Consider the following 230,686-nt stretch of genomic DNA (forward strand, 5'->3'; position numbering starts at 1 on the left):
GACCTGGCCGTGGCTCGCCGGGGCCGGTACCAGGCTGCACCACCTGGCGCACGGCACGCTCGGCATCGCGTACGCACTCGCCGTGGTCGGAACGGCGACGGGCCGCGAGGACCTCGTCGGACTCTCGCGGGCCGGGGTCGCCGACGTCGTGTCCCGCGACGAGGCCGGGTCCCAGGGCTTCCTCGTCCCGCACTCGGACCCGCAGCACCGACCCGACGTCGTCGACCGCCACAGCTACGGCTGGTGCCACGGACCGGCCGGGGACGCCCAGGTCTTCCGGATGCTGCGCGACGTCCTCGGCGAGTCCTCCTGGTCGGACCTGGCCGACCGCTGCTGGCACACCGTGACCCGCTCCGGTCTGCCGCGCAGGCTGCGGCCAGGATTCTGGGACAACAACGGCCGCTGCTGCGGGACGGCGGGCGTACTCGCGCTGGCCGGCGACCGCATCGCCGAACAGGGCGACTCCCCCGAGTTCGCCGCCGCCCTCGTGGCGGACCTCGCCTCCCGCGCGACGCGGGACGCCTCCGGCGCGCGCTGGCGCAACGTCGAGCACCGGGCCGCCACGAGCGACCTCGAAGCCCAGACCGGGTGGGCGATGGGCAACGCGGGCATCGCGCGCGAACTGCTGCGTCACGTGCGGTTGAGCCGGGGAGGAGATCCCCGCTACGCGTTCACCTGGCCGGACCAGCCCGCCGTCCGGGTGACGACGGCTCAGACGACCGAACCGATCCGCCCCGCCGACGGCGGCGGCGACGTCACGTCGTGATGGATCGGCGTGTGCGCGCCGGTGAGCGGCACTCCGCTGCCGCCACGCCGGTCGGCGACGATCTCCGCGGCGATCGACAGCGCCGTCTCCTCCGGCGTACGCGCACCCAGGTCGAGACCGATGGGTGAGCGCAGTCGCGCCAACTCCACCTCCGTGACGCCCGCTTCGCGCAAGCGGCGGTCACGGTCGAGGTGCGTGCGGCGCGACCCCATCGCACCGACGTAGGCGACCGGCAGACGCAACGCCCGCCGCAGCAGGGGGATGTCGAACTTCGCGTCGTGGGTGAGGACGCACAGCACGGTCCGCGCGTCCACCCGTGTGCGCTCCAGGTACCTGTGCGGCCACTCGACGACGATCTCGTCCGCCTCGGGGAAGCGGGCCGCGGTGGCGAAGACGGGACGGGCGTCGCAGACCGTCACGTGGTAGTTCAGGAATCTGCCGACCCGCACCAGCGCCGCAGCGAAGTCGATCGCACCGAACACGATCATCCGCGGCGCGGGAACGGACGCCTCCACCAGGACGGTGACCGGGGCCCCGCAGCGTGAACCCCGCTCCCCGATCTCCAGCGTGCCGGTGCGACCGGCGTCGAGAAACGCCCGGGCCTCTGCCGCGACCGTACGGTCCAGCTCGGGATGGGCGCCGAAGCCACCCTGGTAGGAACCGGTCTCGCAAGGATTACGGCCGGGGGAGGCGGCGTCGAGCGGGCCGCCGTCACGGTAACCGTTCTCGAAAGAGCCGCAGCCTCCGGAACCGCTCGCGTGATTGCGTCCGTCGCGGAAACCGCTCTCGAAACTACGACCACCCGAACCACCCTCGGCAACGAATCCGCCGCGGAAACCGTCTTCGGAACAACCGCTCCCTCGGTAACCGCTTTCGTAGCGGACGCCCGTTGCGGAACCGCTTTCGAAACGACCGCTCCCTCCGAAACCGCTCTCGTAACGGGCGCCTCCTGTGGAACCGCTTTCGAGACGACCGCTGTCGTGGGAACCGCTGTCGTGATCGCCGTCCGGACGGACGAGCAGTGCGCGGCCCACGAGGCCGGGCGGGCCGCTCACCACGCGCGCCAGCGCGACCGCCGCGCCGGAAGCGGCTGCCGCGAGGGCGGCCGCGACCACCTGGCGGGCCGGGTCCCCCCTCCGCACCGGCATGACGAGGATGTCGATGATCCCGCCGCAGGTGAGCCCGACGGCGAAGGCGTCGTCGTCGCTGTAGCCGAAGCGTTCCAGTAGCGGCTGCCCGTCCTCCAGCGCCTGCCGGCACAGCTCGTAGACCGCTCCCTCCACACAGCCGCCGGAGACCGAGCCGATCGCCGTGCCGTCGGCGTCCACCGCGAGGGCGGCGCCCGGCGGGCGGGGCGCGCTGCCGCCGACGGCCACGACGGTGGCGACGGCGAAGTCACGGCCCTGCCCGGCCCACCGGTCGAGTTCCTCGGCGATGTCCAGCATTTCTCGGTCTCCTTGATCGCGGCCGGGTGGAGAACGGGCCCGCTCGGGCCGGTGACGACCGGCAGCATGTCGACGATTCCGTGCAGCACGCACATGCCCATCGCCTGCGGCCAGGTCGTCTGAGGGGCGGCCTGCGAGGACGGCGTCCCGGAGACGGACAGCCCGGCGGCGAGCGCCAGAGGCGCCGTGCCGCAGAAGCCCATGAGCCATGAGCAACGTGGTGGAAGCGGCTGCGGAAGCGGGGCCCCGGGGGCGAACACCCCCGGGGAGAACCGCGGGACCGTGACCGCGGGGATCACGTTCCGGTGAGGTGCTCCGGACGTACGGGCGTGCGGTCGAGCTCCAGCCCGGTCGCGTTGCGGATCGCCGCGAGGACGGCCGGGGTCGAGGACAGGGTGGGGGCCTCGCCGATGCCGCGGAGCCCGTAGGGCGCGTGGTCGTCGGCGAGTTCGAGCACGTCGACCGGGATGGTCGGCGTGTCGAGAATCGTGGGGATCAGGTAGTCCGTGAAGGAGGGGTTCCTGACCTTGGCCGTCTTCGGGTCGACGATGATCTCCTCCATGACCGCCATGCCCAGACCCTGGGTCGTGCCGCCCTGGATCTGACCGATCACGGAAAGCGGATTCAGCGCCTTTCCGACGTCCTGTGCGCAGGCCAGCTCGATGACCTTGACCAGTCCCAGTTCGGTGTCGACCTCGACGACCGCGCGGTGCGCGGCGAAGGAGTACTGGACATGGCCGTCGCCCTGGCCGGTGCGCAGATCGAAGGGCTCGGTCGGCCTGTGCCGCCACTGCGCCTCGACCTCGACGGCTTCGTCACCGAGCACGTCGACGAGGCCGGCGAGCACCTCGCCGCCGTCCGTGACGACCTTGCCGTCCTCCAGGAGCAGTTCGGCGGTGGCCCAGGCGGGATGGTGGGCGCCGAACCTGCGGCGGCCGATTTCCAGGACCTTCTCCCGCACCAGTTCGCAGGAGTTCTTGACGGCGCCGCCGGTGACGTACGTCTGCCGGGAGGCCGACGTCGAGCCGGCGCTGCCGACCCTGGTGTCCGCCGGATGGATCGTCACCTGCGCGACGCCCAGTTCGGTGCGGGCGATCTGCGCGTGGACCGTGACGCCGCCCTGGCCGACCTCCGCCATGGCCGTGTGCACGGTCGCGACGGGCTCGCCCGCGATGACCTCCATGCGGACCTTGGCGGTCGAGTAGTCGTCGAAGCCCTCGGAGAAGCCGACGTTCTTGATGCCGACCGCGTAACCGATTCCCCGCACGACGCCCTCGCCGTGCGTGGTGTTGGACAGACCGCCGGGCAGCTGCCGTACGTCCGCGCCCTCGCTGCTCTCCCACTGGCGCTCCGGCGGCAGCGGCATCGCCTTGACGCGGCGCAGGAGTTCGGCGACCGGCGCCGGGGAGTCGACCCGCTGCCCGGTGGGCAGGAGCGCTCCCTGTTCCATCGCGTTGCGCTGCCGGAACTCCACCGGGTCCAGACCGAGTTCCTTCGCCACCTTGTCCATCTGCGCCTCGTAGGCGAAGCAGGCCTGGACCGCGCCGAAGCCGCGCATCGCGCCGCAGGGCGGGTTGTTGGTGTAGAGGGCGACGGCCTCGATGTCCACGTCGTCGACGGCGTAGGGGCCGATGCCGAGCGAGGAGGCGTTGCCGACGACCGCGGCGGACGTCGAGGCGTACGCGCCGCCGTCGAGGACGATGCGGCACTTGACGTGGGTGAGTCTGCCGTCACGGGTGGCGCCGTGCTCGTAGTACAGCTTGGCCGGGTGGCGGTGCACATGGCCGAAGAAGGACTCGAAACGGTTGTAAACGATTTTGACGGGTTTTCCGGTGCGCAGGGCCAGCAGGCACGCGTGGATCTGCATCGACAGGTCCTCACGGCCGCCGAACGCCCCGCCGACGCCGGCCAGCGTCATCCGCACCTTGCTCTCGGGCAGGCCGAGGACGGGGGCGATCTGGCGCAGGTCGGCGTGGAGCCACTGGGTGGCGATGTAGAGGTGGACGCCGCCGTCCTCCTCCGGCACGGCGAGCCCGGACTCCGGGCCGAGGAAGGCCTGGTCCTGCATGCCGAACGTGTACTCGCCCCGGACGACGACGTCGGCGCGCCGGGCAGCCTCGTCCGCGTCGCCGCGCACGATGGGCTGACGGTGGACGATGTTGGGGTGCGGGACGTGGCCGATGTGGTGGTCGTCGCGGTTCTCGTGGATCAGGATCGCGTCCGGGGCGGTCGCGGAGGCCTCGTCGGTGATGACGGGCAGTTCGCGGTACTCCACCTTGATCTTGGCGGCGGCGCGGCGGGCGGTCTCCGGATGGTCGGCGGCGACGACCGCGACCGGCTCGCCGTGGTGGCGTACCCTGCCGTGCGCCAGGACCGGGGTGTCCTGGATCTCCAGGCCGTAAGTCCTCACGTCGGTCGGCAGGTCGTCGTACGTCATGACGGCGTGGACGCCCGGGGTGGCCAGGGCCTCGGAGGTGTCGAGGGAGACGATCTCGGCGTGCGCGACCGGGGAGCGCAGGATCTGGCCCCAGAGCATGTCCTCGTGCCACAGGTCGGACGCGTACGCGAACTCGCCGGTGACCTTGAGGGTGCCGTCGGGGCGCAGGGTGGACTCGCCGATGCCGCCCCTGGTCCGGGAGTCCTGGGTGACCTTGACGGGGGCGCCGAGGGGGTGGCCGACAGGGGCGCCGTCCGCTCGGGGGAAGCCGCGGGTGGGGGAAGGCATCGTCAGACCGCCTCTCCCTGTCGGGCGGCCGCCAGTCGGACCGCGTCCATGATTTTTTCGTAACCGGTACAGCGGCACAGATTGCCCGAGAGCGCCTCGCGGATGTCCGCGTCGGTCGGGGTCGGGTTGTGTTCGAGCATCTCGTCGGCGGCGACCAGGAGGCCCGGGGTGCAGAAACCGCACTGGACGGCGCCGGCGTCGATGAAGGCCTGCTGGATCGGGGCGAGTTCGCCGCCCTCGCCGGCCTGGGAGTCGGAGCCCTCTGCCTGCCGGACCCGCGCCTCGTCGAGGGAGGGCCCGGAGGCGGCCGGGGCACCGTGGGAAACGGTCTTGCAACGGTCGCGTACGGCGCGCTGCCGGGCGTGGTCGGCGAGTCCTTCGACGGTGACGACGTCACGGCCCTCGACCTGGCCGGCGGCGACGAGACACGAGCACACCGGGACGCCGTCCAGCCGGACGGTGCACGAGCCGCACTCTCCCTGCTCGCAGGCGTTCTTCGATCCCGGGAGCCCGAGCCGTTCGCGCAGCACGTACAGCAGGCTCTCGCCCTCCCACACGTCGTCGGCTTCCTGCGGGCGTCCGTTGACGGTGAAGTTGACGCGCATCACGCGGCTCCCTTCGAGGCGCGGCGGGCGCCGCGGTACGACTCCCAGGTCCAGCTGAGCGTCCGGCGGGCCATCACACCGACTGCGTGGCGGCGGTAGCTCGCGGTGCCCCGGACGTCGTCGATCGGGTTGCAGGCGGCGGCGCACAGGTCGGCGAACTGCTTGGCGACCGAGGGGGTGATGACTTTTCCGTTGTCCCAGAAACCGTCTTCTTCGAGCGCCGCGTCGAGGAACTCCTCGGCGGTCCTGGCCCGGACGGGGGTGGGGGCGGCGGAGCCGATGCCGGTGCGCACGGTCCGGGTCTCAGGGTGCAGGGCGAGGCCGAAGGCGCAGACGGCGATGACCATGGCGTTGCGGGTGCCGACCTTGGAGTACTGCTGGGGGCCGTCGGCCTTCTTGACGTGGACGGCGCGGATCAGCTCGTCGGGGGCGAGCGCGTTGCGTTTCACCCCGGTGTAGAACGCGTCGATCGGGATGCGGCGCGAACCGCGCACCGACTCGGCCTCGACCTCGGCGCCGGCGGCGAGCAGGGCGGGGTGGGCGTCACCCGCCGGGGAGGCGGTGCCGAGGTTGCCGCCGACGCCTCCGCGGTTGCGGATCTGCGGGGAAGCCACGGTGTGCGAGGCGAGCGCGAGGCCCGGCAACTCGGCGCGCAGGTTCTCCATGATCCGGGAGTACGGGACGGAGGCCCCGAGCCGCACGGCTTCCTCGCCGACCTCCCACTCGTAGAGGTCACCGACGCGGTTGAGGTCGAGCAGGTACTCGGGCCTGCGGTGGTCGAAGTTGATCTCGACCATCACGTCGGTGCCACCCGCAATCGGCACAGCGGTGGGGTGCTCCGCCTTCGCGGCGAGCGCCTCCTCCCAGCTGGCGGGGCGAAGGAAGTCCATGACCGGCTCTCTTCTTCGTCTCGTGAGTCTCGTGGGTCGTCTCTATCGAGCCAGAATCGGGGGCGGCGGACCCCGGCTCGTTCCTGTGCTGTTCACGCGGGGTGAGGCCAGTACACAGGGGCTTGCTCCGACCGGGTCAGTCACGGAAGCCATGAAGGAGTTGGCTGGTCCGTCGAGGCATCTTGTAGATTCGTATGAATGGAGGCCTTCGGTAACCTCCGCGTTTTCCTGCAGAAACGCGGGAAACAGCCTGCAGTCGAAGAATGCGGTTTCTGAGATTCCACCGCAGCGGGCCCGGCTCTTCGGGGCGGAACCGGCGGCGGGCCCGAAGCCTCACATCCTTCAAGACTCATCGTAGATTTCGAGACAGAGAACGGCGGCGACGAGATGCGGCTGCGCGCACTTTTGGACACCGATGCGCTGGGCCTCGGGCTCCTCGGCGGCGAGGACGAACTGGACCGCACGGTGCGCGGGGTCATGACCACCGACCTCAGGGACCCCAGCCGCTACCTCTCGGGGGGCGAGCTGGTGCTGACGGGTCTGGCCTGGCGCCGGGACGCGGCGGACTCCGAGCCGTTCGTACGGATCCTGGTGCAGGCCGGGGTGGCCGCGCTCGCGGCCGGCACGGCTGAGCTGGGCGACGTCCCGGAGGACCTGATCGCGGCCTGCGCCCGGCATCGCCTCCCGCTGTTCGCGGTGCACGAGTCGGTGGCTTTCGCGACGATCACCGAGCACGTCGTGCGGCAGGTCTCCGGCGAGCGCGCCGGGGACCTCGCGGCCGTGGTCGACCGGCACCGCCGGATGATGACCTCGGGCCCGGCCGGCGGCGGCCCGGACGTGGTCCTGGACCTGCTCGGCTCCGACCTGGACCTGCGCGCCTGGGTCCTGTCGCCCACCGGCCGGCTCATCGCGGGCCCGAAGACGACGGGCCCGGGCCTGCCGGCCGACGTCTGCGCCGGGCTCGCGGCGGAGCACCTGGCGGCCGTCCGCACCGGCCGCCCCGGCCCGCACCGGGTGCTCGTGGGCCGGACGGCGTTCTCCCTCTTCCCGATCCGCGGCAGCGGCGGCCGCTCACCGCACATGCCTCAGATCCACCGGTCCCCGCAGACGCCACGGACCGGACAGAACCCGGCCGGCGTGCCGAGCACGCCGGGGACTCGGGACGTGCGCGAGAGCGTCCTGTCGGACTGGCTGCTGGCCGTCGAGGCGGACGCCGGCGACTGGGCGGACGAGCGCCTCGACCTGCTCCAGGGAGTCACCCAGCTCATCGCGGTCGAACGGGACCGCCGGGACGCGGCGCGCACGGTGCGCCGCCGTCTCGCGCAGGAGGTGCTGGAGCTGGTCCAGACGGGCGCGGCTCCGGCGGAGATCGCGGCCCGTCTGCGGGTTGCCGCTCCGGTGCTGCTGCCGGGTCTGGGGGCCGCCCCGCACTGGCAGGTGGTGGTGGCCCGCGTGGAGTGGGACGACGGCGGCCCGGAGGCCGGCCCGGTCGCCCAGTCGCTGCTGGAGGAGATCCTGGTCGACCCCCTGGCCACCGGCCCCGAGCCGTCCGATCGCATCGCCGTCGCCCATACAGGTGACGAAGCCGTCGCCCTCGTCCCGCTGCCGGCCATGTCCGGCGAGCACGACGGCGCCGAGACCGGCGTCCTCGCGGACGCGCTGTCGGCCGCCGTACGGGAGCCGCTGTCGGCCGGTCTCGACGGGGACGGCCGGCTCACCCTGGGCGTCAGCGCGGCCGTGCATTCGGCGGAAGGGCTGCGGGGGGCGCTGGAGGAGGCACGGCACGCCCGCCGGGTGGCCGCCGCCCGTCCCGGCCGGGTCTGCGCGGCGGGGCACCAGGAGCTGGCCTCGCACGTCCTGCTGCTCCCGTTCGTCCCCGACGACGTGCGCCGGGCGTTCACCGCCCGCCTCCTGGACCCCCTGCGCGACTACGACCGACGTCACCGCGCCGAGCTGATCCCGACCCTGGAGGCGTTTCTCGACTGCGACGGTTCGTGGACCCGGTGCGCGTCCCGTCTGCACCTGCACGTCAACACACTGCGCTACCGGGTCGGGCGGATCGAGCAGTTGACGAGTCGCGACCTGTCTCGACTGGAGGACAAGCTGGACTTCTTCCTGGCCCTGCGCATGAGCTGACGACAGCCGGACACCGGTTACCCCCCGTTGCCGGCCGCTCGCGTGAATCTGGGGTGACACGGAGTCCCACGACTTTGTGAAATCCTTCACCCGCCCCCTTGGCCCGGTGCCGGGATTCGTGCTGAGATGCGGCCACCACTCAAAGCTCGACGGCGCGCTCGGGGAGGGCAACGTGGCGCATTCCGCCATGTCTGGTACCGGAACGACCTCAGGTGACGATCCCCTCCAGACCGCGGTATGGCGGCTGCGCTCGCGGGCCTGCTGGGCCGACGCGGCGGCCCTGATCCCACCCGGCACGGCCGCGGGCGCGACCCAGCGGGCCGCGCTGCTGGTGGAGCGGTGTCTCTACACCGAGCAGGGCTGGCAGGACGCCGAGGACGCGCTGCGCACGGCGGAGGCGCTGGCCCACGACGACGAGGAGCGCGGCGCGGCCGCTTGTGAACGCGGGCAACTTGCCTACGCGGCCACGCTGCACGGGGTGCGCGACCGGGCGGACGAGGCGCGGGCCGCGCTGGGACGGGCGGCGGCGCTGATCCCGCCCGACGCGACGGGCCGGGCCCTGCTGGACTTCCGCCGGGGCCTGCTCGCGGAGAACATCTCGCGCTCCCCGCAGGCCGCGAGGGCCGCGTACCGACGCGCCCACACGGCGGCCGCCGCGCACTCGGACTCCCTGCTGCTGTCCTTCACCTGGCGCCACCTCGCCGGACTCGCCCTGCGTGACGGCGAGGTGGCCGAGGCACGGCACGGCTTCGCCGAATCCCTGCGTATCCGCGAGGAGTTGGGCTACCTGGTGGGCACCGCTCCGGCGCTCGCCTCACTGGCGGACGCGGAGGTCGAACCGGAGGCGTCGCGGCTGCGGGAGGAGGCGCGACGGCTGTTCCGGCTGCTGGGCGGCGTACCGACCTGGCTGGCACGGCAGTTGGCCACACCGACGGCCCCGAGCCCGTCGGGCGTGTGACCAGGAGCCTCCCGGGTCCACATCTCCGGCTCTTCGGTTCCTCGGCTCGGCGGCTCGGCGGCTCGGCGGCTCGGCGGCTCGGCGGCTCGGCGGCACACTGGCTCCGCAGCTCCGCGACACTACGACTCCGCGGCACTCCGGCTCTGCGGCACTCCGGTTCTGCTCCGCGACTGGAGGGCGATCGTTCAGCCGTTCGAGGCCGCGAAGTGTTCCCGGGCCAGTGTCTGGACCACGTCCAACTCACCTGCCGTCAGCGCCTCCAGCAGAGACAGGTGCTCGGCCGCGTCGGCGACGAGGTCCGCCCGTCCGTGTCGTGCCGGTCCGCCGACCGGCGGCCACTGCGCGCGTCGGTGCAGATCGTCGGCGATCGCGACCAACTGCTCGTTGCCGGAGAGGGCGAGCAGCGCCCGATGGAAGAGCCGGTCGGCTTCCGCGTACGTGGCGCGGCAGCCGGAGGCCGCCGCACGGACGCCTGCCTCGGCCAGGGGCCTCAGCTCGGTCCACCGCTCACCGGGCACCGTACGGGCGAGCCGCAGCAGGACGGGCACTTCGATCAGCGCGCGCACTTCGGCGAGTTCGGCCAGCTCGCGGGCGCCGCGCACGATCACCCGGAACCCTCGGTTGGGGACGACCTCCACGGCGCCCTCCAGCGCGAGCTGCTGCATCGCCTCGCGGACAGGCGTCGCGGAGACGCCGAAGCGCTCGCCGAGAACCGGGGCGGAGTACACCTCGCCCGGGAGCAATTCCCCGGTGACGAGCGCGGTGCGCAGGGCGTCGAGTATCTGACCGCGTACCGAAGCCCGCTGGACCACGGGGCGGGAAGACACCGAAGCGGCCCCCGGCCGAGCGAAGCCGAGAGCGGGGGAAGGGGGTTCACCGTGCGTGTGCTCGCCGCGCGCGGCGTCCGCCGGCCCGCATCGTTCGCGGTCCGTGCCCTCGCCGTACTCGCCGTACTCGACGGAGCAGGAGCGCGACTGGGCCGGCACCCGGGCGCGGCCGTCGGCCCCGGGCGCGCCCGGGGTCTCCGTGCCGGTGGAGGCCTGTGCGCTCTGCTCCACGGGGCCTCCTCCGGCCTTGTCGGTACTTGAGGTCATTACGACGGGTTGTTACTCGTCCGTCAAGCACCTTAGGCGCACCTGCCGCTTCAGAGGTAACGGGGGCTCTGCCTCGACGGGGCACGGGGGTGGCCGAAAACTCTCGAAGACGGAAGGCGAGGCAAGGCTTGGGTGTAAGCGCTTTCGAAACGGCGGCACGGGCACGTCCAGAGGCCGGTCACCCGCAGAGCGGCGGATGGGTCACGGCCGGCCGACGGTGGCGCGACTCTGTAAGGTTTTCCGGCCCGGGGCGAGACCCAGGGCATCCGCGACTACGGCCAGAGGGCTTGCCTGAACGTGGTAACCGGCTTCGGACCGCACCGTCACGCATGGCCCGTCTGCCTGCATGCATGTCTGCTGATCATCGTTGCGTGGTTTATGCACCAACGGGTCCTCCGCCCGTCTGTGACGCACATCTCGCCCGCGCGGTGGCCTCCGGGCGAGGAGGCACCGCGGGCGGATACCCGGGGTGGGCGACTGCCGAGCACCACGTGCCGCCGCCCGCCCCTTCCAGGCCGCGCACACGGCGGCGCGGCCGCGCCCTGTAGGTCATGGCGACCGACGAGGTCGTCGAGGGACTCTGTTACTTCACCCATCTGCTCGGCGACGACGAGCAGGAGCGGGCACGACGGGACCTGGAGCTGCTGGAGCTGTGCTCCGGGGACCACGCGACCTACGTCGGCTCAGCCCCCTTACACGAGCCGACCGGCCCCGGCGGTGAGCTGCCCACCCGGGACCGAGCGAGCTGCCCCACGTTTTGCGCCGCACGCCCCGACGACACCTACGCCTCCTGCGCTCCTGCCCGCACACCTGTGACACCGACCGCGTCACCGAGCTGGCAGGCACCTCGGCCGCGACCGGCTGACGGTCTTCAGTAGCGGTCCCGGCTTTCTCCCCACCGTTTTCCGACGCTCCCTCAGCGGGGTGCGCCTGAACGGCCGTCGACCGCAACACACCTCGCCGATCCCCCTCCGTCTCTCCAGACTCCCGCGGCTCTCGCGGCTCCGCACAAGAGCGACCCCGGGGGGCGAACCGTCTCGCGCGTCCCGTAAGATCCCCCGAACGAGACTCTCGTACGGTCACAAGCGGTTCACAAAATCCTCACACGCCACGGGAACTTTCCGTGGAACCACCCTTACGGGTAGTCTTATTCGAACTCAACTCCCGCCCCTCAAGCGGCAGTTCGAGCAGAACGTCGCCCTGGGCATCCCCTTGCACCTCCTTGGCGGCCTCTTGCCCCGAAACCCCCTGAGGGACGGCGGGATTGCGCCACTATGGCGGGCGTTACGCCCTATCCCAATGCAAGGGACCCCAGATGAGACTTACCGACATATCGCTGAACTGGTTGCTTCCGGGCGCCGTACTGCTCCTGGGCATGCTGGCGGCGGTGGCGGTGCTCGCGCGCGGCAAGCGCTCCTCCGGGGCGAGCGCGAGCGCGGACGACTCGTGGGAGCGCACCGAGGAGCGCCGCAGGCGCAAGGAAGCCATATACGGAACCGCTTCCTACGTGCTTCTGTTCTGCTGTGCGGCCGTAGCCGCCGCACTCTCCTTTCACGGCCTGGTCGGCTTCGGCCAGCAGAACCTCGGGCTCACCAACGGCTGGGAATACCTGGTGCCGTTCGGCCTGGACGGCGCAGCGATGTTCTGTTCCGTGCTCGCGGTACGCGAGGCCAGCCACGGTGACGCGGCGCTCGGCTCCCGGATACTCGTGTGGACGTTCGCCGGTGCGGCGGCCTGGTTCAACTGGGTGCACGCGCCCCGGGGCCTGGGCCACGACGGCGCCCCGCAGTTCTTCTCCGGCATGTCCCTCTCCGCGGCCGTGCTCTTCGACCGGGCCCTGAAGCAGACCCGCCGGGCGGCTCTGCGCGAGCAGGGTCTCGTGCCCCGTCCGCTGCCGCAGATCCGCGTCGTGCGCTGGGTGCGCGCCCCGCGCGAGACCTACAGGGCCTGGTCGCTCATGCTGCTCGAGGGCGTGCGCAGCCTGGACGAAGCCGTCGAGGAGGTTCGCGAGGACAAGGCCCGCAAGGAGGAGACCAAGCTGCGCCGTCGCGAGCAGCAGCGGGTCGAGCGGGCGCAGTTGAAGGCGATCAGCCGCGGCCACGGCCGCTTCCCCGGTCGCGGCGGCGGCGGCCGGCAGGTCGAGGCTCAGGCAGCCCTGGAGCGGGCCACGGCCGAACGTGTGTCCGCGGAGCCTGCCATAGCGAACTCGGCCGAGCAACTGCCCGTACGGTCGCGGCCCTCCCTGCAGCCCGTTCGCCACAGCTCTGAATCGATGACCGTCGACCTCACCGCGGAGGACGACACCATGGCGCTGCCGCGTCTCGACTCCCTGGAGCGCAAGCTCAAGGACCTGGAGCAGCAGTTCGGCTGACGGCCAGACAGAAACGACGGGAAGGGGGCGCGACCGCAAGGATCGCGCCCCCTTCCCGTCGTAGGTGGCACGGCGTCCGCAGCACCCATCGGTCGCGGCAACGGTCAGGGGCCCGTCCGACACAGGCCGACTGTCGTGGGCGGGCCTCCGTCGCACGGCAACGCGTGGGGAGTCCGTCGGACAGCAACTGTTGTGGGGCGTACGTCCTGGGACCCTTTTCTGTCTCCCCCCGCCCGCGGGGTGTGGTTCAGCTCACGCGGCTCCGGCGTCCAGCTCGAACCAGACGACCTTCCCGGCGCCCTGGGGCCGTACGCCCCACGTGTCCGCGAGGGACTCGACCAGGACCAGGCCTCGCCCATGCGTCCCCTCGTCGGCGATCGGCGCGCTCGGCCGGGGGCGGCGGGCGACGGAGTCCCGCACCTCGACCCGCAGACCGGACGACGAAACGGTGGCCGTCAGGACCGCATCGTCGTCGGTGTGCACCAGCGCGTTGGTGACGAGTTCGCTGGTCAGCAGTTCAGCCGTCTCCGACCGACCGGGCTTCCCCCAGCCCCGCAACAGCTCCCGCAGCGCCCGGCGCGCCTCGGGCACCGCCCGCAGATCCGCCCGGCCGAGCCGGTGGTTGAGCTGCGACGCCCGGTCCTGATCCGGCGCGTGCCCGATCGTGTCCTCTCCGGCCTTCCCCGTCCGTCTCGTCGCCGAGCCGCCCACGATCGTCGTCGGACCGCTTCTCCGTGCCTGCCTCTCCATGACCCCCGCCTGCGTGTCGATGTCGGTTTCCCTCCTGCTCGAACACGTTCACGGGGATCCTTGCCCGGTCGGTACCTCGCCAGTCATGTCGAATCGTCAACGACCGGGTGTTCGGCCATGTTCGGGCGGGTCGTCGAAGCACTCCGGACGGCGTGCGGCAGGTCGGCGGCACGGTCCGGGGCGGGGCGAGGGCGTCGTGGACGATTCATCGAAGGCTGGTGCGGGCGGGCGGAAAGGGGGCGAGATGCCGACCGCTGCATCCAACGCGACCGGTGCGCCACCGGGGCCGCTGGTACGCAGACGGGGCCCGTGTGACAGTCGTCGGCCGAGCGATTGCCGGGCGGCCGGAGGCGCGGGCCAGTGCCGAGTCGTCCGCACTCGGTGGCAGAAACAGCGGAAAAGCGCTGGTCGATGCGTAGATTCCATTGCGGAGACGAGGACTCGCGAGCCGAGCGGGCCGGCAGAGGGAACCGACACCTCACCGTGGCGCCGTCCGGACGCCCGGCCCGGGCGTCCGGACGGCGAGCAGGTCGCACGACGGCGCGGGCATACCCCTGAAGGGCGCGCGCCCGCGCGAACTATTGCCGACGTTCACCTCCACCGCGAGCGGAGGCGTGCCGGCGCATCGGTCGCTCGGCGCGAACCCCGAACTGGCCGTTCCGTACCCCGAGACCTACACCATCGAGTGACCCGCCGACCGCCCGGGGTCGCTCCCGCTGCGGACATGCTGCTACCGATCTGGTCGTATACGCGTGGGAGGGATGTGGCAATCCCTACGGGGCGTTGAGGCTCTCGACAAGCCGCTCCCCGCACGGACTGACCCGCCGGACCCAGCCGACCCCCGACCGCCGACCTGGCCGACCGGGCATGCGCCCCTGGCAGCCGTGAGGACGGAATTCGGTAGGGCCAGCCTCGTACGGCCGACCCGGCGGGGGCCGACCCCGGGGGCAGGGGGGCTGATCACAGGGCTCAGTGGGGGGATACGGGAGCGGATATGGGGAGTGGGATCAGGAGACTCGTGGGCTGACGTCCGGGACGCACCCCCCTCCCCCTGCCCGCCGGACCACCGGTCCCCTCTCGGTTGCGGCCCTCTGGGTTCCCACAGACGCGAGGTTGGCCTGAACTCTGCGGTTGCCCGCCCGCCGTTCCTCGCGGCTAGCTGCCCTCGATGTTCCTGGCACCGATATGGAAGATCTTGTGGGTGCCCCGGGTCACGTCGACGATGAGCTTGGTGGTCTGGTTCCTGCTCCAGGTGAGGGTGATGACAGCCTCCGTGTGGTCGGCGGTGCCGTTGTCGGTGACCTTCCAGGCGAGCGGGACGTTCTGGGCCTGCAGGACACCGTCGGCGTGGTTCGTGTCCTCCCAGACGTTCAGTTCCTGCTGGAGGGCCGGCGTCAGGTAGTGCTTGCGCAGCGCGTCCGCCAGATCGCCGCCGCCTTCGTCGGTGACCGCGTCGATGTAGGCGCCGTAGAAGTCGGCGACGCGGGTGATGTTGTCCGACGGCTTGCCGCTGACACTGCGCGGGCCGCCGGCGGACGCCTGTGCCGTCACACCGAGCCCGAGGGCCAGCGCAAGCCCGGCGGCGACAGCGGTACGGCGGGTGGTGCGCAGGCGGGTAGTGCGCAGGCGAGTGGTGCTCTTGCCGATCACGCTGGTCCGGCTGGTGACGTCGTTCGTCATTTCCGTGTTTCCCCGTGTTTCTCGTGTGGTCGTCTGCACTTGCGTGCGGTGGTCCGCTCTTGTCTGCGGGCGTGCGCGGTGGTGCGGTCGTGGGGGCTGCCGCCTCTCCCGACCCCCGTGGCGGGAGAGGCGGCAGCCCTGCTCTTCTCATTGGCCTCATGGATCGAACGGCTTCGTCCGTCCCGACCGGATCCTGCAGACGTACGTGCCGTAAGGTCCTGGGTCCGGTACGAACCGCCCGGCCGCACGGGCCGCACGGGCCGCACGGGCCGCACGGCGGATCCTGTCGGTCACAGTCGCGTGGAATCCGTCGGGTCGTGCTGGGGCGCGGCCGGCCGGCCCGTGCGCGTCGGGGTCAGGTCGCGTCGGGTCAGGGTGGGTCGTCAGCGGAGTCCGTCGACGGCTTTGACGGTCGTCTTCTTGAACGCCTTGACCGGGGCGTCTGCGAAACCGCCCATCTGGCCCCAGTCCACGACCGTGACCCTCGTGCCGTCCCGCCCGACCGAGAGGAGCCGGATGTCGGTGGCCCCCCAGGACGTCTCGGTGTGCAGGCCGTAGACGTGGGAGCCCTCCTCGACGTCGAGCCGCCCGTAGTCCCTGAGCGTGGCCTCGGTCTGCGGGTCGGCCCGCTCGATACGCCCGGCGCAGGACTTGATGTCCTGGTTGATCCGTGAGTACAGGCTCTTCGCAGCGCTGGCGCTGGACGACTGGACGCCGACCTGACGGGCGCTCGTGTCGAGGTCGGTCCGGAAGTCCCGGTGCCAGGAGTTCGAGACGCCGTCCAGTGCCATGCCGAGGCAGCGGTCCGTTTCCACGCCGGTCGATGTGCCGGCGGTGATCTTTCCCGACGTCCAGGAGGAACCCGGGCGCGGAGGGAGGTCCGAGGCGGAGAGGAAGCCCGGCCGCTGGGAGGACGCGACGCCCGCCGACGGGGCGAACCCGGCGCCGAAGGACGGGCCCGCGCCGGTGAAAGCAGTGAGCCCGGTGAGCATGATGAGTGTGACCCCTCGGATGTGCTTGGGCATGGGTGTCCCCCGTCGATGAGTGCTGGGTGAGTGCATGGATGTGGGTCGCTGCCGCAGGGCCGGTCGGTCGGTCCGGCCCTGGTCGGTACGACACCAAGAGCATCGGCGGTCCCCCCTGCGTCCTGCAACGGTCATCGCACGATCGGCCGTGGTGGAACCATCCCAGCCCATCTGACGTGCAGGTATATGAGTGCCTGGGATGACCGCCCCGGCCGGGACGAGCACGGGGGACCTGTGTCGACCGACGACTGTGTGAGCGATGTGACAGCGTTCGCGGCGCTGCTGACGGAACTGAAGGGGCGCACCCAGCGCAGCTACGGCTCCCTCGCACGCCGCCTGGGCATGAACACCTCGACCTTGCACCGCTACTGCGCCGGGGAAGCGGTTCCGCAGGATTTCGCTCCGGTCGAACGCCTCGCGGAGTTCTGCGGGGCGACTCCCGAGGAACGCCTCGAACTGCACCGGCGGTGGCTTCGAGCGGTGGCGGCACGACAACGACCGCGGGGAACGACAGACCCGGAAACTCCGGAGCAAGCGGAAACAGCAGCAACAACGGCAACGGCTGGGGCGACGGGAACAGAGAGAGCCGCGGAAACGGCAGAGCCCTCGGTGACTGCAGAAACACAGGAAACACGGGAAACACAGCAGACAGAGGAGACACAGAAAGCGCCGACAGCACAGGAGCGGCCGGAAACCCCACAGTGCTCGGAAGCGCGTGAGGCGACCGGAGCATTTTCAGCGCCTGCAGACGCTCCGGCGCCCGACGCACGCGGAACGTCAAAGGACGTGGAAGTCGTGGCTTCGATGGTCACGGCAACTCAGAAACCGGTTTCGACGCAAGTGCAGCCGCACCGCTGGTACCGTCGCCGCCGCACCGCCGTCCTCGTCGGTGCCGCGGGCGCGCTCGTCGCCACCTTGGGCACGTTGTCACCGCTGTCCGGCGGCGAGCACGCGTCGACGTCGGACGGCGCGGCGCGGTCCACCGTCGCCCCCGCTGTCTCCTCCCCTGCGATCGTCCCTGGCCGCTCCTCGGCGCCGGTCCCGAAGACGGCCCCTGCCTCCACCGGGCCCACCGCGTCCTCTCCCGCTGCCGGACCCCGCAGGACCTCGCCCGTGAGCGAGGCCGCCCCGGCCGGTGGTGGAGCCCCGGCGGCCCCCACCACCGGCGCACCGCTCACCTGGACCGCCGACTCACAGGTCTGGGCGCAGGGTTGTGGTCATGACTACGTCATCGACAAGCCGCCGGCGCAGGTCCCGCCGCCTCCCGCGGCGCAGGACGCCGGGCCCTGGGCGTCGGCGCAGGGTGCTGTGCACGGACGGGAGACCAACGTGGAGATCGCGGTTCAGGGACGCAGTGCCACGGCCGTCGTGCTGACGGCGTTGCGTGTGCGCGTCGTCGGACGTGCGACGACGCCTGCATCCGGCACCGTGTACGCGATGGATCAGGGCTGTGGGGGCTCCCTGAGCAAGCGTTACTTCGCGGTCGACCTCGACAAGGACCGTCCCGTCGCGCACTCGGTCGCCGGCAACGACTCCGGTACGCCGATCCCTGCGGTGAGCCTGCCCTACCGCGTGTCCAGCAAGGACCCCGAGGTGTTGCTGGTCACGGCACGGACCGAGAACTGCGACTGTAACTGGTACCTCGAACTCGACTGGTCGTCCGAGGGCCGTACCGGCACGGTCCGGGTCGACGATCGCGGTCGTCCCTTCCGCACCACCAGCATCGAGGGACTGCCTCGCTACTGGTACGGCTCGGACGGCGGGGAACGCCACTGGGTCCCGGGCCACCGGCTGACCTCATACACCGACTGCCCCCGCAGCCACACACCGCCAGTCGGGTGCGGGACCGCATGACACCTCGGCCACCACGGAGTTGAAGCCCCCCGACGCCGTGCAGACGCTGCGCACCCGCGCACGGGTGAGCATGTCGCCGAGCCGCCGGACGCCGAACTGCCCGACGGCCAGATGCCGGACGACGTCCTGACCGGCCATGAATCGACGTGCCCGTCCCGTCGGATTCCTCGGTCGATCCCTTCACGGTGGCCGCGGCGGGGCGCTCACGCCTCCCAGACGGCAGCAGCCGTACGGTCGTCGGCATAGCCCTTCACCCTCACCTGGGTATCGACGAGGAAGGCGGCGAGGCCGGGCGGGGAAGGGTCCGACCAGCGGTCCGTCAGATACGCGGACAGCCCGGGCTCGCCGCGCAGGGGGTCGGCCAGCCCGTCGGTGCACATCAGGAGCGTGTCACCCGGGCGTGCCACGGAGGCCCGGAAGCGGAAGGGGTCCCTCGGCGGTTCGGGATCCGGGTCGTAGGGGTTGGGCGGAGTGGTGACGCCCAGGTCCATGGTGAGCCGGTCGCCCTCGGGCGTCTCCGCCGGGAGCGACCCGAACCCGACGACCGGCTCGCCGGCGACCTCGCCCACCTGCGGTTCGATGTCCCGCCACACGCCGCCGCGCAGCCGGAACAGCCCGCCGCCGCCCATGCCGAAGAACACGCGCGTGCGGCATTCGGGAGCTGCGGGCAACAGCAGACAGCGCAGGGTGGCCGCGTACTCCTCGGGCTCGAGACCCTGTTCAGCGGCGTCGGCACGGAGCCGGCCCAGGCTGCGGTCGGTGAGCCGGTGCAGGCCGGACTTCAGATCGCCGCGCCGGGCCGCCCTTATGTCCTCGGCGAGCCGGACGTGGCTGCGGCCCACGGCCCGCCCGATCCACCGGCACAGCTCGGCGGCCGCACGATGCGCGCCCGGAGTCGCCCTGGCGCCGCTCGCCATCGCAACCAGGATCAGCGCCTGCTCGCCCGTCCCGAAGCGGGCGGTGAGAAGCGAGTCCCGACGCGGCTCCCCCCGGTATCGGGGGGAATCGCCCCGCACGGACGCGGCCCGCAGCGCCCAGGCTCCGTACCGGGCGCCCTCCAGGACGGTGTCGGCGACCAGGTCGTCCAACTCGTCCGGGTCGGCGGCGGGGAGAGCTCTGGGCTCGGCGTCGTAGGTGGGCGGCCCGGAACCGACGTAGTCCTTGGACGCGGGAAGTACGGGAATGTCCAGGACGGTGGGCCGGTGGTCGCGCGGAGCAGGCTCGCCGGCCCTGTCCGGGGCGCGCGCGGGGGCGCCCCGGGCAGGGGCCAGGGAAGGGGCCGGGGCAGGCTCCGAGGCGGGAGGGGACGACGGATCAGCAGGGGGGAACGAGGACGCCGGGCCGTCGGCGTGGGCGGTAGGGGCCCTCGGGGGCAGCGGGGGCAGCGGGGGACGGGCAGATGCGGGCGGCCGCACGGGATGAGGGGGTGGCACGGGATGAGGGGGTGGCACGGTGGCGGGTGCAGGTGGCACGGGCAGCCCAGGGGGCACGGCAGGTGCGGCGGGGACTGCAGCGGCTGCAGGCGCGGCAGAGGCCGGGGGGACGACCGGCGCGGGAGGAACCGTAGACGCGGGAGGGACGGCCGACGTCGCACCGGGGTGGGACCGGTCGGTCGTGGGCGTCGCAGGTGGGTTGGACGCCGTGGGTGCGGGCGGCGGCTGGCGCGAGGGAGTCGTTGCCGGTGAGAAGGGTGAAGGCGGCTGCGACATGCGTGGTTCGCAGGATGTGGACGCCGTCCGCGACGTCGCGTCGCCGTCGGTCGGAGCGGGTGCGGCACCGGCGTCCCGGACCGTCTGCTCGGCGAACCCGGGCGGCAGCGGACCGGGCGGGACATCCGCACGGTCGGGAGGCACGTCCGACGGCGGTTCCGTACGGGTCCCCCAGCCCAGATCGCCCCTGGCGTCGGTCCGCACATCGCTTCGGGCCTCCGGGCCGGTGCCCTCGGCGCCCCGGCCGGGGGCGCGGCCGTCGGCTACCGGTCTGCTCTCAGGCCCCCAGGTGCTGCGGTCCCCCGCGTCTCGCCCCGTGCCGGGTGCAGTGGGTGCGGTGGGTACAGGCGCGGCCGGCACACCGGGCGGCCGGCTTGCGCGCGGCGGAACGGCGGGCTCCGACGACGGAATCGGCCCCGGCGACGTCGCGCCCTGCGAGGTCCACCAATCGGTGTGTGCGCCGGCTCCGGTCCGTTCGGCGCGCGGCGAGGGCAGCGGCCCGACGACGCCGGAGGCGGCCTCGCCGCCCACCGCACCGCCCGCCGCACCCCCCACCTCATTGCCCATCGCGCCATGACCCGTACTGTCGTGGCTCGTCGCGTCGCGCGTGGCCGGCGAGTCGTCCGCTTCGCCGTCCGGGTAGCGTCTGAAGGCCGGATCCCGGACCGCGTCCGGACCTCGTCCCGCCGACAGGTTCCGCACGCCATCCGGGTCCCGCACGCCCGCCGGGGCCCCCGGGTCGACGCGGCCGCCGTCATCCGGTCGCGCGCCGTCCGTCGCGCCCGTGGAGCGCACTGTTCCGGCGGCCGAGGCGAAGCGGTCGTCCAGTGAGTCGGCGACGGGCGCGGGCCCCGTGTCCTCGGTGGCGTCCTCGTACAGCTGCCGCCACCAGTCGTCCTCGCGACCGGTGGGCCTTCCCCCCTGCTGGCTCATGCCGCCAATTGTCCACCGCACGGCCCGTATGGAAACGGGGCATCCGGAAAATGCGCCACGCCACGGGTACCGAACAGCTTCTCGAGAGGCGTCCGGAACGGTCGGCGGGCGAGCCGGGCCAGCCGGGCGCTCCGCTACGGTGGCCACCGGGCGAAGGGGCTGATGGAGCCGACGGGAGCGACCGCCCGGCTGCAACCGGGAAGGCACGCCTACGAGCCCGGCCCGGTGACCCGGGAACTGTGACGACACCGCTTACCAGCGTTTCACTGCTCTCCAGCCGTACGCCTTGACCTGCGCATTCTCTCCCGCTCAGGCACTCTGGGCAGATGGGAGTGTGGGAACTCCTGCTGGTCGGACTCGTCATTCTGCTCGGCCTGTGCGGAGTGCTGGTGCCCGGCGTCCCAGGAACGTGGCTGGTGTGGGCCGCGGTCCTGTGGTGGGCGCTGGAAGATCCGCGGCCGGTCGCCTGGTTCGTGCTGGTCGGCGCGACGGTAGCGCTGTTTCTGTCCCAGGTGGTGCGCTGGGCCCTTCCCCCTCGCCGGTTGCGGGCGAGCGGCGCGACCCCGCGGATGGCGGTGTACGCGGGGGTCGGCGCGTTTCTCGGATTCTTCCTGCTCCCCGTGCTGGGCGCGATCCCCGGCTTCATGGGCGGCATCTACCTCTCCGAACGCCTCCGCCTCGGCCGCCACGGCGAAGCCCGCGCCGCCCTGCGCACAGCGATGCGCTCAGGCGGCTGGAGCGTACTGGCCGAACTGTTCACCTGCCTGCTGATCGCGGGGGCATGGCTCGGGGCGCAACTGTGGGGGTGAGGACGGTGGGCCGCTGACGGCCGTCAAGGCGAGCGGTGGTCGTCGGACGTTCACCGGGCGCCGGGCGATGGCCTGTCGCCGGGCGGTTTCCGGTCACCGGGCGGTTTCCGCTGCTGGACGACCGTTGTTGGTGACAGTCACCCCGATAGCGGGGATCACCGGTGACGGACGGTCACCACGCGCGCACGGTCCTCGGCGCCGGACAGTCGCAGTGACGGTGTCGACGGGGTCGGCGGGATCGACGGGATCGACGGGGTCTGGACGTCGTCCGCCTTCAGACCGACGCTGCCGGAAGCGCCCCCTCCAGGGTCAGCAGTCGCACCTTTCGGTCCAGCCCGCCCGCGTATCCGGTCAGGGAGCCGTCGGCGCCGATGACCCGGTGGCAGGGCCGCACGATCAACAGGGGGTTCGCCCCGACTGCTCCGCCCACGGCTCGGACAGCCATTCTCGAGGCCCCGACCTGCGCGGCGACCTCACCATAGGTGGTGGTCGCCCCGTAGGGGACCGCGTCCAGGGCGGCCCACACCCGCTCACGGAACTCGGTGCCGTCGCTGCGCAGGGGAAGGGTGAACTCCTCGAGGTCCGCGGCGAAGTAGGCGTCGAGCTGTTCCCGCGCGGAACGGAAGGGTCCGGGATCGTGCCGCCAGTCCGCCCGTACGGTCCGCCCGCCCTTCTGCCCGGGCACGGAGAGCGAGGTAAGCGCTCCGTCGGGACCGGCGGTGAGCAGCAGGGGGCCGAGCGGGCTCTCCACACTCGTCCAGTACGTCGTCAGGTCCGCCTCGCGGCCCCTCGGGTCCGTCGGTTCGCCTGGATCCATGGAACCGGTCGGTCCCGCCGGCTCGGCCGGCTCGGTCAGGTTGATCAGCCCGGTCGGCTCGGTCAGGTCGGCGGGCTCGGTCAGGTCGGGCAGGTCGGTCATCGTTCCTCCGCGGCGCGCAGATGATGCAGGGCGTAGGTGCGCCAGGGGCGCCAGGTGTCGGGGACGTCCGCGCCGGGCGGCGCGACGTCGGGGTCGCCGAGGGCGCGGGCACGGATCGCGGCGATCGTCCGGGCGTCCAGGCCGGGCAGGGCCGACAGCGTCTCCTGGGCGTCGTCCCGGTCGACGCCCGGGTCCAGCCGTACGGTGCCGTCGGCGAGGGCGGCGACCAGGGCGCGCAGCGTGCCGTCAGGCTCGGCCTCGGCCACAACGGCGGGCTCGGGGAAGAGATGGGTGAGAGTCCCGCAAGGGGCGTCGAGGACCTTGCCGTACGCACGCACGAGCCGCTCCGTCCCGGCCCGCCCGACGAGCGCCCGCACCGCGTACTCCTCCGGGTCTGCCGCTCCCGGCGCGCGCAGCCCGGGGCGGGCGACGATCAACGGAGCGAGCCGCGGATCGGCGCCGAGCCGCTCGTCGACGGCGTACGGGTCGGCGTCGAGGTCGAAGAGCCGCCGCAGCCGTTGGACGGCGGTGGTGAGGTCCCGGAGGTCGGTGAGGTGCAGCCGGGCGTCGAGCCAGCCGCCGGGATGGACGGCCGAGGCCCCGCCCGGGTTCCCCGCTCGCTCGTCCACGGCGACGATTCCGGTGCCGTACGGCAGCCGCAGCGTACGGCGGTAGGTGCGCCGGCCGGCCGGGCCGCCCACCTCCTCCACCCCGGCCACGGTCTCACGCTGCAGCAGGTCGAACACTGCCGGTGCGTGGTACGGGCCCCGGTGGGCGAGTCTCAACGGGATCCCGGCTGAGGGGGCGGCGGTACGGCACGACGCGCGCACGGCGGCCCGCAGCCCGGTGGGTGTCGTCGCGTACACGGCCCGGACGGTGTCGTTGAACTGACGCACACTGGCGAACCCGGCCGCGAAGGCGATCTCGGTGACCGGCAGCCCGGTCGTCTGCAGCAGGAGTCGCGCGGTGTGCGCGCGCTGCGCCCGGGCGAGCGCGACCGGTCCCGCGCCGAGCTCGGCCGTGAGCTGCCGCTGCACCTGACGGGCGCTGTAGCCGAGTCGGTCGGCCAGCCCGCTGACGCCCTCCCGGTCGACGATCCCGTCGCCGATCAGACGCATGGCACGGCCGACGACGTCGGCCCGCGCGTTCCACTCCGCCGATCCCGGCACGGCGTCCGGGCGGCACCGCCGGCAGGCCCGGAAACCCGAGCCCTGCGCGGCGGCGGCCGTCGCGAAGAACCGCACGTTGTGACGTTTCGGCGTCCCGGCCGGGCAACTGGGCCGGCAGTAGATGCCGGTGGTCTCGACGGCGAAGAAGAACTCTCCGTCGAACCGGGCGTCCCTGCTGCGGACCGCTTCGTAGCGGGTTTCCTGGTCCGTCATGAGTCCCAGTCTCAGCCCGGGAGGGAAACCTAGCTAGCGGAAATCGGACGTGGCGGTGGTGACCTCACGGACGTCACCACCGGCCCAGCTGGTTCCCCCCGGCGCAGTCGACCACTCGCCGCCGCACCCCCGCTCGCCCACCTTCACCGCCCCGCCGCCCAGGTGATCGTGCGGAACCGCATGAAGAACCCGAACGGCGAACAGCATCAGCAGGCAGAACGCGACAGCACGAACTGCATGAACAGCGCGAACGGGTTCGAGCGACGTGACGACGTGAAAGGCGTGACGACATGAACGGCGCGTCCGGGGTGAAGGGCATGTCCGGGATGAACGGCGCGTCCGGGGTGAAGGGCATGTCCGGGATGAACGGCGCGTCCGGGGTGAAGGGCATGTCCGGGATGAACGGCGCGTCCGGGGTGAAACCGGTTACGCAAAAGGAACGGCCTGCGCACAGGAAACCGCCTTCGCAACGGAAACCCCCGCACCACGGGATGCAACCGGTTACCGAACGAGAATCGCTACGAGATCGCTTCCCGACAGAGTAAGCGTTTATCCTGCGCATCCCGCTGGTCAGCCCCTGGCCTACCGCTGGTCAACCGGTTACCGAGGCGGTGCCGGCCACCAAGGCCCCCGGCCCCTCTTCGCCTCGCCCGCCGCGCGGCCCTCTGCCTGCCTGCGCTTCCAGTCCTGGCGAACGCCGGCCCGCACGCGTGCGTCGGACTTGGCGACGATCCGCTGGTTCTCCCGGACGAGTTTGCGGTAACTCTCCAGTCTGCGCAGGGGCAGTTCGCCTTCGTCGACGGCCGCCCGCACGGCGCACCCTGGCTCGGCGTCGTGCGCGCAGTCGTGGAACCGGCAGTCCCGGGCGAACTCCGCGATCTCCGAGAACACCTGACCGACGCCGCCGCCGGCGTCCCAGAGGCCGACGCCACGCAGTCCGGGCGTATCGATGAGGACCCCACCGTCGGGAAGCGGCAGCAGGTTGCGGGTAGTGGTGGTGTGCCGCCCCTTGCCGTCCATGTCACGGGTGGCCTGGACGTCCATCACGTCGTCGCCGACGAGCGCGTTGGCGAGTGTGGACTTGCCCGCGCCCGACGCCCCGAGCAGCACGGAGGTGCCCCGCCCGATCAGCGCCGCCAACTCCTGGACGCCCTCGCCCTCACGGGCGCAGACGGTCAGCACGGGTACGCCGGGTGCGCTCGCCACGACGTCCTCGACCAGGTGGGACAAGGTGACCGGATCGGGCACCAGGTCGGCTTTGGTGAGCACGACGACAGGCTGGGCGCCGGACTCCCACGCCAGGGCCAGAAACCGCTCGACGCGGCCCAGGTCCAGGTCGACGGCCAGGGACATCGCGACGACCGCGTGGTCGACGTTCGCGGCGAGGATCTGTCCTTCGGAGCGCTTGGAGGAGGTGGAGCGCACGAAGGCGGTACGGCGCGGGAGGAGCGTCCGTACATATCGTGGATCGCTGCCGGCGGGGTCGACGGCAACCCAGTCCCCCGTGCATACGACCTTCATCGGGTCGCGAGGCACGACGAACTCGGTGTCGGCACGGACGACGCCGGCCTCGGTGACCACGTCGCACATACCTCGGTCGACGCGCACCACACGGCCGGGCAGCAGACTCTGCACGGAATACGGGAGAAACTCGGTTTCCCAGCCTTCGTCCCAGCCGTAGGCGGCGAGAGGATGCGAAGAAACCGATGAGGAGGAGAAATGCAAGGGAGACCCTTCACAGGGGCAGCCTCGGCAGCACGCCGCTCCCGCACGTGAAAGCGTTCACGTAAAGGAATGCAGAAGGGAACGGAGCGAGAATTCGGTCAGCCGGAGACCGCGGGGGTGGAGTGAACGAACGTCTGGCCGCTGCGCGCAGCGCCCCTGGTGGCCACGGTCATCGGTCACACCCCCCTGTTCCTCGTACAGCTGACAGCGGCGGCCGACTCGGCCCCGCTGAAGACTCACCCAGGATAGGGACGTCAGTAGCCGGTTGCCACTCAATTACCGTCCGGCGACGGGGAGGAGTCGTCGCTCGAGCGGAGGTGCCATCCGGCCTGAGCGACGACAGAGAAAAGGCAAGGAGGTGACCCCTCTCCTTGCTCACTGTCCACCCGGGCGCGACCGCGTTGCGGCGGCTCCTGTCCACGCTGATGGACTTCGAGGAGGTGAACCGCTTCATGACCGGGATGATCACCGCGGTCGGCGTCCGCTACGACTTCGGCGAAGGCCACGAACTGCTCGGCCGGCGGCTGCGCGACGTGGAACTGCGGCAGGGGCGCCGCCTCTACGAACTGATGCACGCCGGTCACGGCCTGCTGCTCGACCGGACCGGGGAACTCTCGGTGCAGGGTTGGGCGGGCCGGGGAACTCTCGGTGCAGGGTTGGGCGGGCCGGGTCGATCACGTCGTCGACGTCAGCGAGGAACTGGACGTACCCGCGGTCCTGTTGCGGCCCGACGGCCACGTCGCACGGGTCGGTGAAGACCAGCAGGAACTGGTCGCCGGCCTGCGGAAGTGGTTCGGCGCCGCCCTCGCCTGAACCGGACACCCCACGACGATGACGGCGCGGGCGACGGCCGGCGAGGCGACGGCTGCGCCGTCGCCCATGACGAACGGGCCGACCCGGGTCACGACTCAGCGGACGAAGACGGCTGCGGAACGGCCGGCTTGCCTCGGCCGGCGTGCCTCAAGAACCCGGCCGCTCACTCGGCTTCCCTGCCTCAAGAAGCCGTGCACGTCTTCCCGTTGAGGGTGAAGGCGTAGGGCGCTGAGTTCTTCTTCTGCCAGGAGGCGAGGAACCCGAAGGTGAGAGTGCCGTTCGCGGAGACGGTCCGGTTGTAGTCGGCGGCGGTCGCGGTGACGCGGGAGCCGTTCTGAGCGAGGCTCGCGTCCCACATCTGGTCCACCCGCTGGCCGTCGCGGAAGGACCAGGCCACGCGCCAGGAGTCGAGGGCGTCGGCGGTCGTGACGGTGACGGTGGCCTGGAAGCCGTCCGGCCACTGGTTGACCAGGTCGTAGCGGACCTCGCAGGCCGCCTCCGTCTCACTCCCCCCGGCGCCCGCGGTGGACGAGGAGGTCCCCTGGGGCTCGGGGTCGGGCTTGCTCGCCGTGCCGGTGTCGTCCGCCGACGGCGTGCCGTCCCCCGAGGGCACCGGGCCGGACGAGGGCGGCGCGGCAGAGGTGGCCGGCGAGGCGGACGGCAGGGCGGAGCCCGGCCCGGCCACCGGACTGCTGTCCGTGGGACCGCCCTTGGCGATGCGGTCGCCACCACTGTCGCCCGGCATCATCGAGACGGCGAGCGCCAGCCCGGAGACGAGGACAGCGGCGGTGAGCAGTGCGTTGCGCCGCACGCGCGCCTTGCTCGCGGCGGCTCGTGCGGCTGCGCCCTCGGGGTCCGAGGTGTCGGGGCGTCCGGGGCCGAGGCGCACCTCGGCGGCCCGGCGGCGACGCTCCAGGTAGGCGAGACCGCCCCAGCCGATAACACCCTGGGCGAGGGCCGCGGGCAGCCCTCCGCCGTGCAGACGCAGACAAGCCGCGGCCTCCGCGCACTCCACGCAGGTGGCAAGGTGTCGGGAAAGGTCGGCCGGGGTGTCGGCCGCGGGCGACCGGGTGACGGCGTCCAGCAACCGGACGTAGCTGCGGCACTCCGCGTCCATCGGCGTGTCGAGATGGTTGCGGTGACAGCGGTCTCGAAACAGGCCGCGGACTTCGTTGAGCTCTTCCACCGCGGCGCTCGGGTCCAGGCCCTGGCGGCGGACGACGGAGTGCAGCGGCAGCGCCTCCACCTCCGCCAGCCACAGCAGTGCGGCGTCCGGTTCCTGCATGTCGCGCAGGCCGCGCAGGGCGATGGGACGGCTCAGGGGCGGTCCGACATAGCGTGCGGCCTTGCCTGAGTTCAGCCACAGGCGCAGGTCGGGGTCGAGTTTGTGGCCTTGGCCCTGGGCTTCCCAGGCGGCGGCCGTGGTGCGCACGGCGGTCAGCAACAGGGGGATCCGGGGCAGCCGGGACGAGCGGCGGCCGGCACCTCGTGCGGTGCCGTCCTCGGCGGCGCGGGCCTCGCGTATGCCGAGCGCGAACGCCTCTCGGGCCAGCTGGTTGGCCGCGGTCGAGCCGGATGTGCACAGGTCCGCGTACGAAAGGACGGCGTCCCAGCACTCGGAGAACAGCGCGGCCTCGGCGGCGTCCTTCGGGGTCGGCAGGTCGGGCATGGGTCTCCTGCATCCACAAGCAAGGTCAACTCACCATGACGGCAATGGAGTTGGGGGGAACCTCGCGGCAGGGGCAGAGCTTTTCACGTTCCCCACACAACTGACAAGCTCCCTGTTCAAATGTCATGTCAGGACAGCAGGACAGGAGTGGCGGCGCACGCCGCTCCGCCCTTTTGTACGGACGCGGACCGTTTCCTGCTCAAGGCCGACACCGACTTTCGAGATCGGTTTCGCACACTTTCCGCACCAGACCCTCCCGAACAGACCGTTTCGGACGGACCGTTGCGGCTCGCGCCACCTGCAACCGGCTTGCTTCGAAACCGGTTCCAGGACCCTACGTCCGGGGACTATACGGTCGCCGCGTCCTGCGCCGGAAGGCTGTCCATGAAAGAGCTCACCGAGAAGACCGCACGGCCGGGTCCGGGCGGGCCGTAGCCGGGCGGCGAGGACAGGCCGAACTCGTCCATGGCTGCGCGGTAGGCCTGCAGCAGCCGGATGTGGTACTCCAACGGTGCGCCCTGCGGGTTGGCCTTGCCGAGCGGCGTCGTGGGCTCCGGGCACCAGGTCGTGAAGCGGGGCGTGATGCCGTGCGACATGAAGAAGCGCAGGCCCTCCGTGGTGGAGGCGATGGCCTCGTCGACGCTGCCGAAGCCGAAGGGCTCGGCCATCTCGACTCCCGCGACGAAGTTGGGGATGACGTTGCGGGCGCCGAAGATCTCCGCCGAGTCGAGAATCCTCTTGTGCCACTCGTCGCGGCCGACGTAGCGCTCCTTGCCGGGGCAGTACAGCTCGAACAGCCTGCGGTCCCACACCTCGTAGTTGGGGTGGTAGATCTGCACCCCGTAGTCCTTGAAGCGCTGCACGTCGTCGCGGGGCAGCGCCTGGGCGACGACCTTGCCGATCCAGCGGCCCGGGAAGCGCTCCTCGATGGCCTTGGCGTAGTGACCGTAGAAGTCGGCCTCGTCGCGTCCGGCGACGGTCTTGGTGATCGCGCCGCCGGTGAGCGTGTAGGCGGTGGACGCCTTCTGGGTGTCGTAGCGGTCGATGATCTCCAGAGCCTCGAGGACCTCCTCGACGTCCTTCACGCCCGTGTAGGGCCGCCCCGCCGCCTTGTGCTGGCGCCAGTTGTGGTTGATGTCGCAGTACTGGCACTCCTCCTTGGCGCCGAAGTACTGACACACCCGGAAAACGGTCAGGTAAATGAGGTAACCCCACTGGATGGTGGGGGCCACCTCCATGACGGACTTCCCGTTGGACAGCTTGTGCCGGTAGTACTCGGGCATCGGCGGCACCCCGACGTCGGTGATGCGCCGTCCGTCGAGGTACAGGCCGAGCAGGCCCTCGTCGTCCGCCGCGACGCGATAGGGCGAGGCGGGGTTCACCCGGACCGAGACGACCGTGCGCCGCAGGTCGTAGGGGCCTCCGGTGAGGATGATCTCCTCCGGCGGGCGGCGCAGTGCGGCCTCGCCGAGCTCGGGCAGGGTGCCGTGGTCGAAGGAGAAGATGAAGTACGACTTCGGCTTGACCTCCCCCGACTCGTTGTCACTGAGGGCCGAGGCGTCGAAGGCCACGCCTCCGCGCAGCAGATCCTCCTTGATGACGGCTTCCCGCGGAACATGCGGAAACCGCTCCATCAGATCTTCGATCAGCGCGGTACGGCTGTCCATCCGACTCTCCTCCCGGCTCAGGCGTACGACTCCTCACGGTATGCCCCTGCCGGCGCGGAGACGGGGGCGGGGGGCCTCGTGTTGCGGGCAGGGTAGGTTCCACCTGGGAACCGAGGGTTCTCGATCTCCTCGGAAGGGGCGAGCAGTCGCATGACGGAATCCGTTACCAACTGGGCCGGCAACATCGTCTTCACCGCGAAGGAAGTGCTCCGCCCGCGCTCCCTCGATGAGCTGCGCTCGCTGGTCGCGGGGAGCTCCCGGGTGCGGGTGCTCGGCAGCGGGCACTCGTTCAACAAGATCGCCGAGCCGGGCGACGGCGGGGTGCTGCTGTCGCTGGACGGCCTGAGCGGCGAGATCGACGTCGACTCGTCGGCCCGTACCGTGCGAGTCGGCGGCGGTGTCCGGTACGCCGAGCTGGCGCGCCGGGTGCACGGGCACGGGCTCGCTCTGGCGAACATGGCCTCCTTGCCGCACATCTCGGTCGCCGGGTCGGTGGCGACCGGCACGCACGGATCCGGGGTCACGAACGGTCCGCTGTCCGGCTCGGTGCGGGAGGTGGAGATCGTCACCGCCGACGGCTCCACCGTCGTCGTCGGGCGCGGCGACCGGCGGTTCGGCGGGGCCGTGACGTCCCTGGGCGCCCTCGGCGTCGTGACCGCGCTCACCCTCGACCTGGAGCCGGCCTACGAGGTGGAACAGCATCTGTTCACCGGACTCCCGCTGGAGGGGCTCGACTTCGAGGCTGTCGCGAGTGCGGCCTACAGCGTCAGTCTGTTCACCGACTGGGGTGCGCCCGGCTTCCGGCAGGTGTGGGTGAAGCGGCGTACGGACGGGCCGCCGGCCGACTTCCCGTGGGCCGCGCCCGCCGTGGAGGCCCTGCATCCGGTGCCGGGGATGCCGGCCGTCAACTGCACCGAGCAGTTCGGAGTCCCGGGGCCGTGGCACGAGAGGCTGCCGCATTTCCGGGCGGAATTCACCCCGAGCAGCGGAAACGAGTTGCAGAGCGAGTATCTGCTGCCGCGTCCGCAAGCGCTCCGGGCGCTGCGAGCGATCGACGGCATCCGGCAGACGGTGGCCCCCGTGCTGCAGATCTGCGAAGTGCGGACCGTGGCGGCCGACGGGCAGTGGCTGAGCCCCTCCTACGGCCGGGACACGGTGGCACTGCACTTCACCTGGGTCGAGGACACGGCGGCGGTGCTTCCGGTGGTGCGGGCCGTGGAGGCCGAGCTGGAGCCGTTCGAGCCGCGCCCCCACTGGGGCAAGGTCTTCCAGCTGCCCGCCGACGTGGTACGCGGCCGCTACCCCCGGATCGCAGACTTCACCGCTCTCGCGCGAGTGCTGGATCCGGCCGGCAAGTTCAGCAACGCCTTCGTGCGGGACGTTCTCGGCGGCTGACGTCCGACGCGCTTCCGCCGACTTTATAAAGCCCCTTTCCTAACCCCTTGTCGAACTGTGCGCCACGCCATAGCCTGGCGCGGCGCCGGTGCCGTCGCAGTGCTGGCCCGCCCGGCACGCGAGGGGACGGAAGCGATGAGGGGGGCACGTTCCATGAAGCGCGGCACGTCACGGGACATCCGCACCGCGAACCGCTACGAGGTGCTGCGCCAGATCATCGCCGCGTCGCCCACCTCCCGGCAGGAGCTCGCGGCCGCGACCGGACTCTCGCTCGCCACCGTCGCCACGCTGGTCGGCGAGCTGCTCGACCTCCGCATGATCACGGAGGTCGGATTCGAGGACTCGGCGGGCGGGCGCCCCCGGGGACTCGTGGCCGTCAACGCGTCGGGGGGCGCGTTGATCGGCGTGGACATCGCGGAGACGTACGTCCATGTCGAGCTGTTCGACCTCGCGCTGAACGTGCTGGCGCGCGCCGAGGAGAACATGCGGCCCGGTGAGAGCCGTCCGCAACAGGTGGTGAGCCATGTCGCCGCGGCCGCCGGTTCGGTGGTCGCGCAGGCCGGGGTCGAGGCCGCGCGGGTGCTCGGGGTCGGGGTCAGCGTGCCGGGCCAGGTGGATCGCGCCACGGGTATCTCCGAGTACGCGCCCAACTGGGACTGGCACGACGTGCCGTTGCTCGATCTGCTCTCCGAACACATCGCGTATCCGCTGTACTTGGACAATCCGCTGCGGGCCGGCGCGGTGGCCGAGCTGTGGTTCGGCGCGGCGCGCGGTCACGGGGACGCCGTGGTGGTCAACCTGGGAACCGGCGTGGGCGCCGGACTGGTGCTCGGCGGCGGACTGCACCGGGGGGTGAGCAACAGCGCCGGTGAATGGGGGCACACCACCCTCGTGCTGGACGGCCGGCCGTGCCGTTGCGGCAACCGCGGCTGCGTGGAGGCCTACGTCGGCGCGCCCGGCATCATGCAGAATCTGAGCGAACTCTTCCCGCACAGCCCGCTGTTGCATGCCGACGACCAGACCGCCACCATCGACGCGCTGGCGGTCGCCGTCGCCGCGGACGACCCGGCGGCTGTCCAGGTCGTCCGCGAGACCGCACGCTACCTCGGTGCGGGCATCGCCAACCTCATCAACGTGCTCAATCCCGAGGTGGTCGTGCTGAGCAGCTGGGTCGCCGCTCGACTCGGCGAACCTCTCCTGAAGGAGGTGCGCGAGGCGGTGGCACGGCATGCGCTGCAACGCCCGCTGGCCGCCGGCCGGATCGTCGTCAGCCCGATTCCGAGCGATCCGGCCTGTCTGGGCGCGGCGACGTTCGCGCTGGAAGGTGCGCTGCAGTCCGTCGGGCAGCGCCACGTCAGACGTACCGGCGTGGGCGCGCGCAGCCGTACGGCGTCGGCCGGATGAGCGGCCGTCCACAGGACTGCGCGACGGCCGGCCGTGTACCGCTCACGCGTGCAGTCGCCGACCGTGGCCGTGACGCCCCTGGCCGTCGGCGTGTCCGGGCACATCGCCCGGGGCGACGAGCGGAATGTGCGGCGGTGAAGCGCACCGGGAGACAGGACGGATCCGCCGGGGCCCACGAAGCCCTGGCCGGGCGGTAGTTCGCCCGCAAGGATCACTCCCTTGGACCGAGGGTCGCCGGCCCTGACACCGGCGGCCCTCATCTCCCTGTCCCCGTAACCGACTCGCGCCGCGCACCGCTCCTCCCCGAATGCGTCCCGGGAATCCGCCTGTTCGCCATGCCGAACCGATGGCAACGCTTCGAACAGACTTCGTCCAACCCCTTGCCGAAGCCTTAGCCGAAGGTTAACGTCCGGCTCCGCAGTGCCATTTGAGCCATCCGGCACCGAAGTCGTCGCGCCGCAGCCGTACTCGAGACAAGGACGTCACCATGTCGGCAATGAGCAACAGCAACTGGTCCCGCCGATCCCTCTTCCGGGCCGCGGCAGGCATGGCCGCGGCCGGCACGCTCGCCGCCTGCGGCAGCAACAACGGCCGTGGTGGGGGGTCGGGTTCGGGCGTCGCCCTGACGCAGTTCTTCCACGCCTACGGCGAGCCGGGCACGGAACAGGCGATCAAGAAGTACGCGAAGGCCTACGACAAGGGCGATGTGACCACGCAGTGGATCACCAGCGCCGACTTCGAGAGCAAGCTTTTCGCCACGCTGCTCACCAAGAGCGCGCCCGACCTGTTCGAGTTCCACCCGCAGATCCAGATGATCAAGAGCGGCCAGGTGGCGGACCTGACCGACATCATCGAACCGGTCAAGAGCGACTTCAACCCCGCCGACATCAAGTCGCACACGGTCGACGGCAAGACATACGGCGTCCGCATGATCGACGACCCGCAGTTCTTCTTCTACCGCAAGTCGATGCTGGAGAAGGCCAAGGTCGAGGTGCCGACCACGCTCGACGAGCTGATGGAGGCCGCCGCCAAGCTCACCACCGGCAAGGTCAAGGGCCTGTACATGGGCGACGACCTGCACAGCGTCATCAACCCGATGATCTGGTCGGCGGGTGCCGACACCCTCGACGAGAAGAACCAGATCGCCTACCACACCCCGGGTGTCATCGAGGGCATCAAGAAGATGCGCAAGCTGTTCACCAGCGGCCACCTCCTCCTCGGCGCACCGACCGCGTCCTGGGACCCCTCCTCCCTCAACCAGGGTCTGTGCGCCATCCAGTTCTGCGGCATGTGGGCGATGCCGGGCATCCAGAAGGCGCTCGGCGACGACTGGGGCGTCTTCCCCTTCCCCAAGACCGTCGACTCCGGCAAGCAGTCGGTCTACAACGGCGGTTGGTCGATGTTCGTCAACGCCAAGGGCAAGAACGTCGAGGCCGCCAAGGAGTACGTCAAGTGGCTCTGGATCGACCAGAAGAAGTACCAGGAGGAGTGGGCCACGTCCTTCGGCTTCCACATCCCGCCGCGCACCTCGATCGCTCAGACCGCCACCAAGCTCAAGTCGGGCAACGCCGCTGAGGGCGTCAGGCTGTTCAACGAGTTCGGGCACTTCGACAACATCGGCTGGACCCAGGCCATGATCACCTCACTCGAAGACGTCTTCGCGAACGCGGTCCGCAAGGACATGGATCCGGAAGCCGCGCTCGACAAGGCCGACGCGGCCGTCAACCGCGAACTCAAGAAGCTGTTCGGATAGGCCGCGGGACGGACCTCGACATGTCGACGACCGAGACGCGCGGCCTTGCGCGCCCCGCCCCGGCGAAGCCCTCACCGGCCAAGCCGCGGCGGGGCCTGCGGGGCAGCCCCACGTTCAACTTCTGGCTCTTCACGGGGCCGTTCCTCATCGGCCTGGCCATCTTCGTCTACGCGCCGATCCTGTGGAGCCTCTGGCTCAGTTTCTTCGAGGCCCGCTTCACCGTCACGCCCGACAAGTTCGTCGGCTTCGAGAACTACACGTACATGCTGACGAACGACGACTTCGTCGGCTCGCTCGGCACCTTCACCGTCTTCGCCGCTTTCATCGTGCCCACCACGTGGGCCCTCTCGCTGGGGCTGGCCCTGCTGGTCAACCGGCTGCGGTTCATGCGGGCGTTCTTCCGGTCGGTCTTCTTCCTGCCGACCGCGTGCAGTTATGTCGCCGCCGCGCTGATCTGGAAGATGTCCATCTTCAGCGGGGTCCGCTTCGGCCTGATGAACACCGTCATCGGCTGGTTCGGGATCGACAACATCGCCTGGCTGGTCGACCCCAGTCCGCCCTGGTACTGGTTCGTCATCGTCACGGCACGTCTGTGGCTGCAGTCCGGTTTCTACATGATTCTGTTCCTGGCCGCACTGCAGAACATCCCCGGCGAGCTGTACGAGGCCGCTGCCATCGACGGCGCCAAGCCGGGCTGGCAGACGTTCCGTCACATCACGTTGCCCCAGCTGCGCGCCACGTCCACAGCGGTGATCCTCCTGCTGCTGATCGCGGCTTACCAGGCCTTCGACGAGTTCTTCAACCTCCTGTCGAAGACCACATGGGGTCGTCCGCCGCTCGTCGAGCTGTACTACAAAGCCCTGGGCGAGAGCCAGGACTACGGGGCCGGCAGCGCGGGCGCGGTCGTCCTGACCGTGCTGATCTGTGCCGTGACCCTGCTCCAGGGCAGGTTCCTCGGCTTCGGAAGGGGGGACGAGTCCAAGTGACCACCACGATGCCCGAGGTGCGGGAGCCCGCACCTCCGTCGGACAAGTCCCGCCGCGACAGGCGCGGCGGCGGCGTGATGAGCTCCACCGGCCTCTACGTCGCCGCCGGGATCTCCGCGTTCTTCTTCCTGATCCCGTTCTATCTGCTCCTTCGCAACGCTCTCTCCACCGACGCCGAGATCACCGGAGAGAACTGGAAATTCTTCCCCACCGACATCCAGTGGGGCAACATCAGTGAGCTGTTCACCGACGAGACGGTCCCCTTCGCCCAGTCCCTGTGGAACTCGGCGGTCGTGGCCACCCTGCACACCGTCGGCGTGCTGCTGGTGTGTTCCCTGGCCGGCTACGGACTCGCCCGCATCCCTTACCGGCACGCCAACAAGGTCTTCTACGCCGTCCTGGGCACCCTGATGGTCCCGACGGCGGTCACCTTCGTCCCGAGCTTCGTCCTGGTGTCGTCGCTCGGCTGGGTGGACACCTACCGGGGTCTGATCATCCCGGGCCTGTTCAGCGGTTTCACCTGCTTTCTGTTCCGGCAGTATTTCCTCGGGTTCCCGAAGGAACTCGAGGAGGCGGCACGGGTGGACGGACTGGGCTACTGGGGCGCGTACTGGCGCATCGTGGTACCGAACTCGCTGAACTTCTTCGCGGCGATGGCGACCATCACGTTCATCAACGGCTGGAACTCCTTCCTGTGGCCGCTGGTCATCGGCCAGGACCCGGGTTCGTGGACCGTCCAGGTCGCGCTCTCCAACTACATGACCAACCAGACCGTCATCTTCCACCTGATCTTCATGGCCACGGCCATGTCCATCCTGCCCCTGGTGTTCGTGTTCCTCTTCCTCCAGCGCTGGCTGGTCCAGGGGATCGCGCAGACCGGCATCAAGGGCTGACCCAGGAGACCGATGTCCTTGCGCACCTCCCCTTCCCCCGCTTCCCCACGAGCGGGGGGACCGGCGTCCGTCGATTACGTCGAAAGTGTCTCGCCGGGCGACGGGGCCCTTCCGCCCCGCGCCTGGTACGCGGCCTCGAACGCCCCATCCCTGTCGCTGAACGGACGCTGGCGGCTTCGCGTGTCGGCGACGGCCGACGCCGAGGACGACGCGTTCGCCGCGCAGGGGTACGACGCCGCGCACTGGCCTGAGGTCACGGTCCCCGGGCACTGGGTGCTGCAGGGCGAGGGCGCCTTCGGCTCGCCCGTCTACACCAACCACCTCTACCCCTTCCCCGTCGACCCGCCCCGGGTGCCGACGGAGAACCCGACCGGCGACCATCTGAGGGTCTTCGACCTCCCCGAGGGGTGGCCCGACGTTTCTGAAGGCGGTTGCGTACTCCGTTTCGACGGCGTCGAGTCCTGTGCACGGGTCTGGCTGAACGGCGAGGACATCGGAGAGTTCAAGGGGTCGCGGCTGCCGCACGAGTTCGCGGTCGGGCACCTGCTCAGGCGAAGCGGGAACGTCCTCGCGGTCCGGGTCCACCAGTGGTCGGCCGGCTCGTATCTGGAGGACCAGGACCAGTGGTGGCTGCCGGGCATCTTCCGTGACGTGACGTTGCTGCACCGTCCGGCCGGCAGCGTGCTCGACTTCTTCGTGCACGCCGCCTACGACCACGTCACGGGCGAGGGCTCACTGCGCGTCGACTCCGATGTCGAGGGGCGGGTGACCGTGCCCGACCTGGACATCGATGTCGCGACCGGGCAAACGGTTACAGCACCGGTGCAGCCGTGGACGGCGGAGACGCCCACGCTGTACGACGGCGAACTGGTGACGGAGGGCGAGCGCGTACCCCTGCGCATCGGTTTCCGCACCGTCGAGCTGGCGGACGGGCTGATCAAGGTCAACGGCCGCCCGATCCTCTTCAAGGGGGTCAACCGGCACGAGTGGCATCCCGAGACGGGCCGCGCCCTCGACCTGGAGACGATGCGCGAGGACGTGCTGCTGATGAAGCGGCACAACGTCAACTCGGTCCGCACCTCCCACTACCCGCCGCACCCGGCCTTCCTCGACCTGTGCGACGAGTACGGACTGTGGGTGATCGACGAATGCGATCTGGAGACCCACGGCTTCGTCGAACAGGACTGGCGGGACAACCCGGTCGACGACGACCGCTGGACCCCCGCCCTCCTCGACCGCGCCGCCCGCATGGTCGAGAGGGACAAGAACCACCCGTCGGTCGTCGTCTGGTCCCTGGGCAACGAGGCCGGCACCGGGCGCGGTCTGACCGCCATGGCGCAGTGGATCCGCGCCCGTGACCCCGCACGTCTCGTGCACTACGAAGGCGACGTCAACTGCCGTGACACAGACGTCTATTCGCGTATGTACGCCTCCCACGAGGAGGTCGAGCGGACAGGACAGGGCCTGGACGGCGGTCCCCTCGGGCGACGTCGACTCCCCTTCATTCTCTGCGAGTACGCGCACGCCATGGGCAACGGTCCCGGCGGACTGGCCGACTACCAGCGGATCTTCGAGGCCCATGACCGGCTCCAGGGCGCCTTCGTCTGGGAGTGGATCGACCACGGCATCAGGCACCCGCAGCTGGGCTACGCCTACGGCGGCGACTTCGGCGAGGAGCTGCACGACGGGAACTTCGTCTGCGACGGCCTGGTCTTCCCCGACCGCACCCCCTCCCCCGGCCTCGTCGAGTTCAAGAAGGTGATCGAGCCGGTCGCTCTGGACGCCTCCGACGATGGCACGGTCCGCGTCACCAACAAGCAGGACTTCGCCGGCCTCTCGGCACTTGCCTTCACCTGGGCCTTCCAGGTGGACGGCGAGACCGTCGGGTCCGGGTCCCTCACGGTGCCGCCGCTGGCGGCGGGCGCATCGGCCGAGGTGCCGCTGCCGGAGCCTCCGGTCGACGCCCCCGCAGGCGTGGAGACGGGATGGACCGTCCAGGCCGTGCTGGCCGAGGACACCGCCTGGGCACGCGCGGGACATGTGGTCGCCTGGGGCCAACTGGCCCTGGCGTCACCGATGTTGGCGTCACCCGCTCAGGGCGCGGCGCCGGTCGTCGGGGAACGGCTCGTGACTCTGGGCCCTGCCTCCTTCGACGTCCGCACGGGCGAGCTGCGAACCCTGGGCCCGGTGGCGGTGACCGGCCTGCGCCTGGACGTCTGGCGGGCGACCACGGACAACGACGACGGCGCGCCCTGGCAGTCGGACGTCCGCCACGGTCTGCTCTGGCGCAAGCTGGGCCTGCACCGGATGCGGCACCGGCTGGACGCCGTCGAAGTCGGCGACGACGCACTGACGGTACGGACCCGCGTGGCCCCGGCCGGCTGGGAGGTCGGCCTGTCGACCGCCTACCGATGGACGTCGGACGGTGACCGCGTACGGCTGACCGTCTCCGTGACCCCTGAGGGCGACTGGACGGTGCCGCTCCCCCGCCTCGGCGTCCGCTTCGGACTGTCCGAGGCCGACCGGGTGACGTGGTTCGGCGGCGGCCCCGGCGAGGCGTATCCGGACAGCAAGGCGGCGTCCGCGCTCGGTCGCTGGCAGTCGACCGTGGACGCCCTGCAGACGCCGTACGTCCGCCCCCAGGAGAACGGCGCCCGCGCCGACGTGCGCTGGGCGGAACTCGGCGGGCTGCGCATCGAGGGGGACCCCGCCTTCTGGTTCACCGCGCGGCGCTGGACGACCGAACAGCTCGACGCCGCCGCCCACCGCACCGACCTGGTCCCGGGCGAGACGGTGTGGGTCAACCTCGATCACGGTCAGCACGGCCTGGGTTCCCAGTCCTGCGGCCCGGGCCCTCTGCCCCCGTACGTCCTGACCGCGTCGCCCGCACAGTTCTCGTTCGTCTTCACGCCGACCGGCTGAGGCTTTGCCCTTCCCTGCCGCCGGCCCCCGGGCCGGCGGCAGGGGATCCCTCGGCACGCTCGACGGCTCCCCGCTCAGCCGCCCGAAGCGGTCGGCCGGCCGCGCGACGTGCGGCCTCCCCTCACGTACGACGCATACTTCCCCGGCCGCCGCCGCTCCGACCGGCCACGGCATCGACGTCCCCCTGCTCACTACCTCAGCTGATGCCACTGCCACCACGGCTGCAGCTGCCGCCTCCGCTGAAAGCGTTTACCCAGCTGTCGCTATGGGTCGTTGCCATGTGGGGCCGCCCTCAGGGTGGTCTTTCGCGGCCCGGATCACCCGGCACGGTGCGCACGGAAAAACGCCGTGACACCGCCCTTACAGGTCGTTTCACAATGAGAATGACGAGGACTGCTGTCATGCTCGGCTTCGTCCGTAAGATCGCTGCATGCCTGCTGACGAACGTGTAACTCGGTCCATGTGTCGTGTCCAGCCCATATCGGATCCTCGGCCGATGTCGGAGCTGCCTCAGCAGATCTGGTCGGATGAGGACTGGGAGCGGATCCAGCGTGGCTACGCGTCGCGGGACATGGACGAGAAATGGGACGTCTTCACAGAGGGTGAGGTCGTCTTCCTGCATCGAAGCTGGACAGGTAACGGAGTCTTCGCGGCGACCTTCGCGCCGGTTGATGGCGGTGGATGGCGGATCGCCAGCGCTGTGGTGGAGCGTGAGCCGAGCGCTATGGAAACACAGACGATGTCTACGACTGCGTCATGCTCGAGTTGGTGATCACAGCCATCGTGCCCGGCCAACCAGCACCTGAGCTCCGCTCAAGGCTGGTGGAGTTGACCCGTCGGAAGTCGCGCTCTGCTGACGCTCCGGCCGGCGTGATTCAGCACAGCGCCCTGGGACTGCGCTCAGACTCCTAGTCGATCACTTGGAGCGCCGGACCGACGTCGGATGCATATGAGGCTGCAGGCCAGTTCAAGCAGGCCCTGGTGGAGGTCGGCGCGTCGTTCGTAGCGGGTGCGGAGTCGTTTGAACTGGTGCAGCCAGGCGAAGGCGCGCTCGACAGCCCAGCGCACCTTGCCCAACCCGGAGCCGTGGGTGATGCCGCGTCGCGCGATCAACGGCTTGATGCCCCGTTTCCACAGCAGGCGGCGGTACTTGTCGAAGTCGTAGCCTCGGTCCGCATACAGACGCCGGGGCTGTCGGCGGGGGCGCCCCCGCTGGCCCCCGATCGACGGGACGGCGTCGAGTAGCGGCAGGAGCTGGGTAACGTCGTGCCGGTTGCCGCCGGTGAGGGTGACGGCGAGCGGGGTTCCGTGGCGGTCAACGATCAGGTGGTGCTTGGAACCGGGGCGGGCGCGGTCGACGGGTGAGGGGCCGACGTGGTCCCCCCTTTGAGAGCTCGGACGTGTGAGCCGTCCACGGCACAGTCGTCCAGGTCCAGCAGTTCGGCGCGGCGCAGCTCGGTCAGCAGGGCGGCGTGCAGGCGGGGCCAGACGCCGGCCTCGGTCCAGTCCCGCAGCCGGCGCCAGGCCGTCACGCCGGAACAGCCCACGGCCTCCGCCGGGACGTCCCGCCAGGCGACACCGGTCCGCAGCACGAACAGGACGCCAGCGAGTGCTGTTCGGTCAGGAACACGCAACCGCCCCGGATGCCGGTGGCGCCGCTCGGGAGCGGGCGGCAGCAACGGGGCCACCCGCTCCCACAAGTCGTCAGGAACAAGATCAGCACGCACCTCGGACACCCTGCCGACCAAGATCGACAAGCGCAAGACCCACAACTCAACTCATTCCGAAACGATCAGTTAGCAAACGGTTACGTAAGGTTGCGGCGGTGTGGAAGCCAGGGGGAAAGCGGTTACGAGCATTTGTGCAGGTGCGGAGCTAAGGAAACCGGTTACACAACGGGAGCCGGACGCCCTGCAGTCCTCCGCGGACTCACCGGGCCGGGACGGCAATCACTTCCCGGCCCAGAGGTTACGGCAATCCGGTCGCGTCCCGGCCCGACTCCCCCTCGGGCTCCGGCCTCTCACCTGCGAAGCCTTAGGATCCTCGCTGAACCCTGCCCGTCCCGGCACACAAGGCGGTCCCCATGCCACGAGTCGGCCTCACCACCGACCGCCTCGTCGAGGCCGCCGCCGACCTGGCCGACGAAGCGGGTTTCGAGAACGTCAGCATCTCGGCACTGGCACGACGGTTCGGAGTGAAGGACGCAAGCCTGTACTCCCATGTGAGGAGCCTGCGCGAACTGCGCACACGGCTGGCGCTGCTCGTCGGCGGAGAGATGATCGACCGAATCGCCGTGGCCGTGGTCGGACTGGCCGGCAAGGATGCGCTGGTCGCCTTCGCAGGCGCCTACCGGGAGTACGCCCTGCGCCACCCGGGCCGGTACGCCGCCACCCAGATCCGCATCGATCAGGAACTCGACCGGGAACTGACCGCCAACTCCCCTGCCCTGCGCCGGACCGGCGAGATCACCTACGGAATGCTCCGCGCGTACGGACTCGACGAACCCGACCTCACCGACGCCGTCCGCCTGCTGCGCAGCACGTTTCACGGCTACTGCATGCTGGAGGCCGGCGGCGCCTTCGGCGCTCCGCGGGACGTGCAGCGGTCGTGGGACAAAGCGATCGCTGCACTGCACACGGCGCTCACTCACTGGCCGCGGGAGGAGTCCTGATGCGACGCACACCCAGGTCGGCGAGGCCCGGGGCCGCGGATCCGGTGGGAGAGCAGAGGACATCGAGCGGAACGTCGAGCCGGGGGAGACGAGCGCGGCGATCTGCCGGTCGTCGGCCGACCCTGGGACGAACACTGCTACGGCACAAGCCTGTTGACGTGCATCGAGCCGGCACAGCGTTTCGGCTTCGTCTTGGGCTCCTAGTACTGCAACGGTGTCTACCGTGACTGCTGGCCAGGTTCGTCGTTGGTGTGATTATGGGTGGGGACCTTGCTGATGCGCGTGTGTGGGCGAGTGAACTGGATGCGGTGCACGGGCGGTTCGTGCACCGGTTCAGCCGGTCGGAGCCACGGGAGTCGGCGCTGGCCTATATGCGGGGGCTGATCGCTCCGCTGCAGCGCAAGAACGGCTGGACCCTGGCCGAGGAGGCAGGCCACGGCGGGCCAGACCGTATCCAGCGGATGCTGAACCGAATCGAGTGGGACGCCGACGAGGTCCTCGACGACGTACGCCGCTACGTGGTCGACCATCTCGGGGACCGCGAAGCGGTGCTCATCGTCGACGACACCGGCTTCCTGAAGAAGGGCACCCGCTCGGCCGGGGTCCAACGGCAGTACTCCGGTACCGCCGGACGGACCGAGAACTGCCAGGTCGGGGTCTTTCTCGCCTACGCCACCGGCCGAGGACGGACCCTGATCGACCGGCGGCTGTATCTGCCCACGTCCTGGACGGACGACCGGGAACGCTGCCGGCGGGCGGGCATCGGTGACGAGGTCGCCTTCGAGACGAAGGTGGCCATGGCCAAGGCGATGGTCCGCAAGGCCATCGCGGACCGGATCCCGTTTCGGTGGGTGACCGCGGATGCCGCCTACGGCTTCAGCAAGGGCTGGCGCTTCGAACTCGAGCAGGCCGATGTCTTCCACGTCATGGCCACCACCCGGCACGACACCGTCGTCACCCGCTGGGCACTCGACCACCCCGTCCACGACCTGTTTCCCAACCTGCCACGGCAGAAATGGAAGCGCCGTTCCTGCGGCGAGGGGGCACACGGCCGACGGATCTACGACTGGGCCCGCGTCGAGGTGAGGCCCTGGCACCGCGAAGACCGCAGGCACTGGGTCATCGCCCGCCGCAGCGTGAGCAGGCCCGAGGAAATCTCCTACTACGTCGCCTACTGTCCCGCCGACACCACCCTGGATCAGCTGATCCGCATCGCCGGCAGCCGCTGGGCGGTGGAGGAGTGCTTCCAGACCGCCAAGCAGGAGTGCGGCCTGGACGACTACCAAGTCCGCCGCTACCCCGGCTGGCACCGCCACATGACCCTCGCCATGGCCGCCCACGCCTGCCTCACCGTTCTGCGGGCCCGCCAGATGGACACGGAGAAAGCAGAAACGGATCCTCCCAGGTCATCCACCTCAGCCTCGCCGAGATCAGACGCCTGATCGCCCGCCGCAGCCACTACAAACGACGCGGACACAGCCCCTGAACTGCCTAGCAATCAGAACAAACACCGTTGCAGTACTAGCCAGTGCGCGACCGCGCGCGGTGACGAACAGGCCGATTGCGGCCGACGTGACAGCCGTGATCTTCGCGGCATGCCGGTTGAGGACTCTCCTCCCGTCATCGAGGTCGAATGCCGACCACACCTACCGCCGCCGACTGACGCGGGAAGTCGCCCGGTCCGTCCGGATCATCGCTGACACCGTTTTCGTCACCGACCGACAGCACAAGGTTGCGAACCGAGTACCAGCGCCAGCTTGAGGATCACCGAGGCGCGACCGACCACCACGATGTCGCGGCCCCCTGGTCTGAAGCCGTGCAGCCGAAGCGGAAGTACTGCTCCGAGCCGCTCGCCCAGCGGACGGTCAGGTCGTGGGCGTCGTGGGCATCGTGGATGTCATCGACAGTCGCCCTCCTCACCTCTACGGACACCAAATCCCCGAAAGGCGGGGGGTTGTGCTCGGCAGTGAGTCGGGCCAACGCGACGAAAAGCGTCGGGCCGTGTCCCACCGTGCCCGAAAGCCTGGAGTCGTCGCCGGTCAGTCCGTACACGCCCGCAAGGTCGGTCCGTTCGTTTCCGTCTTCCGCCGGTCCCCAACCCGTGACGTGTACGGCCGTCCCCGGTGCCGCGCCGGATACGAGATGAGCCCGAACCTCCACCGCCCCCTCTGCCACCACCAGACTCGTGAGCTCGGCTCCGGAACTCAGCGCGTGCCGGGAGGCCGCCCAGCCCTCCCCTGCACCGAGAGGAACGATGCCCTCGCGGCTCGAATCATCCCCGACCGTGACAGAGTTGTCCGGCGGCGAACTCCGCGGCCTGGTGACGGTGGAGTAGGCAAAGCGCGTGTAGAACGGGTCGTAACGAACGTCCTCACTGCCGTGATTGTGCAAGCGGACCAGACCGTCGGAGCTGGTGGACTGCAGCAGCCAGTTGGGGCCGGCAACGGGTGTGACCTCGTTCTGCCTTTCTGCAGGTCCCGCTTCCTCCTGCGCCGTCCACACCGGGTGATCCGACGGGAGCAGCAAGCCCAAGAAACCCTTGCTGGCCCAGTAAGGGGAGGCCGGTCCGGAGTAGCCCTGCAGAACCGACTCGTCGGGTCCGTGCCAGCCGAGCGTCAGCAGTCCCTGATCGTCCACTGCGTCTCGCTCCAGGAAGTACTTCAACGCGCCCGAGGCCAGACGACGGGTCTCGCCGGGAGGCAACGGAGTGTGGTCGGTCAGCGCGCCCAGCCACAGCGGTGCGGTGGTGGCGAACCGGTAGGTGAGGGAACGGCCCTGGTGCAGGGGTGCTCCGTCACCGCCGAAAAGGCGTGCGTAGTCGGCGAGATGCGTCTGGAGGCGACCTCCGTAGAGGCTGAGCAGATCACGGTCGTCGGCCAGCCAGGCGTGGAGCACCGGGTAGAGGTGCATCGCCCAGCCGTTGTAGTAGTCGAAAGCACGGCCAGGGCCGTCGGTGTACCAGCCGTCACCGACGTACCACTGCTCGATGCGTTCCAGGCCGCGGTCGATCGCCTTGCGGGAGGCCCCTGCTTCGTGACCCACCTCTTCAAGGAAGCCGCCTACCGTGACCGGGAAGAGCTCCCAGTTGCAGGGCCACGCTGCGGCGGTCAGCGCATCGGCCAGCCAGTCCGCCACGCGCTGCTGAACGCCGTCGTCGAGACGGTCCCAGAGCAGCGGACGGGTCAGGCGCAGTGCAAGGGCGATCGATGCGGCCTCTACCAGGGGTTGACTCCGGTCCTCGATGCGGGGCCAGACACCGGAGACCCCTGCCGCAAGACCGGTTGCGTAGCGTTCCAGCGCTGTCTCGTCGCGGCGGAAGGCTGCCAGCAGAAGGGTGCGGGCATATCCCTCCAGTCCGTCGGAGAGGCGACCGGACCAGCTCTCCCGGGAGCCGGGAAAGTGGTAGAGAGCACGATCCTCGGTGGCGTAGGGCTCCACCGAGGCGAGCAGTGCGTCAGCGGCCGCCTGCCAGTGAGTGCGGGTGTATCCGGTGCGGGGACTGAGGGCGGCATCGGGCGCGGGAAGGTACATCTGTTGTTTCTTTCCTTAGCGGCCTGGTCGGAGCCTGTCATGTCAGGACCTGGGGGCGTCCCGGTTCCGGTCGAGGCGCCCCCAGGCGCTCATCCCACCTGCACAGCCGCCTTCGACACCAGATGCCGGGCGACGAGTTCGTCGCGGACCAGGCCCGCGTAGAGCGTGGCGCCGTTCAGGGAGGTGTGTGTGTTGTCGCGCTTCTCGTTGTAGAGGTAGAGCGCCTTGGATTTCTCGGCTCCCAGTGACTCCACCAACGCCTTGGTCTTGGCCGTCAGATCAACCAACGGGACGCCCCACGCGGCGGCGACAGAGCGGATCACCGCCGGGTGGTCGACACCAAGCCCGTTGACCAACAGAGCCGTTGGGTTGTTCAGGGTGCCGTCTGCGTTGAACCAACGGCGGACTATGGGGGTCACCAGTACCGGCCGTCCGCCCTTATCCCTCACCCCTGTCACCAGTTTCTCGAGGTTCGCGCGGTAGGTCGTCCCGTCGGTTGTCTTGTCGTTGTGGGCGAGCTGGACCAGGACGAGGTCGCCGGGGCGGATCAGCGGCTGAACGGTGGCCCACAGCAGGGGGTTCCCCAGATACGTGACCGTACTCTCGCCGGAATCGGCGTAGTTGGCGACCGTGATGCCCTTGCTCAAGTACTGCGGGAGTTGCTGACCCCAGCCGGTGTACGGATCGGCAGGTTGGTCACAGACGGTGGAGTCACCGATGAGGATGATCTGCCGAACGTGCCGGGCCGGAGTGACCCTGATGTCCGCCAGCGCCGGCGCTGAGCCGCCGAGCGCCAGGTCCAGCCCGGGAGTGCCGACCGCTCCCGTCGGTTCGCCCTCGGGGCTACGGACGTCGACCGTGAAGCTGCGGACGATGCGGGCACCAGCCGGGACGGCGGTCTCGGGCAGCATCGCACGCCGGGTCTCCGCGTTGACGCTGGTGCTCGACTCGCCGTCGCCGCCGAGGACGACCCTCACGTCATAGGAGTCGGGAGGGACGTCGAAGTGGCATGCGGTGGGGGTGCAGTGGTCGATACCGAGGGGCGCCGGATCTCCGTGAGCAGTTGCGGGTGCGGCCGTGAGGGCGGCCGTCAGGGTCAGTGCCGCCATTACGGCCATGTTGAAACGTCTCACGTGCGGCTCCTCCGTCACGGGAACAGGGGCTGGCGACCGGACGATAGCGCCTTCTGTAAGCGCTTTCTAGGATGTGGAACGATCTCACAAGATTGCCCGCCCCGCGCGAGTGAAAGCCCTTTCGCGAAATCGATTCAACTGTCACGCTCTCAGGCACCCGCACCCCCACACCTCTCGAAGGAGGCACCCCCATGTCCGGATCCGACAACCACAGGCCGGTCCGACGCCGCACCTTCGTCCTCGGCGCCGCCGCCGGTTCGGCCGCGCTCGCCGGGCCGCTCGCCGTCCCGGCCACCGCGGCGGCCTTCGGCTACAGCGACGACGGCTCCAACTACGTCGTCGACTCCGGCGCCGCCCTGGTCTTCAAAGTCAGCAAGACCACCGGCGATCTGACGTCGCTGATCTACCGAGGCACCGAATACCAGGGCTACGGCGGCATGAACTCGCACATCGAGTCGGGCCTCGGCAGTTCCACCGTGACGATCGCACGGTCCGGTTCGACGATCCTGATCTCGGTCACACACGGGACCCTCAAGCACTACTACGCAGCGCGCAGCGGCGAAAACAACGTGTACATGTGGACCAACAAGGCTGATACCTCCGTTTCCGCAACCCGTTACATCGTGCGTGTCAAGGCGGGCCGGTTCCTGAACGACGAGCCCGACTCCTACACCTACACGACCAGCACCATCGAGGCTTCCGACGTCTTCGCGAAGTCAGACGGTCAGACCCGCTCCAAGCACTACTCCAGGCTCCGCGTCATCGACTACGACTACATCGGCTGGACGGCAGGCAACGTCGGGCTGTGGATCGTGCGCAGCAACCACGAGAAGGCCTCCGGTGGACCGTTCTACCGCTCCCTGCTGCGCCACCAGAGCGCCGACGGCGGAGGCCTGTACGAAATCCTTTACTACGGACAGAACCAGACCGAGGAGCAACGCTTCGGCCTCCAGGGCCCGTACGTGATCGCCTTCACTGACGGCGGTGCGCCCTCCTCCTCGCTCTTCCCCGGAAACCTGACCACATCCTGGGCCGACTCGCTCGGCATCTCCGGCTATGTCGGTGCGAGCGGACGCGGCCGGGTCGCGGGGGTCGGCATCACCGGACGCGACGCGGCCTACCCGTACACGATCGGTCTCGCCAACGCGGCAGCACAGTACTGGGGTTCGGCACGGCTGTCCGACGGCTACTTCTCCATCGCCGGGGTGCTGCCCGGGACGTACACGCTTACCGTCCACAAGAGCGAGCTGGCCGTGTACAACACGCAGGTGACCGTGTCCGCCGGCGGGACGACAACCCTGAACTCGATCGCCGTCCCGTCGTCGAACGATCCGAGCAACGCGAGCGCGATCTGGCGCATCAACGACTGGACCGGCACCCCGAGCGGCTTCAAGAACGCCGACCTCATGACGTACGCCCACCCCTCGGACGTACGGGCCTCCGCCTGGACCGGCAACGTGGTGATCGGCAGCGGCAGCCAGACTTCGGCCTTCCCCTGTTACATCTGGAAGGACGTCAACAGCGGTCTGCTCGTGTACTTCAAACTGACCGCAGCCCAGGCCGCCTCCGCACACACCTTGCGCATCGGCGTGACGACGGCCTACGCCAACGGACGTCCACAGGTCGTCGTCAACGACACCTGGACCTCGGCCATCCCCTACCCGCCCACCCAGCCGAACACCCGGTCCCTGACGAACGGGTCCTATCGGGGGAACAACCACACGTTCAGCTACAGCGTTCCGGCGAGCGCATGGCTCACGGACACCAGCCGGTACAACGTGCTGAAAATCAACGTGGTGAGCGGTTCGGGGTCGACCTCCTACCTCAGCGCGGGCACCTCGATCGACGCAATCGACCTGCTGAACTGAGGCATTCTCATGAACCTCGTGTCCACTGCTGGTTGGTACCGCCGTTGCATGTGTACGTAATGACGGCTGCCGAGTTGGCGGTGGACGCGCCATTCACGTCCAGACACCCTCCGCCGGCTCGCGACTTGACGTTCACGTAGTTCCCGGACGTCGTGAGCGACCACTGTTGACTGGTGGTCGTGGCGTTGCAGTCCTCCTGGGTGACCGTGCTCGCGTTCGCCTGCACGCACAGAGAACTGTTCCTGACGATCAACTGGTAGTAACCGCTGTCGATCGACTTGAACCAGTACTTCTGGTTGTTTCCGCCGTTGCAGTCGTACTGCTTGATCTGAGCTCCCGACCACAGGGACTGACTCGTCACGTCGGCACACTTGCCGCTGTGCCGGGCGATGAGCGTGTTGTACGTGGCACTCGTGCCGGTGACCGTTCCGAGGGCCGTGTCGACGGTGACCTCGGGGGCCCACGACATCGACAGCGAGGTGGACGTGGGGAAGGCGAGTGGCAGCCACACATAGCGGGAGTCGTTGACGGTGCCGCCGAAGGAGTTGCCCCAGCGGTCACCCAGGTACAGGTAGGAGGTGCCCGACGTTCCCTGGACCGGCAGCACGTATGCGGTCTGCGAGCCGTACGCCGTCGAGTCTCCGACGTTGGTCATGGCCGTCCAGGGTCCGGCGAGGGAGGTCGCTGTCGCGTACTGCTGCTGATTGGGGTTCCAGCCGGTAGCCGCCGAAGTGAGCATGAAGTAGACGCCGTTGCGCTTGAACAGTGCGGGCGCCTCTCGGTGACCACCGTGCCAGGGGTCGGCGACCAGATCTGCGATACCGGTGTAGTCGGCTGTCAGCCGGTAGATCTGCAGGTCGTAGTTCTCGCGCGCGGCCGAGACCATGTACCCGGTACCGTCGGTGTCCACAAAGACCGTGATGTCACGGGACATGTGCTGGTCGAGCGGGCGGAAGCTGCCCTGCCAGGTGTAGTTCCCGTCAACGGTGTCCGACACGGCGACAGCGGCCCGGGCCTCGCTGTAGTCGACGCCGTTCTCCTTGTGCATCCACATCACGTACTTGCCGGTTGCGGCGTTGTACATGACCTTCGGTCGCTCGATGTTGGCGGTGGCCAGTTCGAAGGCGCTCGACTGGGTGAGGACGTGGTTGCGGAACTCCCAGTTCTTCAGGTCTGTGGAGCGGTAGGCGTCCACGTACCGGAAGGTGTTGTCGGCGTTGCGGTTCTCGCCGAACCAGTAGTAGAAGGAACCGACTTTGAGGACCCCTCCACCGTGGGCGTGCACAGGGCCGCCCGAAGTGTCGGTGAACTGCGTGCCGTTGATGATAGTCATGGGCGCCGCATGGGCAGGGCCCGCAGCGGCGAAAGCGCCGAACAGCGCCAGACAGAGGGCGAGCAGCGTCGCGTAGGCGCGTTTCATCTCACGCACTCTCCTTCACGGTGTCGGCGACAGGGCGCCGAAGTCGGGTGTGCCCTCCGGTGGCCGGGCGAAGGTTCGGATCGGAAGGCTGGGGCTGTGATCGCTCAGGACGAGCGGGTCGTCTTCTTGCCTCAGGGGTGTGGTGGATCAGGACGTCGGTCTCACCGCCATGCAGTCGTCAACGAGTGGTGTCCAACCTGGTCGGGTGCGCGCTCGGCGTCGAAGCGGCGAGCCCGCCGGACGAGGCCTCGGGTGTTGGCGAGTCCGGCCAGGTCCCTGAGTGACGCAGGACGCTCAGGTCGTAGGCGGGACGGATCACCGCGTCGTCGAAACAGCCGCCGAGACGGTCGTCTTCGGGTCAGTGCGGCGGCGGACGAGCGGGTTGGCGTACAAGCGGGTTGCCTCTCAGCGAGGGTCGCGTCCGGGACTGCGAACGGCATGTGGAGTGAGGAACGCCGAAAAGGTATGGGTGTGTTACGAGCAGGTCAACGGGTCTGACAGGACTTCATGGAAAGCCCTTTCTGGGATTTTCCGGCCGGATGGTGGGTTTCTGGCTCTCGAGGCTGGGTCGGCACCTCAAGAGAAGCAATTTTTCTGTTATCCGGCTCGCTGCGGCGCGTCTCCGAAGTGTGCGCAACCCTCTTCACACCTCAACCGCAGCCGTCGGCGCCTTGGCGGCCGTCGCAGCCCTCCTCGCGACCGGTCCCCCGGCCATGGCCGCCGACGTGCGGGACATCACCGCCGACGTACTGGCGAACCGGGATGTGATGCTCACCGGCGACTCGGCCGTGAGCGTGCCTTCCGGGACGACAACGTACAGCGGTGTGTTTCGCGGTCAGGGAACGCTCACCTTCCGAGGCGAAGGGACACTCGTTCTGAGCAGGGACAGTGACTTCACCCTGCCCACCGACCGCCGACAGCAGGTGGTGCGCACGCAGGGCGGCAACCACCCGTACACGACAGTCAGCTCCCCCGATCCGCCCGCGATCACCGTGGAGCGCGGAACAACGCTGCAGTACGGCACCGGTGGAGGTACAGGACTGATCGGACACTTCCCGTACAACACTCCCGGATACCGGCTCAACCAGCTCAACATCCGTGTCGACGGCACCCTCCGCCTGTCGCTGACCCGCACTTTCAACATCGGGACGATCAGCGGTTCAGGACTGATCACCCAGCCCCGCAACATGTGGGGCACGCTCGATCTGGCCGGCACGCACCCCTTCTCCGGCGTCATCGACAACGGCACCGGCATGGCGGTCGGCCGTCCCGAGTACCCGGTGTCACTGCCCAACGCCCGAGCGATCCTCAACCAGGGCTCCTGGATCATCGACACCCCGCTGCACCGGACGGTGACCCTGCGCCAGGACTTCTACCAACGGCAGTACGGCAGCGACGTCAACGTCCACACGCGGCCGGGCAGCAAGGTCGTTCTCACAGGGCAGTACAGCTACAGCGACCGGGGCGGCGACACCGCGCCCGCGCTCAGCGACCCGGACCTCAACTGGCGCGCCATCCCGCACCAGCTGAACAAACGCGGCACGAACATCGAGGGTGCGAACGTTCAGTGGGGCGACGGCACCACACACAAGATCTACATGCCGGGCACGAGGGACACCGTTTACATCAACTTGCACGAGGCCGGCGGACGGCGGTCGTTGCTGACGTTCGACTACAACGGGCCAGTCACCCTGGGGGCGCCGATCGGGGGCGGCAAGTACCACGACACGCTGGCCGCGCCCGGCGCAGGAGACGTCGTCATCGCCGGGACGAAGGGAAACGACGTCACCTTCGCGGCCGCGCAGTACTACGACGGTACGACGACCGTGCGGAAGGGAGCGATCCTGCGACTCGGCTCGGCGCAGGGGGACGGCTCCCTTCTCACCGGAACCGATCGGCGACGGATCGTCAACGACGGCACGCTCATCGTGCACAACACCAAGCAAGCGGTTTCCCTGTCCCGCCTCGGAGGCAGCGGCTCACTCGTGCAGTCCGGGCCCGCGACGACGACCCTCACAGGATCCGCGGTGACATACACCGGGACGACCACGGTCGTGCGGGGCACACTCGCGCTGGAGAACGGGGCGACGCTGGCCAACAGCAGGACTGTCCGGCTGACGTCCGCAGCAGCCCGGCTCGACCCCGGCAGCTCGGCCCTGCGGGTGACGAGCACGCTCGACGGCAAGGGAACCGTACTGGGCGCCGTGACGAACGAGGGCGTTGTCACGGGGGGCCTGACCGTAACCGGCGCTTACACACAGCGTGACGATGGGCAACTGGTGCTGGCGGACGCACCCTTGACGGTGGCAGGCAAGGTGAACCTGGCCGGCGGACTCGATCTGTCCCCCGCAGGAGCGGCCGCCGCGGCAACCGGTTCTGGTACCGCTTTCGGCAAAGCTTCCGCGTCGCGGCAATCCGACACCGCTTCCGGTGAGGCTTCCGAAACGACCGGCAGAGTACCGCTCCACACCATCACCATCCTGAATCACACCGGGAGCACACCCATCAGCGGGACCTTCGACGGCCTACGTGAGGGCGCCGAGGCGGAAATCGAAGGCACCGTTTACCGAATCAGTTACAAGGGAGGGGACGGTAATGACGTAGTCCTGTCAGCCTCGGCCTGGAGCCCTGCGGCAAAAGCGAGCAAGGGGCCTTTTTCACGAGCCGTCACGGCGGAATCGCGCAGCGCCGACGCGGCGGGGCCGAGCGCGTTCGGGTGGTGGCCGTACGTGCTAGGCGCCGGCCTGCTCGGTGCGCTGCTGGTTCCGAAGACCCGGCGCTCCCGGGGCGGTCCGCGCAACCGGGGAGGCCGGCACTCGGCTCCCAGGGGATGAGCTCTGGAACCCGAGCCGTGCACAGCTGGGAAACCTACGGCACCGCACCGCACTGGCCGAAGGGCGGTGCAGACACCGTCCGTCGCCCTGAGGGCGAGACGTGTCCGTGGCAGGTCCAGTTCAAGCGCCCGGGTTCCTCCAAAGGCACCGCTTCTGGAAGGGCCCGAACCCCGGGGTCTTCGCGATCACGGCAAACGGGATCGGAATCGATCGGTACAGCTGAGCGACCGGCGACAACCGCTGACGCCCGCAGAAGCAACAACTGCAACTGCTCTGCCGGCGATCAGGAACATTGCTGCGATCACGGGCACAGACATCCCACGATATGGTTCTCATGCTCACACGCTGGACACATCGGGCCGTGCTCGGCCCCTTCGGCTAGCGTCGTGACATGACCAGCGACATTCCCTCTCCCCTCGCGGAGACCTCCCTCGCCACGGCTCTCAGGACCGGAGCCGTCGTCCTCGACGGCGGCATGTCGAACCAGCTGGAGTCGGCCGGGCACGACCTGAGCGACGAGCTGTGGTCTGCGCGACTGCTCGCCGAACAACCCGACGCGATCATCGAGGCCCATCGCGCCTACTTCGAGTCGGGTGCGAACGTGGCGATCACCTCCAGCTACCAAGCCACGTTCGAGGGATTCGCGAAGCGGGGCATCGACCGCCGAGAGTCGGCCCGGCTGCTTACGCTGAGTGTGGAGCTGGCTCGGGAGGCAGCGCGACGGGCGCAGGACGAAGGGGTAAGGCACCCGCTGTGGGTTGCCGCGTCGGTCGGTCCGTACGGAGCGATGCTTGCCGACGGTTCCGAGTACCGAGGTCGTTACGGCCTGAGCGTCCGGGAACTGGAACGTTTCCACCGTCCCCGGTTGGAGGTGCTGGCCGCCGCCGCGCCCGATGTGTTGGCGCTGGAAACGGTTCCCGACGCCGACGAGGCCGAGGCATTGCTGCGGGCCGTGCGAGGACTCGGTGTGTCGGCCTGGCTCTCGTACTCGATCGCAGGAGTCCACACCCGCGCCGACCAGCCGCTGGAGGAGGCGTTCGCTCTGGCCGCTGACGCGGATGAGGTGATCGCGGTCGGCGTGAACTGCTGCGCACCCGAGGATGTGGACGCCGCCGTGACGATCGCGGCGCGAGTGACGGGCAAACCCGTCGTCGTCTACCCGAACAGCGGCGAAGCCTGGGACGCTGAGGCCCGCGCCTGGAGCGGCCGCTCCTCCTTCCTTCCCGAACAGGTTCTGGGCTGGCAGGAGTCGGGGGCCCGTCTCATCGGCGGTTGCTGCCGCGTCGGTCCCGAGGCAGTAGCCTCGATCGCCTCGACGCTGTCCTCCAGGTAGGGCCCGGGCCCGTTCCGTCGGCTTCCGCCGGCGCCCGGGATCGTAGAAGCGGTTGCTGCGGCTTTTCAGCCGGCTTGCAAGTGATGTATCCGGCGAGCGCAGCGGTCACGGGACCAGCCCGAGGTACGCCGCAAACCATAGAAACAGAAGAAGTACGGTTCCTTGGGCACGGCGGCGACCCGACGATCAGCGTCCCCGTACCCTTCCGGTGCGGCGCAGTCGCCGTACCGCCGATCTCAGCTCTGCGCGGCGTGCCGCGCTGCTGAGCAAAGGATCCCGCGCCGGCTTCCCGTCGACAGGTCCGTCCGGAGCGACGCCGCCTGCTTCCGCCGTCGTCCACAGAGCCAACTCGCGGTCGCGCAGCCCGTAGGCGGTATAGACCATGCGGTCGCCCGGGTCCAGCATGTCGTCCAGCTCCGTACGCCGACCGTCGGCCGGGACAGCACCGTTGAGCGCCGCCTTGCCTCTGTCAGCCTCGTGAGGCACTGCGTCGCGCCTATGCCGCCCCTCGCCGACCTCGCCGAAGACCCGTACCGGATGCGACATGCCCCAGGCCTCCCACCCTGGGCTGCCCGTCGTCACGAAACGGGTCCACGCCTCGTGCATCGTGTCGGCGAGCGCCTGCGGCGCTCCGTCACCGGCTAGCTTCGCGGACTCAGGAGTTTCGCCGGTATCGAATACGAAACCGAGTTCCAGAGCGTGGCAGGCGCCGAGTCCGGGCCGCAGCGAGGGCCAGGCGAACTCGTACACGTAGGACGTCCCGGGACGGGCTTCGGCCAGCTGTCGAAGCGGCAGCCGCAGCAGCTTGTCGGTGACAATCTGACCGACGGTTTCGGCGGTTCCGGCCTCTGGATGGAGGGCGCGATAGCCTCGCGGCACCTCATGGCCACAGTGGCAGCGGGCCATGGCTCCGGCAAAAGCGACGGGACCCATCCGATCGACTCGCTCCAACAAGCCGCCCGGCACCAGCCAGAGCCGGTACTCGTCGCGTGTCCAGCCCAGGAGCAGTTCGACGCCCCTGGCCACGTCTCCGTCGACGAGGGCCTGCAGGGGATCGCGCGGGACGAGGTCGCCGTCGATCACGATGCCGAAGGCTGGTCCGCCCAGCACCGGACTGCTCAGCCTTCCAGCCTCGGCCTGGACTCTCAGCAGAAGATCGCGGTCGACGCCGGCGAAAGCCTCGGCGGTGGCGGGGATCTTCAACCGGTTGGCCATCCGGCGCACCATGCGCCGAACCTTGTCCCGCTCGCCGACCTCTGGGGGTCCACTCTGCAGGACAGCCCGCCGAAACAGCCCTTGCGCCTTCGGGGCCGCGATCAGTGCGCCCACACTGATGGCGCCTGCGGACTGGCCCGCCAAGGTGACCCTGTCGGGATCGCCGCCGAAGGCCTCGATCGCTCGATGGACCCATTCCAGTGCGGCAAGCTGGTCGCGCAGACCCAGGTTGGCAGGAGCGTCGGGAAACAGTCCGTAGCCCTCCACACCCAGCCTGTAGTTGATCGATACGAAAACGATTCCATCGCGCGCGAACTTCCATCCGTCGTACACCGGTACCGCTGAAGAACCCCTGGTAAGCGCGCCACCGTGCAGCCATACCAAGACGGGCAGCCGGGCGCTCGGCGTGGGATCACGCGTCCAGACATTGAGGTTGAGGCAGTCGTCACCCGGAACGACAGGGTCGGAGAGATACCGGGCAAAGGCTACGGAGTACGACGGTTTGGGCGGCGTCGGCCCGAAAGTGCCCGCATCGCGCACCCCGTCCCAGGGCTCGGGCCGGACGGGCGGCCTGAACCGCAGCGGCCCGAAAGGGGGCGCCGCGTACGGGATCCCCCGAAAGACGGCAATGCCGTGCTCATATCTCCCGCGGACGACCCCGCAGGGAGTCCTGACCACGGGGCGGGCGTCGGACACCCCCAGGGCGTCGCCCGCAGGATTCGTCCGGTCTGCTGCCACCTGCTCACCGCCCTTCGCCGCGCTCGCGCACCGATTCACACAAGAGCATCACACCAGCACCCGGTTATTCCGGAGCGCCCACCTGAGCGGGGCTGTTCGGCGTACATCCGGTGCCGAGACCGAGACGGTCGCAGTGGCAACTGCAACCCTTCACTTCGACCGATTGACCGTGCCGACAGCTCAGACCTACCGTAGGCGATGATTGCAGAAAGCGCTTCCTATACTTTTCTACGCACCCGGGAGAGTCATGCCCAGCGCCGCCTTGCCGAGGGCCGTGTTCGCCATGGATCCGGTGCACCTGCCCCTGCTGTTCCCGGAGCCCTTGATGGCCCGGTTGCGCCGCACGGCCGAGATCGAGACCGAGGTCGTCGTCCGCGACTTCTCCGATCCCACGGCGGCAACGGCACTGGCCGTCACCGAGGTTCTGATCACCGGTTGGGGCTGTCCCCACCTGGACGAGGGCGCGACCACCTCGATGCCCCGGCTGCGGGCAGTGCTGCACGCCGCAGGTTCGGTTCGCTCACTGATCGGCGAGGCTCTGTGGGAGCGGGGAGTGGCCGTTTCCAGCGCGGTCACCGGTAACGCCGTACCCGTGGCCGAATACACACTCGCGATGATTCTGCTGGCCGGAAAGGACGTCTTGACTCATCGTGAACGATTCCGTCTTTCCCATGCCCAGCCGACCCCCGCCGAGACCGCAACCATGGGCAACTTCGGCCGCAGGGTAGGCGTCATCGGCGCATCGCGTGTGGGCCGACGCCTGTTGGAACTGCTGCGCCCGCACGACTTCGACGTTCTCCTCCACGATCCGTACGTGGACGCTGCCGAGGCCGCCGAACTCGGCGCGCGGGCGGTCTCCTTGAGCGATCTCCTTCTGCACAGCGACATCGTCACCCTGCATGCGCCGGACATCCGCGAAACCCGTCACATGCTCGACGGCGACCGCCTCGCCTTGATCCGGGACGGCGGCATCCTCATCAACACGTCGCGGGGCGCCCTCGTGGACCAAGCCGCCCTCACTGGGGAACTGGTCTCCGGCCGACTGCATGCCGTGCTCGACGTCACCGATCCGGAACCCCTCCCGGCCGACTCCCCTCTGTACCGGTTGCCGAACGTCTTTCTGACCCCACACATCGCCGGATCCCTCGGCAACGAGTTGGAACGACTCGGCCGTATCGTCGTCGAGGAACTGGAACGGCTGGCCGAAGGGCTGCCGCTTGTCCATGAAGTGCGCCGAGGCGATCTGACCAGGCTGGCCTGACATCGCGATCGGCCAGGAACTCCGCTCCACTGTTCTCAGCCGTTCCCAGGTGCTACCGGCGGTATCCACAGGCTCGTCCACCTGGGCAGGCATCGGGATACGGTTCCCGAGTCGACCGGGGGGCCAAGCCCCTTCCGGTGGTCAGGCCACGCCGGTATCCGCGACCGTGGCCCCGATGTGCCCAATGGTGGCAGGACGGTAAGGAGCCGCAACGTGAGTCAGCGCAAGACGACCGGGGACGCAGTCGCCAGGGTGACCATAAGGGATGTGGCGGAGCGCGCCGGTGTGTCTGTAGCAAGCGTTTCCCGTGTTCTGTCGGGCAGCAACTACCCCGTCTCCGACACGGTGCGCAGCCGCGTGATGCAGGTCGTCCGAGACCTGGACTACGTGACGAACGCGCACGCACGGTCTTTGGCCGGCATGGGCACGCCGACGGTGGCGATACTGATCAACAACGTCACCGCCGCCGCGTTCGCCCACATCGCGAAGGGCGTCGAAGGCGCGGCCACACTGCGCGGCTGGCTGTCGCTGGTCGGCACCACCGGCGACGATCCAGAACGTGAGTTGGCCCTGGTCGACCTGATGCGGCAACAGGGTGTGGCCGCTGTCGTGTTGCTCGGGGGCGCCTACGACCACGACGGGTACCAGCTGCGCATGGCCCGCTTCGCTCGCTCCCTCGACGCGGTGGGCTCGCACTTGGTCCTGGTCGGCAGGCCCCCGTTGCAGGGTGACGTTCCGGCCACAACGGTCGACTACGACAACGAGTCCGGGGCCTATGCCATGGCCGGCCACCTCCTCTCGGCCGGTCATCGACGCATCCTGACCCTGCCCGGCCCTGCTGAACTCAGCACAGCCCAGGGAAGGTTGAACGGTGCACGTCGAGCCTTCGAGGCGTATGGGGTGCCGTTCGACCGGGGGCTGTTGCGACAGGGCCCTTATGACGAAGCGTACGGATACGCGGCGGTCGACGCCGCTCTGCATGAAACACCGGACTTCACTGCGGTACTCGCAGGTTCCGACATCGTCGCCGCGGGTGCCATGCAGGCATTACGTGCGGCAGGGCTACGGGTGCCGGAGGACGTGTCGATCACAGGCTATGACGACATCCCGCTGGCGTCCCAACTCACCCCTCAACTCACCACGGTACATGTGCCTTACGAGGAGATGGGCCGAGTGGCTCTGCATGCGGTCGCGGACCGACGAAAGAGCGCTGGGGCCGAAGCACGACGCACGGGTCCGAACGCCGAGCACCTGGTTCTGGGGACCCATGTCGTCGTGCGAAACTCAGTGCGCTCCTCGAAGCGGTACCCGCGAGTCACAGCGTCTGTTCGGACTGCCACGAAAGTCTCTCGGTAAGCCCTTTCCCTCCTGCACTGCTGACGAGCTGCCGGCTCCGCGGAGGCCGCCGACGCCCCCTATGGGCCTCGTCGCAATCGACTGGCCGGCACACACCCCTTCCATCCCCTGCATCTCCGTCCGCACGATGGGGCTACCGCACGACATCTGAGTGCAAACGGTTCCGTACACTCTTCGAGTGCCATAGAAAGTCTGGGTCTACCGTTACGGCAACCGATTGCTACCTCTCGGGCTACGACACCAACACCGCCTGATCTGCGAGCTGTTCCCCTGACGATCAATCGAGCCTTGCTCGGGACGCTCATGATCCCGTGTCACACCGTGTCTTCCCGCCACGTCGCGGCATGTCTAGGATAGCAAGCGCTTTCTGCGAATCGTCCGTTCCTGCATCGGGCTCCCAAACGGCGTGCGAACTTTCGCTGGCCCTCGGGCGGGCCGGAGAGGTGGTTCCGAATGGTGCGCACGGCGAATGCGAGCTCGACGGCCGGGCCAACCCTGGCGGTCGTGGCACGCGAGGCGGGGGTATCCGTTCCGACGGCCTCCAAGGTGGTCAACGGGCGAGAGGATGTCGCTCCCGAGACTCGACGCCGAGTCACGGAGGCACTGGACCGTCTGGGTTATGTGCGCAGACCTCGACTGGACGCCTCCAAGCCGCCCCGGCTGGTGGATCTCGTCGTGCACTCCCTGGACAGTTCACGGTCGGGCGCGGTCCTCTGCGGCGTCGAGGAAGCGGCGCACGACGCCGGTCTGGACCTGGTCGTCTCTGCCGCCCTGTCCCGTAACCGCACCGGACGCCCGCAACGGGGTTGGCTGGACAAGCTGACCGTGCGTGGCTCCGCAGGAGTTCTGTTCCACCTCGCGGAGCTGACGGGTTCTCAGTATGCGTGGCTGGACCAGCATCGCATTCCGTTCGTGATGATCGATCCCGTTCTGGAGCCGCCCCCAGGAGTCATGTCGGTAGGAGCAGCCAACTGGCAGGGCGGGGTGACGGCGACCGAACATCTCCTGGCACTCGGACACGAACGCATCGCAGTGATCGCCGGCCCGAGGCGGAAGATGTGCAGCGGCGCGCGTGTCGCCGGCTATCGCTCGGCGCTGGCCTCGGTCGGCCTCGCGCAGCGCCCTGAGTACCTCCGCGACGGCGGCTTCGACGAGACCGTCGCGCACCGCCGCATGCACGAGCTCCTGGACCTGCCCGTGCCCCCGACAGCCGTCTTCGTCTGTTCCGATCGCATGGCACTGGGCGTCTACCGCGCCCTGGCGGAGCGGCAGTTGCGAATCCCGCATGACATCAGCGTGGTGGGTTTCGATGACCTGCCGGAGACCCGCTGGGCAACCCCCGCCCTGACCACGGTCCGTCAGCCGCTCGCGGAGATGGCGGGGACGGCACTGCGGGTGCTGGTACGGATGATGGACGGAGAGCGCCCGGAGTGCACGCGGACAGAGCTGTCGACGAGACTCGTGCAGCGCGCTAGTACCGCGCCGCCGCGGGCCTGACGGTTCACGTCCGTCCGACTTCGGTCACCCGCCCCGTCTCATCCTCATACCCGGCGACGGTACATCTCGCCGCGGATCCTGCGCCGTGAACCGGACTGCCCACCGGCAACCCGTATTCGTAAACGCTTACTCGTCATAGAGTCGGGGTGACCGCTTTCTCCACTTCTTCCGTTTCCCGCTCGGCCTCTGTTTCCTTCCTGTTCTGCACTTCTTGCCTGTCCTCCCATACTTGCATGTGAGCTGTGTTTGCCACGGTCGGGCGACGGTGCGCGATGTTGCCCTCCAGCAGGCGAGTCGCGCTCGCCACCCCGACCCCGTGCGTGGCGTGCGGCGTGGGCAGCCGCCCGTCCCTTCGCTTCAGTTCTGCAAGGGCTGAGTGCATCGCCTCATGAGCTGCGAAAAGGCATGGGGTGCTGTAGATCGCCACGGCCACGCCGAGGCCGGACAGCTCGCTCAGAGAAAGGCGGGGGGATTTGCCGCCGGTGATCTGGTTGAACAACATCGGCTTGTCTCCGACCACGGCCCGGATCCGGCGAATCCATTCCACGCTGCGGACACCGTCGACCAGGACGACGTCGGCATCCGTGGCAGCGAGAGTCTCGGCGCGATGGAGGATGTCTTTCTCTTCTGTGGCGCCCGTGCGGGCGACCACGACCAGGTCCCCGCGGGTCGCCAGCACCATTTCCAGCTTGGCGAGATACTTGCGCAACGGCAGTACCTGCTTGCCGTCTGCATGTCCACAACGGCGCGGTCGTTTCTGGTCCTCCAGGATGACTCCGGACGCACCGATTCGCTCCAGGCCCTCCACCACGTGGCAGGCGAACTCCGGATCGACGTATCCGTCGTCGATGTCGACGAGCAGGTGGTGACTCGGGAACGCGCCACGCAGCCGCTGTACGAATGCCATCATGTCCGGCCGGGCGATGAAACCGATGTCCGGTAGTCCGTAGTAGGAGGCCGCGAATCCAAATCCGGAAACGAACATCCCGTCATAATGTTGTGCCGCGATCGACGCCGAGTACATGTCGTGTCGTACACGCCGATCAGCGGAGTCGTCCCGGGGGCGGTGATCCGCTCCCTCAGCTTGGTCCCGTAAGTCACTGCGGAGCTCCTCCTGTACATCCTTTTCCGGAGCGTCTTTCGAGAAAGGTGTTTCGGAACGGTTTTCCGAAACAAGAGGATCTCGATGCGCGTGCGTACAGCCTCCACTACGCGACCAGAACCCACTCCGATGGCGCAAGCGGTTCACCGAAGAATCGTCATTTGTCTCCGGGCTCAGCGTGACGGTCGAACCGCGCGCCGAGGAGTTCGCCGGAGTACGGTCAGTCGTATGCGTGCAGGCTGCCGCATGCATCCCGGCGAAACCGCCGCCCGCCTCGATGTATCCGGCGATCCACTTCCGCTGGGCCGGAGTCAGCGCTTCGCCACTGGTGGACAGATAGGGACGACGGCTGCATAGCCGTCCAGCGGGGCTTCCTGGGCCTATCCGCGTCCTTGCAGTCGGCAGGGCCCTCGACGAGTCCCATCACTGCAGTTCAGCAGTGCACTCTGCGCCTATTTGATCAAAACCCGGACGATCCGACTCAAGGTCCGCCACCGCGCGCACGTCCGGGCCGAGGACCGCATCCGCCCCGCGTCCACGCGCCGCTTCGCCGGAAACGCTTGCGCCGCCCTCGTCCCGCTCGTCGGATCGCCACTCCTCCTGAGCACCGCAACGCATTCTGGGTAACAGCGACAGCAGAAGCGCGGATGCGTCGCCTCGGGCGTGAGGGGACCTCTCCCCGCAAACATACCGAGGGCGAGCACCGAAACCCTTCCGTAAACGGTTGCGAGTCACCGACGCAGACACGGGCAACGTAGAAACGGAAACAACGCAGAGATTGAACCGCCCCGGGTCAGGTAGAGACTCGATTCCGTGAAAGGATTGAGTTATGGCACGACCCTCCCGTTACCCGCTCGACCCCGCCGAAGCGGTCCCGGTGCTCGTCGATGAACGCTACGAGCGCGTGTGTGGCCGGTCGAGCTCGGCCGCGAAGAAACTCGCCGCGGCCTTCAGGATCTCGTTCGCCCGCTTCAGCTCGGCGTTCTCCTTCTTGAGCGCCTTGAGCTGGGCGGACTCCTCCGTCGTCGTCCCCGGACGCTGCCCCGCGTGTGCGCCTGAGCGGGTTGCCGGGCCGGGAGTGGAGGAGCCGTTCGTCGACCTGCGGGACGTCGTCGACGTGGTGATGAAGGCGGTTCTGCAAATGACCGGTACCTCAGAACTCCAGATGTCTCCGAGCCGTAGCCGCTGACGCTTCGGGAAGCGCTTGCAATCATCGGTCAGCGACTGTTCGCGAGCGGCGCGCACACCTGTATCAGCGCGGAAGTGCGTGAGCAGTTGGCAGGATTGGGGGTGCCGTCTGGCGAAGCGGCTTTTCCGGTGGAGTTGTTCGAGTCTGTGCTGGACGGTCGTAACGCATTTCTCCCGAGCCTCCAGGAGGTGCTCGGCCGTACACCGCGTGACTTCGCGGATTTCGCTAAGCGTTGTCCCGTAACTGCTGGTCGCAGTGCGCAGGTAACGCCCGCTGGGGTCAGCCGAAGAGGAGGTCGACGTCCTTCTCGATGCAGAGCTGCAGGACGACCACCAACTGGCGGACGTCGTCTATGTGCCGTTGGAGAAGTGGGTCGGTGGTTCCGCCTTGAGGTTGGTCGGCGATCTCCTGCAGGCGGGGGAGGATCGCGGCGCACTGGATCGGCGTGAGGTCGGGGCCGTCATCGTCGGGATGATTGAGGAGTGGTGCCAGGGTGGTGGAGACGTTGTTCCACGGGCGCTGTCCGTCGAAGCCGTGCATCTCGTCCAGTGCGAACCCCTCGGCCTGTGCCAGCCACCGCCGGAACGCTCCGAAGCCGGTGTAGGACCAGGAGACGTCCGGGCTGCTGGTGTCATCGTCTCCTGGAAACAGAACGAGCCCCACATGTCCTCCTCGCTGGCCGAGCCCACAGGATCGGCCTCAAGAAACGGAGACAGCAACTGAAATGATCTCGCCGTGGCTGGTGTGAACACGGCGTCTGAGCTGTCCTGGATAACCCCGTTCACCGGGCTGAGCCCTCGGCAGTTCGGCAAGCTCATCACCGCGCTGCGGCGCGAGGGCGCCGACCCGGTCCGCAAAGGCCGGCCGTGGAGTCTGCCGCTGGAGGACCGAGTGCTGCTGGTCGCCGCGTACTGGCGCACGAACCTCACCCTGCGCCAATTGGCGCCGCTGTTCGGGGTGTCGAAGTCGGCGGCCGACCGCATCATCGGCGCCCTCGGCCCGTCGCTCGCGTTCCAGCCCCGCAGACGGTTCCGCAAGGACACCGTGCTGATCGTGGACGGCACCTTGGTGCCCACCCGCGACCACACCATCGCCGAGCAGTCCAAGAACTACCGGTACTCCACGAACCACCAGGTCGTCATCGACGCCGACACCCGGCTCATCGTCGCCGTCGGCCGGCCGGTGTCCGGCAACCGCAACGACTGCAAGGCGTGGGAACTGTCCGGGGCGAAGGACGCCATCGGCCACACCACGGTGATAGCGGACGGCGGCTACCGCGGCACCGGGCTGGTCATCCCGCACCGCCGCGAACGCGGCCGACCCGCACTCCCGGACTGGAAAGAAGAGCACAACCGGTCGCACCGCAAGGTCCGCGCCCGCGTCGAGCACGCCTTCGCCCTCATGAAGACCTGGAAGATCCTCCGCGACTGCCGCCTGAAAAGCGACGGGGTTCACCACGCCATGCTCGGCATCGCCCGCCTCCACAACCTCACCCTCGCTGGGTGACCGGCAGGCAACAGCAGGCTCAGCCAATACGACAGAGACCGGGAAGTAGGCCGGCTACGACCCCTCTCTCAGTCGCGCCCAGGTATGAGTGTCCAGGCTGTCATGGGGGCCAATGCGGGAGAGCTCGGCGCCGTCGCGTCCCAGAGCCACGATCACGGGACGGACTCCGCGGCTGATCTGGGGAGACGTCCAAACAGCGATGAGACTGCGCTGCTCGGGAACCTCGATCCGGCGGACACCGATGCGAACGTGACTCACATCCCGCCCGAGGCGCACTTTGACGCAACTGATCCATGGGGCCGCGGTGATGGAGCGCGGAGGGTCAAGGCTGCGGGTGAGACTGAGTACGCCCCCTCCGTTGCTAACGTCGAGCACATCGACGTCGACAGGATCGTCTCCGGATCCACTGCTGCCCCCCACATACCGCCACTGCTCGCCGAACCACTCCAGAAGCGCGATGTGCTCACGTTCCCGCGATGACTTCGGACGCCACAGGATCCAGATCGCCCCGACACCGGCAGTGTCGTCGACATCGGCCGACACGGTCAGCACGCGTCTCGGCATCCACCACGGTTGCGTCTCATCTCCCGCCAGCGCCCGCTTCACCACGCCCCGCAGGAAAGTCTCCCACCGGGGCCCCGCCCACACGGCCTCTCCCCATGCCTGCATGCGCCTGCGATACCCGGCGCGCGAGGGCATCAAGCACGATGCCGCTGAGGCAACACCTCACTGCCTCCGGCCAAAAGATCATTACGGGACAACGCTTAGGCAAGCAGAGAGAACGGGGGGCTGGAAGGCGCGGGAGCGAAGCCTCGTCGAGGCAGTCCCTGCGCATCCTTCGCCGTGCGGCACCTCCGCCAGGGCGGCTACGTCTCCGAGGGCACCCCTCGCCCGGGCCGCTGGGAGTCTCCGGCAGATTCCCGCGCTCAGGGCCACGTGACCTGGACGGTCTTCTCCTCCGTGGCTGCTGTGTCTTCGAGGCCTTCCTCCTCCATGGCTCCTGCGCCGCCCGGCCGCGTCCCTTTCGACCGGAGTCACCGCGTCACCGGAAGATCACTTCTCCGGAGGCTGTTCCTCGTTTCCGCCGTCCGTGCCGTTCGCTTTCGGGGAGCTCTTCGCATGCGCGCGGAACCGTCCGGTCACGTCCTCGGGCGGAAGGAAGCGGGACCACCTCTCCGGGAACTCGGACGGCATGTCGGGATCGTCCGGGTCGTCGTCCTCGTGGGCTCGGGCCGCGGCCATGCGGGCGACGTACTCCGCGGCCTCCTCCTGGCGCTGCCGTTCGTTGGCGGCGCGGGCGGCGGCCGTCGCGGCGGCCGGCCAGACCCGGTCGATCGCCGCATTGACGGCGGCGCCCACCAGCACAGCGAAGGCGGACACGCCGATCCACAGCAGGACGGCGACGGCAGCGGCGAGGGATCCATAGATGGTGGCGCCCTCGATCGTGCTCGTCAGGTAGATCCGCAGCAGGAAACTGCCCAGCACCCACATGGCGAGGGCGACGAGTGCGCCGGGAACGTCCTCGATCCACGGAGAGCGCACGGGTACGGAGACGTGGTACAGCGTCGTCAGGAACGCGACCGACAGGACGATCACCACAGGCCAGTACAACACCTGCACGACGGTCGTCGACCACGGCAGGATCCGCACCACCGCGTCCGGTCCCGCGACCATCAGCGGCAGCGCGACCGAACCGATCAGCAGAGCGGCGACGAAGAGCAGAAACGCCACCAGTCGCGTCTTGACGATGCCGCGCACGCCGTCGAGGCCGTACATCACGGTGATGGTGTCGATGAAAACGTTTACCGCGCGCGATCCGGACCACAGGGCGAACAGGAAGCCTATGGAGATGACGTCGGGACGGCCGCCCTTCAGCACGTCGTCGAGGATCGGCTGGGCGATCTCTCGCACGCCCTTGTCGGACAGCACCGTGCGGGAGGCCTCGACGAGGTTGGTCTCCAGGCTGGTGATGGTGTCGGTGCCGGTCCAGTCGTCGACGTAGCCGAGCAGGCCGATGAGGCTGAGCAGCAGCGGAGGCACGGACAGCAATGTGAAGAAAGCGGCTTCAGCAGCGAGTCCGAGGATGCGGTACTCGATGCAGGAATTGACGGTGTCCTTCAACAGCAGCCAGGCGGTCCGCCGCTTGGAGACGTTCCGGTAAAGGGCACGCGCCCGGTGGAGACGCCCGGCGGGGCTCCCGGGTTGCTCGGGTGAGTGACTTGCTGGCTGCACGTCCTAAAGGTATCCGCCGTTCGGGGTCGCACTCACCTTCGGCAAGGCGGCTTCACCGGGTCGGGGACACGGCGCGGGCTTCGGACGGCCATGACCGCCGGACCCAGGGGTAGGTTCGGGCTATGGCAGGCAGCACGCACACTGTGACCAACCAGCCCCCGCCCCTGACCGGGTACGACGTGTACGGCACCGACCAGGCGCTGGTGGAAGCCGTGGAACGGCATCTGGATCCGGCGTTGATCGACGAGGCGCGCGGCGAGTTGTCGGCGCTCGGGCGCGCGGCCGGCTCCGCGCAAGTGCAGGAGTGGGCGGTGCAGGCCGACGAGCACCCGCCGAAATTGCGCTCACACGACCGCCATGGTCATCGCATCGACGAGGTCGAGTTCCATCCGGCCTGGCACCGGCTGCTCGGCAAGGGCGTCGGGGCCCGACTGACGGCCGCCTGGGGGCGGCCGAGCGGGCATGTGCGGCGGGCGGCCGGGTTCCTGGTGTGGACGCAGGTCGACGCGGGAAACTGCTGTCCGCTGTCGATGACCCATGCCGCGGTGCCCGCGCTGCGCACCGACCCGGAGCTGGCCGCCGAGTGGGAGCCGCGGCTGACGTCCGCGATCTACGACCGTGAACTGCGACCGGCCCGGTCGAAGGCCGGCGCGCTGTTCGGGATGGGGATGACGGAGAAACAGGGCGGCAGCGACGTCCGGGCGAACACGACGGTCGCTGCTCCGCTTGCCGAGGACGGGACGTACGAGTTGACCGGGCACAAATGGTTCTGTTCGGCTCCGATGTCGGACGGTTTCCTGGTGCTGGCCCGGGCGACCTCCGCTCAGGGCGCGGGCGGGCTCACGTGTTTCCTGGTTCCACGGGTTCTCGAAGACGGTACTCGTAACGTTTTCCGTCTCCAGCGGCTCAAGGACAAGCTCGGGAACCGGTCCAACGCCTCGAGTGAGGTCGAGTTCGACGGGACGTGGGCGCGCCGGGTCGGAGAGGAAGGTCGCGGGGTGCGCACCATCATCGACATGGTGGCGGCGACCCGGGTGGACTGTGTGCTGGGGTCGGCGGGGTTGATGCGACAGGCGGTGGCGCAGGCGATCCACCACTGCACCTACCGTGAGGCCTTCGGCGGGAAGCTGGTCGACAAGCCGTTGATGCGCAACGTTCTGGCTGACCTCGCGCTGGAGTCGGAGGCGGCGACCGCCCTTGCGCTGCGGCTGGCCGCGGCCTACGACGACGGCGGTGAACAGGAACGGGCGTTGCTGCGGATCGCGGTGCCGGCGGCCAAGTACTGGGTGACCAAGCGCTGCGCGCCGGTGGCCGTCGAGGCGTCGGAGTGTCTGGGTGGAAACGGTTACGTAGAGGAGTCGGGGATGCCCCGGCTGGTACGGGAGTCCCCGTTGAACTCGGTCTGGGAGGGCGCGGGCAACGTCCAGGCGCTGGATGTGCTGCGGGCCCTGCAACGTGAGCCGCAAGCCTTGAACGCCTATCTGCAGGAGGTCGGCCGGGCGCGCGGGGCCGATCACCGGTTGGACGGCGCGATCAAGGGGCTGCTGACCGACTTGGCCGACCTGGACGGAGCCGAGGGGCGGGCTCGGCGACTGGCGGAGCGGTTCGCACTGGTGCTCCAGGGTGCACTGCTCGTACGATTCGGGCCCCCGGAGGTGGCCGACGCGTTCTGCGCCTCGCGACTGGGCGGGGACGGCGGCGCGGCCTTCGGGACGCTGCCGCACACTCTGGATCTGGCGTCGATCGTCGAACGGGCCGCACCTCGGTCGTGATGCCCCCGACCTGCGAGGGACCGGAGAAAAACACGGAAAATCGGGGGAAATCAGGAAGCGGGGGTGGTGCCGCGCCGACACGGCACCACCCCCGCCGCAATGGCCCTGCGAGGCCAGAATCGCCGCTCAGGACGGCGCGTCTCAAGCTTCAAACAGTCTGCGGACGTCCACCAGGGTTGCAGGGGGTTGCAACTTGTCAGCGGTTGTGACCGGACCGTGCCCCTCCGGCACCCGTGGACGGCAAGATGGAGCCTTCAGCCGGACCGGAAACAGTCGACGCTGAATCTTGACATCCGGTTGGCCTGTGCTCCCGGGAGGCCCAGTGGTGACGCCACCGATGAACGTGCCGCAACTCGCGGCGGTCGACGCCGCGCGGGCGGCACGGGTGCTCAACGAGGTGCGCGACGCCCGGCTGGCCGGCAGGCGGACGCGTACGGAACCGCGCCCGGTGATCGAGCAGTCCTGGGAGCGCATGCTGCGCAGCGGCGTCGATCCGGAGCACGGTTTCAGATCCCGCCTGCTCAGCTCCGACGAGGTGCGGCGACGGCGCGAGCAGTCGCCGTTGCGCCAGGTGCTGCCGGTTTTGCGCGAAGGACTGCTGTCCGTCGCGGACCTGGCCCACCACATCATGGTCGTCGCTGACGAGGAGGGCCGGGTGCTGTGGCGCGAGGGCTGCAGCCCGGTGCTGCGCAAGGCCGACCGGATCGGTTTCGAACCGGGCGCCGACTGGGGCGAGTCCGTGGTCGGCACCAACGGCGTGGGAACGCCGGCGGTGGTGCGCCGGCCCGTGCAGGTGTTCGCCGCCGAGCACTTCGTGCGCGCGCATGCGGCCTGGACCTGTGCGGGCGCCCCGATCACCGATCCGCGCAACGGCCGGCTCCTGGGCGTGGTCGACGTGAGCGGACCGCTGGAGACGATGCATCCGGCCACTCTGGCCTGGGTCGACTCGGTTGCGAAGCTCGCCGAAGCCAGGCTGCGCGAGAGGCATCTGGGTTCGCTGGAGCGGTTGCGGGCGGTGGCGGCACCGGTGCTTTCCCGGCTCAGCGGCCGGGCGGCGGCAGTGGACGCGGACGGCTGGACGGCGGCGGTGACCGGGATGCCGTACGTGAGCCGGATCGCGGTACCCAAGGCGCCCTCACCGGGCCGTCGATGGCTGCCAACGTTCGGGGTGTGCTCGATCGAGCCTCTGGCCGACGGGTGGTTGGTGCGATCGGTGGACGAGACCGCCGAGCCGCCGCTGCGTGACGCCACCCGGATCGTGCTGGACCTGAGCCGGGCCCGGCGGTGGTCGGTGACGGTGTCAGGGGACACGGGCTCGTGGTCCCATGAACTCAGCCCCCGGCATGCCGAGTTGCTGTATCTGCTGGCTGCCCACCACGGTGGCCGCAGCGCGGCGGAACTGGCCGAGGACATGTTCGGCGACCCGGGCCGGACGGTGACGGTACGAGCCGAGATGTCCCGGGTGCGACGTTATCTGGGAGGTTTTCTGGAACACCGGCCATACCGTTTCTGTGAGGATGTCGAGGTCGACGTGCTGTTTCCGACCGACCCACAGAGCCTGTTGCCTCACTCGAGCGCACCCACCGCCATGAGAAACCGGACGTCGGCACCGCAGCAACGATGACGTACCGGTGCTCTCCCGGTGGCGTCTTCCGCATATTTGCGCAGTCTTCGTCCTCTGCGGTGGCCGACTGCCGTAGCATCCCCCTACGGGTCACCCCACCTGCTCCTCGGTCAACGTAGGAATGATCAGGCGCAGTTGGCCCGCTGGGGAGGACGAATGAGACAACGCGGCCGACACCGCCGACGCAGGCGAGGCAGGGCACTGCGGGCGTTTCTGTCCGGAACGGCCCTCGCGCTGACCGCTGCCGCCACCATGATCAGTGCCTCTCAGGCGACGGTCACCCACGATGGCCCGGGACCCCTGAAACCGATCACCACGTCAGCCGAGACCAGGAAACTGCAGCTGAGGGAAGATCTGGTACCAGGGGCCGCTCTCGACCGGCTCGCCGCCGGGATGGGCCGGCCGGTCGGCGTCAGTGCCGTACTGGACGAGGCCGACCGCACCCTGCGGGACGCGATCGACTGTTCGCAGGCGGAGCGCAGAGCATTGCCCCTCTCCCCCACGGCCACGCGGGCGTACTGCTGGAACACGGACGACACCCAGGGGTGGCGGGCAGGTGCGGTCACCACGTCGGGGGACGCGGACGACGACGGCGTCTGGGGCGCGAACCGGGTGATCCTCTCGGGCTGGTCTCGCAGCGGCGGAACGACGGCCGACCACGGGCTGGCCCGGGTCGGCTTCGTGAAGGCGGGTGATCTCAACCACCTTTCCTACACCTGGGCACTGCTCGCTGTCCCGGTCGACGGCGGGCGGGACTACCGTGGGCTGGTCTCCCATGTCTCGGGGATGGTCTGGTACCAGGACAAGCTGCTGGTTACCGCCGACGACGGGGACCGGGCCGCGCTCTACGTCTACGACATGAACCGCATCCAGCGCGCCACGGTCTCCGGGGACGCCGTCGGCAGGGTGCCGGGCGGCTGGTCGGCACACGGTTACCGCTTCGTGCTGCCGGCCGTCGGTTCCTACGAACTGAGCGGCGGCTCCGACGCCCCGCGACCGGCAACGGTTTCTCTGGACCGCAGCACCGTGCCGGACAGCCTGGTGGCCGGCGAATGGACCCTCGACGACGGCGATCGCGGGGCGCGTCTGTGGCGTTACCCCTTCAGTGCCGCCCCCGGGCGGGCGGGGCTGCTCGCGGCGGACGCCGCCGGGCAGGTCCATTCCCCTCAGGCGTACGAGACGAAACTGACCGGAGTGCGGGGCGTGCTGTCCTACGGGGAGCAGTGGTACGTGACCCGTGCCGCCGGTCCGAGCGACCGGCTCGGAACGCTGTGGCGACAGACAGCGGATGCCGACAAGGCGGGCGGCAAGGCGAGCGCTTCGGGCGCTGCCGTGTGCGGCGCCGCAGAGACGCACAGTTGCTGGAGCCCGCAGACAGAATCCCTTTCTTACTGGGAGGCGACCGGCGAGGTCTGGACGCAGTCGGGCCGGGCGCTCTTCGCGCTGCCGCTGGCCTCGATCGACAGAACGACGGAGTAGATGATTCCCTGACGGGCATGGCCAACATCCCCGTGACCACGTGGTCCCTGGAGCAGACGGACCCGAACGACCTCCTCCCGGCCGCTGCGCCAGAGGGCGACGTCCGGATCGTCCGTGCCGAAGTCCCCTCTCCCGAGCTCAGCCGGTTCCTGTACGCGTCCGTCGGCGGGGACATCTGCTGGATCGACCGGCTGTGCTGGACGCACGCGCAGTGGCAGGAGCGCCTGATGCGTCCGGGGGTGGAGACCTGGGTCGCCCATGACCGGGGCACACCGGCGGGGTACGTCGAGTTGGAGCCGCAGGACGACGGAACCGTGGAGATCGTTTACTTCGGCCTGCTCCCCGCCTTCCGCGGGCGACGGATCGGCGGGCACCTGCTGTCGTACGGCGCCGCACGGGCCTGGGACCTCGCGGAGCGCTGGCCCGGGCTGCCGCAGACCGAGCGGGTGTGGCTGCGCACCTGCAGCCTGGACGGCGAGCATGCGATGGACAACTATCAGCGGCGCGGTTTCAAGCTGTTCGACACCAAGGTCGAGGAGCGGCCCGAGGCGTCCGCGCCGGGCCCGTGGCCGGGGGCCTTCCCCGCCTGAGCTGCCGCTCTTACCTGTCCTGGCCTGCACGGACAAGAGGCGCGCAGCCCATGTGATCGAGGACACCCTTGTCTCGAAAAGCGAGACAAGGGTGTCCGCATCTCGGACGAAGCTGGACTGTGTCCAGATCGCCGTGACACGCTTCCGTCATGTCCGGAACTGGAATTGCCTTGGTGAGTCGGCGGCACGTCGATCTCGGCCGCATGTCCAGCGCCATCTGTCCGGCGAGCTGACGAGCCGCAGCACCGCCGACGTCTCCGCAAGAGCCTCCCGCCTGCGCAATGATGCGCACGGTTTTTCCATGCGCCCGTACGCGCAGGTCAGAGCCGTTTCCCGCCTGTCCCGAAGGACGTATCACCCATGGCCGCCAACCCGCAGAACCCTGCCGCCGCGACTCCCCGCCGCAAGGTGAGCCGTCACCGCGGCGAGGGCCAGTGGGCCGCGGGTCACTTCACCCCGCTCAACGGAAACGAACAGTTCAAGAAGGACGACGACGGTCTCAACGTGCGGACACGCATTGAGACGATCTACTCCAAACGGGGTTTCGACTCGATCGACCCCAGCGATCTGCGCGGCCGGATGCGCTGGTGGGGCCTGTACACCCAGCGCAAGCCCGGGATCGATGGCGGCAAGACCGCGATCCTGGACCCGGAGGAGCTGGACGACAGGTTCTTCATGCTGCGGGTACGCATCGACGGCGGGCGGCTGACCACCGAGCAGCTGCGTGTGATCGGCGAGATCTCGCAGGAGTTCGCGCGCGGCACGGCCGACATCACCGACCGGCAGAACGTCCAGTACCACTGGATCCGCATCGAGGACGTGCCGGAGATCTGGAACCGCCTGGAGGCGGTCGGCCTGTCCACCACGGAGGCCTGTGGTGACACGCCGCGCACCATCCTCGGCTCACCCGTCGCCGGCATCGCCGAGGACGAGATCGTCGACGGCACTCCGGCCGTCGAGGAGATCCACCGCCGCATCATCGGCAACCCGGCCTTCTCGAACCTGCCCCGCAAGTTCAAGACCGCGGTTTCCGGCTCACCGCTGCTGGACGTGGCGCACGAGATCAACGACGTCGCGTTCGTCGGCGTGCACCACCCCGAGCACGGTCCGGGCTTCGACGTGTGGGTGGGTGGCGGCCTGTCGACGAACCCGAAGATCGGCGTGCGGCTCGGCGCCTGGGTCCCGTTGGACGAGGTGCCGGACGTCCACGAGGGCGTCGTCTCGATCTTCCGCGACTACGGTTACCGGCGGCTGCGCAACCGCGCCCGTCTCAAGTTCCTGGTCGCCGACTGGGGCCCGGAGAAGTTCCGGCAGGTGCTGGAGGACGAGTACCTCGAGCGCAAACTGGTCGACGGCCCCGCCCCGGCCGAGCCGGTCGAGCGTTGGCGCGACCACGTCGGCGTGCACCGTCAGAAAGACGGCCGTTTCTACGTCGGTTTCGCACCGCGCGTCGGGCGCGTGGACGGCACCACCCTGACGAAGATCGCCGAACTCGCCGAGGCGCACGGCTCGGGCCGGGTGCGTACCACCGTAGAGCAGAAGATGATCGTTCTCGACATCGAGGAAGCGCAGGTCGAGTCGCTGGTCGAGGCGTTGGAAGCCCTGGACCTCACCGCCCGGCCCTCTGCCTTCCGGCGCGGCACCATGGCCTGCACCGGCATCGAGTACTGCAAGCTCGCCATCGTCGAAACCAAGCAGCGCGGTTCAGCGTTGATCGACGAACTGGAGCGCCGTCTCCCGGAGTTCGACGAGCCGCTCACCATCAACCTCAACGGGTGTCCGAACGCCTGCGCCCGCATCCAGGTCGCGGACATCGGTCTCAAGGGCCAGCTGGTCCTGGACGACCAGGGCCGACAGGTGGAGGGCTACCAGGTGCACCTGGGCGGTGCACTCGGACTGGAAGCCGGTTTCGGTCGCAAGGTCCGGGGACTCAAGGTCACCTCGGACGAACTGCCGGATTACGTGGAACGTGTGCTGAGGCGGTTCCAGGAAGAGCGCGAAGACGGCGAGCGGTTCGCCGCCTGGGCTTCGCGGGCCAGCGAGGAGGCCCTCTCATGAGCGAGCGGGCGGCCCCTTTCTACTGCCCTTACTGCGGCGACGAGGACCTTCGGCCGAGCGAAGCCCTGGAGGGCGTTCACGGTGCCTGGGAATGCGGGGCGTGCAACCGCGCATTCCAGCTGAAGTTCCTCGGGCTGCTCACCCGGCGCGTTCAGCGGACCGACACGGGAGGGGACCAGACATGACGGCCATTCAGGAAGCCAGTACGACCGACGAGTTGAAGGCGCTGGCGGAGCAGGCGGGCCGCGACCTGGAGGAAGCGTCCGCCCTGGAGATCCTCCAGTGGGCGGTGGACACCTTCGGCACGCAGTTCTGCGTGACGTCCTCGATGGAGGACGCCGTCGTGGCGCACCTGGCGTCCCGAGCCCTGAAGGGCGTGGACGTCGTCTTCCTCGACACCGGTTACCACTTCCCCGAGACCATCGGGACCAGGGACGCGGTGGAGGCCGTGATGGACGTCAACGTCATCACGCTCACCCCGCGTCAGACCGTCGCCGAGCAGGACGCCGAGTACGGGCCCGAACTGCACGACCGCGACCCCGACCTGTGCTGCAAGCTGCGCAAGGTGCAGCCGCTGGAGGAGGGGCTCAAGGGCTACCGGGCCTGGGCCACCGGCCTGCGGCGCGACGAGTCGCCGACCCGGGCGGCCACACCGGTCGTCGGCTGGGACGAGAAGCGGCAGAAGGTCAAGGTCTCGCCGATCGCCCGCTGGACCCAGGACGACGTGGACGCCTACGTCACCGAGCACGGCGTGCTGACCAACCCGCTCCTGATGGACGGTTACACGTCGGTCGGGTGCGCACCCTGCACTCGTCGGGTCCTGGAGGGCGAGGACGCGCGGGCCGGCCGCTGGGCGGGACGGTCCAAGACCGAGTGCGGGCTGCACGGCTGACCGCGATGACCGCCGATTCCCCGAACGCCCCCGAACCCACCCTCACTTCTACGAACCGGGAGAACCACGTGACGACCGGAGCCACCGTCTGGCTCACGGGTCTGCCGAGCGCCGGCAAGACCACCATCGCGTTCGAGCTGGCCGGCCGGCTGCGCGAGGAGGGCCACCTCGTCGAGGTGCTCGACGGCGACGAGATCCGCGAGTTCATCTCCGCGGGCCTCGGTTTCAGCCGCGAGGACCGGCACGTCAATGTGCAGCGCATCGGTTTCCTGGCCGAGCTGCTGGCCCGTAACGGCGTGAAAGCGCTTGTGCCGGTGATCGCACCGTACGCCGACAGTCGCGAAGCGGTGCGCAAGCGTCACCAGGAAAGTGGAACCGCTTACCTGGAGGTGCATGTGGCCACCCCCGTCGAGGTGTGCTCGGTACGTGACGTGAAGGGCCTGTACGCCAAGCAGGCGGCAGGCGAACTCACCGGCCTCACCGGGGTCGACGACCCGTACGAGGCGCCCGAGACGCCCGACCTGCGGATCGACTCACAGGAGCAGACCGTGCAGGAGTCCGCGGCGTCGGTGTACGCCCTGCTCAGCGAGAGGGGACTGGCATGACGACGATCGTCGCCCAGACCGGGGAGGAGGGCACGGTCAGCCCGTACGCCCTGAGTCACCTGGACTCGCTGGAGTCCGAGGCGGTGCACATCTTCCGCGAGGTGGCGGGCGAGTTCGAGCGGCCGGTGATCCTTTTCTCCGGCGGCAAGGACTCCATCGTCATGCTGCACCTGGCGCTCAAGGCGTTCTCGCCGGCCGTGATCCCCTTCTCGCTGCTGCACGTCGACACCGGGCACAACTTCCCCGAGGTGCTGGAATACCGCGACCGCGTGGTGGCCGAGCACGGACTGCGGCTGCACGTGGCCTCCGTGCAGGACTACATCGACCGCGGCGCGCTGAAGGAACGTCCCGACGGGACGCGTAACCCGTTGCAGACGCTTCCGCTGACGGAGAAGATCCAGTCGGAGAAGTTCGACGCGGTCTTCGGCGGCGGACGTCGTGACGAGGAGAAGGCTCGCGCCAAGGAGCGCGTGTTCTCCCTGCGGGACGAGTTCTCGCAGTGGGACCCGCGCCGGCAGCGGCCCGAGCTGTGGAACCTGTACAACGGCCGGCACGCGCCCGGCGAGCACGTCCGCGTCTTCCCGCTGTCCAACTGGACCGAGCTGGACGTCTGGCAGTACATCGCCCGTGAGGGCATCGAGCTCCCCGAGATCTACTTCGCGCACGAGCGGGACGTGTTCCAGCGCGGCGGCATGTGGCTGACCGCAGGCGAGTGGGGCGGCCCGAAAGACGGTGAAACCGTTGAGAAGCGTCTCGTGAGGTACCGGACCGTCGGCGACATGTCGTGCACCGGCGCCGTGGACTCCGACGCCGTGACGCTGGACGACGTCATCGCCGAGATCGCCGCCTCCCGGCTGACCGAGCGCGGCGCGACACGCGCCGACGACAAGCTCTCCGAAGCCGCGATGGAAGACCGCAAGCGCGAGGGGTACTTCTAAGCATGAGCACCATCACCGCCGAGCCACTCTCGGAAACGACCCTGCTGCGGTTCGCCACCGCCGGCTCCGTCGACGACGGCAAGTCCACCCTGGTGGGCCGGCTGCTGCACGACTCCAAGTCGATCCTCACCGACCAGCTCGAGGCCGTGGAGCGCGCCTCGGCCGGCCGTGGTCAGGACGCTCCCGATCTGGCGCTCCTCACCGACGGCCTGCGCGCCGAGCGCGAGCAGGGCATCACCATCGACGTGGCCTACCGCTACTTCGCCACTCCCCGGCGCCGCTTCATCCTCGCCGACACCCCCGGCCACGTGCAGTACACCCGCAACATGGTGACGGGCGCCTCCACCGCCGAGCTGACGGTGATCCTGGTCGACGCCCGCAACGGCGTCGTGGAACAGACGCGTCGACACGCGGCCATCGCGGCTCTGCTCCGGGTCCCGCACGTGGTGCTCGCCGTCAACAAGATGGACCTGGTCGAGTATCGAGAAACCGTTTTCGCAGCGATAGCCGAGGAGTTCACGGCGTACGCGAGCGAGCTGGGCGTTCCCGAGGTCACCGCCATCCCGATCTCGGCGCTCGCCGGGGACAACGTGGTGGATCCGTCGGCGAACATGGACTGGTACGGCGGGCCGACCTTCCTGGAACACCTGGAAACGGTTCCCGTGAGCCATGATCTGGCGCACTGCCACGCGCGCCTGCCCGTGCAGTACGTGATCCGGCCGCAGACCGCCGCGCACCCGGACTACCGGGGATACGCCGGCCAGATCGCCGCGGGCACGTTCCGGGTGGGCGAGCCGGTCACGGTGCTGCCGTCCGGCCGTACGTCGACGATCGCCGGCATCGACCTGCTGGGCGAACCGGTCGACGCCGCGTGGACGACCCAGTCGGTGACGGTGCTGCTCGCGGACGACATCGACGTCTCGCGGGGCGACCTGATCGTGCCCACCAAGGACGCTCCGGCCACCACGCAGGACGTCGAGGCGACCGTGTGCCATGTCGCCGACCAGCCGCTGACGGTCGGACACCGCGTGCTGATCAAGCACGGCACCCGCACGGTCAAGGCGATCGTCAAGGACATCCCGTCCCGTCTCACGCTCGATGACCTGTCCCTTCACCCGCACCCGGGGCAGCTCGCCGCCAACGACATCGGCCGGGTGAAGATCCGTACCGCGGAGCCGCTGCCGGTGGACTCCTACGCAGACTCCCGCCGCACGGGCTCGTTCATCCTGATCGACCCGTCCGACGGCACCACGCTCACCGCGGGCATGGTCGGCGAGTCGTTCGCCGCGCCGGAGCCGGTCAAGGACCCGTCCGACGACGGCTGGGACTTCTGAATCGTGAACTCAACCGATTTCTACTCGACGTTCGCGAAGGAGGGCGGCCGTGTCGGCAGCGGCGCCCTCGGGAGCGGGCAGGGCGGAGTGGGCCGATGTGCGCACTGACGTACGCGCACTGCCTGCGCGCCCCGTCCCCCCACGCTCGACTTCGCCCGTGGGCGGGTAATCCCCCGCCCCGGAAGCGACGAAGACCCTCAGCCGATTTCCCGGCCACGACCTGAAAAACCGTGACCGCCGGGCCAACGAGAGGAACCCCTCCCGTGCCTGCCAAACGCTCTGCTTCCCTTCGCCGCGCCGTCGCGGCCGCGGCGGCCCTTCCCCTGCTGACCCTGGCCGCCTGCGGTTACGGGTCGCAGGCCAAGGAAGACAACGCCAACGAGAAGGTCGCCGCCGGATCGAAGAAGATCGACGGGCTCGACACCGTCAAGATCGGCTACTTCGGCAACCTCACCCACGGGACGGCGCTGGTCGGTCGTGACCAGGGCATCTTCCAGAAGGCGTTGGGCGCGACCAAGGCCTCGTACGCGACCTTCAACGCGGGTCCCTCCGAGATCGAGGCGCTGAACGCCGGTTCCATCGACATCGGCTGGATCGGCCCGTCCCCGGCGATCAACGGTTACACCAAGTCCGACGGCAAGAGCCTGCGCATCATCGGCGGTTCGGCGTCCGGCGGTGTGAAGCTCGTCGTCGACCCGGACAAGATCAAGTCTGTCGGGGACGTCAAAGGGAAGAGGATCGCCACGCCCCAGCTCGGAAACACGCAGGACGTCGCGTTTCTGAACTGGATCTCGGAGCAGGGCTGGAAGGTCGACGCGCAGAGCGGCAAGGGCGACGTCACGGTCGTCCGCAGCGACAACAAGGTGACGCCCGACGCCTTCAAGGCCGGTTCCGTCGACGGCGCCTGGGTACCGGAGCCGACCGCGTCGAAGCTGGTCGCCGAGGGCGGCAAGGTACTGCTCGACGAGGCGTCGCTGTGGCCCGACAAGAAGTTCGTGATCACGAACATCATCGTGTCGCAGAAGTTCCTCGCGGAGCACCCGAGAGTCGTCGAGGCCGTGCTGAAGGGCTCGGTCGAGACCAACAAGTGGATCAACGCCAACCCGGTGAAGGCGAAGGCGTCCGCCAACAGGCAGCTGGAGGCAGACTCCGGCAAGGCGCTGCCCACGAAGGTCCTGGACCCGGCGTGGGCGTCGATCCAGTTCATCAACGACCCGCTGGCCTCCACGCTCGGCACCGAGGCGGAGCACGCGGTCAAGGCGGGCCTGCTGAAGCAGCCCGACCTCAAGGGCATCTACGACGTGTCGATCCTGAACAAGGTCCTCAAGGCCGAGGGCGAGTCCGTGGTCGACGACGCCGGTCTCGGCGCCAGCTGACCGAATCCGATGAGTTCCCAGGAGGTGACGACCATGGCCACGACCCTCGCCGAGGCCGCCGAGACCGTTGAATCGGTGGAGTACGCGGCTCGCCTCGACCACGTCTCGAAGTCCTTCGCGGGACCCGGCGGGCAGCAGCTCGTCCTGGACGACATCACCCTCGACGTCGCTCCCGGCGAGTTCGTCACCCTCCTGGGAGCCTCGGGCTGTGGGAAGTCCACGCTGCTGAACCTGGTGGCCGGGCTGGACGAACCCACCGCCGGCACCATCACCACGGACGGCCGTGCCGCGCTGATGTTCCAGGAACACGCGCTCTTCCCCTGGCTGACCGCCGGCAAGAACATCGAACTCGCGCTGAAACTCCGTGGAGTCGCGAAGCCCGACCGGCGCGGCAAGGCCGAGGAACTGCTCGAACTGGTCCGTCTGAAGGGCGCGTATCGAAAGCGCGTTCACGAACTTTCCGGCGGTATGCGACAGCGCGTGGCGATGGCCCGCGCACTGGCGCAGGAAAGCCGACTGCTGCTGATGGACGAGCCGTTCGCGGCTCTGGACGCCATCACGCGCGATGTGCTGCACGACGAGCTGACCCGGATCTGGGAGGAGACGGGACTGTCCGTCCTCTTCGTCACGCACAACGTCCGCGAGGCGGTGCGGCTCGCGCAACGAGTCGTCCTGCTGTCCTCCCGGCCCGGGCGGGTGGCGCGCGAGTGGACGGTGGACATCCCGCAGCCGCGCCGGATCGAGGACGCCCCCGTGGCGGAACTGTCCATCGAGATCACCGAAGTCCTGCGTGGGGAGATCCGCCGTCATGGCCAGCACTGAGACGAAGACGACGGCGACGAAGCCGGCCTCCACGGCGCTGGCCGGCGTGGAGGCGGGTCTCGACGCGCTTGACGTGGTGACGCCCGCCGGGCGCGTCCCCTTCCGGCGGACGTTCGTCGACAAGATCCTGCCGCCGATCGTCGCGACCGCACTGCTGCTGGTCGTCTGGCAGATCACCTTCAAGGTCGTCGACGATCCGACGAAACTGGTCTCTCCGCTCGACGTCTGGAACACGCTGCGGGACGCCTGGCTCCAGGGCGAGCTGCTCGGCTACATCTGGACCAGTGTCTCGCGCGGTCTGCTCGGCTTCCTCTTCGCCCTCGCACTCGGCACCCCGCTCGGGCTGCTGGTGGCACGGGTGAAGTTCGTGCGGGCGGCGATCGGGCCGATCCTGTCGGGCCTGCAGTCGCTGCCGTCGGTGGCATGGGTGCCGCCGGCCGTGCTGTGGCTGGGCCTGAACAACTCGATGATGTACGCGGTGATCCTCCTCGGCGCGGTTCCGTCCATAGCCAACGGACTGGTGTCCGGCGTCGACCAGGTGCCCCCGCTGTTCCTGCGTGCCGGACGCACCATGGGTGCGACAGGGCTGCGGGGAACCGTTTACATCACGTTGCCGGCCGCGCTGCCCGGATACGTGGCGGGGCTGAAGCAGGGCTGGGCGTTCTCGTGGCGTTCCCTGATGGCGGCGGAGATCATCGCGTCCTTCCCCGATCTCGGAGTGGGACTCGGTCAGTTGCTGGAGAACGGACGCAACGCCAGTGACATGTCGATGGTGTTCGAGGCGATCCTGCTCATCCTGTTGGTCGGCATCGCCATCGACCTGCTGATCTTCAGCCCGCTGGAGCGGTGGGTGCTGCGCAGTCGCGGCCTGCTGGTGAAGAGCTGAGGCCGTATGCCCGAGAAACCTGTCCTCCCCGTCCTCGTGGTGATCGCCCACGGCAGCCGCGATCCGCGGCACGCCGCGACCGTCGACGCCCTCGTGCGACGTGTACGGTCCCTGCGTGCGGGGCTGCGCGTGGAAACCGGTTTCCTGGATTTCAACGTCCCGTCCGTGCATGGGGTGCTGGAGTCGCTCGCCGCGGAAGGCGTGCGCGACGCGGTGGCTCTGCCGTTGCTGCTGACCCGGGCCTTTCACGCGAAGGCGGACATTCCGGCGGTCCTGCGGGACGCACCCCCGCAGCTGCGGATTCGGCAGGCCGACGTGCTCGGCCCGTCCCCTCTGCTGCTGACCGCCCTGGAGCGGCGGTTGTACGAGGCGGGGTTGACGCCCGCGGACAAGTCCTCGACCGGGGTCGTACTGGCCTCGGCGGGGTCCACGGACCCGGAGGCGATCGCGGTGATCGCAGAAATCGCGCGGGAGTGGCGGCGCACCGGTTGGTGTGCCGTGCGGCCTGCGTTCGCCTCCGCCTCTCTTCCGCGCACCGAGGACGCGGTCCGCGAACTGCGGGCGCTGGGCTGCTCGAGGGTCGCCGTCGCACCTTACGTCCTGGCTCCCGGCTTCCTGCCGGACCGCATCGCGCGGGGCGCGACCGAGGCGGACGTCCTGGCCGGCGTACTGGGTCCGGCACCCGAGGTGGCCCGGGTTCTGCTGAGCCGCTACGACTCTGCGCGAGCGCCCGCGCTGGCGGCCGTCGGAGCCTGACCGGCCGGGTGACGTGCACCGTGGCGGCGCGGTGCGGTAGTCCAAGCACAGTCTCGACGCCGGCTGCCTGAACCTGCGAGCCCGAGGCGATCGCCCGGACTCCGTCTCCCGGGCACGACGACACCTGTCAGCGAACGAGGCACGGGCACCGGTGGCCGGCGGCGCACACTCGGCATGACGAGCAGCGGGGTCAGAGGTCGGGCGGCGACGGAGATCTGCGGGTACGTGGTCGCCGTCCGGATCTGCCGCACCCACTGACCGGGGTCTCTACCGCTGTGCCGGCGACGGGGTCGGCCCGCGACGAGGCGCTTACAACTTACGGCAGACGGTACGCGGCAGACGGCAGACCGCGTTCGGCCCAGGTCCATGGGCGGGCGGTAACTCGTCGCAGCCCGGTCTTCGCGGCCCGTCGTGGTTTCACATCCTCCGGAGAGGGCGGATGGCGGGCGACGGATGGACGGGCGTGGTGGGCAACTGACTGCGTCGCGGAGGCGTTGCGCGTGTATGGGGCCGCGAGCGCGCAGCGTGCGTAGCGTGCAACGACCCGCAATCGGTTACCGTCCCCACACGCCCTGAACTGCAGCAAGCCGTTGCTATCCGCTTACTGCTCCCAACCTCTCGTAACCGGTTACCGCACGCCCAACTCGCCCACGTCCGCACAGCTCGTAACCAGTTACCGCCGCCCCCGACCGCAAACGGTGACCACCCGACACAACCCGCCCAGACGTCCCGCCATCGGCGTCCACACGCCCCGGTGCCCGGACGCATAGACATCCAGGCGGGCGGGCGTACAGGCGTTCTGATGTCCAAGCCGCCCGTATCGCCCGGGCCGCTTCCCTGCCCGATGCCCCGGCCGGCCGGTCCGCCCTTCTCGCTGTCCGAGTCTCGTCCCGGGCCCGCCCAGGAACCGGCCGCCCTCAGTCGGCCCGAAGCGCCCCGACGGCGTCGTCCGCCAGGCGGATGAGCTCGGGCAGGGGCAGGGACCCCGGTGCCTTCCGCTGCTGGGCGAACGCATTCGCAAGCCGTTGCAGCAATTCGTTCAGCGGGGTCGGCACGCCGTGCAGACGGCCGAGCAGCGCGATCTCGCCGTTGAGATAGTCGGCTTCGATGCTGCCCGCGCCGCGGCTGAGGGACTGCCAGGAGGAACCGCCACCGCGCGGGACTCCGTCGAGGGGGACGAGGGTGACCTTGTCGCCGCGGGCCGCCCGCTGTTCCTCCACGCTCGTGTACGCGATGCCGGCTGCGTCGAGCACGGCCGCGCCTTCCGCCCTCACCCGCTCGAGCAGCGCCTCGGCAGAGGGGCCGGAGACCGGCCCGCTCACCGCTTCGAGGGTGTTGCCGAGATTGGACAGCAGTTTGGCGTACTGCCAGCGGGCGACGTCCGCAACGACCGGCGCCTCGAAGTGCGCCTTCTCCAGGTCGGCGGCGATACTGCGGATCGCGTCGTCGGCGCCGTGCGGGTAGCGGCCGAGGTGGAGGATCCCGGTGAGCGGGGTGCCGGCGGCGGAGACGACGCCGGGCTCCCTGTGGGTGGAGGGCAGCCAGACGCAGACGGCGTAGACGCGCCGGAAACGGCGCAGGGCCAGCCGCGGGCTCTCCACTCCGTTCTGGGCGCAGACCAGCGGCAGCCGCTCGGCCGCCGTGCCCCCGCCCGCGACCGGGGCAGGGCCCCATGCCTGGAGCGCCGCCTCGCTGTCCTGGGTCTTCACGGCGAGGACGAGAACGTCGTCGGCTCGCAGTGTGCCGAGTTCGTCCGGTCCGGCCACCACGGGCAGTTGGTGCGTCAGCTCGCCCTCCGGCACCCTGAGCCGTAGTCCGTCCTCGGCGAGCGCGGTCCGGTGCGCGCCTCGCGCCACCAGGACGACCTCCTGCCCGGCCTCCGCCAGCCGCCCGCCGACCGTTCCGCCGATCGCCCCTGCCCCGATGATGATGTAGCGCATGGGACGAGCCTCGCACAGCCGTGCCGCCGCAGGCGACGGGGTTCAGCGTGCCGCTCGGTCCCCGGCGCGGAGGCGCCGAACCTCGACGGCGCGATCCGACGCTTCCCCCTGTAACAGTGGGGAACCGCTTTCCCCGGGAGAGCCGAGCCCGGCGACGGACCCGATCCGGGGCCCGCTGCCTTCAGGTCGGCAACTACCCGAGCACTCCCCGCGTTTCCCCGCGTTTCCCCGCGTTTTCCTCGCGCTTTCCCCGCGCGCTCCCGGCGCCCCCGGCGAACTCCCCGCCGCCGTCGCCGTCGTGGTACAAAATCCCCCCACCTCGCTCGCGTCCCCTCCCCGCTCTGCGCTTCCTCACCCTCGCCCTCGCCCTCATACTCCCAACCGCATCCGCATCCGCAACCGCAACTTCAACCCCGACCTCCACCCCGACACCCGCCCCCGCTTCGGCCACAACTCCCGTCCCAACCTCAGCCAAAACCAGCCCAACCCCCAGCCCCATGCGCCTCGGAGAGGCGCGCGGTCTCTCCGCCGCCCCGCGGCTCACCGCCCCCCGTGCAGGGTCAAACCTGCGTCATCTCCACCAGTTTGACGACGGTGTTCCAGTTCCGGGTCGTGGCGATGAGGCCCTTGCTCAAACGGGGCTTGGCCAGTTGTTCGGCGAGTTTGGAGCGGCCCAGTCCGTCGGGGGCGTAGAGGTACAGGGCGCGGTCGCCGAGGCGGAACTCTTCGGGGAGGTACGCGGCGCGGTCGATGCCGGCGTAGCGCTCCTCGTCGAGGGGGGCTGAGCAGTAGGTGACGTGGAGCTGTTTGGCCGTCAGCTCGGCCGCTGGATACGGGCAGGCCTCAGCAACCGATTTCAGATAGGCATGGTCGCGGACGATCACGTCGACGGCGAAGCCGAACCGCTCCTCGATCGCCGCGGTGAGGCCGGCCGCGAGGTTCTCCTCGTCGCCGTGCGCGCTGGAGAACACGGCCTGGCCGCTCTGCAGGTAGGTGCGCACGTCGCCGTGGCCGATCCCCTCCAGCACAGCCCGCAGGTCGGCCATCGGGACCTTTCTGCTGCCGCCCACGTTGATGCCCCGCAGCAGGGCCGCGTACGTCGTCGTCATCCGCCCACCATAGGCGGCCGTCGTGCCCCGTGGGGGTGGGCACGTCGGCCGCGGCCGGAGTGGGGAACCGAAAGGAAACTCTTGCCGGTCGACGGGGCGGGAATCAACACCTGGCGCACTTCTCCACAGGTCCGTGACTTGTTCAACAAACCTGCGTAATCCCTCCTCCCTCACCCGGCGGCCGGCCCCACCCTGATCACCGCCCCCGAGGCCGTCGGATAGATGTAAGGGGCCGCCGTCCTCCCCAGCGGTGAGACGGCGGGGTCCGACGGGAGGAGTCGCGCGCCCGGCACTTCACCGGGCAGCACGAGGAGACGGCCTTATCCAGCCCATACCTTCGAATCGAAAGGTGGCGGCGCGGTGCTGCCATCGCATCACAAGGGGGCAGGCCCGTCATGGTCAACGGAGAAATACGGGTGCGCGGCCTCGCCGCGCGGGCGGGCGGCTGGAGCGCCCGGCACCGATGGGCCGCGGTGGGCGTCTGGGTGCTGTTCGTCGTCCTGGCCATGGGGATCGGGTCGGCGGCGGGCACGGTCGACGTCAAGGAGAGCGACCGGCTCGGGGGCGAGACCCGTACGGCGGCCACGATCGTCGAGGACGCCGGCATCGACGAGCCGGCCGGTGAGACGGTCCTCATCCAGTCGAAGGACGGCTCCGTCAAGGCCACGGACCCGGAGTTCAGGGCCGCCGTCACCGCGGTCGTCGCGGCCGTCGGCAAGACCGGCTTGGTCAGCGACGTGACCTCGCCGTACGAGACGAAGACGATCTCCAAGGACGGCCGCAGCGCGCTCGTCCGGTTCGACATGCGCGGCGACTCCGACACCGCGGGCGACCGGGTGGGGCCGGTGCTCAAGGCCGTGGACGGCGTCCGGCAGGAGCACTCCTCGCTGCGGATCGAGGAGATCGGCGGCGCCAGCATGGCGAAGACGTTCGGCGACGCGTTCGGCGACGACTTCCAGCAGGCGGAGTACTCGGCGGTGCCGGTGGCACTGGGCATCCTGTTGATCGCCTTCGGCGCGCTGGTCGCGGCGCTGCTGCCGGTGGCCCTGGCGATCACCGCGATCATGGCGACGACCGGTCTGATGAGCATCGTCAGCCACTTCCAGCCGATGGACGACACCGCCAGTTCGGTGATGCTCCTGGTCGGTCTGGCCGTGGGCGTCGACTACTGCCTGTTCTACCTGCGCCGTGAGCGCGAGGAGCGGGCGGCGGGACGTGACCCGGAAACCGCTCTCAGAATTGCCGCCGCCACCAGCGGCCGGGCCGTGATCGTCTCCGGGGTGACCGTGTGCGTGGCCATGGCGGGCATGCTGTTCACCGGGCTCGCCACGTTCGAGGCGATGGGCCTGGCGTCCTTGATGGTGGTCGCGGTCGCCATGGTCGGTTCGGTGACGGTGCTGCCGGCGCTGCTGTCGCTGCTCGGCGAGCGCGTGGAAAAGGGACGGATTCCGTTTCTGCACCCCGACCGGCGCCGCCGGAAGGCGGGGCGCAGGCAGAGCAACGAGGGCAGCCGGTTCTGGAGCGCCGTGCTGAAGGTCGTCCTCGCCAAGCCCGGCGTGTCGATGGTCGTCGCGGCCGGCGCGCTGCTCGCCGTCGCCGCTCCGGCGGTCGGTATGAAGACCCAGAACCTCACCCTGGACCAGGAGTTCGGCGACTCCCTGCCCATCGTGCAGACCTACAACCGGGTCAACGACGCCTTCCCCGGGGGCTCCGAGCCGGCCGAGGTGATCGTCAAGGCGGACGACATCAACGCCCCCGAGGTGAGGACGGCGCTGGAGCAGTTCAGGCAGCAGGCGATCAGCTCGGGCGCCTCGCGCGGACCGGTCGAGATCAAGCTGCACGACGCGCAGAACGTCGCGTACGTGTACGTGCCGCTGGTCGGGGGCTCCGACCTGGACAAGGCGGGTGCGAGCCTGGACACGCTGCGCGACGAGGTGCGGCCCGCCACGCTGGGCAAGGTCGAAGGTGTGCGGGCCCCGATCACCGGCCAGGTGGCGGGGTCGAAGGACTTCAACGACCAGCTGGCCGGAGCCGTCGCGCCCGTCTTCGCGTTCGTCGTGCTGTTCGCCTTCCTGCTGATGCTGCTGTCGTTCCGTTCCCTGACGATCGCGATCACGTCGATCGTGCTCAACCTGCTGTCGGTGGGCGCGGCCTACGGCATCCTCGTGGCCGTCTTCCAGCACGGCTGGGGCGCGTCGCTGGTGGGGGCGGAGGGCGTGGGCGCCATCATCACCTGGCTGCCGTTGTTCCTCTTCGTGATCCTGTTCGGCCTGTCGATGGACTACCACGTGTTCGTGGTCTCGCGGATCCGTGAGGCGCGGCTGCGGGGGCTCCCGACGAACGAGGCCATCCGGCACGGCGTGGTCACCACGGCGGGCGTGGTGACCAGCGCCGCCGTCATCATGGTCGCCGTGTTCGCGATCTTCGGAACGCTGTCCATGCAGTCCATGAAGCAGATGGGCGTGGGTCTGGCGGCGGCCGTCCTGATCGACGCGACGATCATCCGGGGCGTGCTGCTGCCTGCCGTGATGGCGCTGCTCGGTGAGCGCAACTGGTACCTGCCGAAGTGGCTGCACCGACTGCCCGACCTCACCCACGACGAGGCGCCTGGGGCGATCGCTCCGGCGGCGCGGGACGACGAGGGCGAGCGGCTGAGCGTCTGATCCTGCCGAGCCGCGTCGGGCCGAGGGCTCGTCGACCTCCCGGGGGAGTCGACGAGCCCTCGGCTGCGCCCGGTCGAGGCGCGGTCGAGGCACGGTCGAGGCGCGGTCGAGGCGCGGTCGAGGCGCGGTCGGCGCAGCGTTAGGTCAGGCCGGGAGTTCGGCCTCGATCAGGTCCGCGGCGCGGCGCGTGCCGCCCTCGACGGCCGTCTCGGCCTGGATCGCCTCCAGTCGGCGCGCGACCTCCGGGTCGGCGACGAGGGCCAGGGCGGCCTCCCGGAGGACCTCGGCCGTCGCCTGTGCCGTGGGGACGTGCCGGGCCACGCCGAGGCCCTGGAGCACGTCGGCGTTGCCGAACTGGTCCACGGCCTGGGGTACGGCGATCATCGGCGTCGCCGTGGCCAGCCCCTCCTGGCTGCCGCCCGCGCCGGCGTGCGTGACGAACAGGTCCGCCTGCCTGAGGATCGCCAACTGCGGTACCCAGGTGTGCACTTCGACGTTGTCGGGAACGGCTCCCAGGGCCGCGGGGTCGACGCGGCTGCCGATCTGGAGCACGAGGTGCCAGCCGGGCAGCTCCCCGAAGGCCCGCACGCACTCCCGGTAGAAGTCCGGCCGGTCGGTGAACGTCGAGCCGAGCGACACGAGGACGACCCTGTCCGCGCCGGCGGGCCGGGTCCACTCCCCCTCGTCGGCCCGGTCGCCCTGACAGGAGCCGACGAACGTGTACACGCTGTCGTCGACCCGGTCGGCGCACGGCTGGAGGGCCCTGGGGATCAGCACGAGGGAGCGGGCGGGGCGGCCGACGAAGCGGTCGGGGTGCTCGGTGATCCCGTTCTCCTCGAGCCAGGCGTGGAAACGGGCGTAGTAAGCCTTTCCGCGATCTGTCTGCCTCGGCTCGGCCCACATGGGTTCGGCGACCTCCTCCTCGTATCCCTCCCAGGCCACCAGGTTGGGCGAGAGGGAGATCGCGGGGACGCCCCAGCGGTGGGCGAGGACGCGGGCCGGATAGGAGGCGATGTCGTGCAGCACCAGATCCGGCAGGTCCCCGTCGTAGGCCTCGATCAGCCGGGGCAACGCCTGGATCGCGTCGGCCAGGAAGGGTTCCACATGGTCGAGGAGTGTGCTGCCCCAGGCGGTGGGGTCGTCGTCGGGCGAGGGCAGGATCGAGTGCCACGGCTTGACCTCGGCGCCGGTGGCGGAGACCTTCTCGGCGAGGACGGGGGGAATCGCGTACGTCACCCGGTGCCCGCGTGCGACGAGTTCGCGGATGACTTCCAGGCTCGGGTTCACGTGGCCGTGCGCGGCGATGGAGAACATGGCGATGTGGGCGGGGCGACTGGTCATGCCCCGACCGTAGGCAAGACGATACGTCTCGTGCAATCGGTTTGCCGCGGCCGCCCATCCGTTCGGGATCCGGCACCGAACGGACGGGCGCCGTCCACCGTCTTCGACAAGCGGACGCGGCGCGAACCGACCTTTGCTGCCGGGGATCGACGGTTACCGGCCCTGAGCGTTCCTGGCGAGGTCTGACCGTTGCTGACGGAGAGCCGGATCGGCGCCCCACCAGAAACCAGTTTCCGCCCCCACCAGGAACCGGTTTCCGCCCCGCCACAAACTGGTTTCCGTCCCGCCAGAAACCAGTTCCGCTCCACCAGGAACCAGTTCCGCTCCACCAGGAACCGGTTTGCGCACCGCCAGAAACCAGTTTCCGTCCCGCCGTGAACCTGCCGCTCAGCGTTGGTAACGGGCCAGTACCAGGTTGCCGTCCTTCTCCAGGCGCTCGCGCAGTTCGTCGAGGCCGATCGCGCCGCTGTAGTACTCCTGGAAGGCGGGGGTGGCGACCTTGTCCTTCCACTCGGGATAGCCCCGCACGGACTGCGCGGGCGCGGGGCGCAGGTAGGCGGCGAGGGCCGTGCCGACCGCCCAGTCGTCCTTCGCGGTGTGCAGGGCGGGGTCGGCGAGCGCCTGCGTCCCGGTCGGCAGCATCCAGTCGCCCAGCGCGAGGCGCACCATGTTCTCCGGCCGGAGCAGGAAGGCGAGGAAGGCGACGGCCGCCTTCTTGTGACGGCTGTCGGCGGCGACCGACAGCGTCTGCGGGCTGACGCCCTGGGCCGGTCCGTCGGCGCCCGCGGGGGCGGGCAGCACATGCCAGCGGAAGCCCTCGGGCGCCTGCTGGACGATCTGCTGCCGGTAGGAGAAGCCGAGCGGCACCATCGCGTACCGGCCCCCGAAGAATCCCGGCAGAATGTCCGAGCCGCCGCTGCCCAGCGTCGTGGGCGACGCGCTGCGGTCGGCGCCGATCTGGTCGTGGACGGTGCGCGGGACGACCGCGTCGCCGGCTTCGAAGCGGACGGTGACGTCGCCGTCCGCGTCCCGGTGGAAGAGCCGGCCGCCGGCCGACAGGGAGAGGTTGAGGGTGGCGGAGACGGGCTCCTTCAGGGGCCAGGCAACGCCGTACTTCCCGTCGCCGCTGAGCCGTCGGGTGATCTGACGGAACTCGGGCCAGCTCCAGGGGTGTCCGGGAGTCGGGATCCGCACACCGGACCGCCTCAGCCAGGTCGCGTTGGCGACGAGGACGCGCGGCTCCTGCAGGAACGGCACGCCGTAGACGCGGCCGCCGAACGTCGTCGTCTCCCAGCTGCGTCGGGGAATGTCCGACTTGAGGCCGGCAGGCAGCAGGTCCGTCAGGTCGGCGAGGTAGCCGCCGTAGGCGAAGTCCGCGAGGTCGTCGGAGGCGTCGTGGATGATGTCGGGCGCCTCGCCGCCCTCGAAGGAGGTGAGAAGCTGGTCGTGCACGCTGTCCCAACCGCCTTGGACATACTCGACCTTGACGTCGGCATGGGTGGCGTTCCACTGCGCGACCAGTTCCCTGACGGCCGTGACGGACTCCTCCTGCCAGGCCAGGGACTGAAAGCGCAGAGTGACGGGGCCGTCGCCGGGTCCGCTGCCGGAAGAGCAGCCCGCGAGGAGCAGCAGCACCACCAGGGCGAGCAGTCTCGCGCGCATCAGCTCTTCACCGCCCCGGCGAGCCTGCCGCCCGTGATGCGCCGCTGGATGAGCGCGAACACGGCCAGCGAGGGCAGGGTGGCGAGGAACGCGGCGGCGGCCAGCGGTCCGAGGTCGGCCGCCCCTTCCGCGCCGATGAAATGGGTCAGCACGACCGGCAGCGTCTGTTTCTCAGGCGTTTTCAGCAACACCAGCGCGAAGAAGAACTCGTTCCACGCCGTGACGAACGCGAACAGCGCCGTCGCCACGATGCCGGGAGCGAGCAGCGGCGCGGTCACCGAGACGAGTGTCCGCAGCCGGCCCGCGCCGTCGATCGCCGCTGCTTCCTCCAGTTCGACGGGGACGGTCCTGACGTGGCCGACGAGCATCCACAGCGCGAACGGCAGCGACCACACCACGTACACCGTCACCAGTCCCGGCACGGAGTCGATCAGCCGCAGCTTCTTCAGCACCAGGAACAGCGGGATGATCACCAGCACGAACGGGAACGCCTGGCTGACCACCACCCATCCTGACGCGGCCCGGGCGAGCCGGGTGCGCCGGCGGGCCATGACGTACGCCATCGGGGTGGCGAGCGCGACGGCGATCACGGCGGCGCTCGACGCGGCGAGCAGCGAGGTGAACGCGGCGTGCAGCAGAGGCTGTTCGTCGAAGGCCTGGCGGAAGTTGGCGAGGGTGGGGTCCTTCGGGATCCAGGTGGGGTGCAGGCTGCCCAGTTCACGGGGCGGCTTGAACGCTACGGAGAGGAGCCACAGGAACGGGAGGAGGAGGAAGACGAGATAGGCGAGCAGAGCCGTGTACTGGGCGACGCGGGCCGCGGGGCGGGTCCTCATCCTCCGTCGCCTCCCCTGATCCGTCCCACCAGGAAGAGGGCCAGGAACACCGAGACCACCGCGACCATCACACACCCCATCGCCGCCGCGTAGCCGAACTGGCCGTAGCGGAAGGCCTCTTCGTAGGCGAAGAGCATGGGCAGCCGGGTGCGGCCGCCGGGTCCGCCGTTGGTCAGCACGTACACCAGGGCGAAGCTGTTGAAATTCCAGATGAAGTCGAGCGCCGTGATGGCGAGCGCGATGGGCCTGAGCGCGGGCCAGGTGACGGCCCTGAAGCGACGCCAGGCGCCCGCGCCGTCCACGGCGGCCGCCTCGTGCAGTTCGGGCGGGGTGTTCTGCAGGCCGGCGAGCAGGGTGACCGTCGTCTGCGGCATGCCCGCCCACACGCCCACGACGATGACCGCCGGCAGCGCGGTCGCGAGCCCGCTGAGCCAGTCCCGTCCGTCGCCGAGGCCCAGATCGTGCAGGGTCTCGTTGAGGATGCCGGCGTCCGGGTTGTAGACCAGCCGCCACATGACGCCGACGACCACCTCGGGCATCGCCCAGGGAACGATGGCCAGGGCGCGGGCCGTCCGGCGCAGCCGCAGGTCCTGGTCGAGCAGCAGGGCGAGGCCGAGCGCGAGGAGGAACTGCAGGGCCGTGACGGTGACCGCCCACAGCAGTCCGATCCGGAACGACTCCCAGAACAGCGTGTCCCGCAGCAGGTCGGAGAAGTTGAGGACCCCGGTCCACCGGGTGGGCGCGGTACGGCCCGACTGCGCGTCGGTGAACGCCAGCAGGATGCCGTACAGCAACGGGCCGACGCTCAGCACCAGGATGGGGACGAGGGCCGGCAGGACGAGGAACCACGCGCCGTGACCGGCGACGCCGCGCGGCGCTCCGGCGCCGGTCGCCGGACGGGCCGGCCGGGCCGGCCGGCTCCTCTCGGTCGCCGACGTCACGAGAACGTCCCCCTTACCGCGGCTGCGACGGGCTCCGCCATGGTCGTGAAGGCGCTGTGCGACGTCAAGACGCCATACGCGCGGTCCGGTCCGGGCGAATGCGACACTGACCGTCGGATGGCCGGATCCCGATGCCGTCCGGTGGACCTGGCGGAGAAGGACACGAGGCCGGGCGGAGAAGGCCACCGGGCCGGGCGGGGAACGACAGGGAGGCGGACGATGGACGAGGCACGGGCGCGCGACGTACTGGCCGCGGCGGGGGTGCTGCCCGGCCCGGCGGCCGACGCGCGGCTGCTCGCCCTGGGTGAGAACGCGGTGTTCGCCGCCGGTGACCTGGTGGTGAAGGTGGGGCGCGACGCCGAACTCCTCGGCCGGGCCCGGCGCGAGCTGGACGTCGCTTTCTGGCTCGCCGACGCGGGAGTCCCGGCGGTGCGGGCGGCCGTGTCGGAGCCCGTGCTGGCCGAGGGGTTCCCGGTGACCGTGTGGCACCGGCTGCCAGACGCGGTTCGGCCTGCGACCCCGCGGGATCTGGCCGAACTGCTGCGCCTGGTGCACTCCTTGGCCGTCCCCTCCTTCGGGCTGCCGCCGCGCGACCTGCTGTCCGGGGTAGAACGCTGGCTGCGCCTCGCGGGCGACGCCGTCGATCCGGCGGACGCGGCGTTCCTGCGGGAGCGCCGCGACGGGTTCGCGTCGGCCGCCGCCGCGCTCACCCCGCACCTGCCGCCGGGGCCGATCCACGGGGACGCGCTGCCCCGCAATGTGCACATCGGGCCCGACGGCCCCGTTCTGGTCGACCTGGAGACGGTCTCCGCCGATCTGCGCGAGCACGACCTGGTAGTCATGGCGCTCTCCCGCGACCGGTACGGCCTGCCCGTCTCGGACTACGACTCCTTCACCGAGGCATACGGCTGGGACGTGCGGGAGTGGGCGGGCTGCAGCGTCCTGCGGGGCGCCCGCGAGACCGCGAGCTGCGCCTGGGTCGCCCAGCACGCGCCCTCGAACCCCGAGGCACGCGCGGAGTTCCGACGCCGGGTGGCGTCGCTGCGGGACGGCGACGAGAGGGTGCGGTGGTATCCGTTCTGATCCGGGTGCTGCGGCAGTGGCGCACCGCCGTCGGGCCCGGCCAGAACGCCCCCGGCGCATCCGCCGTCCGGTCCTGGCAGGACGCACCGCTCGGCGCGAGCCGCACTGTGTGAGCCTCGCTGCGCACTCGACCCGCCGCAGGCGACGGAGCGGCCCGGGGCGGACGGCCTCGACGCACGCCCGGACGACGGGGCCGACCGGCCGGACGGCCCGCCGCCGTCGCGCCACGCGCACCGCACACCGACTCGACCCGCACACCGACTCGACCCGCCGCGGATCTCCGACCCGGCGGCCCGTCAGCGAGGCGGGGCCGCGTGCGGGGGTGCGGCCGCTGTGGGAGCTGTTCGAGGCCCGGCGCGTCGGCGGAAAGCTCAGGCGGGCCTGGTGGCCGGCTCGCGCATCGGCCAGGCGGCGTCCACCACCGCGTCCGCGTCCCCCTTGCGGCGCAGGAAACCCTGGAAGTCCGCCGCCCACTCGGCGTACCAGTCGATCTGACGGCGGTGCAGCTCCGCCGGGCCGAGGGACGCGACCTTGGGGTGGCGGACGGCTATGGCGCAGGCCAGGCGGGCCGCGGCCAGGGCGTCGGCGGAGGCGTCATGGGCGGACTCCAGGGCCACGCCGTACTCGGCGCAGACCGCTTCGAGGTTGCGCTTGCCGCGCCGGTAGCGGTCGACCGAGCGGTCGATGGTGTACGGGTCGACGACAGGCGCCGGGTCGACACCGCCCAGGCGGTCGCTCAGGGAGGGCAGGCCGTGGCGGCGCAGCTCGGCGGAGAGGAGGGTGAGGTCGAAGGCGGCGTTGTAGGCCACGACCGGGACGCCGGTGCGCCAGTAGGCGGTGAGGACGTCCGCGATCGCGTCCGCCACCCGGTCGCCGGGGGCGCCCTCGGCGGCGGCTCGCTCGTTGCTGATGCCGTGCACCGCGACCGCGTCGGCCGGGATCTCGACGCCCGGGTCCGCGAGCCACTCACGGTGGCCCAGGACCTGCCCGTCCCTGACCTCGATCACGGCTCCCGTGACGATGCGCGCCTCGCGCGGGTCCGTCCCGGTCGTCTCCAGGTCGAAGCCGATCAGCAGTTCCTGGTACCAGGCCATGATGGCCCCCCTTCTCGGTGGTGCTTCCCCCAGTGGTCTCCACCCTCGCATGCGCCACTGACAATCAGAGGATCGCGTTCCGCCTGTGCGGCCGCGACACCGCCCCCGCTTCCGGTACCGCCCCCGATTGCGTCCCGGTCCCGTGCCCACCCCCGATTGCCCCCTCCGACACCGTGCCCGGCTCCGGGGCAGGGCCAGGCCGGGCGGGGCGGTTCAGGACACGGGGCGCGAGTCCGCCCAGGCGAGTTCGAACTCCTCGCGATACGCCGGGAAAAGTCCGCTTTCGCTGATCTCGCCCGGTTTTACCACTCGGTTGCCGCCCCGCAGCACCAGCACCGGCGCCTCCATGCCGCGCATCCGCCGCAGATAGGACTGGATCACGGCGATGCCGTCGGTGCCGTCGCCGTCGACGAGGTAGGCGGTGAAGCGGGGCGTCTCGTCGTAGACCTGGATCTGGAAGGCGCCCGGGTCGCGCAGCCGGGCGCGGACCCGGCGCATGTGCAGGATGTTCATCTCCACGGCCCGGCTCAGCTCGCCTCTTTTCATCCCGAGTTCGCGCTCGCGGCGTTTGACCGCGCTGGAGGCGGGGTTGAGGAAGAGCAGCCGGACGCGGGCGCCGGCCTCGGCGAGGCGGACCAGGCGCCGGCCGGAGAAGTTCTGCACGAGCAGGTTGAGGCCGATGCCGATGGCGTCGATGCGGCGGGATCCGTCGAAGATGTCCTCGGCGGGGAACTGGCGCAGCAGCCGCACCCGGTCGGTGTGGACGGCGACCACGTCCGCGTACCGGTCGCCGACGAGGTCCTCGACGGCGTCGACGGGCAGTCTGCGCGCGGAGGGCACGTCGCCGCCGGTGCCGAGCATCTCCAGCAGCCGTGCGGAGGCCCGTTCCGCCTGGTTCAGGACGGCTTCGGACAGCGCCCTGTTGCGGGAGACGACGTTACGGGTCACCTCCAGCTCGTCCAGCGCGAGTTCGACGTCCCTGCGGTCGTCGAAGTACGGCTCGAAGCAGGGCCAGTGCTGCACCATCAGTTCGCGCAGCTGGGGCAGGGTGAGGAAGGAGACGACGTTGTCGTCGGCCGGGTCGAGCAGATAGCCCTTGCGGCGGCTGACCTCGCGCACGGCGACCGCGCGCTGGACCCATTCCTGGCCGGCGGGCCCGGCCGCGGCGACCACCCACTCGTCGCCGTGAACGGGTTCGTAGATGGGCCGCAGCACGGCGGCCACCACGGTGCGCAGGCGCTGTTCGACGAGGTTCAGCCAGATGTAGGCCCGGCCGGCCCGCTGGGCGCGGGTGCGGACCTCGCGCCAGGCGTCGGCGTCCCAGTCCAGCTCCGGTCCGATGGCGTGCGTCGCCATCGGCCGGGCCAGGGACACCGTGCCGGTCGGGACGTCTGCGGAGCCCCCCTCGTGACCCTCGTCACCAGGGGGCAGCTCCAGCCCTCCCGAGCCCACCCGCGCACCGCCTTCCGCTCCCCCGAGCTCTCCCCGTCCCAACGATCAAGGAAGGGTACTCCGGGAGCGGCGGGCGGTGCAGCCGGATGGACAGGTCGTTTCTCAACTACCGTTGCCGGTCTCTCCGTTCTGTCCCGCGAGTGCGGGCGGCGTGAGCGGGTTCATGGCCGTGACGTCCCTGGGGAGCAGGGAGAAGCCCTGCCAGTGGACCGGCATGGGCTGCTGGTCCTCGTCGCGCGCGATGTGGTGGAAGCCCACGTTCACCCAGGCCACGGGGTGGGTGAGGGTCTGTCCGTCCACCCACTTGTCGACCGAGTAACCGTGCAGCGGGGAGCCGCAGTTGCGCACGTTGTTGCTGGCGTACTGCTCGCACTGGTTGTACTGCGTGAAGTAGACGTCGTGCTGGGTGAAGGCGCGTCCGGAGTACTTGGTGGTGGCGCCGGGGACGAGTTCGTAGGAGCGGGCGTGGCCGTCCTTGTTCTTGCCGGTCGCGCTGACCACGCGCCACCAGCGCATGTTCTTGGCGTCGCCGGCGAGTTCCTTGGTCACGGCGGTGCGGGTGGTCTTGGCGGTCGGGCCCTGCTGGGCGCCGGCCGGCGGGCTGACGACCGAGTCGTACTGCTCCACCTTGGTGGCCGAGTTGCCGTCGAGGCCGAAGTCGAGCCGCCAGAAGACGTTGTGGCTGTGACTGGTGGCGTAGGCCTTGGCGCCCTTGCCCAGGGGCCAGCCGCGTCCGTCGCCGGCGTCGTAGTCGACGGGCGAGAGACTGCCGGTGGCGCCGACGTTCATGTTGATCGCGCCGTCGTCGGAGAAGCGCCACTCGGTGATGTACTCGTACCAGCCGACCTTGTTGACGGTGTACACGAGCAGGTCCTTGCCCTGGGCCTGGAAGACCTTGTTGCCCGTGTCGGCCTGCATGCGGTAGGCGTGGCCCCGCGCGCGTGTGGTGGTGCACAGGCCCTTGACGTTCGGGTTGTCGGAGAACGACTCGGGGACCTTCACCGTCCTGATGGTTCCGCCGGGGCACTCGGCTGGGGTCATGTTCACCAGGCCGGAGCCGAAGTTGTAGTCGGTGATGTCGTTGTACTCGTTCTTGCCGTCGTCGTACGGCACATGGATCTGGGCGATCTTGGCGCTGTTGAGGACTCTGATCGGCTTGGTCTCGCCGGGCGGCTGGTAGGAGATCTTCTCCAGGACCAGGCCGGACTTGGCCTCGAAGCGCCAGCACATGCGCCACGTGGTGCCGGTGGAGAGCTTCTGCTCGATGCGGTAGGCGGCGCTGCAGTCGGCCGCCGCCGCGGGGGCCGCCTTCGGCCCGGCGGGCGCCGGGCCGGCTCCGGCGGTCGCACCGGCGGCCAGCGCGGCCACCGAGAGGCCGACGAGGGCTCCCTTGCGGACACGGCTGACGCCCCGCGGCCGGAGGCCGCCGATCGGAACGGGAACGCGCATGAGGACACGACTCCTTTGCCTCCCCGGGCGGGAGACACGTCGGGAAACGGAACGGGTGAGGTGTGCTGCGGCCGGACAAGCCGCTGAGCGGACAGGCCGGTGAGCGGACAGGCCGGTGAGCGGGCCGGTCCGTCGGGCGGTCAGCCGGTGAGCCGGGCGACCTTGCGTGCGCTGAGGTCGACGACCAGGGACCGGGTGTCGATCCAGGGTCCGTTCCTGACCTTCGTCAGCAGCCGCGCGCAGCGGTGCTCCCCGCACTTGTCGAGGACGGCGGGTTCGGCGCCCGGCACCGCCCGGTAGACCATGCTGGCGAGCTGCAGCTGGTCCGGGGAGGTGAGCTCCTTGCCGGTGGCGTCCTTGTAGTCGGCCTTGAGGCCCGCGCCGAGCGGGTCGGCGATCAGCAGGGCGGCGACCTCGGTCTGCTCGGCGGGACCGAGCGGCGGCTGGACGCCGTGCTGGACGCCGGTGGCCTCGACCTTGCCGGTGTCGAGGTTGACGGTCTTGGTCAGCAGGGTGTCGTTGCGGTAGTCGTAGAACGACACCTCCGCGCGCCGTGGGGCGTCCGGCGCGTCCACCTCGTCGGCCCGGGGCTCGGCGAGGTCCACGCCGAGACGCTGGGGGCCGCGGTCGCCGTCCACGTCCCGGGCGACGTCGAACTGCTGCCGGCTGAGCGCGATCCGCTCGACGCGCGCGGTCTCGTCGTCGGTCAGCGGGTCGCGGCCGCGGCCCCTGGCGCCCTCGGCGGGCGCCCCTTCGACGACGCCGGGCCCCACGGCCCCCGCCGCGTCGGCCTGCCGTCCGGCCGTCTGCCCGGCGCTCCGTCCGGCGCCCGGCCCTCCTGCGCCGCCTCCCTCGTCGTCCGCCCCCGCCGTGCCCGGCAGGGTGATCCCCACCATCACGGCCGTCGCGGCCACCGCAATGGCCGTCCCCGCCACCACCTTGCCCAGGTGGCGGCGCACCGTAGTGCGCACAATCTCCCCCTACTCCCCCTGATGCCCGGGAGTACGTCTGCTCTGCTGATCAGCACACGCCATATGTCGGCGTATGCAACGGTCATCGGGTAAGAGGGGCGTAAGTCACAGGTGGTTCCCTCACTTTCCTGGAGACTCGAACCCGAGGCGCCCCCACCGGGGCCCGACACCTGAAAGAGTCGTGTCCATGCAGGTCTGGCCTGGAGAGGCGTATCCCCTCGGTGCCACGTACGACGGCGCCGGCACGAACTTCGCGGTCTTCACGGAGGCCGCGGACCGAGTAGAGCTGTGTCTGCTGCACGACGACGGCTCGGAGACGGCGGTGGAACTGCGCGAGAGCGACGCGTTCGTCCGGCACGCGTACGTGCCCGGCATCATGCCGGGGCAGCGCTACGGCTTTCGGGTGCACGGCCCGTACGACCCCGGTCGCGGGCTGCGCTGCAACTCGGCGAAGCTGCTGCTCGACCCGTACGCGAAGGCGATCAGCGGGTCGGTCCGGTGGGGCGAGGAGGTGTACGGCTACCACTTCGACGACCCCGAACGGCGCAACGACCTCGACTCCGCGCCCCACACGATGACGTCGGTCGTGGTCAATCCCTACTTCGACTGGGGCGACGACCGCAGACCGCGCACGGAGTACCACCGCACGGTGATCTACGAGGCGCACGTCAAGGGCCTGACGATGCGCCATCCGGGGCTTCCCGAGGAGTTGCGGGGCACCTATGCGGCGCTGGCGCACCCGGCGGTGATCGAGCATCTGACGGAGCTCGGGGTGACGGCCCTGGAGATGATGCCGGTGCACCAGTTCGTCAACGACCACCGGCTGGTCGACATGGGCCTGAACAACTACTGGGGCTACAACACGATCGGCTTCTTCGCCCCGCACAACGCGTACGCCTCCTGGGGCGACCGGGGCCAGCAGGTCCTGGAGTTCAAGTCGGCGGTGCGGGCGCTGCACGAGGCGGGCATCGAGGTGATCCTCGACGTGGTCTACAACCACACCGCCGAGGGCAACCATCTGGGTCCCACGCTGTCCTTCAAGGGGATCGACAACCCGTCGTACTACCGGCTGACGGACGACCCGCGCTACTACATGGACACCACGGGCACCGGGAACTCGCTGCTGATGCGGTCCCCGCACGTACTGCAGATGATCATGGACTCGCTGCGGTACTGGGTCCTGGAGATGCATGTGGACGGGTTCCGCTTCGACCTCGCGGCGACCCTGGCCCGCCAGTTCCACGAGGTCGACCGGCTGTCGTCGTTCTTCGACCTGGTCCAGCAGGACCCGGTGGTCTCGCAGGTGAAGCTGATCGCGGAGCCGTGGGACGTGGGCGAGGGCGGCTACCAGGTGGGGAACTTCCCGCCGCTGTGGACGGAGTGGAACGGCAAGTACCGCGACACGGTGCGGGACGTGTGGCGGGGGGAGGCGCGCGCGGTCGGCGAGTTCGCCTCCCGGCTGACCGGCTCCTCCGACCTCTACCAGGACGACGGGCGCCGGCCGCTGGCCTCCATCAACTTCGTGACCTGCCACGACGGCTTCACCCTGCGCGACCTGGTCTCCTACGACGACAAGCACAACGCGGCCAACGGGGAGGACAACCGGGACGGCGAGAGCCACAACCGGTCCTGGAACTGCGGCGTCGAGGGCGAGACCGACGATCCCGAGGTGCTGGGGCTGCGGGCCCGGCAGATGCGCAACTTCATCGCCACGCTCATGCTGTCCCAGGGCGTGCCCATGATCAGCCACGGGGACGAGTTCGGACGCACCCAGCAGGGCAACAACAACGCCTACTGCCAGGACAGCGAGCTGGCCTGGGTCGAGTGGCCCGACGCCGAGGGGCCCGGCGCCGAGCTGCTGGACTTCACGCGCGCGCTGGTGAGGCTGCGCAGGGAGCATCCCGTCTTCCGGCGACGGCGCTTCTTCCACGGGCGTCCCGTGGAGGGCGCTCACGGCGAGCTGTCGGACATCGCCTGGTTCACGCCCGAGGGGAAGGAGATGGCGCCCCGGGACTGGGACCGGGCACAGGCGTCCGCGCTGTCGGTGTTCCTCAACGGCAACGCGATCTCCGAACCGGGCGCGCGCGGCGAACGGATCACCGACGACTCCTTCCTGCTGATGTTCAACGCCTCCGCCCGCCCGCTGGAGTTCGTGGTCCCGGTGGACCTCGGACGGCAGTGGCAGGTGGTCGTGGACACGGCGGACCCGCGGGCCCTCGCGTCGGACGCGGGCCCGAAGCTGCAGGCCGGAGCGCGGCTGACGCTGGCCGACCGCAGCATGACCGTGCTGCAGCGGCCGACCTAGGGAGATCGGTCACGAGCCTGGCCGGGTCACCGGCCGCGGAGGGCGTCCAGGGGGAGGAGGAGGCCCCGCGCGGGGCGAATTCAAGGCGCCGGGGCCTCCTCCTCCCGGCGGACCGGCCTCTCTCCCCCCGGCGCCCGCCGGGCCGGCCCGCGGGGAGGGGGTGTGACACGAAACGCGACAAGGCGGGTACGTAGGTGGTCATGACCCCAGAGCGACGTGACGCCCTCCCTCCCGTGACGCCCACGGCCACCTACCGGCTGCAGCTGCAGCCCGCGTTCCCGTTCAAGGCCGCGGCGGCGGCCGTGCCGTACCTGGCCTCGCTGGGGATCTCGCACCTGCATCTGTCCCCGGTCCTGGAGGCCGTGCCCGGCTCCCTGCACGGCTACGACGTCGTGGACCCCACGCGCGTGCGGGAGGAGCTGGGCGGGGAGGACGGACTGCGGGCGCTGGCGCGCACCGCGCGCGAGCACGGCCTCGGACTGGTCGTGGACATCGTGCCGAACCACATGGCGATGGCCCCGCGCCACAACCGCGCGCTGTGGGAGGTGCTGCGCGAGGGCCCGGAGTCGCCGTACGCGCGCTGGTTCGACGTCGACCGGGAGGCGCAGGACGGCCGGATGCTGGTCCCGGTGCTCGGCGGGCCGGTCGGCGCGGAGCTGGAGCACCTGCGCGTCGACGGCGACGTCCTGCGCTACCACGACCACGTGTTCCCGCTGCGCGAGGGCACCGGGAAGCTGCCGTTGCCCCGGCTGCTGGACGCGCAGTGGTACCGGCTGGCGTGGTGGCGGCTGGCCCGCACCGAGCTGAACTACCGGCGCTTCTTCAGCGTCTCGGAGCTCATCGGGGTGCGGGTGGAGGACCCGGAGGTGTTCGAGGCCACCCACGGCACGATCCTGCGTCTGGTGGACGAGGGGGTGATCGACGGGCTGCGCGTCGACCACCCCGACGGCCTCGCCGACCCCGACGCCTATCTGGAGCAGCTGCACGCGGCGAGCGGCGGCCGCTGGACGGTCGTCGAGAAGATCCTGGCCGACGGGGAGCGGCTGCCGGACTCCTGGCCCGTGGCCGGCACCACCGGCTATGACGCCCTGCGCCGCGTCGACGGCCTCTTCACGGACCCGGAAGGGGCCGGGGAGCTCCTGGACCGCTACCGGCGCTTCGCGGCCCCGCAGGCGGACCGTGGAGGCGACTGGGCGGCCACCGTGCGGCGCGCGGCGTACTCGGTGATCGGCCACGAGCTGGCGGCCGAGACGGACCGGCTGACCCGCACGGCGTCGCGCGCGTGCGCCGACCCGGAGGATCCCGCGCTGCGCGACCGGGCGCCCTGGGCGCTGCGCACGGCGCTGACGGAGCTGCTCGTGCGGATGGAGGTCTACCGGCCCTACGCCTCGGGCGACCCCGCGGCCGTCGTGACCGAGGAGGCGGCGGCGCAGGCCCGGCAGGCGTTCGCGGTGCCGCAGGAGGCGGACGCGGTCGACGCGGTGCGTGCTCTGGTGCTGGGCGGGGAGGGGCCGAAGGGGGCGGAGCTGCGGGCGCGGTTCGCCCAGACCTCGTCCGCGCTGCGCGCCAAGTCGGTGGAGGACACGGCGTTCTACCGCTATGTGCCGCTGCTGGCGGCCAACGAGGTGGGCGGCGACCCCGGCCGCCCGGGCGTGTCGCCGGCCGGCTTCCACGCCTACTGCGCGCGCGTGCAGCGCGACTGGCCGGCCACGGGGACGGTCGTGTCGACGCACGACACCAAGCGCAGCGCCGACGTGCGGGCCGCGCTCGCCGTGCTCACCGAGTGCCCGCAGCGCTGGGCCGACCTCCTGGAGCAGATCACGGGCGCGCGGGAGGACGTACCCGACCGTCAGCTGGCCTGGGCTGCCTGGCAGACGGTCTTCGGACTCGGGCCGGCCGCCCCGGAACGCGTTCAGGAGGCGCTGCTCAAGCACGCGCGCGAGGCGGGGCTCCACACGACCTGGACCGAGCAGGAGCCGGTGTACGAGGAGGCGGTGGCCGCGTTCGTGGCCGCCGGGCCGTGCGGGGCGCCGGGCGAGCGGGTGGCCGCGCTGCGCGACGCGCTGGAGCCGCACATCCGGGCGAACGTGCTGGGCACGGCCCTGGTGCAGCTGACGATGCCGGGGGTGCCGGACGTCTACCAGGGCACGGAGAGCGAGTACCGGGCGCTGGTCGACCCGGACAACCGGCGTCCGGTGCGGTTTCCGCCCGAGGATCCGGGCGTCAAGGGCGCGGTGACCGCGGCCGCGCTGCGGTTGCGCCGGAGGCGGCCGGAGGTCTTCGGGGAGTCCGCCTCGTACGAGCCGCTGCCCGCCGAGGGGGCGGCCGCCGACCACTGTCTGGCGTTCGCGCGCTCCGGCCGGGCCGTCACGGCCGTGACGCGGCTGTCGTTGCGGCTGGCGCAGGCGGGCGGCTGGCGCGACGAGCGGCTGGCGCTGCCTCCGGGCAGGTGGGTCGACGTGCTGGCCGGGCGGGACGAGCCCGCGCGGGAGTTCACCGGGCACGCGCGCGTGGCCGAACTGTTCGGCCGGCTGCCGGTGGCGCTGCTGGAACGGGCGGAGTGAGCAGGCGAGGACAGGACGCACGAGGAAGCCGGAGGACACGCGGTGAGTTCCGGCGTCGGCGGTGGCCGGCCCGCGCGGGCGCCCTTCGCGTGAGGGGCGCCCGCGTACGGGCCCACGCCGCACGGCGTCCCGGATCACCCCGGCGTCACCGTCGGCGCGCGCGTCGAAGCGCCCCCCGGAGCCTCCCACGGGCGTTCTTGACAGTTCACAGCGGCCGTGGGGTACTGCGGGGGCGAAGGCCGGGCGGACGAGTACGGGGGTGAGTCTCCTGCCGGAGCTGCGCTACCCCACGGTGACCGAACTGACGACCTCTGCCCGGGCACTGGCCGTGCAGCAGCGCGGCGTGTGCGGGCTGCGGCAGGTGGGGGTCTCCCGGGCGGGCCGGCCGCTGCACCTGCTGTCCGTGGGACACGCCCGGCGGGCCGTGCTGGTCGTCGCCGGTGCCCACGCGAACGAGCCGACCGGAGGCTGCACCCTGCTCGCCCTCGCCGAACGGGTGCTGTCCGAGCGGGAGTTGCGGGACGATACGTCGTGGCACTTCCTGCTCTGCGCGGACCCCGACGGGGCGAGCCTGCACGTGACCCCGGCACCGCGCAGCCTGCTGGAGTACCACCTCGGGTTCTTCCGGCCCGCCGGTCCCGAGCAGCCGGAGTGGTCCCCGGCCGTACTGCCGCCGGACCGGCTGCCGCCCGAGACGCGTGCGCTGACCCGGGTCATCGACGAGCTGCGGCCCTACCTCCAGGTGACCCTGCACGGCACCGACCTGGGTGGCAGCTGGGTGCAGTTGACGAAGGACATCCCGGGTCTCGCCGAGCCGTTCGTCAAGTCGGCGGCGCAGTTGCACATCCCGGTGGAGACGGGCGCCTCCGACGCCGCGGGCTGGCCCGCGTCCGGGCCCGGTGTGCACGTGATGCCGGCCGTCGGGGCGGGGGCCGCGTATCCGAGCATGCCGGACGACGCACGGCACAGCACCTGGTTCCACGCCCACCGTTACGGCGGTCTGACGGCCGTGGTGGAGGTGCCGATGTGGGCGAGCGACATGGTGGACGACCCCGCCCCGCACCCCGCTCCGGCCGTGGCGATCCGGCGGCTGGCACGGCGGCTGCTGCGCGACGCCACGGAGGTGGAGCGCGTCCTCGCCGACGCGCTGCCGCGGCTGGAGGGCGTGGACGGGCCGCTGCTGCGGGCGGCCCGGTGGTCGCTGGAGCTGGTGCCGGGGCTTGCCGCGGACTGGACCCACGCTCCCCCGGCCGACACGACGATGGCGTACGTGGGCAGCGTCGACGCCTTCGCCCGCCGGCTGCCGCTGCGTGCGGCGGCGATGCTGCGGCGGGTGCTGCAGGAGAGCGACGACCGCGGCGCCCCGCGCCTGGAGCGGCTCGTCGAGACCTGGAGCGACGCGTTCGCCGACCGCTTCCGGGCCCGCTGGGTGCCCCTGGAACACCAGGTCGAGCACCAGTCCCGCACGGTCGTCGCGGCGGCCCTGCACGCCCGCGCGGGCGCGGCCTGAGGGACCGGCCGGGCATCCCCCGCACGGCCCGCCGACGACGGCGACGGACACGGTGTCGGCCGCGGCACGCGCGCGTGCCGCGGCCACCGCTCCCGCTCAGACCTCGGGCGCCTGCTCGTCGTCCAGGGCGAACACCGCCCCGGTCAGCGCCTCCCGCTCGCAGTCGTTGCTGAAGGTGCGCGAGTAGTCGACCGGGCGGCCGTTCCAGCGCCCCTGCGCGCGGACGGTCACCGGCGCGTACACCAGCGGGCAGACGCGGTTGCCGTCGCCGGGGACCGCGCCGACGTCGCCGCCGGCCCTGGCGAGCACGTCGCAGGCCTCCGCGGCCCGGGAGTGGCCCTGGGGCGGGTCGCACATCAGCAGGGTGCCGCGGCTGGAGCGTGCGTCGCCGTGGGTGACGGTGAGCTGGAGCCAGTTGCCGGGGAGGGCGTCTCCCGAGGCCGCGAGAGCCGGGGCGGCTCCCACTGCGAGGAGGAGGGCGGCCGCGGCGGGCAGGGCACGCCGCACGGCGCTCGCCGCACGGGACAGGGATCCGTGGGGGAAGTCGGAGAAGTACGTCATTCCCGGTGCATCGGCACGGCGGGCCGGGTACCCCAGTCCGACTCACCCGAACGGGCCGGAGCGGGGCCGGCGGGGGCTTCGGCCGGGGCGTCTGCGGCGAGCTCGAACGCGGCGAGGACGACCCTCGTCTGGTACTCCGCCTGGCGCGCGACGGGGATCCAGCGCGCCCCGCACTCGTCCCGGTAGTCGGCGCACCCCGCGTCGATGAACGCGTCCAGCTCCGGCAGCACGCCGCACGGGTCGTGTCCGGCGCCGAGGACGAGCTGGTGCAGCAGGCCCGCCGTGCGCAGGGCGATCCGGCGGCCCGCGATGCGCAGGGCGGTCAGGTGGGCGGTGCCGAGCGGCGGGAGCGGGCGGACGGCGTCCGCGGTGTCGGGGTCCCAGGCCTGCGCGAGGCCGGGGCACACCAGGAGGTGGTCCTCGACCGGGGTCAGCAGCCGGGCCGTGTCGGGAACGTCGAGGAGGTGGGGCCGGACGCGCGTGAGGACACGTTCCAGCAGCTCGGTGTCGCGGCGCAGGGCATGGCTCAACGAGCGCAGCACGGCGTCCCGGTCGGCCGGCCGGGAGGCGTCCTGCACCGCCGCCACGCCCCACATGGGCGCCTCGACGACCGCGGTGAGGGTGCCGTGCCGGCGCGGATGGTGCCACGTCGACTCCACGGCGGCCCCGGTGACGGCGGCGGCCGCGGCTCCCTCGCACGGCGCCGGGATCCGGTAGACGGCGGGTCCAAGCCGGGGCCAGTACAGGGTGTCGTAGGGCCCGAACTCACGGGGGATGCCGAGGCGGGCGGCGGCGTGGCCGACCCGCCGGGAGAGTCCGGGCAGGTCGCGGGTGAGTTCGACGAAGGCGCCGCCGACGTCGACGCCGTGCAGCGAGCACTGGAAGAAGGGTTTCAGTTCGTCCTGCAGACGCAGGAGCGCGCGGGTCTCCGGCAGCGCGGCGGCGGCCGCGCCGTCGGGCAGCCACTCGGGCTGTTCCAGGAAGCCGGGGCGGAAGAAGTGCCGGAAGTAGCGGTCGAGGCGGTAGGGGCCGGCCAGCCAGCCCTCGTTTCGGCGCGACCCGTCGGGGTCCAGGCACAGCAGCAGGTTCCAGGTGACGTCTGCGTCGGCGGTGAGCCTCGGGTCGGCCAGGACGCGTTCGGCCAGCCGCAGGACGGTGGCGCCGCCGACGGGCTCGTTCGCGTGCGGTCCGGCGACGACCAGGGCCTGACGGGCGCCGCGTCCGACGCGGAGCAGCCACAGGGGGGTGCCCGCGCGGGAGACCCCGACGCGCCGCAGCCGGACGTCCCCGGGACGGCGGGCGGCCAGCGCGGCGGCGTGGGCCGCGAGTTCGTCCACGGTCGGATAGCGCAGGAGCGGCAGAGCACACCTCCACAAGGCGGCGCCGTTGGTTCACCAGGCGTGTCCGATGTACGCACAGTGAGTCATCGGGCAGGGCTACGTCAACACCGCCCCGTCACAGGGGACTTGAGCACCCGGGGACGGCACGTGGAACAGAGTCCGGGCGGGCTCGGCGGGAGTATGCGCTCTGCGGGATGTACGGGCTGCGCGGGCTCTGCGGGATGTACGGGCTGCGCCGGTGATCGAGGGGAACCTGCGCGGGACTTGAGCGGGGCCTGCGGGCAACGGGGCGCGGGTCAGTCCACCGAGAGCCGGAACGCCGTCCGGCCGAAGGCGACCTGGTCGCCCTGGCGGACCACGGCCGCGCCGATGACGCGGCGCCCGTTGACGGTCGTCCCGTTGGTCGAGCCGAGGTCGCGCAGCACCCACATGCCGCCCTGGCGGCTCAGCTCGGCGTGCACCCGCGAGACGCTCTCGTGGGTCAGCCGCAGGCCGCTCGCCGGGTCGCGGCCGATGCGCAGCGCCTGCTCGGTGCCGGGGTGCGGCAGCAGCAGCTTGGGCAGCCGCTCGGCCTGCCAGGCCCGGCGCAGCCGGACGGTGAAGCCCGATACCGCCTCGACGCTGCCGAAGACGACGCGGGAGAGGCGGCTCTCCCTGGGCAGGTCGGCGGTGAGGACGGCGAGCTCGTCCGAGCGCCGGGCCGCGAGGGCCAGCTCCATGCGCCGGATGAACGTGTCGTGCGACAGACGCCCCATGGCGGCGCCGTCACGCAGCACCTTCAGCGCCCGGTCGCGCTCCGCGTCGGACAGCCGCGCGGGGTACGTGTTGAACTCGAATGACGACGTCACGCTCGTGATTGTCGGTCAGCGAAACCCCGGGTGTCCAGAAGACGGGAAAACGCCGCCGCGCGCGCGTGAGGACCATGGGAGTGTTCCCCGAGCGGATCGATCTCCAGGAGAGCACGATGGACGACGCCGCGCTCCATCACGGTGAACAGACGAAACAGCTGAAGCAGACGTAAGAGATGAAACAGACGAAGGGGAACCGTCCGTGCAGTTCGAGGTGTGGGCACCGCAGGCCGAACGTGTGACGCTCCAGTGCGAGGGCCTCACCCGCGCGATGGAGCGCGATCCGGGGCGGTCCGGGTGGTGGACCGGCGAGGCGGAGGCCGGGGACGGTGCACGGTACGGCTTCGCGCTGGACGACGGTCCGGTCAGGCCCGATCCGCGCTCACGGCGTCAGCCGGACGGCCCCGAGGGACTCAGCGCGGTCGTCGACCAGGGGCGTCACACATGGCGTGCGCAGTGGGCCGGACGCCCGCTGCCGGGGGCGGTCCTGTACGAGCTGCACGTCGGAACGTACACCCCGGAGGGCACCCTGGACGCTGCGGCCGGGCGGCTCGGCCATCTCGCCGAACTCGGCATCAGCCACGTGGAGTTGATGCCCCTGTGCTCGTTCCCGGGCCGGCACGGCTGGGGATACGACGGGGTGTCGCCGTGGGCGGTGCACGAGCCGTACGGCGGTCCCGAGGCGCTGAAGCGGTTCGTCGACCGGGCCCACGAGCTCGGCCTGGGCGTCGTCCTGGACGTGGTGCACAACCATCTGGGCCCCTCCGGCAACTTCCTGCCCGAGTTCGGCCCGTACTTCACCGAGACGCACCACACGCCGTGGGGGGCGGCCGTCAACCTGGACGCACCCGGCTCGGACGAGGTGCGCGCCTACTTCCTGGACAGTGCGCTGGCCTGGCTGCGCGACTACCGGCTCGACGGACTGCGGCTGGACGCGGTGCACGCCCTCGCGGACACGCGCGCGTGCCACTTCCTGGAGGAGCTGTCGGCGGCGGTGGACGCCCTCGCCGCCGAGACGGGCCGGCCGTTGTTCCTGATCGCCGAGTCCGACCTGAACGACCCGCGGATGATCACCCCCCGCCGGGAGAACGGCCTGGGCCTGCACGCGCAGTGGAACGACGACTTCCATCACGCCCTGCACACGGCGCTCACCGGCGAGTCCCAGGGCTACTACGCCGACTTCGCACGCGATCCCTTCGCCGCGCTCGCCAAGACCCTCACCGGGGGCTTCTTCCACGACGGCGCCTACTCCGGCTTCCGGGGCCGCAGCCACGGCCGCCCGCTGGACCGCGCGCGGATGCCCGCGCACCGGCTCCTGGGCTACGCCCAGACCCACGACCAAGTGGGCAACCGCGCACTGGGCGACCGCCTCTCGGCGTCGCTCTCCCCGGGCCTGCTGGCCTGCGCGGCCACACTGACGCTGACCGCCCCGTTCACGCCGATGCTGTTCATGGGCGAGGAGTGGGCCGCGGGCACGCCCTGGCAGTACTTCACCGACCACACCGACCCCGAGCTCGCCGAGGCCGTACGACGGGGCCGGCGACGGGAGTTCGCGGCGCACGGCTGGGCCGAGGAGGACGTGCCCGACCCTCAGGATCCGGCGACCCGCGAGCGCTCCTGCCTGGACTGGTCCGAACCGCGGCGCGAGCCGCACGCGCGCGTGCTGGCCTGGTACCGCGAACTGATCGCCCTGCGGCACGCGCAGGCCGACCTCACCGACCCCGACCTGGCCGACATCAAGGTGGCCCACGACGCGCAGGCCCGCTGGCTGGCCTTCCGGCGCGGCGACGTCCGCGTGGCCGTCAACCTCGGCGAGGAGCCGGCCGCGATCCCCCTGGGATCACGCCCGGCACGCGTGCTGGCCGCGTGGGACCCGGTGGACGCGCCGGGCCCGGACGGCCTGCTGCAGCTGCCCGGCCAGTCGTGCGTGGTCCTGGAACAGGACTGAGCCCGGCCCCCCGGCGGAGGCCGGGCGGGGGCGGAGCGCGGCGGGGCTGGGCTGGGCTGGGCTGGGCTGGGAGGGGCTGGGCGAGACGGGGCTGGCCTGGAAGGGGTGGGGCGGCGCGCGAGCGGCCTACCCGCCGTCACCGTCCTCACGCAGCTCCGTCACCCGTTCGAGGAGGATCGCCTCCCAGGCCCGTCGCAGCCGGGTGCGCCAGAGGGCAAGGGCCTCGGGGTCGCGCCGGCCCGGGCCGCGGCCCGCGACGTGCTCCCCGAGGCGGACGACGGCGTCGCAGCGGGCGAGCCACAGGCCGCGCAGACAGGGCCGGGCGCCGTAGCCGGCGAGGGTGGCGGCCCGCACGGCGGCGCCGGAGCCGACGGCCAGGGCGAGGCCGGCGATGTCCTCCGCGGGGTCCCCGACGACCGCCCGGGTCCAGTCCAGGATGCCGCGCACCCGGCCGTTCGCGCTGACCACGAGGTGCTCGCCGCGCAGCGCGTGGTGGACGAGGACGGCCGTGCCGGGCTGGGCGGCCAGCTGGGCCGCGCCGGGCGGGGTGAGCTGGTGCAGACGGGCGGGGTCGAACTCGTCGGCCCGCGCCAGGCCTGCCGCGGCAGCCACCGCCGTCCGGCGCAGCGCCTCCAGGGAACGCGGGGCGGTGCGCGGCACCCCCAGCGCCTCGGCCGCACGGGGCGGTACCTCGCGCAGCCCGCCGAGCAGTCCGGCGAGGTCGGCCTCGCCGACGGCCGACACGTCGTGCTCCTCGGCCGTGCCGCCGGGCAGCCTGGTGTCGAGGGTGCAGATCAGCCCGGGGGACCACTCGCCGTGCGCGACGCAGGTCGGCAGCGCCACGGGGACGTGCGGGCGGACGAGGTCGCGCAGCCGCACCTCGCGCAGGCGGCGCAGGCCGGACTCACGGTCGGGGGCCAGGTGCAGCACATGGCGGGCGCCGACCCACCAGGTGGTCTGCGGGCCGCCTTCCGTGACGGGCCGCACCTCCGGGCCCGGACCGCTCGGACTGCCCGGACCGCTCTCCTTGAGGAGCGTGCGGACCAGTCGGCGGACGGTGTCCGCGGTGGGTGTCGGTGCCTGGGTCATGATCGCGCCGTTGCCGTTCGGGTGGGTGCCGGGGACTCCTGGGGGCGGGTCAGTCCACTATGACCAGTTCACGCGTGGTGTCGTTGAGACGGCGGCCGCCGTCCTCGGTGACCGTGACGATGTCCTCGATGCGGACCCCGAAACGGCCGGGCAGGTAGACGCCGGGCTCGACGGAGAAGCACATCCCGGGCACGAGGGGCTGTTCCTCGCCCTCGATCATGTACGGCGGCTCGTGGGTGGTGACGCCGATGCCGTGGCCCGTGCGGTGGATGAAGTACGGGCCGTAGCCTGCGTCGGCGATGACCGCGCGGGCGGCCCTGTCGATCTCCTGGCAGGCGACGCCGGGCCGCACCGCCCGGAAGGCCGCCTCCTGCGCCTCGCGCACGAGGTCGTGCACCCGCCGCTCCTCCTCGCCGGGTTCGCCGACGTGGACGGTACGGGTGGTGTCGGAGCCGTAGCCGTCCTTGAGGCCGCCGAAGTCGAGGACGACCATGTCGCCGTGCTCGATGACACGGTCGCCGGCCTCGTGATGCGGGTCGGCGCCGTTGGGCCCCGAGGCGACGATGGTGAAGTCGACCTGGGAGTGCCCGAACCGGCGGAGCAGGCCGGCGAGGTCGGCGGCGACCTCCTTCTCACGGCGTCCGGCGAAGGAGACCCCCCGGATCTCCTCGAACGCCCGGTCCGCGGCCGCGCCGGCCGCCGCCATCAGCTCCAGCTCGGCCGTGTCCTTGACGGCGCGCAGCATCGGCAGCACCTGGGTGAGGGAGGCGTAGGACGCGGCGGGCAGGGCCTTCTGCAGACCGAGCAGGTGCATCGCCCAGGCATTGTCGCTGATCCCGAACCGGCCGCCGGCCTCGAGCAGGGCGGCTGCGACGGCGTAGGGGTCCTTGCCGTCGGTCCAGTCGCGCAGGGTGAGAGCCGTGGCGCCGGCCGCCTTCGCGGCGTCGGGGGCCTCCAGGGTGGGCACGACGAGGACGGGTTCCCGGCCGGCGGCGAGGACGAGCACGGTGAGCCGTTCGGTGACGGCGGTGGGCGCGTAGCCGGTGAGCCAGACGAGATCGGGGCCCGGCGCCACCAGGAGGCCGGAGAGTCCGACCTCGGCGGCCTCGCGCGCGGCGCGCGTCATCCGGGCCCGGTAGTCGTCGGCGGTGAAGGGCGCGGGGGCGGTGCCGGTCATCCGGGCCTCCCTGGAAGGACGTGGCGCGACTGAGGTGTGGCTGTCGTCCGGACCGGTGACGCCGGAACGACGGCCACGGGCAGCATCCTGCCCGTCCGGCGGGGGTCCCGCGAGCCGATCGACGAGTTTGCGGCGCTTCGCGGCCCGGGAGCGGCGGCCCGGGCCGACCACAGCGGCTCGCCGCCGCCGTCGTCGCCGCCGTCGCCGTCGACCCGGTCACCTGTCCTCCGGCGGCGGCGGCCGGTGCGGGACGTCAGGAGAGCGAGGGGTACGGGAAGCGGCCCGGGTAGGGGACGGAGGCCGGGTACGGGACGGGGCCCGGCGACGCGAGGTCCGGCAGGAAGCCGTGGGTGCGACGGGCCAGGTAGCCGGACTTGTAGCGGTCCACCTCCCGGTGCCATTGCAGAATGCCCGCCAGCCAGTTCTGCAGGTCGGCGACGTAGAGCCCCATCGCCTCGCGTGCCTCGGGCGAGAGGTCGAAGTCGTCGTACAGAACGGGCAGTTCGTGCGCCACCACATGCTCGAACTGCTGCATGCGCTGGGTCATCAGATCGTGGACGATGCCGAGCGCCGCCGGGTAGTCGCAGCCGAAGAAGTTCTGCACGACGAGGATCGCGTTGTGCATCTCCCCCTCGTACTCGATCTCCTTCTGGTATGAGAAGACGTCGTTGGTGAGACACGCGTAGTCCACGGCCGCGTTCTCCAGCGCGCGGACGACGCCGCTGCGGTAGACCTCCGGCGGGATCGCGGGGCCCTGGCCCATGCGGCACATGCTCAGGGTGAGGTCGGACCCGAAGGTGGCACGGCGCATCTCCAGGTAGTCGATCGGGTCGGGAACGCGGTTCTGGAGCTGGTTGGACAGCTCCCACACCCAGCTCTCGGTCATCGCGTCGACCGCGTCGCGCAGGGTGCGGCGTTGGTCGGGGCTCATGGCGGCGGTGGTGCGTGACCACAGGTCGATCAGGCCGCGCTCCATGGCGTCGACGGGGACGACGGGCGCTTCCTCGCCGTCCACGGGCATGCAGGCCGACAGCCGGGCCGTGGTCAGGCGGGCGGCAGCGAGGTCGCGGCGGCCGCCGAAGACGAGGGGGTAGTAGTCGTCGCCGTAGGTGCCCCAGGCGAGCCACTGGGCGCTGAGGTCGAGGGCCTCGGGGGTGGCGTCCGGGTCGAGGCCGGCCGAGCACAGCGGGAGGTCGTAGGCGGCCAGTTTGTCCTCGTCCCAGACGCCCTCCTCCAGGATGCCCACGCGGTGCGACCACGCCGTCAGGCGCGGGCGGCACGCCTCCAGGTGCGGGCTCAGCTCCACCTGGAAGGGCATGTGGAAGTCGGGCAGCAGCGACGGGCCGACCTTCTGGAACGGCACGTGCGCGTACGCGCGCAGGCGTTCCGCGGCGGCCGAGGCGAGCAACGCGCCGATGTCGGCGGCGGAGGTGCCGAGGCCGGTCGGCTTCTGCCAGGGCGCCCCGGCGGCCGCGCCCTTGTTCATGTAGCGGCTGGAGCGCATGTGCCACTCGTGGCCGCCGGACTGCCAGTCCTGCAAGCCCTTGGCGTAGGCGGCCACGGCTGCCGCCTCGTCAGGCCTGAGCCCCTTCTCCAGGGCCACCGCGGGCACCTCGGTGAACGCGGTGTGCTCGAACTGGTGGAGCCGGGAGGTGAGGATGTCGTTGACGGTGTCGGCGGCCTCCTGTGTGGTGCAGCCGAAGAACTTCTCCAGAACGAGCACGCCGTTGCTGTTCTCGCCCTCGTCCTCGACCTCGCGCTGATAGGAGAACAGGTCGTTGCGCAGGTGCACGGCGTCCGAGAAGGTCTCCATCAGCACCCTGAGCGGCCTCGACCCGGCGACGGCGGCCGGCACCTCGGCGGTCGCGTACTCCACCAGCCCCGCCGACCACGGCGCGCCGCCCACCTTGCGGCGCATCTCGATGTACTCGACGGGATTGGCGATCCGCCCCTCGTCGATGTTGGACAGCTCCCACATCGACTCGTTGAGCAGGTGCTCCGTAGCCACGGCGAAACGGCGCCGCCAGCCCTCGGACATGGCCGGTACGGTGCGCGTCCACAGGTCCCCCAGGCCCGCTTCCACCGGGTTGCGCGGCTCGGGCACGGGCGTCGCCGGGTCCAGCGGCATGAACAGCGGCAGCCGGTCCAGGTGGGCCTTGCCGGCGGCGCGGTCCGGGGTGCGCTTGAACATGTCGAGGAAGTGGTCGTCGAAGAAGAACACCCACACGTACCAGTCGGTGATCAGCGACAGCGCGGTGCCGTCGCAGTCGGGGTGGGTGTAGGCGCAGAGCAGTCCGTAGTCGTGGGCCTCCAGATCGGACTGCTCCCAGATCCCGGACCCCTCCAGCATGCCCATGTCGCGCGCCCACCGGGTGGAATGGGCCCGCGCCTGCTCGACGTGCGGGTTCAGCCGCGCGGGGTGCGGCATGTAGAACTGCGGGAGTTCGAACGGTTGCGTCATGGCCGGGCCCTACCCGGCGGTTCTCACCGTCATCCGCGGGACCGCACATGATCACACCATCGCGTGAACCGGGCGGAAAGCGATGAACGGTACGGCAGTCGGCGTGCTCCTCGGCGCATTGCGGAGTCACTCCCGCAGTTGGATCAGCGCATGCGTTCCGCCGGTCCGCCAGCGTTGCCCTTCGGCGGCTGCCAACGCGGCCTCCGTGGCGGCGTCCAGCCCGGTGATCACGTCGGACTTCAACGTGCGGAGCGCCACGACCGGACCCGGGAAGTACGCGGTGACGTCGGCGAAGGGGGTGGTCGGGTCCCACCTGCTGTCGCCCACGAGGCGACGGTAGTTGAGGTCGCCCTTCACGATCGTCAGGGCCGCCGCCGCGAACTCGGCCCGCAGGTCGTCCGGCATCCGCGCGTACGGCAGGGGCGCGGCGGAGAACGGATGGGCGCGGACCGTCAGGACGCCGTCGGCCATGGCCGCCCAGAGGCGCCGGCCCTGTTCGGCGGCCGCTCCTCCCGCACCCGTCAGCTTCCGCAACGCGTCGACGACGTCGGCCGTCGTCGCGTCGGAGACGTAGTACGGGTAGGGCTTGACGTGCAGGACGACCCGGTCGCACTGCCCATGGTCGAGGAGATGGGCCGCCAGGAGGAGGTCGGGAATCAGTTCGCGGCCGGCGTTGTCGGCGACGAGACACAGACTCGTACCCGAGGACGCACCCACACTCACGCCCCGGTCCCGCTTCTCATCCTGGCCCGCGTCCGCCTTCGCGTCCGCCTTCGTGTACTCGTCCGCCCGATCGCTTGTGCCTGCACCTGAGCCTGCGCCTGCCCTCGTGCGACCTCCCGCACCTGTGTCCGCACCGGCGCCCGCGGTCGCGAGCGCCGGCAGGGTCCACAGCGCCTCGCTGTCGTCAGCCACCAGCCCCGGCACGGCGGCGCGCCCCTCGGCCTCACCGTCGGACAACCGGAAGCCCAGGTCGGCCCGGTTGCCCCACAAGGAGCCGTGCAGAAGAGCCCGGGCCCGCTCCCCGACCGGCCGGTCCGCGAGGGAGTCGAGCGCCGTCAGTTCCCGGTCGGTCTCGGCCGCGTCGAGTTCGGCGAGCTTGAAGGGACGGAACGGGTCGATCCCCGCCCACGGCCCCGGACCGAAGTATCCGACCGCGTCGAGAAGCCGACGGTAGAAGTAGCTCTCCGACCACAGCCAGGGCACGTCGAACCAGGAACGGCCGACCCAGGCGTCGAGCCCCCAGTCCTGCCAGCTGTGCCGGTCGTGCGCGCCGTCGGGCAACGGTTCGATGACGCCCTCGGCGCAGGACTCCGCCAACGCGTCCAGCGCGCGATGGGCCTCCGGCCCATAGGGAAAGGCGTCCCGCACCTGCCGGATGATCGCCGGATGCCTTTCGGCCAGCACGCTGTGGGGGAACGAACCGGGTTCGTTGCCGAGGATCACGGGCGGTGCGGTGATGCGACGCATGCGGGTCACGGTATCGCGCGGGTACGGAGGGATCGCAGGTCGTGATCACGGGCGCAGCCGGACGGAGTGGGCCTAGCGGAAAGGCGGCCGGAACAGCGGGGTCTGCGGGCTCCCACCGATCCGGCTGATCCGGCTGATCCGGCTGGTCCGAGCGATCCTGCTGATCCGGCGATCCCGCGGCTCCGCCGTGCGACGCGACCGTCGTGCCGCGTGACGGGGTTCCCCCGACTCGACGCGGCGGCTCTCAGACCACCGCGGCCATGATCTCCCGTTCCAGTCGCGTGGCGAGGGTCAGATAGCGCGGGCGGCGCGGCACCGGAACCAGCCCGCGGACGAGGACGTACCACATCTCGGACATCCTGCGGGGCAGCCGGACAGCCGGCTCGCGGGACCGGCCGACGACACGGGTGCCGACGAAGAAGCAGACCAGGGAGTGGGCCACGGCGTCCACGTCGACGTCCTGGTGGATGTCGGACTCCTTGACCGCACCGCCGAGCCGTCGGGAGATCAGGTCCAGCAACTCCGCGAAAGGGTGCGGCAGGGGTGGTCGGACCGTCACTCCCCCGGTGGCGAGCCGCAGGCCGGCGCGGGCGATCGGACCCTCGACCGACAGTCTGGTCAGGCCGAACGTCAGACGCATCAGGGCTTCGAGGGACGCGTAACCACGGTCGTCGATCTCGCCGGCGACCCGGCGGGCGGCCTGGGACTGCAGCTCCATGATGGCGTGCGCCAGGTCCTCCTTCGCCGCGAAGTGGAAGTACAGGGCACCCTTGGTGACGTGGGCGTGCGCGACGATGTCACTGAGACTTGTCGACTCATAGCCGCGCCGGTCGAACAGGTCGGCGGCGGCCGTGATGATCGTCGTGCGGGTCTGTTCGGCGCGTAACTGCCTCGCCATCGGCTGATACTCTCCCGGGCCGGTAAAGAACGGGTCATGCCGTTTTTTCTTACCCCACGTAGACACTGTCTCACTGTGCGGCAATGGCGACCAGGTCCCGGAGATCGTCTACTCCTGCGGCGATGACCGGACTTGCCCGCAGAGGAAGGCTCTCTCGGTAGCCCGCCTCCAACAGGAAACGTACCAGTGGCACAGTCCGAACGGCCATCGAAAGAGACGGGATGCGCGGTTTCTAGAACGGTTACCAGAGTGTGGGGTTGCGCTGCGGTCAGGTGACACGTGTCAACGCCGCCGAGATCCCGCATGTAACGGAATGGGCCGTCAGTTACCGGTCGATCGGCAGCCGTTCGTAGAAACTGGTGCGACAACGCTTGCCCGCAACGGTCGCGAAGACAGTCGCGGCAGCGGGTGGCGGTAACTGCTGCAGTTGAAGTAGCAGTTGCGGTTGCGATGCCGGTTGCGGAGACAGCTGTTGCGGCAACGGTTTCGGCAACTGTCGCGGACGTGAGGCGGGCCGGCCGGTGTCCATCCACACCGGCCGGCCCGCCCGTTCATCGTGACCCGACCATCGCAACGGCTCGCTCAGAAGCCGAAAGGCGCTCAGAAGCCGAAAGGCGCTCAGAAACGCTCGATCAGTCGGCCGGTCAGAAAGTTGGTCAGGAAGTTGGTCAGAACATCAGCTTCCAGCCGTTGAGCTTTCCCGTGTCCTGAGCTGCCGTGTCCTGCACGCGCAGCTTCCAGGTGCCGTTGGCGGTCTCGGCGGAGGCGTTCACCGAGTAGGTGGTCCTGACGTCATCCGCCGAGTCCGAGCTGCTCGCCGCCTTCAGGCGGTAGACGGTCCCGTCGGGCGCGACGAGGTCGACGACCAGGTCACCGCGGTAGGTGTGGGTGATGTCGACGCCGACCTGGAGGGCGGTCGGGGCGTTGCCCGTACGACCGTCGACGGTGATCGGGGACTCGACGGCGGACCCGTTGTCCGGGATCGCGAGGACGGTCGTGCTGGAGTAGGTGGCACCCCCCGTGGAGCCGCCGGAGCCTCCGGAGCCGCTCACCGCCTGCACCGTCCTGGCCGCGTCCGCGAGACCCGCGCCGCAACCGCCGGAGCAGGCGCCCGGCAGGGGACGGGCGTTGCTCTTGATCGCCGTCTCGATCTGCGCCGGCGTCAGCGAGGCGTTCGCCGACTTCATCAGCGCGACCAGGCCCGCGATGTGCGGGGTGGCCATGCTGGTGCCCTGGTAGTAGGCGTACGACTCGCTCGACGGCGTCCTCGCCCCGGAGTTCAGCGTGGACAGGATGCCGTTGGCGGTACCGGTGCTGGTCTGGCCACCGGGGGCGGAGATGTCCACCATGGAGCCGAAGTTGGAGTAGGACGCCTTGGCCCCGGTGCGGTTGGTGGCCCCGACCGAGATCACGTTGTTGCAGTTGCCCGGCGAGTGGTTCGCGACGTTGTCGTTGTCATTGCCGGCCGCCACGACGACAGTCGTGCCGCGGTTCACGGCAGCCGTGATCGCGCTCTGTGTCGCCGAGGTGCACGCCCCGTCGCCACCGAGGCTCATGTTGACGACCTTGGCGACGTTGGCGTTGGCGGGAACACCGGAAACCGTTCCACCGGAAGCCCAGGTGATGGCGTCGATGATGTCGGAGTCGTAGCCGCCGCACTTGCCGAGCACACGGAGCGGCGAGATCTTCGCACCGTAGGCGATGCCGGCGACGCCCTTGCCGTTGTTCGTGACGGCGGCGATGGTGCCCGCGACGTGGGTGCCGTGCCAGGAGGAGTTGCTGGCCGGGATGCCGGAGCCGCACTCGTTGGCGGCGTAGTAGTCGCCCGGGTCGGCCGGGTTGGCGTCGCGGCCGTCTCCGTCGGCGGAGACCGCCGTGTCGGCGATGAAGTCGTAGCCGGCGACGATGTTCGCGGCGAGGTCGGAGTGCGTTGCGTAACCGGTGTCGATCACCGCGACGGTGACGCCTGCGCCGGTCGAAGTCGCCCAGGCGGGCGGTACGTTCATCCCCGCGGTGGACTCGAAGAGGTCCCACTGCTTGGCGTACTCGGTGTCGTCGGGATCGGCCTTGGGCTTGTTCAGCCGGTCAGGAACAACGTAGGCGACCTGCGGGTCGGCCCGGTACCGGTCGACCACGTCGGCGACGTCCGCCCGCGTGAGGGCGTCGCCCAGGTCCACCAGGGCGGCGCCGGTGCCGAGGCGGCGCTGGAAGTCGACGTGCTCGCCGGCTTCCTTGCCCTTGGCGGCGGCGTCCGCCTCGGCAGCCGGATTCGAAGTGGCCTCGGCCGCACCGGACTTGTAGCCCACGATGAGACGCTCGGCCGGGATTCCGGGCGCGGCCTCGGTCTGCGCCGCGGGGGCGGCGGGGACGGCGACGCCCTGGGCAACGGATTCCCGGGCGGCGGCCGAGGTCGTCGAGGCGGCGGCGAGGAGGGCGGCGGAGACCGCGGCGACGGATATCAGCTTCCGTCTCGTGGCAGGTGAGATGCGCAAGGGGGTGCCTTTCGTGGCCGGCTCCGGTCAGGGCGGAGCGGCGGTCGATTCGCTTCGGCGTCGAAGCGGCGGGGGGTGCAACGAAGCGGCGGAAATGCTCGAAGAGCAGCGCGACGCGCGGGTCAGGCGCGGGGCCGGCCCGGTCGGGGTCACCTGTGGGTCGGCTGTGCAGGAACGATAGGCAAAGGATCAGTCATGCGGATACGGGGGAAACCCTCGATCCGGCCGGGAACCCACCCTCGGCACGCGCGATCGGTCGCCGGACGACCACGGGGCCGGCCGGCCCGCGTGCGCGGTGTTCGCAGGCGCACGGAGAGGCGCTGAACGCGCCGCGCCGGATTCCCGTACTCACGGCAGACCGTTCCCGCGCCGGCCGAGGAGACGTCCCCGATGCCCCGCATGACCGCACACCGCACCGCAGTTCTGGCGTCCGCCGCCGTGAGCCCGCTTCTGCTGGGCCTGTGGGCCGCCGGACCGGCGCAGGCGCACGGCGCCCCGACGGGTCCGGTCAGCCGGGTGTACGCCTGCTCCCCCGAGGGCGGCGCGGCCGCCCGGACGGCGGCCTGCCGGGCCGCCGTCGACGCGAACGGCGCCTCCTTCGCGGCCTGGGACAACCTGCGGGTGGCGAACGTGAACGGCCGCGACCGGCAGACCGTCCCGGACGGGCAGTTGTGCAGCGGTGGCCTGGCCGCCTACAAGGGGCTCGACCTGGCCCGCGCCGACTGGCCGTCGACCAGGCTGTCGCCGGGCTCGACACTGCGCATGACCTACGCCTCGACGATCCCGCACACCGGCACCTTCAAGCTGTATCTCACGAAGCCCGGGTACGACCCGTCGAAACCGCTTACTTGGTCCGATCTGCCGGAGCGGCCGTTCGCCGAGGTCAAGGATCCGGAGCTGAAGAACGGTGCCTACCGCTTCACGGCCAAGCTGCCCTCGGACCGGACAGGGCGTCAGATGCTGTACACGATCTGGCAGAACAGCAGCACACCCGACACCTATTACTCGTGCTCGGACGTGGTGTTCTCGACCTCGGTCCCGGGCAGCAAGCCGGGGAACAGACCGCCCAGCACGCCGGCGAGCGAAGCATCTGTCTCGGCCACGCCCACGACGTCGGGGAGCGAGACGCCACAGCCTGCGTCCGCCGGTCCTTCCCCGTCGGCGTTCTCGGGCTCCGCGTCGGCGCAGGCTGTGACGCCCGCTGCCGGGAGCACCCCTGTGGCGTCCGAAACCGTGGCCGACTCCGGGCCGTCGGCACCGATGCTGGCGGGCGGCGCCGCGGCGCTGCTGGCCCTCACCGGCGGGACCGCCCTCGCCCTGCGGCTCCGCCGTCGCTGAGTCCCGGATGAGCGAGGCGGCGGCACACAGAACTCCGGGTGCACGGACGTCAGTTGTCCGCGCACCCGGATGAGGCGCCCGTGCACGGACCGGCCACACCTGGGCCGGCCGTGCTCGGAACACTCGCGCTCGAATCAGTCGTTGCTGGATCAGGCTTGCCTGGATCAGGCTTGCTCTGTGGTGATCAGTTGACGGTGACGGTCGCGCCCGCGTCGGTCACCGGGGCGTACTTCGCGGTGAAGTAGCCGTTGGCGAAGCAGAGCGACGAGCCGGACGTCTTGGTGAAGTGCTGGCTGGTGAAGGTGATGCTGTTGTCGGCGTTGCTCGCGACGCCCGTCAGGCTCGGGGCCTGGTAGACGCAGTTGATGCTGCCGAGCAGGGTGCGCAGCACGACCGTCGTCTGGACGGTGGAGCCGGCCGCCGGGGTCACGGTCACGGAGCCGTCCGACCCCACGCTGGTGGTGTACGGCAGGTTGTTGACCGTGACGCTGGTGACGCCGAGCACGCCGAGCACGTTGGCGGTGCAGCTGCCGAATGAGTGCGCGGTGAGCGACTCGGTGGCGGTGCCGGGCGCGGCGGGGTTGTCGGTGACGGTGGCGCTGAAGGCGGACGAGGCGCAGGAGACACCGCTGGTGCCGGTCGCGCTGGAGTACAGCGTGGCGGTCGTGCCGCTGGCCAGGGACGCGTTGAGGACGTCACCGACGGCGACATCGCCGTTGGCGGTCGTCAGGACCGCGCCGGCGGCGGAGGCCGGGGTGACGGCTGCGAGGGAGAGGGCGGCGACAGAACCGGCAACGGCGAGGAGGGAGCGGTAGTGGGAGCGCATGCGGGTGCCTCTTTCTCAAAGGGGGGTTTCAGGGGGAGTTGGTTGGCACAAGGGGGAACCGGCGCGTTGCATGGGAGCAACATGGGGGGACGCGTTCGGCGTCCACCGCTGCCGGCCCGCGACGCCTTCTCCGTACGTGACGGACCGGCAACGGCAGCCGACCGGTGACCGGCCGGAGGCACTGGTGAGTGCTCCGGCCGGGCCGGGCGGGAAGGGCGACCGGTCGAGGCCGCAGGGGGAAGCGGCCTCGCCGGTGCCGTGAAGGGATCGAGCCCGGACTGAGGGCCCGTACTGGCTGAAAACGTCCGGGAGCGCGGAGCTTGTCGCCGCGCTGCGGATCCGGCGCCACGGATCCGGGCTGGGCCAGGAGAGTTGTAGACCTGATGTTCAGTCAACGTCAATAGACAGAAACAAACTTGATGGATCGACAGACATGTACGAGGGGTGGGCCCGACTCGCGGCTTGCAGGTGGCACATAATGAACACTCTTTTTCCACATCTCCCTTGACCGCACGATGTAACCATCGGTAACTTCCTCAATGGCTACTGCTGCGTAACGTGAAAGCCCTTGCGGCTTCCGGGAGTCACAAGGAGACGTGCGCGGCAGCCGCTGTCCGCGCCAGGGCAACGTGCCGCTGAAGCCCAACCTGCATGACTTAGCGCATGGGAGCAGACATGGCCTCGTCCCCGGACGTCACGTCGTCCGTCGACAACACCCCTGAGAACCCCGAAAGCGGTTCCACCGAGAGACGCGGCCGGGTCCGGCTGCGCCGGGCCGCCGTCATGGCGGTGCCCGCCACCTTCGTCGCCGCAGGGCTCGCGGTCCTCACCGCCCAGGGCGCCCTGGGCGTGCAGTTCGCGATCTCCGGCATGCCGTTCGTGGTCACCGCCGACCGGCTCGACGGCGAGGGTTTCGCGCAGTTCGGCGGCCTGGACAACATGATCAAGGACAGCCCCAACGAGGGCGACACCGGCGGCCAGGTCCTGGTCGTCACCTCGGTCGTGAAGAACGGCAAGATCACCAACATGTGCCAGAGCGTCGACCTCGGAGGCATCCAGCTCGTCCTCAAGGCCGGCGGCGGGAACACCCCGGTGAGCGTGAAGAACCTGGCCATCGACTCCGACCAGATCACCGGCGACGCCGAGTTCAGCAACATCGAGATCGGCCGCGACTCCAGCACCTTCGACAAGGTCCCGATCCAGGGCCCCGCAGGCGTCTACGGCCAGCAGGCCGACACGGTGGTCATCAAGAACCTGTACCAGCACAACTACGCGGCCACCGCCGCCGTCTTCAAGCTCCCCGGGCTGAAGATGAGCTTCTCGAGCGAGGGCTGCAAGTAATGACCTTCACCCAGTGGCGGGACCGCTTCCGCGGGTGGAGAGGCCAGCGGCCCTTCGCAGGCGGCGTGCTGCTCGCGCTGGGCGGCGCCGAGATCCTGGTGACCATGAAGGCACCGCTTCCGGTCATCCTGCACGTCGGCATGCAAGGGCTGGCAGGTTACCTCCTGCCCACCCTGATGGTGGTCTGCGGCCTGCTGATCCTGTTCAACCCGACCCAGCGGCTTTTCTACTCGATCATCTCGATCATGCTCTCCCTGGGCACCTGGCTCACCTCCAACATCGGCGGCTTCGTCGTCGGCCTCCTGATGGGCGCCGTCGGCAGTTCCCTGGCCTTCGGCTGGGTTCCCGACCAGGAACCGCGCCAGAGCCGTCGCCGACGGCGCACGGAGAAGCAGACCCGGCGGACGATCGAGACAGTCCACAAGGGCGGCCACCTGCCCGAGGCGGGCAAGCCGGCCTGAGCCGGGATCTCCGCGTCCGCTCTCCGGGTTTCACAACCGTTCTCGTAACGCGAGGGACCGGAACGGGCCCGCAAAGGCCCGCACCGCCCTGCACGGACCGGCCACGGCAGGACCCGGAGCGGAAGCAGAACAGAAAAGACGGAAGCAGAACAGAGAAGAACAGAAGCAGATGCAGTATGCATCCGACTCGCGGTCATGATGGACGGCCGCACGTCAGCTCACCGGTGGGGCCGGGCGGCTCGTACACAGCGGGCCGTCTCCGGCCCCGCCGGTCTGGTGATCACCTCGGTGCCCGGGGCCCTTGCCCAAGACCTTTGCCGCACCCGCACCCGCACCCGCTTGCACCATGCACCCTGCCGCACTCCACGAGCAGTCCCAGCACTGGGCCATCCCCCTCGCCGATCCCCCTCCATGGCCGATCCCCCTCCGTGGGCGTGACCGCTCCCGGGCCTGCCCGAGCCTGAGCCGCCCGGTCCCGAGCCGCCGGTTTCTGAGCACGCTCGGTCGTATGCATGACGCGTGGGCAACGCATTGACGACAAGTCAATCGATCTGGGTCTTCAGCCGTGCTGGTCCGTACCACAGACGTACTGGATCACAATGCGGCACCGGCACCTCACCCCCGGTGGTTGCTCACTTGACTGGCGGCGGTCACACACGGTTGGCTCCGAGCCAACGCATGTCTCCCGCCGGTGCCCACCCCTCGCATCGGCGCCGCTCGCCCCGTCCTTCTGCTCTGCCGCACAGCGAGGTGCAGCCCTCATGAACACTTCCGTCCCCGTTTCCCGATCTTCCGCAACACTCAGATCGCCGCGCCTCGCCGCCCTGGCCACGGCGTGCAGTCTGCTGCTCACCGGCTGCTCCGGCGCCACCTCGTCCGCCTCGGCCACGGACAGGGCGGGCGGTTCGGCCGGCCGCATCAAGATCGCCATGATCACCCACGGAGCCGAGGACGACGCCTTCTGGGAGCTGGTGCGCAAGGGCGCCGAGACGGCGGCGGCCAAGGACGGCGTCGATCTGACCTATGCCAGCGACTCCGACGGTGCGCGACAGGCCGAGCTGGTACGGGACGCGATCCGCGACAAGGTCGACGGCATCGCGGTGACCCTGGCCAAACCGCAGGCCATGAGGGCTCCGGTGGCCGCGGCCACGGCGGCCGGCATACCCGTGGTCGGTATCAACTCCGGTATCGATGCCTGGCGTTCGGCCGGGCTCCTGGAATATTTCGGCCAGGACGAGAGCGTCGCGGGCCGCGCCGTCGGCACCAAGCTCGACGGCCTCGACGCCAAGCACGCCCTGTGCGTCATCCACGAGCGGGGCAACGTCGCCCTGGAAGCGCGCTGCGCGGGCGTGAAGAAGACGTTCACCGGCGAGACGGACATGCTCTACGTCGACGGAACGGACATGGACGCGATGACCGCCGCCGTGACGACACGCCTCCGGCAGGATCCCGGCATCGACGAAGTCATCACCAACGGGGCCCAGTTCGCGCTGGCGGCCGTGAAGGCGGCCGACGAGGCGGGCAGCAAGGCCGAGGTGGCCACCTTCGACCTCAACAAGGACCTGGTTGCGGCCGTCCGCGACGGCCGAGTGCAGTTCGCCGTGGACCAACAGCCCTATCTGCAGGGGTACCTGGCCGTGGACGGACTGTGGCTGCACCGGACCAACGGCAACGTCAGCGGGGGCGGCGTGTCCCCCGTGCTGACCGGTCCCGCCTTCGTCACCCGGGCCAACATCGCCCAGGTCGCCCGCTACGCCACCGCCGGGACCCGCTGACCAGGCAGTTCTCCCACCTCTTCCGCTCCACTCCCCTCGTTGATCGCTCCAAGGACGGCCATGTCTCCACAGTCAGGCGCCCGGCGCCGCCGTCTCGGCTCCATACGTCTGTCCCTCATCCTGCTGGCGCTGGTGCCCGGCATCACCCTCACCGCCATGTGGGGTGTGACGACGACCCAGATGTTCACCGAGGGGCTCAGGCTGCGCACGCAGACGGAACTGAGCCGGTCCACCGGCGCCATGGGAACCGAGGCGACGCTCACGCTGCAACGGGAGCGCAGCCTGTCGGCCGTGTGGCTGGCATCCGGACCCGGCGCCTCCCGGACCGCCCTGGAGGCCCAACGCGAGAGGACGGACGAAGCGGTCGCCAAGCTGGTCACCCGGGCGGACGACATCCAGAAGGCGCCCGCCCGCGTCCGCGACCGGCTTTACTCGGTCGTCGCTTCCGTCAGCAGCCTCGAGTACTACCGTGGCCAGGTGGACGACCCCGTCGACATCACCGCCGCGCAGGCCCTGGACCAGTACACGTCCATCATCGACGACCAGATCCACGCCTTCCAGGAACTGTCCCAGGTCGACGACGGCGACCTCACCTCGCAGGCCGGGCCGCTCGTGGCACTGGAGCACGCGGCCGAGCTGGTCTCCGAGGAGGACCTGCAGCTCACCCTGGCCGGCCCCAGGGGGCGGATGGACGAGAAGACCTGGGCAGAGTTCACGCAGCTGGTGAACAGCCGCCGCTGGTTGGTGCAGGACCAGATCGTCCCTTCGCTCACCGGTGACGCGAAAGAGGAAACCGAGCAGATCCTGACGAGCTACCAGTGGCAGACCCTGGAGGCCATAGAGAACAAGGTGCTCGCCGCTCGCGCGAAACAAGGTGAAAGCGGTGACATCGTGTTGCCGGACGTGCAGAAGGTCTGGCGCGCCGCGCTCATCGACGTCTCCGACCAGTACGCGAAGCTGATCCGGCGACAGACCACGACCCTTCTGCAGCACAGCGCGGACAACTCCCGCGGACTGCTGATCAAGGCCGCCTCACTGAGCGCCGGCGGTCTCCTCGCCCTGCTGGTGTGCATCGGCATGTCCTGGCGGATCACCCGTTCGCTGTCGCGGCGGCTGCACGGGCTGCGGATGGCAACGCTCGGTCTGGCGCACGAGCGGCTTCCGGACGTGGTGGCCCGGCTGGACCGGGGAGAGACCGTCGACGTGGACGCGGAGACCCCGCCGCTGGACTACGGGAACGACGAACTCGGCCAGGTGGCCGCGGCGTTCAACACCGCGCAGCGCACCGCCGTGCACACCGCGGTGGAACTCGCCGACACCCGGCGCGGTTTCCAGAAGGTCATCCTGGGCATCGCCCGGCAGAGCCAGAACCTGGTCAACCTCCAGCTCAGCAAGCTCGATGCGCTGGAGCGCCGGCACCAGGACCCCGACGTCCTGAAGGGTCTGTACGAACTCGACTCCACAGCAAGCCAGTTGCGTCGCTACGAGGAGAACCTCGTCATCATCAGCGGCGGCCGGCCGGGGCGCAGCTGGACGGATCCGGTCGCACTGATCGACATCCTGCGCAGTGCCGTCGGAGAGGTGGCCGAGTACCGGCGGGTGGAGGTGCACACCGAGGAGGACGTGTACATCGCGCCGCCCGCCGTGGCGGACGTGATCCATCTGCTGGCCGAACTCATCGACAACGCGACCTCCTACTCACCCGCGCCGTCCCCGGTCGGGGTCCGGGCGACGATGGTGGCCAAGGGACTGGCGATCGAGGTGGAGGACCGCGGGCTCGGGATGCCCGAGGACGACTACGCCTCGTTCAACGAGCAGTTGGCGGTCCCTCCGAAGTTCGACGTGGTGGCGCTCGCCGACGACCTGCGGCTCGGGATGTTCGTGATCGCCCGGCTCGCCACCCGGCACGGCATCGCCGTGACCCTGCGGTCCTCGCCGTACGGGGGAACCACCGCGATCGTGCTGGTCCCGCACGACATCGTGGTCCTCGACGCGCCCGGCGACCGGTCCCCGGCGGACGAGCAGCCCGGCAGCCCGGCAACCGCAGGGTCCCCGCGCGCGCAGACAGACCTGACGACCCGGGGACGGGAGCCGGCGGACCAGCCGGGGGACGCGGGTGCGGACGGCACGGCGCAGAAGCCAGGCGTCGATGCACGCAAGGACGCCGGAGCGACGCGAGCTGCCCCCGCCGGCGAGGGGCCGGGCGGGACCGGCGCTGACGGCGTGCCAGAGCGGGAGCGGGAGCAAGAGGAGGCGCAGGGGAAGGACCTGTCGACGGCTGCCGCGCCCGGCACCGACACGTCCGGGGCGTCCCCGTCCCGGACGGACGCGTCCCGGGGGTCCTCGTCCGCAGACTCCACGTCCAGGGGCTCCGCATCCGAGAGGACTTCGTCCCAGGCGTCCGACCCCTCCGTGGCCGACCAACCGGATGCCACGGAAGCGAGAGACCCGGGGAACAGAGGCGACGGGACCGACACATCCGACGACACCTCCAGCCCCGACAGCACCGCCGGCGCCGAAGAAGCGGGCGTCCCGGTTCGTGCCGTCGGGCGGGTGAGCGGGCGCTCGGCGGTCCCGGTCGCGGAAAGGGCCGTCCGGCCTGGTGGGCTCCGCCCGCTTCCCCGCCGGATACCGCAGACCAGCCTCGCCTCCGAGCTGCGCGACGACGTCGCATCCGCCGCGGGCACGGGAAACGCCGAGGAAAGCGGTTTCCCCGATGATTTCACCGCCGAGCGCGCGGCCTCCTCTCTCGCGGGTTTCCAACGCGGCACCCGGCAGGCCCTCGTCGACGCGGACGCCGACGAGCCGCACTCCGGCCCGCGGGAGACGGCGGTCGCGCAGGACGCCGGCCCGCCTGTCACCGCGACAGGCACCTTCCAGACCTCGACCCCGCCCGCCGACCGCTCATGAAGGACACCGCGATGACACCCTCTCTCCCCGGCACCAACACCCAGCTCGACCAGCTGCTCACGGGTCTCGTCGACCGGGTCGCCGACGTCAACCAGGCCGTCGTGCTCTCGGAAGACGGCCTGGTGGTGAGCAAGTCCACCGGTTTTCTGCGCGAGGACGCGGAGCGGCTGGCGGCGACAGCGTCCGGCCTGATGAGCCTCAGCAAGGGTGTCAGCATGGATTTCCGCGGCGGTCCGGTGCGCCAGGCGCTCATCGAGATGGCCAACAGCTATCTGATCCTCACGTCGGCCGGGCCGGGTGCCCACCTCGTCGTGCTGGCGGGGAAGAACGCGGACGTCGGGGTGGTGGCGTACCAGATGAACATGCTGGTGAAGAAGATCGGCGAGCACCTCAGTGCGGCGCCGCGGGCCCATGTCGGTCCCGCCGTACGCACCAACGGCGGGTGAGGTGAGCGGAGGCGACGAAGCGGGCCGACTCGTCAGGCCGTTCGCCCTCACCGGTGGACGGACCCGGCCCAGCCGCGCCGACTTCACGCTCATCACCACCGTGACCGCGGTGGACCCGCCGCCCGAGCGGACGGCGTGGCCCCAGCCGGAGCACGGCCGGATCCTGCGGCTGTGCGCCCGGCCGGTCGCGGTGGCGGAACTCGCGGCCCACCTCGATCTGCCGGTCAGCGTGGTCGTCATCATGCTCTGCGATCTGCTGGAGGCGGGACTGATAACGGCCCGTCCGCCCCGCTCCGTCACCGGCGCCCATGACCTGGACCTGGATCTGCTGCAGAAAGTGAGGGACGGCCTTGGCCGGATCTGACACCGCCGCTCCCCCGGCCGCATCGGCAGCGGCTCCCGACACGGTGAAGATCCTCATCGCGGGCGGCTTCGGCGTCGGCAAGACGACCATGGTCGGGGCGGTCAGCGAGATCACCCCGCTGCGCACGGAGGAACCGCTGACGGTGGCGGGGCTGGACGTCGACGACCTGAAGGGCATCGAGGAGAAACGGGCCACCACCGTGGCTCTCGACTTCGGCCGGATCACCATCGGCGACGACCTGGTGCTGTACCTCTTCGGCACGCCCGGCCAGCAACGGTTCTGGTTCATGTGGAACGACCTGGCGATCGGTGCGCTGGGGGCGGTGGTTCTCATCGACGTGCGCCGGCCGGAGTCCAGCTTCGCCGCCGTCGACTTCTTCGAGCGGCGGGGCATCCCGTTCGTCGTTGCAGTGAACGGTTTCCACGGTGTGCACCCGTATCCCACGGAGGAGATCAGGGAGTCCCTGGCACTGCCGGAAAGCGTTCCCGTGGTGTTGTGCGACGCGCGGGAACGTGCGTCGTGCCGGGACGTGCTGATCGCCCTGATCGACCGGCTGATCGACGAGTTCACCCTGCGGTCGGCATCGCCCGGCTGACCCCGCCCGTCCGAGCCGCGCGCACTCGTCCTGCCGGATCCGAGGTATCCGAGGTAACGGCGTCTCAGGCAGGTCGTCTCGCTCGGGCCGGTCACTTCACTCGAGCCGGTCCCGTAGCTCTGCCTTGTTCCCGTCAGCGGGCTCCGGCCGCGCGCAGCACGGTGATCGTCTCCGGATGGCGCCCCTTGACGGCCCACTCGAGGGGCGTCGGTCCGGTGCCGTGGTCCTCGCGGAGTCCGGGGTCCGCGCCATGGGCGAGAAGGGTGCGCACGGTCTCGACGTGCCCCCAACAGGCGGCCGCACACAGCGGAGTGCCCTCGGCGCCGACGCCGGCGCTCTCGGCGTCGGGCGGTGCGCCGGCCTCCAGCAGTCTGCGCGCCACGTCGGCCGCACCCTGGACGCAGGCCTCGTACAGCGGGGTCGTTCCGTCGGCGTCGGCCATCGCCGGGTCCGCGCCGGCTCGCAGCAGACGGTCGACGTCCTGAACCGTCCCGCACAGGGCCGCCGCGACCAGGCGCGACGTGAGTTTCTTCTGCCGTCTTCTGTTCACGGTCGCCGAGAGTAGCCCGGCTCCGTCGACGGGATCCGCGGATTCAAGACGTCGACGTTCGCCGGGGACGCGACCTTCAACCGCACTGCGGGCCTGGCGGACGCCGGCTGGTCGTCGTTCCGCTCGTGCCACAACCCGACCCGCTGCCTCCGGCACTCGAACTGCGTGCTGCGCATCGGCCCGATCTCGACGGCCGCGGAGCAGCAGGACGCCACGTTCTACGTGGGTTACTGAGCCGGAGCTGCGCGAGAAGCCGTTCTCACAGGCTGGCCAGCACCGGCAGCAGTCGGACGGCCGCGGTGACGTCGTCGGTCAGCGGGCGGTCCTGCGCATCCGCAGGCAGGGCCGCCGTCGCCACCACGAGAGCCGCGACGCGGGGCGGCTCCGGGTGCACTCTCAACGCCCTGACAGCGCAGACGAGTTCACATGCCAGGAGGGTGGCGTAGGCGTCCGTCGCGCGCAGGGTCTGGCGAGCGGCCTGGCCGGCGAAGCTCGCAGCCTCTTCGAGCCCCCGGGAGAGGACGGCGTGCCCCGCCGACGCGGGCGCCGCAGACGAACGCAGCTCCGCGAGAGCTGAGTTGGCGGTGTATTCCAGGATCATCGTGCCCGAGCTGCTCACGGGGCCTGTGGCGAGGAACGCGGGCAGTCCGGTGAGTCCGGGGTCGCCGAGCGCGGCCAGGCGGGCGACCGAGAGCTGGGCCGTCTGCAGCAGTGCGAGCACGGCGGCGTCCAGAGCCAGTCCCAGGGGCGCGGCGAAGAAGCCGCCGTGATGGTAGGCCGCCGCGGCTTCGGCGTCCATGAGCGGGTTCTCGGAGGGGCAGTTGATCTCCACCTCGACGACCTCGCGCAGTCGCTCGCAGGCGTCCAGCGCGCAACCGTGGACCTGGGGAAAGGCCCGGAAACCGAAGGGGTCCTGGATACGCCCGCCCGCGTGCGGCCGCGGGCGGTCAGCCAGTCCGAGCAGCCGCCGCACCTCGCTCGCCGCCCGGGCCGCGCCGGGATAGGGACGCAGGGCGTGCACGGGTGCGGCGTAGGCCTCGGGCGAGCCGGACACCGCGGCGAGGGACAGCGCGGCGACGGCCTGCGTGGCCCGCAGCAGCACATCCAGCTCGCCCTGGGCGAGCGCGGCCTGCCCGATCACCAGGGCATTGCTGCTGAGCAACGCCAGGGCGTCACCCGCCCGCAGGACGACGGGGCCGGGAGTCCCGGCGGTGCGAGAGACAGGTGTGGGGGCAGTGGTCCCGGCGGCGCGAGGGTCAGGGGCCGCCTGGGTGAGGGCTCCGGGAGGCGCGTCGAAAGGCGCACCGGCGGAACGGGCGACGGGAACCATCACGAACTGCACCGGGGCAGGGTGCCCGTCGCCACGAGAACCGTCGGCAGGTGAGGAGCTCGGTCGCGCAGGCGTAGAAGCGCCGGCAACAGCTTCAACGGCGGTGCCCGCGGGGTCGGCAACGGTGCTGGAAACGCTTACAGCACCCTGAGGGCGCGTTCCGGAAACGGTCGCGTCGGCGACGCCGGCCGACCCGGTCGCCTCCCGCGGCCCGGACACCTCCCGCGACCCGGTCGCTCCCGGCTCCGCCGGCCCCGGCGCCTTCGCCTCCGAAGCCGTCGCCGTCGCCGTCGCCGTCGCCGTCGCCCCAGGATCTGCCAACCCCGGATCAGCCACCCCTGGGTCCGCCGGCCCCGGGTCCGTCACGCCCGGATCCGCCCTCCCCAGGCCCGCCGTCTCCCTCGTTTCCGCCGTCGTCCAGGGGCGTTCGCCGATGAGCGTCAGGCCCGTCTGGGCCAGGGCCGTCAGGTCACCGGTGCCGATCCCGCCGTACTCGTTGACGGCCGGGTGGACTCCCAGCCGAAGGGCGTCGGCGAGGGCGTCGATGAACGCGGGCTGGATGCCGGAGCCGCCGGCGAGGAGCTGGTTGGCCCGCACCGCGAGCATCGCCCGCACCTGGCGGGCCGGGAGCAGGACGCCCGCGCCGCCCGCGTGGCTGCGAAGGAGGCGCAGTCCGTGCGCGGTCTCGTCGTCCTCCTCGACCGGCACCGAGCGCTGCGCGCCGACGCCGGTGCCTCGGCCGTACAGCCGCCCGGAAGCGGCGAGCCGTTGAGCGGTCCGCCAGGAGCGCACGGCCCGTTCGCGCGCCTCGGGAGCGACCGCGGGCACGGCGTCGCCGTCGGCGAGCGTGATCAGCTCGCCGACGGTGAGGGTGGTTCCGTCCAGCACGACCTGGGCGCCCTCACGGTGCGGGGGTATCCCGATCGGTTCGTTCACGGATGCGGTTGCGGTAGCGGTTGCGGTGACGTCCAACGGATCAGCAGTCCAGCGGTCCAACACGAGACAGAGCGGTGACAGAGCGGGCGGCGTAGTGCGGCGGTGCGGCGGTCCCGCAGATCAACAGACCGGCATACCACCGAAGCAGCGACCCACCGAAGCAGCAGTCCACTGAAGCAGCGACCCACCGGAACAGCGCCGCACCGAACCGACGAAGCACCGGTTCGGCGCGGCGCTGGTGCGGTGAAGCACGGCAACGGTGGACCGCTGAATCACTGCATCGGCGTCCGCGGGGCGGAAGACCCGTCCGATCGCGGAGCCGCGCAACCTCAGCCCAGGCCGGCCGACTTCAGCCAGGCCTTGGCCACGTCGAGGGGGTCCTTGCTCTGCAGCTGCACCTGGTAGTCCAGTTCCAGCAGGGCCTTCGTGTCGAGCTTGGCGGAGACGGCGTTGAGCGCGTCGACGCCTTCCTGCGAGAGCCCGCTCTTGTAGACCACCGGGGTCACGTTCGCGAATCCGAAGAGGTTCTTCGGGTCCTGGAGAACGACGAACTTCTCCTTGGTGATGGTCGGGTCCGTGGTGAAGATGTCCGCGGCCTGCACGGTGTCCTTCTTCAACGCGGCCTGGGTCAGCGGGCCGCCGGCGTCGAGCGCCTTGAAGGACTTGAACTTCAGCCCGTACACCGAGTCCAGGCCGAGGAGGCCCTGCTGGCGGGTCTGGAACTCGGGTGATCCGCCGAGGATCAGCTTCGGGGCGACGTCCTTCAGGTCGGCGAGGGTGGACGTGGCGGTGAGGTTGTACTTCTGCGCGGTCGCCGCGTTGACCGTGACGGAGTCCTTGTCCTCGGCCGGCGACGACTCCAGCAGCGTCAGCTTGGAGTCGAGCTTGGCCTTCACCGCGGCGTTCACGGTCGCGAGCGAGGTCTGCTCGGCCTTCGCGTCGAGGTAGGCCAGCAGCGAGCCGTTGTACTCCGGCAGAACGGTGATGGAACCGTTCTTGAGCAGGCCGTACGTGGTTTCCCGGCTGCCGATGTTGGGCTTGTAGGACACCTTGATGCCCTTGGCCTTCAGTGCCTCACCGTAGATGTCCGCGATCAGGATGCTCTCGGCGAAGTTGTTGGAGCCGACGACCACGGTGTCACCGGCCGCCTTGTCGCCGGCGAGCGGGTCGGAGGTGTCGTCGGACGAGGAGGAACATCCCGCCAGCAGGGCCGTCATCGCGGCGAGGGCGACGGCCGTCGCACCGGGGTGGCTCCTGAGGGACCTGCTGCTGTGGGCGTTGGAAGTCACGGTTCCCGTTCCGGGCTGTGGGGTTGATGAGAACTCAAACACTCTGATCTGATCCAATCCATCCGCTTCTTGATCAGTCAAGAGCGACAGGATCACCGATTGGCTTCGATCTGTGATCACTTGTGCGCGGACCGGAAGATCACCTGTGTACCTCGCCGACGCCACCGGGAGAGCGTTCGCAAGCCGCTTCGTAATGGATTCTTGACGTGGGACGACGCGCCCGACCCTTCGGATAGGCGATAGTCTCGCCCGAGTTGGCCTCCGCCACATCGATCGGCGTCGGCCACAGCGGTGTACGGGGGCCGCTCCGGTGTCGTCACACAAGGACACATGTGTGCGCGGAAATGCACACATGCGAAAGCCCTTGCACGCTTGCAACACCCTCTTGAAGGAGGCCCGGTGTCCACGAAAGAGGTGGACGCGCCCGCCCGGTCGGCACGCTCGGCATCGTCCTCCGCCCGTCGGGGACTGCGGGGTTTCGCCGACCGATGGCCCTTCCAGCGCAAGCTGAACGTACTGGTCGGTATCCCGCTCGCGGTGATCGCCCTGCTGCTGACGTATCTCATCGTCGACCTGGTGCAGGAGGCCGACCGGGCGAGGAACGCCGCCCAACTGGTGCGCGACAGCACCGAGGTCGCCCAGCTGGTCGCCGATCTGCAGGACGAGCACCAGCAGGCGATCCTGCTCTCCGTCCGGCACGAGGCGGCCTTCGGCTCCGGCACTCCGTCCAGCGACGGTTACCGGAAGGCCCAACTCGCCGTGGACGCACAGGTGCAGAAGGTGCTCGACGCCTTCGGCGACCGGCTTCCGGATTCAGAGGTCCAGGCCCTGAAGGAGGTCCAGGGCCTGGCGGGGCTGCGCTCCACCATCGAGCAGGGCTATCTGCCCGCCGACAACATCGACCCGGCGTACTCGGGGGCGGCCGACGGCCTCATCGACGGTCTGAACCTGGACCGCAACGCCGGACTGGCCACCACGTTCACCGGCAACCTTCTCGACTCGCTGCTGCGCGCGGATGCCGCTCACGGCGCCTACGAGACCGGCGTGTTCTCCGCGCGCACCGGCGACAGCAACGCGCTCATCGAGTTCACCGGCGCGGTCGGCTCCTACGAGCTGTTCGCCTACCAGGCGCAGCGCTTCGACCGGTTCGCCGACGAGGCGCAGTCCGAGGAGTTCGGCGGCATCGAGCACAACTCCTCGCAGGCGTCGATCAGTCAGGACTACGCCGAACTGGCCGTGGACCCGAGCGCGCTGCAGGCGGAGTCCAAGGCCGCGATCCGCGCGGCGTTCCGTGACGCGCTCGCCTCCTACCCGGACTACAGCTCGCAGGCCGGGATCCGGCTGAAGATCACCGCGTCCCTCATCGACCAGATCGCCGACCGGGCGGACGACACCGCCGTCGGCGCCCAGTGGCGCGCGGCCCTGCTGCTCACTCTTGCGCTGCTCTGCTTCGCCCTCTGGATCGCCTTCTCCATCCTGGTCCGCCGCTCCGTGGTCCGCCCGGTGCTGGCGCTGACGGGCGCCGCCCAGGAAGTCGCCGACGTCGCGGGCCGCGAACTCGCCCGGGTCGCCGACGACGACGCGGAGGAGTCCGGCCCCCCTCGGTTGCGCGAGCTGCCGGTCACCGCCGACGACGAGATCGGCGAACTCGCCGAGGCCTTCAACAACGTCCAGACGACCGCGGCCGCGCTGCTGGAGCGCCAGGTGCTCAGCCGGCGCAACGTCGCCGAGATGTTCGGCAACGTCGGGCGCCGCGTCAGCAACCTGACGACACGTCAACTCGCCTTGATCGACGCGGTGGAGCGCGGTGAGACCGATCCGGCGCTGCTGGCGCGTCTCTACTCCATCGACCACATCGCGGTGCGCCTGCGCCGTAACGCCGACAGCCTGATGCTGCTCGCGGGCATCCGCGAGACCGTCCTGGACGCCGGGCCGACCGCGCTCACCAACGTCGTGCGCGCCGCCCTCGGCCAGATCGAGGGTTTCCAGCGGGTAAGGCTGCGGGCCGCGACCGACGTCATGGTGGAACCCGACATCATCGGCGACCTGACGCTGATGATCGCCGAACTCCTCGAGAACGCCGTGTCGTTCTCGCCCGAGGGCAGCCCCGTCGAGGTGGTCGTGGGCTCCGACGACGACGGCGCGTCGGTCACCGTCTCCGACCACGGTCTGGGCATGAGCGCCGACCGCCTCGCCGAGGAGAACGCCCGCCTGGTGCGCCGCGAGCGCCTGGACGTCGTCCCGACGAAGGTGCTCGGTCTGTTCGTCGTCGGCGCGCTCGCCCGCCGCTGGGACGTCGACGTCACCCTGTCGCGCACCCCGGGCGGCGGCGTGACGGCCGAGGTGATGATCCCCTCGACGCTGCTCCTGACGACGAGCGAGGTGAATGCGGCGGGCAGGCCCGGGACGACCGGCACATCCGTCGCATCCGTCGCATCGGCCGTCGCCGCGTCCGCTCCCGCGGCCCCCGCGGCCGGTCCCTCGCCGTCGGCCTCGGTCCCGTCCTGGGCCACGCGGGAGGACGACGATCCGGTCGCGCTGCCTCGCCGGGTCCCCCGCCGCGACCCGTCACCCGCCGACCGGGAGACGGCACCCTCGCTCACCGCGAAGGCCGGCGCCGAGGACCCGACGCCCGGTGCTCCCGCCGTCCGGCCCCCGGCCCGCTCGCGCACCGCCGAGTCCGCCGCCCACGCCCGCACGGCCGCCCTCGGCGACAGCTCCGCCGCCTCCGTGAACCGCCCGGGGCTCCCCGGCGGCCGCGCCACGGAAACCGTCACAGCCCATGACGGAAGGGCCGAAGTCACCGAACAGGCCGCACAGACCGAACAGGACGTTCGCCGTCCCGCGGATCCCGCCGGCCCTACCGGCCACCCCGCCGGCCCCGCCCAGCCCGCCGGGCCTACCGGCCACCCCACGGCTCCGGTCGGCGCCGCCTCCTCCCGAGCCGGGTCCGAGGCCCTGTCGGCGGCGACGTCCGCCCGGGCAGACGTGGAGGTGCCCGCGGGCGACGGCGACGGTTCCCGTCCCCTGCGGCGACGGGTGCGCGGCGCCACGCTGCGGACGACCGCCGACGCCGCCGCCCAGCAGACGGCGCGCCGGGCGGCCCGCCCCGCCGACGCGGACGCCGTGCGCGACGCGCTGGAGGAGTTCGAGGCGGCCGTGGCCCGGGCTCACCGGGACAGCGGCAGCGACACGGGCGAGCACGCCGGCCCCTCCGGCGTCCGCGCCGACGCCCGGCCCCTCTCCCCCGCCGAAGACACGGTCGGACGCCGGAACGAAGGCCGATCCGACCACCGGCCCGACGATCAGCACCACCGGCCCGACGATCAGCCCAATCACCGGCCCGACGATCAGCACGACCGGACCGATCGGACAGCGCCGTCCGACCCGTCCGTCCCCTCCGCCCCGTCCGACCGGACCGGCACGATCGCCGGCCCGATCGCCGGCCGGGGCACACCGCACCACCAGAACCACCTTCCGGAAGGAGCCGAGCAGTGAGCACGTCGACAGGTGAGACTCCCGCCGGAGATGCCAGACCGACCGATCTGCGGGCCGCCGCAGCCGACTTCACCTGGCTGCTCAACCGTTTCGCCACCGAGACCGCGGGGGTCGTGGACGCCATCGCGGTGTCGTCCGACGGGCTGCTGATCGCCGTGTCTGAGCTGCGCGAGCACGCCGACTCCGAACGGCTGGCCGCGATCGTCTCGGGCATCACCAGTCTGGCCGCGGGCGCCTCCGGCAACTACGGCCTCGGCGGCCTGAACAAGGTCATCATCGACCTGGAGGGCGGTCACGTCCTGGTCTCCGCGATCGGCAGCGGCGCCGTGCTCGGCGTGGTCACCGACAAGGAGGCCAAGCTGGGCAACATCGCCTACGAGATGACGGTGTTCGCCAATCGCGCCGGCACCGCGCTCAGTCCGCAGCTCGTCCTGGAGCTGAAGAACAGCGTCGGCGCCACGCGTACGCGTTGACCGCGTGCCACCGTAGAGAAAGCGAACACCGATGGCGGACGGCCGCACCCCGCGCGGGGCCGGCGAGGACGGCGTCGCCCCTGTCGGGCCCGCGCCCGCCGTCCGTCCCTTCCTGGTCACCGCCGGACGGGTCGCGGGCGGCTCGGGCGAGGCGTCGTCCGGCCGGACGATGCCCGTGGAGACCCAGTTGGTGGCCACCACCGACGGGATCGACGCACTCGGCCGGCTCTCCTTCGAGCAGCACGACATCGTCGCCGCCTGCCGCGTCCCGCAGTCGATCGCGGAGATCGCGGCCCGGCTGCGGCTGCACCTGAACGTGGTGCGCGTCCTCGCCGAGGACCTGCGGACGGCGGGGCAGTTGTCGGTGCACGTGCCCGACTCCGGCGTCACTCACGACGCGTCCGTCCTGCGCAGGGTTATCGATGGCCTGCGGGCCATCCCCGACTCCCGGGGAGTACTCCGTGACACCGACTGAACCGCTGGTCCGCGCCTCGGCCGGCCAGTCCGCCGTACGGCCGCCGCTACCGGTGAAACTGGTGATCGCGGGCGGCTTCGGCGTGGGCAAGACGACGGCCGTCGGCTCGATCTCCGAGATCGAGCCGCTGACCACCGAGGCGGCGATCACCGAGGTCGCGGCGGGTGTGGACGACCTCAGTCACACCCCTCGCAAGACCACCACCACGGTCGCGATGGACTTCGGCTGCATCACCATCGACCCGACGCTGAAGCTGTATCTGTTCGGCACGCCCGGACAGGAGCGGTTCGGGTTCATGTGGGACGACATCGTGGAGGGCGCGGTCGGGGGGCTGGTCATCGTCGACACCCGCCGGCTCGACGACTGCTACGCCGCCGTCGACTACTTCGAGCACAAGCAGATCCCGTTCGCCGTTGCTGTAAACGCTTTCGACGGCCAGGTGGCGCACACGCTGGAGGAGGTCCGATGGGCCCTCGACGTCTCTGACGGCGTTCCGCTGCTGGTTTTCGACGCGCGCGAGCGCGGCTCCGTACGGGACGCACTGCTCGTCGTGCTGGAACAGGCTCTGGCCCGTTCGGAACGCTGACGAGATCCGAACACGGCCGGGCGCCGGGCTACGAGCGCCGGGTGCCGGGCGCCAGGCGACGAGCGCTCGGAAACGGAACCGCGGCCCGGGAAACGGTGTTTCCCCGGGCCGCGGCCACACCACGGAGTGCGGCGCCGACCGGCTGAGACGCCACCGGGCGGCGGCCCCTCGACACGACGGACTCGCCGTCCGCCACAGAGCCACCGTGCTGGTCGCGGCCATCGACAAGGGGCTGTGACCGGCGCGTTCACCCCATGCCCCGGCCTGCCTTCTCCTCAGCCCCCCGAGTGGTCGGCCGGCCGCTCGCGGCCCCAGGCGGCCAGCGGCCGGAGTGCCTCGTTGAGGCGCTTGCCGTCCTCGGTCAGCGAGTACTCGACGCGGGGCGGCACCTCGTCGTAGGAGACGCGGCGCACGACGCCGTCCGCTTCCAGCTCACGCAAGTGGGAGGCCAGCACCTTCTCGGTGATGCCGGGAAGCAGTCTCCGCAGCTCGCCGAAGCGGCGGCAGGGGTGCTCGTGGAGCGCCCACAGGATCAGCACCTTCCACCTGCCGCCGATCACCTCCATCGCGGCATCGATCCCGCAGACATGTCTGCCCGGTGCACCCGGCCGGTTCGACGTCGTCATGCCCCCACCTCTCCGACGTGCTCGCTCACCCCGGGGTAACCACCCACCGCCAAGTGCGTACTTGATCGTTCCGGGGCCTGTGACCACCCTAATCGGCATGGCACAGAACACTGTTGAGAAGACTCCCGTCACGCTGCTGGGCCTCGGCGCGATGGGCGCCGCGCTGGCCCGTACCTGGCTTGCCGCCGGCCACCCGCTCACCGTCTGGAACCGCACCCCTGTCCGCGCCGAGGCGCTCGCCGCCGCGGGGGCAAGGGTCGCGGACAGCGCCGCTGCGGCGGTCGCGGCGAACACCCTCGTCGTCGTCTGTCTGTTGGACGACGCCTCGGTCGACGAGGTGCTGGCCGGCGCCGACCTGGCCGACAGAGATCTGGTCAACCTGACCACCAGCACCCCTGCCCAGGCCCGCGCCCGCGCCGAGTGGGCCCGCGAGCGCGGCGCCCGCTACCTGGACGGCGGGATCATGGCCGTCCCTCCGATGGTCGGCGTGCCGGAGGCCGGCGGCTACGTCTTCTACAGCGGCTCGCGGGAGCTGTTGGAGCGGCACCGGCGGACCCTGGGCGTCCCGGTCGGCGTCACTTACGTCGGTGAGGACGCGGGCTTCGCGGCCCTGCACGACGTGGCCCTGCTCAGCGCCATGTACGGGATGTTCGCCGGGGCCGCGCACGCCTTCGCCCTGATCCGCAAGGAGGACATCGACCCCGCGGCGCTCGCCCCGCTGCTCGCCGACTGGCTCGTCGCGATGGCCCCGGCAGTTCACCGGACCGCCGGCCAGTTGCGCAGTGGAGACTACACCCAGGGCGTCGTCTCCAACCTCGCCATGCAGGTGGCCGGCACGCCGACCTTCCTGCGAACCGCCGAACAGCAGGGTGTCAGTCCGGAACTGCTGCACCCCTACTTCCAGTTGATGCGCCGCCGCCTGGCCGAGGGCGGCGGCGAGGAGGATCTGACGGGCGTGATCGACCTGCTCGTACGCTGACCAGCGCTTCCGCAACAGGCCGTAGTCGGCGCTCGACCGGGACCTCGACGCGCCTCCCGGTGACTGCTCGGCCGGGTTCGTACGAGAACGGGCATGTCGCGGTGGCAGGCGAGGCGGGCGGCGGTGCGGACGGTGAGGAGGGGCCGCAGGTCGTGGACGGCCTGGTGGAGGATCGGACCGGCGCTGTTTCTTCCGGCTCCCCGGCGGCGAAGTCCTCGGACCGGACGACCCGTGCCGAACCAACGACGAACCTCCGGCCCGGGTCACTGGTCGGACGGCGCCAGGGTGCGCAGGACGTCGAACTCGTTGCCCTCGGGATCGGCCATGACCGCCCAGCTCCGGCCGGGGCCCTGGCCCACGTCCACCTCGGCTGCGCCGAGGCCGAGCAGCCTGGCCACCTCGTCGTCGGTGCTGCCGTCGATCGGGGTGACGTCGAGGTGGAGCCGGTTCTTCACGGTCTTGCCCTCGGGCACCCGGATGAACACGAGAGTGGGCGGCATCTGGCGCGCCCGGACCTCCTCGACGGTCGGCGTCCAGGAACCGATCTCGACCTTGCCCTCGCTCCGGTCGATCACCTCGAAGCCCAGGACCGCGCACCAGAAGGCCGCGAGCCGCTCCGGATCGTGGCAGTCGACGACCAACTCGGTGAACCTGCTCGTCATTACTCCCCCACTCCCTGGGACAGTGCGGACGGGGGCTCAGCCTACGGGGCCTACGGCGCCTGCATGGGCCGCGCCGCCCGTCCGGCAGATCCGGGAACACTGAGGCCCCCGGCCCCGGAAGCGATCATCTAGGTACTCCTGCGCACCCCCGGCGAGACGGCCGCCTTGGCCGCCGCCCAGAACAACGCGAGCGTCACCAGCGCGAGCCCGGCGACCAGGGCCGCGCCGCCCACGACCTTCTCGTAGTCGTGCTGGTAGAGACCGTCGACGATGTAGCGGCCGAGGCCGCCGAGGCTGACGTACGCGGCGATGGTGGCCGTGGAGACGATCTGGATGGCCGCCGAGCGCAGTCCGCCGAAGATCAGCGGGAGCGCGACGGGCAGTTCGACGCGCAGCAGGACGTCGGCCTCGCGCATGCCCATGCCGCGCGCGGCGTCCACCGGGGACGGGTCGACGGAGCGCACCGCCTCGTAGGTGGTGACCAGGATCGGCGGGACGGCGAGGATGACCAGCGGGATCATCACCGGCAGCATGCCGAACCCGAGCACGATCGTCGTGACCACCAGCAGACCGAAGGTGGGCAGTGCCCGGGCCGCGGTGGCGAACAGGGAAAGGACGTTTCCGCCGCGTCCGTAGTGGCCGGTCACCAGGCCGACGGGAAGTCCGATCGCGGCGGCGAGAGCAAGCGCTTCCAAGGAGTACTGGACGTGTTCCCACAGGCGGGTGGGAATTCCGTCGTAACCGTGCCAGTGGGCGCTGTCGCTGAAGAAAGCGCTCACGAAATTGAGTACGTTCACCGGGCTGCGTCCTCCAGGGCGGGCACGGCGGGGTCGGGCCGGACTCCTGCGCCCCTGGACCGGCCGCCGCTCCGCCCGGTCGGCATCCAGGGGGTGAGCAGGACGCGCACGACGACCAGGAGGACGTCCGCCAGGACCGCGAGGGCAGCGCTGGTGAGCACGGAGTTCCAGGCGAGTTCCGGCCGGTTGTAGATCTGCGCGTCGTGCAGCAGGTTGCCGAGCGCGCCCTGGTTGCCGATCAGCATGCCCACGCTGACGAGGCTGATGCTGGAGACGGTAGCCACCCTCAGACCGGCGATGATGGCGGGCACCGCGATCGGCAACTGGACCTGGGCGTAACGGCGTACGGGGCCGAAGCCCATGGCGGTCGCGGCGGCGAGGGTCTCCTGCGGCACCGAGCGGACGCCGTCGACGATCGCCGGCACGAGCACCATCAGGGTGTAGATCGTGAGCGGGATCATCACCGTGAGCTCGGTCTGCCCGGTGTAGTCGATGAGGACGACGAAGAAGGCCAGGGACGGGATCGCGTAGAGCACGGTCGTCGCCCACAGCACGGGCGGGTACAGCCAGCGCAGCCGCACGCACAGCTGGGCCAGCGGAAGCGCGAGCAGCAGCCCGGCCAGCACCGGCAGCAGGGCCTCGCGCAGGTGCAGACCGATCAGGCCGAGCCAGTCGTGCTGGAGATCGCTCGGGATGTCGAAGAAGCGGTTCACCGGATGACCTTCCGGGCGCCGGCTTTGATGGTCTTCGGCTCCTCACGGCCTGCCGCGTGGGCGCCGCGGATGGCCTCGGCGATGGAGTCCTGCGAGACCACTCCGGCGGCCCGGCCCTCGTGGTCCACGGCGACGGCCCAGCCGGTGGGCGACAGGACGGCGCAGTCGAGCGCGGCCCGCAGCGAGTCCTGCCCGGCGACGAACGGCCGCCCGCATGCCAGCAGTCGGCCCACGTCGATCTGTCCGGCCGTCAGCCGGTCGGGCTCGCTCCAGCCCAGCGGACGGCCGTCCAGACCGGTGACGAGGACGTAGGGGGACTCGGCCGCGCCGCGGGCGGCGATCTGTTCGGCGGTGGCGTCGATCGCCACGACCGGGGCGGTGAGCAACTCCAGGCCGGCGGAGGAGAAGAACGACAGGCGTCGGATGCCGCGGTCGGCGCCGAGGAAGTCCTCGACGAACGCGTCGGCGGGGTCGGACAACAGCTCGGCGGGCGGCGCGAACTGGGCGAGCCGGCCACCGGTGCGCAGTACGGCGACCATCGTGCCCAGCTTGACGGCTTCGTCGATGTCGTGCGTGACGAAAACGATCGTCTTGCCCAACTCCGCCTGGATGCGCAGGAGTTCATCCTGAAGACCCTTGCGGACGACCGGGTCGACGGCGGAGAAGGGCTCGTCCATCAGCAGCACGGGCGGGTCGGCGGCGAGCGCCCGGGCCACGCCCACGCGCTGTTGCTGGCCGCCGGAGAGCTGGTAGGGGTACCGCTTGGCGAACGAGGCGTCGAGCCCCACCCGTTCCATCAGCTCGCGGGCCCTCGCGCGGGCCTTGTCCTTGCTCCAGCCGAGCATCCGCGGCACGGTGGCGATGTTGTCGACGATCGTGCGGTGCTGGAAGAGTCCGGCGTTCTGGATGACGTAACCCATGCCCCGGCGCAGGGTGTTGACCGGCTGCTGCCGGCTGTCGACGCCGTCGATGAGGATCGCGCCCTCACTGGGCTCGACCATCCTGTTGATCATCCGGAGGGTGGTCGTCTTGCCGCAGCCCGAGGGGCCGACCAGGACGGTGATCGAACGGTCCGGTATGTCGAGGGAGAGCCGGTCGACCGCCACCGTGCCGTCCGGGTACCGCTTGGTGACTGAATCTATCCGTATCAAAACGCCGAATACCCTTCGGGTCTGGCAATTTCCGCCCGTATTCGACCCTTACTCGACCGATCGAGTCCAGGTCATTGCGGGGAGAGTCTAGACCGCTCACCAGATCAGCGGTCCGCCGCCGACGCCGGAACAGCGGCACCGGCAGGCAGACCGATGTTGCAGAAACACAGCGGCGAGCGGACCGGACCGGGCCGCAGAAACGGACGTCCTGTCCCCCGCGTCGTCAACCCCGCTCAGCGGCAGCGGCGTTGCCGTGGCGGGGGCGCCGTACTCGGCCCGGGCGCCGGGCGAGGACCGCCGGGCCGCGTCCGAGGAGCCGCACGGCCGCTCCCGGCAACCCCGTTCCCGCCGCCCCCGCTCCCGGCGCCCCTGCCTCGGCGCTCACGCGGCCGCCGCGTCCGCCGTCGGGAAGCCGGCGCTGCGCAGGACGCGCCCGCCGGGCAGCACGGCGAACACCTCGCAGCCCTCCTGCGCCGCCGCCCAGTCGACCCCCTCCGCGCCCAGGGCGAAGGCGGCCGTGGCGACGGTGTCGGCCTCGGTCAGGGTCCGGGCCACTACGGTCAGGCTGTCGACGCCGGTGACGGGCCGTCCGGTGCGGCCGTCGATGATGTGGTCACCGCGCTCGTACCGTGCGGAGGTCGCGACGGCGGCGTCGGTGAGGTCGAGGACGGCGCACAGTCTGTCGGCGAACGCGGGGTGCCGGACGCCGACCCGCCACGGGCCGCCGGAGACGACCACGTCGCCGCCGGCGTTGAGGCAGAACCGGCGGAGACCGGCGCTGGTCAGCAGCTCGGCCGCGCGCTGCACGGACCAGCCCTTGACCACGGCGCACGGATCGAGCCCACGGCCGGGCAGCCGCACGTCGAAGGCGCCACCGGTGGCCGCCCGGTAGCGCTCGCAGATGTCGAGGACGTGCACGAGATCGGCGCTCAGCTCGTCGGCCGACAGCTCGCCCCGGCCGTGGCGGGACACCTCGCTGTCGGCCTTGAAGGGACTGAAACGGGCGTCGACCGCGCGCAGCCAGGCGAACACGGCGTCCCCGGTCTCCTCGGCGGCGACGGGATCGTCGATCCGCAGGGAGACCGGGAACCCCATGACGTGTTCGACGCGCTGCACGTCACGCGCCCTTCGCGTCGATCGCGGCTTGCAGGGACTCCTTGTAGCCGTCGCTCGTGAGAGTCGCGCCGGAAACGGTGTCGATGTCCGCACTCTGCGCGGTAAGCGTTTCTGCAATCAGTTTCGGCACCGCGGCGGTCGTCTGCGGATGATTCGGCTGCTTCAGCATCCTCACTGCCGTGATCTTGTCGCCGTCGTAGGTGACCTGGACCTGCACGTCGCCCTTCTCCGTCCTGACGGTCGTGCCGGTGAGGACCTCCGACCCCGCGGCGGAGGTGGAGGCCGAGCCGGACGCGGGGGGCGTCGAGACGGCCACGGTGGTGGAGGCCGTACCGGTCGACGGTTCGTAGCGCCAGACCGGGATCAGGCCCGCAACGGACAGGACCAGGACAGGCAGTGCTCGTTTCACGATCTCTCTCTCATCCCGCCAGGCTGAAGCGCTCGAAGTGGATCTGCGTCCTGGGCACGTCGAGCTCGCGCAGAGTGCCGAGGACCGCGTTCATCATCGGCGGCGGCCCGCACAGGAAGACGTCGCGTTGCGCGATGTCCGGTACGAGCGCGGCCAGTTCGCGCGGCGCCAGCCGGTCGGGCACCGACGGCCCGGTGACCAGGTGGAGTTCGGCGCCCTTGGCCAGCGCCAGCTCGCGCAGCTCGTCGTAGAGGACGGCGTCGCGCTCGCCGGCCACCCGGTAGATGACGACCGCGTGCCCGTGGATCTCCTCGAGCAGCGCCCGGATCGGGGTCACGCCGACCCCGCCGGCGATGAGCACGGACTCCGGGCGGGTGCGGTGCATCGCGGTGAAGGCTCCGTAGGGGCCTTCGGCGAAGACGCGGGTGCCGGGTGCGAGGTGGCGCAGTCCGGCGGAGCCGTCGCCGGCCGCCTTCGCGGTCAGCCGCAGCCGGGTGCCGTCGGGTGCGGCCGACAGGGAGAAGGGGTTCGCCTGCCACCAGCGGTCCCTGGTCAGGAACCGCCACAGGAAGAACTGGCCGGCCCGGGCGGGCATCCTGTCCAGGTCGCGGCCGGTGATGTACACGCTGACGACGTTGTCGGCCTCGTGCACGACCGCCTCGACGCGCAGTTGGTGCCGCCAGTTCCGCCACAGCGGCAGGACGACGCGGCCCAGGAGGACCGAGCCCAGGGCGACGGCCCACAGCGCGTACCAGTAGGCCGTGGCGGCGGACGACGTCGTGAACGTCGTCCCGGCCGCGACCTGGTGGGTGAAGGCCAGCACCACGGCGACGTAGGCGTACAGGTGGATGAAGTGCCACGTCTCGTAGGCGAGCCGGCGGCGGGCCCAGCGGGCCGAGGCGCCGCCGATCACCAGGATCAGGCCCATCGCGACGACCGCGCGGAAAACGCCTTCGACGGTTTCGGCGAGGTCGACGAGCTGGCTCACGGGGTTCATCGAGGAGGACTCGGCGTAACCGAAGGCGATGAAGACCACATGTCCGACCAGCGTCCACAGCAGACCGAAGCCGGTCCAGCGGTGCCAGTTGGTCAGCCGGTCCATGCCGATGCGGCGGTCCAGCCAGGGCAGGCGGGCCACCAGCAACAGCTGGAACGCCATCAGCAGGGCGGCGTACAGACCGGCGAACCGGCCTATGACGACCAGCGCGTTGGAGGCGAAGCCCGCCTGTACGGCGAACCAGGTAACGATGGCCGCGTTCGCGGCCAGCACGGTGTACAGGCCGGTGCGGGCCACCACTTTCGGCCGGATCGCCGTGGGGGGCGCGGGAGGCGACTGGACGGTCGTCACGGAAGGAAACTCCTAGATCGGGGCCTCAGGACACAGAGCTTCTCCGTGTTTTGCTGTCATTTTTCTGTCGTACAACTTTCAAGATCTTATCGATCCGCGCGCAGACCGGAAGCGGGGCCGGCGTCGTGGGGCGGGTGGCGCACTATGGACGGGTGGAAAAAGTACGACTCCTCGTCGTGGACGACGACCCGCCGATCGCCGACCTCGTGGCGACGGTCGCCCGCTACGAGGGCTGGGACGCCGTGACCGCCAACTCGGGAGAAGAGGCGCTGCGTCGGGCCGCCGACTTCCGACCTGACATCGTGGTGCTCGACCTGATGCTGCCGGACCTCGACGGCTTCGGCGTGCTCGACCGTCTGCGGCGCTCCGGCACGATGGTGCCGGTCGTCTTCCTGACGGCGCGCGACGGGGTCGCCGACCGGGTGGCCGGGCTGACCCGGGGCGGGGACGACTACCTGGTGAAACCGTTTGCCGTGGAAGAGCTGATGGCGCGGCTGCGGACCGTGCTGCGACGCAGCGCCGGGCCGGGCTTCCAGCGGTCCGTGCTGCGGGTGGCGGATCTCGTCATGGAGGAGGACACCCGGGAGGTCCGGCGCGACGGAAGGCTCCTGACGCTCACCCCCACCGAATACGAGGTGCTGCGCTATCTGATGCGCAAGTCGCCGACGGTGCTCACCAAAGCGCAGATCCTCGACCATGTCTGGGAATACGGTTTCGGCGGCCGTTCCAACGTCGTCGAACTCGTCGTCAGCCGGCTGCGCCGCAAGCTCGACGCGACGGGCGACGATCCGCTGATCCAGACGGTACGCGGTTTCGGATACGTCATCCGGCAGACAGCCGAGTGATCGCCCGGCACCGGCAGTCCTACCGGAGGCTGCGACTCGGCACGCGGCTGGCGCTCGGTCTCGGCGCGCTGTCGCTGGTGGTGTTCGCGGTGGTCGGAACGGCCCTGACCACCTATATGCGCGACTACCTGTCGGCGCAGCTCGACGATCAGCTCGCCATCGCCCAGGTCGCCCAGTCCAAGAGCATCGTGGACTCAGGCTCGCTGACCGGGAAGAAGTACTGGGGCTGGTACTACGCCGTGTACGACATACGCGATGGCGAACCCGTCCTGCGCAAGCCCGAGGACCCCGGTGACGTGCCCGGGGACGTCGACGCCCTCACCGCCCTTGCCAAGGCTCAGACGGCCGCCGACGCCGAGGTGCTGAGCACGGCGCACCTCGCGGGCGAGGGGGACTACCGGCTGCGCGCCTGCGCGGTGGAGCCGGGGGTGGTGCTGGTCAGCGGCGCGCCCTTGGAGGACCTCGAGGACACCGTCGGTCAGCTGATCACGATCCAGGTCGTCACCTTCGGCCTGGCCCTGCTGACGCTGGTGCTGTTCGGCCGGGCGCTGTTGCGGCGCGGGCTGAATCCGCTCAGCGACATGGCGCACACCGCGCACGGCATCGCCTCGCACGACCTCACCGAGTCGGCCTCCCGCCTCCCCCTGCGCGCGGACTCCCTCGGCGGCGGCCCCGAGGTGGAGGAGCTGCGTACGGCGTTCAACACGATGCTGGAGCACATCGACGACTCGCTGGCCGTGCGCGCGGAGGCCGAGCAGCGCCTGCGGCGCTTCGTCGCCGACGCCTCGCACGAGCTGCGCACCCCCCTGATGTCAGTACGCGGTTACGCCGACCTTTTCCAGTACGCGGCCGCCAACGCGCCCGAGGAACGGGACAAGCACCTGGCCCGGCTGCGTGCCGAGGCCGCCCGGATGGGATTTCTGCTGGACGATCTGCTGTTGCTGGCCCGTCTGGACGCGGCCGAGGTGGAAACGCCGCTGCGGAGGGAGAAAGCCGACCTGGTCGAGCTGGTCGAGCTGGCGGCCGACGCCTTCCGCGCGAGTCATCCCGGCCATCCGCTGAGCGTGACGCCGGGTCCCGCGGCCGTACCGCTGTGGATGGACCCCCACCGCATCCGTCAGGTACTGGACAACCTCCTCACCAACGCCGCCGTGCACACCCCGGCGGGCACGCCGGTCCGCGTCGAGGTGACGGTCTCGCCGGAAGCGGCGCGGATCCACGTGGCCGACCAGGGCCCCGGCATCCCGCCCGACGACCGTGACAGCGTTTTCGACCGTTTCTACCGCGTCGACAAGGCCCGCAGCCGCGACCGCGGCGGCAGCGGTCTGGGCCTGTCGGTCGCCCGCTCACTGGTCCAGGCGCACGGCGGCACGCTGGAACTGAACCCCTCGGCGAGGACCACGGTGTTCACGGTGACTCTGCCCCTGTGACCGTCCGGGACGCCGTGCATGACTGCCCCGGGTGCTGCGCCTGTGTGACGTCGTGCTTCGGTGTCCGCCGTTGTGGGTCCTCCCGGTCGGTGACGTGGCCGAACGGAGCGCGCGGCATCCCGGCCCTCGTCGGTGGCGGAGGTGGCGGAGGTGGGTGGACACGCTCGGTCCGGCGTCGCCCGGACCCGGGCGACGTCCTCGTGGACGATCGTGCGTTCGTCGTCGCCGGTCGGCGTCCCGGGCAGGCGGGCCTCGGCGAAGGCCGGGGATGAACCGCGGGACGCGCGGGCAGAAATGACACAGCCTCACCGCGCCTCCCCAGCACCACCGCACCGCGGTCGCCCTTCGGCCCGCACTCCGTCGGCTGCCGGACACCGCACCGTCACGCCGGAGGGGCATCACTCCCCCGCCGCCTCACCAGGCCCGCCCCCGATCCGTCACACCGCCGCCGCGCGGTCACGACGCGGAAGGACGACGTGCGCCGTGCCCCTGCTTCCCCTGCTGCCCCCGGACGAGACCGCGTCCCCGGACCCGGTCGCGGACGTCCGCCGCCGTCCGCCGGGCGCCACCGCGGCCCGCCGCGCCCTCGTCCTGCTTCCGCTGCTGCTCCTCGCGGTGTGGGCGGCGCTCGACCGGCGTGCCGTACAGGACGGAGCCGCCCGGCTGGCCGCCGCCGACCCCTGGTGGCTGCTGTTCGGGCTCCTGTTCACCTACCTGGGCACGGTCGCCGCCGCCTGTGCCCGTCAGGGCGCGATCCCCGAGCGGCTGCCGCCGGGCCTGCTGCTGGCATCGCAGATCGCCGCGGGCGCCGCGAACCATGTACTGCCCGCGAGTATCGGCGCCCACGCGGTCACCGTCCGGTTCCTGCTGCGCCAGGGCGTCCCGCTGCCCCGGGCCACCGCATCGATCGGGCTGTACTCCCTGGTCAGGGCGGTGGCGAAGACGCCATTGGTGTTGGTCTTCGTGCTCGCCGCGCCCGCCGCCGCGCCCCCTGCCCGGCTTCTCCCGGAAGGCCGCACGCTGGTCGTGGCCGCCATCGGCCTCCTGCTGGCGCCCGCGGCGGCCGTGGCGCTGTACGTCCTCGTACGGCCTCTGCGGCGACCCGCCCTGGACTTCGTCCGCACGGCGCTCACCGACGCCCGGCGCCTGCACAGCCGCCCCTCCCGATTCCTGCCGCTGTGGGGCGGAGCGGTCGCGGCCCCGCTGATCCAGGCGGGCGTGGTGGCCTCGGTGGGAACGGCGCTGGGCCTGCCGCTGTCCTGGCCACAGCTGCTGTTCGCGTTCCTCGCGGCGAGCACCGCGGCCGGCGCCGTCCCCGCGCCGGGCGGCATCGGCCCGCTCGACGCGGCCCTGGTCTTCACCCTGGCCGGCTACGGCGCCCCGCTCCCCCTGGCGACGGCGACGGTCATCGGCTACCGGGTGCTGACGGTCTGGGTTCCGCTGCTGCCGGGGATGCTGGTGCTGTCGGCGCTCGTGCAGCGAAAGCAGCTGTGAGCGCCGTCAGCCGTTCGCGTCATCCAGCGAGACCGCCGTCACCGCCGGCATCGCCGAGGCCACCGGCACCGCCGAGACCGCCGTCAGCCTTCGTCGGGCACCGTCCGGCACCGTGGGGCGCCGTCAGCCCCGTCCCGCCCGTCACCGCCGGACGCCGGCCGCCGTCAGCTCTCGTCGGCCGCCGCGAGCCGCAGCGAGATGCTGTTGATGCAGTACCGCTGGTCGGTCGGGGTGGCATACCCCTCGCCCGCGAACACGTGTCCGAGGTGGGAGCCGCAGCGGGCGCAGCGCACCTCGGTGCGCACCATCCCGTGCGTGCGGTCCTCGATCAGCTCCACCGCGTCGGTGTCCTTGGGGTCGAAGAAGGACGGCCAGCCGCAGTGGGACTCGAACTTGGTGTCGGAGGTGAACAGTTCCGCGCCGCAGGCCCGACAGGAGTAGACCCCCTCGGCCTTGGTGTCGGTGTACTCCCCGGTGAACGCGGGCTCGGTCGCCGCCTGGCGCAGGACGGCGTACTCGGCAGGCGTCAGCTCCGCCCGCCACTGCTCGTCCGGCTTTTCGACGTCGTACGACATGAGCCTCAGCCCCTCACTGCGAAAGACGGTCCAGAATGCGCGGGCCCAGGTCGGTCACATCTCCCGCGCCCATGGTGAGAACGAGATCACCTGCCTTCGCCATTCCCGCGATCACGGACGGCGCCTCGTCCTTGTCATGGACGGCCGTCACGTCGGCGCCCGCCGCGCGCGCCGCGTCGATGATCAGCTCGCTGGTCACGCCCGGGATCGGGTCCTCGCGGGCGGGGTAGACGTCGAGGACGACGGAGGCGTCCGCCAGGGTCAGCGCCTGCCCCATCTCCGTGCCGAGCTCCTGGGTGCGGGAGAACAGGTGGGGCTGGAAGAGGACGAGGATGCGGGCGTCGCCGACCGCCGCGCGCATCGCCTCCAGGTCGGCCGTCATCTCGGTCGGGTGGTGGGCGTAGGAGTCCACGACCTGGACGCCCCCCGCTTCGCCCTTGAGCTGCAGGCGGCGCTTGACGCCCGTGTACGCGGCGAGAGCGGGGGCGAGCTCCGCGGCCGGGATGCCCAGCGCGACGCCCGCCGCCAGCGCGGCCACGGCGTTGTGCGCGTAGTGGCGGCCGGGCACCGAGACCGCGAAGACGAGCTCTTCGCCGTCCAGCACCACGGTCACCTCGCTCTTCAGTCCCTGCGGGACGACGGAGAGGACCCGCACGTCGGCGTCCGCGGCCTCCCCGTACGTCACCACCCGCACGCCCTCGACACGCCGGGTCAGCTCGCGGGCGCCCTCGTGGTCGGCGGTGATCACCAGGGTGCCGCCGGGCACGATCTTCCGGGCGAAGGTCTCGAAGGAGTCGTAGATCTCGTCCATCGAGGCGTAGTTGGCGTGGTGGTCGAGTTCGACGTTGAGGACGATGGCGACCTCGGGCGCGTACTTGTGGAAGCTGCGGTCGGATTCATCCGCCTCGGCGACGAAGATCTCGCCCTCGCCGTGCAGCGCGTTGGAGCCGGGCGCGTCCAGGTCGCCGCCGATCGCGTACGAGGGGTCGAGCCCGAGTTCGGACAGCGACACCGCCAGCATGGACGTGGTGGTCGTCTTGCCGTGCGTGCCGGCCACGGCGATCGGGCGCAGCCCGTCCATCAGCCGGGCGAGCGCGTCCGAACGGTGGACAACCGGGATGCCGAGCTCGGCCGCGCGGGCGAGCTCCGGGTTGTCGGCGCGGATCGCCGACGACACGACGACGCAGCTGGCGTCTTCGGCCAGGTGCCCGGCCGCGTGCCCGATGTGCACGGTCGCGCCGAGCGCTCGCAGCGCCGCCGCCGTCTCCGACTCCTTGGCGTCGCTGCCGGCCACCTTGGCCCCGCGCTGGGCCAGGATCTTCGCGATCCCCGACATCCCGGCCCCGCCGATGCCGATGAAGTGCGGTCGGTCCATGGCGGTAGGAAGGCCGGGTGCCATGTGCTGTCTCCCAAGGTGCGCTACGACGGTCCAGTGCGTCCCCACCCTATGGGGCGGGGCCCGGCCCGGCCGACCCGGGCCGCGGGGATCCGCCCCGCACCGCCCAGCGCCGCCACGTCGGCTCCACCGCCCCGTACCTGCCTCGGCAGCTCTCGCCCCGCCCGCCTCCTCGGCCCGGCACCCCGCCAGACCGGCCGGCACCCCGCCGGACCGGCCGGCCTCCGTCCCGCCCGCCTTCGCGGCCCGGGCATCGCGCCTGCCTGCTCGGCCGGGTCTCGGGCCGGCTTCGAGGCGCGCACAGCTCTCACCGGGAAGGCGCTGCCACTTCCACCCCGCCGACACGCACCTCGACTCCCGTCACTCCGGTCGCCCCGCCCGAACCCAGCCGCCCCGGCAGGCCCGGCAGGCCGGTCACTGTCGTCCGCTCGGCCTGCGCCCTACGCCTTGCTGTGCGAGAACAGCTTCAGCACCGGCACGCCCACCTTGTGCCGCGCCCGGGAGGCCCAGTCCCGGTGGAAGAACTCCTCGACGTAGTGGGGATCGGTCAGCACGATCACCTCGTCCGCCCCGACCTCCGCGACCAGGGACGTCAACGCATCCAGCGGATGGTCCTCCACCAGCCGGCCCACCGCCGGGCTGCCGGAGGCCTGCAGCGCCTGGAGGGACACCTCCAGAGCCCGCACGCCGAAGCCCTTGGCCTCGTCGCCCTCCGGCGTCTCGTTCTCCCGAGCCGCCTCGTCGAGTTCGCCGAGAGCCACGTCGTCGATGGCCCGCAGCAACCGGTCCGCCTGGTCGCCCCGTGGCTGGAGCAGCACGTGGAAGGAGACCGGATCGTCCCCGTGCAAGGTGGTGACGAACTCCACGTCGGCGGACGTCAGGGCCTTCTCGATCATCAACACGCTTGTGAACACCAGCGCCCCATTCTCCTGCGAGGACCCCCGTGGCCCTCTGTCCTCCGTGGGCCGGTCGCGGCCCTGCGGAAACCATCCTTCCCCGTGCTCGCACGGGAGGCTGCGAAACTCAGTGTGCCCGCCGGAGTCGAAACGGAACGGTTGATTCCGCCGATTCGAGAGCCCCGGCGACGATACGGACCCCTGTGCGGCCTCACGCTCACGGTCGCCGGTACCTGCCGAACAGGAAACCCTCCTCCTCCAGGAGGGACGCCAGGGCGAACCGCTGGGGAACTGCGAGCGAAGGGCCGCCCGCGATCCGCTGCGCGTCGCCGGCGGTGAGCATCGGGGCGACCGTCAGGCAGAGCTCGTCGAGCACCCCGGCGGCGACGAACTGCCCCAGCAGCCGGGGTCCGCCCTCGGTCAGCAGCCGGGTGTGTCCGAGGTCGGCGAGGGCGCGGACGGCCCGGTCCGGCTCCACCCCCGTGCCGTCGCCGGCGATCACGACGCGTGCGCCCGCGCGTTCCGCGACCGCCACCTTGTCGGGCACGGCGGCGGCGCCCGTCAGGATCAGGGTGGGGACGAGCGGCGAGGTGAAGAGGGGGAGCGAGAAGTCCAGGTCGAGGCCGGCGGTGACGACCGCGACGGCGGGCGCGGGCCCCTGCCCGGCCGCCTCCCGCCGCCGGGCGAACTCCGCACGCGCGCGGGCGGGACGGTAGCCCTCCAGGCGTACCGTTTCCGCACCGACGACGACCACGTCCGCGAGCCCCCGCAGGGTGCCGAAGATCCGCATGTCGGCGGCGGTGGAGATGGCCTGCGAGCGCCCTTCGTGCTGGGCCGCGCCGTCGAGGGTGGACACCATGTTCGCCCGCAGCCAGGGCCGCGGCTCCCCGGGGCCGGGCTCAGGGTAGGCATAGGCGTCGGCGAGTTCGTCGAGGCTCCATTCACGGTCCTGACCCGCGTCACTCCCGTCGTCGCGGGCTCCGAGCGGACTCCCGCCGGAGGGGGTCGGCACTGTCTGGTCGGTCACAGGGAACAGCCGTCGCATGTCAGGCAGTCTGGCACGCCCCGTAGCATGGGGAACCGTGTCGTCCTCCTCCCCCGCCCCCGGTCTCAGCCCGATAGCCGACGCGGCTCCGGTGTCCCTCTGCACCCGCCGGCCGCACGTCCCCGCGGACCGGCTGGTGGCCGAGATGGTGCCGCCTCCCCGCTTCGACTCGGTCCGTTTCAGCACCTACCTCCCGGACCCGAACCAGCCCAGCCAGACCGAGGCGGTGGGTGCTCTGGAGACCTTCGCGGCCGGACTGGGCGGGGCGCATGCGACGGGCGCCGCCGGACGGGGTTTCTTCGGCTTCGGCCGGGCGAAGGCCTCCCGGCAGCCCGCCGGACCGCGCGGCGTCTACCTGGACGGCGGCTACGGCGTCGGCAAGACCCACCTGCTGGCCTCCCTGTGGCACGCCACCCCGGCCGAGCCCGCACTCAAGGCGTTCGGCACGTTCGTCGAGCTGACCAACCTCGTCGGCGCCCTGGGCTTCCAGCAGACCGTGCGCACCCTGTCCGGCCACCGTCTGCTGTGCATCGACGAGTTCGAGCTGGACGATCCCGGAGACACCGTTCTCGTGTCGACGCTGCTCGGCAAGCTGGTCGAGGCGGGCGTCGCGCTCGCCGCCACCTCCAACACCCTGCCCGGCAAGCTCGGCGAGGGCCGGTTCGCGGCCGCCGACTTCCTGCGCGAGATCCAGGGGCTGTCGGCGCACTTCCGAGCCCTGCGCATCGACGGTGAGGACTACCGCCACCGCGGCCTGCCCGAGGCGCCGGCGCCGTTCTCCGACGAGCAGGTGACCAAGGCGGCGTACGCGACCGAGGGCGCTTCGCTCGACGACTTCCCGCATCTGCTGGAGCACCTCGCCAAGGTCCACCCGAGCCGGTACGGCGCGCTGACCGACGGGCTGGGGGCGGTCTGCCTCACGGACGTGCGGCCGGTGCCCGACCAGTCCACTGCGCTCAGGCTGGTGGTCCTGGCCGACCGGCTCTACGACCGTGAGGTCCCGGTCCTCGCGTCCGGGCTCCCCTTCGACCGGCTGTTCAGCGAGGAGATGCTGAACGGCGGTTACCGCAAGAAGTACTTCCGCGCGATCTCCCGCCTCACGGCGCTGGCCCGCGACGCCCGACGGCTCGTCGAGACCCATTAAACGATCCTGGGCGTCGGGTCAAGAGCCGCTTCCCGCCACCCGTTCCTCTGTTTTGAGGCGCACTCCATCTGGAAACGTGGAGTTAACCCTGCAAACAACCTTGCAGGGTTAACGTGTTTCTTGACCAGTCGTTGACCAAGCGTTGATCTGGACCAGAAACGTGCAGCGTGAGGGGGGAGGCGCATGTTCCGTGGTACGACGGCCCGGGCCGTGATCTCGACCCTCGCCGCCCTTCTGCTCGCCCTCCCGTTCTTCGCACCCACGTCCTCCTTCGCACACGCGCACACCGTGCGTCACGCCGAAGCCAAGGTCAAGCCCGGATTCAAACCATCCGGCAAAGCGTTGCGTGAGAAAGCCGTCACACAACGCGACTGCGACCGCTCCGGCGGGCCCACCGACCCCCTGCGCACCCGGGACCGCAACCGGGCCGCCACGAGCGCCTCCGCGGCCTCGGCGCCCCAGGAACCCGAGCGCACACCGCTCTCGCTGGATCCCGCGGCCGCGCACCGGCCGGCCCGGCCCGGCGACCGCCACCATCGCCCGTCGAGATCCTCGACGGCCCACTCCCCGGCGCGACTTCAGGTCTTCCGCTGCTGAGCGAGCAGAACAGCGCTTCCCCCCACCTGTCCTGTGTCCTGCACGTCCGACGCGCCCCCACGGCGCGCCAGGAGGAGTCACCACGCCATGCAGCCCCTCATCGACAACGCCCGTACCTTCGGACAGCGCCCTGAGGAGTTCGCCGAACTCGCCGAAGGCCAGTCCCCACAGGTGCTGTTCATCACCTGCTCCGACTCCCGAGTCGTTCCCGCGCTGATCACGGGCGCCCGCCCCGGCGAGCTCTTCGAACTGCGCACCGCGGGCAACATCGTGCCCCCCTATGGTTCCGACCGCCCCACCGGCGAGGCGGCCACCATCGAATACGCCGTGGAGGTGCTCGGCGTCAGCGACATCGTGGTCTGCGGCCACTCGCACTGCGGCGCCGTCGGCGCGCTGGTCCGCGGCGACGACCTCGACGGCGTCCCGGCCGTACGCGACTGGCTCGCGCACGCCGCGGACGAGCCGGAGGCCGCCGACCCCGCCGACCCGACCGTCATGACGGCGGTGCAGAACCACGTGCTCGCCCAGCTGCTGCGGCTGCGTTCCTACCCCTGCGTCGAGAAGCGGCTGGCGGACGGCCGGATCCGGGTCCGCGGCTGGTACTACGAGGTGCACACCGGCGCCGTACGCGAACACCGCGTCGACACGGACGGCTTCGAGGCCCTGTGAGCGCCGCGACGGACCACGGCGCTCCCGTGCGAATATCCCGGTTCCCCCACCTCAAGCAGGACTTCTCCGCTTCCCTCGTGGTCTTCCTGGTGGCGCTCCCGCTGTGCGTGGGCGTGGCCGTGGCCTCCGGCGTGCCGGCCGAGCTCGGGCTCGTGACCGGCATCGTCGGCGGCATCGTCACCGGTCTCCTGCGGGGCAGCTCCCTGCAGGTGTCCGGTCCCGCGGCCGGTCTGACCGTGCTGGTCTACGAGGCGGTGCGGGAGTTCGGTCTGCCCGCCCTCGGAGTGATCGTCCTCGCCACGGGAGTGCTGCAGCTCGCCATGGGCGCCCTGAGGCTGGGTCGCTGGTTCCGGGCCATCTCGATCTCGGTCGTCGAGGGCATGCTGGCCGGAATCGGTCTGGTGCTGATCGCCGGGCAGCTGTACTCGATGGCCGACGGCAAGGCCCCCGAGTCCGGCCTGGAGAAGATCGCCGGACTGCCCGGGACGCTCGCGGACGCCGTCGGCGACGCCGACGCGTCCGCCTCCCTCCTGCTCGGCGCCGGCACCATCGCGGTGCTGGTGTTGTGGAAGCGGTTGCCCGCGAAGGCGCGCACCGTGCCGGGCCCGCTCGCCGCGGTGGGCCTGGCCACGCTCGCCGCCCTGCTGCTCGACCTGCCGGTGGCCACCGTCGAGGTCCAGGGCCTGCTGGGCTCCCTCCAGCCCCCGCCGCTCAGCGCCTTCGGCGACCTGGCGGACGTCGGCCTGCTCGGCACGATCGTCGCGTTCACCCTGATCGCGTCGGCCGAGTCGCTGTTCAGCGCGGCGGCCGTGGACCGGCTGCACGACGGCCCGCGCACCGAGTACGACAAGGAACTGATGGCGCAGGGCGCGGGCAACACGATCTGCGGGATCCTCGGCGCGCTGCCGATGACCGCGGTGATCGTGCGCAGTGCCGCCAACGTGCAGGCGGGCGCCCGCACGAAGACGTCCCGGGTGCTGCACGGCGTGTGGCTGCTGCTGTTCGCGGCCCTGCTGCCGGGTGCGCTGGCCTACATCCCCGTCCCGGCGCTGGCCGGCATCCTCGTGCACGCGGGCGGCAAGCTCGTGCCCGTGCGGACCATCGCCGGACTGTGGCGCGAGCACCGCGGAGAAGCGCTGGTCCTCGTCGTCACGGCCGTGTCCATCGTCGCGGTCAGCATGTTCGAGGGCGTCCTCATCGGTCTGGCGCTGGCCGTGGTCAAGACCGCCTGGGAGGCCTCGCACCTCAAGCTGGAGATCGTCGACAAGGGCGCGGGACCCGTCCAGGCGCATCTGTCGGGCAACGCGACCTTCCTGCGCCTGCCGAAGATCCTCGACAGCCTGGAGGCCCTTCCGCAGGACCGCCCGGTGGTGGTGGACCTCTCCGGCCTGCACCACCTCGACCACGCCTGCCGTACGGCCCTCGAGACCTGGGCGGAGCGGCACAGCGCGGTCGGCACCGAACCGGTGAAGGTCACGGAGCCGGTGAAAGTCACGCAACGCGTGACGACCGGGTAGCGGCCCGGGCCGGCTGAGCCCGCTGTGCGGTCCGGACCACGGGACGTGGGCCATGGGACGTGGGCCATGGGCCATGGGACGTGGCCCCGGACCGGACAGCGGGCATATCGTTGACAGGAGCAGACAGAACGGCTGTCACGAACCTCTGGTCGAGGGGGTCGTCATGCTCCAGGAGTTGCTGGGTGCGGCCGCGGCGGTCGCCGCCGGAGCCGCCGTGTACCTCGCCGCCGCCGCACGGGTCGTCAGGCAGTACGAGCGCGGCGTGGTCCTGCGCCTCGGCCGCCTGCACGGCGACGTCCGCCCACCGGGGCTCACCCTCGTCATCCCCGCCGTGGACCGGCTGCGCAAGGTCAACCTGCAGATCGTGACGATGCCCGTCCCCGGCCAGGAGGGCATCACCCGCGACAACGTGACCGTGCGGGTCGACGCCGTCGTGTACTTCCGGGTGGTGGACGCCGCTGCCGCGATCATCAACGTCGAGGATTACCGTTTCGCCGTCTCACAGATGGCCCAGACCTCCCTGCGCTCGATCATCGGCAAGAGCGAGCTGGACGACCTGCTGTCGAACCGGGAGAAGCTCAACGAAGGCCTGGAACTGATGATCGACAGCCCTGCCGTGGGCTGGGGCGTCCAGATCGACCGTGTCGAGATCAAAGACGTGTCCCTGCCCGACACGATGAAGCGCTCGATGGCCCGCCAGGCCGAAGCCGACCGGGAGCGGCGGGCTCGGATCATCAACGCGGACGCCGAGCTCCAGGCCTCCAAGAAGCTCGCCGAAGCGGCCAAGGAGATGTCGGAGCAGCCGGCCGCCCTGCAGTTGCGCCTGCTCCAGACGGTGGTGGCGGTCGCCGCGGAGAAGAACTCCACACTCGTCCTGCCGTTCCCGGTCGAACTGCTGCGCTTCTTGGAGAAGGCACAGCAACCGGTACAGCAACCACTGGTGCAGCAGCAACCGGTGCAGCAACAGCCGCCGGGGGTGGTGCAGGAAGCGGTACCACAACAGCTTGCGGAGAAGGGGCAACAACCGGTGTCTCAACGGTCGGTGGACGGGGAGCAGAAACCGCTACCGCAACAATCACCGGAGGGGACCAAGCAACCGCTTACGCAAGAACCGCCGGAGGGGGCGTAGAAACCGCTTACGCGACCGCGTCCGGTGCAGTCGCACCCAAATTCCTCGCTGCCCCCCACCCCACCAAATCCTGACCACCTCCGCCCTGCGCCACTTCCCATTCCATCTCCGGCACTTTCCACCGCATCCACTGCGCCCTCTCATATCCTCGACTCGCCTCCATCGCAGGCTTTCGACGAATGACACGTGCTACAGGCGTGGTTCCCGGAGCGCACTCCGGGTGATAGACACAGCGGGATCACAGTTCCTGTCCGCCAGCAGGAAGGTTTCCCCATGTCTGCGACACGACGTCAGATCCTCGTCGGCAGCGGCGCCCTTGGAGCGGGATTGAGCATCGCGTTCACCGGCGCGCTCTCCGAGCTCTTCGCGGGAACCGCCGCCGCACAGGACGTCGGTCACGAAGGCTACGGCCCCCTCGTGCCCGACCCGAAAGGTCTGCTCGACCTCCCCAAAGGCTTCCGCTACCGGGTCCTGTCCCGCGAGGGGGACCCTCTACGCTCCGGCGAGGGCTCGGTGCCCTCGAACCATGACGGTATGACGGCACTGCCCGGTCACGGCGGTCGGGTCCACCTCGTGCGCAACCACGAGAACCGCCCCACCGCCGCGCACCCCGTGCCCACGGTCGAGGGCCTGACCTACGACCCGGCCGGCAAGGGCGGCTGCACGGCCCTGACGCTGGACTCCCGGAACAAGGTCCTTTCCGAGCGGGTCGCCATCGCGGGAACGGCCGTCAACTGCGCGGGTGGGCCCACCCCCTGGCACACCTGGCTGACCTGTGAGGAGACCGAGGACAAGGCAGGCACAAACGGTTACTCAAAGGACCATGGTTTCATCTTCGAAGTCGACGCGTCCGACCCGCGCCGCACGGGGGCCGTCCCACTGACCGCCATGGGTCGTTTTCAGCACGAGGCGATCGCTGTCGATCCGCGCCGCGGGATCGTTTACGAAACTGAGGACGCGTTTCTCAAACCGTTCGGCCTTTTCTACCGCTTTCTCCCGGAGAAACCGTTGGGCGGGGTGGGCTCTCTCCGCGCGGGTGGCCGACTGCAGGCGATGCGCGTTCCCGGCGTCACGGATCTGTCCTCCATCCGGACCACCGGTGCTGTCTTCGACGGCATCGAGTGGGTGGACGTACCGGATCCGCTCGCCGCGGAAACCCCGGTCCGCCTGCAGGACTTCGGCCCCAAAGGCATTACGCACGCCCAGAAGCTGGAGGGTTGTTACTGGGGCGGTCGGTGCGTGTACTTCGTCTCCTCGTTCGCGCGCGGTTCGGACGGGTCGGCAGCCGATCACTTCGGTCAGATCTGGCGCTACGACCCCCAGCAACGTCGCCTCACGCTCGTCGTCCGCTTCGGCCCGGACACGGACGTGCAGCTGCCCGGAGAGTCCCCCGACAACATCTGTCTCGCCCCGAGCGGCGGCCTGATGGTCTGCGAGGACGGCAACGGCGCCCAGCACGTCTTCGGCGTGACCAGGACCGGCGAGGTGTACGCGATGGCGCGGGGCCGCCAGAACATCGGAACGCCCGAGGCCCCGGAGTGGGGCGAGTTCGCCGGCGTCACCTTCTCTCCCGACGGTGGGACGATGTACGTCAACTGCTACACGCCCGGGACGACCTTCGCCGTGACGGGGCCCTGGCGGCGTTAGGTCCGGTCGGCGCAGCGGACGGTGTGCGCCGCACGGAGCAACCGCACGGCACCGCCTCCGGCCGCGTCCCGACGTCCCGCGCCCCACGGCCGCCGCGGACCGAGCCGGCGATGCCTCACGGACATCCCGGACGAGACCGGGCCCGGTCGATGAGAACCTCTCCCGTCAGCGTCAGTCGAGAGGGTCGACCGCGGGCTTCGCTCCACCTCGGGTGCGTCAGACGCGTTGAGCGCGCCTGACGCACCCCGACTTCCCCGAGGGTTCGGGGAACCGGAAGCATGGCTGCGCCCTTGCGTCGGTGTCACACGAGCGGCCGGGCGGGTGACAGCGCATGGGACGCGGTCACGTGCCGACGCGGACGCCGACGCATTTCTCATATCTTCATACGATGATCACTCCCGCTTGTCGCCGCCTGGTCGCCCTCTGCGCGCTCGGCACCACTCTCGGAGCCCTCGCCGCCTGCGGAAGCCCTCAGCAGACCCCGACTCCCCGCACGGCCTCCTCGTCTCCCGCTTCCGCCGCCCCGGGCCATCCGTCGGCGCCCCTCTCCCACGCCCCCGCCGCCCCGTCCCGGCCCCCGACGCTCGCGCCCGGACCGGCCGGCCTCACCCCTGTCTTCCGCAACGCGCCCCGCGCTCCCGGCAAGACGGTCGCCCTCACCTTCGACGCCGACATGACCGCTGACCAGGGCGGCCGGGCGGCTGCGGGCGAGCACTTCGACAACCCCGGGCTGATCGCGGCGTTGCGTACGCTGAAGGTGCCGGCCACCGTGTTCATGACGGGTCGTTGGGCGGAGGAGTACCCGGACCAAGCCCGTTCCATCGGCCGCGACTCCCTGTTCGAGATCGCGAACCACTCCTACAGCCACTTCGCCTTCACCGATGACTGCTACGGCCTGCCGACCGTCCCCGAGGACCGGATGCGAGAGGACGTGGAGCGGGCGTACACCGCGCTTCACAAGGCCGGAGTGCCGGAGCCGATGCCCTATTTCCGTTTTCCCGGCGGCTGCTACGACCGGCGGGCACTGCGCGCGGTGAGCGGCACCGGTGTGACCGCCGTTCAGTGGGACGTGGTGAGTGGAGACGCTTTCGCAACGGACGCCGACGCAGTGGCTCAACAGGTGTTGCAGGGTGTGAAGCCCGGCTCAGTGGTCGTGATGCACTGCACCCGAAGCGCCGCCCCGACGACCGAGCAGGTGGTACGGACGGTCGTGCCTGAACTGCGCCGCCAGGGATACCGGTTCGTGAAGGTGTCGGAACTGATCGGCACGGCGAACGCGCGACACTGACTCGTGCGGCTCGTGTGCGTCGCCCGGACCGGCCCCCCGTGTCACCCAGCGACCTCGAGCGCCGATCTCATGGGCGGAGAAGTTTTCGTACGCTGAAGGCATGAGTGGCGAAACCGAACGGGATTACTGCTTGATCGACGCGACGACTCCGCCCAGGGCTGACGGGCCGCCATACGCGGAGTGCGTCCTGTGCAGGAAGCCCACCGAATACCCGGAGTCACACAAAGGGGTCACGTTGTGCCCGGCGTGCGAGTGGCAGGAGGCTCAGCGGACCGCTTGCTCCGGGTAATCGCTCACGCCCACTTACTTTACGTAACCGCTTCCAGTCGGTCCGCTGCGCGTAACCGCTCACTGAGAGCGATTTATTGCGTATCCGTTTACCGTCGCTGTGGCTTTCAGTAATCGCTTACCCGATGCGGCACCCCGAGGCTCGTTCCCCGCCTCCTCACCTTCCCGCTTCCTCCCCTTCCTGTCCCCTTCTCTTCCTGTCCCCTCTTCCCTTCTCTTCCCTCTCCCCTCAAGGGGATCGTCGGGAAGTGAGCGAACAAGACGCGGCGATTGCCGCAGCGCTCAGCAGGGCTGCCGCGGCCAGGGGCAGGACCGGTGTGTGGACCGTCGCCGTGTGGGAGCCGCCGACCAGACCGCTGACGGCCGCGTGGGCGGGTGAACCGCTCACGACCAGCGCCAGCAGGGCCGCCAGCAGCAGCGCGGGCACCGCCCGACCCGTCGAGCGCAGCACGGGCCAGGCGGTGAGCGCGCCGACCGCCGTGCCGAGCAGTGCACAGGTCAGGACCGCGAGCAGGCCGGCGCCTGCGGCTTCGAGGACGGGAACCCGTCTCTGGTGATCGCTGCCGACGGGGTCGCTGATGAGCGTGACGATCGCTGTCGTGATCGTGCCGAGCACAGCGGCCGAAGTCAGCGCGACCAGCACGGAAGCCAGGTGTGCCCGGGCCGGACCGACGGCTGCCGCGACCACTGCACGAGCGGTCGGGGGTTCGTTGGCGACACAGATCCGCACCAGCCAGGCGGCGACGGGCAACAGGAAGGCGGCGGCGTAGCCGAGAGAGTCCAGCAGCGGCTGGCCGCCCTGTACGCCGATGCCGAGCGAAGCGGTGTACAGCAAGAACGGCGGCAGCCAGCGCTGCGACCGCACCAACAGGGCGGTCTGGTAACGCAATAGGGCAGTCATCGGCAACTCTCATCCTGGCTGTGTTCCTGGCTGTCGTCTCGGCCCTCGTTCTGGCTCGCATCTCCGCTTCCGTCGTGGCGGACGCTCACCACGTGCCACGGCGGGCGGGCGGTCAGCAGAGCGCGGAGCAGGACGTCGGAGTGGGAGGCGGGGACAGTGAGCACATGGAGCCGCTCGGCCGTCTCCTCGGCGACGACGGCCAGGCGGAGCACCTCCGCGGGAAGCGGGGCGGCCGCGCCGTGTACCTCGATGATCATGTGCGGGCCGTCGGGTACGACGGCCGGTTCTTCGCCGGCACGGCGGTGGAGGCCACCGTCGCGCACCGTGTAGGCGGTGTCCGCGGCCCCGGCGAGACGGCGGGGGTCGTGGTCGACGAAGACGACGGCCGCGCCGGCGGCCCTCCGCTCGGCGACCGCTCGTTCCAGTTCGGCCCGCGCGTCCGCGTCCAGGCCGGTCCACGCTTCGTCCAGGATCAGCAGCTCGGGCTCGGCGAGGAGCGCCTGGGCGACGGCGACCTTCTGGCTGCTGCCCTTGGAGAGGCGGGTCATGGGCGTGCGGGCGTGGGCGACCGCGCCGAAGCGGTCCAGCCACTCCTCCGCGGCCCGCTCGGCCGACACTCGGGGCAGGCCGTGCACCGTGCCGAGATGAGTCAGATAGCCGAAGGCGGTGAAGGGGAGGGCGGCGGGGAAGCGTTCAGGCACGTAGGCGGTGCGGGGGCGGCCCGTGATGCTGCCCTCCGTGGGCGCGTCGATCCCGGCGAGGAGCCGGAGAAGTGTGGACTTGCCGCTGCCGTTGGGGCCGTCGATGCGGGTGAGGCTGCCGGGGGCCAGTCCCAGATGCACGTTGCGCAGCACCCACGGGCCGCGTAACCCATAGCGGCGGCTTACATCGTCCAGGCGTAGATCGCGCTTCATGAAGACCATACCTTTCGCGAGAGGGCCGCGCCCTGGTGGCATGAGAACGAGTAGAAGCGGTTACCGCGTTCCGGACGACTCGGTGGGGGGGCAGGGACAGCCGCCTGCCGCCACGGGCAACGCCACAGAGGCGCCGACTGCTGCGGGGTCCGTCGGTCAAGTAGCCTGCGCCTGTGAGTGAGAGTCCCTTTCAGACCGAGCCGAACCCTCGTGACCAGGCTCCGCAGTTCGTGTTGCCGCTCGTCGTACGGATAGAGAAGTCCGCGCCCCCGGCCCGTACCGACGCCTTGGAGACCGCTGCTCGTGCCGTGCTGGTCATGCTCGCCGACGAGCGGTCCGTCGGGGACGGCGAGTGGGCACAGGTCATGACGGACTGGCAGGACGCCCGGATTCGCAAGGTGGTGCGACGGGCCCGGGGGGCCGAGTGGCGGCGAGCCGGGGAGTTGCCGGGGATCACGGTTACCGGCAAGTCGGCTGAGGTGCGGGTGTTTCCGCCCGTGCCGCTGGACGGGTGGCCGAAGGAACTGGCGAAGCTGCAAGTTTCAGGAACCGATCTCGACGATCCGGAAACCCCTGCGGACGTCGAGCCGGGGACGGTCGTGCTGTGGATGAGTCCGGACGTCGCGATGTCCGCGGGCAAGGCGATGGCCCAGGCCGGGCATGGCGCGCAGCTCGCCTGGTGGGAACTGTCGGACGCCGAACGGGCCGGCTGGCGCGAGGCGGGATTCCCGCTCGCTGTACGGACCGCGGATCGGCGGCGGTGGCATGAACTGACGGCGAGCGGGCTGCCGTTGGTGCGGGACGCGGGCTTCACCGAGATCGCCCCGGGCAGTTGCACCGTCGTCGCGGAGCATCCGGCCCTGCGCACCCGCTGATCCCTCTCCCTCCGCTCTTCCGCTCCCTCCCCTGCCCCTGCCCCTGCCCCTGCCCCTGCCCCTGCCCCACCCTCCCTTGTCCGCCGGCTGCTGCCGCCGCTCCGGTGCCCCCTCTGTACCCCTCCCCTGTGCGCCCGTCTGCCCTGTCCGCCCCTCTACCCTTCCGCTGCACTTCCGCGCGCGAACCTCAAATGTTGCTCTGAAGGGGAGTCCCAGGCGGTTCGGCGGAGGACAGTGGGGCCATACCACCGTCACCACGCAGGGGGAACGAAGGAGGCGGGGACCATGAGGCGACTGGGGACGGGGATCGGCTGGCGGCCGGAGATCGCGGACGCCGTGGAGCGGATGCCGGGCATCGACTGGGTCGAGGCCGTCGCAGAGAACGTCTGTCCAGGGCACCTGCCCGCTTCCCTCCTACGGCTCCGCGAGCGGGGGATCACCGTCGTTCCGCACGGCGTCTCGCTCGGGCTCGGCGACGCGGAACGGCCCGACCGGGAGCGCCTGGCCGCCCTCGCCCAGCGGGCCGAGGCACTGGGGTCGCCTCTGGTCACCGAGCACATCGCGTTCGTCCGCGCGGGCGGCCCTTTGACGGGGTCGCCACGGCTGGAGGCCGGACACCTGCTGCCCGTACCGCGCACGCGCGACGCCCTCGACGTGCTGTGCGAGAACGTGCGCATAGCTCAGGACGCGTTGCCCGTGCCGCTCGCGGTCGAGAACATCGCCGCGCTCGTGGCGTGGCCGGGCGAGGAGATGACCGAGGGACAGTTCCTTTACGAGCTGGCCGACCGTACGGGCGTACGGCTGCTCATCGACGTGGCCAACCTGCACACCAATCACGTGAACCGCGGCGAGAATCCCGCCGAGGCGCTAGCGGAACTGCCTCTGGAGGCCATCGCCTACGTCCACGTGGCGGGCGGTTTCGAGCGGGACGGCGTCTGGCACGACAGCCACGCCCATCCGGTGCCTCGGCGGGTCCTCGACATTCTGACCGACCTCGCTTCCCGGGTGTCGCCGCCGGGAGTATTGCTGGAGCGGGACGACAACTTCCCCGAACCGACCGATCTGGAGAGGGAGTTGGCCGCGATTCGGACAGCTGTCCAGACCGGGGCGGCCCAGGGCTCCGGCGCGCGAACCTCTTCGAGCACCGGAACGCACGGCGTGACACACGCGCCGACCACTCCCGACACCCTCGCCACCCCAGTCGCCCTCGCCACTCCTGACACCTCAGCCGTCCCGGCCACCCCTGACACCCCAGCCGCTCCGGACGCAGCGGATACCCCAGCCGAGGCAGCCCGTCAGCGTCTCGGGCTCGCTCAGGCGGCCCTGCTGTCCGCCCTGGTCGCCGGGACACCGGTTCCCGAGGGTTTCGACCGGGTGAGGCTCGGTGTGCAGGCGCGGGCGCTCGCGGCGAAGCGGGCGGACGTGGTGGCGAAGGTCGCACCGGAGCTGCCGCTGATTCTCGGAGACGGTTACCGGACCGCTTTCATCGCGTACACCCGGGGGCACCCGATGCGCGACGGCTACCGGCAGGACGCCCTGGATTTCGCCGAGGAAATGCTGCGGGGCACCCGCGCCGCGCAGGGGCGGTCCCGTCGCGAGCTGCGCCGCTGGTGGCTGGACCGCTCAGGTCCCGCGCCACGGCGGACGTCGCGCCTGGGCCGGGTGGGACGAGCGCTCATCCGGCACTGACGACCTCCATACGGTCGCTCCGTCCGGAATGTGCCCGGGTTAACACCACCCTCACGCCAGAGAATCAGAGCGACCACTGTAACCCTTTACTGCTATTTCATACCTATTCACCCACCCCTCCCCGCATCCTCTTTCGACCGATATGCGAATGATGCAATCCTTCGCCCCTGTACGGCAGTTGGCGGGACGGGCGCAGTAATATGCCAGTCCCGCAACCGAAGCGCACTAATGTGCAGCGCCGTGAGCAGGAGGCACCATGCGCCCGCGACCCCCGATCAAGGGCAGAGGCATCTTCAGTGGCACCGGGCTCATCATCACCGGTCTGGCGGCGACCCTCGCGGCGCTGGTCTTCCCGGTCTGGTCGTACTCCGGTCAGCCGACCGCAGGCGCGGACGTGCTGAACGCGGAGGCTGTGGCGACCCAGTACGGGCCGCTGTCCGCGCTGGACCAGGAGTTCATCACCAAGGTCCGGCTGGCCGGGCTGTGGGAGCTGCCCGCAGGTCAGCAGGCGCAGACGAAGGGCACGACCGAGGCGGTGCGGACGGCGGGCCGGCACCTCGTCGAGGGGCACGCCTTCCTGGACCAGCGGGTGCGCACTGTCGCCTCCCAGCTGGGTCTCACGCTGCCCGACGAGCCCAATGAGCAGCAGAAGGGGTGGCTGGCGGAGCTGGACGCGGCGCAGGGCGTGCAGTATGACAGCAGGTTCGCCAACATTCTGCGCCTCGCGCACGGCCGGGTGTTCTCACTGGTCGCCCAGGTACGGGCCGGCACCCGCAACTCCCTGGTGCGCGAGCTCGCCGACGACGCCAACACCACCGTGCTCGACCACATCAAGATCCTTGAGGCCACCGGGTACGTCGACTTCGACGCGCTCGCCCAGGACCTGACCACCGGCAGCACGCCACCACCCTCCGACGCCTCCGCGCCACCCGTGTCACCCGTGTCACCCGTGTCACCCGTGTCACCCGTGTCACCCGTGTCACCCGGAGCGTCGGCCGCCTCGTCCGGTCCCGGACCGGTAGTCCCGCTCCCCGCGCCGTCGTATCCCACGTACACGCTCCCGCCGGCGGCCGCGAGCCCACCGCCCGGCTCTTGAACCCTCGTCCGCGAACGCGGGCGACGACCGTGCGTACCTGCCCTCCGGTGGCCGTACGGAGGATCCGCGCGGTCCGAGAGCCGGACCTGCGGGCCGGCTTCGCGCGTCGCGAGCCGCACGGGCGCGACTGAGACAGGGCCGGGGCGCGCTCCATCGCCGGAGGGCGCACAGGGGCATTGGCGCCGACACCCGCCGGTGGTGCTTGCCTTCCCACTGGGCCGAACCAAACATCCCTTTTGTCGCTGTCGTGCACCGAAGGGACACCCGATGCGAGCCGCCGCCCTCCATTCGGCTGCAGGAGCCCTGCTGCTGACCGCCCTCACCGCCGTCCCGGCAAGCGGCGTCCCCCACTCCTACGCCCCCGGCCTCCCGAGCGACCCGGAGCGTTCCGTCGCCTCCGGCAAGGCGCTCGCCTCCGGCCGGACACTCGCCGCCTTCACGGCGCTCACCCCCGGAGCCGCGCTCAGCCCCGACGCCGCACATGCCCCCGGAGTCACGCTCACCCCCGACGCCGCTCACGCCCCCGGCGTGGCGCTCGCCGCCGTGCGGGCCGCCGCCGAGGGCGTCACCTTCGGGAAGTGCCCCGACGCGCAGGATCTGCCGGGCGGGATGCAGTGCGGCACGGTCGCCGTACCGCTCGACTACGCGCACCCCGACGGTCCGCGGATCAAACTGTCCGTCAGCAGGGCGTCGGCCACCCGCAGGGATCCGCACAACAGCGAGCGGCGGGTGCCCCGGCAGGGCGCGCTGGTCTTCAACCCGGGCGGGCCCGGCGGCTCGGGCCGGTACTTCCCGCTGGTCGGGCTGCTGCCGGAGTGGAAGCGCATCGGCGCCGCGTACGACCTCGTCGGCTACGACCCGCGCGGCGTCGGCCGGTCGGCGCCCCTGTCCTGCCAGGATCCCAAGCGCTTCTTCAAGGGCCCCTCCCCCGCTCCGGCCCATCCCTCGGAGTCGTACAAGAGGGAACGCATCGCGCAGGCGAAGGCTTACGCACGCGGTTGCGCCAAGCGGTCGGGCAGTGCCCTGCGGCACTACAACTCGCTCAACAACGCACGCGACCTGGACGTGCTGCGTGCGGCGCTGGGCGAGGACCGGCTGACGTTCATGGGAGCGTCGTACGGCACCTATTTCGGGGCGCTGTACGCGACGCTGTTCCCCTCGCACGTGCGGCGGATGGTGTTCGACGCGGCCGTGAACCCGGACCCCGCGCAGATCTGGTACCGCGACAACCTCGGCCAGTCGGCGGCGTTCGAGAGCCGCTGGGCGGACCTGCGGGAGTGGATCGCCGCGCACGACGACGTGTACGGCCTCGGCGACACCGCGGACGAGGTGCTGCACAGCTACGAGCGAGCCCGCGCCCGGCTGGCCGCGGAGCCGGCCGGCGGGAAGGTGGGGCCCGGTCAGCTGCAGGGCGCGTTCCTTCAGGCCGCGTACTACGACGACTACTGGCCGGGCCGGGCGCAGGCGCTGTCGGAGTATCTGAAGGGCGATCCGAAGCAGCTGATCGCGCAGGCCGCTCCCGTGCTCGAGGCGGCCGCCGAGGCGGAGAACGCCAACGCCGTGTACACGGCCGTGGAGTGCAACGACGCGCCCTGGCCCACGGACTGGAAGGTGTGGGACCGCGACAACACCCGGCTCGCGCGGGTCGCCCCGTTCGAGACGTGGGACAACGTGTGGGCGAACCTGCCGTGCGCCTACTGGCCGGTGCCCCGGCAGCGGCCGCTCGACGTGCGGACGGGGCGGGGTGAGCTGCCGCCGACGCTGATCCTGGCCGCCGAGCGGGACGCGGCCGCGCCGTACGCGGGAGCCCTGGAAATGCACCGGCGGCTGTCGGGCTCGGTGTTGGTGACGGAGCGGGACGCGGGCACCCACGGCATCGCGGGAGGGCCCAACCGGTGCGTCAACGGGTATCTCGACGCGTATCTTCTGGAGGGACGGCTCCCGGCTCGGCGCGCCGCCTGCGCGGGACGCGCGGAGCCGAAGCCGAAGCCGAGCGCTGCGCACTGAGGCCCCCGAAGCCCATCACCGCCCCACCCGCACCCGGCACTCCCACGGCACCGGGGCCTCCGAGCGGCCGGGGCCTCCGAGCGGCCGGGCCCTCCGAGGCGCCGAGGGCGAGGAATTCGGCAGCCGTGAGCAGCCGGCCGGTCGTCCGGAGCGCCGAGGCGTTCCCCGTCCTTCCCGGCCGCTCCCGCCTTTCCCCCGCCGTACCTCGCCGCTCCTGGCCCGATCGCGAGGCCGGCCATCACCAGCCCGTCAGGCCGGCCCGGCGACCGGCGTCAGGCCAGCCCGGCGACCAGGTCGGCCACCGACTTGCGCCGGCCCGTGTAGAACGGCACCTCCTCGCGGACGTGCATGCGAGCCTCGGAGGCGCGCAGGTGACGCATGAGGTCGACGATGCGGTACAGCTCGTCGGCCTCGAACGCCAGGATCCACTCGTAGTCGCCCAGCGAGAACGAGGCGACGGTGTTGGCCCGGACGTCGGGGTAGCCTCGGGCCATCTTGCCGTGGTCGGCGAGCATGCGGCGGCGGTCCTCGTCGGGCAGCAGGTACCAGTCGTAGGAGCGCACGAACGGGTAGACGCTCACGTAGTCGCGGGGCGTCTCGTCGGCGAGGAACGCCGGGATGTGCGAACGGTTGAACTCGGCGGGGCGGTGCAGCGCCATGTTCGACCACACCGGCTCCAGCGCGCGGCCGAGGCGGGTGCGGCGGAAGAGGTTGTACGCCTCCTGCAGCTGGTCGCTGGTCTCCGCGTGCCACCAGATCATCAGGTCGGCGTCGGCGCGCAGACCGGACAGGTCGTAGGTGCCGCGGATCGTCACGTCCTTGGCGGCGAGCTGGTCGAACAGCTCCTGGACCTCGTCGGCGTAGCCCGCGCGCGCAGCGTCGTCGGGGAGCACGTCCTTCAGCTTGAAGACGGACCACAGGGTGTAGCGGATGACCTCGTTGAGGTCCTTGGCCAGCTTGCCCTTGTTCGGGATCCTGCCGGGCTCGGGGGTGGAGGCGTCGTCACTCATGGTTCTCATTCTCCCGCTCCGCCGTGCAGACTCTGCACCGGGTCGGCCATGAGCCGCGCCACGGTGCTCAGATCGCCGCCCAGCTGGTCCACCGCGGCGTCGGCGCTGGCGATGCAGGCGGGGATGCCCACGCCGTCGTACGCGGCGCCGCACACCGCGATGCCGGGGAGCCCGGCCAGGTGCTCGCGGATGCGGGCCACGCGCGCGTGGTGGCCGACGGGATACTGGGGCAGACCGTCCGTCCAGCGGGTGACGCCGGTCTCGAGCGGAGACGCGGTCAGGCCGGTGGCCTCGCGCAGGTCGTGCCGGGAGACGGCGACGAGGTCGGCGTCGTCCTTGTCGAGGATCCGCGTCTCGCCGTGGCGGCCCACGGAGGTGCGCAGCACGACCGTGTCGGGGTTCTCGTCGGCGATCCAGCCCCACTTCTGGGAGGCGAAGGTGGACGCTTTGATGGTGTGTCCGTCGACGGGCGGGACGAGGAAGCCGCTGCCGTCGGGGAGGGCGGTGTCGGCGCGCCGGTAGGCGAGGGTGACCAGGGCCATCGAGGCGTACTCCACCGTGCGCAGTTCGGCGGCCGCCTCGGGGGACGCGGCGTCGAGCAGGGCGGCGGCGGCCGGCGCGGGGACGGCGACGACCACGGCGTCGGCCCACAGCTCGCGCTCTCCCGCCGTGACGCGCCAGCCGCGCACGGGGTCGCGGCGCAGTGCGGTGACCGGCACGCGCGTGTGGATCTCGCCGCCACGCGCCTCGACGGACGCGGCGACCGCGAGCGGCAGGCAGCCCACCCCGCCCTGGATGCCCATGAAGACGGGCCCGGTCTGCTGAGCGGCCGCCGCCCGGCGCTGGATCTCGCGCACCGCCTCGGTCAGCGAGGTGTGCGTGCGCGCTGCCTGGAAGAGCTGCGGAACGGCCGAGCGCATCGAGATGCGGTAGGCGTCGCCGGCGTAGACCCCGCCCAGCAGGGGTTCGACGAGGCGGTCGACGACCTCGCGGCCCACCCGCGCCGCCACGTACTCCCCGACGGCCACGTCGTCGCCGACCTCGGTGCGGGGCAGGCCGGCGTCGCGCTCGACGCGGGCGAGGCCCTCGTCGGACAGGACGCCGGAGAGGGCCTCCGCGGTGCCGGGGACGCCCATGACGTGGCCCTTGGGCATGGGGCGCAGCGCGCCGCGGGTCCAGAGCGAGGCCGTGGCGGTGGCCGGCGGTTGCAGGCGGTCGGCGAGGCCCGCCTCGCGCGCGAGGGCGACCGCCTCGGGCCGGCGGGCCAGCATCGACTCGGCGCCGAGGTCCACGCGCACCCCGGCGATCTCGCCGGGCAGCAGCTTGCCGCCGACCCGGTCGGACGCCTCCAGCACGGTCACCCTCGCCCCGCGCTGCAGCAGCCGGTGGGCGGCGGCCAGCCCGGCGATCCCGGCTCCGACGACGATGACGTGCTGCCCGGTGTCCGTACCCGTTGCGCTCATGTCCCCACTCTCTCAGACGCCGCTGACACTCCCGGCAGCCCGTCGCCACCCCCCGGCCCGTCACCACCGCCCGGCCCGTCGCCACCCCCGGCAGCCCGTCGCCACCCCCACCGGTCTCGCGGACGCGCCCGTCGCCGTCGCCGCCGCCGTCGGTGTCCTGTCCGCGTCCCGACCGTGACCTGTTCGGAACCGGGCCCGGCCAACGTCCCGGCCCGCCCGGGCGTCGAAGGAACGTCAGTCGTCGACACCTCCCGGGGGGACACTCAGATGCGCACACGACGCTCCACACGACCGGCTCGACGTCCCGCGAGGCGCCGCGCGTCCTCACCCCGCCCACGGGCTGCCGTACGGTCCGCCCACGCGTCGGCCGTGGTTCTGCTGGCCGCCGCGCTCGCGCTCACGGGCTGCGGCGGCGCGGACGACAAGAGCGCGGGCAGCACGGCCGACAGGGCCGCCGTCGGAGCTGCCTCCACAGGCGGCGCCGGCGCCGCCCAGGACGTCGAGGAGGGCGCGGGCGCGAGCGGTTCCAAGGCGGCCCCCGCGCCGAAGCCCAGGCCGGTGGCCGACCGCATCATCCGCACCGCCGCTCTCACGGTCCAGGTCAAGGACGTGTCCAGGGCGCTGGACGAGGCCCGCGCGACCACCGAGAACGCGGGCGGCTACGTCGGCGACGAGACGACCGGCCGGGACGAGGACGGCTCCGAGCACACGCGCGTGGTGCTGCGGATTCCCGTCCAGAAGTACGACGACGTCCTCGTCGCCCTCCAGGGCGCGGGCAAGCTCCTGCAGCGCACGGCGAAGGCCCAGGACGTCACGGACCAGGTCGTCGACGTCGAGAGCCGTATCGCTTCGCAGCGCGCCAGCGTCGCGCGGGTCCGCGAGCTGATGGACCGGGCGACGAAGCTCGGGGACGTCGTCACCCTCGAGGGCGAGCTGAGCAACCGGGAGGCCGATCTGGAGGCGCTGCTCGCGCAGCAGGCGTCCCTGAAGGACCGCACGAGTCTGGCGACGGTCACCCTGACCCTGTCGGAGAAGCCGGTGGTGCGGGACGCCGAGGACGACGCCCCGGGGTTCGTGGACGCACTGGCGGGCGGCTGGACCGCGTTCGTGACGACGCTGCGCTGGATCGCCGTCGTGTTCGGCGCGGTGCTTCCGTTCCTCGCGGCCGCCGCCCTGCTTCTGCTGGCCTGGCTGCGGGTGACGCGTCCACGGCGGCGGGCGGCGCCGGTGGAGGCGTCCGAGGAGGCCGGGCGGCCCGGGCAGGACCGAACCGGGAGTGCCCCGTAGCGTGTTCGCATGAGCATCGAGCGACTGGTCGTGATCGGCGGGGACGCCGCGGGCATGTCCGCGGCGTCCCAGGCCCGCAGGCTGAAGGGGCCCGAGGAGCTGGAGATCGTCGCCTTCGAGCGCGGCCACTTCACCTCCTACTCGGCGTGCGGCATCCCGTACTGGGTGGGCGGTGACGTCGGCGCGCGGGACGATCTGGTCGCGCGTACGCCCGAGGAGCACCGCGCGCGGGGGATCGATCTGCGGCTGCGCACGGAGGTCGTGGAGATCGACGTGGCCGGCCGGCGGGTTCGCGCGCGTGAGGTGGAGTCCGGGGCCGAGTCCTGGACGTCGTACGACAAGCTCGTCGTCGCGACCGGGGCGCGGCCGATCCGGCCGGACATGCCGGGCGCGGACGCGGCGGGAGTGCACGGGGTGCAGACCCTGGACGACGGGCAGGCGCTGCTGGACTCGCTGGCACGCGCGCGGGGCGAGCGGGCCGTGGTCGTGGGAGCCGGTTACATCGGCGTGGAGATGGCCGAGGCGCTCATCAACCGCGGCTACCAGGTGACGGTCGTCAACCGGGGGAGCGAGCCGATGTCGACCCTCGATCCGGACATGGGCCGGCTGGTGCACCGGGCGATGGAGGGCCTGGGCATCACCATGGTGAACGACGCCGAGGTCACCGAGGTCCGCACGGGCGAGGACGGCCGGGTGCGGTCGGTGCGGACCGCGGACGCCGAGTATCCGGCGGATGTGGTGGTGCTGGGCATCGGCGTCAGCCCGGAGACCGGGCTCGCGCGGGCCGCCGGGCTGCCGGTGGGCGTGCACGGGGGGCTGCTCACCGATCTGGCGATGCGGGTGCGCGGCCCCCTCGCCGACGGGAGGGTCTGGGCCGGGGGAGACTGCGTCGAGGTCCTCGACCTGGTGTCCGGCCGGGAACGGCACATCGCCCTGGGCACCCATGCCAACAAGCACGGGCAGGTCATCGGCGCCAACGTCGGGGGCGGATACGCCACGTTCCCCGGTGTGGTGGGCACGGCCGTCAGCAAGGTCTGCGACCTGGAGATCGCCCGCACGGGCCTGCGGGAGAAGGACGCGCGCCGGGCCGGTCTGCAGTTCGAGTCGGTCACCATCGAGTCGACCAGTCGCGCCGGCTACTACCCGGGGGCCTCTCCCATGACGGTGAAGATGATCGCCGAGCGCGGGACGGGCCGTCTGCTGGGGGTCCAGATCGTCGGCCGGGAGGGGGCGGCCAAGCGGGTCGACGTCGCGGCCGTGGCGCTGACGGCCCGCATGACGGTCGAGGAGATGACGGCCCTGGACCTCGGGTACGCGCCCCCGTTCAGCCCGGTCTGGGACCCGGTGCTGGTGGCGGCCAGGAAGGCCGCGGCGAAGGTGCGCGGCGGGACGCGGTAGGGGCGCGGACCCTGTCGCGACCGGCCGCCGGACGTCGGTGGCCGCGCCGTGGTCCGCGCCCCCGGGCGCCTCGCCGGGCGGTTACGCGGTCCCGGTCAGGCGCGGCAGCGCGGAGACCGGCGCGCCGGCGGTCTGCTCGGCGGGCTTCGCGTGCGCCGCGGCCGCCGGCCGTGACCGCAACCGGTGGCTGACGGCTTCGTCCAGGGTCACCGGGCGCTGCATCTGCGAAGCGAGCCGTCCGGCCTCCTGGCCGAGCCGTGCCACGTCCTCCCAGGGCAGCCTGATCACCAGGGAGATCTCCGCCTCTCCGTCGGGGGTGGCGTGCATAGGGGGAGTGATTCGGTCGTTCATCGCTGTTCCTCACGTCGTCCCCGCGACCCGCCTTCCTCGTGCCGCGAGCGGTTGCCGGTTCATACGCGGTGGTGGACAGGCGCGTTCACCGATTCACCGAACGGATCGGGGGCACAACTTCCTTGTGGTCATCCCCGTGCATGACGTGAACCCCGTGCGCCGCACCCCGGTGGTGACGTACGCGCTGATCGGCGCGAACGTCCTCGTGTTCTGGTTCATGCCCGGCCTGTCCGGCTCCGTGGCGGGCGACAGCAGTCTGGCCCAGGCATGCCATCTGCACGCGTTTCTGGAGCATTACGCGGCTGTGCCACGTGAGTTGATCCACCATCAGCTCGCGCAGCTGGTGCCCACCGGGGAGGTGCGCGGCGCCGGCTGCCAGCTGGGTCCGCCGGACTACACGAAGTCGCCGGTGCTGAGTGTGTTCACCGCGATGTTCCTGCACGGCGGCTGGCTGCACCTGCTGGGCAACATGTTGTTTCTGCTGATTTTCGGAAACAACATCGAGGATCGCATGGGGCATGTCCGCTTCGCCGCCTTCTATCTGATCTGCGGGTATGCGGCTTCGTATGGTTTCGCGCTGTTCAACGCCGACTCCACCGAGCCGCTGATCGGCGCGTCCGGGGCGATCGCAGGGGTGCTGGGGGCCTATCTGGTGCTGTATCCGAGGGCCAGAGTGTGGGTGCTCGTCCCATTCCTGGTGTTTCTGCCGCTGCGGCTGCCGGCCTGGCTGGTGCTGGGCTTCTGGTTCGCGTTGCAGGCGGTCTACTCCTCCGGCGAGGGCGTGTCCGACGCGGGCGCCGTGGCGTACGCGGCGCACGTGGTCGGCTTCCTCGCGGGCATGCTGCTCGCCTGGCCGCTCAAGCCGGGCACGCCCCCGCCGCCGGAGCCACGCGGCCTGCTGTTCGGCAGGCGGGCGCGCCCCCGGCACACGTGGTGACCGGCACGTGGTGGACACCGGTGAACCGACGCATGGTGAACCGACATGTGGCGGCGCGACATGTGATGGCCCGCGGCACGTGGTGACCGGCATGCCTGTCGAGCCGGCGGGCCCGCCGGTACGGTGACCGGGCGCACCGGGTGACCGTGCGCCCGGCGGGTCAGCGGGTCAGCGGGCCGTCTGCGTGTGGACGTACTCCACCAGGCGGGTCAGCGCGTCCGGGTCGGTGGACGGCATGACGCCGTGGCCGAGGTTGAAGACGTGGCCCTCCAGCGCGGCGGCCGCGTCGAGGACCTCGCGGGCCTTGGTCTCGACGGCGTCGGGTCCGGCGAACAGGACGGTGGGGTCGAGGTTGCCCTGGAGCGCCTTGCCGGGGCCGATCCGGCGCACGGCCTCGTCGAGCGGGACACGCCAGTCGACGCCGACGACGTCCGCGCCGGCCTCGCCCATGAGCTTCAGCAGCTCTCCGGTGCCCACCCCGAAGTGGATGCGCGGGACGCCGTAGCCCTCGACCGCGCGGAAGACCTTCGCGGAGGCGGGCAGCACGGAGCGGCGGTAGTCGGCCGGTGCAAGGGCTCCGGCCCAGGAGTCGAAGAGCTGGACGGCGCTCGCGCCCGCCTCGATCTGCACCTTGAGGAAGGCGGCCGTGATCTCCGCGAGGCGGTCGAGCAGGTCGGCCCAGAGCTCGGGGTCGCCGTACATCATCGCCTTGGCGTTCTCGTACGTGCGCGACGGGCCGCCCTCGACGAGGTAGCTCGCGAGGGTGAACGGCGCGCCCGCGAAGCCGATGAGGGGGGTGGCGCCGAGCTCGGCCGTCAGCAGACCGATGGCCTCGGTGACGTAGGAGACGTCCTCGGGGGTGAGGTCGCGCAGCTGGGCGAGGTCGGCGCGGGTGCGGACCGGGTGTGCGACGACGGGGCCGACGCCCGGCTTGATGTCGAGGTCGACACCGATGGCCTTGAGCGGGACGACGATGTCGCTGAAGTAGATCGCCGCGTCCACGTCGTGCCGGCGCACCGGCTGCAGGGTGATCTCGGTGACCAGGTCCGGCCGCATGCAGGACTCGAGCATCCCGACGCCCTCGCGGACCTTGCGGTACTCCGGCAGCGAGCGGCCCGCCTGCCGCATGAACCACACGGGGGTGTGCGGCACGGGCTCGCGCCTGCACGCCTTCAGGAAGGCGCTGTCGTACGTCGCTGTCGGCTGCCGGCCCGCGGGCCTCTCGTTCGCGCTCACGACGGCAAGTCTCGCACGGCGTGACAGACGGCCGGGCCGCCCCCCGCGCCGCCGCCGTCCGCTCCCCGCGCGCCTCGTGGGCCCTCGACCGGGTCTGCTGCCGCCTCTCTCCCGCGCCCCCCGCACGCGTCCTTCCGTTCCTCCGCACGCGTCCTTCCGCTCCCCCGGCTCTCCCCGTCGCCCAGTCCCGCGCCGCATCTTCGGGGGCCCGTGCGTCGCTCTTCCGTGGCGTCGCGGGCGCGTCGGTCCGTGCGCCTGTTCGCCCAGCGCGCACCCGTCCGCGAGCCGCCCGCGGGTGTCTTGCCCTGCACAAAGGCGCCGTTCCCCTTAACCTTCCCCGCATGGCTGCGGCTCAGGGACGACTGTCGGACGACGCTGGCGGGATGGATGACGCGAACGAGGGGGACCGGGATGGGGGCACATCGGCTCCGTTGCCCTTCCGGGCCGCCGTCGACGCACTGAGAGCGGCCCGGCTGCGGCCGCAGATCGAGGTGGAGCCGACGCCGGCCCCGAAGCGGCTCGCCCCGTTCGCCCACGCGCTGGAGGCGACGGTCGTGGACGGTGATCAGGACCTGGCCGACGGCCGGCTGGTGCTGCTGCACGATCCGGCCGGGCACGACGCATGGCGCGGAACGTTCCGCCTGGTCACCCTCGTGCGGGCAGAACTGGAGCCGGAGATGGCCGCGGATCCGCTGTTGCCGGAGGTGTGCTGGTCGTGGCTGACCGGCGCGCTCCAGGCGCGGGGACTGACCTACGGGGAGCCGAGCGGAACCGTCACGCGCGCGAGTTCGCACTACTTCGGCGGACTGGCGGAGCGTCCCGCGGCGTCACAGATCGAGATCCGGGCCTCCTGGACGCCGCGCGAGGGGCTCGGCGGGGTCCCGGACACGGGGGCGCACCTGGCGTCCTGGTGCGATCTGCTGGCCCAGGTGGCGGGGCTGCCGCCGGCCGGGCCCGGAGACGCGTCGGTGGTGACGCTGCCGCAACGCAGGGGGCCACACTCACGTTGACCATCTCTTTGTCGATACGACCATTTTCGGTCCCGTAAGACACCCACTTAAACCGACTCGATCTTCGGATGATCGATCGCGTGTCCGAATTGCACGTATTGTTACTCACTAGATCGTGATCATTTTCTAAAGGACCCCGGGTTCGCTGCCGAAGACGACTGTGACCTTGAAAGCACGGTTCGTCCCGGCTTCCTCCCCACAAGCCCCACGAGCCGGCCCCCGTCCCCCATCCAGGAGGCCTGGTGTCCGTTCTCCTCGAGCAGCCCGCAAGCCTGGTCGCCTACCGCCCGAACAAGCCCACCGCCATGGTGGTCGTGGCCGACCCGCGCGTCCGCTCCACCGTCACCCGCCATCTCTGGGCGCTCGGTGTGCGCGACGTCATCGAGGCCTCGTCCATCGCGGAGGCTCGTCCCCGCATCGGCAACCCCCGCGACATCTGCGTCGCCGACGTCCATCTGCCCGACGGCTCCGGCCTCACCCTCCTGTCGGAGACCCGCGCCGCGGGCTGGCCCAACGGGCTCGCCCTGTCCGCCGCGGACGACATCGGCGCCGTGCGCAACGCCCTCGCGGGCGGCGTCAAGGGCTACGTCGTCACCGGCACCCGCACCAACCTCGGCCTCCCCAGCCGACCCGGTGCGGCCCCCCTCGGCTCGGCCGCCCGTCTGCACCGCCGCCCCCCGGGCGCCCCGAGCCACCCGGGCGGCTACCGCGAGCTCTCCGGCCGTGAGGTCGAGGTGCTGCGGCTCGTCGCGGAGGGTCAGTCGAACAAGGCCATCGGCGTCTCGATGGGCCTGTCCGCGCTGACCGTCAAGAGCCACCTCGCCCGCATCGCCCGCAAGCTCGGCACGGGCGACCGGGCCGGGATGGTCGCGGTGGCCCTGCGGACCGGCATCATCCACTGACCGGGGCCGCCCTTCGCGCGTCGCCCGTTCCTTCCTCATGTCCTCCCTTCCCCCCTCTCCCCCGTCTCCCCCTCTCCGACCTCTCCGACCTCTCCGACCTCTCCGCCTCGCCCCCGGCCGCCGCCGCCCTCGCCTCCGTCGCCGGTCGCCGTCACCCGCCGCGCATCGGCCGTCACTCCTCGGCCGTCCGCCCCGATGATTCACCGGCCTGACTGGTTTACGACCCTCCGGCACCCGCCGACGGAACGTTCCGTCGGCGGGTGCCGTCGATACACGGATACCCTTGACAGGTGACCGACGCCCAAGAAACCGCAGCAGCCAGTTCACTGCGAACCACCGGAGGCGCCCCTCCGGACGACGGCGGAACTACTGCTTCCGGGGCGCCGACACCTCTGCTGGAACCACGCGAGGGCATTCCGCCCGTGATCACCGACGAGGCCTCCCTCGCCGAGGTGATCGCCGCGTTCGCCGCCGGCTCCGGCCCCGTCGCCGTCGACGCCGAGCGCGCCTCCGGCTACCGCTACGGCCAGCGCGCCTATCTCGTGCAATTGCGCCGCGAGGGCGCCGGCAGCGCGCTGATCGACCCCGTGGCCTGCCCCGACCTGTCCGCGCTCGGTGACATGCTGTCCGACGTGGAGTGGGTCCTGCACGCGGCCACCCAGGACCTGCCGTGTCTGCGCGAGATAGGCATGACGCCGACGCGGCTGTTCGACACCGAGCTGGCCGGGCGGCTGGCCGGTTTCCCGCGGGTCGGCCTCGGCGCGATGGTCGAGGGCGTGCTGGGCTTCGTGCTGGAGAAGGGCCACTCCGCGGTGGACTGGTCGACCCGGCCGCTGCCCGAGCCGTGGCTGCGCTACGCGGCCCTGGACGTCGAGCTCCTGGTCGACCTGCGCGACGCGCTGGAGAAGGAGCTGGACCGGCAGGGCAAGCTGGACTGGGCCCGCCAGGAGTTCGACGCCATCGCCTCCGCACCGCCGCCCGAGCCCCGCAAGGACCCCTGGCGTCGCACCTCCGGCATGCACAAGGTGCGCCGTCGGCGGCAGCTGGGCGTGGTGCGGGAACTGTGGCAGACGCGGGACCAGCTCGCCCGGCGCCGGGACGTCTCGCCGGGCAAGGTCCTGTCGGACGCGGCCATCGTGGAGGCGGCGCTCGCCCTTCCGGTGAACGTGCACGCGCTGTCCGCGCTGAACGGGTTCGGGCACCGGATGGGGCGACGGCAGCTGGAGCAGTGGCAGGCGGCCGTCGACCGGGCGCGGGCGCTGAGCGAATCACAGCTGCCGCAGCCGGGACAGCAGGTGGCGGGGCCTCCGCCGCCCCGCGCCTGGGCCGACAAGGACCCCGCGGCGGCGGCCCGGCTGTCCGCGGCGCGGTCCGCCGTGTCCGCGCTGGCCGAGAAGCTGAACATGCCGCAGGAGAACCTCATCGCTCCGGACGCGGTGCGACGCGTGTGCTGGGAGCCGCCGGCCGCCGACCGGGAAGCGGTTGCCGGTGCGCTGGCCGGGTACGGCGCCCGGCCGTGGCAGGTGGAGCAGGTCGCGCCCGTCCTCACCACAGCCCTGACCGATCCTGCCGGCTAGCCGCCGCGTCCGGCCGCCCGGTCGCCCCGAGGCCTGCTGCCCGCAGGCCCGGCCGTCCGGACAGGCCCGGCCGCCGGGGCTGTGGAGCGGCTCGTCGTGCGACGGCCGGCGGGAAGGCGTTTCGCAAGCGGTTACCGGGGAGGCGTCGACTCGACGATCGCCCGGGCCCTGCGCGACGCGCGTTGTCTCGCGACCACCGCGCCGCGTCTGTTTCGCAAGCGGTTACCTCGTCGCTCCTCTCATGAAACCGTTGTAGATGTATTTCTGGAGGGCGAGGAAGACGATCAGTGTCGGCAGGATGACCAGGACGGCTCCTGCCGAGATCGTTTCCCAGTGGGCCGAGTAGGGCCCCTTGAAGCGGAACAGCGACGTCGAGATCACGCCAAGATCTTGAGAGGGCATGTAGAGGAACGGGATGTAGAAGTCGTTGTAGACGGCGATGCCCTTCACGATCACGACCGTCGCGATCGCCGGTTTCAGCAACGGAAAGATGATCTTCCGGTAGATCGTGAAGGCGTTGGCGCCGTCGAGGCGGGCGGCCTCGTCCAAGGAGATCGGGATCGATCGCACGAACTGCAGGAAAATGTAGATCGAAACGATGTCCGTGCCCATGTACAGGGCGATCGGCGCCCAGCGGGTGTCGAACATGCCGAGGCTGTGGACGATCTGGAAGGTGGCCACCTGGGTGGTCACCCCGGGGACCAGCGCGGCGATCAGGAACAGGGCGACCACCAGTTTCCGGAACCGGAAGGTGAAACGGTCGATCGCGTACGCCGTCATGGAACCGATGAGAACGGTCCCGCCGACGGAGACGACGAGGATGAAGGCGGTGTTTCCGAACGCCGTGAGCATCCCGCCGTCCCGGAACGCCGTCGCGTAGTTGTGGAAGTTGAACGGGTGGCGCGGCAGGGTGAGCGCTCCGCTGCCGTGGGCTGTCTCCGTCTCGGTCTTCAGGGACGTCAGCAGGACGACGCCCAGCGGGAGCAGGACGACCAGCGTCGCTCCGATCAGCGACAGGTACACGAGCGTGCGGGCAACGACTCGGCGTGTCATACGAGGTCCACCCTGTCGTCGGGGACGAGGCGCCGCTGCACCCAGGTGACCAGCAGGATGATCAGCAGCAGCACGACGGCCGCCGCCGAGGCGAGCCCCGTCTTGTTGAACTGGAAGGCCAGCTTCACGGTCTGGATCACGAAGGTCTCGGTGCCGGTCGCCCCGCCGGTCATGATGTACGGGATCTCGAAGGCCGACAGCGAGCCGGAGACGGACAGGATCACCGTCAGCGTCAGCACCGGCCTGATGCCGGGCGCGATGATGTAGCGGAACTGGTGCCACCGGCCCGCGCCGTCCAGCTCTGCCGCCTCGTACAACTCCCCCGGGACGGACTGGATCGCGCCGAGGAACAGCACGAAGTTCATGCCGAGGTACCGCCAGATCGAGACGCCGGCGAGGGAGACGTTGGCCGAGACGGGGGTGCCCAGCCAGGCGTGGTCGGTGTGGTGTCCGAACAATCCGAGGACCGTGTCGAAGGTGCCGCCGTCCTGGAAGAAGTAGAGGAAGACGAAACCGATGGCCACGCCGTTCACGAGGGACGGGAAGAACAGCACGCCCTTGAAGAAGTTGCGGAAACGGACGCTGAAACTCAGGATCGTCGCGAAGTAGAGCGCGGCGACGATCTGGATCACCGAGGCGGCGAGGTAGTAACCGCTCACCCAGAACACCTGGAAGAGGTCCTCCCTGGTGAAGAGCTCCGCGTAGTTCTCCGCGCCCGTGTAGTGCAGTTCGGGGCTCACGCCGTCCCAGTCGGTGAAGCTGTAGGCGACCATGTTGGCGATCGGCGCGTAGGTGAAGGTGACCAGCAGGGTCAACGGGGCGAGCAGGAACAGCCAGGGGGTCAGCAGCCGCCGGGCGCGCGCCGGGCGCGGGGCGGACGGTGGCACGGCGCGGTTCGAGGCGCGGTTCGAGGCGCCCGCCCCGGTTCGAGCCGCGGCCTGAGCCCGGGTCCGGGCCGCGACGGATGCCTTCCCTGCGTCCATCGCGGACGTGTGCGAATGGGCGTGCGCCATCAGTGGCTCACGTTCTTCTGGGTCCCGGTCCACTTCTCGCCGAGGCCGCCGAGGAAGTCGTCCAGGCTCCCCTTCCTGGCGCCGCGCGCGAGGTCGACCAGGTCCTGGCGGTACTCCGGCTTGTAGATGCCGACCTCGGACCGGTCGTCGATCAGCTTGACCTTCGCGCCCGCGGAGTCGTCCAACTCGATGAGCTTGACGCCCGCCTCCTCGTACGGCTTGAGCACGTCGGGCATGGGGGCGTTCCTGAGCGGGGAGATGGCCAGGTTGTCCTTGTCGTATCCCGACTCGTCGGTGAACCAGTCGATCCAGGCGCGGGCCGCCTCCTTGTGCGCGGAGTGGACGTTGACGGCCTGGTTGTAGTCGGGGCCGACGGTCGCGCAGAACGTGCCGTTCGTCCGGGCGGGAAACGGCATGAAACCGATGTCGTCGGGATTCACACCGGCCTTCTTCGCCGCGTCCCGGAACTGGATGATCGCCCACGTGCCGAGCCACTGCGTGGCGATCTCGCCCTTGGCCGTGCGGGGCTTGGATTCTTCCCAGTTGCTGGTGGTGGGGTCCTTCTCGGCGAGACCCTGCTTGACGATGTCGTACAGCAACGTGTCTCCGACGCGCAGATCGGAGCCCGCCGCCCAGGGGTCGCCCTCGGCGAGTTTCGTGGTCGCCCGCGGGTCGCAGTGGACCGCGCCGTCGACGTACGTCCACGAGGTGAGCGGCCACTGCGCGGCGAAGTTGGTGTAGTAGGGGATCGCGTCGGTCTTCGCCCTGATCGCCTTCAGGTCGGCGAGGAACTCGGCCGGGCTCGCGGGCCACGCCGTGATGCCGGCCTCTTTCCAGACCCGCTTGTTGTACACGAAGCCGGGCATCACGCCGACCGGGCTCTGGCCGTAGACCTTGCCGCCGACGGTGGTGAAATCGGTGAAACGGTATTTCTTGCTGCGTTCCGCGCGGGTGCCGAGGGAGGCGAAGAACTTCGGGTAGTCGTTCTTCTTGATGACCGCGGGAATCAGCAGGACGTCGCCGTAGTCGTCCGTGTTCATCCGGATCTTGATCTCGGCCTCGTAGTTGGTCAGGGCCTGGAACTCCACTTTGACCCGGGGATAGGTCTTGTTGAACTCGGCGGCGTACTTCTTCATCGTGCCGTCCTGCACGAGGTCGGTCCGCACCGTGAGGACCGTGATGGTTCCGCTGACCTTCGAGGGGTCGTCGGGCGCCTTGGCGTCCGCGCCCTTGGTGCTGCCTCCGGTGCCGGTGCAGCCCGGGAGCAGCAGGGCGGCTCCCGCGACGGTGGCGAGGACCTGGGCTGTACGACGGTTCATGTGCGTCACTTCCGTTCGGGGCGTTCTCGGGACGGACGAACACGTACGGGGTGGTCGAACACGAGCGGGTTGGCTGATTCGGCACTCTGGCAGCGCATACTCAACCGGTAAAGTCCGATTCCCGCCAACGATGAAGAGATGGCGCTCAGTTGTGGGATTGACCGGTTTAGGGAGTGCGCATGCTGGAGGCCTCACCGCTCGACGGATGGAAGCTGCGGCACGAGGGGGAGGAGCTTCCTGCCGTGGTACCGGGCTGTGTGCACACCGACCTGCTCGCCGCGGGCGCGATCTCCGACCCGTTCGTCGGCTCGGCCGAGAGCGAGGTCGCGTGGGTGGGGCGGCGCGAGTGGACGTACGAGACGCACCTGCCGGCCGTGCCGTCCGGGCACGAGCAGACCGACCTGGTCTTCGACGGGCTCGACACGGTCGCGGAGATCACGCTGGCCGGCCGGCTCCTCGGCCGGGTGCGGAACATGCACCGGTCGTACCGTTTCGACGTGACGGGGCTCGGCGGGCCGTTGTCCGTGCGGTTCGCCTCGGCCTACGCCGAGGCGGAGGCAGTGCGCGGGAAGGTCGGCGACCGGCCGGGGGCCTACGCCGAGCCGTACCAGTACCTGCGCAAGATGGCCTGCTCCTTCGGCTGGGACTGGGGGCCGACCCTGGTGACGGCCGGGATCTGGCGTCCGGTGCGGGTCGAGCGCTGGTCGACGGCCCGGCTGGCCCGGGTGCGCCCGCTCGTGACGGTCGAACAGGGCGTCGGCGTGGTCGAGTTGCTGGTGGACGTGGAGCGGACCCGGGTGCAGGCGGGACTCACGCTGGAGGCCCGGGTGGGGGACCGCCGGGTGCGCGCCGACGTCGTGGGCTCGGGCGCTGCGGTGCGGGTGGAGGTGCCCGACGCGCAACTCTGGTGGCCGCGAGGATGCGGTGAACAGCCTCTGTACGAGGTAGAACTGACGCTCCATCACAACAGTGCTCCGCTCGACGTCTGGCGGCGGCGGGTGGGTTTCCGCCGTGTCGAGCTGGACACCTCCGCGGACGCGCGCGGAACCGGTTTCACACTGGTCGTCAACGGGGAGCGGCTGTTCGCCCGCGGTGTGAACTGGATCCCGGACGACGTCTTCCCGTCCCGGGTGACGAGGGAGCGATACCGCAAGCGGTTGCGACAGGCGGCCGACGCCGGCGTGGACCTGATCCGGGTGTGGGGCGGCGGCCTCTACGAGAGCGAGGACTTCTACGACGCGTGCGACGAACTGGGCCTGCTGGTGTGGCAGGACTTCCCGTTCGCGTGCGCGGCCTACCCCGAGGAGCAGCCGCTGCGTGGCGAGGTGGAGGCGGAGGCCCGGGAGAACGTCGTACGGCTGATGCCGCATCCGTCGCTCGTGCTGTGGAACGGCAACAACGAGAATCTGTGGGGTTTCCGGGACTGGGGGTGGGAGGAGCGGCTCGGCGGGGACTCGTGGGGCGAGGGGTACTACCTGGGTGTGCTCCCCCGCGTGGTCGCCGAGCTGGATCCGACGCGGCCGTACACGGCGGGCAGTCCGTGGTCGGGTTCCTGGAGCCGGCACCCGAACGACCCGGCGCACGGGACGCACCACTCGTGGGAGGTGTGGAACCGGCAGGACTACGCGGACTACCGCAGCGAAGTCCCGCGTTTCGTGGCCGAGTTCGGCTGGCAGGCCCCGCCCGCCCACGCGACGCTGCGGCGGGCTCTGCCGGGCGAGGTGCTCGCGGCGGACTCCCCCGGCATGCTGCACCACCAGAAGGCGGAGGACGGCAACGGCAAGCTGGCGCGCGGGCTCGCCCGCCACTTCGTCGTGCCGGAGGCGGACTTCGACCGGTGGCACTACCTCACCCAGGTCAACCAGGCGCGCGCCGTTGCCACCGGGATCGAGCACTGGAGGTCCCACTGGCCGGTGTGCGCGGGGACGATCGTCTGGCAGCTCAACGACTGCTGGCCGGTCACCTCGTGGTCGGCGATCGACGGGGACGGCCGGGAGAAGCCGCTCTATCACGAGCTGCGGCGGCTGTACGCGGACCGGCTGCTCACCGTGCAGGAGAGGGAAGGGCGGCTGGTGGTGGCCGCCGTCAACCAGTGCGCCGAGCGGTGGGAGGGCACGGTGACGCTGCGCCGGCTGTCGGTCCAGGGCCGCGAGCTCGCTGCGGCGACGGCGGAACTGGCCGTCGGCGCACGGGAGGTGGGAGAGACGCCGGTGCCGGCGGAGCTGGTGCCGGCCGGCGCCGAGGAGTTCCTGGTGGCGGACTCGCGGGGATGCCCTCGCGCGGGCGGGGCCGGGAGCGAGGGGCGGCTGCGGGCCGTGCACTTTCCGGCGTCGGACCGTGAAGTCCCTTATCCGCGCCCGGAGTTCGAGGTGAGCGTGGCTCCGGGGACCGTCACCGTCACCGCGCACACCCTGGTGCGGGACCTGCTGCTCCAGGCGGACCGGCTGGACCCGGACGCGCGGGCCGACCGCGGTCTGGTCACGTTGCTGCCCGGAGAACGGGTGACCATCGGGGTCGAGGGCTGGCAGACTCCGGACGCCGCCGCCGCCAGGGCCGCGCTGTACTGCCAGGAGCCCGCTCGATGACAGCCGCCCCGTCTCCCCGCGTCACCATCAAGGACGTCGCCGCGCGTGCCGGCGTGTCCAAGGGAGCCGTGTCCCTCGCCTTCAACCACAAGCCGGGTCTGTCGGAGGCGACGCGGGACCGGATCTTCGCCGCGGCGCAGGAGCTCGGCTGGGAGCCGAACCTTACGGCCCGGTCGCTGTCGAGTTCCCGGGTGGACGTGGTGGGGCTCGCGATCTGCCGGCCGGCGCGGATGCTGGGTCTGGAACCGTTCTACATGGAGTTCGTCTCCGGGGTGGAGAGCGTGCTGACCGAGCACTCCTGCTCGTTGCTGCTGCGGCTGGTGCGCCACGTCGGGGAGGAGGTGGCCCTGCAGGAGTCGTGGTGGCGGGGCCGGCAGATCGGCGGGTCCATCCTGGTGGACTTCCGGGCCGACGATCCCCGGGTGGCGGCGGCCGAGCGGCTGGGGATGCCGGTGGTGGCGGTGGGGCACCCTTCGCTCACCGGGAGCCTGACGTCGGTGTGGACGGACGACGCGACGGCGGTGACGGAGGCGGTGCGCTATCTCGCCGCCCTCGGGCACCGTCGCATCGCGCGGGTGGGGGGCGCGGCGGCGCTCGGCCACACGGTGATACGGACGGCCGCCTTCGACGCGGCGGCGCGCAGTCTCGGGCTCGCCGGGGCGCGGCAGGTGGCCACGGACTACTCCGGGGAGGCGGGTGCGCGCGCCACCCGGTCGATGCTGACCGCCGCCCCGTCGGACCGGCCCACGGCAATCGTTTACGACAACGACATCATGGCGGTGGCCGGGCTGGGGGTCGCGGCCGAGATGGGCCTCGGTGTGCCGGGCGACGTCTCCCTGCTGGCGTGGGACGACTCCCAGCTGTGCCGGCTCACCCACCCGACGCTCTCCGCGATGAGCCATGACGTGCACGGTTTCGGCGCGGAGGCGGCGCGTACGCTGTTCGGGGTGATCGCCGGGTCGGGCCCGGGGTCGCATCCGGTGCCGACGCCGGTGCTCACACCGAGGGGATCCACGGCCCCGCCGCGGTCCTGAGTCAGGATGGTCGTCGAGCGCCGCCGGTGTGACGTTCGCCGCTCCTCCCGGCAGGGGTGTGCAGCTACGTTACCCATAAGTAGCATGGGTTCTGAGCGCGCGCTCAGCGCTTGCGTGCCGCAGCAGTGCCATCCCGCACCTGGAGGAGAGCCAACGTGCCTCGTACCGTCAGGGACGTCGTCTTCGTCGACGGCGTCCGTACCCCGTTCGGCAAGGCGGGCCCGAAGGGCATCTACCACGAGACCCGGGCCGACGACCTCGTCGTGAAGGCGATCCGGGAGCTGCTGCGCCGCAACCCCGGTCTCGACCCGAAGAAGATCGACGAGGTCGCCATCGCCGCGACCACGCAGATCGGCGACCAGGGTCTGACCCTCGGCCGCACCGCAGGCATCCTGGCCGGTCTGCCGACCTCCGTGCCCGGCTACTCCATCGACCGTATGTGCGCGGGCGCCCTGACGGCCGTCACCTCGGTCGCCGGCTCCGTCGCCTTCGGCGCGTACGACGTCGCGATCGCCGGCGGCGTCGAGCACATGGGCCGCCACCCCATGGGCGAGGGTGTGGACCCCAACCCGCGGTTCGTCAGCGAGAAGCTGGTCGACGAGTCCGCCCTGTTCATGGGCATGACGGCGGAGAACCTGCACGACCGCTACCCGCAGATCACCAAGCAGCGCGCCGACGAGTACGCCGTGCGCTCCCAGGAGAAGGCCGCCAAGGCGTACGCCAACGGCAAGATCCAGGCCGACCTGGTGCCGATCTCGGTGCGCCGCACCAACGCGGAGGCCGGTGAGACGGGCTGGGGCCTGGTCACCGCCGACGAGCCGATGCGCCCGGGGACGACGCTGGAGAACCTGTCCGGTCTCAAGACCCCGTTCCGCGTCCACGGGCGGGTCACCGCCGGTAACGCGGCCGGCCTGAACGACGGTGCAACCGCTTCCCTCATCGCTTCCGAGGACTTCGCTCGCGAGAACGGCCTGCCGGTCAAGATGCGGCTGGTGGCGTACTCCTTCGCGGGCGTCGAGCCGGAGGTCATGGGCTACGGCCCGATCCCGGCCACGGAGAAGGCCCTCGCCCAGGCCGGTCTGTCGATCTCCGACATCGGTCTGTTCGAGATCAACGAGGCGTTCGCCGTCCAGGTCCTGGCCTTCCTCGACCACTACGGCATCGCCGACGACGACGAGCGCGTCAACCAGTACGGCGGCGCGATCGCGTTCGGCCACCCGCTCGCCTCCTCCGGCGTCCGTCTCATGACGCAGCTGGCCCGCCAGTTCGAGGAGCAGCCGGGCGTCCGCTACGGCCTGACCACGATGTGCGTCGGCTTCGGCATGGGCGCGACGGTCGTCTGGGAGAACCCCCACTTCGAGTCCGCCGGAGGCGACAAGTGAGCACCACCACCGCTGAGCTGCTGAAGGGCGCGGCCGAGCTGTTCCCGGACGAGGTCGTCACGCAGGCGCACGTACGCCACCTGGACCTGCCGTTCGGCGCGGGACGGTTCGCCCTGATCACGCTGGACAACGGTTTCGACCACACCAAGCCGACCACCTTCGGCCCGCAGTCCCTCTCCAACCTCGACCTCGCCATCGACCAGGTCGAGAGGGAGGCCGCGGACGGCGGGATCGTCGGTGTCGGCGTCACCGGCAAGCCGTTCATCTTCGCCGTCGGCGCGGACCTCAAGGGCGTCGAGCTCCTCAAGGACCACCAGGACGCCCTCGCCATCGGCAGGGGCGGGCACGAGGTCTTCAAGCGCCTCGCGGGCCTCGCGGTCCCGACTTTCGCCTACTACAACGGCGCGGCGATGGGCGGCGGCGTCGAGATCGGTCTGCACTGCCGGTACCGCACGGTGTCCGCGGCGCTGCCCGCGTTCTCGCTGCCCGAGGTCTTCCTCGGTCTGGTCCCCGGCTGGGGCGGCTGCACGCTGCTGCCGAACCTGATCGGCGCGGACAAGGCCGTCTCGGTGATCATCGAGAACTCGCTCAACCAGAACAAGCAGCTCAAGGGCGTGCAGGTCTACGAACTGGGCATCGCCGACGCCCTGTTCGAGGGCGCGGACTTCCTGGAGCAGTCGCTGCTGTGGACGGCGTCCGTCCTCAAGGGCGAGATCGTCGTCGACCGTCCGGTCATCGACCGCGGCGAGGCCTGGGACCAGGCCGTCGCGCGCGGCCGGTTCGTCGCGGACAGCAAGGTGCACGGTGCGGCCCCCGCCGCCTACCGCGCCCTGGACATCATCGACGCCGCCCGCAACGGCGACCTCCAGCAGGGCTACGACGCCGAGGACGTGGCGCTCGCCGACCTGATCATGGGCGGTGAACTGCGCGCCGGCATCTACGCGTTCAACCTGGTGCAGAAGCGGGCCAAGCGTCCGGCCGGCGCGCCGGACAAGTCCCTGGCCCGTCCGGTCACCAAGGTCGGCGTCGTGGGCGCGGGACTGATGGCCTCCCAGCTCGCGCTGCTGTTCCTGCGCCGCCTCGAGGTGCCGGTCGTGCTGACCGACATCGACCAGGAGCGCGTCGACAAGGGCGTGGGCTACGTCCACGCCGAGATCGACAAGCTGCTCGGCAAGGGCCGGATCAACCAGGACAAGGCCAACCGCCTCAAGGCGCTGGTCTCGGGCGTGCTGGACAAGGCCGAGGGCTTCTCCGACGCGGACTTCGTCATCGAGGCCGTGTTCGAGGAGATCGGCGTCAAGCAGAAGGTGTTCGCGGAGGTCGAGGCGGTCGCCCCGGCGCACGCGATCTTCGCCACCAACACCTCCTCGCTGTCCGTCTCCGAGATGGCGTCGAAGCTGAAGCACCCCGAGCGGGTCGTGGGCTTCCACTTCTTCAACCCGGTCGCGATCCTGCCGCTGCTGGAGATCGTCCGCGGCAAGCAGACCGACGACGCCTCGCTGGCCACCGCCTTCGCCGTCGCCAAGAAGCTGAAGAAGACGGCGGTTCTGGTCAAGGACGCCCCGGCGTTCGTCGTGAACCGCATCCTGACCCGTTTCATGGGCGAGGTGCAGAACGTCATCGACGAGGGCACCCCGGTCACGGTCGCGGAGAAGGCGGTGGAACCGCTCGGCCTGCCGATGTCCCCGCTGGTGCTGCTGGAGCTGGTCGGCCCGGCCATCGGTCTGCACGTCTCGGAAACGCTGAACCGTTCGTTCCCGGACCGTTTCACGGTCTCCCCGAACCTTGCGGCCGTCGTCAAGGCGGGCAAGCGCGGTTTCTACGTCTACGACAGCGGCAAGCCCGAGCTGGACCCGGAGGTCTCCGCGCTTCTGCGGCAGGGCGACACCGTCCTGACCGAGGAGCAGGTGCGGGCTCGTGTCCTGGACGCGGTGGCGCAGGAGATCGGGCTGATGCTCGACGAGGGCGTCGTCGCCGAGGCGCAGGACATCGACCTGTGCCTGATCACGGGCGCAGGCTGGCCCTTCCACCTGGGCGGCATCACGCCGTACCTGGACCGCGAGGGCGTCTCCGAGCGCGTGAACGGCAAGAAGTTCCTGTCGCCGGGCGTGGCCTCGGTGCCCGCGTAACGGCAGTCAGCAAACGGTAGTAACAGTCAGTAAACGGTAGTAACCGTGTGCACGTGGTGCGCACGAAGAGGGCCTCCGCTCACGGGCGGAGGCCCTCTGTGCGTGGCCCGGCGCGCCTCGGTCGCCCCGCCGACAGAGTCGATCCCCCGACAGAGTCGCCCCGACGGCAACGTCGTCCGCCCTGCGTCCGCGCGGGTCGTGAAATGCTTCGCAAGCGTTTACTACAGCATCTGCGGGCAGCCGGGGCCCGATCCGGTCCGGCGCCTGCGCCCGCTGGCCGGTCACCCGGCCGCCCTGCCGCGCGGCCCCCCGGAGCCTGACCCGCGCGGCAGGGCGGCGCTCCGGGGACCGTCCGTGCGACCGTGGGCCGCATGGACGACAACATGGCGCTGCTCGTGATCGTGGACGCCGCCAACGTCGTCGGGTCGGTGCCCGACGGCTGGTGGCGGGACCGGCGAGGGGCCGCCGAGCGGCTGCGCGACCGGCTGGCGGCGGACGGGGTGCCGGACAGCTTCGGGCCCGCGGAGATCGTCCTCGTGGTCGAGGGCGCGGCGCGCGGGGTGGAGGCGGTGCCCGGTGTGCGGGTGGAGACGGCGTCCGGCAGCGGCGACGACCGCATCGTGGAACTGGTCGCGGCGGCCGGCGCGCGGCCCCGTCTGGTCGTGACGGCCGACCGCGAGCTGCGCCGACGGGTCACGGAGCTCGGCGCGGACGTCACCGGGCCGCGCTCGGTGCGGGGCTGAGGCGGGACGGCGCGCCGGGCGTCGGGCGCGGACCCGCCTCAGCCCCGCAGTCCGCGCCCGAGACGACCGGCGCGACCGAGGCGACCGCCGGTCTGCCCCGCGCACCGTGTGCGGGGCAGAGCGTGGAGTCGGCTGTGGATGCGGCTGTGGAGCCTGTGGGGCCCGCCATGGATCCTGCGGACCGGCCTGCCCGGAACCTGCCCGGAGCGGGTTGGAGCGGCCGGGAAAACGACTGTGGGGGGCGACTGTGGGGGCGACTGTGGGGCCGCAGGACGACATCGTCCGACGACGCCGTCGGACATGCCGTCAGACGATGTCGTCGCGGGTCGGCCCGGTGGACATCGCGGAGGCCTCCTCAGGGTGCGCCAGACGGCTGTGGGAGCGGCCGTAGAGGAAGTACACGGCGAACCCGATGACCATCCAGATGCCGAACCGCAGCCAGGTCTCGGCGGGCAGGTTGAGCATCAGCCACAGCGAGGCGCACACCGAGACGATCGGCAGGACCGGCACCCACGGGGTGCGGAAGGACCGCGGGAGGTCGGGGCGCGACCTGCGCAGGATGATCACGCCGATCGCCACGACGATGAACGCGAACAGGGTGCCGATGTTGACCAGTTCGGCGAGTTCGCTCAGGCTGGTGAAGCCGGCCAGGACCGCGATGAGCACGCCGAGCAGGATGGTCGGCCGGTGCGGGGTCCGGAAGCGCGGGTGGACGTGGGAGAAGAAGCGCGGAAGCAGTCCGTCGCGGCTCATGGCGAAGAAGACCCGGGTCTGTCCCAGGAGAAGGATCATGCAGACCGTCGTGAGGCCGACGGCGGCGCCGAAGCTGATGAAGCCCGCGAACCAGGGGTGCCCGGTGGCCTTGAAGGCGTCGGCGAGCGGGGCGCTCACGGACAGCTCGGTGTAGTGCTCCATCCCGGTGACGACGATCGACACGGCGACGTAGAGGACCGTGCAGATGACGAGCGAGCCGATGATGCCGCGGGGCATGTCGCGCTGCGGGTTCCTGGTCTCCTCGGCTGCGGTGGCGACGACGTCGAAGCCGATGAAGGCGAAGAAGACGACGGAGGCGGCCGTGAAGATGCCCATGACGCCGAAGTTGGACGGCGCCCAGCCGAACATCAGCTGGATCAGCGGGGCCTTGAGGCCGCCGCCCGCGTCGACGGCCTGCGCCTTGGGGATGAACGGGTCGTAGTTCTCGCCGTGGATCAGGAAGGCGCCGGCGACGATCACGGTCAGGACGACGGTCACCTTGATGGCGACGACGATGGAGGTGACGCGCGCGGAGAGCTTGGTGCCGACCACGAGGATGGCGGTCAGCAGCAGGACGAGCGCGGCGGCGAGGATGTCGAAGCCGAAGCCGTGGGCGCCCTCCCGGCCGCTGAGCGCCGCCGGCAGGTGCCAGCCCGCGTTGTCCAGCAGCGAGGCGATGTACCCGGACCAGCCGACGGCCACCACCGCCGTGCCGAGCGCGAACTCCAGGACGAGGTCCCAGCCGATGATCCAGGCGGGCAGTTCCCCGAGGGAGGCGTACGAGAAGGTGTACGCGGAGCCGGCCACCGGGACGGTGGAGGCGAACTCGGCGTAGCAGAGCGCGGCGAGCGCGCAGACGACCCCGGCCACCACGAAAGCCAGGGCGACGGCGGGACCGGCGTTGTTCTTGGCGACCGTGCCGGTGAGGACGAAGATGCCGGTGCCGATGATGACGCCGACGCCGAAGACGGTCAGATCGAGCGCGGACAAGGACTTCTTGAGCGCGTGTTCTGGCTCCTCGGTATCGAGGATGGACTGCTCGACCTTCTTCGTCCGGAAGAGGGTGCTGCTCACGGGGTACCTCCCACGCTGTGTCGTCCTCGACATGATCGAGAGGGGGCGTAGACCGTATGCCCCGGCGCGGGCCGGTTAACGCGAACGGACCGGTTCCACCACTCTTCACAGTGGTGGAACCGGTCCGTCCGGCGGTTCGGCGGGTCTGCGGCGGCGTCAGTCGCGCGCGGGCTCCACGGAGTCGACGTCGGAGGCCGCGCTGCCGTACCTGCCGTCGAGCTCGGAGACCAGACCGGTGACCTGGCGGGCGATGTCGGGGGCGGTGAGCCCGATCTCGGCCATGACCTCCGCGCGGGACGCGTGGTCGAGGAAGCGCGGCGGGATGCCGAAGTCGCGCAGCGGGATGTCGACGCCGGCGTCGCGCAAAGCCTGGGCGATCGTCGAGCCGACGCCTCCCACGCGGGAGTTGTCCTCGACGGTGACGACGACCCGGTGCCGCTCGGCGAGGGGGGCCATGGCCTCGTCGACGGGCTTGACCCAGCGCGGGTCGACGACGGTGGTGGTGATGCCCTGACGGTCGAGGAGGGTCGCGATCTCCAGGCACATCGGGGCGAGGGCGCCCACGGAGACCAGGAGCACGTCAGGGGTGTCGGTGCCGCTGTCGCGCAGCACGTCCATGCCGCCGACGCGTCCCACCGCGGGCACGGCGGGGCCGACGGCGCCCTTGGAGAAGCGGACGACGGTCGGGGCGTCCTCGACCTGGACGGCCTCGCGCAGCTGGGCGCGGACCTGGTCGGCGTCGCGCGGGGCGGCCAGCCTCAGACCCGGGACGACCTGCAGGATCGACATGTCCCACATGCCGTTGTGGGAGGCGCCGTCGGTGCCGGTGACGCCGGCCCGGTCCAGGACGAACGTCACACCGCACTTGTGCAGGGCGACGTCCATGAGGACCTGGTCGAAGGCGCGGTTGAGGAAGGTGGCGTACACCGCGAACACCGGGTGCACCCCGCCCGCCGCCAGGCCCGCGGCGGAGACGGCGGCGTGCTGCTCGGCGATGCCGACGTCGTAGATGCGCTCGGGAAACGCGTCCGCGAACTTCTTCAGACCGACCGGCTGCAGCATCGCCGCGGTGATCGCGACGATGTCCTCGCGCTCCTTGCCGAGCTGCACCATCTCGTCGCCGAAGACGGAGGTCCAGTCGGCGCCCGAGACCTTGACCGGCAGACCGGTGTCGGGGTGGATGGGACCGATGCCGTGGAAGCGGTCGGCCTCGTCCTGGAGGGCGGGCTGGTAGCCGCGGCCCTTCTCGGTGAGGCAGTGCACGATGACCGGGCCGCCGAAGCGCTTGGCGCGGGCCAGGGCGGACTCCAGGGCCTCGATGTCGTGGCCGTCGATCGGGCCGACGTACTTCAGGCCGAGGTCCTCGAACATGCCCTGGGGGGCGATGAAGTCCTTCAGGCCCTTCTTGGCGCCGTGCAGGGTCTCGTAGAGGGGCCGGCCGACGACCGGGGTGCGCTCCAGGAGGTCCTTGCCGCGGGCGAGGAAGCGCTCGTAGCCGTCCGTGGTGCGCAGGGTGGCCAGGTGGTTGGCGAGGCCGCCGATGGTCGGCGCGTAGGAGCGCTCGTTGTCGTTGACGACGATGACGAGCGGGCGGTCGCCGTCGGCGATGTTGTTCAGCGCCTCCCAGGCCATGCCGCCGGTGAGTGCCCCGTCGCCGATGACGGCGACCACGTGGTCGTCGCGGTCGAGGATCTGGTTGGCCTTGGCGAGGCCGTCGGCCCAGCCGAGCACCGTGGAGGCGTGGCTGTTCTCGATGACGTCGTGCTCGGACTCCGCCTGCGAGGGGTAGCCGGAGAGGCCCCCCTTCATCTTCAGCCGGGAGAAGTCCTGCCGGCCCGTGAGCAGCTTGTGCACATAGGACTGGTGGCCGGTGTCCCACAGCACCTTGTCCTTGGGCGACTCGAAGACCCGGTGCAGGGCGATGGTGAGCTCGACCACGCCGAGGTTGGGGCCGAGGTGGCCGCCGGTCTTGGAGACGGCGTCGACGAGGAAGGTCCGGATCTCCCCTGCCAGCCGGTCCAGCTCCTCCAGGCTGAGCCGGTCCAGATCGCGCGGTCCCCTGATGCGGGTCAGCAGCGGCACCCGTGCCTCCTTGCAGTAAAAGCTGATCGAGCTGTTGCCGGGCTTGTCGAGTCTAATGTTCCGTCCGGGCGGCCGGTGTCCGGCCCGTGCGTCGTACGTCACGCGAACGGCCGTACCCAGGATCGGCCCCTCCCATGACACGACTGTGCCCGGCATCCGCCGGGATGCCGGGCACAGGAGGTCTGGCGGGAGGGCGTCAGCCGCGGCCGGCCGCCTTCTGGCTCTTGCGGGACACCGAGTCGATGACGACGGCGCCGAGCAGCACACCACCGGTGATCATGTACTGGATCGAGGTGTTCATGTTCAGCAGGTCGAGACCGGTCTGGATGGACTGGATGACCAGCATGCCCAGGAGCGCGGACCAGACGGTGCCGCGGCCGCCGAAGAGGCTGGTGCCGCCGATGACGGCCGCCGCGATGGCGAGCATCAGGGTGTTGCCGCCGCCGGCGCTCAGCGACGCGCCCGCGGTCTGGCCGGCGAAGAACATGCCGCCGACCGCAGCGAATCCGCCGGAGATGGCGAACACGGTGATGCGGACCAGCGGGACGTTGATGCCGGCGCGGCGGGCGGCCTCGATGCCGCCGCCGACCGCGAACACCTTGCGGCCGTACGTGGTGCGGCGCAGCACGAAGTCGACGATCACCAGCGCCGCCAGGAAGATCACCAGCGCGTTGGAGACCCCGGAGGCGTTGTTCAGCACGGCGGCGGAGACGAACGCGGCGAGCGCGAGCAGGCCCACGCGCAGCAGGATCTCGCTGGTCGCGCGGAACGGCACGCCGGCGGCCCGGCGGCGGCGCTGCTCGCCGAAGTTGCCGACCGCGGACAGCACGACGGCGAGACCGGCCAGGACGTAGGCGCCGATGATGGCCTGGTCCATGAAGAAGGAGCTCTGGCCGAGCAGGTGGATAGGACCGGAGTCCGACGGCAGGTTGATCGTGCCGCTGGAGCCGAGCAGCCACAGCATCAGACCGTTCCAGCCGAGGAAGCCGGCGAGGGTCACCACGAAGGCCGGTACGCCGATCTTCGCGAAGAACCATCCGTGCAGGGCGCCGATGCCGATGCCGGTGACGATCGTCAGGACGAGCGACAGCCAGGGGTTCATGCCGTGTTCCGTCACGAACACGGCGAACAGCGCGGACGCCAGACCGCTGACGGAACCGACCGACAGGTCGATCTCGCCGAGCAGCAGCACGAACACCAGGCCGATGGCCAGCATGCCGGTGGCCGACATGAAGTAGCTGATGTTGGAGAGGTTGTCGGCGCTCAGGAAGCGGTCGTTCTGCAGCTGGAAGATCGTCCAGATGACGATCAGGCCGAGGACGACGGGGATCTGTCCGAGCTCACCGCCCTTGACCTTGCGCTTGAACTCGGTGAGGTAGCCCTTGAAGCCCTCCTCACGGATCAGCAGCCGCGGGTCGACGACGGTGACCGGCGCGGCCGTCGGGTCGTCGGCGGGGGCGACGGTCTCCTGGCCCTCGACCACGCCCTCGGCCCTGGCGGCCTCGGTCGCCGTCGCGGCCTTCTCGGTCTTGGTGCCCTTCACGGGCTCCGAGGACTCGCTCTGGACGGGCTTCGACGTGTCGCTCACTTTGCCGCCTCCGCGGTGCGACGCCCCGCACGACGGGTCACGGCGTTGTCCGTGGCGCCCGTGATGGCGGCGATGATGTCTTCGTGGCTGGTGTCCTTCACGGGGAAGGAGCCGTTGTTCTTGCCCAGGCGCAGGACGGCGACGGTGTCGGCGACCGCCTTGACGTCGGCCATGTTGTGGCTGATGAGGATGACGCCGAGGTCGCGCTCGCGCAGTCGCTCGACGAGGTCGAGGACCTGCGCGGTCTGCTCCACGCCCAGGGCGGCCGTGGGCTCGTCGAGGATGACGACCTTCGGGTCGCCGATCAGCGCGCGGGCGATGGCGACGACCTGGCGCTGACCGCCGGAGAGGCTCGCGATCGGGATGCGCACGCTCGGGATGCGGATGGAGAGCGTGGAGAGCAGTTCCCGCGCGTTCTTCTCCATCGTCACCTCGTCGATGACACCGCGGTGCAGCAACTCACGTCCGAGGTAGAGGTTGCCGACCACGTCGAGGTTGTCGCACAGGGCGAGGTCCTGGTAGACGGTCGCGACACCGAGTCCCTGGGCGTCGTGCGGCCTGGTGATGCTGACGGGCTTGCCCTCCCACTCGATGACGCCCTCATCGATGGGATGGACACCCGCGATCGTCTTGACCAGGGTGGACTTTCCTGCGCCGTTGTCGCCCACCAGGGCGACCACTTCTCCGGCGTGGACCTCCAGCTCGACGTCGGTGAGTGCCTGCACCGCACCGAATCGCTTGGAGACCCCGCGCAACGCCAGCACGGGCGTAGCGGACACGTGAACCATCTCCTTCGCCGCCTGACCGGCGGGGATGCCGCGCGCAACGAACAGGCGCGGAGGGATGTGCGCGACGCGCGGGTGACGCGGCGTCGACGCACGAGGTTTACAGGATGAACATGCGCGAATCCGCTGCTCTTGGCAACGGTTCCGTCCGACGCCCGCCCCGGCAGCGGGGTGTGAAGGTGGGGCGGGCGTCGGACAGGTCTCGCGGGACCGCGGGGCGGTCGGCGGGTCCCGGGGAGCGGACCGGAGTCGGCTCACGGCCGGCTCGGGCGGTTCCCCGGGACCCTGGCTGCTACTGGATGCCGGCGGCCTTGCAGGCGGCGGCGTACTCCGGGGTGCAGATCTCGGCGGCGGTGTACAGCCCGTCCTTGATCACCGTGTCCTTGATGTTGGCCTTGGTGACCGACACCGGGGTCAGCAGCTGGGAGGGCACCTTGTCGCCGGAGCCGCTGGTCAGCGTGGTGGTGGCCAGGGACTTGATGTCCTTGCCCTCCAGCAGGTTGACGGCGAGCTGCGCGGCGGTCTCGGCCTCGGGCTTGTAGGCCTTGTAGACCGTGGCGGACTGGGTGCCGGCGACGATGCGCTGGATGGCCGCGAGCTCCGCGTCCTGACCCGTCAGCGGGATGTTGCTGATCTTCGCACCCTTGAGGGTGTTGGCGATGCCGCCGGCCATGCCGTCGTTGGCGGCGTAGACGCCCGCGATGTTCTTCGCGCCGAGCTGGGTGATGGCCGCGGACATCTTCTGCGCCGCGACGGTGTCCTTCCACAGGCCGGACTGCTCGTAGGCGATGGCGACCTTGCCGTCGAGGATCTTGTGCGCGCCTTCCTTGAACTGGGCGGCGTTCGGGTCGGCGTCGTCACCGTTGATCATGACGACCTTCGACGTGGGCGTGGCCTTGGCGCCGAGGGCGTCGAGCAGGGCCTGGCCCTGGAGTTCGCCGACCTTGACGTTGTCGAAGGAGACGTAGGCGCTGACCGGGCCCTGGGCGAGACGGTCGTACGCGACGACCTTGACGCCCTTGTCCACCGCGGACTTGATGGAGGACTTGATCGCGGCCGAGTCCTGGGCGGAGATCACGATGACCTTCACGCCCTTGGTGACCATGTTGCTGACCTGCTGGGCCTGCTTGGCCGGGTCGGCCGCGGCGTTCGCGTACTCCAGCTTGCAGTCGGAGCAGAGCGCCTTGACCTTGGCGTCGAAGTACGGCTTGTCGAACTTCTCGTACCGCGCGGTGACGCTGTCGGGGAGCAGCAGACCGATGGACTTGTCGCCCGAGCTGCTGCTGCCGGAGTCGCTGCCCTTGTCGCCTGCCTTGCCGCACGCGGCAATCGACAGTGCCATGGAGACGGCGGTTGCGCCGATCACGACTCTACGCATCGTTGCGTTCATTTGGGGTGTGCCTCCCTGACAGGGCCGCAACGCTGCGGCCGAGGTGGCTGGAAGTCAACTCGGCCATACGTGCGACGTCAAGAAGTAAATACTTAACGAGATGGCAACGGCGTCATTCGTTCTCTAAGTGAAGGCAGGTGTGGCGACGGTCAGCGTGCCGTCCAAAAGCGTCGAATCGCCCATTTCGCTCAGTGCGAGAGCGAGCGCTCCGAGCACCTCGGCACGACCCCCAAGTGCCCCCGGGAGAACGGAGAGTTGACGCGCCGCACTCGGGATCGCATAGCGGCCGACGGACTCCCTTATCGGACCGAGCACCAGCTCGCCGGCCTCGGCGAGATCGCCGCCGAGGACCACACGGCTCGGGTTCAGCAGGTTGCAGAGATTGGCGACTCCGCTGCCGATGTGCCGGCCGACGTCGGCGATCACCCGTCGACAGCCCGGATCTCCTTCCCTGGCCAGTCGCACGACGCCTTCCATCGTCAGATCCGTGCCGTGGCTGGACTGGAGGAGCGGCAGCACGTAGCGCGCGGCCGCGAAGGTCTCCAGGCAGCCCCGGTTTCCGCAGCGGCAGACGGGGCCGGATTCATCGAGCGTGATATGTCCGATTTCTCCAGCGGTGCCGCCGGGACCGCGGTAGATCTTCCCGTCGATCACCAGACCTGCGCCGACACCGCTCGCGACCTTGATGTATGCGAGATCGCGGACGCCTCTCCCACTGCCCCAGACCATCTCGCCGAGGGCGCCGAGGTTGGCGTCGTTGTCCACGTGCACGGCGACGCCGAGCCGGCCCTTCATCTCCTCGGCGGGGCGGGTGCCGATCCAGCCGGGCAGGATGGCGGAGGAGCCGAGCGTGCCGGACTCCAGATCGATCGGCCCGGGGACGCCGAGACCCACCCCGGCGACCTTCGTACGGTCCACCCCCGTGGCCTCGATCAACCGGCTGACCAGCTGTTCCGCACGATCGAAACCCTGAGTGGACGAGGCGTCCACGTCCAGTGGCTCGGACTCCTCGGCGAGCACCTGATGAGCCAGGTTGCCCACGGCGACGCGAAGATGGGTATGGCCGAAATCGACCCCGATGACGATGCCCGCGTCGCCGCTCAGACTGACGCTGCGAGCCCTGCGTCCACCGGCCGAGGTGGGCGTCACCTCGACGGTGCCGCGGTCCTTGAGCTCGCGCACGATGTTGGAGACGGTCGCGGCCGACAGACCCGTCGTGCGGGCGATCTCCGCCTGTGTGAGGGACCCGGCCAGACGCACGGCGCGTACGACTCGCTCCAGGTTGGCTCGGTGCAGCGACGACTGCGACCCCGGAGTCTCCACGACGACCTCCTGCGCGCGGGACCGCTTCGATGAGGCCCCGTCTATGTCCAACTAGTGAACTCTAAGCTGAGCTGTTCGGGTCGCCTCCCGTCAAGAGGTTGAACAGTATCCGCATGCTTGCAAAGGGACACGGAGGGTGGCGAAGCCGTCGCTCGCGGGGCGTAGGGAGTCGGCTGCGGGGCGTGGCGAGCGGGAGGGGGCAGGGGCCGTCGCGCGCTCTCCCGCTTCGGCCTTGCGTCACTGCCCGCCCTTCGGCCGGCCTCGGCCGGCGGGCGGCCGGGGGCTCCTCGGCCGGAGGCGGGAGGACGGAGGACGCAGGACGCAGGACGGAGAACGGAGGTTGATCGGACGTCCGACGCGACGGGACCCCTGCGCACGCCCGGGGCCGGGGCGGTGGACCCCTGAGCAGGCCTCGGCCCGCGTGGCGGAGCTCTGAGCAGGCCCGACGGGCCTCGGTCGCGACGAGCGCCGGGCGTGAGCCGGGCCCGAGCCGGGCGGGCATGCCGGTTGCGGCCCGGCCGTTCCGCTACTTCAGCGCGCCCGCCGTCAGGCCCTGCACCACCTGCCGCTGGAAGACGATGTACGCGGCCAGCACCGGCAGCATCGCCATCACCAGTCCCGCGAACAGCCCCGACCAGTCACCCTTGTAGCCCTGGCTGACGGCCAGTTGGACGAGCCCCTGGGTGAGGACGCGTTTGTCGGGGTCGGTGTTGAGGACCGTGGGGAGCATGTACTGGTTCCACTGGCCCAGGAAGTTGAAGATGCCGACGCTGATCAGACCGGGCTTGGCCATCGGCAGCATGATCTGGAAGAACGTACGGCTGTGCGAGGCGCCGTCCACGAAGGCAGCCTCCGCCACCGACGTGGGAAGCGTGCGGAAGAAGGCCGTCAGGAAGAACACCGTGAAGGGCAGCGAGTAGGCGATGTAGACCAGGATCAGACCGTGGACGGTGTTGAGCAGCCCCATGTTGTTCACGACGTAGAACAGCGGGACCAGCGCCAGCATGACCGGGAAGCTCATGCCGCCGATGAAGAGGTAGTAGACGAAGCGGTTGCCCGGGAAGTCGAAGCGCGCCAGGACATAGGCGGCCATGGAGCCGAGAACCAGCGTGCCGATGAGCGAACCGCCTACCACCAGAACGGTGTTGAGGAAGTAGTCGCCCATGTCGGCCTCGGTCCAGGCCCGCGACCAGTTGTCGAAGTGCAGCGTGTCCGGCAGCGACCACGGCGAACCGAAGATGGAGCTGTCGTCCTTGAAGGAGGTCATCACCGCCCAGAGCAGGGGAAGCACGACCATGATCGCCCAGAGGACGAGAATGCCGTGGGAAAAGGCGTTGAGAACGTTTCCATCCTTTTTCTCCGCCGCCGGCGGCTTCCCCGAGGGCGGGCTTGCCTTCGTGACGGACGTGCCGGAGCCGGGGTCGGCCGGCGGGGGCGCGGAGGTCTCGGTCGTCTTCATCGTCAGTACTCCAGCCGCTCGCGCCGCCCAAGCCGCAGCACGACCGCGGCGAAGGCCAGCGTCACGATGAGCAGGGCGACGCCGATGGTGGTGGCGTAGGCGGCCTGACCGTCACGGAAGGCCTTCTGGTACACGTACAGAACCATGACGGTGGTCGAGTAGTCGGGGCCGCCCGGCCCGGTCGTCATGATCTGCACGACCGCGAACGACTCGGCACCGAGCGCGAGAATGCCCATGTAGACCCATCCCGACTGCACCGTGTCCCACAGCAGCGGGAGGGTGACGCGGAAGAACGTCGTGGCCCGGTTCGCGCCGTCGAGCAGCGCGGCCTCGTAGAGGTCCGCCGGGATGGAGGCCATGCCCGCCGAGAACAGGACCACGAAGAAGCCGACCGTCGACCAGACGAGCACCGCCATCACGCACCACAGCGCGAGATCCGGGTCGCCGAGCCAGAGGGGCTGGACGCCGTCCAGCCCGATCCCCCGCAGAAACGAGTTGAGCGCGCCGCTGTCCGGGTTGTACGCGAAGGCGAACAGCAGCGCGACGATGGCGATGGAGAGCACCTGCGGGAAGAAATACACGATCTTGTAGAAGGAGGAGCCCCGGACGCCGGAGATCACCGGTCCGCCCTTCCGCCGCCGCCCGCCGACATTGATCATGAAGGCGAAGAACAGCGCCAGACCGATCGTCACCAGCGGCAGGACGACCGCGAACATCAGACTGTGCTGCAGGGACTTCCAGAAGATGTCGTCGTCCAGCATCCTGCGGTAATTACTCAGGCCGACCATCCTGAATTCGGGGCTGAGGCCGGTCCAGTCCGTGAACGAGTAGTAGACGGACTGGAGGAACGGCCACACCACGAAGAGCGCGTACAGTCCCAGCGGTGGCGCCAGGAACCCCACGATGAACCGGTACTTGCCGTGCTGCATCGCCACTCCGGTGCTCTCGCGGACGCTTCGCGGTGTTTCCCTCGTCGCTGGTGCTTGCCATGCTTGTTCTCACTGGTGCTTGTAATGCTTGATCGAAGTGTCCTTGGCCGTCGCGTCGGCGAATTCCTGGATCTTCTTGATCGCCTCGGCGGGCGTGATCCGGCCGGCCATCATCTCGCCCAGGCCGGACACTCCGATCTTCTCCTTCTGCAACTGGACGTACCAGTCCTGCAGTCGGGGATTCACCACGTTGGAGCCGGCCTTGTCCAGCGCCGCGACACCCGACTTCAGGCCCGGAGTCAGTGTGATGCCGTCGGTGCCGCCGTTGTACGCGGTGAGCGACTTGACCTTGGAGGTGAAGTTCTTCGACGACGCCTCGCCGAGCATGATGCGCAGTTGCTCCATGGCGCCGGCGGTGTTCGTCGCCTTGGCGGGAACGATGAACGGCTCGCCCCCGGAGGCCCAGACGGTGCCGAAGGGCATCTTGTCCGAGGAGTCGATACCGGTGGGCGCGGACACCGCCAGGTCGAAGTCCTGCGGGATGACGTTCGCCGACTCGTTCTCCACCCAGGAGCCGTTGGGGAGGAACAGCGCCTTGCCCTCGGCCCATGCGGTCTGCGACTGGATGTGGTCGAGCCCCGGGGTGCCCCGGAGGACGTAACCCTTCTGGTAAAGCTCGTAGTACGCGTCGAAACACGCCTTCACGGCGGGGTGTCTCCAGGCGTTCGGCTCCAGGTTGTCGATCGCGTCGAGGACCTCGCGGCCGCCCACCTTGCCGATCATCGGATACAGAGAGAAGGGGAGGTAATACGGGTACTTGCCTGCATATGTCCAGCCGGCCATGCCCTTCTTCTTGGCCTTCGCGCAGACCGCGAGCATCTCGTCCCAGGTCTGCGGATACGTGGCGTCGAGCGAGTCGAGGGCCTTCTGCGAGTACCAGACGCCGTAGACGGTGTAGGCGTAGTACATGATCCAGACGGGGGCGCCGTCGAACTGGCCCATCTCGACGATCCCGGGGCGCAGGGTGTCGCGGACCCTTCTCTTCGGATCGTCGTAGGAGGGGGCGTCGAGGAGCGGTGTGAGGTCGGCGAGCTGGTCCTTGCCCACCAGGACGCCCATGTCCATCTGCTCGGCGCCGGAGTTGTCGATGAGGTCGGGCGGGGTGCCCTGGTTGAAACGGGGCTGGAGCGTCGACTGGATCTTCTGCGTGGCCGAGAACTTCACCTTCGCCCGCGGGAAGCTCTTCTCGTAGATCTTCACGGCGTCCTCGGCGTACTCCTTGCCGAATCCCCCGTCGAACAGGACGAATTCCATCTGTGTGGTCTCGTTGACCGCGAGGGGGTTCTGCGCGGTCTTCTTTCCGGCCTTGGCCTTGCCCTCGCCGCCCCCGCCGCTGCTGGCGCAGGCGGCCAGAAAACCTGTCGCCGGGAAGGAGATCAGGCCCAGGGCCGCCGCTCTCCTGATCACGTCTCTGCGACCGACACCCGCGTCGCCGTTCTGCTCGGAACCGCTCTTCTCGAAGCCCTCGCGGTCGGAACCGTTGTACTCGGAGGGGGATCCCATGCTCAAGTCCTCGCCTTCTCCAGGACTCAGGCGGTGCACCGGATCCTTCCCGGCACCGCGGTCGGGTCAAGCAGGGTGTGCGGAGCGCGTGGTGCGAAGATCTCCGGGCCTGGACGGTGAATCGCCGACAGGTATAGTCCACCCCTGTCCGGATGGGCAAGATCGAATACAAGGTTGACCAAGGGTCTTTCCCGAGTTGAGACCTCCTGGAAATATGACCGACAGATGAGCACTTTGCCAGAGAATTGCACGAATTGCCTCCTCGCTGGCGCAATCAACATTCTTGACATCACTGTCCACTTGCCCCCCTACTGATTCCTGCGCACCCCGGGAGGACAACGTTGTCCGGGCGCTTGGTCCAGCGCGGGAAGGGTGGGGAGGGTGTTCACGTATGCAACGGTCGGGACGGTGGTGGGCGGTCGTGACCGCGGCCGCTCTGGTCATGACGGTGGGCGGCGCGCCGGGGTCGGCGGCGACACCGCCGTCGCAAGGACCGCTCCCCGACCGGGGCTTCGCCTCGTCCTTCGAGGCGGGTGAACGCGCCCCCGACTGGCTGAGCACCGTCGAGTCCGCACCCGGCGGCGGCAAGCGCGCATCGGGCGTCGACGGCGGCTACGGCGGCGGGCTTCCGGGCGACGTGACCGACCGGGTCACGGACGTCCGGGCGAGCGCCGAGAACGCGGCCGGCGGCGAGGTGAAGGAGAACCTCGTCGACGGTGAGGCGAGCACCAAGTGGCTCGCCTTCGCCGCCGACGGATGGGTGGAGTTCGACCTCGACGAGCCTGTGCGGGTAAGCGCTTACGCGCTGACTTCCGCGAACGACTTCGCCGAGCGTGACCCCGCCGACTGGACCCTCTCGGGCTCGGCGGACGGCACCACCTGGACGCCGCTCGACAGCCGCTCCGGGGAAACGTTTACTGAACGGTTCCAGACCCACACCTACGATCTCGCGGCCCCGGCCGGATACCAGCACTTCAGGCTGGACGTCTCCAGGAATCACGGCGCCGGGATCGTGCAACTCGCAGACGTGCGGTTCGGCACGGGCGGAAACGGCCAGCCCGTCCCGGCGGACATGCTCACCGTCGTGGACCGCGGCCCCAGCGGCTCGCCGACCGCGAAGGCCGGCGCCGGTTTCACCGGACGCCGGGCGCTGCGTTACGCGGGCCGGCACACGGCCGCCGGCCGGGGGTACTCGTACAACAAGGTCTTCGACGTGAACGTGGCGGTCGGCCCGCGCACCCGGCTGGCCTACCGGATCTTCCCGGCGATGGCGGAGGGCGACCGGGACTACGCCGCGACCAACGTCTCCGTGGACCTGGCCTTCACGGACGGGACGTATCTGAGCGGGCTCGGGGCGAGCGACCAGTACGGGTTCCCCCTGTCGCCCCGCGGACAGGGCGCGGCGAAGGTGCTGTACGTCAACCAGTGGAACGACGTGGTGTCGGGGATCGGTGCGGTAGCGGCCGGGAAGACCGTGGACCGGATCCTGCTCGCCTACGACTCCCCCGGCGGCCCCGCCCGGTTCCGGGGCTGGGTGGACGACATCGCGCTGCGCACGGCGGCCCCGGAGCCCGAGAAGGCCCACCTCTCGGACTACGCGCTGACCACCCGCGGGACCCAGTCCAGCAGCGGTTTCTCGCGCGGAAACACGTTTCCCGCCACGGCGGTGCCCCATGGCTTCAACTTCTGGACGCCGGTGACGAACGCTTCCTCGCTCGGCTGGCTGTACGACTACGCACGGGCCGGCAACGCGGACAACCTGCCCACGATCCAGGCGTTCAGCGCGAGTCACCAGCCGAGTCCGTGGATGGGGGACCGGCAGACGTTCCAGGTGATGCCGTCCGCCGCGGCCGGCGTCCCGGATACCGGACGGACGGCCCGGGCGCTGGCCTTCCGGCACGCGAACGAGACAGCTCGCCCGTATTACTACGGCGTGCGCTTCGAGAACGGTCTCATGGCCGAGCTGGCGCCGACCGACCACGCGGCTGCCCTGCGCTTCACCTACCCCGGCCCGGACGCGAGCGTGGTCTTCGACAACGTCACCGACCAGGCCGGGCTCACCCTCGACAGGGACGCCGGTGTCGTCTCCGGTTACTCGGACGTGAAGTCGGGGCTGTCGACGGGAGCGTCCCGGCTCTTCGTGTACGGCCAGTTCGACGCGCCGGTGACGGAGGGGGCCTCGAGCGGGGCAAGGGGTTACCTGCGTTTCGACGCGGGCGCCGACCACGCCGTCACCCTGCGTCTGGCGACCTCCCTCATCAGCGTCGACCAGGCTCGCGACAACCTCCGCCGGGAAATTCCGGCGGGCACCGGTTTCGAAACGGTCAAAGCACGGGCTCAGCAGCAGTGGGACAGGCTCCTGGGCACGGTGGAGGTCGAGGGAGCGAGCCGGGATCAGCTGACGACGCTGTACTCCAGCCTGTACCGGCTGTATCTGTATCCCAACTCCGGTTTCGAGAAGGTCGGTGCGAAGTACCGGTACGCCTCGCCCTTCTCGCCGATGCCGGGACCCGACACCCCCACGCACACCGGCGCGAAGATCGTGGACGGCAAGGTCTACGTCAACAACGGTTTCTGGGACACCTACCGGACGGCCTGGCCCGCGTACGCGCTGCTCACCCCGACGCAGGCCGGCGTGCTGGCCGACGGCTTCGTGCAGCAGTACAAGGACGGCGGCTGGACCTCGCGCTGGTCCTCCCCCGGTTACGCAGACCTGATGACCGGAACGTCCTCGGACGTGGCCTTCGCGGACGCGTTCGTCAAGGGTGTGCGCTTCGACGCCGCAGCGGCCTACGAGGCGGCGGTGAAGAACGCGACGGTCGTGCCCCCGGCCCCCGGAGTGGGCCGCAAGGGCATGTCGACCTCTCCCTTCCTCGGCTACACGAGCACGGCCGCCCACGAGGGGCTGTCGTGGGCGATGGAGGGCTACCTCAACGATTACGGCATCGCCCGGATGGGACAGGCCCTGTACCGGCAGACCCGCGAGAAGCGCTACCGCGAGGAGTCCGACTACTTCCTTGACCGCGCCCGGGGTTATGTGCACCTCTTCGACGCCGACGCCGGTTTCTTCCAGGGCAAGGACGACAAGGGCGCCTGGCGTACGGCGTCCAGCGCCTACGACCCGCGGGTGTGGGGCTACGACTACACCGAGACCAACGGCTGGGGCTACGCCTTCGCCGCGCCGCAGGACAGCCGGGGCCTGGCCGGCCTGTACGGCGGCCGCAGCGGACTGGCGAAGAAACTCGATGCCTATTTCGCCACTCCGGAAACCGCTTCCCCCGAGTTCGTGGGCTCGTACGGCGGAGTGATCCACGAGATGACCGAGGCCCGCGACGTGCGGATGGGCATGTACGGGCATTCCAACCAGGTCGCCCACCACGCGATCTACATGTACGACGCGGCCGGGCAGCCGTGGAAGGCGCAGGCGAAGTCGCGCGAGGTGCTCTCCCGGCTCTACACCGGCAGCTCGATCGGACAGGGCTATCACGGTGACGAGGACAACGGCGAGCAGTCGGCGTGGTATCTGTTCTCCGCGCTCGGCTTCTATCCGCTGGTGATGGGCGCCGGCGAGTACGCGGTCGGCTCCCCTTTGTTCACCAAGGCGACCGTGCACCTGGAGAACGGCAAGGACCTGGTGGTCAGGGCGCCGAAGAACAGTGCGAGGAACGTCTACGTGCAGGGGTTGAAGGTCGACGGCCGTCCGTGGACGTCCACCGCGATTCCCCACGCCGTCCTCGCCAAGGGCGCCGTCCTGGACTTCGACATGGGGGCGCGGCCCTCGACGTGGGGCTCGGGGAAGAACGCGGCTCCGGTCTCGATCACCAGGGACGACAAGGCCCCGACGCCCCGCACGGACGCCCTGAAGGGCGGGGGCGCGCTGTTCGACGACACGTCGGCAACGCAGGAAGCGGTGTCGGGAACGGTCTCGCTGCCGGTCGCGGCGCGGACGAAGGCGCTTCAGTACACCCTGACCTGCGCGGATCACGCCCAGGCTCCCGGCAGTTGGGTGCTACAGGGCTCGATGGACGGGCTCACGTGGACCGACCTGGACCGGCGCTCCGGGGAGGTCTTCCGCTGGGACCGCCAGACACGGGCCTTCACGATCGCCCGGCCCGGCAGGTACGGGTACTACCGGCTGTTCCTCGTCGGAGGAGGCATTGCTGGAAACACGTCAGGCGGGAAGAGCACGGCGGCCGAAGTGCGTCTGGCAGAAGTCGAGTTGTTGTCCTGATCCGGTAACCGACAACGATCGACCGCTGTAACGGGCTCCACCCGTGTTTCAGAATGAGTGGGCCGCGCACCCATCGCGCGGCCCGCCACGGAGGGGGAAGCGGAAATGAATATCGCCAGAAAGTACACGGGACTGGTCGCAGGAGCGGCGCTGGCGGCGGGGGCTCTCCTCGCCACCGCGGCTCCGGCCCAGGCCTACAGCCCGAACCCGACGTTCCACGCGTACTACTACGACACCGATGCCTGCCCGTGCAGCGGCGGCGACCTCACAGACCCGTTCGACAACACGTACTTCGCGCAGGACGCCGGCGGTTACGCCGTGAAGATGGAGCTGACGAACTCCGGTGCGTTCGTCGGCAAGGTGGAGTTCCATCCGAACGACGAGAAGCTGTGGGTGTACGACACCGCGAACGACGGTGACACGTACTACGTCAAGGTCAGCTACACGTCCGGCGGCACGACCCGCAACCTGGGCACTTTCAGCCCGCCCGGGACCGCGGCGGTGCTGGACTACGAGGTGGAGGACTTCGATCTGCCAGAAGGCGCTTACGTCGACATTTCCGTCTACGACGACGCAGGACTCACCGACCTCATCGGTGCCGCGCGCGGCACCGGAGCAGCCATCGCGTAGGGCTTCGTCCTGATCGGCCGGCACCGGCGAACGGGGCCGGCCCGTGCCCGCTCGGCGGAGAGGGGTGCCGGAGCCGTGCCCCGGACCGACGGCGCGTCGGCGAGGCGCGGTACGGCGAGCACGGCCGGGTCCCCGATCACGCGAACCGGCACGATCCTGACAGGCCCTGCGTCGGCCCATATCACCGGAGGGGACCATGCCGATCACTGTGCCCGTCGTGCCCGAGGGAGTCGACCCCGCGTGGTTGCCGCCGGACGCGTTTCGCGCCCTGGGCAGCCGGCGGACGCTGATCCTCGGCTCGGAGCCACTCGTGAAGACGGTGCACAGTGAAGTAGCCCATGCCTGCACGCAGTTCGGCGGAGAGGTCGTGCGGGGCGCGTCGAGTGCCCCGCACGACCTCGTTCTGCGTCTGGCCGGTGACGAAGGCGGGAGCACCGGCGAGGAGGGCTTCACCCATGAACGCGGAGCCGGTACGACCACCGTGACGGCGTCCGGCCAACGCGGTCTGCTGTACGGCCTGTTCCACGTCGTACGGCTCGGGGAGGACGCCTTCCGCGGCGCGCGCCCCCGTGAGGTGCACCAGCCGGCGACAGCCTTGCGGATGCTGGACCACTGGGACAACGTGGCTGTGCATCCTGTCATGGGCCAGGTGGAACGGGGCTACGCAGGAGGCTCGCTGTTCTGGCAGGACGGACGGGCCCATGGCGATTCCGAACGTGTCAGGGCGTACGGCAGACTGCTGGCGGCCTGCGGCGTCAATGCCGTGTCGGTCAACAACGTCAACGTGCACGACGTCGAGGCCCACCTGCTCACCGACCGCATCGGCGAGGTGGCGCAGATCGCCCAGGCGCTGCGACCGTACGGGATCCGGACGCATCTGTCGGTGACCTTCGCCGCTCCGGTCGTGCTCGGCCGACTGCCCACTGCCGATCCCCTGGACGAGGCCGTGCGCGAGTGGTGGGCGAAGGCCGTAGCCGCCGTGTACGCGGCGATCCCGGATTTCGGCGGGTTCGTGGTGAAGGCCGACTCGGAGGGCCAGCCGGGCCCGTTCACCTACGGTCGCACGCACGCCGACGGTGCGAACATGCTTGCCAGTGCTCTCGCCCCGCACGACGGCACGGTCCACTGGCGGGCCTTCGTGTACGACCACCGCCAGGACTGGCGAGACCGCGCCACGGACCGCGCACGGGCCGCGTACGACCATTTCGCGCCGCTGGACGGGAAGTTCGCCGACAACGCCGTGCTCCAGGTGAAGCACGGGCCCATGGACTTCCAGGTCCGCGAACCGGTCTCACCTGTGTTCGGCGCGCTTCCCCGGACCCGGGTGGCGGTGGAGATGCAGGTGACCCAGGAGTACACCGGACAGCAAAAGCACGTCTGTTGGCTCGGGCCGATGTGGAGCGAGGTGCTGCGCTTTCGTCCGGAAGGCGAACAGGGTCGTTCTGTGGGCGAGTTGGCGACCGGTGGATCGGTGGCTGTGTCCAACGCCGGCGACGATCCGTTCTGGACCGGGCATCCTCTGGCCCAGGCGAACCTCTACACCTTCGGCCGGCTCTCCTGGCGCCCGGACGCCGACCCGCTCCGCATCCTGGACGAGTGGATCGCGCTCACCTTCCCCGCCGTGCCCGAACGGCTGGCGGCAGGTCTGCGCACGGTGCTGAGGAACTCCTGGCGGACCTACGAGAAGTACACCGCCCCGCTGGGCGTGGGTTTCATGGTGCAGCCCGGCCATCACTACGGCCCTGCTGTCGACGGCTATGAGTACAGCCCCTGGGGGACGTATCACTTCGCCGACCGGGACGGAATCGGCGTCGACCGGAGCGCGGCGACCGGCACCGGTTACGCAGGCCAGTACAGCGAGCCATGGTCGGCGCGGTACGAGTCGGCGGCCTCGTGTCCCGACGAGTTGCTGCTGTTCTTCCATCACGTGCCGTACGGGCATGTGCTGAAAAGCGGGAAAACGGTTGTGCAGCATATCTACGACACGCATTTCGAAGGCGTCGAGGAGGCGGAGGAGGCTCGCCGGGTGTGGGCGGGCCTCGCGGACCTGGTGGAGCCGGCCCGGCACGCGCGCGTCGCGGAACGCTTCGAGGAACAGGTACGCGGCGCACGGGAGTGGCGGGATCAGGTGAACAGCTACTTCCTGCGGAAGTCGGGCGTCCCCGACGAACGAGGACGCACGATCTACTGAAGCGCGAGGACGGCCACGCCGAGCGGGTCCAGGACCAGGACGTCACCCTGCCCCAGCCGTTCACCCCGTGAGCAGGTCCGCCGGGGCACGGGCCGACACATGGGCCGACGTCGAGCCGTGGTCGAGCGGGAAGAGCGGGCGGGCCCCGTCGGGGGCGACGCGGGTGACTGTCTCCACGGCGCGGTGGTCGGCGCAGGGACCGATCAGCGCGTGACCTGCCAGGACGCGCCGGACGACGATGCCCACCTGTGGTGATCGATCGGACGGTGGATGCCGATGAGACTGGTGGTGACGGGCGTGTCCGGGTCATGGACGCGGATGGCGTCCTTTTCGGCCGTGAAGCAGTCGAGCAGGGCGTCCGTCATGAAGCGCTGATATTGGAGGGTGATGCCCTGGAAAGCGGTGTGGTCAGGGCTGCGCCAGTGCTCGGTCGGCGCGCTCGGCGGCTCGACCTCGTCCCAGTCGCTGAATCGGTGCGACGTCGTGCACCATGCGTCGTTGAGAGCGTCGAGAGTTCCGTACCGCTCTCGCAACCAGTTGCGAAAGGCCTCGGCACACAATACGCAGTAGCAGGTACCGCCGTACTCGTTGTTGATGTGCCAGGCGAGCAACGCGGGGTGCCGGGCGTAGCGTTCGGCGAGCCGGCCGGCCAGCGCCGTGGACAGTCGACGGTACGCGCGCGAAGTGGGGCAGAAGTTGTGCCGTTGCCCGTACCCGTGACGGCGGCCCTCGATGTCGGTGCGGTGGACCTCTGGGTACTTCTTCGCGAGCCAGGGTGGGACCGCGGCGGTCGCGGTGGCCAGACACACGTGCCGTCCCTCGGCGACGGCGCGGTCGAGTACGCCGTCGAGCATCGTGAAGTCGTATACCTCCTCGGCGGGTTGCGTCACCGACCAATCGAGGACGCCGACGGTGAGCATGTCGCCGCCGGCCTGCCCGAACAGAAGACGGTCGTCCTCATGGACGTCACGCGGCCACTGTGCGGGGTACTGATCGGCGCCGTGCGGGATCTCGGCTGTGCGCGGAACGCGGCCCTCGTTTCCTGGTTCGTGCTCGGTCATGCGGTGAAGCCCTCCTGAGTCTCGACGATCACCGGGTGGCTCGACCGCAGCAGGGAGAGCAGCAGCGGCGCGGCCAGCAGAGCGGTCAGCGCCTCCGTGAGCAGGACGGTCAGACCGGCGGCCAGCACCAGCAACGATGCCGCGGCAAGGGTGACGCGCCACTGCCGGAGCAGGAAGTACGCGGCAAGACGGGCGGTGTCCCGGGCACGGAACGTGAACAGCGATGTGAGGACGAGCGCGTGTGCGCCCCAGAGCAGGGAGGCCACGCCGATGGCCCCGACCGACACCGCCCACCAGGCGGGCAGGCCCGTGGCAGCGAAGTGGGTGAGGGTGAAGACGATCACGGTCAGCCAGGCCGACAGAGGCAACCAGAGTTTCGACGCGGGGAATGCGTTCAGGCGCAGGCCCCGCATGAACGCCCGGGCCGGGTGCAGGTCCGTGAGGTCACGGCTGCGGTGGTGCAGGACGTACAGCGCGGCGGAGGCGGCCGGGCCGAGCGGGGAGAGGCAGACGGCGGCGAGGGGCAGGTTGGCGGGATCGGGACCCAGGGCGAGCAGGCCGGCCGATCCTGGGGCGGCCGTCGCGAGGAAAAGGGCCTCGACCGTGAGAAGCGTGTGCAGCAGGGCGGCGGCCCGGGAGAGCGGCCCTGTGCCGAACCCCGCGGTGTTCACGTGGCTCATGAGGCCCCCTGACGGATGCTCGGCGGCGGAAGCGGATCGGACAGAGAGAGGGGGAGCGGGACGGAGAGGCTCGAGGAGAGAAACGGTATGGAGTGGCGGGGCGGGAGTGGGGCGGGACAGGGGTTGACTGCGTCGGGGTGCAACAGGTGGGGAAACCGATTTCGAAGTCGTTCAGGGCAGGGTCGGACCTGATGTCCCACTGCGCGATGTCGTCGTGGGCGAGGAGGCTGTCGAGGGCGGTGAGCAGCGGTGGGTGGAACCCGAGTCGAAAGCGGTCTCGAAGCGTTTGCCCTGCTCATGGCGCCGACCGGCCCAGCAAGCGTTGCTCGTCCCACCAGGGCGGTGTCTCGTCGGCCACCGGTGTGAGCTCCACGAGGGTGATCTCGTGGCGTGCCAGGGTGAGGTCCAGCCCGGCGCGGCCTTCCTGGACGGTCAGTCGCCGGTGGCTGCGGGCGGGCTCGGCAGCCTCGTGGAGGATGTCGAGCTGCTCGAGTCGCGGCGAGCGTGGGCTGCCCATGTGCCGCCAGGTCGTGTACGCGTTTCCGTGGTTCTCGTCGACGGTGGACCGGCGCACGAACACCTCCCGGGCCGCGACCGGGAGTGACATGCGCAACGCGTGCCGGCCGGGCCCCGGGGTCTGCCCCGTCGGGTCGACGGGGGCCCAGGCCAGGACCGCGATACGGCCGTCCGCATGGCGGGTGACGAGATGGTCGTCACCTCGTGCCAGCAGATCGGGGCCCATCCGGGCCATGAAGGCGTACAGGTGGTATGTCGGCTTCTTGACCTGCCGGTGGGTGAGCAGTCCGAAGCCGCCGTGGAAGAGAGCCGTGGGGACGCCGGCCTCCTCGAACATGTCGCTGAACGTCCAGTAGGAGAAGGAGTCCACGAGGTCGCCGCCGTGGGCGAGCACGGGGGCGAGGTAGGCGGCGTGGAACGCGGTGTCGTGGATCGGGTTGTCGGGACGGTAGGAGGAATTGAACTCCGTTATGTGCAGCGGCAGGCGGGCCAGTGCGGTGCTCTTGAGACGTTCACGGGGCGTGGCGAACTGGTCGAGCAGGTCGGAGGCCGGGGCGAGCGCCTGGTGGACGCCGAACGGAACGTGCTGTGCCGGCCCGGAGGTGTAGGCGTGCTTCGACACGAAGTCGACCGGCACGTCCCGGCGCTCGGTGAATTCGGCGAATCTGTCCAGCCAGTCATCGGCGCCGGGTGAGATCGCGGGGCCTCCGACCTGGAGACCGGCGTCCACCTCTTTGACTGTGTGCGCGGTGATCTCGTACAGCCGGTGGTATGCCGTTTCATCCGCGTCCTGCCAGAAGTCGCGCAGGTTGGGTTCGTTCCACACCTCGACGGGCCAGGTCCGGACCTCATCGAGACCGTAGCGGTCGATGAGGTGGATGAGCGTCGCGCGGACCAGGTCGGCCCACTCGCGAGGGGAACGGGGCGGGGTGACATTGCCACGCCACCAGAAGACCGTCTGCTCGCCGGAGGCCAGCGCGGCGGGCATGAACCCCAGCTCCAGAAACGGCCTGATACCGGTTTCCAGGTAGGCATCAAGCACCTGATCGACATAGGTGAAGGAGTGGTGGACCCGGTGAGCGCCCTCGTGTTCGTAAGGGCGGTACACCCCCATGCCGTCGCTGAGCAGGCCGTGACCGCGGATGAGGCGGAACCCGATTTCGCGCTGCAGCAGGCTGAGGGAGTCCTGATAGTCACGGCGCAGGGCGAGTTCGACTCGGCCGGTGCCGACGCATTGTCGCCAGGCCTCGGAGAACCGGCCCGTCGGATCGGCGGGAACGCTGATCACCCGTTCTCCTTCTTGAAGCGCTCGCGCGCCGTGTTGTGCAGGCCGACGAGCCGATCCATGTTCTTGGCCTTCAACTCGGTGACGTAGTCTCCCCAGTCGGACAGTGGTCGCTTTCCGAGGACGAACTTGAGCGTGTTCTGGGTGACGTGGTCCCTCAGCGGGGTGTCCCAGAGCGAGGCCTGTTCCTGCTCCACGGACTGCAGCGGGTGGGCCGGGTCGATGGGCAGTTGCTCACGCTGAGCCATGGCGTCCTGGAACCTCCTCTCGTCCGTGCTGAAGGACGAGGACACCAGCGCCCAACTGCCGCCGTAGGTGAAAACACCGTTGAAGAACCCGTAGTCCTTCTGCAGGTCCTTCGGCGCGCCCGGGTTCGAACCCATGAGGCTGATGCCGGGCTCGAGCTTGTACCGGCCGCCCGAGTAGGTGTATGTGGTGCCCTGCACACCCCACTTGGCGAAGCGCTGGCCCTCGTCCGAGTACCAGAGCCAGTCGACGAACTGCATCATCGCGACGAAGGTGTCGCTCTTGAGTGCCTTGGTGGAGATCATGACGCCGTTCTCCAGCCGTGCGCCGCCCATCACCACGGGTCCAGCCGGACCGAGCGGAACCGGCACCATCTCGATCTTCGCGCCTTTGACCTGCTTTCCCAGGTTGTAACGGTAGTTCTGGACCAGCTCCTGCGGATTGGCGCTGATCGCGAACGACTTCTCGCCCAGCAGTTTCTGCACCGCTTCGTCGTCTGTCTGTGTGAAGCTCTCCGGGTCCATCAGTTTTTCGGCGACCAGTCTCCTCAGGTACTCGACCACCTGGCGGTAAGCGTCCGTGGCGCCGGTGAAGACGAACTCTCCGGCTTTCGTGTCGAAGCTGAGGTTGTCGTAGGTCCAGCCGGCCTTCACTCCGTGTGCCTGGCCGAGGTAGCTGAGCAACGCGGCAGCGGGGAAGGGCGTGTTGGTGCTCCAGCGGTCGGAGAAGGGGTACTTGTCCGGGTGTTCGGCTTTGATCGCCTTGAAGACGTCGTAGACCTGATCCCAGGTCGTGGGCAGGTTCAGGCCGAGCTGTTCGAGGACGTCTGTACGGAAGGACAGCGAGTATCCGGATTTGACCTTCTCGTGCAGGCCGGGGAGAAGGTAGTACTTGCCGTCGGACTGGCGGATGGAATCGAGCTCTGGCTCCAGCTTCCACTTTCTGACCTTGTCCAGGAAGTTGGGCATGAGGTGCACGTAGTCGCTGACCGGGAGGATCGCGCCCGACGAGACGAAAGCGACCTCCGACGGATGATAGGTCTTGGGGATGAGGAACGGTGCGTCGCCGGCGCCGATGAGGACACTGCGCTTCTTCTCGTAATCACTCAGCGGGACGGCGACCGGCTTCAGGGTGATCCCGGTGCGCTTGGTGACCTCCTGCCAGAAGAGCCAGCCGTCCTTCATCGGGTAGATCGGGTTGTTGTTGTGCAGAATGGAGAAGGAAAGCGATTCCGACGCCTTGAACTGCTGCCCGACGCGGTACTCCTTCATCGCTCCGTTCTGTTTCTTGGAGAGGTCCTTTGCGTCACCTCCGTCCTCTCCGCCTCCACAGCCTGTGAGGGCAGCCAGGCCGATGAAGCCTGCGGCGGACAACATCTGACGTCGTGACAGTTGGCCTGTGTTCTTCACGGAGGCTCCTTGGTTCCGTAAGAGGTACGGCTCTCAGCCCTTGACCGCGCCGAGCGTGACGCCGGAGACGAAGTAACGCTGAACGAACGGGTATACGCAGAGGATGGGCAGCGCCGTCAGCACGATGGTGACGGCCTGGATGTTCGCCCCGACCTGGCTGAGCTGATCGGTTCCCGCGCCGGCGTTTCCGCCGGTGGTGGCCCCCGATATCAGGTTGCGCAGATAGACCGTGGCCGGCATCAACTCGGTACGGTCCATGTAGAGGTACGCCGAGAACCAGGAGTTCCAGAAGGACACCGAGTAGAAGAGAACCATGGTGGCGATGACTGCCTTGGACAGCGGCAACACGATTCTGAGCAGGATCCCGTAGGTACTCAGCCCGTCGATCTCTGCGGCCTCTTCGAGTTCGCTCGGCAGGCTCTCGAAGAATGCCTTCATCACCAGCAGGTTGAAGACGCTGATCGCGTTGGGCAGGGCGATCGCCCAGACGGAGTTCTTCAAGCCGAGGCTGGTGACCAGGACGTAGTTCGGAATCAGCCCGCCGGTGAAGAACATGGTGAACACGGCGGCGCCGACCAGCACCCCCCGTCCCTTGAGATCCTTCTTCGATAGAACATAGGCGTAACAGGTCGTCAGAACCATGGCGATGACGGTGGAGACGACCGTGTACAGAACCGTGTTTCCGTAGTTGCGCCAGAACATCGAGTCATGGAAAACGATCTTGTAAGTGGTGAGGTTGAATCCCTTCGGCCACAGAGCCACCTCGCCGGCACGTATCTGGCGTTCCCCGCTGAAGGACCGGGCGATGATGTTGACGAAGGGGTACAGGGTCACGAGCACGACCAGCGTGAGGATGACGCCGTTGACGCCCTGGAAGACGCGGTAGCCGCGCGTGGGCTGGTGCACGGAGGTGCGCGCCCGCTGAGCGCGGGAGGCCAGGAGGCTCACCACAGGCTCGTCCCCACCGTGCGACGCGACAACAGGTTCGCGCTCGTGATCAGCACGAGTCCGATGACCGCCTCGAACAGTCCGATCGCCGCGGCGTAGCTGAAGCTGTTGGACTCGACGCCGGTTCGGTACAGATAGGTGGAGATCACATCGGCCGTCGGGTAGGTGAGCGGGTTGTAGAGCAGGAGGACCTTCTCGAAGCCGACCGCCATGAACGTGCCGATGTTGAGGATCAGCAACGTGATCATGGTGGGGCGGATGCCCGGCAGCGTGACGTGCCAGATCTGCCGCCACCGGCTCGCGCCGTCGATACGGGCGGCCTCGTAGAGGTCCTCGTCGATGGTCGTGAGCGCCGCGAGATAGAGGATGGTGCCCCAGCCGGCGGTCTGCCAGATCTCCGAGCCCACGTAGATCGTGCGAAACCATCCGGGTTCCTGGATGAAGCGGACCGGTTCGTGGCCGGACCAGGCCAGTACGTGGTTGACCGGACCGTCCGTGGCCAGTATCTGCATGGTGATGCCTGCGACGATCACGATCGACAGGAAGTGAGGAAGGTACGAAATCGATTGCACGAACTGTTTCAGCGAGCGTCGTCGCACCTCGTTGAGCAACAGCGCCAGGACGATCGGGACGGGAAAACAGAACACCAGCGTGAGCCCGCCGAGCCACAAGGTGTTGCGGAAGACTTGCCAGAAGGTGGGGTCGGTCAGAAACATCCGCACGTAACGGAGTCCCACCCACCGCTCTCCCAGAATCGACCCGCCCGGTTCGAAGCGGCGAAAGGCGATCACGTTGCCGATCATCGGCAGATAGCGGAAAACCAGGAAGAACAGAAGCGGCAGCACGGCCAGCGAATACAGCTGCCAGTCCCGGCGCAGCGCCCGCCCCCAGCCTCGACGCGCGCCCGGACGCGTCGGGCCGTGCCGGGACCTCGCGAGCGGGTGCTGGGTTTCTGGCGGTGGGGCCGACCTGGTGGAGGTGCTCATGCTCTGGCCTCCCGGGGCATCCTTCGAAACGCTCGAATCGACGTGCGTGATCTCGAAACTTTCGTGCCCTTACCGGTAACTCTGCGGCAACGTAAGGGGTCACGGAAAGCGCTGTCAATGGTTGCTGCACGGTGGACTGGTGAGACGTCGGGCGGCGTGGTGGAATCCTCCCGGGTGGGGTAGAACCGGGAAGTCGACTGCGACTCTCCCCCGCAATTTTCTGTCTGGCCTACGCAACGATCGCTCCCCCACGACCCTGCGAGGTGGCACTGTGCCCGCGTTCGACCTGCCGCTTTCCGAGCTGAAGCGCCACCGCCCCCAGCTCGACGAGCCCGCCGACTTCGACACGTTCTGGGCCGGGACTCTGCACCAGGGACAGCAGCGAGACCCACTGGTGTCCGTGCATCCCGTCGAAACCGGTCTCCGCCTCGTCGAGACCTGGGACGTCACGTTCCGAGGCTTTGCAGGTGATCCGATCAAGGCTTGGTTCCACCGCCCGGCCGGCGTGCAGGAACCGCTTACCGCAGTCGTCGAGTACATCGGCTACGGGCGCGGACGCGGTTACCCGCACGAGCGCCTGACCTGGGTGAATGCAGGCTACGCGCATCTACTCATGGACAACCGCGGTCAGGGTGACCAGTACGGTGACGGGGGCGCCACCCCCGACCCGCACGCCACCGCACCCGGTGGTCCCGGCCCGGCCGCCCGCGGTCTGCTCTCACCGCAGGACTACCACTACCGGCGTCTGATCACGGACGCGGTGCGGGCCGTGACGGCGGTCCGCACCCTGCCCGGCGTCGATCCCGTCCGTACGGTCGCCGTAGGAAACAGCCAGGGCGGAGGACTCGCCCTGGCTGTGGCTGGCCTGGTCCCCGATCTTGCCGCCGCACTCGTCACGGCCCCCTTCCTCTGCGGCATCCGGCGGGCCCTGGATCTCACCGACGTGGGCCCGTACGGTGAGATCGCTTGTTATCTGTCCGTCCATCGAGGTGCCGAAGAAGCCGCTTACCGCACGCTTTCCTACGTAGAAGGCGTTTCCTTCGCCCGGCTGGCCAAGGCCCCGGTCCACTTCGGCACAGGCCTGCGCGACACCGTCTGCCCTCCGAGCGGGGCGTATGCGGCGTTCAACCGCTACGGCGAGCTGAGCGGCGGCACGCATGCCCGCAACGAGATCCACTCGTATCCGTTCAACGGGCACGAGGGCGGCGAGGGCAAGCACGTGAGGCGCCAACTGCACTGGCTGGAGCAGCGGTTGGCTGAATAGTGCGCCGTCCGTGCACCACTCTCCCATCTCCACCGGCCACTCTTCCCGCTCTCGGCTCCACCTGGGAGCCGGTGAACCGAGCCCCCACACGGCGGTCGCGGGTGACCGGCGCCGGCGCGCCCGCACAGCCGAGCAACGCCTCCTCCGACTCCTCCGACTCCTCCGACTCCTCCGACTCCTCCGACTCCTCCGACTCCTCCGACTCCTCCGACTCCTCCGACTCCTCCGACTCCTCCGACAGGGATGGTGAAACGGGTTCGGTGGGTTCGTCCAGCAGAAGCAGGTCCGCGGACACGCTCACCCGCCGCGTGAGCTCGATCGATCGGTCTGCGCCGCCCACGACAACTCGTCCATCTTCACCCCGGACTGGTATCGACAGTCCGAGTCAGAAGAGCCGGTTCGCTTGGCCGCCCGCGCAAGGGGTTGCAGGGGGCGCGTCGGAGGTTCGACGGGGAGAGCCGTGCGTCCGGCGGAGCAGTGCTCTACGCAGCTGGACGAGGGTCATCACAGAGCTTTTGTGGACAAGACCGTGAGGGACGGTACCGACGCCGGGCAAGGCGGTGTCCACCCTGCCGCCCCCGGCTCAGCCAGGCGCCTCACTCATAGAGCGGGCAGGAGGCCGGACGACTTCGCGACAGCGTTGTCCTGCGCGGCCCTGCTCGGAGGACCAGGTCTACCCGGGCCGAGCAGGGCCGCGCAGTCCGGGCCGGACGCTTCGGAACGCCCCGCGCTTCCTCCTTCGGGCAATCCCGTCCGGTTTCGCAGACCCGGTGAGCGTCGGCCGCTCACCGGGTCCTTCTGCTACGTCAGTTGCTCAACCCACTCTGCAGGGCAGGCTGGTCGTGCTGTCTCCGCCCGAACCGGAGGTGACATACCCGAACGTCGTGCTCTGTCCCGGACTCAACGAGCCGTTCCAGTCGGCGTTATGGACCATCACCGCCTGTCCGGTGGACGTGGCGTTGCCGCTCCACACGCTGGCCACCGACTGGCCTGAGGGCAGCGTCCAGTCGACCATCCAGCCGAGCATCGGGACGTCGCCTGAGTTGGTGACGGTCACCTCGGACTGGTAGCCGCCGTTCCATGTGTTCGTGGTCCTACGGGTGGCGGTGCAGGTGCCCGGAACCGGCTCGGTCGGATTGCCCGGCTCGTGGATACCGGTTACCTCGCCATTTCCTCCGTCGAAGACGACGTCGGAGCAGGAGTAGAAGGTCTCCGCGCTGTCCGAGCGCTGCCAGACCATGTAGATGATGTGCCGGCCGGACTTGTTGGCAGGCAGCTGGCCGGTCCAGGAGTAGTTGGCCTCGACCGTGCCGGGACTGCCGTGGAGCGGTGGGTGGTCGACGGAGAGGAAGGGCTGGCTCTCGAGGTCGTCCCAGGTGAGCGTGCGGGTCGGGTCGAACCCGTCTTTCGTGACGTAGACGTAGAACCAACCCGGGTGCGCCGCCCAGGCGTTGTAGGAGAAGTCGACCGTGGAGCCCGCGGTGAGATGGGTCAGGGGCCAGTCGTTGCGCGGCGCGTTGAAGCCGGTGAAGTTGGTGTTGCCGCCGCTGCACAGTTGACCGTCGGGGACGAATCCGCGGGTGCGGCCCGCACCGTCGGAGCGCAGCACCGAGAACCAGTTGTAGAACGGCGTGGTACCGCTTACTTGCTGGGCGTTCTTGCAGGCCGGGTTGATCGGCTTGATCTCGCCGCTGTTGGTCAGGCCGTCCTGCCAGCAGAGAAACGTACGACTGGCGGGTTTCATCGGAGTGCCGTGGGCCTCGGCCTTGCCGCCGGCCGTGACGATCAGACCGAGGGCGGGAACGGTGGCCAGCAAGGCCAGGAGGACGAGGAAGAAGGCTCGGGTGCGTAAAGTGGATTTCTCATTTGGCGTGATCATGACAGTCTGCATGACAGAGGAGTCCGCCTTCCGTGTACGGACCGTGCGTGCATGGGGTGCACTGCGGATGCGGTAGCGGTTCGCGTAGGTGCAAGCTGCTTGCGGGCGTGCGCGTCCTGGTGATGGGCGAAGCGGGAGCGTCCCACCCACGTCCGGCAGGTTCCGGTCCACCGGGCGCGAGAATGTGGGAGCGCTCCCACTCCACCTGTGGCGGAACGTAGCGTCCTACGGCCTATTTGTAAACGGGGTTGTACGTTTCACTCGGCGGTCGGACCGCCGGCCGGGGTGCAGAAGTATCGGAACGCGCCAGGCGCCACACCTTGGCCCGCCGGGACGCGAGCGCTCCGGGCCGGCAGCAGGTCACGAAGGTGAGCGACGGCGGTTCGCCAGGATGCTGCGTCGAGGACGTCTCTGAGGACGAGTTGTGGAAGCGGTTACAGGACCTCGTGTACGCCGAGGCGAGACATGTGGCTCAGGCGACACTCGACGCCGAGTTCAGCGGTCGACGCCATGGAGGCAGCAACGCCCGTCAAGACAACCGGCGGCCGCCTCGGTCAGATGGCCGATGCAGGACCTGCGCAGTGAGCGGCACTCCGGCGTCGGGTCCAGGCCGACGGCGCCCCGTCAGGCGGCGAAGCAGGAGCCCAGCCACCGGACCCGACCCGAGGTCCACGCCCGGAGGGCCACTGGGCCCGGCTGGTCGAATGCCGCACCCCGGACGGCCATGGGCCCGGCTTTCAGCTGCGGCCCTGGGCTCGGGAAAGCCCGGGGCCCCTGGTGTGGATGGGCAGCGGCCTGGAGTCCCTGGGTCTGGTCGAGGGCGCCGTGCTGCTCGCCAGGCCGCCCGGGCACGCGTCGACGGCAACTGGTCGATCGCCGCATCCCGGGACGGACCTCGCTGATGCGTTCCTCGATGGTGCCGGGGGTCCAGTGCCGGCCAGCTGGTCAGCACGTTGCGGCGCTCGGGTGGCGAGCCCTTCTTCGCCTTGGCCTACCCTGCGGGCCAGCACTCGCCGAACTCGCCGAACTCGCCGAACTCGCCGAACTCTCGGCCCTCCGGGCCGAGGTGGCGCAGGGCCCCGAACCGGAACTGAACTGCTGATCGTCCTGGAACATCAGCTGCTGCTGCATCGCATCTCCCTCTCGAGGAGGGCCCGGAGGGTGCACGGGGGCCGACCGGTGAGGCGCTGGACGGTGTCGGTGATGCGGTCCTCCGCCCCTTCGGCGATCGCACGGTCCATGCCGGCCAGCATCGCGGCGAACTCCGCCGGCACCTGCGTCGTGAGGTGATCGCGCATCTGCTCGTAGGTCAGACGGTGGTGGACCACGGGCCGACCGGTGACCTCGGTGATGATCGCGGCGACGTCGTCGTAGCCGAGTGTCTCGGGTCCGGTGAGGACGAGATCGGTGTTGGGGGCCTGCTCGTCGGTCAGAGCGCGCACGGCGACGGCCGCGATGTCCTCGGCGTCGACGAATCCGACCCGGCCGCTCGCCGTCGCGGTCCGGATGATGCCCTCGTCGCGGATGCTGCGAGCGTGGGCGTGCGTGCCGGTGAAGTTCTGCATGAACCACGAGGGCCGCAGTACCGCCCACTCTTCCCAGAGATCGGGCAGGGCTTGGTGCACCGTTCCCACCGCCGGGCCGCCCTCGGGGATGGCCGAGGAGCTCAGCAGCACCGCACGGCGCACGCCGGCGGTGCGGGCCTGGTGGAGGAACGGCAGCATGGTCGCCGCGGGGTCGGGGTCGCCCAGGGGCGGTATGAGGTAGAGACAGTCGACGCCGTCGACGGCGGCCGCGTGGGTGGCGGGGTCGTACCAGTCGAAGGGGACCGACTCGGCACCAGCGACCGGGACGGCCCGGCGGCCGGCGGCTTTGACTCGGTGGCCCGCGGCCGTCAGCTGCGCGGCGGTTCGGCTTCCGGTGGTGCCCGTGGCGCCGATGACCAGAGTGGTGCCGGCGGTGGTCATCGGCTGCTCCCGGCGAAGTCGGCGCCTGGCTCCTGGACGGCGAGGGGGTTCCAGTAGTCGCGATAGGACGTGAAGTGCCCGTCTCGAACGGTCACGACGGCGATGTAGGTCACGTCCAAGGGAGCACCGCTCTCCACGAGTCGGCCTACGCCGCGCATCTCGACCACGATGGTCTGTGGATCGGTGGTCTGATGGATCCGCAGGTCGGGGAAGCCGTGCAGGTCGATGTGGTCGGGGTAGTGGCGCATGTAGGCGGCGATGGCCTCCCTGCCCTCCAGCCGCCGGGGCCAGCCGCCGGGGGCGAAGGGGAACTCCATGACGCCGCCCTCGGCCCACAGGGCGACCCACGCGGGAATGTCCTTGTCGAGCAGCAGTCGCAGGCTGTGGCGGTAGAGATCCGCCGGGGAGGTCGGTGCGGACATGGGTGTCCTCCAGTCGTAGAATCCGGACCCTGGGTCCGATTCAACGATATGGACCACGGGTCCGTTTCGCAAACGGCAGGAGGACCATGCCCGAACGTCAGTCGTCTCGCAAGGACGCCGTCCGCAACCGCGAGGCCGTGCTCGCGGCCGCCGACGCCCTGTTCGCCCGCCGCGAGAGCCCCGAGGACGTCACGATGGCCGAGGTCGCGGCAGCGGCCGGCGTCGGCAAGGGCACGCTCTTCCGGGCCTTCGGCGATCGCGCCGGGCTGCTCCGCGCGCTGTACGAGGCACGGCTCGAGCCGGTCAGACAGGCCGTCGAGACCGGTCCACCGCCCCTGGGGCCCGCGACCCCGCCACGGGATCGCGTACCCGCCCTGCTCGATGCGGTCCTGTGTTTCAAACTCGACAACCGGCGCCTCGCGCTGGCCCTGGAGGAAGGCGGGAGCCGCAGCCCGTACCGGGCGGAGCACTACGAGCGGTGGCACAGTCTGCTCCGAGCCGTACTGGAGCAGATCCCCGGCCTCAGCGACAGCGACTTCATCGCCCACGCCCTGCTCGCCGCCACACGAGCCGACCTCGTGGAGCACCTGGCCGGGGAAGAGCGCGTTCCGCGGGAGAGGATGCGTGCGCAGCTGGCGAGCTTCGTCACCAGAGCCCTGACCTCTGGCCACCGCAAGAGCTGACCGCCGAAGATTGCTTCTGGCCACCGCAGGGGCTGACCGCCGAGGAGTGATCGAGGATCGGGCGAGTCCTTGATCAGCGGGGCCCCTCACGAACGGCCCTTTGCCTGAGCAAGACCAAGAAGATCAAGAAAGAGTTACCGGGCCTTTGACTCCACGCACAACCGCTGAGCCGCGGTCGTCCGCTCATCCTCGACGACGTCATCCGCGAAGGCGACGCTGTGCCGCTACGACTCGGTGAGTCGCCCTCGTCCGTTCCCACGCCGGTGACAGCCCTGCCGCTGGTCTTCCCCGGCGGCTGGGAGGGTCGGTGACGGCTTCGGAACGGACATGGCGAAGGGCCGCACCCCCGTCACCGGGGATGCGGCCCTGAAGTGCTTGCGTAACCGCTTGCTCGTCCGCTTACTTGCGGATCAGGCTGCGGAGCACGTACTGCATGATGCCGCCGTTGCGGTAGTAGTCGGCCTCACCGGGGGTGTCGATGCGGACGACCGCGTCGAACTCGACGCCCGTGTCGGTGGTGACCTTGACGGTGCGCGGGGTGGTGCCGTTGTTGAGCTCCTCGACGCCGGTGAAGGAGAAGGTCTCCTCGCCGGTCAGGCCGAAGGACTCGGCGTTGGTGCCCTCCGGGAACTGCAGCGGCAGGACGCCCATGCCGATGAGGTTCGAGCGGTGGATGCGCTCGTACGACTCGGCGATGACGGCCTTGACGCCGAGCAGCGCGGTGCCCTTGGCGGCCCAGTCACGCGAGGAACCCGAGCCGTACTCCTTGCCGGCCAGGATGGCCAGCGGGACGCCCTGCTCGATGTAGTTGCGGGAGGCGTCGTAGATGAACGACACCGGACCGCCGTCCTGCGTGAAGTCGCGGGTGTAACCGCCCTCGGTGCCCGGCGCGATCTGGTTGCGCAGGCGGATGTTGGCGAACGTGCCGCGGATCATGACCTCGTGGTTGCCACGGCGCGAGCCGTAGCTGTTGAAGTCACGACGCTCCACACCGTGCTCGGTGAGGTACTTGCCGGCCGGGGTGTCGGCCTTGATGGCGCCGGCCGGGGAGATGTGGTCGGTGGTGACCGAGTCGCCCAGCTTGGCGAGGACGCGCGCGCCGGTGATGTCGGAGACCGGGGTGGTCTCCATCGTCATGCCCTCGAAGTACGGGGGCTTGCGGACGTAGGTCGACTCGGTGTCCCACTCGAAGGTGTTGCCGGTCGGGATCGGCAGCGCCTGCCACTGGGCGTCGCCCGCGAAGACGTCCTGGTAGGACTTCTTGAACATGTCCTCGCCGATGGCGTTGGCCACGACGTCGTTGACCTCGGCCTCGGAGGGCCAGATGTCCTTGAGGAAGACCGGGTTGCCGTCCTGGTCGGCGCCCAGGGCGTCCCTGGTGATGTCCACCTTCATGGAACCCGCGAGGGCGTACGCGACGACCAGCGGCGGGGAGGCCAGGTAGTTCATCTTGACGTCGGGGTTGATCCGGCCCTCGAAGTTGCGGTTGCCGGACAGGACCGACGTGACCGCGAGGTCGTGGTCGTTGACGGCCTTGGAGACCTCCTCCGGCAGCGGGCCGGAGTTGCCGATGCAGGTGGTGCAGCCGTAGCCGACGAGGTTGAAGCCGACCTTGTCGAGGTACGGGGTGAGGCCCGCCTTGTCGAAGTAGTCGGTGACGACCTTCGAACCCGGGGCGAGGGTGGTCTTGACCCACGGCTTGCGGGTCAGGCCCTTCTCCACGGCCTTCTTCGCGACGAGCGCGGCGGCGACCATGACGTACGGGTTGGAGGTGTTGGTGCAGGAGGTGATGGCCGCGACCGTCACCGCGCCGTGGTCGATCTCGTACGTCGAGCCGTCGGGGGCGGTCACGGTGACCGGGTTGGACGGGGAGCCGTTGGGGTGGTTGGCCGGGGCGTCGGAGGCCGGGAAGGACTCCTTGCCGGCCTCGTCGGCGGTGTCGACGTAGTTGCGGACGTCGCTCTTGAACTGCTCGGCGGCGTTCGCGAGGACGATGCGGTCCTGCGGGCGCTTCGGGCCGGCGATGGAGGGGACGACCGTCGAGAGGTCGAGCTCCAGCTTCTCGGAGAAGTCGGGCTCGGCCTTCGGGTCCAGCCAGAGGCCCTGCTCCTTGGCGTACGCCTCGACGAGCGCGACCTGCTGCTCGGAGCGGCCGGTGAGCTTGAGGTACTTGAGGGTCTCGTCGTCGATCGGGAAGATCGCGGCGGTGGAGCCGAACTCCGGCGACATGTTGCCGATGGTGGCGCGGTTCGCGAGGGAGGTCGCGGCGACGCCCTCACCGTAGAACTCGACGAACTTGCCGACGACGCCGTGCTTGCGCAGCATCTCGGTGATCGTGAGGACCAGGTCCGTGGCGGTGGTGCCGGCAGGCAGCTCGCCGGTGAGCTTGAAGCCGACGACGCGCGGGATGAGCATCGAGACCGGCTGGCCCAGCATCGCGGCCTCGGCCTCGATGCCGCCGACGCCCCAGCCCAGCACACCGAGGCCGTTGACCATGGTGGTGTGCGAGTCGGTGCCGACGAGGGTGTCGGGGTACGCCTGGCCGTTGCGGACCATGACCGTGCGCGCCAGGTGCTCGATGTTCACCTGGTGGACGATGCCGGTGCCCGGCGGGACGACCTTGAAGTCGTCGAACGCGGTCTGGCCCCAGCGCAGGAACTGGTAGCGCTCGCGGTTGCGGCCGTACTCCAGCTCGACGTTCTGCGCGAAGGCCTCGTTCGTGCCGAACTTGTCCGCGATGACGGAGTGGTCGATGACCAGCTCGGCCGGGGAGAGCGGGTTGACCTTGGCCGGGTCGCCGCCGAGCTCCTTGACGGCCTCGCGCATGGTGGCGAGGTCGACGACACAGGGCACGCCGGTGAAGTCCTGCATGATCACGCGGGCCGGCGTGAACTGGATCTCCTGGCTGGGCTGGGCCTGCGAGTCCCAGCCGCCGAGGGCACGGATGTGGTCGGCGGTGATGTTCGCGCCGTCCTCGGTACGGAGCAGGTTCTCCAGCAGCACCTTCAGGCTGTACGGAAGGCGAGCCGAGCCTTCCACCTTGTCCAGCCGGAAGATCTCGTACGACTCGTCGCCCACCTGCAGCGTGCTGCGGGCGTCGAAGCTGTTCGCCGACACGACAGTCTCCTTCATTGATGTGCGCGTACCACCGCATCCTGCCGTCACACAGGCTTGGCCGATCCGCTGAGGTCAGGCTAAGTTAGGGTGGCCTTACCAAGTGGCGGCCGCGGTGCGCCTTCGGCAGATATCTCGATGTCGAGATAACTCTAGTACATGAGGGCTCAATGGTCATGCCCGGGCTCGCTGTCCTGTCTCAGTGGACCCGGGGCAGTCTCGGTCTTTCCAGGGCCTCGGTGGCCGCCTCTCAGTCCTCTCGGACGAGTAGTGCGGTGTCTCAGTCTTTCCGAGGTGCCACTGACCCGCCTTGCCTACGGTCGCTGTACCGGGTCGGTGCTTGGCCATGGAGGCCGGGATGATGGAACGGGTCTGGTGGTGGACGTCAGGCCGGATGAGCGGACCGGTGAGCGCGACGCGGTGAAGTTCGCCGGAATCAGGGATGCGTGCGCTCCGGTCGGCCGGGGGTACGGGCGGGTCGGCTAGCTGGATCCCGTGTTCGCGGCGAATCCGCGTCGGCCGGCGAGGTTCCGGCATGCGCGGGTGACGCAGGAGGACACCGCGGCGGCCCTGCGGAAGGTGTTCGTGGGTGGAGCCGGCTTGCCGGCCGGTGCTCGGGCCTGCGGTGATCCGGTTCACGTGCTTCCGGTGGTCTACCACCTGCTGTGGTGTCGGCAGCCGGCGGTCGGCCTGGAGTCGTCGCCGTTGTCGGCGTCCGCATGGGTGACGCCGGTCCGGGTGGCGCAGGAAGGAGGCGGGGATGGCGATGCGTCCGCGGCTGCCGTCGGTGGGTGACCGGGTCCGGTTCGCCGGTCGGGAGCAGGAACGAACCGCTTTACGGGACGGCGGCCTTGCCCCGTTGATCGGTGAAGTCAGCGCCCGCGGCATCGTCGTCGGCTACGAACCCGACGACATCGACGGCCCCCCTCACCAAGTGGGTCCGCGATCGCCCCACCCACTACAGATTCGATCTTCACCACACCGGATGGGACACGCTCTCGCTGATCCTGCACAACGAGACAACCCGCAGCGTCACCGACCGGCCGACGAAAGACTTCCGCACCTGCCCGCCGACCTTTCCCCGCTGCTGAACCGACAGAAGATCAGGGAAAGCCACGGCAGCAGCCATGCCAGGCCTCGGTAAGGCATACAGGGAGAATCATTCGAACCGCCTGCAACGGTCGAGTGATCTTCTAAGGTGCTCCGCGTGATGACCGAGATCCCCTTCCAGACTCTTCCGGTCGACCAGACGGACGTTCGCTACGCCCATGGGCCCGACTCGTCCGCACAGCCAGGCGTGCCCGCCGGAGAGACGATCGCGCTCGACTGGAACAACAGCGCAATCTACCCGGGAACCGCTCGGAGGTTCTGGATCCACGTGCCGGCACAGTACGACCCTTCCGAGCCGGCATCGCTGATGGTGTTCCAGGACGGATGGTGGTACCTGGACCCCGACGGGGAGATCCGCGGCGCAACGGTCCTGGACAACCTGGTCCACCGCGGAGACATCCCCGTCACCATCGGAGTCTTCGTCGACCCAGGCGTCTTCACCGACGCCGAGAACCCCAAGAACCGCAACAACGAGTACGACGCGTTCGACGATCGGTACGTCACGTTCCTCCTCGACGAGATCCTCCCCGAGGTCACTGCGCGCTACTCGATCACCGACGAGCCCGAGCAGTGGGGGATCTGCGGTGGCAGCAGCGGCGGCAACTGTGCCTTCACGGCGGCGTGGCTTCGCCCGGACAAGTTCCGCCGGGTCATCGGATTCCTGTCCAGTTTCACCCAGATGCCAGGCGGCAATCCCTACCCCGACCTCATTCCCGGCGCTCCTCGCAAGCCACTGCGCATTTTCATGCAGGCGGGACACCGCGACCTGCGGTGGAACCAGCCCGAATCGAACTGGCTCGCCAACAACTTGCGCGTTGCAGCCGCTCTGGCAGAGGCCGGCTATGACTTCCGCCTGGTCCTGGGCGAGGGCGGGCACAGCCCCAACCACGGAGGCGTCTTGCTCCCCGATGCCCTCCGCTGGTTGTGGCGGTCGGACAGCAACTGCTGATCCGCTCTCCAGGCGATCCGGCGGACATGGAGCCCTGCCTCAGGTGGATCGAGGCGAAGCGAGCGTCAGCGTCCCATCCATCCGAGGCATCCCTGCTCAGGGACTCGCCATGCCCCGGGTCGACCGAGACAGGACAGCAACCTGTGCAGAGACCGGTTTCTGCATCGGCGTCATGGCCCCGTCTCGCCGGGGTAAACGGGAGCGGACAGGCACTCCCGACGAAGGAGGCTCCGATGCCCCTCACTTTCCGCAAGAGTTTCCGCATCCTGCCCGGCGTGCGGCTGAACATCAACCGGCGGTCCTGGTCGATCACCACGGGCGGCGGGAAACACGGCCCCCGTCACACGCACAGCAGCACCGGTCGTCGTACGACATCCGTGGATTTGCCCGGACCTTTCGGGTGGCGCCACACGCGTACCGCCAAGCGCCGTTGACGAACTGTCACCCGAACGGCACCCCGGAGAGATGCCATCTCATATCTGAGATAACCTCGGCCTCATGGCAGACGACTACCTCGTACGCATCGGCAAGCTCATCCGTGACGCCCGTCAACACCGGGGCTGGACACAGGCACAGCTGGCCGAAGCGCTCGGAACCAGCCAGAGCGCCGTCAACCGCATCGAGCGCGGCAACCAAAACATCAGCCTTGAGATGATCGCTCGAATCGGTGAAGCCCTGGACAGTGAGATCGTCTCTCTGGGCTACGCGGGCCCCATGCATCTGCGGGTCGTGGGCGGTCGTCGGCTGTCGGGCGCGATCGACGTGAAGACCAGCAAGAACGCGTGTGTGGCCCTGCTGTGCGCCTCG

Annotated in this window: 175 protein-coding genes and 7 pseudogenes (2 of these 182 cut by a window edge); 93 read left to right on the plus strand and 89 right to left on the minus strand. The window is 70.2% G+C overall.

The window, feature by feature from the left end:
- Nucleotides 1–766 carry the 3' portion of a lanthionine synthetase LanC family protein gene (locus IE239_RS02385; protein ID WP_190147529.1) on the plus strand. 533 nt of this gene lie to the left of the window's left edge, so the window shows 766 of its 1,299 coding nt (coding positions 534–1,299); the start codon falls outside the window, past its left edge; it ends in the stop codon at nucleotides 764–766.
- On the opposite strand, the gene IE239_RS02390 is transcribed toward IE239_RS02385, so the two are convergent.
- The 5 genes and pseudogenes from IE239_RS02390 to IE239_RS02405 form a co-directional block, all read right to left on the minus strand.
- Nucleotides 712–2,211, minus strand: coding sequence for an XdhC family protein (locus IE239_RS02390; RefSeq protein WP_190147530.1), 1,500 nt, complete (start codon nucleotides 2,209–2,211; stop codon nucleotides 712–714). The genes IE239_RS02385 and IE239_RS02390 overlap by 55 nt on opposite strands.
- Nucleotides 2,212–2,222: 11 nt before the next feature.
- Nucleotides 2,223–2,417: pseudogene (locus tag IE239_RS41745) on the minus strand (NCS2 family permease); the annotation flags it as partial.
- Nucleotides 2,418–2,506: 89 nt separating this feature from the next.
- Nucleotides 2,507–4,936: a xanthine dehydrogenase family protein molybdopterin-binding subunit gene (locus tag IE239_RS02395; protein ID WP_190147531.1), complete on the minus strand. Its 2,430-nt coding sequence runs from the start codon at nucleotides 4,934–4,936 to the stop codon at nucleotides 2,507–2,509.
- A 2-nt stretch (nucleotides 4,937–4,938) separates the two neighbouring features.
- A complete protein-coding gene (locus tag IE239_RS02400; RefSeq protein WP_190147532.1) occupies nucleotides 4,939–5,541 on the minus strand; it encodes a (2Fe-2S)-binding protein in 603 nt (200 codons plus the stop codon).
- Complete coding sequence (locus IE239_RS02405) at nucleotides 5,541–6,431, minus strand: FAD binding domain-containing protein (RefSeq protein WP_190147533.1); 891 nt, start codon at nucleotides 6,429–6,431, stop codon at nucleotides 5,541–5,543. The genes IE239_RS02400 and IE239_RS02405 overlap by 1 nt, the downstream gene beginning before the upstream one ends.
- A gap of 387 nt (nucleotides 6,432–6,818) precedes the next feature.
- Here IE239_RS02405 and IE239_RS02410 point away from each other — a divergent pair, with 387 nt between their 5' ends.
- Together IE239_RS02410 and IE239_RS02415 are read left to right on the plus strand one after the other, a co-directional pair.
- On the plus strand, nucleotides 6,819–8,567 hold the full coding sequence (locus tag IE239_RS02410) for a PucR family transcriptional regulator (RefSeq protein WP_190147534.1): 1,749 nt from the start codon (nucleotides 6,819–6,821) through the stop codon (nucleotides 8,565–8,567).
- Nucleotides 8,568–8,739: 172 nt separating this feature from the next.
- A complete protein-coding gene (locus IE239_RS02415; protein ID WP_190147535.1) occupies nucleotides 8,740–9,525 on the plus strand; it encodes a hypothetical protein in 786 nt (261 codons plus the stop codon).
- A gap of 185 nt (nucleotides 9,526–9,710) precedes the next feature.
- Here IE239_RS02415 and IE239_RS02420 read toward each other — a convergent pair whose 3' ends face one another.
- Nucleotides 9,711–10,583, minus strand: coding sequence for a GntR family transcriptional regulator (locus tag IE239_RS02420; protein ID WP_190147536.1), 873 nt, complete (start codon nucleotides 10,581–10,583; stop codon nucleotides 9,711–9,713).
- Nucleotides 10,584–11,170: 587 nt separating this feature from the next.
- Between IE239_RS02420 and IE239_RS02425 the strand changes: the two genes are divergently transcribed.
- Together IE239_RS02425 and IE239_RS02430 are read left to right on the plus strand one after the other, a co-directional pair.
- On the plus strand, nucleotides 11,171–11,497 hold the full coding sequence (locus tag IE239_RS02425) for a hypothetical protein (protein WP_190147537.1): 327 nt from the start codon (nucleotides 11,171–11,173) through the stop codon (nucleotides 11,495–11,497).
- 437 nt (nucleotides 11,498–11,934) lie between these two features.
- Entirely contained in the window at nucleotides 11,935–12,990 is a 1,056-nt protein-coding gene (locus IE239_RS02430; protein ID WP_190147538.1) for a DUF2637 domain-containing protein, read from the plus strand.
- 252 nt (nucleotides 12,991–13,242) lie between these two features.
- On the opposite strand, the gene IE239_RS02435 is transcribed toward IE239_RS02430, so the two are convergent.
- The 3 genes from IE239_RS02435 to IE239_RS02445 form a co-directional block, all read right to left on the minus strand.
- Nucleotides 13,243–13,740, minus strand: coding sequence for an ATP-binding protein (locus tag IE239_RS02435; protein WP_190147539.1), 498 nt, complete (start codon nucleotides 13,738–13,740; stop codon nucleotides 13,243–13,245).
- 1,155 nt (nucleotides 13,741–14,895) lie between these two features.
- Nucleotides 14,896–15,420: a hypothetical protein gene (locus IE239_RS02440; protein WP_229877715.1), complete on the minus strand. Its 525-nt coding sequence runs from the start codon at nucleotides 15,418–15,420 to the stop codon at nucleotides 14,896–14,898.
- Nucleotides 15,421–15,803: 383 nt separating this feature from the next.
- A complete protein-coding gene (locus IE239_RS02445) occupies nucleotides 15,804–16,445 on the minus strand; it encodes a hypothetical protein (RefSeq protein ID WP_190147540.1) in 642 nt (213 codons plus the stop codon).
- Nucleotides 16,446–16,631: 186 nt separating this feature from the next.
- On the opposite strand from IE239_RS02445, the gene IE239_RS02450 reads away from it, so the two are divergent.
- Nucleotides 16,632–18,299: a helix-turn-helix domain-containing protein gene (locus tag IE239_RS02450; protein WP_190147541.1), complete on the plus strand. Its 1,668-nt coding sequence runs from the start codon at nucleotides 16,632–16,634 to the stop codon at nucleotides 18,297–18,299.
- Nucleotides 18,300–18,502: 203 nt separating this feature from the next.
- Here the strand turns inward: IE239_RS02450 and IE239_RS02455 are convergent, their stop codons facing one another.
- Complete coding sequence (locus IE239_RS02455; protein ID WP_229877754.1) at nucleotides 18,503–20,008, minus strand: protein phosphatase 2C domain-containing protein; 1,506 nt, start codon at nucleotides 20,006–20,008, stop codon at nucleotides 18,503–18,505.
- A gap of 1,259 nt (nucleotides 20,009–21,267) precedes the next feature.
- Here IE239_RS02455 and IE239_RS02460 point away from each other — a divergent pair.
- Nucleotides 21,268–21,750, plus strand: coding sequence for a DUF456 domain-containing protein (locus tag IE239_RS02460; RefSeq protein ID WP_190147542.1), 483 nt, complete (start codon nucleotides 21,268–21,270; stop codon nucleotides 21,748–21,750).
- A 274-nt stretch (nucleotides 21,751–22,024) separates the two neighbouring features.
- Here the strand turns inward: IE239_RS02460 and IE239_RS02465 are convergent, their stop codons facing one another.
- The 3 genes from IE239_RS02465 to rsgA all read right to left on the minus strand — a co-directional run bounded on the left by IE239_RS02465 (nucleotide 22,025) and on the right by rsgA (nucleotide 25,686).
- Entirely contained in the window at nucleotides 22,025–22,567 is a 543-nt protein-coding gene (locus IE239_RS02465) for a methylated-DNA--[protein]-cysteine S-methyltransferase (protein ID WP_190147732.1), read from the minus strand.
- Between the two features lie 98 nt (nucleotides 22,568–22,665).
- Nucleotides 22,666–24,051, minus strand: a complete 1,386-nt coding sequence (locus tag IE239_RS02470; protein ID WP_190147543.1) for a DNA-3-methyladenine glycosylase 2 family protein — start codon at nucleotides 24,049–24,051, stop codon at nucleotides 22,666–22,668.
- A 600-nt stretch (nucleotides 24,052–24,651) separates the two neighbouring features.
- The gene (gene rsgA, locus IE239_RS02480) at nucleotides 24,652–25,686 is read right to left on the minus strand and encodes a ribosome small subunit-dependent GTPase A (protein WP_373308041.1); all 1,035 of its coding nucleotides are present in this window, start codon (nucleotides 25,684–25,686) and stop codon (nucleotides 24,652–24,654) included.
- A gap of 455 nt (nucleotides 25,687–26,141) precedes the next feature.
- Between rsgA and IE239_RS02485 the strand changes: the two are divergent.
- Nucleotides 26,142–26,589 (plus strand): annotated as a pseudogene (locus IE239_RS02485) (aromatic-ring hydroxylase C-terminal domain-containing protein); the annotation flags it as partial.
- 181 nt (nucleotides 26,590–26,770) lie between these two features.
- Here the strand turns inward: IE239_RS02485 and IE239_RS02490 are convergent.
- Both IE239_RS02490 and IE239_RS02495 read right to left on the minus strand, forming a co-directional pair.
- The gene (locus IE239_RS02490; RefSeq protein ID WP_190147546.1) at nucleotides 26,771–28,258 is read right to left on the minus strand and encodes a cellulose-binding domain-containing protein; all 1,488 of its coding nucleotides are present in this window, start codon (nucleotides 28,256–28,258) and stop codon (nucleotides 26,771–26,773) included.
- Nucleotides 28,259–28,605: 347 nt separating this feature from the next.
- Nucleotides 28,606–29,925, minus strand: a complete 1,320-nt coding sequence (locus IE239_RS02495) for a radical SAM protein (protein ID WP_190147547.1) — start codon at nucleotides 29,923–29,925, stop codon at nucleotides 28,606–28,608.
- A gap of 150 nt (nucleotides 29,926–30,075) precedes the next feature.
- Here IE239_RS02495 and IE239_RS02500 point away from each other — a divergent pair, with 150 nt between their 5' ends.
- The 7 genes and pseudogenes from IE239_RS02500 (at nucleotide 30,076) to IE239_RS02530 (ending at nucleotide 40,190) form a co-directional block, all read left to right on the plus strand.
- Nucleotides 30,076–31,320 (plus strand): FAD-binding protein, encoded by a 1,245-nt coding sequence (locus IE239_RS02500; protein ID WP_190147548.1) that lies wholly within the window; start codon nucleotides 30,076–30,078, stop codon nucleotides 31,318–31,320.
- 153 nt (nucleotides 31,321–31,473) lie between these two features.
- A complete protein-coding gene (locus IE239_RS02505) occupies nucleotides 31,474–32,724 on the plus strand; it encodes an ROK family transcriptional regulator (protein ID WP_190147549.1) in 1,251 nt (416 codons plus the stop codon).
- Between the two features lie 496 nt (nucleotides 32,725–33,220).
- Nucleotides 33,221–34,477, plus strand: coding sequence for an ABC transporter substrate-binding protein (locus IE239_RS02510; protein ID WP_190147550.1), 1,257 nt, complete (start codon nucleotides 33,221–33,223; stop codon nucleotides 34,475–34,477).
- A 20-nt stretch (nucleotides 34,478–34,497) separates the two neighbouring features.
- Complete coding sequence (locus tag IE239_RS02515; protein ID WP_190147551.1) at nucleotides 34,498–35,463, plus strand: carbohydrate ABC transporter permease; 966 nt, start codon at nucleotides 34,498–34,500, stop codon at nucleotides 35,461–35,463.
- The gene (locus IE239_RS02520; protein WP_190147552.1) at nucleotides 35,460–36,356 is read left to right on the plus strand and encodes a carbohydrate ABC transporter permease; all 897 of its coding nucleotides are present in this window, start codon (nucleotides 35,460–35,462) and stop codon (nucleotides 36,354–36,356) included. Before IE239_RS02515 ends, IE239_RS02520 begins: the two co-directional genes overlap by 4 nt.
- Nucleotides 36,357–36,368: 12 nt before the next feature.
- Nucleotides 36,369–39,278, plus strand: coding sequence for a glycoside hydrolase family 2 TIM barrel-domain containing protein (locus tag IE239_RS02525; protein ID WP_190147553.1), 2,910 nt, complete (start codon nucleotides 36,369–36,371; stop codon nucleotides 39,276–39,278).
- A 496-nt stretch (nucleotides 39,279–39,774) separates the two neighbouring features.
- A pseudogene (locus IE239_RS02530) lies at nucleotides 39,775–40,190 on the plus strand (hypothetical protein).
- On the opposite strand, the gene IE239_RS02535 reads toward IE239_RS02530, so the two are convergent.
- Nucleotides 40,179–41,005, minus strand: a protein-coding gene (locus tag IE239_RS02535) for an IS5 family transposase (protein WP_190147554.1) whose coding sequence is annotated in 2 segments (ribosomal slippage) — nucleotides 40,179–40,666 and nucleotides 40,666–41,005 — 828 coding nt in all. Because the reading frame shifts where the segments join, the coding sequence is not laid out codon by codon here. The pseudogene IE239_RS02530 and the gene IE239_RS02535 sit on opposite strands and share 12 nt — an antisense overlap.
- A gap of 356 nt (nucleotides 41,006–41,361) precedes the next feature.
- Between IE239_RS02535 and IE239_RS02540 the strand changes: the two genes are divergently transcribed.
- Entirely contained in the window at nucleotides 41,362–41,949 is a 588-nt protein-coding gene (locus IE239_RS02540; protein ID WP_190147555.1) for a TetR/AcrR family transcriptional regulator, read from the plus strand.
- A 257-nt stretch (nucleotides 41,950–42,206) separates the two neighbouring features.
- The gene (locus tag IE239_RS02545; protein WP_190147733.1) at nucleotides 42,207–43,391 is read left to right on the plus strand and encodes an IS701 family transposase; all 1,185 of its coding nucleotides are present in this window, start codon (nucleotides 42,207–42,209) and stop codon (nucleotides 43,389–43,391) included.
- Between the two features lie 322 nt (nucleotides 43,392–43,713).
- On the opposite strand, the gene IE239_RS02550 is transcribed toward IE239_RS02545, so the two are convergent.
- Nucleotides 43,714–45,480, minus strand: a complete 1,767-nt coding sequence (locus IE239_RS02550) for a DUF2264 domain-containing protein (RefSeq protein ID WP_190147556.1) — start codon at nucleotides 45,478–45,480, stop codon at nucleotides 43,714–43,716.
- An 89-nt stretch (nucleotides 45,481–45,569) separates the two neighbouring features.
- A complete protein-coding gene (locus IE239_RS02555; RefSeq protein ID WP_190147557.1) occupies nucleotides 45,570–46,613 on the minus strand; it encodes a rhamnogalacturonan acetylesterase in 1,044 nt (347 codons plus the stop codon).
- Nucleotides 46,614–46,804: 191 nt separating this feature from the next.
- Here IE239_RS02555 and IE239_RS02560 point away from each other — a divergent pair, with 191 nt between their 5' ends.
- Nucleotides 46,805–48,481, plus strand: a complete 1,677-nt coding sequence (locus IE239_RS02560) for a rhamnogalacturonan lyase B N-terminal domain-containing protein (RefSeq protein ID WP_190147558.1) — start codon at nucleotides 46,805–46,807, stop codon at nucleotides 48,479–48,481.
- Nucleotides 48,482–48,488: 7 nt separating this feature from the next.
- Here the strand turns inward: IE239_RS02560 and IE239_RS02565 are convergent, their stop codons facing one another.
- A complete protein-coding gene (locus tag IE239_RS02565; protein ID WP_190147559.1) occupies nucleotides 48,489–49,901 on the minus strand; it encodes an RICIN domain-containing protein in 1,413 nt (470 codons plus the stop codon).
- A gap of 539 nt (nucleotides 49,902–50,440) precedes the next feature.
- Here IE239_RS02565 and IE239_RS02570 point away from each other — a divergent pair.
- Nucleotides 50,441–52,735, plus strand: a complete 2,295-nt coding sequence (locus IE239_RS02570; RefSeq protein ID WP_373308042.1) for an autotransporter — start codon at nucleotides 50,441–50,443, stop codon at nucleotides 52,733–52,735.
- A gap of 391 nt (nucleotides 52,736–53,126) precedes the next feature.
- Nucleotides 53,127–54,068: a homocysteine S-methyltransferase gene (gene mmuM, locus IE239_RS02575; RefSeq protein WP_190147560.1), complete on the plus strand. Its 942-nt coding sequence runs from the start codon at nucleotides 53,127–53,129 to the stop codon at nucleotides 54,066–54,068.
- A gap of 186 nt (nucleotides 54,069–54,254) precedes the next feature.
- Here the strand turns inward: mmuM and IE239_RS02580 are convergent, their stop codons facing one another.
- Nucleotides 54,255–55,961 carry a carboxylesterase/lipase family protein gene (locus IE239_RS02580; protein ID WP_229877757.1) on the minus strand — a complete coding sequence of 569 codons (1,707 nt, stop codon included), beginning with the start codon at nucleotides 55,959–55,961 and terminating at the stop codon, nucleotides 54,255–54,257.
- Nucleotides 55,962–56,268: 307 nt separating this feature from the next.
- Here IE239_RS02580 and IE239_RS02585 point away from each other — a divergent pair, with 307 nt between their 5' ends.
- The 3 genes from IE239_RS02585 to IE239_RS02595 all read left to right on the plus strand — a co-directional run bounded on the left by IE239_RS02585 (nucleotide 56,269) and on the right by IE239_RS02595 (nucleotide 60,135).
- Nucleotides 56,269–57,282: a hydroxyacid dehydrogenase gene (locus IE239_RS02585; RefSeq protein WP_190147562.1), complete on the plus strand. Its 1,014-nt coding sequence runs from the start codon at nucleotides 56,269–56,271 to the stop codon at nucleotides 57,280–57,282.
- A 213-nt stretch (nucleotides 57,283–57,495) separates the two neighbouring features.
- Complete coding sequence (locus tag IE239_RS02590; RefSeq protein ID WP_190147563.1) at nucleotides 57,496–58,638, plus strand: LacI family DNA-binding transcriptional regulator; 1,143 nt, start codon at nucleotides 57,496–57,498, stop codon at nucleotides 58,636–58,638.
- Between the two features lie 453 nt (nucleotides 58,639–59,091).
- A complete protein-coding gene (locus IE239_RS02595) occupies nucleotides 59,092–60,135 on the plus strand; it encodes a LacI family DNA-binding transcriptional regulator (protein WP_190147564.1) in 1,044 nt (347 codons plus the stop codon).
- 133 nt (nucleotides 60,136–60,268) lie between these two features.
- Here IE239_RS02595 and IE239_RS02600 read toward each other — a convergent pair.
- From IE239_RS02600 to IE239_RS02610, 4 genes and pseudogenes are all read right to left on the minus strand, one after another.
- Nucleotides 60,269–61,236, minus strand: a pseudogene (locus IE239_RS02600) (isocitrate lyase/PEP mutase family protein).
- Nucleotides 61,237–61,403: 167 nt separating this feature from the next.
- Nucleotides 61,404–61,617, minus strand: a pseudogene (locus tag IE239_RS43455) (ThuA domain-containing protein); the annotation flags it as partial.
- Nucleotides 61,618–62,108: 491 nt separating this feature from the next.
- Nucleotides 62,109–62,299: pseudogene (locus IE239_RS41750) on the minus strand (IS3-like element ISMyma3 family transposase); the annotation flags it as partial.
- A 406-nt stretch (nucleotides 62,300–62,705) separates the two neighbouring features.
- Nucleotides 62,706–63,089, minus strand: a complete 384-nt coding sequence (locus tag IE239_RS02610; RefSeq protein ID WP_190147566.1) for a hypothetical protein — start codon at nucleotides 63,087–63,089, stop codon at nucleotides 62,706–62,708.
- Between the two features lie 72 nt (nucleotides 63,090–63,161).
- Here IE239_RS02610 and IE239_RS02615 point away from each other — a divergent pair, with 72 nt between their 5' ends.
- On the plus strand, nucleotides 63,162–63,932 hold the full coding sequence (locus tag IE239_RS02615) for a transposase (RefSeq protein WP_190147567.1): 771 nt from the start codon (nucleotides 63,162–63,164) through the stop codon (nucleotides 63,930–63,932).
- Nucleotides 63,933–63,986: 54 nt separating this feature from the next.
- On the opposite strand, the gene IE239_RS02620 is transcribed toward IE239_RS02615, so the two are convergent.
- Both IE239_RS02620 and IE239_RS02625 read right to left on the minus strand, forming a co-directional pair.
- On the minus strand, nucleotides 63,987–64,541 hold the full coding sequence (locus tag IE239_RS02620; RefSeq protein ID WP_229877717.1) for a hypothetical protein: 555 nt from the start codon (nucleotides 64,539–64,541) through the stop codon (nucleotides 63,987–63,989).
- A gap of 444 nt (nucleotides 64,542–64,985) precedes the next feature.
- Nucleotides 64,986–66,164, minus strand: a complete 1,179-nt coding sequence (locus IE239_RS02625) for a YihY/virulence factor BrkB family protein (protein ID WP_190147569.1) — start codon at nucleotides 66,162–66,164, stop codon at nucleotides 64,986–64,988.
- A gap of 122 nt (nucleotides 66,165–66,286) precedes the next feature.
- On the opposite strand from IE239_RS02625, the gene IE239_RS02630 reads away from it, so the two are divergent.
- The 15 genes from IE239_RS02630 to IE239_RS02690 all read left to right on the plus strand — a co-directional run bounded on the left by IE239_RS02630 (nucleotide 66,287) and on the right by IE239_RS02690 (nucleotide 81,296).
- Nucleotides 66,287–67,936 (plus strand): acyl-CoA dehydrogenase family protein, encoded by a 1,650-nt coding sequence (locus IE239_RS02630; RefSeq protein WP_190147570.1) that lies wholly within the window; start codon nucleotides 66,287–66,289, stop codon nucleotides 67,934–67,936.
- A gap of 337 nt (nucleotides 67,937–68,273) precedes the next feature.
- Nucleotides 68,274–69,560 (plus strand): helix-turn-helix domain-containing protein, encoded by a 1,287-nt coding sequence (locus tag IE239_RS02635; protein ID WP_190147571.1) that lies wholly within the window; start codon nucleotides 68,274–68,276, stop codon nucleotides 69,558–69,560.
- Between the two features lie 156 nt (nucleotides 69,561–69,716).
- Entirely contained in the window at nucleotides 69,717–71,039 is a 1,323-nt protein-coding gene (locus IE239_RS02640; protein ID WP_190147572.1) for a hypothetical protein, read from the plus strand.
- 17 nt (nucleotides 71,040–71,056) lie between these two features.
- Nucleotides 71,057–71,629, plus strand: a complete 573-nt coding sequence (locus IE239_RS02645; protein WP_190147573.1) for a GNAT family N-acetyltransferase — start codon at nucleotides 71,057–71,059, stop codon at nucleotides 71,627–71,629.
- A gap of 149 nt (nucleotides 71,630–71,778) precedes the next feature.
- Nucleotides 71,779–71,862, plus strand: a complete 84-nt coding sequence (locus IE239_RS43230; protein ID WP_309486338.1) for a putative leader peptide — start codon at nucleotides 71,779–71,781, stop codon at nucleotides 71,860–71,862.
- Nucleotides 71,863–71,989: 127 nt separating this feature from the next.
- A complete protein-coding gene (locus IE239_RS02650; RefSeq protein WP_190147574.1) occupies nucleotides 71,990–73,687 on the plus strand; it encodes a nitrite/sulfite reductase in 1,698 nt (565 codons plus the stop codon).
- Nucleotides 73,684–73,872: a PDDEXK family nuclease gene (locus IE239_RS41755; RefSeq protein ID WP_229877719.1), complete on the plus strand. Its 189-nt coding sequence runs from the start codon at nucleotides 73,684–73,686 to the stop codon at nucleotides 73,870–73,872. The genes IE239_RS02650 and IE239_RS41755 overlap by 4 nt, the downstream gene beginning before the upstream one ends.
- A complete protein-coding gene (locus tag IE239_RS02655) occupies nucleotides 73,869–74,579 on the plus strand; it encodes a phosphoadenylyl-sulfate reductase (RefSeq protein ID WP_190147575.1) in 711 nt (236 codons plus the stop codon). Before IE239_RS41755 ends, IE239_RS02655 begins: the two co-directional genes overlap by 4 nt.
- A 68-nt stretch (nucleotides 74,580–74,647) precedes the next feature.
- Entirely contained in the window at nucleotides 74,648–75,184 is a 537-nt protein-coding gene (gene cysC, locus IE239_RS02660) for an adenylyl-sulfate kinase (RefSeq protein WP_229877721.1), read from the plus strand.
- On the plus strand, nucleotides 75,181–76,122 hold the full coding sequence (gene cysD / locus IE239_RS02665; RefSeq protein ID WP_190147577.1) for a sulfate adenylyltransferase subunit CysD: 942 nt from the start codon (nucleotides 75,181–75,183) through the stop codon (nucleotides 76,120–76,122). The genes cysC and cysD overlap by 4 nt, the downstream gene beginning before the upstream one ends.
- Before the next feature lie 2 nt (nucleotides 76,123–76,124).
- Nucleotides 76,125–77,456 carry a sulfate adenylyltransferase subunit 1 gene (locus tag IE239_RS02670; protein WP_190147578.1) on the plus strand — a complete coding sequence of 444 codons (1,332 nt, stop codon included), beginning with the start codon at nucleotides 76,125–76,127 and terminating at the stop codon, nucleotides 77,454–77,456.
- 263 nt (nucleotides 77,457–77,719) lie between these two features.
- On the plus strand, nucleotides 77,720–78,832 hold the full coding sequence (locus tag IE239_RS02675) for an aliphatic sulfonate ABC transporter substrate-binding protein (RefSeq protein ID WP_190147579.1): 1,113 nt from the start codon (nucleotides 77,720–77,722) through the stop codon (nucleotides 78,830–78,832).
- A 9-nt stretch (nucleotides 78,833–78,841) separates the two neighbouring features.
- Entirely contained in the window at nucleotides 78,842–79,654 is an 813-nt protein-coding gene (locus IE239_RS02680) for an ABC transporter ATP-binding protein (RefSeq protein WP_190147580.1), read from the plus strand.
- A complete protein-coding gene (locus IE239_RS02685; protein WP_190147581.1) occupies nucleotides 79,641–80,540 on the plus strand; it encodes an ABC transporter permease in 900 nt (299 codons plus the stop codon). Before IE239_RS02680 ends, IE239_RS02685 begins: the two co-directional genes overlap by 14 nt.
- A gap of 6 nt (nucleotides 80,541–80,546) precedes the next feature.
- Nucleotides 80,547–81,296, plus strand: coding sequence for a sirohydrochlorin chelatase (locus IE239_RS02690; protein WP_190147582.1), 750 nt, complete (start codon nucleotides 80,547–80,549; stop codon nucleotides 81,294–81,296).
- 917 nt (nucleotides 81,297–82,213) lie between these two features.
- Here the strand turns inward: IE239_RS02690 and IE239_RS02695 are convergent.
- Nucleotides 82,214–83,236: a ketopantoate reductase family protein gene (locus tag IE239_RS02695; protein WP_190147583.1), complete on the minus strand. Its 1,023-nt coding sequence runs from the start codon at nucleotides 83,234–83,236 to the stop codon at nucleotides 82,214–82,216.
- Nucleotides 83,237–83,796: 560 nt separating this feature from the next.
- Complete coding sequence (locus IE239_RS02700) at nucleotides 83,797–84,345, minus strand: DUF1697 domain-containing protein (RefSeq protein ID WP_190147584.1); 549 nt, start codon at nucleotides 84,343–84,345, stop codon at nucleotides 83,797–83,799.
- A gap of 395 nt (nucleotides 84,346–84,740) precedes the next feature.
- Between IE239_RS02700 and IE239_RS02705 the strand changes: the two genes are divergently transcribed.
- A complete protein-coding gene (locus IE239_RS02705) occupies nucleotides 84,741–87,008 on the plus strand; it encodes an MMPL family transporter (RefSeq protein WP_190147585.1) in 2,268 nt (755 codons plus the stop codon).
- Between the two features lie 144 nt (nucleotides 87,009–87,152).
- On the opposite strand, the gene mgt is transcribed toward IE239_RS02705, so the two are convergent.
- The 4 genes from mgt to IE239_RS02725 all read right to left on the minus strand — a co-directional run bounded on the left by mgt (nucleotide 87,153) and on the right by IE239_RS02725 (nucleotide 91,785).
- Nucleotides 87,153–88,349: a macrolide-inactivating glycosyltransferase gene (gene mgt, locus IE239_RS02710; RefSeq protein WP_190147586.1), complete on the minus strand. Its 1,197-nt coding sequence runs from the start codon at nucleotides 88,347–88,349 to the stop codon at nucleotides 87,153–87,155.
- 387 nt (nucleotides 88,350–88,736) lie between these two features.
- Nucleotides 88,737–90,011 carry an ABC transporter substrate-binding protein gene (locus IE239_RS02715; RefSeq protein WP_190147587.1) on the minus strand — a complete coding sequence of 425 codons (1,275 nt, stop codon included), beginning with the start codon at nucleotides 90,009–90,011 and terminating at the stop codon, nucleotides 88,737–88,739.
- Nucleotides 90,011–90,844: a carbohydrate ABC transporter permease gene (locus tag IE239_RS02720; RefSeq protein ID WP_190147588.1), complete on the minus strand. Its 834-nt coding sequence runs from the start codon at nucleotides 90,842–90,844 to the stop codon at nucleotides 90,011–90,013. The genes IE239_RS02715 and IE239_RS02720 overlap by 1 nt, the downstream gene beginning before the upstream one ends.
- The gene (locus IE239_RS02725; protein WP_190147589.1) at nucleotides 90,841–91,785 is read right to left on the minus strand and encodes a carbohydrate ABC transporter permease; all 945 of its coding nucleotides are present in this window, start codon (nucleotides 91,783–91,785) and stop codon (nucleotides 90,841–90,843) included. Before IE239_RS02725 ends, IE239_RS02720 begins: the two co-directional genes overlap by 4 nt.
- Nucleotides 91,786–92,004: 219 nt before the next feature.
- On the opposite strand from IE239_RS02725, the gene IE239_RS02730 reads away from it, so the two are divergent.
- Nucleotides 92,005–92,868 carry a phosphotransferase enzyme family protein gene (locus IE239_RS02730; protein WP_190147590.1) on the plus strand — a complete coding sequence of 288 codons (864 nt, stop codon included), beginning with the start codon at nucleotides 92,005–92,007 and terminating at the stop codon, nucleotides 92,866–92,868.
- A 371-nt stretch (nucleotides 92,869–93,239) separates the two neighbouring features.
- Here the strand turns inward: IE239_RS02730 and IE239_RS02735 are convergent, their stop codons facing one another.
- The 4 genes from IE239_RS02735 to IE239_RS02750 all read right to left on the minus strand — a co-directional run bounded on the left by IE239_RS02735 (nucleotide 93,240) and on the right by IE239_RS02750 (nucleotide 97,834).
- Nucleotides 93,240–93,962, minus strand: a complete 723-nt coding sequence (locus IE239_RS02735; protein WP_190147591.1) for a 3'-5' exonuclease — start codon at nucleotides 93,960–93,962, stop codon at nucleotides 93,240–93,242.
- Nucleotides 93,963–94,175: 213 nt separating this feature from the next.
- On the minus strand, nucleotides 94,176–95,414 hold the full coding sequence (locus tag IE239_RS02740) for a DUF5919 domain-containing protein (RefSeq protein WP_190147592.1): 1,239 nt from the start codon (nucleotides 95,412–95,414) through the stop codon (nucleotides 94,176–94,178).
- A 102-nt stretch (nucleotides 95,415–95,516) separates the two neighbouring features.
- Complete coding sequence (locus IE239_RS02745; protein WP_190147593.1) at nucleotides 95,517–96,863, minus strand: copper amine oxidase; 1,347 nt, start codon at nucleotides 96,861–96,863, stop codon at nucleotides 95,517–95,519.
- Between the two features lie 140 nt (nucleotides 96,864–97,003).
- Complete coding sequence (locus tag IE239_RS02750; protein WP_190147594.1) at nucleotides 97,004–97,834, minus strand: Tat pathway signal sequence domain protein; 831 nt, start codon at nucleotides 97,832–97,834, stop codon at nucleotides 97,004–97,006.
- A gap of 187 nt (nucleotides 97,835–98,021) precedes the next feature.
- Between IE239_RS02750 and glgX the strand changes: the two genes are divergently transcribed.
- The 3 genes from glgX to IE239_RS02765 all read left to right on the plus strand — a co-directional run bounded on the left by glgX (nucleotide 98,022) and on the right by IE239_RS02765 (nucleotide 104,213).
- Entirely contained in the window at nucleotides 98,022–100,139 is a 2,118-nt protein-coding gene (gene glgX, locus IE239_RS02755) for a glycogen debranching protein GlgX (protein ID WP_190147595.1), read from the plus strand.
- 200 nt (nucleotides 100,140–100,339) lie between these two features.
- Nucleotides 100,340–102,703: a malto-oligosyltrehalose synthase gene (gene treY, locus IE239_RS02760; protein WP_190147596.1), complete on the plus strand. Its 2,364-nt coding sequence runs from the start codon at nucleotides 100,340–100,342 to the stop codon at nucleotides 102,701–102,703.
- Between the two features lie 259 nt (nucleotides 102,704–102,962).
- Entirely contained in the window at nucleotides 102,963–104,213 is a 1,251-nt protein-coding gene (locus IE239_RS02765; protein WP_190147597.1) for a M14 family zinc carboxypeptidase, read from the plus strand.
- Between the two features lie 96 nt (nucleotides 104,214–104,309).
- Here the strand turns inward: IE239_RS02765 and IE239_RS02770 are convergent, their stop codons facing one another.
- From IE239_RS02770 to IE239_RS02780, 3 genes are all read right to left on the minus strand, one after another.
- Nucleotides 104,310–104,774 carry an SSI family serine proteinase inhibitor gene (locus tag IE239_RS02770; protein WP_190147598.1) on the minus strand — a complete coding sequence of 155 codons (465 nt, stop codon included), beginning with the start codon at nucleotides 104,772–104,774 and terminating at the stop codon, nucleotides 104,310–104,312.
- Entirely contained in the window at nucleotides 104,771–106,111 is a 1,341-nt protein-coding gene (locus tag IE239_RS02775; protein WP_373308044.1) for a M14 family zinc carboxypeptidase, read from the minus strand. The genes IE239_RS02770 and IE239_RS02775 overlap by 4 nt, the downstream gene beginning before the upstream one ends.
- A gap of 299 nt (nucleotides 106,112–106,410) precedes the next feature.
- Entirely contained in the window at nucleotides 106,411–106,962 is a 552-nt protein-coding gene (locus IE239_RS02780) for an FHA domain-containing protein (protein WP_190147600.1), read from the minus strand.
- 202 nt (nucleotides 106,963–107,164) lie between these two features.
- On the opposite strand from IE239_RS02780, the gene treZ reads away from it, so the two are divergent.
- Complete coding sequence (treZ, locus tag IE239_RS02785; RefSeq protein WP_190147601.1) at nucleotides 107,165–108,910, plus strand: malto-oligosyltrehalose trehalohydrolase; 1,746 nt, start codon at nucleotides 107,165–107,167, stop codon at nucleotides 108,908–108,910.
- Between the two features lie 126 nt (nucleotides 108,911–109,036).
- Here treZ and IE239_RS02790 read toward each other — a convergent pair whose 3' ends face one another.
- From IE239_RS02790 to IE239_RS02815, 6 genes are all read right to left on the minus strand, one after another.
- Nucleotides 109,037–109,999, minus strand: coding sequence for a phosphotransferase family protein (locus IE239_RS02790; protein WP_190147602.1), 963 nt, complete (start codon nucleotides 109,997–109,999; stop codon nucleotides 109,037–109,039).
- A 49-nt stretch (nucleotides 110,000–110,048) separates the two neighbouring features.
- Complete coding sequence (locus IE239_RS02795) at nucleotides 110,049–111,176, minus strand: aminopeptidase P family protein (RefSeq protein ID WP_190147603.1); 1,128 nt, start codon at nucleotides 111,174–111,176, stop codon at nucleotides 110,049–110,051.
- A 253-nt stretch (nucleotides 111,177–111,429) separates the two neighbouring features.
- Nucleotides 111,430–113,637, minus strand: a complete 2,208-nt coding sequence (gene cyc2 / locus IE239_RS02800; protein WP_190147604.1) for a germacradienol/geosmin synthase Cyc2 — start codon at nucleotides 113,635–113,637, stop codon at nucleotides 111,430–111,432.
- Between the two features lie 126 nt (nucleotides 113,638–113,763).
- Nucleotides 113,764–115,107 carry a damage-control phosphatase ARMT1 family protein gene (locus IE239_RS02805; RefSeq protein ID WP_190147605.1) on the minus strand — a complete coding sequence of 448 codons (1,344 nt, stop codon included), beginning with the start codon at nucleotides 115,105–115,107 and terminating at the stop codon, nucleotides 113,764–113,766.
- A 244-nt stretch (nucleotides 115,108–115,351) separates the two neighbouring features.
- On the minus strand, nucleotides 115,352–116,005 hold the full coding sequence (locus IE239_RS02810; RefSeq protein WP_190147606.1) for a ScbR family autoregulator-binding transcription factor: 654 nt from the start codon (nucleotides 116,003–116,005) through the stop codon (nucleotides 115,352–115,354).
- A gap of 668 nt (nucleotides 116,006–116,673) precedes the next feature.
- The gene (locus IE239_RS02815) at nucleotides 116,674–118,497 is read right to left on the minus strand and encodes a S8 family peptidase (RefSeq protein WP_190147607.1); all 1,824 of its coding nucleotides are present in this window, start codon (nucleotides 118,495–118,497) and stop codon (nucleotides 116,674–116,676) included.
- Nucleotides 118,498–118,887: 390 nt separating this feature from the next.
- Here IE239_RS02815 and IE239_RS02820 point away from each other — a divergent pair, with 390 nt between their 5' ends.
- Nucleotides 118,888–119,835: a lytic polysaccharide monooxygenase auxiliary activity family 9 protein gene (locus IE239_RS02820; protein ID WP_190147608.1), complete on the plus strand. Its 948-nt coding sequence runs from the start codon at nucleotides 118,888–118,890 to the stop codon at nucleotides 119,833–119,835.
- A gap of 184 nt (nucleotides 119,836–120,019) precedes the next feature.
- On the opposite strand, the gene IE239_RS02825 is transcribed toward IE239_RS02820, so the two are convergent.
- Nucleotides 120,020–120,661, minus strand: coding sequence for a Tat pathway signal sequence domain protein (locus tag IE239_RS02825; protein ID WP_190147609.1), 642 nt, complete (start codon nucleotides 120,659–120,661; stop codon nucleotides 120,020–120,022).
- A gap of 675 nt (nucleotides 120,662–121,336) precedes the next feature.
- Here IE239_RS02825 and IE239_RS02830 point away from each other — a divergent pair.
- The 7 genes from IE239_RS02830 to IE239_RS02860 all read left to right on the plus strand — a co-directional run bounded on the left by IE239_RS02830 (nucleotide 121,337) and on the right by IE239_RS02860 (nucleotide 128,553).
- The gene (locus IE239_RS02830) at nucleotides 121,337–122,002 is read left to right on the plus strand and encodes a DUF6230 family protein (protein WP_190147735.1); all 666 of its coding nucleotides are present in this window, start codon (nucleotides 121,337–121,339) and stop codon (nucleotides 122,000–122,002) included.
- Nucleotides 122,002–122,463, plus strand: coding sequence for a DUF6114 domain-containing protein (locus IE239_RS02835; protein ID WP_190147610.1), 462 nt, complete (start codon nucleotides 122,002–122,004; stop codon nucleotides 122,461–122,463). Before IE239_RS02830 ends, IE239_RS02835 begins: the two co-directional genes overlap by 1 nt.
- Before the next feature lie 761 nt (nucleotides 122,464–123,224).
- On the plus strand, nucleotides 123,225–124,238 hold the full coding sequence (locus IE239_RS02840; protein WP_190147611.1) for a substrate-binding domain-containing protein: 1,014 nt from the start codon (nucleotides 123,225–123,227) through the stop codon (nucleotides 124,236–124,238).
- Between the two features lie 60 nt (nucleotides 124,239–124,298).
- Complete coding sequence (locus tag IE239_RS02845) at nucleotides 124,299–127,148, plus strand: sensor histidine kinase (protein WP_190147612.1); 2,850 nt, start codon at nucleotides 124,299–124,301, stop codon at nucleotides 127,146–127,148.
- Between the two features lie 11 nt (nucleotides 127,149–127,159).
- Nucleotides 127,160–127,594: a roadblock/LC7 domain-containing protein gene (locus tag IE239_RS02850; RefSeq protein WP_190147613.1), complete on the plus strand. Its 435-nt coding sequence runs from the start codon at nucleotides 127,160–127,162 to the stop codon at nucleotides 127,592–127,594.
- Nucleotide 127,595: 1 nt separating this feature from the next.
- Nucleotides 127,596–127,958: a DUF742 domain-containing protein gene (locus IE239_RS02855; protein WP_190147614.1), complete on the plus strand. Its 363-nt coding sequence runs from the start codon at nucleotides 127,596–127,598 to the stop codon at nucleotides 127,956–127,958.
- The gene (locus IE239_RS02860) at nucleotides 127,945–128,553 is read left to right on the plus strand and encodes a GTP-binding protein (RefSeq protein ID WP_190147615.1); all 609 of its coding nucleotides are present in this window, start codon (nucleotides 127,945–127,947) and stop codon (nucleotides 128,551–128,553) included. Before IE239_RS02855 ends, IE239_RS02860 begins: the two co-directional genes overlap by 14 nt.
- A gap of 133 nt (nucleotides 128,554–128,686) precedes the next feature.
- Here the strand turns inward: IE239_RS02860 and IE239_RS02865 are convergent, their stop codons facing one another.
- On the minus strand, nucleotides 128,687–129,103 hold the full coding sequence (locus IE239_RS02865; protein WP_190147616.1) for an ankyrin repeat domain-containing protein: 417 nt from the start codon (nucleotides 129,101–129,103) through the stop codon (nucleotides 128,687–128,689).
- A 48-nt stretch (nucleotides 129,104–129,151) separates the two neighbouring features.
- Between IE239_RS02865 and IE239_RS02870 the strand changes: the two are divergent.
- Nucleotides 129,152–129,337: pseudogene (locus IE239_RS02870) on the plus strand (AbfB domain-containing protein); the annotation flags it as partial.
- Nucleotides 129,338–129,362: 25 nt separating this feature from the next.
- Here the strand turns inward: IE239_RS02870 and IE239_RS41765 are convergent.
- Both IE239_RS41765 and IE239_RS02885 read right to left on the minus strand, forming a co-directional pair.
- On the minus strand, nucleotides 129,363–131,369 hold the full coding sequence (locus IE239_RS41765) for an aromatic amino acid ammonia-lyase (protein ID WP_229877726.1): 2,007 nt from the start codon (nucleotides 131,367–131,369) through the stop codon (nucleotides 129,363–129,365).
- A 329-nt stretch (nucleotides 131,370–131,698) separates the two neighbouring features.
- Complete coding sequence (locus IE239_RS02885) at nucleotides 131,699–132,658, minus strand: ABC transporter substrate-binding protein (protein WP_190147617.1); 960 nt, start codon at nucleotides 132,656–132,658, stop codon at nucleotides 131,699–131,701.
- Nucleotides 132,659–133,057: 399 nt separating this feature from the next.
- On the opposite strand from IE239_RS02885, the gene IE239_RS02890 reads away from it, so the two are divergent.
- From IE239_RS02890 to IE239_RS02905, 4 genes are read left to right on the plus strand one after another with little or no spacing between them, the layout of a single operon-like run.
- On the plus strand, nucleotides 133,058–136,156 hold the full coding sequence (locus tag IE239_RS02890; RefSeq protein WP_190147618.1) for an ATP-binding protein: 3,099 nt from the start codon (nucleotides 133,058–133,060) through the stop codon (nucleotides 136,154–136,156).
- On the plus strand, nucleotides 136,153–136,629 hold the full coding sequence (locus tag IE239_RS02895; RefSeq protein WP_190147619.1) for a roadblock/LC7 domain-containing protein: 477 nt from the start codon (nucleotides 136,153–136,155) through the stop codon (nucleotides 136,627–136,629). The genes IE239_RS02890 and IE239_RS02895 overlap by 4 nt, the downstream gene beginning before the upstream one ends.
- A gap of 31 nt (nucleotides 136,630–136,660) precedes the next feature.
- Nucleotides 136,661–137,104, plus strand: a complete 444-nt coding sequence (locus IE239_RS02900; RefSeq protein WP_069767593.1) for a DUF742 domain-containing protein — start codon at nucleotides 136,661–136,663, stop codon at nucleotides 137,102–137,104.
- Complete coding sequence (locus tag IE239_RS02905; protein WP_190147620.1) at nucleotides 137,091–137,690, plus strand: GTP-binding protein; 600 nt, start codon at nucleotides 137,091–137,093, stop codon at nucleotides 137,688–137,690. Before IE239_RS02900 ends, IE239_RS02905 begins: the two co-directional genes overlap by 14 nt.
- Nucleotides 137,691–137,965: 275 nt before the next feature.
- Here the strand turns inward: IE239_RS02905 and IE239_RS02910 are convergent, their stop codons facing one another.
- On the minus strand, nucleotides 137,966–138,316 hold the full coding sequence (locus IE239_RS02910) for a winged helix-turn-helix transcriptional regulator (protein WP_190147621.1): 351 nt from the start codon (nucleotides 138,314–138,316) through the stop codon (nucleotides 137,966–137,968).
- Nucleotides 138,317–138,413: 97 nt separating this feature from the next.
- On the opposite strand from IE239_RS02910, the gene IE239_RS02915 reads away from it, so the two are divergent.
- A complete protein-coding gene (locus IE239_RS02915; protein WP_190147622.1) occupies nucleotides 138,414–139,295 on the plus strand; it encodes an NAD(P)-dependent oxidoreductase in 882 nt (293 codons plus the stop codon).
- 263 nt (nucleotides 139,296–139,558) lie between these two features.
- Here the strand turns inward: IE239_RS02915 and IE239_RS02920 are convergent, their stop codons facing one another.
- The 7 genes from IE239_RS02920 to IE239_RS02950 form a co-directional block, all read right to left on the minus strand.
- Nucleotides 139,559–139,957 (minus strand): VOC family protein, encoded by a 399-nt coding sequence (locus IE239_RS02920; RefSeq protein WP_190147623.1) that lies wholly within the window; start codon nucleotides 139,955–139,957, stop codon nucleotides 139,559–139,561.
- 128 nt (nucleotides 139,958–140,085) lie between these two features.
- Nucleotides 140,086–140,754 (minus strand): ABC transporter permease, encoded by a 669-nt coding sequence (locus IE239_RS02925; protein WP_190147624.1) that lies wholly within the window; start codon nucleotides 140,752–140,754, stop codon nucleotides 140,086–140,088.
- On the minus strand, nucleotides 140,751–141,467 hold the full coding sequence (locus tag IE239_RS02930) for an ABC transporter permease (protein ID WP_190147625.1): 717 nt from the start codon (nucleotides 141,465–141,467) through the stop codon (nucleotides 140,751–140,753). The genes IE239_RS02925 and IE239_RS02930 overlap by 4 nt, the downstream gene beginning before the upstream one ends.
- Entirely contained in the window at nucleotides 141,464–142,618 is a 1,155-nt protein-coding gene (locus IE239_RS02935; RefSeq protein ID WP_190147626.1) for an ABC transporter ATP-binding protein, read from the minus strand. The genes IE239_RS02930 and IE239_RS02935 overlap by 4 nt, the downstream gene beginning before the upstream one ends.
- A 381-nt stretch (nucleotides 142,619–142,999) precedes the next feature.
- Nucleotides 143,000–143,713 (minus strand): FAD:protein FMN transferase, encoded by a 714-nt coding sequence (locus IE239_RS02940; protein ID WP_190147737.1) that lies wholly within the window; start codon nucleotides 143,711–143,713, stop codon nucleotides 143,000–143,002.
- A gap of 22 nt (nucleotides 143,714–143,735) precedes the next feature.
- Nucleotides 143,736–144,143: an FMN-binding protein gene (locus IE239_RS02945; RefSeq protein WP_190147627.1), complete on the minus strand. Its 408-nt coding sequence runs from the start codon at nucleotides 144,141–144,143 to the stop codon at nucleotides 143,736–143,738.
- 10 nt (nucleotides 144,144–144,153) lie between these two features.
- A complete protein-coding gene (locus tag IE239_RS02950; protein ID WP_190147628.1) occupies nucleotides 144,154–145,491 on the minus strand; it encodes a ferredoxin reductase family protein in 1,338 nt (445 codons plus the stop codon).
- A gap of 152 nt (nucleotides 145,492–145,643) precedes the next feature.
- On the opposite strand from IE239_RS02950, the gene IE239_RS02955 reads away from it, so the two are divergent.
- The 3 genes from IE239_RS02955 (at nucleotide 145,644) to IE239_RS02965 (ending at nucleotide 149,260) form a co-directional block, all read left to right on the plus strand.
- Nucleotides 145,644–146,336 carry a response regulator transcription factor gene (locus IE239_RS02955; protein WP_190147629.1) on the plus strand — a complete coding sequence of 231 codons (693 nt, stop codon included), beginning with the start codon at nucleotides 145,644–145,646 and terminating at the stop codon, nucleotides 146,334–146,336.
- Nucleotides 146,333–147,766 (plus strand): sensor histidine kinase, encoded by a 1,434-nt coding sequence (locus IE239_RS02960; RefSeq protein ID WP_190147630.1) that lies wholly within the window; start codon nucleotides 146,333–146,335, stop codon nucleotides 147,764–147,766. Before IE239_RS02955 ends, IE239_RS02960 begins: the two co-directional genes overlap by 4 nt.
- Nucleotides 147,767–148,249: 483 nt before the next feature.
- Entirely contained in the window at nucleotides 148,250–149,260 is a 1,011-nt protein-coding gene (locus tag IE239_RS02965) for a lysylphosphatidylglycerol synthase transmembrane domain-containing protein (protein ID WP_190147631.1), read from the plus strand.
- A 164-nt stretch (nucleotides 149,261–149,424) separates the two neighbouring features.
- On the opposite strand, the gene msrB is transcribed toward IE239_RS02965, so the two are convergent.
- From msrB to IE239_RS02985, 4 genes are all read right to left on the minus strand, one after another.
- On the minus strand, nucleotides 149,425–149,835 hold the full coding sequence (gene msrB / locus IE239_RS02970; RefSeq protein ID WP_190147632.1) for a peptide-methionine (R)-S-oxide reductase MsrB: 411 nt from the start codon (nucleotides 149,833–149,835) through the stop codon (nucleotides 149,425–149,427).
- Nucleotides 149,836–149,848: 13 nt separating this feature from the next.
- A complete protein-coding gene (gene murC, locus IE239_RS02975) occupies nucleotides 149,849–151,234 on the minus strand; it encodes a UDP-N-acetylmuramate--L-alanine ligase (RefSeq protein WP_190147633.1) in 1,386 nt (461 codons plus the stop codon).
- Nucleotides 151,235–151,671: 437 nt separating this feature from the next.
- Complete coding sequence (locus IE239_RS02980) at nucleotides 151,672–152,145, minus strand: indole-3-glycerol phosphate synthase (protein ID WP_190147634.1); 474 nt, start codon at nucleotides 152,143–152,145, stop codon at nucleotides 151,672–151,674.
- Nucleotides 152,146–152,344: 199 nt separating this feature from the next.
- Nucleotides 152,345–153,172, minus strand: a complete 828-nt coding sequence (locus tag IE239_RS02985) for a pyrimidine reductase family protein (RefSeq protein ID WP_190147635.1) — start codon at nucleotides 153,170–153,172, stop codon at nucleotides 152,345–152,347.
- Nucleotides 153,173–153,209: 37 nt separating this feature from the next.
- Between IE239_RS02985 and zapE the strand changes: the two genes are divergently transcribed.
- The 8 genes from zapE (at nucleotide 153,210) to IE239_RS41770 (ending at nucleotide 161,452) form a co-directional block, all read left to right on the plus strand.
- Nucleotides 153,210–154,316 carry a cell division protein ZapE gene (gene zapE, locus IE239_RS02990; protein WP_190147636.1) on the plus strand — a complete coding sequence of 369 codons (1,107 nt, stop codon included), beginning with the start codon at nucleotides 153,210–153,212 and terminating at the stop codon, nucleotides 154,314–154,316.
- Between the two features lie 183 nt (nucleotides 154,317–154,499).
- Nucleotides 154,500–154,913 (plus strand): hypothetical protein, encoded by a 414-nt coding sequence (locus IE239_RS02995; RefSeq protein ID WP_190147637.1) that lies wholly within the window; start codon nucleotides 154,500–154,502, stop codon nucleotides 154,911–154,913.
- An 87-nt stretch (nucleotides 154,914–155,000) separates the two neighbouring features.
- On the plus strand, nucleotides 155,001–155,582 hold the full coding sequence (locus IE239_RS03000; RefSeq protein WP_190147638.1) for a carbonic anhydrase: 582 nt from the start codon (nucleotides 155,001–155,003) through the stop codon (nucleotides 155,580–155,582).
- A complete protein-coding gene (locus IE239_RS03005; protein WP_190147639.1) occupies nucleotides 155,579–157,099 on the plus strand; it encodes a SulP family inorganic anion transporter in 1,521 nt (506 codons plus the stop codon). Before IE239_RS03000 ends, IE239_RS03005 begins: the two co-directional genes overlap by 4 nt.
- A 163-nt stretch (nucleotides 157,100–157,262) precedes the next feature.
- Entirely contained in the window at nucleotides 157,263–158,228 is a 966-nt protein-coding gene (locus IE239_RS03010; protein WP_190147640.1) for a slipin family protein, read from the plus strand.
- Nucleotides 158,229–158,501: 273 nt separating this feature from the next.
- A complete protein-coding gene (locus IE239_RS03015) occupies nucleotides 158,502–159,875 on the plus strand; it encodes an alkaline phosphatase PhoX (protein ID WP_190147641.1) in 1,374 nt (457 codons plus the stop codon).
- 388 nt (nucleotides 159,876–160,263) lie between these two features.
- A complete protein-coding gene (locus IE239_RS03020; RefSeq protein ID WP_190147642.1) occupies nucleotides 160,264–161,163 on the plus strand; it encodes a polysaccharide deacetylase family protein in 900 nt (299 codons plus the stop codon).
- Between the two features lie 100 nt (nucleotides 161,164–161,263).
- Complete coding sequence (locus IE239_RS41770; RefSeq protein ID WP_229877728.1) at nucleotides 161,264–161,452, plus strand: hypothetical protein; 189 nt, start codon at nucleotides 161,264–161,266, stop codon at nucleotides 161,450–161,452.
- 228 nt (nucleotides 161,453–161,680) lie between these two features.
- Here IE239_RS41770 and IE239_RS03025 read toward each other — a convergent pair whose 3' ends face one another.
- Nucleotides 161,681–162,352 carry an ABC transporter gene (locus IE239_RS03025; protein WP_190147643.1) on the minus strand — a complete coding sequence of 224 codons (672 nt, stop codon included), beginning with the start codon at nucleotides 162,350–162,352 and terminating at the stop codon, nucleotides 161,681–161,683.
- A complete protein-coding gene (locus tag IE239_RS03030; RefSeq protein WP_190147644.1) occupies nucleotides 162,349–163,266 on the minus strand; it encodes an ATP-binding cassette domain-containing protein in 918 nt (305 codons plus the stop codon). Before IE239_RS03030 ends, IE239_RS03025 begins: the two co-directional genes overlap by 4 nt.
- 173 nt (nucleotides 163,267–163,439) lie before the next feature.
- Between IE239_RS03030 and IE239_RS03035 the strand changes: the two genes are divergently transcribed.
- The 4 genes from IE239_RS03035 (at nucleotide 163,440) to IE239_RS03050 (ending at nucleotide 168,933) form a co-directional block, all read left to right on the plus strand.
- Nucleotides 163,440–164,141, plus strand: a complete 702-nt coding sequence (locus IE239_RS03035; protein ID WP_190147645.1) for a peptidyl-tRNA hydrolase — start codon at nucleotides 163,440–163,442, stop codon at nucleotides 164,139–164,141.
- A gap of 285 nt (nucleotides 164,142–164,426) precedes the next feature.
- A complete protein-coding gene (locus IE239_RS03040) occupies nucleotides 164,427–165,830 on the plus strand; it encodes an MbnB/TglH/ChrH family RiPP precursor modification enzyme (RefSeq protein WP_190147646.1) in 1,404 nt (467 codons plus the stop codon).
- 256 nt (nucleotides 165,831–166,086) lie between these two features.
- On the plus strand, nucleotides 166,087–166,926 hold the full coding sequence (locus IE239_RS03045) for a DUF4142 domain-containing protein (protein WP_190147647.1): 840 nt from the start codon (nucleotides 166,087–166,089) through the stop codon (nucleotides 166,924–166,926).
- A 267-nt stretch (nucleotides 166,927–167,193) separates the two neighbouring features.
- Nucleotides 167,194–168,933 (plus strand): alpha/beta hydrolase, encoded by a 1,740-nt coding sequence (locus tag IE239_RS03050; protein WP_229877730.1) that lies wholly within the window; start codon nucleotides 167,194–167,196, stop codon nucleotides 168,931–168,933.
- Between the two features lie 272 nt (nucleotides 168,934–169,205).
- On the opposite strand, the gene hemQ is transcribed toward IE239_RS03050, so the two are convergent.
- Both hemQ and hemG read right to left on the minus strand, forming a co-directional pair.
- Complete coding sequence (gene hemQ, locus IE239_RS03055; protein ID WP_190147648.1) at nucleotides 169,206–169,943, minus strand: hydrogen peroxide-dependent heme synthase; 738 nt, start codon at nucleotides 169,941–169,943, stop codon at nucleotides 169,206–169,208.
- A 5-nt stretch (nucleotides 169,944–169,948) separates the two neighbouring features.
- On the minus strand, nucleotides 169,949–171,406 hold the full coding sequence (gene hemG / locus IE239_RS03060; RefSeq protein WP_190147649.1) for a protoporphyrinogen oxidase: 1,458 nt from the start codon (nucleotides 171,404–171,406) through the stop codon (nucleotides 169,949–169,951).
- 267 nt (nucleotides 171,407–171,673) lie between these two features.
- Between hemG and IE239_RS03065 the strand changes: the two genes are divergently transcribed.
- Nucleotides 171,674–172,693, plus strand: coding sequence for a DUF4349 domain-containing protein (locus IE239_RS03065; RefSeq protein WP_190147650.1), 1,020 nt, complete (start codon nucleotides 171,674–171,676; stop codon nucleotides 172,691–172,693).
- 9 nt (nucleotides 172,694–172,702) lie between these two features.
- Nucleotides 172,703–174,091, plus strand: coding sequence for an FAD-dependent oxidoreductase (locus IE239_RS03070; RefSeq protein ID WP_190147651.1), 1,389 nt, complete (start codon nucleotides 172,703–172,705; stop codon nucleotides 174,089–174,091).
- 81 nt (nucleotides 174,092–174,172) lie between these two features.
- Here the strand turns inward: IE239_RS03070 and IE239_RS03075 are convergent, their stop codons facing one another.
- Nucleotides 174,173–174,442: a hypothetical protein gene (locus IE239_RS03075; RefSeq protein WP_190147652.1), complete on the minus strand. Its 270-nt coding sequence runs from the start codon at nucleotides 174,440–174,442 to the stop codon at nucleotides 174,173–174,175.
- A gap of 124 nt (nucleotides 174,443–174,566) precedes the next feature.
- On the opposite strand from IE239_RS03075, the gene IE239_RS03080 reads away from it, so the two are divergent.
- Nucleotides 174,567–175,379 (plus strand): rhomboid family intramembrane serine protease, encoded by an 813-nt coding sequence (locus IE239_RS03080; RefSeq protein WP_190147653.1) that lies wholly within the window; start codon nucleotides 174,567–174,569, stop codon nucleotides 175,377–175,379.
- A gap of 168 nt (nucleotides 175,380–175,547) precedes the next feature.
- Here the strand turns inward: IE239_RS03080 and hemE are convergent, their stop codons facing one another.
- Nucleotides 175,548–176,615 (minus strand): uroporphyrinogen decarboxylase, encoded by a 1,068-nt coding sequence (gene hemE / locus IE239_RS03085; RefSeq protein ID WP_190147654.1) that lies wholly within the window; start codon nucleotides 176,613–176,615, stop codon nucleotides 175,548–175,550.
- A gap of 383 nt (nucleotides 176,616–176,998) precedes the next feature.
- On the opposite strand from hemE, the gene IE239_RS03090 reads away from it, so the two are divergent.
- From IE239_RS03090 to IE239_RS03100, 3 genes are all read left to right on the plus strand, one after another.
- On the plus strand, nucleotides 176,999–177,625 hold the full coding sequence (locus IE239_RS03090) for a DUF3000 domain-containing protein (RefSeq protein WP_373308045.1): 627 nt from the start codon (nucleotides 176,999–177,001) through the stop codon (nucleotides 177,623–177,625).
- Nucleotides 177,626–177,867: 242 nt separating this feature from the next.
- Nucleotides 177,868–178,527, plus strand: coding sequence for a helix-turn-helix transcriptional regulator (locus IE239_RS03095; protein WP_109001187.1), 660 nt, complete (start codon nucleotides 177,868–177,870; stop codon nucleotides 178,525–178,527).
- A gap of 290 nt (nucleotides 178,528–178,817) precedes the next feature.
- Nucleotides 178,818–180,104, plus strand: coding sequence for a ribonuclease D (locus tag IE239_RS03100; RefSeq protein ID WP_190147656.1), 1,287 nt, complete (start codon nucleotides 178,818–178,820; stop codon nucleotides 180,102–180,104).
- Between the two features lie 222 nt (nucleotides 180,105–180,326).
- Here IE239_RS03100 and IE239_RS03105 read toward each other — a convergent pair whose 3' ends face one another.
- Genes IE239_RS03105 through IE239_RS03115 form a run of 3 tightly spaced genes read right to left on the minus strand, consistent with a single transcriptional unit; the run spans nucleotide 180,327 to nucleotide 183,489 of the window.
- Complete coding sequence (locus tag IE239_RS03105; RefSeq protein ID WP_190147657.1) at nucleotides 180,327–181,157, minus strand: carbohydrate ABC transporter permease; 831 nt, start codon at nucleotides 181,155–181,157, stop codon at nucleotides 180,327–180,329.
- Nucleotides 181,154–182,140 (minus strand): carbohydrate ABC transporter permease, encoded by a 987-nt coding sequence (locus IE239_RS03110; RefSeq protein WP_229877732.1) that lies wholly within the window; start codon nucleotides 182,138–182,140, stop codon nucleotides 181,154–181,156. Before IE239_RS03110 ends, IE239_RS03105 begins: the two co-directional genes overlap by 4 nt.
- A gap of 29 nt (nucleotides 182,141–182,169) precedes the next feature.
- Nucleotides 182,170–183,489 carry an ABC transporter substrate-binding protein gene (locus tag IE239_RS03115; protein ID WP_190147659.1) on the minus strand — a complete coding sequence of 440 codons (1,320 nt, stop codon included), beginning with the start codon at nucleotides 183,487–183,489 and terminating at the stop codon, nucleotides 182,170–182,172.
- A 179-nt stretch (nucleotides 183,490–183,668) separates the two neighbouring features.
- Between IE239_RS03115 and IE239_RS03120 the strand changes: the two genes are divergently transcribed.
- The 5 genes from IE239_RS03120 (at nucleotide 183,669) to IE239_RS03140 (ending at nucleotide 191,362) form a co-directional block, all read left to right on the plus strand.
- Nucleotides 183,669–186,074, plus strand: coding sequence for a glycoside hydrolase family 2 protein (locus tag IE239_RS03120; protein WP_190147660.1), 2,406 nt, complete (start codon nucleotides 183,669–183,671; stop codon nucleotides 186,072–186,074).
- Complete coding sequence (locus IE239_RS03125) at nucleotides 186,071–187,108, plus strand: LacI family DNA-binding transcriptional regulator (RefSeq protein ID WP_190147661.1); 1,038 nt, start codon at nucleotides 186,071–186,073, stop codon at nucleotides 187,106–187,108. The genes IE239_RS03120 and IE239_RS03125 overlap by 4 nt, the downstream gene beginning before the upstream one ends.
- 155 nt (nucleotides 187,109–187,263) lie before the next feature.
- A complete protein-coding gene (locus IE239_RS03130; protein ID WP_190147662.1) occupies nucleotides 187,264–188,490 on the plus strand; it encodes a thiolase family protein in 1,227 nt (408 codons plus the stop codon).
- Entirely contained in the window at nucleotides 188,487–190,619 is a 2,133-nt protein-coding gene (locus IE239_RS03135) for a 3-hydroxyacyl-CoA dehydrogenase NAD-binding domain-containing protein (RefSeq protein ID WP_190147663.1), read from the plus strand. The genes IE239_RS03130 and IE239_RS03135 overlap by 4 nt, the downstream gene beginning before the upstream one ends.
- 371 nt (nucleotides 190,620–190,990) lie before the next feature.
- Entirely contained in the window at nucleotides 190,991–191,362 is a 372-nt protein-coding gene (locus IE239_RS03140) for a PIN domain-containing protein (protein WP_190147664.1), read from the plus strand.
- A gap of 306 nt (nucleotides 191,363–191,668) precedes the next feature.
- Here the strand turns inward: IE239_RS03140 and IE239_RS03145 are convergent, their stop codons facing one another.
- The 9 genes from IE239_RS03145 to ngcE form a co-directional block, all read right to left on the minus strand.
- Nucleotides 191,669–193,189, minus strand: coding sequence for an amino acid permease (locus IE239_RS03145; protein WP_190147665.1), 1,521 nt, complete (start codon nucleotides 193,187–193,189; stop codon nucleotides 191,669–191,671).
- Nucleotides 193,190–193,345: 156 nt separating this feature from the next.
- The gene (gene dxs, locus IE239_RS03150; protein ID WP_190147739.1) at nucleotides 193,346–195,271 is read right to left on the minus strand and encodes a 1-deoxy-D-xylulose-5-phosphate synthase; all 1,926 of its coding nucleotides are present in this window, start codon (nucleotides 195,269–195,271) and stop codon (nucleotides 193,346–193,348) included.
- A gap of 196 nt (nucleotides 195,272–195,467) precedes the next feature.
- A complete protein-coding gene (locus tag IE239_RS03155) occupies nucleotides 195,468–196,859 on the minus strand; it encodes a sugar ABC transporter permease (protein ID WP_190147666.1) in 1,392 nt (463 codons plus the stop codon).
- Entirely contained in the window at nucleotides 196,856–197,647 is a 792-nt protein-coding gene (locus IE239_RS03160) for an ATP-binding cassette domain-containing protein (RefSeq protein ID WP_190147667.1), read from the minus strand. Before IE239_RS03160 ends, IE239_RS03155 begins: the two co-directional genes overlap by 4 nt.
- Before the next feature lie 289 nt (nucleotides 197,648–197,936).
- Entirely contained in the window at nucleotides 197,937–199,034 is a 1,098-nt protein-coding gene (locus IE239_RS03165; protein WP_373308046.1) for a sugar ABC transporter substrate-binding protein, read from the minus strand.
- Between the two features lie 123 nt (nucleotides 199,035–199,157).
- Nucleotides 199,158–200,357, minus strand: a complete 1,200-nt coding sequence (locus tag IE239_RS03170) for an ROK family transcriptional regulator (RefSeq protein WP_190147668.1) — start codon at nucleotides 200,355–200,357, stop codon at nucleotides 199,158–199,160.
- A gap of 526 nt (nucleotides 200,358–200,883) precedes the next feature.
- Nucleotides 200,884–201,816 (minus strand): carbohydrate ABC transporter permease, encoded by a 933-nt coding sequence (locus IE239_RS03175; RefSeq protein ID WP_190147669.1) that lies wholly within the window; start codon nucleotides 201,814–201,816, stop codon nucleotides 200,884–200,886.
- Between the two features lie 2 nt (nucleotides 201,817–201,818).
- A complete protein-coding gene (locus tag IE239_RS03180) occupies nucleotides 201,819–202,745 on the minus strand; it encodes a carbohydrate ABC transporter permease (RefSeq protein WP_190147670.1) in 927 nt (308 codons plus the stop codon).
- A gap of 69 nt (nucleotides 202,746–202,814) precedes the next feature.
- On the minus strand, nucleotides 202,815–204,308 hold the full coding sequence (gene ngcE, locus IE239_RS03185) for an N-acetylglucosamine/diacetylchitobiose ABC transporter substrate-binding protein (RefSeq protein ID WP_229877734.1): 1,494 nt from the start codon (nucleotides 204,306–204,308) through the stop codon (nucleotides 202,815–202,817).
- A gap of 442 nt (nucleotides 204,309–204,750) precedes the next feature.
- Here ngcE and IE239_RS03190 point away from each other — a divergent pair, with 442 nt between their 5' ends.
- The 3 genes from IE239_RS03190 (at nucleotide 204,751) to IE239_RS03200 (ending at nucleotide 211,360) form a co-directional block, all read left to right on the plus strand.
- The gene (locus IE239_RS03190) at nucleotides 204,751–208,539 is read left to right on the plus strand and encodes a GH92 family glycosyl hydrolase (RefSeq protein ID WP_190147742.1); all 3,789 of its coding nucleotides are present in this window, start codon (nucleotides 204,751–204,753) and stop codon (nucleotides 208,537–208,539) included.
- A 105-nt stretch (nucleotides 208,540–208,644) separates the two neighbouring features.
- Nucleotides 208,645–209,169, plus strand: coding sequence for a hypothetical protein (locus IE239_RS03195; RefSeq protein ID WP_190147671.1), 525 nt, complete (start codon nucleotides 208,645–208,647; stop codon nucleotides 209,167–209,169).
- A 196-nt stretch (nucleotides 209,170–209,365) separates the two neighbouring features.
- Entirely contained in the window at nucleotides 209,366–211,360 is a 1,995-nt protein-coding gene (locus IE239_RS03200; RefSeq protein WP_190147672.1) for an alpha-glucuronidase, read from the plus strand.
- Nucleotides 211,361–211,563: 203 nt separating this feature from the next.
- On the opposite strand, the gene IE239_RS03205 is transcribed toward IE239_RS03200, so the two are convergent.
- The 6 genes from IE239_RS03205 to IE239_RS03230 all read right to left on the minus strand — a co-directional run bounded on the left by IE239_RS03205 (nucleotide 211,564) and on the right by IE239_RS03230 (nucleotide 218,491).
- Complete coding sequence (locus IE239_RS03205) at nucleotides 211,564–212,421, minus strand: beta-galactosidase (protein WP_308435377.1); 858 nt, start codon at nucleotides 212,419–212,421, stop codon at nucleotides 211,564–211,566.
- Nucleotides 212,418–213,101: a hypothetical protein gene (locus tag IE239_RS03210; protein WP_190147673.1), complete on the minus strand. Its 684-nt coding sequence runs from the start codon at nucleotides 213,099–213,101 to the stop codon at nucleotides 212,418–212,420. Before IE239_RS03210 ends, IE239_RS03205 begins: the two co-directional genes overlap by 4 nt.
- 295 nt (nucleotides 213,102–213,396) lie before the next feature.
- Complete coding sequence (locus IE239_RS03215) at nucleotides 213,397–214,905, minus strand: GH39 family glycosyl hydrolase (protein WP_190147674.1); 1,509 nt, start codon at nucleotides 214,903–214,905, stop codon at nucleotides 213,397–213,399.
- On the minus strand, nucleotides 214,902–216,557 hold the full coding sequence (locus IE239_RS03220; RefSeq protein ID WP_190147675.1) for an ABC transporter substrate-binding protein: 1,656 nt from the start codon (nucleotides 216,555–216,557) through the stop codon (nucleotides 214,902–214,904). Before IE239_RS03220 ends, IE239_RS03215 begins: the two co-directional genes overlap by 4 nt.
- A gap of 33 nt (nucleotides 216,558–216,590) precedes the next feature.
- A complete protein-coding gene (locus IE239_RS03225; RefSeq protein ID WP_373308047.1) occupies nucleotides 216,591–217,505 on the minus strand; it encodes a carbohydrate ABC transporter permease in 915 nt (304 codons plus the stop codon).
- Nucleotides 217,502–218,491: an ABC transporter permease gene (locus IE239_RS03230; RefSeq protein WP_190147676.1), complete on the minus strand. Its 990-nt coding sequence runs from the start codon at nucleotides 218,489–218,491 to the stop codon at nucleotides 217,502–217,504. The genes IE239_RS03225 and IE239_RS03230 overlap by 4 nt, the downstream gene beginning before the upstream one ends.
- 271 nt (nucleotides 218,492–218,762) lie before the next feature.
- Here IE239_RS03230 and IE239_RS03235 point away from each other — a divergent pair, with 271 nt between their 5' ends.
- Nucleotides 218,763–219,755, plus strand: a complete 993-nt coding sequence (locus IE239_RS03235; protein WP_190147677.1) for an acetylxylan esterase — start codon at nucleotides 218,763–218,765, stop codon at nucleotides 219,753–219,755.
- A gap of 814 nt (nucleotides 219,756–220,569) precedes the next feature.
- Here IE239_RS03235 and IE239_RS03240 read toward each other — a convergent pair.
- From IE239_RS03240 to IE239_RS03250, 3 genes are all read right to left on the minus strand, one after another.
- A complete protein-coding gene (locus IE239_RS03240) occupies nucleotides 220,570–221,634 on the minus strand; it encodes a lytic polysaccharide monooxygenase auxiliary activity family 9 protein (protein ID WP_190147678.1) in 1,065 nt (354 codons plus the stop codon).
- Nucleotides 221,635–222,749: 1,115 nt separating this feature from the next.
- Nucleotides 222,750–223,601, minus strand: a complete 852-nt coding sequence (locus IE239_RS03245) for an NmrA family NAD(P)-binding protein (protein WP_190147679.1) — start codon at nucleotides 223,599–223,601, stop codon at nucleotides 222,750–222,752.
- On the minus strand, nucleotides 223,598–224,023 hold the full coding sequence (locus IE239_RS03250; RefSeq protein ID WP_190147680.1) for a nuclear transport factor 2 family protein: 426 nt from the start codon (nucleotides 224,021–224,023) through the stop codon (nucleotides 223,598–223,600). The genes IE239_RS03245 and IE239_RS03250 overlap by 4 nt, the downstream gene beginning before the upstream one ends.
- Nucleotides 224,024–224,109: 86 nt before the next feature.
- Here IE239_RS03250 and IE239_RS03255 point away from each other — a divergent pair, with 86 nt between their 5' ends.
- The gene (locus IE239_RS03255) at nucleotides 224,110–224,706 is read left to right on the plus strand and encodes a TetR/AcrR family transcriptional regulator (RefSeq protein WP_190147681.1); all 597 of its coding nucleotides are present in this window, start codon (nucleotides 224,110–224,112) and stop codon (nucleotides 224,704–224,706) included.
- A 399-nt stretch (nucleotides 224,707–225,105) separates the two neighbouring features.
- Here IE239_RS03255 and acnA read toward each other — a convergent pair whose 3' ends face one another.
- Nucleotides 225,106–227,823, minus strand: a complete 2,718-nt coding sequence (gene acnA, locus IE239_RS03260; protein ID WP_190147682.1) for an aconitate hydratase AcnA — start codon at nucleotides 227,821–227,823, stop codon at nucleotides 225,106–225,108.
- 1,207 nt (nucleotides 227,824–229,030) lie between these two features.
- On the opposite strand from acnA, the gene IE239_RS03265 reads away from it, so the two are divergent.
- The 3 genes from IE239_RS03265 to IE239_RS03275 all read left to right on the plus strand — a co-directional run.
- The gene (locus IE239_RS03265) at nucleotides 229,031–229,879 is read left to right on the plus strand and encodes an alpha/beta hydrolase (protein ID WP_229877760.1); all 849 of its coding nucleotides are present in this window, start codon (nucleotides 229,031–229,033) and stop codon (nucleotides 229,877–229,879) included.
- A 233-nt stretch (nucleotides 229,880–230,112) separates the two neighbouring features.
- A complete protein-coding gene (locus tag IE239_RS03270; protein WP_190147684.1) occupies nucleotides 230,113–230,313 on the plus strand; it encodes a DUF4236 domain-containing protein in 201 nt (66 codons plus the stop codon).
- A gap of 64 nt (nucleotides 230,314–230,377) precedes the next feature.
- Nucleotides 230,378–230,686 carry the start of a helix-turn-helix domain-containing protein gene (locus IE239_RS03275; protein WP_190147685.1) on the plus strand. It continues 1,221 nt past the right edge of the window, so the window shows 309 of its 1,530 coding nt (coding positions 1–309); it begins with the start codon at nucleotides 230,378–230,380; the stop codon falls past the right edge of the window.

Origin of the sequence: Streptomyces humidus (genome assembly GCF_014649655.1) — a bacterium.
GTDB lineage: Bacteria > Actinomycetota > Actinomycetes > Streptomycetales > Streptomycetaceae > Streptomyces > Streptomyces humidus.

Bases quoted from the DNA above. Each gene is read 5' to 3' on its own strand.
- IE239_RS02390 (WP_190147530.1), bottom strand. From the start codon at position 2,211: ATGCTGGACATCGCCGAGGAACTCGACCGGTGGGCCGGGCAGGGCCGT.
- IE239_RS02395 (WP_190147531.1), bottom strand. From the start codon at position 4,936: ATGCCTTCCCCCACCCGCGGCTTCCCCCGAGCGGACGGCGCCCCTGTC.
- IE239_RS02400 (WP_190147532.1), bottom strand. From the start codon at position 5,541: ATGCGCGTCAACTTCACCGTCAACGGACGCCCGCAGGAAGCCGACGAC.
- IE239_RS02405 (WP_190147533.1), bottom strand. From the start codon at position 6,431: ATGGACTTCCTTCGCCCCGCCAGCTGGGAGGAGGCGCTCGCCGCGAAG.
- IE239_RS02410 (WP_190147534.1), top strand. From the start codon at position 6,819: ATGCGGCTGCGCGCACTTTTGGACACCGATGCGCTGGGCCTCGGGCTC.
- IE239_RS02425 (WP_190147537.1), top strand. From the start codon at position 11,171: ATGGCGACCGACGAGGTCGTCGAGGGACTCTGTTACTTCACCCATCTG.
- IE239_RS02430 (WP_190147538.1), top strand. From the start codon at position 11,935: ATGAGACTTACCGACATATCGCTGAACTGGTTGCTTCCGGGCGCCGTA.
- IE239_RS02435 (WP_190147539.1), bottom strand. From the start codon at position 13,740: ATGGAGAGGCAGGCACGGAGAAGCGGTCCGACGACGATCGTGGGCGGC.
- IE239_RS02440 (WP_229877715.1), bottom strand. From the start codon at position 15,420: ATGACGAACGACGTCACCAGCCGGACCAGCGTGATCGGCAAGAGCACC.
- IE239_RS02445 (WP_190147540.1), bottom strand. From the start codon at position 16,445: ATGCCCAAGCACATCCGAGGGGTCACACTCATCATGCTCACCGGGCTC.
- IE239_RS02450 (WP_190147541.1), top strand. From the start codon at position 16,632: ATGAGTGCCTGGGATGACCGCCCCGGCCGGGACGAGCACGGGGGACCT.
- IE239_RS02455 (WP_229877754.1), bottom strand. From the start codon at position 20,008: ATGTCGCAGCCGCCTTCACCCTTCTCACCGGCAACGACTCCCTCGCGC.
- IE239_RS02460 (WP_190147542.1), top strand. From the start codon at position 21,268: ATGGGAGTGTGGGAACTCCTGCTGGTCGGACTCGTCATTCTGCTCGGC.
- IE239_RS02465 (WP_190147732.1), bottom strand. From the start codon at position 22,567: ATGGATCCAGGCGAACCGACGGACCCGAGGGGCCGCGAGGCGGACCTG.
- IE239_RS02470 (WP_190147543.1), bottom strand. From the start codon at position 24,051: ATGACGGACCAGGAAACCCGCTACGAAGCGGTCCGCAGCAGGGACGCC.
- IE239_RS02490 (WP_190147546.1), bottom strand. From the start codon at position 28,258: ATGCCCGACCTGCCGACCCCGAAGGACGCCGCCGAGGCCGCGCTGTTC.
- IE239_RS02495 (WP_190147547.1), bottom strand. From the start codon at position 29,925: ATGGACAGCCGTACCGCGCTGATCGAAGATCTGATGGAGCGGTTTCCG.
- IE239_RS02500 (WP_190147548.1), top strand. From the start codon at position 30,076: ATGACGGAATCCGTTACCAACTGGGCCGGCAACATCGTCTTCACCGCG.
- IE239_RS02505 (WP_190147549.1), top strand. From the start codon at position 31,474: ATGAAGCGCGGCACGTCACGGGACATCCGCACCGCGAACCGCTACGAG.
- IE239_RS02510 (WP_190147550.1), top strand. From the start codon at position 33,221: ATGAGCAACAGCAACTGGTCCCGCCGATCCCTCTTCCGGGCCGCGGCA.
- IE239_RS02515 (WP_190147551.1), top strand. From the start codon at position 34,498: ATGTCGACGACCGAGACGCGCGGCCTTGCGCGCCCCGCCCCGGCGAAG.
- IE239_RS02525 (WP_190147553.1), top strand. From the start codon at position 36,369: ATGTCCTTGCGCACCTCCCCTTCCCCCGCTTCCCCACGAGCGGGGGGA.
- IE239_RS02540 (WP_190147555.1), top strand. From the start codon at position 41,362: ATGCCACGAGTCGGCCTCACCACCGACCGCCTCGTCGAGGCCGCCGCC.
- IE239_RS02545 (WP_190147733.1), top strand. From the start codon at position 42,207: ATGGGTGGGGACCTTGCTGATGCGCGTGTGTGGGCGAGTGAACTGGAT.
- IE239_RS02550 (WP_190147556.1), bottom strand. From the start codon at position 45,480: ATGTACCTTCCCGCGCCCGATGCCGCCCTCAGTCCCCGCACCGGATAC.
- IE239_RS02560 (WP_190147558.1), top strand. From the start codon at position 46,805: ATGTCCGGATCCGACAACCACAGGCCGGTCCGACGCCGCACCTTCGTC.
- IE239_RS02565 (WP_190147559.1), bottom strand. From the start codon at position 49,901: ATGAAACGCGCCTACGCGACGCTGCTCGCCCTCTGTCTGGCGCTGTTC.
- IE239_RS02570 (WP_373308042.1), top strand. From the start codon at position 50,441: ATGGTGGGTTTCTGGCTCTCGAGGCTGGGTCGGCACCTCAAGAGAAGC.
- mmuM (WP_190147560.1), top strand. From the start codon at position 53,127: ATGACCAGCGACATTCCCTCTCCCCTCGCGGAGACCTCCCTCGCCACG.
- IE239_RS02585 (WP_190147562.1), top strand. From the start codon at position 56,269: ATGCCCAGCGCCGCCTTGCCGAGGGCCGTGTTCGCCATGGATCCGGTG.
- IE239_RS02595 (WP_190147564.1), top strand. From the start codon at position 59,092: ATGGTGCGCACGGCGAATGCGAGCTCGACGGCCGGGCCAACCCTGGCG.
- IE239_RS02630 (WP_190147570.1), top strand. From the start codon at position 66,287: ATGGCAGGCAGCACGCACACTGTGACCAACCAGCCCCCGCCCCTGACC.
- IE239_RS02635 (WP_190147571.1), top strand. From the start codon at position 68,274: ATGAACGTGCCGCAACTCGCGGCGGTCGACGCCGCGCGGGCGGCACGG.
- IE239_RS02640 (WP_190147572.1), top strand. From the start codon at position 69,717: ATGAGACAACGCGGCCGACACCGCCGACGCAGGCGAGGCAGGGCACTG.
- IE239_RS02645 (WP_190147573.1), top strand. From the start codon at position 71,057: ATGGCCAACATCCCCGTGACCACGTGGTCCCTGGAGCAGACGGACCCG.
- IE239_RS43230 (WP_309486338.1), top strand. From the start codon at position 71,779: ATGTCCGGAACTGGAATTGCCTTGGTGAGTCGGCGGCACGTCGATCTC.
- IE239_RS02650 (WP_190147574.1), top strand. From the start codon at position 71,990: ATGGCCGCCAACCCGCAGAACCCTGCCGCCGCGACTCCCCGCCGCAAG.
- IE239_RS41755 (WP_229877719.1), top strand. From the start codon at position 73,684: ATGAGCGAGCGGGCGGCCCCTTTCTACTGCCCTTACTGCGGCGACGAG.
- IE239_RS02655 (WP_190147575.1), top strand. From the start codon at position 73,869: ATGACGGCCATTCAGGAAGCCAGTACGACCGACGAGTTGAAGGCGCTG.
- cysD (WP_190147577.1), top strand. From the start codon at position 75,181: ATGACGACGATCGTCGCCCAGACCGGGGAGGAGGGCACGGTCAGCCCG.
- IE239_RS02670 (WP_190147578.1), top strand. From the start codon at position 76,125: ATGAGCACCATCACCGCCGAGCCACTCTCGGAAACGACCCTGCTGCGG.
- IE239_RS02680 (WP_190147580.1), top strand. From the start codon at position 78,842: ATGAGTTCCCAGGAGGTGACGACCATGGCCACGACCCTCGCCGAGGCC.
- IE239_RS02685 (WP_190147581.1), top strand. From the start codon at position 79,641: ATGGCCAGCACTGAGACGAAGACGACGGCGACGAAGCCGGCCTCCACG.
- IE239_RS02690 (WP_190147582.1), top strand. From the start codon at position 80,547: ATGCCCGAGAAACCTGTCCTCCCCGTCCTCGTGGTGATCGCCCACGGC.
- IE239_RS02695 (WP_190147583.1), bottom strand. From the start codon at position 83,236: ATGCGCTACATCATCATCGGGGCAGGGGCGATCGGCGGAACGGTCGGC.
- IE239_RS02700 (WP_190147584.1), bottom strand. From the start codon at position 84,345: ATGACGACGACGTACGCGGCCCTGCTGCGGGGCATCAACGTGGGCGGC.
- IE239_RS02705 (WP_190147585.1), top strand. From the start codon at position 84,741: ATGGTCAACGGAGAAATACGGGTGCGCGGCCTCGCCGCGCGGGCGGGC.
- mgt (WP_190147586.1), bottom strand. From the start codon at position 88,349: ATGACCAGTCGCCCCGCCCACATCGCCATGTTCTCCATCGCCGCGCAC.
- IE239_RS02715 (WP_190147587.1), bottom strand. From the start codon at position 90,011: ATGCGCGCGAGACTGCTCGCCCTGGTGGTGCTGCTGCTCCTCGCGGGC.
- IE239_RS02720 (WP_190147588.1), bottom strand. From the start codon at position 90,844: ATGAGGACCCGCCCCGCGGCCCGCGTCGCCCAGTACACGGCTCTGCTC.
- IE239_RS02730 (WP_190147590.1), top strand. From the start codon at position 92,005: ATGGACGAGGCACGGGCGCGCGACGTACTGGCCGCGGCGGGGGTGCTG.
- IE239_RS02735 (WP_190147591.1), bottom strand. From the start codon at position 93,962: ATGGCCTGGTACCAGGAACTGCTGATCGGCTTCGACCTGGAGACGACC.
- IE239_RS02745 (WP_190147593.1), bottom strand. From the start codon at position 96,863: ATGCGCGTTCCCGTTCCGATCGGCGGCCTCCGGCCGCGGGGCGTCAGC.
- glgX (WP_190147595.1), top strand. From the start codon at position 98,022: ATGCAGGTCTGGCCTGGAGAGGCGTATCCCCTCGGTGCCACGTACGAC.
- treY (WP_190147596.1), top strand. From the start codon at position 100,340: ATGACCCCAGAGCGACGTGACGCCCTCCCTCCCGTGACGCCCACGGCC.
- IE239_RS02770 (WP_190147598.1), bottom strand. From the start codon at position 104,774: ATGACGTACTTCTCCGACTTCCCCCACGGATCCCTGTCCCGTGCGGCG.
- IE239_RS02790 (WP_190147602.1), bottom strand. From the start codon at position 109,999: ATGACCCAGGCACCGACACCCACCGCGGACACCGTCCGCCGACTGGTC.
- IE239_RS02795 (WP_190147603.1), bottom strand. From the start codon at position 111,176: ATGACCGGCACCGCCCCCGCGCCCTTCACCGCCGACGACTACCGGGCC.
- cyc2 (WP_190147604.1), bottom strand. From the start codon at position 113,637: ATGACGCAACCGTTCGAACTCCCGCAGTTCTACATGCCGCACCCCGCG.
- IE239_RS02805 (WP_190147605.1), bottom strand. From the start codon at position 115,107: ATGCGTCGCATCACCGCACCGCCCGTGATCCTCGGCAACGAACCCGGT.
- IE239_RS02810 (WP_190147606.1), bottom strand. From the start codon at position 116,005: ATGGCGAGGCAGTTACGCGCCGAACAGACCCGCACGACGATCATCACG.
- IE239_RS02820 (WP_190147608.1), top strand. From the start codon at position 118,888: ATGCCCCGCATGACCGCACACCGCACCGCAGTTCTGGCGTCCGCCGCC.
- IE239_RS02825 (WP_190147609.1), bottom strand. From the start codon at position 120,661: ATGCGCTCCCACTACCGCTCCCTCCTCGCCGTTGCCGGTTCTGTCGCC.
- IE239_RS02830 (WP_190147735.1), top strand. From the start codon at position 121,337: ATGGCCTCGTCCCCGGACGTCACGTCGTCCGTCGACAACACCCCTGAG.
- IE239_RS02835 (WP_190147610.1), top strand. From the start codon at position 122,002: ATGACCTTCACCCAGTGGCGGGACCGCTTCCGCGGGTGGAGAGGCCAG.
- IE239_RS02840 (WP_190147611.1), top strand. From the start codon at position 123,225: ATGAACACTTCCGTCCCCGTTTCCCGATCTTCCGCAACACTCAGATCG.
- IE239_RS02845 (WP_190147612.1), top strand. From the start codon at position 124,299: ATGTCTCCACAGTCAGGCGCCCGGCGCCGCCGTCTCGGCTCCATACGT.
- IE239_RS02850 (WP_190147613.1), top strand. From the start codon at position 127,160: ATGACACCCTCTCTCCCCGGCACCAACACCCAGCTCGACCAGCTGCTC.
- IE239_RS02900 (WP_069767593.1), top strand. From the start codon at position 136,661: ATGGCGGACGGCCGCACCCCGCGCGGGGCCGGCGAGGACGGCGTCGCC.
- IE239_RS02910 (WP_190147621.1), bottom strand. From the start codon at position 138,316: ATGACGACGTCGAACCGGCCGGGTGCACCGGGCAGACATGTCTGCGGG.
- IE239_RS02915 (WP_190147622.1), top strand. From the start codon at position 138,414: ATGGCACAGAACACTGTTGAGAAGACTCCCGTCACGCTGCTGGGCCTC.
- IE239_RS02920 (WP_190147623.1), bottom strand. From the start codon at position 139,957: ATGACGAGCAGGTTCACCGAGTTGGTCGTCGACTGCCACGATCCGGAG.
- IE239_RS02940 (WP_190147737.1), bottom strand. From the start codon at position 143,713: ATGGGGTTCCCGGTCTCCCTGCGGATCGACGATCCCGTCGCCGCCGAG.
- msrB (WP_190147632.1), bottom strand. From the start codon at position 149,835: ATGTCGTACGACGTCGAAAAGCCGGACGAGCAGTGGCGGGCGGAGCTG.
- murC (WP_190147633.1), bottom strand. From the start codon at position 151,234: ATGGCACCCGGCCTTCCTACCGCCATGGACCGACCGCACTTCATCGGC.
- IE239_RS02985 (WP_190147635.1), bottom strand. From the start codon at position 153,172: ATGCGACGGCTGTTCCCTGTGACCGACCAGACAGTGCCGACCCCCTCC.
- IE239_RS02995 (WP_190147637.1), top strand. From the start codon at position 154,500: ATGTTCCGTGGTACGACGGCCCGGGCCGTGATCTCGACCCTCGCCGCC.
- IE239_RS03000 (WP_190147638.1), top strand. From the start codon at position 155,001: ATGCAGCCCCTCATCGACAACGCCCGTACCTTCGGACAGCGCCCTGAG.
- IE239_RS03010 (WP_190147640.1), top strand. From the start codon at position 157,263: ATGCTCCAGGAGTTGCTGGGTGCGGCCGCGGCGGTCGCCGCCGGAGCC.
- IE239_RS03015 (WP_190147641.1), top strand. From the start codon at position 158,502: ATGTCTGCGACACGACGTCAGATCCTCGTCGGCAGCGGCGCCCTTGGA.
- IE239_RS03020 (WP_190147642.1), top strand. From the start codon at position 160,264: ATGATCACTCCCGCTTGTCGCCGCCTGGTCGCCCTCTGCGCGCTCGGC.
- IE239_RS41770 (WP_229877728.1), top strand. From the start codon at position 161,264: ATGAGTGGCGAAACCGAACGGGATTACTGCTTGATCGACGCGACGACT.
- IE239_RS03025 (WP_190147643.1), bottom strand. From the start codon at position 162,352: ATGACTGCCCTATTGCGTTACCAGACCGCCCTGTTGGTGCGGTCGCAG.
- IE239_RS03030 (WP_190147644.1), bottom strand. From the start codon at position 163,266: ATGAAGCGCGATCTACGCCTGGACGATGTAAGCCGCCGCTATGGGTTA.
- IE239_RS03040 (WP_190147646.1), top strand. From the start codon at position 164,427: ATGAGGCGACTGGGGACGGGGATCGGCTGGCGGCCGGAGATCGCGGAC.
- IE239_RS03045 (WP_190147647.1), top strand. From the start codon at position 166,087: ATGCGCCCGCGACCCCCGATCAAGGGCAGAGGCATCTTCAGTGGCACC.
- IE239_RS03050 (WP_229877730.1), top strand. From the start codon at position 167,194: ATGCGAGCCGCCGCCCTCCATTCGGCTGCAGGAGCCCTGCTGCTGACC.
- hemQ (WP_190147648.1), bottom strand. From the start codon at position 169,943: ATGAGTGACGACGCCTCCACCCCCGAGCCCGGCAGGATCCCGAACAAG.
- hemG (WP_190147649.1), bottom strand. From the start codon at position 171,406: ATGAGCGCAACGGGTACGGACACCGGGCAGCACGTCATCGTCGTCGGA.
- IE239_RS03065 (WP_190147650.1), top strand. From the start codon at position 171,674: ATGCGCACACGACGCTCCACACGACCGGCTCGACGTCCCGCGAGGCGC.
- IE239_RS03070 (WP_190147651.1), top strand. From the start codon at position 172,703: ATGAGCATCGAGCGACTGGTCGTGATCGGCGGGGACGCCGCGGGCATG.
- IE239_RS03075 (WP_190147652.1), bottom strand. From the start codon at position 174,442: ATGAACGACCGAATCACTCCCCCTATGCACGCCACCCCCGACGGAGAG.
- IE239_RS03090 (WP_373308045.1), top strand. From the start codon at position 176,999: ATGGATGACGCGAACGAGGGGGACCGGGATGGGGGCACATCGGCTCCG.
- IE239_RS03105 (WP_190147657.1), bottom strand. From the start codon at position 181,157: ATGACACGCCGAGTCGTTGCCCGCACGCTCGTGTACCTGTCGCTGATC.
- IE239_RS03110 (WP_229877732.1), bottom strand. From the start codon at position 182,140: ATGGACGCAGGGAAGGCATCCGTCGCGGCCCGGACCCGGGCTCAGGCC.
- IE239_RS03115 (WP_190147659.1), bottom strand. From the start codon at position 183,489: ATGAACCGTCGTACAGCCCAGGTCCTCGCCACCGTCGCGGGAGCCGCC.
- IE239_RS03120 (WP_190147660.1), top strand. From the start codon at position 183,669: ATGCTGGAGGCCTCACCGCTCGACGGATGGAAGCTGCGGCACGAGGGG.
- IE239_RS03125 (WP_190147661.1), top strand. From the start codon at position 186,071: ATGACAGCCGCCCCGTCTCCCCGCGTCACCATCAAGGACGTCGCCGCG.
- IE239_RS03140 (WP_190147664.1), top strand. From the start codon at position 190,991: ATGGACGACAACATGGCGCTGCTCGTGATCGTGGACGCCGCCAACGTC.
- IE239_RS03160 (WP_190147667.1), bottom strand. From the start codon at position 197,647: ATGGTTCACGTGTCCGCTACGCCCGTGCTGGCGTTGCGCGGGGTCTCC.
- IE239_RS03165 (WP_373308046.1), bottom strand. From the start codon at position 199,034: ATGAACGCAACGATGCGTAGAGTCGTGATCGGCGCAACCGCCGTCTCC.
- IE239_RS03175 (WP_190147669.1), bottom strand. From the start codon at position 201,816: ATGAAGACGACCGAGACCTCCGCGCCCCCGCCGGCCGACCCCGGCTCC.
- IE239_RS03180 (WP_190147670.1), bottom strand. From the start codon at position 202,745: ATGCAGCACGGCAAGTACCGGTTCATCGTGGGGTTCCTGGCGCCACCG.
- ngcE (WP_229877734.1), bottom strand. From the start codon at position 204,308: ATGGGATCCCCCTCCGAGTACAACGGTTCCGACCGCGAGGGCTTCGAG.
- IE239_RS03190 (WP_190147742.1), top strand. From the start codon at position 204,751: ATGACGGTGGGCGGCGCGCCGGGGTCGGCGGCGACACCGCCGTCGCAA.
- IE239_RS03195 (WP_190147671.1), top strand. From the start codon at position 208,645: ATGAATATCGCCAGAAAGTACACGGGACTGGTCGCAGGAGCGGCGCTG.
- IE239_RS03200 (WP_190147672.1), top strand. From the start codon at position 209,366: ATGCCGATCACTGTGCCCGTCGTGCCCGAGGGAGTCGACCCCGCGTGG.
- IE239_RS03205 (WP_308435377.1), bottom strand. From the start codon at position 212,421: ATGACCGAGCACGAACCAGGAAACGAGGGCCGCGTTCCGCGCACAGCC.
- IE239_RS03210 (WP_190147673.1), bottom strand. From the start codon at position 213,101: ATGAGCCACGTGAACACCGCGGGGTTCGGCACAGGGCCGCTCTCCCGG.
- IE239_RS03230 (WP_190147676.1), bottom strand. From the start codon at position 218,491: ATGAGCACCTCCACCAGGTCGGCCCCACCGCCAGAAACCCAGCACCCG.
- IE239_RS03240 (WP_190147678.1), bottom strand. From the start codon at position 221,634: ATGATCACGCCAAATGAGAAATCCACTTTACGCACCCGAGCCTTCTTC.
- IE239_RS03245 (WP_190147679.1), bottom strand. From the start codon at position 223,601: ATGACCACCGCCGGCACCACTCTGGTCATCGGCGCCACGGGCACCACC.
- IE239_RS03250 (WP_190147680.1), bottom strand. From the start codon at position 224,023: ATGTCCGCACCGACCTCCCCGGCGGATCTCTACCGCCACAGCCTGCGA.
- IE239_RS03255 (WP_190147681.1), top strand. From the start codon at position 224,110: ATGCCCGAACGTCAGTCGTCTCGCAAGGACGCCGTCCGCAACCGCGAG.
- IE239_RS03265 (WP_229877760.1), top strand. From the start codon at position 229,031: ATGACCGAGATCCCCTTCCAGACTCTTCCGGTCGACCAGACGGACGTT.
- IE239_RS03270 (WP_190147684.1), top strand. From the start codon at position 230,113: ATGCCCCTCACTTTCCGCAAGAGTTTCCGCATCCTGCCCGGCGTGCGG.